The sequence below is a fragment of the Polyangiaceae bacterium genome (assembly GCA_015075635.1).
GTDB lineage: Bacteria > Myxococcota_A > Polyangia > Polyangiales > Polyangiaceae > JADJKB01.
Map to the genome: position 1 here is coordinate 342,150 of JABTUA010000003.1, position 228,725 is coordinate 570,874.

General features: G+C 69.7%; 212 protein-coding genes, 2 tRNA genes and 4 pseudogenes (2 of these 218 cut by a window edge). 109 read left to right on the forward strand and 109 right to left on the reverse strand.

The genetic code is table 11. From position 1 onward, the window contains the following. The 3 genes in view from HS104_32135 to egtD are tightly spaced (at most 7 nt apart) and all read left to right on the forward strand, a layout consistent with a single transcriptional unit that may run on beyond the window. Positions 1-229 carry the end of a glutathione S-transferase gene (locus HS104_32135; GenBank protein ID MBE7484604.1) on the forward strand. 488 nt of this gene lie to the left of the window's left edge, so the window shows 229 of its 717 coding nt (coding positions 489-717); the start codon falls outside the window, past its left edge; it ends in the stop codon at positions 227-229. After that, entirely contained in the window at positions 226-1,473 is a 1,248-nt protein-coding gene (locus HS104_32140) for an ergothioneine biosynthesis protein EgtB (protein MBE7484605.1), read from the forward strand. The genes HS104_32135 and HS104_32140 overlap by 4 nt, the downstream gene beginning before the upstream one ends. 7 nt (positions 1,474-1,480) lie before the next feature. Next, positions 1,481-2,440: an L-histidine N(alpha)-methyltransferase gene (egtD, locus tag HS104_32145; protein MBE7484606.1), complete on the forward strand. Its 960-nt coding sequence runs from the start codon at positions 1,481-1,483 to the stop codon at positions 2,438-2,440. Positions 2,441-2,444: 4 nt separating this feature from the next. Here egtD and HS104_32150 read toward each other — a convergent pair whose 3' ends face one another. Continuing rightward, positions 2,445-3,197, reverse strand: a complete 753-nt coding sequence (locus HS104_32150; protein ID MBE7484607.1) for a hypothetical protein — start codon at positions 3,195-3,197, stop codon at positions 2,445-2,447. A gap of 69 nt (positions 3,198-3,266) precedes the next feature. Next, positions 3,267-4,217: a hypothetical protein gene (locus HS104_32155; GenBank protein ID MBE7484608.1), complete on the reverse strand. Its 951-nt coding sequence runs from the start codon at positions 4,215-4,217 to the stop codon at positions 3,267-3,269. Positions 4,218-4,443: 226 nt separating this feature from the next. Between HS104_32155 and HS104_32160 the strand changes: the two genes are divergently transcribed. Genes HS104_32160 through HS104_32180 form a run of 5 tightly spaced genes read left to right on the forward strand, consistent with a single transcriptional unit; the run spans position 4,444 to position 9,921 of the window. Next, on the forward strand, positions 4,444-5,058 hold the full coding sequence (locus HS104_32160; protein MBE7484609.1) for a TetR family transcriptional regulator: 615 nt from the start codon (positions 4,444-4,446) through the stop codon (positions 5,056-5,058). After that, positions 5,055-6,260 (forward strand): MFS transporter, encoded by a 1,206-nt coding sequence (locus HS104_32165; protein MBE7484610.1) that lies wholly within the window; start codon positions 5,055-5,057, stop codon positions 6,258-6,260. Before HS104_32160 ends, HS104_32165 begins: the two co-directional genes overlap by 4 nt. Continuing rightward, the gene (gene coaD / locus HS104_32170; GenBank protein MBE7484611.1) at positions 6,257-6,745 is read left to right on the forward strand and encodes a pantetheine-phosphate adenylyltransferase; all 489 of its coding nucleotides are present in this window, start codon (positions 6,257-6,259) and stop codon (positions 6,743-6,745) included. The genes HS104_32165 and coaD overlap by 4 nt, the downstream gene beginning before the upstream one ends. After that, positions 6,742-7,482 carry a ribonuclease Z gene (locus HS104_32175; GenBank protein ID MBE7484612.1) on the forward strand — a complete coding sequence of 247 codons (741 nt, stop codon included), beginning with the start codon at positions 6,742-6,744 and terminating at the stop codon, positions 7,480-7,482. Before coaD ends, HS104_32175 begins: the two co-directional genes overlap by 4 nt. Positions 7,483-7,518: 36 nt before the next feature. Further along, positions 7,519-9,921: a hypothetical protein gene (locus HS104_32180; GenBank protein MBE7484613.1), complete on the forward strand. Its 2,403-nt coding sequence runs from the start codon at positions 7,519-7,521 to the stop codon at positions 9,919-9,921. A gap of 3 nt (positions 9,922-9,924) precedes the next feature. Here HS104_32180 and HS104_32185 read toward each other — a convergent pair whose 3' ends face one another. After that, a complete protein-coding gene (locus tag HS104_32185; protein ID MBE7484614.1) occupies positions 9,925-10,224 on the reverse strand; it encodes a hypothetical protein in 300 nt (99 codons plus the stop codon). Between the two features lie 62 nt (positions 10,225-10,286). On the opposite strand from HS104_32185, the gene HS104_32190 reads away from it, so the two are divergent. From HS104_32190 to HS104_32205, 4 genes are all read left to right on the forward strand, one after another. Continuing rightward, on the forward strand, positions 10,287-11,597 hold the full coding sequence (locus HS104_32190; GenBank protein ID MBE7484615.1) for a hypothetical protein: 1,311 nt from the start codon (positions 10,287-10,289) through the stop codon (positions 11,595-11,597). 82 nt (positions 11,598-11,679) lie between these two features. Further along, a complete protein-coding gene (locus HS104_32195) occupies positions 11,680-12,363 on the forward strand; it encodes a DedA family protein (GenBank protein MBE7484616.1) in 684 nt (227 codons plus the stop codon). Beyond that, complete coding sequence (locus tag HS104_32200; GenBank protein ID MBE7484617.1) at positions 12,360-13,406, forward strand: aromatic ring-hydroxylating dioxygenase subunit alpha; 1,047 nt, start codon at positions 12,360-12,362, stop codon at positions 13,404-13,406. The genes HS104_32195 and HS104_32200 overlap by 4 nt, the downstream gene beginning before the upstream one ends. Positions 13,407-13,464: 58 nt before the next feature. Further along, complete coding sequence (locus HS104_32205; protein MBE7484618.1) at positions 13,465-13,941, forward strand: hypothetical protein; 477 nt, start codon at positions 13,465-13,467, stop codon at positions 13,939-13,941. Position 13,942: 1 nt separating this feature from the next. On the opposite strand, the gene HS104_32210 is transcribed toward HS104_32205, so the two are convergent. Beyond that, the gene (locus tag HS104_32210; protein MBE7484619.1) at positions 13,943-14,767 is read right to left on the reverse strand and encodes a class I SAM-dependent methyltransferase; all 825 of its coding nucleotides are present in this window, start codon (positions 14,765-14,767) and stop codon (positions 13,943-13,945) included. Next, a complete protein-coding gene (locus HS104_32215; protein MBE7484620.1) occupies positions 14,767-15,273 on the reverse strand; it encodes a peptidyl-prolyl cis-trans isomerase in 507 nt (168 codons plus the stop codon). Before HS104_32215 ends, HS104_32210 begins: the two co-directional genes overlap by 1 nt. Positions 15,274-15,414: 141 nt before the next feature. Between HS104_32215 and HS104_32220 the strand changes: the two are divergent. After that, positions 15,415-15,618 (forward strand): annotated as a pseudogene (locus tag HS104_32220) (serine/threonine protein phosphatase). Between the two features lie 432 nt (positions 15,619-16,050). Here HS104_32220 and HS104_32225 read toward each other — a convergent pair. Further along, a complete protein-coding gene (locus HS104_32225) occupies positions 16,051-16,863 on the reverse strand; it encodes an alpha/beta fold hydrolase (GenBank protein MBE7484621.1) in 813 nt (270 codons plus the stop codon). A 46-nt stretch (positions 16,864-16,909) separates the two neighbouring features. Here HS104_32225 and HS104_32230 point away from each other — a divergent pair, with 46 nt between their 5' ends. Next, positions 16,910-18,301 (forward strand): sigma-54-dependent Fis family transcriptional regulator, encoded by a 1,392-nt coding sequence (locus HS104_32230; GenBank protein MBE7484622.1) that lies wholly within the window; start codon positions 16,910-16,912, stop codon positions 18,299-18,301. 4 nt (positions 18,302-18,305) lie between these two features. Here HS104_32230 and HS104_32235 read toward each other — a convergent pair whose 3' ends face one another. After that, the gene (locus HS104_32235; GenBank protein ID MBE7484623.1) at positions 18,306-20,072 is read right to left on the reverse strand and encodes a hypothetical protein; all 1,767 of its coding nucleotides are present in this window, start codon (positions 20,070-20,072) and stop codon (positions 18,306-18,308) included. Positions 20,073-20,270: 198 nt separating this feature from the next. On the opposite strand from HS104_32235, the gene HS104_32240 reads away from it, so the two are divergent. Together HS104_32240 and HS104_32245 are read left to right on the forward strand one after the other, a co-directional pair. Then, on the forward strand, positions 20,271-20,591 hold the full coding sequence (locus HS104_32240; GenBank protein MBE7484624.1) for a hypothetical protein: 321 nt from the start codon (positions 20,271-20,273) through the stop codon (positions 20,589-20,591). 28 nt (positions 20,592-20,619) lie between these two features. Further along, a complete protein-coding gene (locus tag HS104_32245; protein ID MBE7484625.1) occupies positions 20,620-21,036 on the forward strand; it encodes a hypothetical protein in 417 nt (138 codons plus the stop codon). Here the strand turns inward: HS104_32245 and HS104_32250 are convergent. From HS104_32250 to HS104_32260, 3 genes are all read right to left on the reverse strand, one after another. Further along, positions 20,996-22,525 (reverse strand): hypothetical protein, encoded by a 1,530-nt coding sequence (locus tag HS104_32250; GenBank protein MBE7484626.1) that lies wholly within the window; start codon positions 22,523-22,525, stop codon positions 20,996-20,998. The two genes, HS104_32245 and HS104_32250, sit on opposite strands and share 41 nt — an antisense overlap. A 203-nt stretch (positions 22,526-22,728) precedes the next feature. Beyond that, the gene (locus HS104_32255; protein MBE7484627.1) at positions 22,729-23,814 is read right to left on the reverse strand and encodes a serine/threonine protein kinase; all 1,086 of its coding nucleotides are present in this window, start codon (positions 23,812-23,814) and stop codon (positions 22,729-22,731) included. A 34-nt stretch (positions 23,815-23,848) separates the two neighbouring features. After that, positions 23,849-24,466 (reverse strand): hypothetical protein, encoded by a 618-nt coding sequence (locus HS104_32260; protein ID MBE7484628.1) that lies wholly within the window; start codon positions 24,464-24,466, stop codon positions 23,849-23,851. Between the two features lie 182 nt (positions 24,467-24,648). Here HS104_32260 and HS104_32265 point away from each other — a divergent pair, with 182 nt between their 5' ends. Then, positions 24,649-25,380: a hypothetical protein gene (locus tag HS104_32265; protein ID MBE7484629.1), complete on the forward strand. Its 732-nt coding sequence runs from the start codon at positions 24,649-24,651 to the stop codon at positions 25,378-25,380. A 10-nt stretch (positions 25,381-25,390) separates the two neighbouring features. On the opposite strand, the gene HS104_32270 is transcribed toward HS104_32265, so the two are convergent. The 9 genes from HS104_32270 to HS104_32310 are packed head-to-tail and all read right to left on the reverse strand — an operon-like array spanning position 25,391 to position 33,681. Further along, positions 25,391-26,068, reverse strand: a complete 678-nt coding sequence (locus HS104_32270) for a methyltransferase domain-containing protein (protein ID MBE7484630.1) — start codon at positions 26,066-26,068, stop codon at positions 25,391-25,393. Positions 26,069-26,114: 46 nt separating this feature from the next. Further along, entirely contained in the window at positions 26,115-27,275 is a 1,161-nt protein-coding gene (locus tag HS104_32275; GenBank protein MBE7484631.1) for a hypothetical protein, read from the reverse strand. A 5-nt stretch (positions 27,276-27,280) separates the two neighbouring features. Then, on the reverse strand, positions 27,281-28,057 hold the full coding sequence (locus HS104_32280) for a class I SAM-dependent methyltransferase (protein ID MBE7484632.1): 777 nt from the start codon (positions 28,055-28,057) through the stop codon (positions 27,281-27,283). Next, complete coding sequence (locus HS104_32285; GenBank protein MBE7484633.1) at positions 28,054-29,169, reverse strand: DegT/DnrJ/EryC1/StrS family aminotransferase; 1,116 nt, start codon at positions 29,167-29,169, stop codon at positions 28,054-28,056. Before HS104_32285 ends, HS104_32280 begins: the two co-directional genes overlap by 4 nt. Further along, positions 29,166-30,050 (reverse strand): methyltransferase domain-containing protein, encoded by an 885-nt coding sequence (locus tag HS104_32290; GenBank protein ID MBE7484634.1) that lies wholly within the window; start codon positions 30,048-30,050, stop codon positions 29,166-29,168. Before HS104_32290 ends, HS104_32285 begins: the two co-directional genes overlap by 4 nt. After that, entirely contained in the window at positions 30,038-30,469 is a 432-nt protein-coding gene (locus HS104_32295; protein ID MBE7484635.1) for a hypothetical protein, read from the reverse strand. The genes HS104_32290 and HS104_32295 overlap by 13 nt, the downstream gene beginning before the upstream one ends. Continuing rightward, positions 30,447-31,463, reverse strand: a complete 1,017-nt coding sequence (locus HS104_32300) for a glycosyltransferase family 2 protein (protein ID MBE7484636.1) — start codon at positions 31,461-31,463, stop codon at positions 30,447-30,449. Before HS104_32300 ends, HS104_32295 begins: the two co-directional genes overlap by 23 nt. 3 nt (positions 31,464-31,466) lie before the next feature. Next, the gene (locus HS104_32305) at positions 31,467-32,252 is read right to left on the reverse strand and encodes a class I SAM-dependent methyltransferase (GenBank protein ID MBE7484637.1); all 786 of its coding nucleotides are present in this window, start codon (positions 32,250-32,252) and stop codon (positions 31,467-31,469) included. Continuing rightward, positions 32,245-33,681 carry a lipopolysaccharide biosynthesis protein gene (locus HS104_32310; protein MBE7484638.1) on the reverse strand — a complete coding sequence of 479 codons (1,437 nt, stop codon included), beginning with the start codon at positions 33,679-33,681 and terminating at the stop codon, positions 32,245-32,247. The genes HS104_32305 and HS104_32310 overlap by 8 nt, the downstream gene beginning before the upstream one ends. Before the next feature lie 210 nt (positions 33,682-33,891). Between HS104_32310 and HS104_32315 the strand changes: the two genes are divergently transcribed. Together HS104_32315 and HS104_32320 are read left to right on the forward strand one after the other, a co-directional pair. Further along, a complete protein-coding gene (locus tag HS104_32315; GenBank protein ID MBE7484639.1) occupies positions 33,892-34,656 on the forward strand; it encodes a hypothetical protein in 765 nt (254 codons plus the stop codon). Further along, positions 34,653-35,453, forward strand: a complete 801-nt coding sequence (locus HS104_32320) for a hypothetical protein (GenBank protein ID MBE7484640.1) — start codon at positions 34,653-34,655, stop codon at positions 35,451-35,453. The genes HS104_32315 and HS104_32320 overlap by 4 nt, the downstream gene beginning before the upstream one ends. A gap of 31 nt (positions 35,454-35,484) precedes the next feature. Here the strand turns inward: HS104_32320 and HS104_32325 are convergent, their stop codons facing one another. Both HS104_32325 and HS104_32330 read right to left on the reverse strand, forming a co-directional pair. Beyond that, complete coding sequence (locus HS104_32325) at positions 35,485-36,231, reverse strand: hypothetical protein (GenBank protein ID MBE7484641.1); 747 nt, start codon at positions 36,229-36,231, stop codon at positions 35,485-35,487. A gap of 73 nt (positions 36,232-36,304) precedes the next feature. Further along, complete coding sequence (locus HS104_32330) at positions 36,305-37,990, reverse strand: IgGFc-binding protein (GenBank protein ID MBE7484642.1); 1,686 nt, start codon at positions 37,988-37,990, stop codon at positions 36,305-36,307. Between the two features lie 104 nt (positions 37,991-38,094). Between HS104_32330 and HS104_32335 the strand changes: the two genes are divergently transcribed. Both HS104_32335 and HS104_32340 read left to right on the forward strand, forming a co-directional pair. Continuing rightward, a complete protein-coding gene (locus HS104_32335; protein ID MBE7484643.1) occupies positions 38,095-38,667 on the forward strand; it encodes a hypothetical protein in 573 nt (190 codons plus the stop codon). 13 nt (positions 38,668-38,680) lie between these two features. Next, entirely contained in the window at positions 38,681-39,982 is a 1,302-nt protein-coding gene (locus tag HS104_32340; protein MBE7484644.1) for a VWA domain-containing protein, read from the forward strand. Here HS104_32340 and HS104_32345 read toward each other — a convergent pair whose 3' ends face one another. Both HS104_32345 and HS104_32350 read right to left on the reverse strand, forming a co-directional pair. Beyond that, on the reverse strand, positions 39,983-40,264 hold the full coding sequence (locus HS104_32345; protein ID MBE7484645.1) for a hypothetical protein: 282 nt from the start codon (positions 40,262-40,264) through the stop codon (positions 39,983-39,985). Between the two features lie 8 nt (positions 40,265-40,272). Beyond that, positions 40,273-40,734, reverse strand: a complete 462-nt coding sequence (locus HS104_32350) for a hypothetical protein (protein MBE7484646.1) — start codon at positions 40,732-40,734, stop codon at positions 40,273-40,275. Between the two features lie 82 nt (positions 40,735-40,816). On the opposite strand from HS104_32350, the gene HS104_32355 reads away from it, so the two are divergent. Beyond that, positions 40,817-40,893 (forward strand) — tRNA-Arg (locus HS104_32355). Positions 40,894-40,896: 3 nt separating this feature from the next. Here the strand turns inward: HS104_32355 and HS104_32360 are convergent. After that, the gene (locus HS104_32360) at positions 40,897-41,754 is read right to left on the reverse strand and encodes a patatin-like phospholipase family protein (GenBank protein ID MBE7484647.1); all 858 of its coding nucleotides are present in this window, start codon (positions 41,752-41,754) and stop codon (positions 40,897-40,899) included. Between the two features lie 54 nt (positions 41,755-41,808). Here HS104_32360 and HS104_32365 point away from each other — a divergent pair, with 54 nt between their 5' ends. After that, on the forward strand, positions 41,809-42,615 hold the full coding sequence (locus tag HS104_32365) for a hypothetical protein (GenBank protein MBE7484648.1): 807 nt from the start codon (positions 41,809-41,811) through the stop codon (positions 42,613-42,615). Between the two features lie 42 nt (positions 42,616-42,657). Beyond that, a complete protein-coding gene (locus tag HS104_32370; GenBank protein ID MBE7484649.1) occupies positions 42,658-46,074 on the forward strand; it encodes a protein kinase in 3,417 nt (1,138 codons plus the stop codon). A 1-nt stretch (position 46,075) separates the two neighbouring features. Here HS104_32370 and HS104_32375 read toward each other — a convergent pair whose 3' ends face one another. Next, positions 46,076-48,148: a response regulator gene (locus HS104_32375; GenBank protein MBE7484650.1), complete on the reverse strand. Its 2,073-nt coding sequence runs from the start codon at positions 48,146-48,148 to the stop codon at positions 46,076-46,078. A 174-nt stretch (positions 48,149-48,322) separates the two neighbouring features. Here HS104_32375 and HS104_32380 point away from each other — a divergent pair, with 174 nt between their 5' ends. From HS104_32380 to HS104_32400, 5 genes are all read left to right on the forward strand, one after another. Then, positions 48,323-48,691 carry a group 1 truncated hemoglobin gene (locus HS104_32380; GenBank protein MBE7484651.1) on the forward strand — a complete coding sequence of 123 codons (369 nt, stop codon included), beginning with the start codon at positions 48,323-48,325 and terminating at the stop codon, positions 48,689-48,691. Further along, entirely contained in the window at positions 48,688-48,951 is a 264-nt protein-coding gene (locus HS104_32385; GenBank protein ID MBE7484652.1) for a hypothetical protein, read from the forward strand. Before HS104_32380 ends, HS104_32385 begins: the two co-directional genes overlap by 4 nt. A 21-nt stretch (positions 48,952-48,972) precedes the next feature. Next, on the forward strand, positions 48,973-49,494 hold the full coding sequence (locus HS104_32390; protein MBE7484653.1) for a hypothetical protein: 522 nt from the start codon (positions 48,973-48,975) through the stop codon (positions 49,492-49,494). A gap of 73 nt (positions 49,495-49,567) precedes the next feature. Next, positions 49,568-50,761 carry a hypothetical protein gene (locus tag HS104_32395; protein MBE7484654.1) on the forward strand — a complete coding sequence of 398 codons (1,194 nt, stop codon included), beginning with the start codon at positions 49,568-49,570 and terminating at the stop codon, positions 50,759-50,761. Between the two features lie 7 nt (positions 50,762-50,768). Next, the gene (locus tag HS104_32400) at positions 50,769-52,751 is read left to right on the forward strand and encodes a serine/threonine protein kinase (protein ID MBE7484655.1); all 1,983 of its coding nucleotides are present in this window, start codon (positions 50,769-50,771) and stop codon (positions 52,749-52,751) included. Here HS104_32400 and HS104_32405 read toward each other — a convergent pair. From HS104_32405 to HS104_32415, 3 genes are all read right to left on the reverse strand, one after another. Further along, positions 52,739-53,404 (reverse strand): L-2-amino-thiazoline-4-carboxylic acid hydrolase, encoded by a 666-nt coding sequence (locus tag HS104_32405; protein MBE7484656.1) that lies wholly within the window; start codon positions 53,402-53,404, stop codon positions 52,739-52,741. The two genes, HS104_32400 and HS104_32405, sit on opposite strands and share 13 nt — an antisense overlap. Before the next feature lie 63 nt (positions 53,405-53,467). Then, entirely contained in the window at positions 53,468-53,854 is a 387-nt protein-coding gene (locus tag HS104_32410; GenBank protein MBE7484657.1) for a YbaN family protein, read from the reverse strand. Positions 53,855-53,908: 54 nt separating this feature from the next. Then, positions 53,909-55,273, reverse strand: coding sequence for a hypothetical protein (locus HS104_32415; GenBank protein ID MBE7484658.1), 1,365 nt, complete (start codon positions 55,271-55,273; stop codon positions 53,909-53,911). 318 nt (positions 55,274-55,591) lie between these two features. On the opposite strand from HS104_32415, the gene HS104_32420 reads away from it, so the two are divergent. Then, positions 55,592-57,340 carry a hypothetical protein gene (locus HS104_32420; GenBank protein ID MBE7484659.1) on the forward strand — a complete coding sequence of 583 codons (1,749 nt, stop codon included), beginning with the start codon at positions 55,592-55,594 and terminating at the stop codon, positions 57,338-57,340. Between the two features lie 47 nt (positions 57,341-57,387). On the opposite strand, the gene HS104_32425 is transcribed toward HS104_32420, so the two are convergent. Continuing rightward, complete coding sequence (locus HS104_32425) at positions 57,388-57,528, reverse strand: hypothetical protein (protein MBE7484660.1); 141 nt, start codon at positions 57,526-57,528, stop codon at positions 57,388-57,390. A 372-nt stretch (positions 57,529-57,900) separates the two neighbouring features. Between HS104_32425 and HS104_32430 the strand changes: the two genes are divergently transcribed. Continuing rightward, on the forward strand, positions 57,901-58,266 hold the full coding sequence (locus HS104_32430) for a DUF559 domain-containing protein (GenBank protein MBE7484661.1): 366 nt from the start codon (positions 57,901-57,903) through the stop codon (positions 58,264-58,266). Positions 58,267-58,269: 3 nt separating this feature from the next. On the opposite strand, the gene uppS is transcribed toward HS104_32430, so the two are convergent. Continuing rightward, a complete protein-coding gene (gene uppS, locus HS104_32435) occupies positions 58,270-59,172 on the reverse strand; it encodes a di-trans,poly-cis-decaprenylcistransferase (protein ID MBE7484662.1) in 903 nt (300 codons plus the stop codon). Positions 59,173-59,305: 133 nt separating this feature from the next. Between uppS and HS104_32440 the strand changes: the two genes are divergently transcribed. After that, positions 59,306-59,827: a hypothetical protein gene (locus HS104_32440; GenBank protein MBE7484663.1), complete on the forward strand. Its 522-nt coding sequence runs from the start codon at positions 59,306-59,308 to the stop codon at positions 59,825-59,827. Continuing rightward, positions 59,818-60,555: a class I SAM-dependent methyltransferase gene (locus HS104_32445; GenBank protein MBE7484664.1), complete on the forward strand. Its 738-nt coding sequence runs from the start codon at positions 59,818-59,820 to the stop codon at positions 60,553-60,555. The genes HS104_32440 and HS104_32445 overlap by 10 nt, the downstream gene beginning before the upstream one ends. 2 nt (positions 60,556-60,557) lie before the next feature. Here the strand turns inward: HS104_32445 and HS104_32450 are convergent, their stop codons facing one another. The 3 genes from HS104_32450 to HS104_32460 are packed head-to-tail and all read right to left on the reverse strand — an operon-like array spanning position 60,558 to position 63,329. Continuing rightward, positions 60,558-62,048, reverse strand: coding sequence for a two-component sensor histidine kinase (locus tag HS104_32450; GenBank protein ID MBE7484665.1), 1,491 nt, complete (start codon positions 62,046-62,048; stop codon positions 60,558-60,560). After that, positions 62,045-62,746, reverse strand: a complete 702-nt coding sequence (locus tag HS104_32455) for a response regulator transcription factor (protein MBE7484666.1) — start codon at positions 62,744-62,746, stop codon at positions 62,045-62,047. The genes HS104_32450 and HS104_32455 overlap by 4 nt, the downstream gene beginning before the upstream one ends. A gap of 55 nt (positions 62,747-62,801) precedes the next feature. Further along, positions 62,802-63,329, reverse strand: coding sequence for a hypothetical protein (locus tag HS104_32460; GenBank protein ID MBE7484667.1), 528 nt, complete (start codon positions 63,327-63,329; stop codon positions 62,802-62,804). Between the two features lie 169 nt (positions 63,330-63,498). Between HS104_32460 and HS104_32465 the strand changes: the two genes are divergently transcribed. Together HS104_32465 and HS104_32470 are read left to right on the forward strand one after the other, a co-directional pair. Then, positions 63,499-65,115 carry a hypothetical protein gene (locus HS104_32465; GenBank protein ID MBE7484668.1) on the forward strand — a complete coding sequence of 539 codons (1,617 nt, stop codon included), beginning with the start codon at positions 63,499-63,501 and terminating at the stop codon, positions 65,113-65,115. A gap of 1 nt (position 65,116) precedes the next feature. Next, complete coding sequence (locus HS104_32470) at positions 65,117-65,596, forward strand: histidine phosphatase family protein (protein MBE7484669.1); 480 nt, start codon at positions 65,117-65,119, stop codon at positions 65,594-65,596. Between the two features lie 6 nt (positions 65,597-65,602). On the opposite strand, the gene HS104_32475 is transcribed toward HS104_32470, so the two are convergent. Together HS104_32475 and HS104_32480 are read right to left on the reverse strand one after the other, a co-directional pair. Continuing rightward, positions 65,603-68,410 carry a hypothetical protein gene (locus HS104_32475; protein ID MBE7484670.1) on the reverse strand — a complete coding sequence of 936 codons (2,808 nt, stop codon included), beginning with the start codon at positions 68,408-68,410 and terminating at the stop codon, positions 65,603-65,605. Then, positions 68,410-71,190 (reverse strand): hypothetical protein, encoded by a 2,781-nt coding sequence (locus HS104_32480; protein MBE7484671.1) that lies wholly within the window; start codon positions 71,188-71,190, stop codon positions 68,410-68,412. The genes HS104_32475 and HS104_32480 overlap by 1 nt, the downstream gene beginning before the upstream one ends. An 89-nt stretch (positions 71,191-71,279) precedes the next feature. Here HS104_32480 and HS104_32485 point away from each other — a divergent pair, with 89 nt between their 5' ends. Together HS104_32485 and HS104_32490 are read left to right on the forward strand one after the other, a co-directional pair. Continuing rightward, entirely contained in the window at positions 71,280-71,954 is a 675-nt protein-coding gene (locus HS104_32485) for a bis-aminopropyl spermidine synthase family protein (protein ID MBE7484672.1), read from the forward strand. Beyond that, complete coding sequence (locus HS104_32490; GenBank protein ID MBE7484673.1) at positions 71,954-73,348, forward strand: phenylacetate--CoA ligase family protein; 1,395 nt, start codon at positions 71,954-71,956, stop codon at positions 73,346-73,348. Before HS104_32485 ends, HS104_32490 begins: the two co-directional genes overlap by 1 nt. 224 nt (positions 73,349-73,572) lie before the next feature. Here the strand turns inward: HS104_32490 and HS104_32495 are convergent, their stop codons facing one another. Further along, positions 73,573-74,313 (reverse strand): methyltransferase domain-containing protein, encoded by a 741-nt coding sequence (locus tag HS104_32495; protein MBE7484674.1) that lies wholly within the window; start codon positions 74,311-74,313, stop codon positions 73,573-73,575. After that, complete coding sequence (locus HS104_32500; GenBank protein MBE7484675.1) at positions 74,271-75,344, reverse strand: radical SAM protein; 1,074 nt, start codon at positions 75,342-75,344, stop codon at positions 74,271-74,273. Before HS104_32500 ends, HS104_32495 begins: the two co-directional genes overlap by 43 nt. A 67-nt stretch (positions 75,345-75,411) precedes the next feature. Between HS104_32500 and HS104_32505 the strand changes: the two genes are divergently transcribed. After that, on the forward strand, positions 75,412-77,094 hold the full coding sequence (locus tag HS104_32505) for a hypothetical protein (protein ID MBE7484676.1): 1,683 nt from the start codon (positions 75,412-75,414) through the stop codon (positions 77,092-77,094). Positions 77,095-77,172: 78 nt separating this feature from the next. Next, positions 77,173-78,333, forward strand: a complete 1,161-nt coding sequence (locus tag HS104_32510) for a hypothetical protein (GenBank protein MBE7484677.1) — start codon at positions 77,173-77,175, stop codon at positions 78,331-78,333. On the opposite strand, the gene HS104_32515 is transcribed toward HS104_32510, so the two are convergent. Then, a complete protein-coding gene (locus tag HS104_32515; GenBank protein ID MBE7484678.1) occupies positions 78,334-79,896 on the reverse strand; it encodes a GMC family oxidoreductase in 1,563 nt (520 codons plus the stop codon). Positions 79,897-79,978: 82 nt separating this feature from the next. Between HS104_32515 and HS104_32520 the strand changes: the two genes are divergently transcribed. The 3 genes from HS104_32520 to HS104_32530 are packed head-to-tail and all read left to right on the forward strand — an operon-like array spanning position 79,979 to position 83,620. After that, entirely contained in the window at positions 79,979-81,154 is a 1,176-nt protein-coding gene (locus HS104_32520) for a glycosyltransferase family 4 protein (protein MBE7484679.1), read from the forward strand. Continuing rightward, positions 81,144-82,322: a hypothetical protein gene (locus HS104_32525; GenBank protein MBE7484680.1), complete on the forward strand. Its 1,179-nt coding sequence runs from the start codon at positions 81,144-81,146 to the stop codon at positions 82,320-82,322. The genes HS104_32520 and HS104_32525 overlap by 11 nt, the downstream gene beginning before the upstream one ends. Beyond that, positions 82,319-83,620: an aminotransferase class III-fold pyridoxal phosphate-dependent enzyme gene (locus HS104_32530; protein ID MBE7484681.1), complete on the forward strand. Its 1,302-nt coding sequence runs from the start codon at positions 82,319-82,321 to the stop codon at positions 83,618-83,620. Before HS104_32525 ends, HS104_32530 begins: the two co-directional genes overlap by 4 nt. 655 nt (positions 83,621-84,275) lie before the next feature. On the opposite strand, the gene HS104_32535 is transcribed toward HS104_32530, so the two are convergent. Both HS104_32535 and HS104_32540 read right to left on the reverse strand, forming a co-directional pair. After that, the gene (locus HS104_32535) at positions 84,276-84,812 is read right to left on the reverse strand and encodes a zf-HC2 domain-containing protein (protein MBE7484682.1); all 537 of its coding nucleotides are present in this window, start codon (positions 84,810-84,812) and stop codon (positions 84,276-84,278) included. Further along, a complete protein-coding gene (locus tag HS104_32540; protein ID MBE7484683.1) occupies positions 84,809-85,363 on the reverse strand; it encodes a sigma-70 family RNA polymerase sigma factor in 555 nt (184 codons plus the stop codon). Before HS104_32540 ends, HS104_32535 begins: the two co-directional genes overlap by 4 nt. A 104-nt stretch (positions 85,364-85,467) precedes the next feature. Here HS104_32540 and HS104_32545 point away from each other — a divergent pair, with 104 nt between their 5' ends. Continuing rightward, entirely contained in the window at positions 85,468-86,202 is a 735-nt protein-coding gene (locus HS104_32545; GenBank protein ID MBE7484684.1) for an MBL fold metallo-hydrolase, read from the forward strand. 1,003 nt (positions 86,203-87,205) lie between these two features. On the opposite strand, the gene HS104_32550 is transcribed toward HS104_32545, so the two are convergent. Continuing rightward, positions 87,206-89,008, reverse strand: a complete 1,803-nt coding sequence (locus tag HS104_32550; protein ID MBE7484685.1) for a hypothetical protein — start codon at positions 89,006-89,008, stop codon at positions 87,206-87,208. After that, complete coding sequence (locus HS104_32555) at positions 89,005-91,791, reverse strand: hypothetical protein (GenBank protein MBE7484686.1); 2,787 nt, start codon at positions 91,789-91,791, stop codon at positions 89,005-89,007. The genes HS104_32550 and HS104_32555 overlap by 4 nt, the downstream gene beginning before the upstream one ends. A 71-nt stretch (positions 91,792-91,862) precedes the next feature. Between HS104_32555 and HS104_32560 the strand changes: the two genes are divergently transcribed. Genes HS104_32560 through HS104_32570 form a run of 3 tightly spaced genes read left to right on the forward strand, consistent with a single transcriptional unit; the run spans position 91,863 to position 96,509 of the window. After that, positions 91,863-93,179, forward strand: a complete 1,317-nt coding sequence (locus HS104_32560; GenBank protein ID MBE7484687.1) for a phenylacetate--CoA ligase family protein — start codon at positions 91,863-91,865, stop codon at positions 93,177-93,179. Next, positions 93,176-94,597, forward strand: a complete 1,422-nt coding sequence (locus HS104_32565) for an alpha-amylase (protein ID MBE7484688.1) — start codon at positions 93,176-93,178, stop codon at positions 94,595-94,597. Before HS104_32560 ends, HS104_32565 begins: the two co-directional genes overlap by 4 nt. Positions 94,598-94,601: 4 nt before the next feature. Next, positions 94,602-96,509, forward strand: coding sequence for a radical SAM protein (locus tag HS104_32570; protein ID MBE7484689.1), 1,908 nt, complete (start codon positions 94,602-94,604; stop codon positions 96,507-96,509). Here the strand turns inward: HS104_32570 and HS104_32575 are convergent. After that, positions 96,506-97,213: a glutathione S-transferase gene (locus HS104_32575; GenBank protein ID MBE7484690.1), complete on the reverse strand. Its 708-nt coding sequence runs from the start codon at positions 97,211-97,213 to the stop codon at positions 96,506-96,508. The genes HS104_32570 and HS104_32575 overlap by 4 nt on opposite strands. Positions 97,214-97,263: 50 nt before the next feature. Between HS104_32575 and HS104_32580 the strand changes: the two genes are divergently transcribed. The 3 genes and pseudogenes from HS104_32580 (at position 97,264) to HS104_32590 (ending at position 98,444) form a co-directional block, all read left to right on the forward strand. Then, on the forward strand, positions 97,264-97,473 hold the full coding sequence (locus HS104_32580) for a hypothetical protein (protein MBE7484691.1): 210 nt from the start codon (positions 97,264-97,266) through the stop codon (positions 97,471-97,473). Between the two features lie 143 nt (positions 97,474-97,616). Then, positions 97,617-98,196 (forward strand): annotated as a pseudogene (locus HS104_32585) (NAD(P)-dependent alcohol dehydrogenase). A 17-nt stretch (positions 98,197-98,213) separates the two neighbouring features. Continuing rightward, positions 98,214-98,444, forward strand: a complete 231-nt coding sequence (locus HS104_32590) for an AraC family transcriptional regulator (protein MBE7484692.1) — start codon at positions 98,214-98,216, stop codon at positions 98,442-98,444. Positions 98,445-98,572: 128 nt separating this feature from the next. On the opposite strand, the gene HS104_32595 is transcribed toward HS104_32590, so the two are convergent. Continuing rightward, the gene (locus HS104_32595) at positions 98,573-99,388 is read right to left on the reverse strand and encodes an SDR family oxidoreductase (GenBank protein MBE7484693.1); all 816 of its coding nucleotides are present in this window, start codon (positions 99,386-99,388) and stop codon (positions 98,573-98,575) included. 72 nt (positions 99,389-99,460) lie between these two features. Between HS104_32595 and HS104_32600 the strand changes: the two genes are divergently transcribed. The 4 genes from HS104_32600 to HS104_32615 are packed head-to-tail and all read left to right on the forward strand — an operon-like array spanning position 99,461 to position 104,302. After that, positions 99,461-100,066: a TetR/AcrR family transcriptional regulator gene (locus tag HS104_32600; protein MBE7484694.1), complete on the forward strand. Its 606-nt coding sequence runs from the start codon at positions 99,461-99,463 to the stop codon at positions 100,064-100,066. Further along, positions 100,063-101,133, forward strand: coding sequence for a radical SAM protein (locus HS104_32605; GenBank protein ID MBE7484695.1), 1,071 nt, complete (start codon positions 100,063-100,065; stop codon positions 101,131-101,133). Before HS104_32600 ends, HS104_32605 begins: the two co-directional genes overlap by 4 nt. A 3-nt stretch (positions 101,134-101,136) precedes the next feature. Then, complete coding sequence (locus HS104_32610; GenBank protein MBE7484696.1) at positions 101,137-103,635, forward strand: SCP2 sterol-binding domain-containing protein; 2,499 nt, start codon at positions 101,137-101,139, stop codon at positions 103,633-103,635. A 13-nt stretch (positions 103,636-103,648) separates the two neighbouring features. Beyond that, entirely contained in the window at positions 103,649-104,302 is a 654-nt protein-coding gene (locus HS104_32615) for a hypothetical protein (protein MBE7484697.1), read from the forward strand. Between the two features lie 4 nt (positions 104,303-104,306). On the opposite strand, the gene HS104_32620 is transcribed toward HS104_32615, so the two are convergent. The 6 genes from HS104_32620 to HS104_32645 form a co-directional block, all read right to left on the reverse strand. Beyond that, positions 104,307-104,684 carry a hypothetical protein gene (locus HS104_32620; protein MBE7484698.1) on the reverse strand — a complete coding sequence of 126 codons (378 nt, stop codon included), beginning with the start codon at positions 104,682-104,684 and terminating at the stop codon, positions 104,307-104,309. Between the two features lie 7 nt (positions 104,685-104,691). Beyond that, positions 104,692-105,177 carry a DNA starvation/stationary phase protection protein gene (locus HS104_32625; protein MBE7484699.1) on the reverse strand — a complete coding sequence of 162 codons (486 nt, stop codon included), beginning with the start codon at positions 105,175-105,177 and terminating at the stop codon, positions 104,692-104,694. A 393-nt stretch (positions 105,178-105,570) separates the two neighbouring features. Beyond that, positions 105,571-106,914, reverse strand: coding sequence for a serine/threonine protein kinase (locus HS104_32630; protein ID MBE7484700.1), 1,344 nt, complete (start codon positions 106,912-106,914; stop codon positions 105,571-105,573). A 43-nt stretch (positions 106,915-106,957) separates the two neighbouring features. Further along, a complete protein-coding gene (locus HS104_32635; GenBank protein ID MBE7484701.1) occupies positions 106,958-107,878 on the reverse strand; it encodes a hypothetical protein in 921 nt (306 codons plus the stop codon). 1 nt (position 107,879) lies between these two features. After that, the gene (locus tag HS104_32640) at positions 107,880-108,896 is read right to left on the reverse strand and encodes an FkbM family methyltransferase (protein ID MBE7484702.1); all 1,017 of its coding nucleotides are present in this window, start codon (positions 108,894-108,896) and stop codon (positions 107,880-107,882) included. Beyond that, positions 108,893-112,105, reverse strand: a complete 3,213-nt coding sequence (locus tag HS104_32645) for a hypothetical protein (protein MBE7484703.1) — start codon at positions 112,103-112,105, stop codon at positions 108,893-108,895. Before HS104_32645 ends, HS104_32640 begins: the two co-directional genes overlap by 4 nt. Positions 112,106-112,196: 91 nt before the next feature. Between HS104_32645 and HS104_32650 the strand changes: the two genes are divergently transcribed. Continuing rightward, positions 112,197-112,736 (forward strand): hypothetical protein, encoded by a 540-nt coding sequence (locus tag HS104_32650; protein MBE7484704.1) that lies wholly within the window; start codon positions 112,197-112,199, stop codon positions 112,734-112,736. A gap of 1 nt (position 112,737) precedes the next feature. On the opposite strand, the gene HS104_32655 is transcribed toward HS104_32650, so the two are convergent. The 4 genes from HS104_32655 to HS104_32670 form a co-directional block, all read right to left on the reverse strand. Further along, complete coding sequence (locus HS104_32655; GenBank protein MBE7484705.1) at positions 112,738-114,420, reverse strand: serine/threonine protein kinase; 1,683 nt, start codon at positions 114,418-114,420, stop codon at positions 112,738-112,740. 253 nt (positions 114,421-114,673) lie between these two features. Further along, positions 114,674-115,294, reverse strand: a complete 621-nt coding sequence (locus HS104_32660; protein MBE7484706.1) for a hypothetical protein — start codon at positions 115,292-115,294, stop codon at positions 114,674-114,676. 236 nt (positions 115,295-115,530) lie between these two features. Beyond that, positions 115,531-116,682: an HNH endonuclease gene (locus tag HS104_32665; GenBank protein ID MBE7484707.1), complete on the reverse strand. Its 1,152-nt coding sequence runs from the start codon at positions 116,680-116,682 to the stop codon at positions 115,531-115,533. 739 nt (positions 116,683-117,421) lie between these two features. Beyond that, the gene (locus HS104_32670) at positions 117,422-119,098 is read right to left on the reverse strand and encodes a hypothetical protein (protein MBE7484708.1); all 1,677 of its coding nucleotides are present in this window, start codon (positions 119,096-119,098) and stop codon (positions 117,422-117,424) included. A gap of 121 nt (positions 119,099-119,219) precedes the next feature. On the opposite strand from HS104_32670, the gene HS104_32675 reads away from it, so the two are divergent. Continuing rightward, positions 119,220-119,888 carry a hypothetical protein gene (locus tag HS104_32675; GenBank protein ID MBE7484709.1) on the forward strand — a complete coding sequence of 223 codons (669 nt, stop codon included), beginning with the start codon at positions 119,220-119,222 and terminating at the stop codon, positions 119,886-119,888. Between the two features lie 8 nt (positions 119,889-119,896). Here HS104_32675 and HS104_32680 read toward each other — a convergent pair whose 3' ends face one another. Beyond that, positions 119,897-120,418, reverse strand: coding sequence for a hypothetical protein (locus tag HS104_32680; protein ID MBE7484710.1), 522 nt, complete (start codon positions 120,416-120,418; stop codon positions 119,897-119,899). A gap of 148 nt (positions 120,419-120,566) precedes the next feature. Here HS104_32680 and HS104_32685 point away from each other — a divergent pair, with 148 nt between their 5' ends. From HS104_32685 to HS104_32710, 6 genes are all read left to right on the forward strand, one after another. Beyond that, positions 120,567-122,711, forward strand: a complete 2,145-nt coding sequence (locus tag HS104_32685) for a zinc-ribbon domain-containing protein (protein MBE7484711.1) — start codon at positions 120,567-120,569, stop codon at positions 122,709-122,711. Next, a complete protein-coding gene (gene sppA / locus HS104_32690; GenBank protein ID MBE7484712.1) occupies positions 122,708-124,531 on the forward strand; it encodes a signal peptide peptidase SppA in 1,824 nt (607 codons plus the stop codon). The genes HS104_32685 and sppA overlap by 4 nt, the downstream gene beginning before the upstream one ends. A 115-nt stretch (positions 124,532-124,646) precedes the next feature. Beyond that, positions 124,647-125,657: a peptidoglycan DD-metalloendopeptidase family protein gene (locus HS104_32695; GenBank protein ID MBE7484713.1), complete on the forward strand. Its 1,011-nt coding sequence runs from the start codon at positions 124,647-124,649 to the stop codon at positions 125,655-125,657. A gap of 201 nt (positions 125,658-125,858) precedes the next feature. Beyond that, on the forward strand, positions 125,859-126,119 hold the full coding sequence (locus HS104_32700; GenBank protein ID MBE7484714.1) for a hypothetical protein: 261 nt from the start codon (positions 125,859-125,861) through the stop codon (positions 126,117-126,119). 1,311 nt (positions 126,120-127,430) lie between these two features. Further along, positions 127,431-127,907, forward strand: coding sequence for an AgmX/PglI C-terminal domain-containing protein (locus HS104_32705; GenBank protein ID MBE7484715.1), 477 nt, complete (start codon positions 127,431-127,433; stop codon positions 127,905-127,907). A gap of 1,127 nt (positions 127,908-129,034) precedes the next feature. Next, complete coding sequence (locus tag HS104_32710; GenBank protein MBE7484716.1) at positions 129,035-129,565, forward strand: DUF2695 domain-containing protein; 531 nt, start codon at positions 129,035-129,037, stop codon at positions 129,563-129,565. Positions 129,566-132,753: 3,188 nt separating this feature from the next. Here HS104_32710 and HS104_32715 read toward each other — a convergent pair. Continuing rightward, positions 132,754-133,605: a hypothetical protein gene (locus HS104_32715; GenBank protein MBE7484717.1), complete on the reverse strand. Its 852-nt coding sequence runs from the start codon at positions 133,603-133,605 to the stop codon at positions 132,754-132,756. 1,521 nt (positions 133,606-135,126) lie between these two features. Between HS104_32715 and HS104_32720 the strand changes: the two genes are divergently transcribed. Continuing rightward, positions 135,127-135,747, forward strand: a complete 621-nt coding sequence (locus tag HS104_32720; protein ID MBE7484718.1) for a HEAT repeat domain-containing protein — start codon at positions 135,127-135,129, stop codon at positions 135,745-135,747. A gap of 1,248 nt (positions 135,748-136,995) precedes the next feature. Here the strand turns inward: HS104_32720 and HS104_32725 are convergent. Then, positions 136,996-137,472, reverse strand: a complete 477-nt coding sequence (locus tag HS104_32725; protein MBE7484719.1) for a hypothetical protein — start codon at positions 137,470-137,472, stop codon at positions 136,996-136,998. Positions 137,473-137,686: 214 nt separating this feature from the next. Further along, positions 137,687-138,187, reverse strand: a complete 501-nt coding sequence (locus tag HS104_32730; protein ID MBE7484720.1) for a hypothetical protein — start codon at positions 138,185-138,187, stop codon at positions 137,687-137,689. A gap of 1,307 nt (positions 138,188-139,494) precedes the next feature. On the opposite strand from HS104_32730, the gene HS104_32735 reads away from it, so the two are divergent. From HS104_32735 to HS104_32765, 7 genes are all read left to right on the forward strand, one after another. Further along, positions 139,495-140,085: a hypothetical protein gene (locus HS104_32735; GenBank protein MBE7484721.1), complete on the forward strand. Its 591-nt coding sequence runs from the start codon at positions 139,495-139,497 to the stop codon at positions 140,083-140,085. A gap of 30 nt (positions 140,086-140,115) precedes the next feature. After that, the gene (locus HS104_32740; protein ID MBE7484722.1) at positions 140,116-140,340 is read left to right on the forward strand and encodes a DUF104 domain-containing protein; all 225 of its coding nucleotides are present in this window, start codon (positions 140,116-140,118) and stop codon (positions 140,338-140,340) included. Beyond that, positions 140,337-140,480, forward strand: coding sequence for a type II toxin-antitoxin system PemK/MazF family toxin (locus HS104_32745; GenBank protein MBE7484723.1), 144 nt, complete (start codon positions 140,337-140,339; stop codon positions 140,478-140,480). The genes HS104_32740 and HS104_32745 overlap by 4 nt, the downstream gene beginning before the upstream one ends. 423 nt (positions 140,481-140,903) lie before the next feature. After that, positions 140,904-141,923: an IS66 family insertion sequence element accessory protein TnpB gene (gene tnpB / locus HS104_32750; protein ID MBE7484724.1), complete on the forward strand. Its 1,020-nt coding sequence runs from the start codon at positions 140,904-140,906 to the stop codon at positions 141,921-141,923. Then, positions 141,842-142,687 carry a transposase gene (locus tag HS104_32755; protein MBE7484725.1) on the forward strand — a complete coding sequence of 282 codons (846 nt, stop codon included), beginning with the start codon at positions 141,842-141,844 and terminating at the stop codon, positions 142,685-142,687. Before tnpB (HS104_32750) ends, HS104_32755 begins: the two co-directional genes overlap by 82 nt. Beyond that, positions 142,651-142,806 carry a transposase domain-containing protein gene (locus HS104_32760; GenBank protein ID MBE7484726.1) on the forward strand — a complete coding sequence of 52 codons (156 nt, stop codon included), beginning with the start codon at positions 142,651-142,653 and terminating at the stop codon, positions 142,804-142,806. The genes HS104_32755 and HS104_32760 overlap by 37 nt, the downstream gene beginning before the upstream one ends. A 64-nt stretch (positions 142,807-142,870) precedes the next feature. Beyond that, positions 142,871-143,077 (forward strand): hypothetical protein, encoded by a 207-nt coding sequence (locus tag HS104_32765; GenBank protein MBE7484727.1) that lies wholly within the window; start codon positions 142,871-142,873, stop codon positions 143,075-143,077. A 276-nt stretch (positions 143,078-143,353) separates the two neighbouring features. On the opposite strand, the gene HS104_32770 is transcribed toward HS104_32765, so the two are convergent. From HS104_32770 to HS104_32785, 4 genes are all read right to left on the reverse strand, one after another. Continuing rightward, positions 143,354-143,989 carry an IS110 family transposase gene (locus HS104_32770; protein ID MBE7484728.1) on the reverse strand — a complete coding sequence of 212 codons (636 nt, stop codon included), beginning with the start codon at positions 143,987-143,989 and terminating at the stop codon, positions 143,354-143,356. Then, positions 143,890-144,582, reverse strand: coding sequence for a transposase (locus tag HS104_32775; GenBank protein ID MBE7484729.1), 693 nt, complete (start codon positions 144,580-144,582; stop codon positions 143,890-143,892). The genes HS104_32770 and HS104_32775 overlap by 100 nt, the downstream gene beginning before the upstream one ends. A gap of 384 nt (positions 144,583-144,966) precedes the next feature. Further along, positions 144,967-145,818, reverse strand: a complete 852-nt coding sequence (locus HS104_32780; protein ID MBE7484730.1) for an IS4 family transposase — start codon at positions 145,816-145,818, stop codon at positions 144,967-144,969. A 181-nt stretch (positions 145,819-145,999) separates the two neighbouring features. Further along, the gene (locus HS104_32785; protein MBE7484731.1) at positions 146,000-146,314 is read right to left on the reverse strand and encodes a hypothetical protein; all 315 of its coding nucleotides are present in this window, start codon (positions 146,312-146,314) and stop codon (positions 146,000-146,002) included. Positions 146,315-146,416: 102 nt separating this feature from the next. Between HS104_32785 and HS104_32790 the strand changes: the two genes are divergently transcribed. The 4 genes from HS104_32790 to HS104_32805 all read left to right on the forward strand — a co-directional run bounded on the left by HS104_32790 (position 146,417) and on the right by HS104_32805 (position 148,573). Then, positions 146,417-147,064 (forward strand): hypothetical protein, encoded by a 648-nt coding sequence (locus HS104_32790; GenBank protein MBE7484732.1) that lies wholly within the window; start codon positions 146,417-146,419, stop codon positions 147,062-147,064. A 308-nt stretch (positions 147,065-147,372) separates the two neighbouring features. After that, a complete protein-coding gene (locus HS104_32795; GenBank protein MBE7484733.1) occupies positions 147,373-147,627 on the forward strand; it encodes an antidote-toxin recognition MazE in 255 nt (84 codons plus the stop codon). Further along, positions 147,628-148,020 carry a type II toxin-antitoxin system VapC family toxin gene (locus HS104_32800; protein ID MBE7484734.1) on the forward strand — a complete coding sequence of 131 codons (393 nt, stop codon included), beginning with the start codon at positions 147,628-147,630 and terminating at the stop codon, positions 148,018-148,020. Positions 148,021-148,297: 277 nt separating this feature from the next. Next, a complete protein-coding gene (locus tag HS104_32805; protein MBE7484735.1) occupies positions 148,298-148,573 on the forward strand; it encodes a hypothetical protein in 276 nt (91 codons plus the stop codon). Positions 148,574-148,823: 250 nt separating this feature from the next. On the opposite strand, the gene HS104_32810 is transcribed toward HS104_32805, so the two are convergent. The 3 genes from HS104_32810 to HS104_32820 all read right to left on the reverse strand — a co-directional run bounded on the left by HS104_32810 (position 148,824) and on the right by HS104_32820 (position 150,967). After that, positions 148,824-150,080 (reverse strand): IS110 family transposase, encoded by a 1,257-nt coding sequence (locus tag HS104_32810; GenBank protein ID MBE7484736.1) that lies wholly within the window; start codon positions 150,078-150,080, stop codon positions 148,824-148,826. A 276-nt stretch (positions 150,081-150,356) separates the two neighbouring features. Next, positions 150,357-150,770: a PIN domain-containing protein gene (locus HS104_32815; protein MBE7484737.1), complete on the reverse strand. Its 414-nt coding sequence runs from the start codon at positions 150,768-150,770 to the stop codon at positions 150,357-150,359. Continuing rightward, on the reverse strand, positions 150,767-150,967 hold the full coding sequence (locus tag HS104_32820) for a type II toxin-antitoxin system VapB family antitoxin (GenBank protein ID MBE7484738.1): 201 nt from the start codon (positions 150,965-150,967) through the stop codon (positions 150,767-150,769). Before HS104_32820 ends, HS104_32815 begins: the two co-directional genes overlap by 4 nt. A gap of 289 nt (positions 150,968-151,256) precedes the next feature. Here HS104_32820 and HS104_32825 point away from each other — a divergent pair, with 289 nt between their 5' ends. From HS104_32825 to HS104_32840, 4 genes and pseudogenes are all read left to right on the forward strand, one after another. Next, entirely contained in the window at positions 151,257-151,670 is a 414-nt protein-coding gene (locus HS104_32825) for a putative toxin-antitoxin system toxin component, PIN family (protein ID MBE7484739.1), read from the forward strand. Positions 151,671-151,672: 2 nt separating this feature from the next. Further along, on the forward strand, positions 151,673-151,948 hold the full coding sequence (locus tag HS104_32830) for a toxin-antitoxin system HicB family antitoxin (GenBank protein ID MBE7484740.1): 276 nt from the start codon (positions 151,673-151,675) through the stop codon (positions 151,946-151,948). 58 nt (positions 151,949-152,006) lie between these two features. Continuing rightward, positions 152,007-152,280 (forward strand): annotated as a pseudogene (locus HS104_32835) (BrnT family toxin). After that, complete coding sequence (locus HS104_32840) at positions 152,261-152,473, forward strand: hypothetical protein (GenBank protein ID MBE7484741.1); 213 nt, start codon at positions 152,261-152,263, stop codon at positions 152,471-152,473. Before HS104_32835 ends, HS104_32840 begins: the two are co-directional and overlap by 20 nt. Positions 152,474-152,502: 29 nt before the next feature. On the opposite strand, the gene HS104_32845 is transcribed toward HS104_32840, so the two are convergent. Then, entirely contained in the window at positions 152,503-153,687 is a 1,185-nt protein-coding gene (locus tag HS104_32845) for an IS4 family transposase (GenBank protein MBE7484742.1), read from the reverse strand. Positions 153,688-153,934: 247 nt separating this feature from the next. On the opposite strand from HS104_32845, the gene HS104_32850 reads away from it, so the two are divergent. Next, positions 153,935-154,234 (forward strand): hypothetical protein, encoded by a 300-nt coding sequence (locus HS104_32850; GenBank protein ID MBE7484743.1) that lies wholly within the window; start codon positions 153,935-153,937, stop codon positions 154,232-154,234. 135 nt (positions 154,235-154,369) lie between these two features. Here the strand turns inward: HS104_32850 and HS104_32855 are convergent, their stop codons facing one another. Together HS104_32855 and HS104_32860 are read right to left on the reverse strand one after the other, a co-directional pair. Continuing rightward, the gene (locus tag HS104_32855) at positions 154,370-154,792 is read right to left on the reverse strand and encodes a type II toxin-antitoxin system VapC family toxin (protein MBE7484744.1); all 423 of its coding nucleotides are present in this window, start codon (positions 154,790-154,792) and stop codon (positions 154,370-154,372) included. Beyond that, positions 154,789-155,067, reverse strand: a complete 279-nt coding sequence (locus tag HS104_32860; GenBank protein ID MBE7484745.1) for a type II toxin-antitoxin system prevent-host-death family antitoxin — start codon at positions 155,065-155,067, stop codon at positions 154,789-154,791. The genes HS104_32855 and HS104_32860 overlap by 4 nt, the downstream gene beginning before the upstream one ends. Positions 155,068-155,183: 116 nt before the next feature. Here HS104_32860 and HS104_32865 point away from each other — a divergent pair, with 116 nt between their 5' ends. Then, the gene (locus HS104_32865) at positions 155,184-155,807 is read left to right on the forward strand and encodes a hypothetical protein (protein MBE7484746.1); all 624 of its coding nucleotides are present in this window, start codon (positions 155,184-155,186) and stop codon (positions 155,805-155,807) included. Positions 155,808-155,919: 112 nt separating this feature from the next. Then, the gene (locus tag HS104_32870; GenBank protein ID MBE7484747.1) at positions 155,920-156,708 is read left to right on the forward strand and encodes a GNAT family N-acetyltransferase; all 789 of its coding nucleotides are present in this window, start codon (positions 155,920-155,922) and stop codon (positions 156,706-156,708) included. A gap of 14 nt (positions 156,709-156,722) precedes the next feature. Here HS104_32870 and HS104_32875 read toward each other — a convergent pair whose 3' ends face one another. Further along, positions 156,723-157,628, reverse strand: coding sequence for a hypothetical protein (locus tag HS104_32875; GenBank protein ID MBE7484748.1), 906 nt, complete (start codon positions 157,626-157,628; stop codon positions 156,723-156,725). Between the two features lie 85 nt (positions 157,629-157,713). Beyond that, complete coding sequence (locus tag HS104_32880) at positions 157,714-158,496, reverse strand: 2-oxo acid dehydrogenase subunit E2 (protein MBE7484749.1); 783 nt, start codon at positions 158,494-158,496, stop codon at positions 157,714-157,716. A gap of 145 nt (positions 158,497-158,641) precedes the next feature. On the opposite strand from HS104_32880, the gene HS104_32885 reads away from it, so the two are divergent. Further along, positions 158,642-160,831 carry a CxxxxCH/CxxCH domain-containing protein gene (locus HS104_32885; GenBank protein ID MBE7484750.1) on the forward strand — a complete coding sequence of 730 codons (2,190 nt, stop codon included), beginning with the start codon at positions 158,642-158,644 and terminating at the stop codon, positions 160,829-160,831. A gap of 27 nt (positions 160,832-160,858) precedes the next feature. Here HS104_32885 and HS104_32890 read toward each other — a convergent pair whose 3' ends face one another. Genes HS104_32890 through HS104_32910 form a run of 5 tightly spaced genes read right to left on the reverse strand, consistent with a single transcriptional unit; the run spans position 160,859 to position 165,616 of the window. Then, positions 160,859-161,278 (reverse strand): hypothetical protein, encoded by a 420-nt coding sequence (locus HS104_32890; protein ID MBE7484751.1) that lies wholly within the window; start codon positions 161,276-161,278, stop codon positions 160,859-160,861. Continuing rightward, a complete protein-coding gene (locus HS104_32895) occupies positions 161,275-162,633 on the reverse strand; it encodes a hypothetical protein (GenBank protein MBE7484752.1) in 1,359 nt (452 codons plus the stop codon). The genes HS104_32890 and HS104_32895 overlap by 4 nt, the downstream gene beginning before the upstream one ends. Then, positions 162,612-163,910, reverse strand: a complete 1,299-nt coding sequence (locus tag HS104_32900; protein ID MBE7484753.1) for a hypothetical protein — start codon at positions 163,908-163,910, stop codon at positions 162,612-162,614. Before HS104_32900 ends, HS104_32895 begins: the two co-directional genes overlap by 22 nt. A 13-nt stretch (positions 163,911-163,923) precedes the next feature. After that, a complete protein-coding gene (locus HS104_32905; protein MBE7484754.1) occupies positions 163,924-164,565 on the reverse strand; it encodes a hypothetical protein in 642 nt (213 codons plus the stop codon). A 7-nt stretch (positions 164,566-164,572) separates the two neighbouring features. Next, a complete protein-coding gene (locus HS104_32910; protein MBE7484755.1) occupies positions 164,573-165,616 on the reverse strand; it encodes a hypothetical protein in 1,044 nt (347 codons plus the stop codon). A 164-nt stretch (positions 165,617-165,780) separates the two neighbouring features. Here HS104_32910 and HS104_32915 point away from each other — a divergent pair, with 164 nt between their 5' ends. Next, on the forward strand, positions 165,781-167,070 hold the full coding sequence (locus HS104_32915; protein MBE7484756.1) for a protein phosphatase 2C domain-containing protein: 1,290 nt from the start codon (positions 165,781-165,783) through the stop codon (positions 167,068-167,070). 7 nt (positions 167,071-167,077) lie between these two features. Here the strand turns inward: HS104_32915 and HS104_32920 are convergent, their stop codons facing one another. From HS104_32920 to HS104_32940, 5 genes and pseudogenes are all read right to left on the reverse strand, one after another. Continuing rightward, a complete protein-coding gene (locus HS104_32920; protein ID MBE7484757.1) occupies positions 167,078-167,545 on the reverse strand; it encodes a hypothetical protein in 468 nt (155 codons plus the stop codon). Positions 167,546-167,979: 434 nt separating this feature from the next. Next, positions 167,980-168,162 (reverse strand): annotated as a pseudogene (locus HS104_32925) (hypothetical protein). Between the two features lie 398 nt (positions 168,163-168,560). Beyond that, the gene (locus HS104_32930; protein MBE7484758.1) at positions 168,561-169,475 is read right to left on the reverse strand and encodes a hypothetical protein; all 915 of its coding nucleotides are present in this window, start codon (positions 169,473-169,475) and stop codon (positions 168,561-168,563) included. A 329-nt stretch (positions 169,476-169,804) separates the two neighbouring features. Then, a complete protein-coding gene (locus HS104_32935) occupies positions 169,805-170,200 on the reverse strand; it encodes a hypothetical protein (protein MBE7484759.1) in 396 nt (131 codons plus the stop codon). A 362-nt stretch (positions 170,201-170,562) separates the two neighbouring features. After that, positions 170,563-170,844 (reverse strand): helix-turn-helix transcriptional regulator, encoded by a 282-nt coding sequence (locus HS104_32940; GenBank protein ID MBE7484760.1) that lies wholly within the window; start codon positions 170,842-170,844, stop codon positions 170,563-170,565. Positions 170,845-170,885: 41 nt separating this feature from the next. On the opposite strand from HS104_32940, the gene HS104_32945 reads away from it, so the two are divergent. The 3 genes from HS104_32945 to HS104_32955 all read left to right on the forward strand — a co-directional run bounded on the left by HS104_32945 (position 170,886) and on the right by HS104_32955 (position 173,283). Continuing rightward, positions 170,886-171,647 carry a hypothetical protein gene (locus HS104_32945; protein ID MBE7484761.1) on the forward strand — a complete coding sequence of 254 codons (762 nt, stop codon included), beginning with the start codon at positions 170,886-170,888 and terminating at the stop codon, positions 171,645-171,647. A 68-nt stretch (positions 171,648-171,715) separates the two neighbouring features. Next, positions 171,716-172,660: a YihY/virulence factor BrkB family protein gene (locus HS104_32950; protein ID MBE7484762.1), complete on the forward strand. Its 945-nt coding sequence runs from the start codon at positions 171,716-171,718 to the stop codon at positions 172,658-172,660. Next, the gene (locus HS104_32955) at positions 172,630-173,283 is read left to right on the forward strand and encodes a site-specific integrase (protein ID MBE7484763.1); all 654 of its coding nucleotides are present in this window, start codon (positions 172,630-172,632) and stop codon (positions 173,281-173,283) included. Before HS104_32950 ends, HS104_32955 begins: the two co-directional genes overlap by 31 nt. Positions 173,284-173,311: 28 nt before the next feature. Here HS104_32955 and HS104_32960 read toward each other — a convergent pair. Further along, a tRNA-Ser gene (locus tag HS104_32960) sits at positions 173,312-173,399 on the reverse strand. 98 nt (positions 173,400-173,497) lie between these two features. Between HS104_32960 and HS104_32965 the strand changes: the two genes are divergently transcribed. After that, positions 173,498-174,922, forward strand: coding sequence for an FAD-binding protein (locus HS104_32965; protein ID MBE7484764.1), 1,425 nt, complete (start codon positions 173,498-173,500; stop codon positions 174,920-174,922). Here the strand turns inward: HS104_32965 and orn are convergent. The 3 genes from orn to yhbY are packed head-to-tail and all read right to left on the reverse strand — an operon-like array spanning position 174,919 to position 176,317. Beyond that, entirely contained in the window at positions 174,919-175,488 is a 570-nt protein-coding gene (gene orn, locus HS104_32970) for an oligoribonuclease (GenBank protein MBE7484765.1), read from the reverse strand. The two genes, HS104_32965 and orn, sit on opposite strands and share 4 nt — an antisense overlap. Positions 175,489-175,490: 2 nt before the next feature. Continuing rightward, positions 175,491-175,988, reverse strand: a complete 498-nt coding sequence (locus HS104_32975) for a universal stress protein (protein ID MBE7484766.1) — start codon at positions 175,986-175,988, stop codon at positions 175,491-175,493. 11 nt (positions 175,989-175,999) lie between these two features. After that, positions 176,000-176,317 (reverse strand): ribosome assembly RNA-binding protein YhbY, encoded by a 318-nt coding sequence (yhbY, locus tag HS104_32980; GenBank protein ID MBE7484767.1) that lies wholly within the window; start codon positions 176,315-176,317, stop codon positions 176,000-176,002. Between the two features lie 94 nt (positions 176,318-176,411). Between yhbY and HS104_32985 the strand changes: the two genes are divergently transcribed. After that, positions 176,412-177,584, forward strand: coding sequence for a teichoic acid biosynthesis protein (locus HS104_32985; protein MBE7484768.1), 1,173 nt, complete (start codon positions 176,412-176,414; stop codon positions 177,582-177,584). Between the two features lie 3 nt (positions 177,585-177,587). Here the strand turns inward: HS104_32985 and HS104_32990 are convergent, their stop codons facing one another. Further along, entirely contained in the window at positions 177,588-177,986 is a 399-nt protein-coding gene (locus HS104_32990) for a hypothetical protein (protein MBE7484769.1), read from the reverse strand. Between the two features lie 777 nt (positions 177,987-178,763). On the opposite strand from HS104_32990, the gene HS104_32995 reads away from it, so the two are divergent. The 8 genes from HS104_32995 to HS104_33030 all read left to right on the forward strand — a co-directional run bounded on the left by HS104_32995 (position 178,764) and on the right by HS104_33030 (position 185,526). Beyond that, positions 178,764-179,561 (forward strand): hypothetical protein, encoded by a 798-nt coding sequence (locus HS104_32995; GenBank protein MBE7484770.1) that lies wholly within the window; start codon positions 178,764-178,766, stop codon positions 179,559-179,561. Next, positions 179,558-179,914 carry an HNH endonuclease gene (locus HS104_33000; protein MBE7484771.1) on the forward strand — a complete coding sequence of 119 codons (357 nt, stop codon included), beginning with the start codon at positions 179,558-179,560 and terminating at the stop codon, positions 179,912-179,914. The genes HS104_32995 and HS104_33000 overlap by 4 nt, the downstream gene beginning before the upstream one ends. 305 nt (positions 179,915-180,219) lie before the next feature. Beyond that, positions 180,220-180,687: a hypothetical protein gene (locus tag HS104_33005; protein ID MBE7484772.1), complete on the forward strand. Its 468-nt coding sequence runs from the start codon at positions 180,220-180,222 to the stop codon at positions 180,685-180,687. A gap of 253 nt (positions 180,688-180,940) precedes the next feature. Further along, positions 180,941-181,495 (forward strand): crossover junction endodeoxyribonuclease RuvC, encoded by a 555-nt coding sequence (gene ruvC / locus HS104_33010; GenBank protein ID MBE7484773.1) that lies wholly within the window; start codon positions 180,941-180,943, stop codon positions 181,493-181,495. Between the two features lie 110 nt (positions 181,496-181,605). Beyond that, a complete protein-coding gene (locus HS104_33015) occupies positions 181,606-183,681 on the forward strand; it encodes a hypothetical protein (protein MBE7484774.1) in 2,076 nt (691 codons plus the stop codon). A 217-nt stretch (positions 183,682-183,898) separates the two neighbouring features. Next, positions 183,899-184,585, forward strand: coding sequence for an outer membrane lipoprotein carrier protein LolA (locus HS104_33020; GenBank protein MBE7484775.1), 687 nt, complete (start codon positions 183,899-183,901; stop codon positions 184,583-184,585). A 46-nt stretch (positions 184,586-184,631) separates the two neighbouring features. Continuing rightward, positions 184,632-184,925, forward strand: coding sequence for a SelT/SelW/SelH family protein (locus HS104_33025; protein MBE7484776.1), 294 nt, complete (start codon positions 184,632-184,634; stop codon positions 184,923-184,925). Positions 184,926-184,962: 37 nt separating this feature from the next. Then, positions 184,963-185,526, forward strand: coding sequence for a methylated-DNA--[protein]-cysteine S-methyltransferase (locus tag HS104_33030; protein MBE7484777.1), 564 nt, complete (start codon positions 184,963-184,965; stop codon positions 185,524-185,526). 4 nt (positions 185,527-185,530) lie between these two features. Here the strand turns inward: HS104_33030 and HS104_33035 are convergent, their stop codons facing one another. Continuing rightward, positions 185,531-185,806 carry a hypothetical protein gene (locus HS104_33035; protein MBE7484778.1) on the reverse strand — a complete coding sequence of 92 codons (276 nt, stop codon included), beginning with the start codon at positions 185,804-185,806 and terminating at the stop codon, positions 185,531-185,533. Positions 185,807-185,969: 163 nt separating this feature from the next. Between HS104_33035 and HS104_33040 the strand changes: the two genes are divergently transcribed. Both HS104_33040 and HS104_33045 read left to right on the forward strand, forming a co-directional pair. After that, on the forward strand, positions 185,970-186,455 hold the full coding sequence (locus HS104_33040) for a PaaI family thioesterase (GenBank protein MBE7484779.1): 486 nt from the start codon (positions 185,970-185,972) through the stop codon (positions 186,453-186,455). 99 nt (positions 186,456-186,554) lie between these two features. Further along, on the forward strand, positions 186,555-187,916 hold the full coding sequence (locus tag HS104_33045; protein MBE7484780.1) for a sulfatase-like hydrolase/transferase: 1,362 nt from the start codon (positions 186,555-186,557) through the stop codon (positions 187,914-187,916). A gap of 154 nt (positions 187,917-188,070) precedes the next feature. Here HS104_33045 and HS104_33050 read toward each other — a convergent pair whose 3' ends face one another. From HS104_33050 to HS104_33060, 3 genes are all read right to left on the reverse strand, one after another. Continuing rightward, the gene (locus HS104_33050; protein MBE7484781.1) at positions 188,071-189,552 is read right to left on the reverse strand and encodes a hypothetical protein; all 1,482 of its coding nucleotides are present in this window, start codon (positions 189,550-189,552) and stop codon (positions 188,071-188,073) included. A gap of 88 nt (positions 189,553-189,640) precedes the next feature. Then, positions 189,641-193,096 (reverse strand): hypothetical protein, encoded by a 3,456-nt coding sequence (locus tag HS104_33055; GenBank protein MBE7484782.1) that lies wholly within the window; start codon positions 193,094-193,096, stop codon positions 189,641-189,643. Between the two features lie 201 nt (positions 193,097-193,297). Further along, positions 193,298-194,842 (reverse strand): DUF1565 domain-containing protein, encoded by a 1,545-nt coding sequence (locus HS104_33060; protein ID MBE7484783.1) that lies wholly within the window; start codon positions 194,840-194,842, stop codon positions 193,298-193,300. A gap of 163 nt (positions 194,843-195,005) precedes the next feature. Here HS104_33060 and HS104_33065 point away from each other — a divergent pair, with 163 nt between their 5' ends. Then, positions 195,006-195,377, forward strand: coding sequence for a hypothetical protein (locus HS104_33065; protein MBE7484784.1), 372 nt, complete (start codon positions 195,006-195,008; stop codon positions 195,375-195,377). Positions 195,378-195,379: 2 nt separating this feature from the next. Here HS104_33065 and HS104_33070 read toward each other — a convergent pair whose 3' ends face one another. Continuing rightward, a complete protein-coding gene (locus tag HS104_33070; protein MBE7484785.1) occupies positions 195,380-201,325 on the reverse strand; it encodes a VCBS repeat-containing protein in 5,946 nt (1,981 codons plus the stop codon). Between the two features lie 56 nt (positions 201,326-201,381). Continuing rightward, complete coding sequence (locus HS104_33075) at positions 201,382-202,518, reverse strand: metallophosphoesterase (GenBank protein MBE7484786.1); 1,137 nt, start codon at positions 202,516-202,518, stop codon at positions 201,382-201,384. A 55-nt stretch (positions 202,519-202,573) separates the two neighbouring features. Between HS104_33075 and HS104_33080 the strand changes: the two genes are divergently transcribed. From HS104_33080 to HS104_33095, 4 genes are all read left to right on the forward strand, one after another. Beyond that, entirely contained in the window at positions 202,574-204,421 is a 1,848-nt protein-coding gene (locus HS104_33080; GenBank protein ID MBE7484787.1) for a radical SAM protein, read from the forward strand. Further along, positions 204,422-204,940, forward strand: a complete 519-nt coding sequence (locus tag HS104_33085) for a hypothetical protein (GenBank protein MBE7484788.1) — start codon at positions 204,422-204,424, stop codon at positions 204,938-204,940. A gap of 5 nt (positions 204,941-204,945) precedes the next feature. Continuing rightward, the gene (locus HS104_33090; protein ID MBE7484789.1) at positions 204,946-205,419 is read left to right on the forward strand and encodes a hypothetical protein; all 474 of its coding nucleotides are present in this window, start codon (positions 204,946-204,948) and stop codon (positions 205,417-205,419) included. A gap of 121 nt (positions 205,420-205,540) precedes the next feature. Next, a complete protein-coding gene (locus tag HS104_33095; protein MBE7484790.1) occupies positions 205,541-206,689 on the forward strand; it encodes an NnrS family protein in 1,149 nt (382 codons plus the stop codon). On the opposite strand, the gene HS104_33100 is transcribed toward HS104_33095, so the two are convergent. Beyond that, on the reverse strand, positions 206,660-207,103 hold the full coding sequence (locus HS104_33100; GenBank protein ID MBE7484791.1) for a DoxX family protein: 444 nt from the start codon (positions 207,101-207,103) through the stop codon (positions 206,660-206,662). The genes HS104_33095 and HS104_33100 overlap by 30 nt on opposite strands. A gap of 70 nt (positions 207,104-207,173) precedes the next feature. Here HS104_33100 and HS104_33105 point away from each other — a divergent pair, with 70 nt between their 5' ends. Further along, complete coding sequence (locus HS104_33105; protein MBE7484792.1) at positions 207,174-207,935, forward strand: patatin-like phospholipase family protein; 762 nt, start codon at positions 207,174-207,176, stop codon at positions 207,933-207,935. A 1-nt stretch (position 207,936) separates the two neighbouring features. On the opposite strand, the gene HS104_33110 is transcribed toward HS104_33105, so the two are convergent. Then, positions 207,937-209,037 carry a hypothetical protein gene (locus HS104_33110; GenBank protein MBE7484793.1) on the reverse strand — a complete coding sequence of 367 codons (1,101 nt, stop codon included), beginning with the start codon at positions 209,035-209,037 and terminating at the stop codon, positions 207,937-207,939. Positions 209,038-209,136: 99 nt separating this feature from the next. Between HS104_33110 and HS104_33115 the strand changes: the two genes are divergently transcribed. After that, positions 209,137-209,754 (forward strand): LysE family transporter, encoded by a 618-nt coding sequence (locus tag HS104_33115; GenBank protein ID MBE7484794.1) that lies wholly within the window; start codon positions 209,137-209,139, stop codon positions 209,752-209,754. Here the strand turns inward: HS104_33115 and HS104_33120 are convergent. Beyond that, positions 209,738-211,567: a DUF4215 domain-containing protein gene (locus HS104_33120; GenBank protein ID MBE7484795.1), complete on the reverse strand. Its 1,830-nt coding sequence runs from the start codon at positions 211,565-211,567 to the stop codon at positions 209,738-209,740. The genes HS104_33115 and HS104_33120 overlap by 17 nt on opposite strands. A gap of 97 nt (positions 211,568-211,664) precedes the next feature. On the opposite strand from HS104_33120, the gene HS104_33125 reads away from it, so the two are divergent. Genes HS104_33125 through HS104_33135 form a run of 3 tightly spaced genes read left to right on the forward strand, consistent with a single transcriptional unit; the run spans position 211,665 to position 215,477 of the window. Next, entirely contained in the window at positions 211,665-213,218 is a 1,554-nt protein-coding gene (locus HS104_33125) for a hypothetical protein (GenBank protein ID MBE7484796.1), read from the forward strand. Between the two features lie 46 nt (positions 213,219-213,264). Continuing rightward, on the forward strand, positions 213,265-213,882 hold the full coding sequence (locus tag HS104_33130; protein MBE7484797.1) for a hypothetical protein: 618 nt from the start codon (positions 213,265-213,267) through the stop codon (positions 213,880-213,882). Next, on the forward strand, positions 213,879-215,477 hold the full coding sequence (locus HS104_33135) for a TIM44-like domain-containing protein (GenBank protein ID MBE7484798.1): 1,599 nt from the start codon (positions 213,879-213,881) through the stop codon (positions 215,475-215,477). Before HS104_33130 ends, HS104_33135 begins: the two co-directional genes overlap by 4 nt. Here HS104_33135 and HS104_33140 read toward each other — a convergent pair whose 3' ends face one another. From HS104_33140 to HS104_33180, 9 genes are all read right to left on the reverse strand, one after another. Continuing rightward, positions 215,478-216,242: a hypothetical protein gene (locus HS104_33140; protein ID MBE7484799.1), complete on the reverse strand. Its 765-nt coding sequence runs from the start codon at positions 216,240-216,242 to the stop codon at positions 215,478-215,480. It lies immediately after the preceding gene. 97 nt (positions 216,243-216,339) lie between these two features. Next, entirely contained in the window at positions 216,340-217,608 is a 1,269-nt protein-coding gene (locus HS104_33145; GenBank protein MBE7484800.1) for a hypothetical protein, read from the reverse strand. 10 nt (positions 217,609-217,618) lie between these two features. Beyond that, positions 217,619-218,671 carry a proline dehydrogenase gene (locus HS104_33150; protein MBE7484801.1) on the reverse strand — a complete coding sequence of 351 codons (1,053 nt, stop codon included), beginning with the start codon at positions 218,669-218,671 and terminating at the stop codon, positions 217,619-217,621. Then, the gene (locus HS104_33155; protein MBE7484802.1) at positions 218,672-219,064 is read right to left on the reverse strand and encodes a hypothetical protein; all 393 of its coding nucleotides are present in this window, start codon (positions 219,062-219,064) and stop codon (positions 218,672-218,674) included. A gap of 50 nt (positions 219,065-219,114) precedes the next feature. Beyond that, complete coding sequence (locus tag HS104_33160) at positions 219,115-219,663, reverse strand: hypothetical protein (protein MBE7484803.1); 549 nt, start codon at positions 219,661-219,663, stop codon at positions 219,115-219,117. Further along, positions 219,660-220,226 (reverse strand): hypothetical protein, encoded by a 567-nt coding sequence (locus tag HS104_33165; protein MBE7484804.1) that lies wholly within the window; start codon positions 220,224-220,226, stop codon positions 219,660-219,662. The genes HS104_33160 and HS104_33165 overlap by 4 nt, the downstream gene beginning before the upstream one ends. Positions 220,227-220,297: 71 nt before the next feature. Continuing rightward, the gene (locus HS104_33170; GenBank protein ID MBE7484805.1) at positions 220,298-220,816 is read right to left on the reverse strand and encodes a hypothetical protein; all 519 of its coding nucleotides are present in this window, start codon (positions 220,814-220,816) and stop codon (positions 220,298-220,300) included. An 82-nt stretch (positions 220,817-220,898) separates the two neighbouring features. Further along, entirely contained in the window at positions 220,899-221,909 is a 1,011-nt protein-coding gene (locus tag HS104_33175) for an AraC family transcriptional regulator (GenBank protein ID MBE7484806.1), read from the reverse strand. A gap of 74 nt (positions 221,910-221,983) precedes the next feature. After that, positions 221,984-222,196, reverse strand: coding sequence for a (2Fe-2S)-binding protein (locus HS104_33180; protein MBE7484807.1), 213 nt, complete (start codon positions 222,194-222,196; stop codon positions 221,984-221,986). A gap of 123 nt (positions 222,197-222,319) precedes the next feature. Here HS104_33180 and HS104_33185 point away from each other — a divergent pair, with 123 nt between their 5' ends. Beyond that, complete coding sequence (locus HS104_33185; protein MBE7484808.1) at positions 222,320-222,529, forward strand: hypothetical protein; 210 nt, start codon at positions 222,320-222,322, stop codon at positions 222,527-222,529. Positions 222,530-222,577: 48 nt separating this feature from the next. On the opposite strand, the gene HS104_33190 is transcribed toward HS104_33185, so the two are convergent. From HS104_33190 to HS104_33200, 3 genes are all read right to left on the reverse strand, one after another. Beyond that, positions 222,578-224,404, reverse strand: a complete 1,827-nt coding sequence (locus HS104_33190; protein MBE7484809.1) for an IS66 family transposase — start codon at positions 224,402-224,404, stop codon at positions 222,578-222,580. A 96-nt stretch (positions 224,405-224,500) separates the two neighbouring features. Continuing rightward, on the reverse strand, positions 224,501-224,857 hold the full coding sequence (gene tnpB, locus HS104_33195) for an IS66 family insertion sequence element accessory protein TnpB (protein MBE7484810.1): 357 nt from the start codon (positions 224,855-224,857) through the stop codon (positions 224,501-224,503). Beyond that, complete coding sequence (locus HS104_33200) at positions 224,854-225,189, reverse strand: hypothetical protein (GenBank protein MBE7484811.1); 336 nt, start codon at positions 225,187-225,189, stop codon at positions 224,854-224,856. Before HS104_33200 ends, tnpB (HS104_33195) begins: the two co-directional genes overlap by 4 nt. On the opposite strand from HS104_33200, the gene HS104_33205 reads away from it, so the two are divergent. After that, positions 225,188-225,565 carry a hypothetical protein gene (locus tag HS104_33205; GenBank protein ID MBE7484812.1) on the forward strand — a complete coding sequence of 126 codons (378 nt, stop codon included), beginning with the start codon at positions 225,188-225,190 and terminating at the stop codon, positions 225,563-225,565. The two genes, HS104_33200 and HS104_33205, sit on opposite strands and share 2 nt — an antisense overlap. Here HS104_33205 and HS104_33210 read toward each other — a convergent pair. The 3 genes in view from HS104_33210 to HS104_33220 are tightly spaced (at most 5 nt apart) and all read right to left on the reverse strand, a layout consistent with a single transcriptional unit that may run on beyond the window. After that, a complete protein-coding gene (locus HS104_33210; GenBank protein ID MBE7484813.1) occupies positions 225,535-226,446 on the reverse strand; it encodes a DUF952 domain-containing protein in 912 nt (303 codons plus the stop codon). The two genes, HS104_33205 and HS104_33210, sit on opposite strands and share 31 nt — an antisense overlap. A gap of 5 nt (positions 226,447-226,451) precedes the next feature. Beyond that, positions 226,452-227,501 (reverse strand): acyl-protein synthetase, encoded by a 1,050-nt coding sequence (locus HS104_33215; protein ID MBE7484814.1) that lies wholly within the window; start codon positions 227,499-227,501, stop codon positions 226,452-226,454. Next, positions 227,498-228,725: the 3' portion of an aminotransferase class III-fold pyridoxal phosphate-dependent enzyme gene (locus HS104_33220; GenBank protein ID MBE7484815.1), read on the reverse strand. 122 nt of this gene lie beyond the right edge of the window; 1,228 of the gene's 1,350 nt are visible here — the last part of the coding sequence; its start codon lies beyond the right edge, outside the window; it ends in the stop codon at positions 227,498-227,500. Before HS104_33220 ends, HS104_33215 begins: the two co-directional genes overlap by 4 nt.

Here is a 228,725-nt window from a genome sequence, read left to right on the forward strand (position 1 = left end):
CTACGTGGACCTGTCCCTGTTCCAGGTAGTGGCCGGGCTTCGCTACGCTTTCCCGCGCGCCATGGCGGCGGCGGAGCCTCGATACCCCGGAGTCGTCCGCGTCCACGATCGCGTGGCGTCGCGTCCGCGCATCCGCGAGTACCTCGCGAGCCCGCGCCGCCTGCCCTTCAACGAGCGCGGGCTGTTTCGGCGCTACGCCGAGCTGGACTTGGTTCCGGAGGCTCCGTGAGCGGGTCGCGCGAGGCGCTCTCGGCGCGCTTCCTGGCCGTGCGGGCCGCCACCGAGGCGCTCGCCGCGCCGCTCTCGCCCGAGGACCAGCAGCTCCAGTCGATGCCCGACGCGAGCCCCACCAAGTGGCACCGCGCCCACACCAGCTGGTTCTTCGAGGAGTTCCTGCTCACGCCCGCCGGTCGCGAGCCGGTTCATCCGAGCTACCGCTTCCTCTTCAACTCGTACTACGACGCCGTGGGACCGAGGCACGCGCGCCCGCGCCGAGGCGTGCTGTCTCGCCCGAGCTGCGACGAGGTCGCCGCCTACCGGCGCGCGGTGGACGGGCGCATGCGCGAGCTCATCCAGAGCGCCGACGAGCCGGCGCTCGAGCGGCTGCGCCCGCTCCTGGAGCTCGGCCTCGCCCACGAGGAGCAGCACCAAGAGCTGATCCTCACCGACATCCTCCACGCCTTCTCCCTGAGCCCGCTCCTGCCGGCGCTGCGCGCGCCGGCGGATCGCCCGCGGCTCGAGCCGAAGCCGGCGGAGCCCCTCGCGTTCGTGGAGCACCCCGGCGGCCTCGTGCAGATCGGCGCCGCGCCCGGCTCGGGCTTCCATTTCGACAACGAAGGCCCGCGTCATCGCGTGTTCCTCGAGCCGTTCTACCTGGCCTCGCGTCCGATCAGCGTGGCGGAGGTGCGCGCCTTCATCGAGGCTGGTGGTTACCGCGACCCCGCGCTCTGGCTCGCGGAGGGCTTCGAGCACGCGCGGGCCCAGGGTCGCGAGGCGCCCGCCAACTTCCGCCTCGACGGCGCGCGCGCCGTGGTGTTCGGCGTGGACGGCGAGCGCGAGGCGCTCGACGACGAGCCCGCGTGTCACCTGAGCTACTACGAAGCCGACGCGCTCGCGCGTTTCTTGGGCGGACGGCTGCCCACGGAGCTCGAGTGGGAGCACGCCGCGGCGCGCTCGGACCCGGCCCTCGGCAACTTCCGCGAGAGCGGCGCGCTCCGGCCCCTGCCCGGCGGCGCGCTGTTCGGCGACGTGTGGCAATGGACCTCCTCCGCCTACGCGCCGTACCCCGGATTTCGCCCTGCCGCCGGCGCCGTCGGCGAGTACAACGGGAAGTTCATGGTGAGCCAGCTGGTGCTGCGCGGCGGCTCCTGCTTCACGCCCGCTGGGCACGTGCGCGCCACTTACCGAAACTTCTGGCACCCCGGCACTTCTTTCCAGATGAGCGGCGCGCGCGTCGCTCGTTCGCTCGGATAGGTCGCGGATGGAACGAGACGCACGGCTGGCGGAGGAAGTGCGACGGGGCCTCTCGGCCCCTCGGAAGTCGCTGCCGCCGCACTTGTTCTACGACGAAGAGGGCTCACGGCTGTACGAGCTCATCACCGAGCTCGAGGAGTACTACCCGACGCGAACCGAGCGAGCGATCCTCGAGCGACACGCCAGGGAGATCGTCGCGCTCGCCTCGGTCGGCGTGTCGCACCCCTTGCACGTCGTCGAGCTCGGCGCCGGCTCGGCGCAGAAGACCCGGCTCATCCTCGCCGCGGCGGTCGCCGCGCAGGGGGCGTCGCTCTATCTGCCGGTGGACGTCTCGCCGAGCGCGCTGGCCTGCGCCAAGGCCCGGCTCGAGGCGGAGTTGCCCGAGATCCGCGTCGTGCCCTTCGTGGGTCGGCACGAGCAGGCCGTCGAGACCATCGCGCGCCTCGGTCCGCGGCGGCTCGTGCTGTTCATCGGCAGCTCGATCGGCAACTTCGAGGACGACGACGCGGTGAGGCTCCTCCGGGCCGTGCGGCGCGGGCTCGAGCCCGGTGACGCGCTCTTGCTCGGGACCGATCTGAAGAAGAGCCCGAAGCGTCTGCTGCCGGCCTACGACGACGCCCGGGGAGTGACGGCGGCGTTCAACAAGAACGTCCTCCGCCGCATCAACCGCGAGCTCGACGCCGATTTCCAGCTCGAACGGTTCCGTCACGTCGCGCTGTGGAACGAAGCCGCCTCGCGCATCGAGATGCACCTGGAGAGCCAGCTCGAGCAGGAGGTCCGCATCGACGGGCTGGGGATGACCGTGCGCTTCGCCCAGGGAGAGCGCATCCACACCGAGTCCAGCATCAAGTACGACACACCTAGGGTGGACACCTTGTTCCAGCGCTCGGGCTTCGCCCGCGAGAAGACCTTCAGCGACGACGCGAGCCTGTTCTCGGTTCACCTGGCTCGCGCCCAGCCGCTCTGACCCCTCACTCCTCGCCCGGCTCGTCGTCCTCGAACGCCGGCTTGCGCTTCATCGGGGCGATCTTCCCGCTCTCCTTGGCGGTCCGGAGCTCGTCCTTGGTCACCTTGCCGTCCTTGTCGGCGTCCGCTACCGCGATGTGGGCCCAGCGCTCGGCGCCGACCTCGTCCGCGCTCAGCGCGCCGTCCTGGTTCTGGTCCATCTGGAACATGCGCCCGCCTTTGCCGCCCATGCCGCGTTTTCCGCCCTTCCCCGGTCCGGGGCCGAATCCACCCTTGCCGAAGAAGCCGGGCTTGGCCGAACTGAGCGCCTTGTCGATCTCGGCCGGCGTGACCTTGCCGTCCTTGTTCTCGTCGGCCTGACCCAGCCGGCGCCAGCGGCGGTCGCCGACTTCGCTCTCGGTGAGGGCGCCGTCCTTGTCGGTGTCCAGGCGCGCGAAGTGCTCCTTCTTCATCGCTTCGGCGTGCGCGCTGAGCTCTTCGCCGCTCAGCTTCCCGTCCTGATTCGCGTCCGCCTTGGCGAGCCAGCGCTGCAAGCGCCCGGGCAGCTCGCTCACCTCGAGCACGCCGTCCTTGTTGGCGTCGAAGCGTTCGATGAACTTCGCCGCATCCGGGCCCGCCTTCTGGACCGCCTTGGTGTCGTTCTGGGCCGCCGCGGCGGCGCCCTGGGACGTCTCGGGCTTGGTCTGATCGGGTGAGCCGGAGCAGGCGGTCAGGGCCAGCGCTGCGAGCAAAGTGAAGCGGATCGTGGAGGATTTCATCTGAGGCGGGTCTCCTGTCCTCCCGTCAGACGGGCGCCTGGGCGTGGACCCTACAGCGCCGTGCGATTTTCATCGTCCCTCGAGCTGGGTGAGCCGTCGATCCAACCACTTGGCCAGATCCTCGGCGCCCTCTCGCCGGTAGAGATCGCGGAGCTTCGCGTAGCGTGCCTCGGGGTCGAAGCCGATGTTCCAGGCGAGCTTGCGCAGGCACACCGGGCACAGCTCGCCGAACTGGCCGTTGAGCTCCTCCAGCGAGTTGGAACCGTTCATCACACACTCGTAGTCCGTGCAGTGCTCGAGCGAGAAGGCGTGAGCGGTCTCGTGCACCAGGATCTGCGCGCTCTTCTCGAAGGTGCGGGCCTCGCGCCCGGGTCTCTCCGGCTCACCCCAAAACTCCGGGAAGAAGCGCGCCAGCGAGTAGACGCCGACGCGCTGTTCCAGCGTGGCCTGCCCGAACACGAAGTTCCAGGTCGGATCCGGGTACAGGTCCTCGACCGTGACGCCGACGTAGACGACGGCGTTCTTCGGCACCCGCGGCTCGAGGACCTCGTCGAGCAGCACGCGAGTGTAGTGCTGCGTCCAGCTGCGGGTGCCCTCGGTCTTCGTGCGCTGTCCCTTCTTGGGCAGCGGCAACGCCGCGCGCAGCTCGACGGGCAAGCCGAAGAACGCGGCCATCACCTCGCGCATCTTGCCGAGCAGAGCGCTCTGCCTGGCGTCGAACTTGCCCAGCGGTTGCAGCACCAGCGCGTTCCGTTCCGCGCTGGGGCGGACGGGGCGGCTCGACTGGTAGCGCAAGAAGCTCTGACCGGGCTCCTTGAAACGGTCGAGCCACTCGCCCGGGCGCGCGGGCCTCTTCTTCTCGAACAGCGCGTCGTCCGCCGGGAAGTACAGGCGCTCGAACGCCGACGGTCCGCTCGGCGAAGGAGCAGGGGTCGCGCTGGGACCGGGCTCGGTCTGGCGCGGCCGCTCGGGGCCGGCGCAGGCCGCCGCGACCAGGGCGATGATCCAGGGCGCGCGCATGGGGTCATGGACAAGCGTAGCCGACGCCGGTTCCCCACGGATCCCTTCACGGAACGAGCGGGCCAGAGGGGAGCGAGCAGCGAAGCAGCGCCGCGACCAAGACCAGGGCGGTGAACCGCACCTCGTACTTCGGAGCCGGGCCGCGCGCGCGTGGCTCGCCCATGAGGCGCCCGGGGTTGACAGCCTTCTGAGCCTCGCTATTATTTGGTTGGTCAACCAACTTACAATGGCCCGCCCCTCGAACACCGCCGAGAGAAAGAGCCAGATCGTCGCATCGCTGATCCGCGTGATGGCCCGGACGGGCTACGACGGCGCCTCCGTCGCGCAGGTGGCGGCGGAGGCAGGCCTCGCCCCCGGGCTGGTCCACTACCACTTCGAGAACAAGCGCGAGATCCTGCTCGCAGCCATCGACGAGCTCGAGCGTCGGGTCGGCGCGCGCTGGTTGGCCCGCCGCGGCAAGTCGAGAGACGCGTGGGGGCGGCTCCGCTCGTACCTCGACGCGCACGTGGCCCTGGGCCGCGACCGAGATCCGGACGCCGTCGCCTGCTGGGTGGTCATCGGCGCCGAGGCCGTGCGCGACGCCGAGGTGCGGGCCGCGTACGAGCGAGCGGTCAGCTCCAAGCTCGCGGAGCTCGGGGGTCTGGTGCGCGAGACGCTGCTCGAAGAGGGCCGCGATCCCCGGGCTGCTCCGTCGATCGCGGCTGCGCTGCTCTCCGCCGTCGAGGGCGCGTACCGGCTTTCGGTCGTGGCGCAGGCCACGCCCAGCGGGTTCGCGTCGCCGATGCTGCGTCGGATCGCTGAGAGCTTGGTGGCCGGTGCGAAGAAGGGGCCCCGCCGATGAGCGCGGGGAGCACACTCGCCAAGCTCGGCCTCCTGGCGTCGCTCTACTTCTCCCAGGGCCTCCCCTTCGGCTTTTTCACCCAGGCGCTGCCCGTCCTGTTGCGGGAGCGCGGGCTGAGCCTGCCGGCGATCGGGCTGTCCTCGCTCCTGGCGCTGCCGTGGGCGCTCAAGTTCGCGTGGGCGCCGCTGGTCGACCACGCGCGCTTCCGCGGGCTCGGGCGGCGCAAGAGCTGGATCGTTCCCCTTCAGCTCGCCGCCGCGCTGCTCTCGCTCTCGCTCGCCTTCGCCGACTCGCAGCGCGCCCTGGCCTGGCTCCTGGCCGGGGTGCTGCTCACGAACCTGGTTGCCGCCACGCAGGACGTCGCGACCGACGGCCTGGCGGTGGAGCTCTTGTCGCCTCAGGAGCGCGGCCTCGGCAACGGCGTGCAGGTGGCTGGCTATCGGGTGGGCATGATCGTGGGCGGCGGCGCGCTCCTCCTGGCGTTCGCGCGGCTCGGCTGGCGCGCTGCGTTCTTCGTCATGTCAGGCTTGCTCGTGCTCGCGACGCTGCCCATCCTGGCGCACCGCGAGCGCTGGCCAAAGGCGGCGGCTGCCACGCGCCCGGAGCTCCGCTGGTCGGCGTGGCTCGCGCTCGGCAAGCACTTCGGACCATGGCTCGGCGTGCTCCTCGCGTACAAGACCGGCGACGCGCTCGGGACCGGCATGCTCAGGCCGTTCTTGGTGGACTCCGGCTTGGGCCTCGACGACATCGGTTGGTTGCTCGGGACGCTCGGCTTCACGTCGGGCCTGCTCGGCGCGCTGGCCGGCGGCTGGGCGGTCGGGCGCTTGGGACGGCGCCGCGCGCTGCTCGGCTTCGGGTTGGTGCAAGCGCTGGCCGTGGCGCTCTACGCGTTGCCGGCGTCGAGCCGAAGCGCGCTCGGTCTGATCACGGCGGTGGCCACGCTGGAGCACTTCACCGGCGGCATGGCCACGGCTGCGTTGTTCACGCTGATGATGGACCGAGCGCGTCCCGGGCGCGAGGGCACGGACTACACCTTCCAGGCCTCCGCAGTGGTGCTCGCCACCGGCGCCGCGAGCGCCTTGTCCGGCTACCTGGCCCAGGCGGTGGGCTACTTCTGGCACTTCGTCGTCGCCGGCCTCGCCGCGCTCGGCGGGGTGGTCGTCGCGGCGAGCGTGCTGCGCCCGAGCGAGGAGGAGCGATGACGATTGCGATCTACGCAGGTAGCTTCGACCCGATCACCCTCGGGCACGCCTCGGTGGTACGCCGGGCGGCCAAGCTGTTCTCCCACCTCCGGGTGCTGATCGCCGTGAACCCCGACAAGCAGGCGCTGTTCAGCGAAGCGGAGCGCGTAGCGCTCGCGCGCCAGATGCTCGGAGCGATGCCCAACGTCTCGGTGGATGCTACTTCTGGGCTCGTGGTGGACTACGCGCGCGCCATCGGGGCGAGCTTCTTGGTGCGAGGGCTCAGGGGTGCTCCGGACGCTGCTCCCGAGACCGAGCTCGCGCGCGTCAACATGGCGCTCGCACCGGAGCTCCAGACCGTGCTGATCCCGGCGGAGCCGGCGCTGTCTCAGGTCTCGTCGAGCGCGCTCAAAGAGCTGGCTCGGCGCGGCGAGGATCTGAGCCGGCACTGCTCCCGAGAGGTGCTGGCGGAGCTCGAGCGGCGGCTCGGCGGGAGCGCGCGGTGAGCGAGCTCTCCTTCGTGCCGCTCGGCGTCGGCGACGCATTCAGCGCGCGCTGGTACTCGTCCTGCCTGCTGGTCGAGGCGAGCGGGGAGCGCATCCTGGTGGACTGCCCGCACCCGATCCGGAAGCTCCTCTGCGAGGCGACCTCGGGCAGCGTGGACGTCGGAGACGTGTCGGCCGTCGTGCTCACGCACCTACACGCCGATCACGCCTCCGGGCTCGAGGGCTTCGGCTACTTCTCGCGCTTCGTGCTCGGCCGGCGCGCTCGCCTGGTGCTGCACCCGAGCGTGCGCGCGCGGCTCTGGGAGGGGCACCTGGCCGCTGGCATGGAGGCGCTGCTCGACGCGGACGCCGAGAGCCCGCGGGACATGGGCCTCGACGACTACTTCGAGCTCCAATCCCTGGATTTCGAGCGCCCGCTCGCGCTCGGGCCGTTCCGCATCGAGTGCCGCGCGACGCGCCATCACGTCCCCACCACCGCGCTCCGCATCACGGCGGCAGGGCGGAGCCTGGGCATCAGCGCCGACACGTCCTTCGACCCCGAGCTGGTCGCCTGGCTCGCGCGCGCCGATCTGGTCGTGCACGAGACGAACCACGGCGTTCACACGCCCTACGCGGAGCTCGCGCGACTGCCGGCGGAGCTCCGCGCCAAGATGCGTCTGATCCACTACCCGGACGACTTCGACCGTGCCGCGTCGGTGATCGTCCCGCTCGAGCAAGGCGTGCGCGTCAGCGTGTGACCCGGCAAAGCGACAAATGCTAGCGTCGCGACCTCGATGAGCGACTCGGGTGGCGACCGCCGGCTTTGGCTCGATCTCGCGCGCCGCTTGGGCGTGGTCTTCGCGCTCGTGGCCGGCATCGCGCTCTTCGCCTGGGTCGCGCACGGTCACTACCCGATCCAGAAATGGCTGTTCTGGCGCTACGCCGGCTACTGGGCCGCGGTGCTCCTGTTCGTGGCGAGCTGCACGTCCCTGGGCCTGCGGCTGGTCCGGCTGGCGGGGCTCTCCGCGCGCCTGCACGAGCGGGTGTTCGTCGCGTTCGCCCTGGGGCTGTTCGCGTTCGAGCTCTCGATGTTCGTGCTCGGGCTCCTTCGCCTGTACTACTGGCCGCTGTTCTTCGCGCTGCCCGCGGTCTTCCTGGCCGCCGGGGCGAAGCCCGCCGTGCGGCTCGGACGAAAGGTCTTCCGTCGGGCCGGCCAGCTTGGCGCCGGGCGCCGCTCCGCCGTGACGAGCGCGCTCCTGCTTCTGTTCGGCGTGCTCGGCATCGGGATGATCTATTTCCTGATCCTCTCTCCGCACAACGTGCAGTTCGACGCGCGCTGGAAGCACCTGGCCCTGGCCGAGGACTACGTGGCCTCCCACGGCGTGCGCCGCTTCGACGAGGGCTGGTCGTTCTCCACCCGGCCGCACATCACCAGCTTCGTCTACGCGTGGGGATTTCTCTTGCCCCGCAGCCTGCTCTTCGACCGCGTGGAGCTGTGCGCTCACCTGGAGCTGGGGGTGTTCCTGATGACCACGGTGGTCGGGATCCCGGCGATGGTGCGGCGCCTGGTGCCGCGGGCGCGACCCGGCTGGGTCTGGCCGGCGCGCTTCTTGTTCCCAGGCACGTTCCTCTACGACTCGTCGCTCAGCGTGGGCGCCGATCACGTCGGCGCCGCGTTCGGCCCGGCGATCTTCCTGGTGCTGCTCCGGGTGGTGGACTCGCTCGGCCCGCGCGCTTGCGTGGCACTCGGTGCGCTGCTCAGCGCCGCAGCGCTGACCAAAGAGTCCATCGCGATGATGTTGATCCCGACGCCGGTCGCGGCGGTCGCCGTGGCGGCGGCGGTCGCCCTGTGGCGCGTGCGCCGGGCCAGCCCGGAGGCGCGCCTGCGCTGGCTGACCGGTCCGGCCGCTGCCACTCTTGCCTGCCTGGTGTTCACGGCGCCGCTCTGGCTGAAGAACCTGATCTGGCACCACGACCCGTTCTATCCGGTCGGGTTCCGCTACTTCCAGGGCCAGCCGTGGACCAGCGACGCGGCCTACCTCTACCAATACGGCTACGTGGAGCACCAGTTCGCGCGCCCCGTGGCGGGCCTCGCCGGCGTGCTGGAGACGCTGAAGACGCTCGCCACGTTCTCGTTCGTGAACAACGACTACCCGCAGTTCCACGGCAAGCTGCCGGTCTTCGGCTCGCTGTTCACGCTGCTCCTCCTGTGCCTTCCGTTCTTGAAGGGGACGCGCAGGATCTGGCTCTTGGTCGTTTGGGTGCACCTGGGCCTGTTCGCCTGGTACTGGGTGCACCATCAGGACCGCTACCTCCAGGGGTTGGTCCCGCTGATGACCGCGGTGGTCGCGGCGGTCGTCGTGCTCGTGTGGCGCACGACGCGCCTGGTGGGCAAGGGCCTCACCGCGGCGCTCCTCGCGCTTCAGGTGGTCTGGGGCGGAGACGTCTACTTCATCCGCACCCACGCCATGGCGGGCTCGGCCGCGATCAAGAGCCTGGACCTGCTCGAGGCCGGCTACAAGAAGCAGTACACCGAGCGCTTCGTGTTCGAGGGCGACATGGTCGCGCTCCGGAAGGCGCTGCCGAAGAGCGCCCGGCTGCTCTTGCACGAGAACCACGCGCACCTGGGCGTGGGCGTGCCCAGCCTCACCGACTGGCTCACGTACCAGTTTGGCATCAGCTACGGCACGCTCGCGGGCCCGCCGGAAGTTCACGCGCTCCTTTCGTCGATGAAGGTGACCCACATCGCCTGGCAGCCGGAGCGCAGCCGCGGCTGGGACAGCCTGGCCGGGGATCTGACCTTCTTCGACTTCGTGCTGAACGCGACGGGCGAGCGCCGGCTGGTCGGCGGTCATTTCCTGGTGCCGCTGCGGGAAGCACCGCCGCCGCCTCGCCCGCGGAGCACCGTCCTGGTGGCCGCCTGCAAGTCGCCCAAGAGCGGACTCTACGAGCTCGCCGATCTGACGGCGCCGAGCTTCGGACCCGAGCGCGGACGTTACCCTGCGCCGCGCACCGCGCTCGGCCCTCCTGCTCAGCTCGCCGAGCTGGCAACGCGCGCGGAGATGCTGGTGCTCGAGCCGGCGTGTGCCCCCGGCTTCTCCGCTCAGGTCGCCGGGTTCACGCTGGCTGCGAAGCGGGGGGCCCCGACCGGCACCGGCAACCCGCGGCCCGAGCTCTGGGTGCGGCTGCGGCCCTGAGCCTCACACCGGTCCGACGCGTCCGGTGTAGAGCGCGCGGTGCGAGGCGCAGTCGCACAGCTTGTTCCCGGGCTCCGGGCAGGCGCGGATCAACGCCACCGCGCGGTCGCCCTCCTCGCGCGGGATGGACGGGAGCGCGAACACCTCGGAGTCGCCCATGAAGCGGTCGTGGTAGCCCTCCACGGAGTAGCTGCCGCAGTCGTCGCACCAAAAGTACGAGTAGACGTACTCGTCGCCGGCGACGAAGACGGCGATGCCGGCACACGGCTTCTGAAGAGGTTTGGCGCAGCGGACGCAGTTCACCTACCCGAGCTTACCTCGGGCCCGGCTTCCCGGGGCAGCGCCGCCGCGCTAGGCTGTAAGTCATGCTGCGATGGCTCTTGGCCGCTTCGAGCCTGGGCCTCGCGCTCGGGGTGGGCTGCGCGGCGGAAGGAGGCGGAGTCGGCGCGAGCTCGGGCGGCGGCGCGGGCCTCGACGCGGGGCCCGACGCGAGCAGCGGCGGTAGCGGCGGCAGCGGCGGTGGCGGCGGCGCCAGCGGCAGCGGCGGCACCGGCGGCGGCCTGAACATCGAGGCCGGCACCGACGCCGATCTGGACGCGGCCTTCGATCCCGACGCCGCCTGCGCAGTGGCCACGGAGAAGGCGACGCCCGAGCTTCTGCCCGTGGACATCATCTGGGCCGTCGACAACTCGGTCAGCATGCAGCCCGCCATCGATCAGGTGACCCAGGGCTTGAACGCGTTCAGCGCCCTGATCGCCGGCAAGAGCCTCGACTACCGCGTGATCATGCTGAGCCTGCGCAGCAAGACGAACCCGGTGGTCGTGAGCGGCTCCAATCGCTACGCCGTGTGCATCCCGCCGCCACTGGCGGGCGACGCCAACTGCGGCAACGGTACGCGCTTCTTCCAGTCGAGCATCGACATTCGCAGCACCCAGCCGCTCGAGCAGATATTGGGCACGCTGGGCCAGACCGCCGGCTACAAAGAAGGCGAGGAGCGGGGCGGCGAGCCGTGGAAGCAGTGGCTCCGGCCGAACGCCACCAAGACGCTGGTCGTGGTGAGCGACGACAACGCGCGGCTCTCGGCGTCGGACTTCGAAACCTTCGCCGGCGGCAAGAACCCGTTCAACTCGCTGACGCTACCGCCCGGTATCCTCGACCCGAGCTGGGGTGGGCTGTTCACCGACTACCTCTTCAGCGGGCTCTACGGCTGGGGCTCGACCACCGACCCCAACGTGAAGTGCACGTACCCCGGCGGCTCGCAGCCGCCGAGCTCCGGGCCCACCTACACCCAGCTGGTGCTGAAGACGGGCGGCGTGCGCGCACAGATCTGCGCCGGCGCCAGCGCGTGGACGCCGTTCTTCGACGCGGTCGCCACCGCGGTCGAGAAAAACTCCAAGCTGTCCTGCGAGCTCCTGTTGCCGACGCCCAAGACGGGCAGCCTCGATCCGACCAAGGTGAACGTAGGCGTGACCGGCGGCGGGGGCACCACGCCCATCTACCAGGTGACCGGCGCCGCCGCCTGCGATCAGAGCGGCGGCTGGTACTACGACGACCCGGTCAAGCCGACCAAGGTGATCCTGTGCCCGGCCTCGTGCAGCGCCGCGGAGCAGGCGGGCCTGGCCTCCGGAAACGTGCAGATCGACGTCCTGTTCGGCTGCAAGACCGTGGTCAAGTGACGGATTTCCCAGGGGCGGCCGCCGAAGTTTCGACTTCGGGCGCTTCCTGCGCTAGTTGCCTCGGCACTTTTGGGGTGAATCCGTGACCGAAGCCTTGATCCAGTACATCCAGACTGCCGCCACCCACGCCCCCACCTGGGGCTTCTTCTTGGTGTTGCTCTTCATGACCGTGGAGAGCTCGTTCATTCCGTTTCCCAGCGAGGTGGTGATGATCCCCGCGGGCTTCCTGGCGGCGCGCGGCGAGCTCAGCTTCGGCTCACCCGTGCTCGACGCCTTCGTCGCCGTCATCGCCGGCACCGCTGGCTCGCTCGCCGGAGCTTACGTCAACTACTTCCTGTTCTCCTGGCTCGGCACACCGTTCCTCGAGAAGTACGGCAAGTACTTCTTCCTGCCCAAGCCCAAGCTCGACCGCGCGGAGGAGATCTTCCGGCGCTACGGCGCGGGCGCGACGTTCGTGTGTCGTCTCCTACCGGCGATTCGCCAGCTGATCTCGATCCCGGCCGGCATCTCGCGCATGCCCCTCAAGAGCTTCACGCTCTGGACCGGCCTCGGCGCGGGGATCTGGGTCGCCATCCTCACCGGTATCGGCTACTACCTGGGCGCCACCACCGCCAGCATGAGCTACGCGGAGCTGGTCCACCGCGGCAAGGCGATGGCCAGCCGCGATCTGCTCTACATCCTGCCGGTGCTCGTCGTCGGCTTCGTCGCGTACGTGATGATCTCGAACCGCATCATGCGGCGCAGCGAAGAGCCCGCGAAGGCGTGAGCTCGGCGCCGACCGAGACGCTGCCGTTCAGCTGGTACTCCGAGCCAGCCACCTTTCGCTCGGAGCAGGAGCGGATCTTTCGGCGCTCGTGGCAGTACGTCGGCCACGCCGGCGAGCTGCCGCGGCCCGGCAGCTTCCGGGCGACCTTCGCCGGGGACCTGCCCGTGGTGCTGGTGCGCGACGAAGCAGGCGCGCTCCGCGCGTTCGTCAACGTGTGCCGGCACCGCGGCTCCACCATCTGCGACGGCTCGGGGGAGCGCTCGACGCTCCAGTGCCCGTACCACGCCTGGACCTACGGCCTGGACGGCCAGCTGCTCCGCGCGCCGCGGCTCACGCCGGTCGCAGGCGAGAACCTGGGGCTCGTGCCGCTCCGCCTCGAGACCTGGGGACCGCTCCTGTTCGCGAACCCCGATCCCGACGCGCCGCCTCTGAGCGACACGCTGGGTGACGTTCCCGAGCGCTTGGCCGGCGCGGGCATCGAGCTCGAGTCGCTCCGCTTCTTGCGACGTTCCGAGTCCGAGGTGGCGGCGAACTGGAAGATCGTCGCCGAGAACTACCTGGAGTGTTACCACTGCCCCGTCGCTCACCCCGGCTTCTCCGCGGTGATGGACGTGTCGCCCGAGGCTTACCTGCTCGAGGCGCAGGCCACGCGGCTGAGCCAGTATTGCGCGCCGCGCCCGGGATCTTCGTCGCTCTACGACGCGACCGGCACGGTCCAGCGCGCACAGTTTCACCTGCTGTTCCCCGGTACGATCGTCAACGTGTACCCCGGCCGGCAGAACCTCTCCATTGGCCCGCTCTTGCCGCGCTCGCCGGAGCGCACGGCGCGTTTCTTGGACTACTTCGTCGGGCCCGATGCCGACGACGCCTGGATCGCCGACATGCTCGCCTTCGACGACCAGGTCGGTGTGGAGGACAAGGCGCTGGTCGAGCGCGTGCAGGCCGGCGTGCGCGCGGGTCTGCCCGAGCGCGGTCGGCTCCTGCCCGAATCCGAGGGCCTGATCGCACACTTTCAGGCGTTGATCACCCGAGCCTTGGGCTGAGGGAAGACCGGGCCGGCCGCGCGCGTAGCAGGTGCCGAACGGTTCGTCAGCGATCCCCATGCAGGCCGTGCTCCCAACGCCCAGAGCTTCTGCCCAAGCAGACGCCGAGATCTCCGCGGCGGCCCCCCCGCTGGTTGCGGTCGTCGCGGGCCGAGTCGTGCTCGTGCTCGGCGTCTTCACGGTCCTGTATGCCGTGCAGTCGCTGACGAACCTTCGCTTTCTCTCCTGGCACTGGCTCCTGCCCGCGCTCTTGCTCCCGCTGGGTGTGGCCAGCGCGGTGGTCGGCTGGAAGCTGTCGCGCGCGCGGGGTTGGGCGGCGGTCGCCGGCTTCGTGCTCTGTGCCGTGACGGCCCTGCTCACCGGCGCTTTCACGCTGCTCTCGCTGAGCTGGGGCTACTTCTCGCTGCTCTCGCTGATCGTCGGCCTGGCGGCCTTCGTCGGCGGCTTGCTCGCGGCGCTGTCCATCGGTGCCTGTCAGCGCGCGGATCGCGCCCGGGCGGCGCTGGCCGAGCAGGGCTTCGATCTGGGCGTCTGAGTCAGCGCGTGGCGCGCCACACGCGGGCGGGTGAACGCAGTCGCAGGAGATGGGGCGCGGCGCGCTCGACCGGCACGGGCTCCGCGCGGCCGAAACCCGCCTGCTCGAAGTAGCGCTCGACCGCCTGCGTGCTCGGGAAGTCCTCACGGGCGCCGCGCCCGCGCGTCACCAGCCAGATGCCGGCGCGCAGGAGCTTGGCGGCGGCCGCGACGGCTTGCCCGCCCTCGCGAGAGCGCAGGTCACACACGAAGGCGCCGCGGCCTGCCAGCGCGCGCGCCACGGCAGCCGCGACGCGCTCGCGGTCGCCGAGCTCGAAGTAGCCCAGCACGCCCTCCGCGATCACCACGGGACGCTCGGCGCCCTCCAGCGTGTCGACAAGCCAGCGCTCGAAGTCGGGGCCCAAGACGTCCACGGCCTCGTGGCGCAGGCGGGATCCCGCGCGCTCGCGCACCGCCTGCGGCACGCGGGCCCGGATGAGCTCGCGCTTCGCGCTGACCATGTGCGGCAGATCGACCTCGACGTAGTCCACGCCGCGGTCCGCCGCCCAGGTGAGCCCGCGCCGCGAGAGGCCCGCGCCCAGCTCGACCACGCGATCCGGCCGGGCCTCCTCCAGCGCCAGCTCGATGGAGCGGTGCCGGAGCTCCAGATACTGCAACATCGACGGCACCGTCGGGTGCGCCACGGCCAGCCACTCCCCCGCGAAACGGAACGACCAGAACAGCCGGCGACCGGTCGGGGTGGCGAAGTGCTCGGCGTGGGGAAAGCCGAGCCGGTGCCAGACGTAGGCCGTGTAGTGGGCGGTCGGGGCGATCTCGGCGAGCGACATCAGCCGCGCCGGGCGCTCTTGATCACGATGGCCTCGAGCGGGGCGTCCTTGGTGAAGGGGCCCGCGGCGCCGGTCTTCACCGCCTTGATCCGATCGACCACGTCCATGCCGGCGACGACCTGCCCGAACACCGTGTAGCCCCAGCCCGCGTCGTTCTTGCCCTTGTGGTCGAGGGAGGTGTTGTCCTTCACGTTGATGAAGAACTGCGCGGTGGCGGAGTGCGGATCGCTGGTGCGGGCCATCGCCACCGTGCCGCGCTGGTTCTTGAGCCCGTTGTCGGCCTCGTTCTCCACCGGAGCGACCGTGGGCTTGCGCTCGAAGTCGGTGGTGTAGCCGCCGCCCTGCGCCATGAAGCCGTCGATCACGCGGTGGAAGATCGTGCCGTCGTAGTGGCCCGCGTCCACGTAGTGAAGGAAGTTCGCGACGCTCTTGGGTGCGCGCTCGGCGTCGAGCGCGAGGGTGATGCTGCCGAAGCTCGTGTCGAGAACGACCGTGGTCTGTGCCATGCGCGGGACTCTAGGTCCGTGAAGCGAATGCCGCAACGTGCTACGACATCCGCCGGATCGGAGGCCTTCGTGATGCGACGCTTGATTTCGGTTGGCTTGGTGGCTGCACTTTTCACGGCGTGTGGCGGCGAGAGTGAAGGCGGCGGTAGCGGCGGCAGCTCGACCGGGGGCTCGAGCGCCACGGGGGGCGCCGGCGGCTCGGTGGGCGGCAGCGCCGGCAGCGGCGGCGCGACGGGTGGCAGCGGCGGCGCGACGGGTGGCAGCGGCGGCGCGACGGGTGGCAGCGGCGGCGCGACGGGTGGCAGCGGCGGCGCGACCGGAGGCGCGGGTGGTGCCGGCGGCAGCTCGACCTGTGGCAGCGCGAACGACTGCGTGGCCAGCGTCTACACCAAGCTCGTGGCGTCGGAGGCGGACTGCTACTGCCTGATGTGCCCGACGGTCGCGCTGACCAAGACCGAGTCGGACGCACGCGCCGCGGCGTGGACGAAGCACTGCACGGCCTGGGAGCAGAAGAACCCTTGCCCGGTGCCCTCGTGCATCCAGCCGCCGCCGGTAGCGTGTTCAGGCGGGCAGTGCGTGTTCAGCGGCGCTGAAGCGGGCTGCACCAGCTCCGGCGGCACGGTCAGCAAAGGGCTGTGCTGCACCAGCACCTCCGACTTCCCCAACACCTGCGTCACCGGCGCCTGCGGCTGCTCGCCTGCGAACAGCCACGAAGTGAAGACCTGCCAGTGCCCGAGCGGGAAGTGCTTCGACGGCTCGAAGTGCCAGTAGCTCGCGTCACTCCTCGAGGCAGAACTCGCGTACCAGGCGCGCCGTGTCCCGGGGCCGCTCCGTCGGGAAGTCGTGGCCCGCGCCGGGCAGCGTCGCGAGGCGCGCGCCGGGGATGGCGCGGGCCAGGTGCGCCGAGTTGTCGGCGTGAATCAAGACGTCGGCGTCACCGGTGACCACCAGCGTCGGCATGCGGAGCTGCCCGAGGCGCGTGCTGGCGTCGTGGCGCGCGGCGGCGAAGAGCTGGTAGATCACGCCGCGCCGGCTGGGCGGCAGCTCCCGCGCGATCTGCACCCACTCGTCCACGACGTGGGGAGACTCGCGCTGGAAGTCCGGGGACAGGATCAGTGCCGCCGTCTTGCGGATGGCCTGCTCGGCGGGCAGCCGCATGGGCGCCACCAGCCGGAGCGCCGTTCGCCAGTCGAGCGGCACGCCCGTACCACCCCCGGCGCGCGTGCAGCCGAGCACCAGCTTGGCCACCCGGTCGCCGTGCCGGAGCGCGAGCTCCTGGGCGATCATGCCGCCCAGCGAGACTCCGAGCACGCTCGCCGCGTCGATGTCGAGCCAGTCGAGGAGCGCTGCCGCGTCGTCCGCCATGTCGCGCGTGGAGAAGGGCAAGAGCGGGACGCCGCTCTTGCCGATGCCGCGGTTGTCGATCAGCACCAACCGGAAGCTCTGCTCGAGCTCGCCGAGGACGGCGCCCCAGTGCCGGCTGGTGCGCGCGAGGCCGCGGATCATCAGCAGCGGCGGAGCCTCGGGCGCACCCCTGAGGGCGTAGGCGATACGATGACCTCGGCGGTTCAGGTATTGGACGCGCAGCACGGGACATTGCTATCGCAGCGAAGGGCGAGCTGCGCTAGAAAAACTCATGCGTCCGCGCAGCCTGAGCCTCCTGATCGCCGCGACCGACGACGCTGCGGCTCACGAGCTGGCGGGGCTCGCGGCCGACGCGGGCGTCGTGCCGCGCCGGGTGCAGGACGGCTGGTCCGCGCTGGGCCTGCTCCGGGCCGGCGATTTCGACGCACTGGTGTGTGACATCACGCTGCCCGACATCACCATCGGCGAGCTGGTGGCGGAGGTGCAGAAGCTCGACGCCAACCTGCCGGTGGTGGTGATGGTCGAGCCGGGGCGGGTGGGTGACGGCGTGGCTGCGGTACGGGCCGGGGCGGCCGACTTCTTGCGCAAGCCGCTGGAGCGCGAAGAGGTGAGCTACGTGGTGAGCAAGGTGCTGCGCGGCGCGACCGTGGACGACGAAGAGCCCCCGCGTTCCATGGTCATGCCGCCCGAGCTGCGCATGATCGGTGGCTCCAAGGCGATGCAGGACCTGGCGCAGACGCTGCGCCGCGCGGCGGACGGCGTGGCCACGGTGCTGGTGCGCGGCGAGAGCGGCAGCGGCAAGGAGCTGGTGGCGCGCCAGCTCCACCAGCTGAGCCCGCGCCGCGCCGGTCCGTTCGTGAAGGTCCACTGCGCCGCGCTCCCAGACAACCTGCTCGAGAGCGAGCTGTTCGGCTACGAGAAAGGAGCCTTCACCGGCGCCACCGCCAGGAAGCCGGGGCGGGTGGAGCTGGCCGAAGGCGGCACGCTGTTCCTGGACGAGATCGGCGACATCAGCGCGGCCACGCAGGTGAAGCTCCTGCGCGTGCTCCAGGATCGCGAGTACGAGCGGCTCGGGGGCACCGAGACGCTGCGCGCCGACGTGCGCTTCGTGGTGGCGACGCACCGCGATCTGGCGGCGATGGTCAAGGCAGGGAGCTTCCGCGCCGATCTGTTCTACCGGCTCAACGTGGTCTCGCTGGAGGTGCCGCCGCTCGCCGCTCGGGCGGAGGACGTCGAGGCCTTGGCCCTGCACTTCTGCGACAGCGTCGCGCGGGCCAACGGTCGCGCGGGCATCGCGCTGGACGTGGACGCGCTCGAGCTCTTGCGCGCCGAGCGCTGGCCCGGCAACGTGCGCCAGCTCCAGAACTTCATCGAGCGCCTGGTGGTGCTGAACAAGGGGCCGCGCATCCGCCGGGCCGACGTCGAGCGGGAGCTCGGGCGGCAGGCGGGCCCCGCGGGCTTCGCGGAGGCGGAGGGCTTGGCGCCGAAGATCTCACTCGAGAGCTCGGTCATCGACCTGTCGCTCGCGGTGCAGAAGGCCGAGCGGCGCGCCATCCAGCGCGCGCTGGAGAAGGCGGGCGGAAACCGGAACCTGGCGGCGCGACTGCTCGGGATCAGCCGGCGCAGCCTGTACTACAAGCTCGGAGAGCTCGGCATCGAGTGAGAGCTCAGGGGTTCTTGAACCACTTGGCCAGGTAGCGGCCGCGGAACTGATCGAAGGCGCTCTTCAGCATGCTCGCGTACACCGCGGCCTCCAGGGCCCCGGCGGAGGGCTGATCCGCGTGTTTGGCGATCAGCTCGTGGGACACGTTCTCGCCGGCCGTGAACTTGCTCTTGAGCGGCGCGCTATCGCCGGGCACGACGAAGGTGGTGCGGAAGAACAGCAAGAGGCCGATGAACACGCCGCGGGGCTTGTCCCGCGCCACCGCGCCCCCGGACCACTCCAGGCGGTGGCTGATGACCAGCGTGGGGACCTTCACCTCCGGAGCCTCCTCGGACTCGCCTTCCACCGGCGGTCCCACCACGAAGCTCAGGATCTCGGGCTCGAAGACCTTGCCGAAGCGCTCCGCCAGCGCCTTCGCCAGCTCGGTCTCGCTGGGCTCGAGGCGCTTGGGCTCGAAGTACTGCGCCGGGTAGCTGGCGGCGCCGTTGAACATCGGGTTCTTGCGGATGGCGGCGTCGGCGCGTCCCAGCGTCTTCGAGGCCTGGCGCTGGAAGCGGATCTCCACCGACGGGCCGCGGTGCCCTTCTGCGGTCTTGGTGGCGCCGGTCTTCTCCGCGAACGCGATCAGCTTGTCCACGAGCTCGGCGTGGTCCTCTCCGCCGTCCGCCATCTCCTTGCGGTAGCGGGCCTTGGCCCGCGCGAACAGGGCGCGACGCGCCTCCGCAAACGCGTCGTTCAAGCCGTGGTCCGGGTGCTGCTCGGCGAAGTCGAGCAGCGCGGCCAGCGTGCCCTTGGCCTTGGCGCGCTCGAGCTCGGCGACCATGGCGTTCTTCTTCGCCGCGTCCACCTCCGGCTGAATCCCGGTCTTGGGGTACTCGCGGATGAAGTCGTCGATGGCAGCTACCGTGCCTTGCTCGACGGCCACCCTGAGCACCGCCCGGGGCAGGAGCACTTCCGAGACGATGTCGCGGTGGCGCTTTCCCCGGGCCAAATAGCCGCGGTAGGAGGCAACGTCGTTCTTGGCCTGCGCCGCGGCCAGCATGCGGTTGTCGCTGGAGGTGTTGCGCAGCCAGAAGAGCGCGCCCCCGAGGGCGCAGCCGAGCGCGATGCCGACGAGCCAGCGCTGGCTCTCCCAGATCGGGGCGCTGCGCGCGAGCGGAGCGGTCGGCGCCAGGGGGCTGACGACCGCTGGCGGCTGGAGCGGATCGATCTCGAAGCGGGCCTTGGCGTCCAGGCTCGGGAGCCGTGCTCGCGCCGCCTCGACGAGATCGACGGCCTCCTGCGCGCGGGCCGGATCGGCCAGAGAGAGCTGGAACTCCTCGGAGCCGAACACGAGCGTGACCATGCCGGCGGGGCCCTTCGCCACCTTCGTCAGGCTGTCGAGCGGATGGACGCGGAAGCGGCTGTCGCGCGCGTCGAGCAGCTCCGCGCCGAACAGATAGACTCCGGGCTTGAACGGCAAGTCGCCCAAGCGGGACTTGATCTCCAGGGCGGAGAGCAGCCCGACCGCGACGGCCGAGAGCAGCGCCGCGTACAGGGCGAGCACCGGCAGGGGATGGAGCGCCAGCGCGCTGCCCGAGTTGCCGAGCCCGACCAGGGCGACGAGCGCGACGGCGACGGTGGCCGCGGCTGCGACGCCGATCCAGCGGATGGCCTGCGACTTCGTCCCGAGCCGGTGGAGGATGGGACGGGGCTCGAAGCGCCCGCTGAGCGCTTCGAGCAGCCGGTCCTGTACGGGCCGGGGCAAGCCGTAGAAGTCGACCTCTTTCATGCCGGGCCGCCCCTCCGAGCCCCCGGCGCAGGCCCCAGGGCTTCGATCGGAGCGCCCCATGAGGTACCCGACCTGGCGCGTGCCGTGAAGCGGGGCGTCTCTGCAGCCCAACCGGGCTCGGTTGCGCGCGGGCCGGTTCCGTGGCCCACTGCCGGGGCGGCTCTCGGGAGCCGCCCTTTCTTGCACCAGGGGTGCGCCATGCGCTGGCTCGTCCTCGTTCTATTGGCGTTTTCGCTGATCGTCGGCTGCGACATGAACCCGCAGCCCGAGGTGCCCGGGGCCGATGAGCCCGAGGCCGCGGGCGGAGCCTCCGGCGCGGCAGGAGCCCCGGGCGCGGATCTGGAGGTGCCGAGCGCCAACGACGACGATCCGGGACGCGCCGTGGATCCCGATCCCACGGACTACAGCGGCGGGCTCCAGGCGGGCGGGAAGACCGCGCGCCCCGATGGCGGCGTGCGCGAGGTCCCCGACGCCGCAACCGATGCGCAGTCGCCCCCGCCCGTGGTCGTCGCCAACTGAGCTCGACTTCGACTAGGGTCCGCGCGCCATGACCCTTCGACTGCTCTCGGTTCCGTTCGCCGCGCTCGCTCTCGTCGCTTGCGGTGGATCACCGCCTGCGGAGTCGCCGCCCTCCGGCCATCACCACGGCGCGCACCACGGCGAAGGCCAAGGCCACGGCCACGGCCACGGTGCAGAGCACAAGGACCCCGACAAGCTCTCACCGGAGCTGAAGGACTTCCACGCGGTGCTCTCTCCGCTCTGGCACATGGACAAGGGACCGGGCCGCGCCGACAAGACCTGCGCGGAGGTCGCGAAGCTGCAAGAGAAGGCCGACGGGACCAAGGACGCCGAGCTCACCGCCGCCGTGAAGGCCCTCGGGGACGAGTGCGCGAAGGAAGGGCGCGCGGAATTCGACGCGCGCTTCACCGCCGTGCACGAGCGTTTTCACGCGCTGGCCAGGTGACGTTCGCGGCGAGCTCGAGCAGGGCCCGCCGCGCGCGCCCATGCCGGTCGAGCTGACGGGCGAACTCTTCTTCTCGGACCGCGCCTTTGGCGCGCACCAGCTCGGCTAGAGCGTGCAGCTCGCGGCGGCTCCAGTCGCCGACGCCGGGCAGGGCCAGGGCGAGCGGTGCCAGGCGCTCCCAGGCCAGGCGTTCGGTGCGGGACAGATCCGCGAGTCGCGTGTCGGTCAGCTCGGCGAGCTCTCGGGCGGAGACGCGCAGGCCTCGCTCCCGATCCGAGCCGAAGCGCGCCGCCAGGAAGTCGCTGACTGCGAGGGAAAAGGCGGAGAGTGGAAGCTTGCCCGCGATGTCGTCTCGGGGCTGACCGAGGTAGAGGAAGACGTAGTCCGAGGCCAGCCTGCGGAGCGCGTTCGGGGACGAGCGGTACGCCGGATCGCGCCGGGCGAGGCGCTCCTCGCGTCGGAGCGTGGCGAGCAGGCGGGGGTTCTCCGGGGCGAAGCCCAGCTTGCGGTAGAACCAGAAGGCGCCGGCTCTCAGCGCATCCCGGTTCTCGTGTCCGAGCTGGTAGGGGTGCACCGCGAAGGCGTTCGAGCCGAACAGCTGGTGCACCACGCCCAAGGCGCGCACGTAGTGCTCGCTGGTCTCCACGCCGCGGAAGGTGGTGAAGACGTGGTAGTTCACCTCGGCGGACTCGAACAAGAGCGCTGCCTGGTAATAGCCGACGGGCACGCCGTTCTTGAGCAGCAGGAACACGTACAAGGTCTCGACCAGGGCGCGATGCTCGGGAGCGAGGCCCAAGCAAGCCAAGCTGAGCCCGCCGCCCGCGTCGATGAGCCGAACGTCGTCCGGGCTGGCGTACATGATGCCGTCCAGATCGCGACCGCGGCTGATCAGCGACGTGCGGGCGAGCTCGATGACCTGCTGCCCATCGCGGCGCGAGAGCGGCTCGACCGAACGCAGGCGCCGGCGCACGCTCTGGGCCACGGGCGGGCGGGCCCGCGACAGCGGCCGGCACTGGAACACCGGCTCGCCGCCAGCGAGCCAGGCCGTGCTGCGCGACGGCGAGCCAGGTGCGGCGTCGAGGCGCAGCGGCTTTCCCAGGTCGTGGAACAGGCTCTCGCGCTCGCGCGGGCCCACGCCGAGCGCGGCGAAGCGCCGGATCAGGAACGTCGCGTCGGTCTCCCGGGGGCCTTTCAGTCGCTCGAGCCATTGCCGGGGCGACAAGCCGAGCTCCGGGTCGGGCCACTCCGCGTAGGGTAGGAGCAGCGGCAGCACTTGCTCGAAGCGCTCGCGCTCGCGGCCGGACAGCGCCTGCCAGTCGACGTGGAGCTGAGCCGGCCAGCGCTCGGCGAGCCAGCGCGCCGTGACCCAGTGAAAGGGGAAGTGCAGGCTCGTCCCGGCGATGCCGCTGTCGGACAGGCGCTTCGCGTGCCGCCCGAGGTCCGGGCGCGACGCGAAGACCTCCAGCACCTCGCGCGCCGCGGCGAGCACAGCTGCGTCGTCGGGGTAGGCCCGCAGAAAGCACGCGACTTCGTGAAGGCGAAAGAGCTCGGGCGCGCTCCTCGAGCGAGCCCCGCCGAGCTGCGCCAGGAGCTCGCGCTTCCGCGGCGCGAGCCCCGCGGCGTACTCGCGCGCGATGCGCTCGAGCTCACGGAGCGCGCGCGACGCGCTCGGCCCGCTACGCGCGCGAGGGCTCAGAGCGCCCCCTGCGTGCGGATCCAGTACAGGCCGTAGGCCGTGCCCGCGATCGCCAGCGCGAACAAGCAGAACGCGGCCACGAGCCAGGTGACGCTGCGGCCCTCGGCGGGCGACCCGGATGCCACGGGCGCGAGCTCGGGATTCGCCATCACCGTGGTCGGGACGAAGGAGCTGCGCGCGCCATCTTCACGCGGCGCTCTCGCGATCAGCGGGGCGGGCGACAGCCCGTCGTAGACGCGTTCCAGATCGCCGAGCATCTCGTTCGCCGTCGAGTAGCGGGTCGCAGTGTCTTTGTCCGTCGCGCGCCAGATCACCGGCCAGAGCCGCGAGCTCTGGAGGAACGGCGGCAACGGGATGCGCTCGGGGCGGAGCTGCTCCAGGCAGGCCTCTGCCGCTGAGCAGGTCAAGGTCGGCTCGCCGCTGAGCATTTCGGCCAGCATCATCCCCGTCGCGTACAGGTCCATCGCCGGGATCGGCGTCTCGCCGCGGATCTGCTCGGGTGGCATGTAGCGCGGCGTTCCCACCAGGATGCCGGCGGCGGTCACCTGCGCTTCGGTGCCGTCCACGCTCTTCGCGATGCCGAAGTCGAGCACCTTGATCGAGCCGAGCCGGGACTCGTCGCTGCACACGAACACGTTGCCTGGCTTGATGTCGCGGTGGACGATGCCGACCTCGTGCGCCTCCATCAAGCTCCGCAGCACCTGCATGGTGATGGCGGCGGCGCGGGCCTCGGCCAGCGGGCCCTCGCGGCTCATCAGGCTCTTGAGCGGCTCGCCCTCCAGCAGCTCGTAGACGATGAACGGCATCGCCTGGGACCGCAGGTTGAAGCCGATCAGGCGGATGGTGTTCGGGTGCTGGAGCTTCGTCGCCAGCTCGGCTTCGCGCCGGAAGCGCTCGAGTCCGGCGGCGTCCACGCTCTCCGCCGAGAGCAGCTTCAGGGCGACCCCGGCGCCGTCCTTCAGGTCCGTGGCGCGGAAGACCTGGCCGAAGGCGCCCTCGCCGATCCGCGCGTCCAGCCGGTAGCGGCCGGAGATGACCATTCCGGGGCGGGGGTCCAGATCGTGCACGAGCGCCGCCATCATGGCCCGAAGTGGGCTCGGGAGGCGAGCCTTCGGCTCAGCAGCTCTCGCCGGGCCGCTTGCAGAGCTTGAGGGTGAAGCCCGTGCAGTCGAGCTCCTGCACCGCCTCCGGGCAGCCGAGTATCGAGCACGTGTCCGAGCCGTCGTGGCACTCGAGCCGGCAGCCGCTGCCGTCGTCGCAGTTGACGCTGCACTCCTTGGTCTTGCACGTGAGGTCGCAGCTCTTGCCGTCGCAGTCGAGGGAGCAAGGCTTGCCCGCGCAGGTCATCGAGCACGGGCTCGCCGCACCGCACTTGGTCTCGCAGGTGGTGTCGGCCCCGCAGGTGACGTTGCAGCTCCCGTCGCACTGGTAGGCGCAGTCGCAGCCCGGCTCGCACGCGCAGGCGCCGCCACATTGCAGCTTGCACTGGCTCTCGGCACACATCGAGCACTGCCCCGAGCCGGCGCCTCCTCCGGCTCCCGCTGCTCCACCCGCTCCGGCCACGCCGGCGCTGCCACCGGGATTGCCGCCGGCACCCCCGGTAGCGCTGCCCCCGGAGCTGGTTCCTCCGGTGCTGCCGCCCGCGCCGCCGCTGCCGCCGGCCGCTGGGTTGGTGGACGACGACGAGCAGGCAACGAGCAGCAGCGCGCCCACGGCGACGGCCAGGCGGGTCATGACCCGAGGATAGAGCATCCGGGCAGGCACGCCCCGTGCAAACCGCGGCTACCGTGAGCACCCAACACGAAATCTCCCGGCGAAACCTCGGCTTCCGCTCCCCAAGCTCTGGACTCCGTCCGGACCGGTCCGGAATCGCGAGGCTGCTCCTGGGCCTCGCCTGCTTCGGCTGCACGGCCGCGGTGGACGATCTCGCCGAGGAGCCGGAGCTGGCGGCGCCGGCCGGCGACGAGCTCAAGGGCTGCTACGGCAAGGCGTCGTCCAGCATCCCGGCCTCGGGCGTGTACGTGCTGACGACCTTCGGCGGGCCGAGCGAGCCGCAGCCGCTGGCCTGCGGCGGGCACTCGAAGTCCGGCAGCTGGTACTACGCGGCCTCCCGACAGCGCTACGGCTGCGGGTCTCGCGTCAGCATCTCCGCCAACGGAAAGTGCGTGGTGGCGCAGACCGACGACTACGGGCCGGACGTGTGCGTGGAGAAGGCCGCCGGGTCTCCGATCATGGATGTCTCGCCGCTGGTGGCCAAGCAGCTGTTCGGCACGTCGAGCTGGGGCTGGTCGGACAAGAAGAAGGTCACGGTGGTCGAGGTGGACCCCGACACACCCCTCGGTCCCTGCTCGAGCGCGCCGGCGGGTGGCACCGGCGGCGGCGGAACCGGCGGCGGTAGCGCTGGAACCGGTAGCGGTGGCGGTGGAGCTGGTGGCTCGGGCGGCAGCAGCGGCAGCGGTGGCGCGGGCAGCAGCGGCGGCGCCTCCTCCGGCTCGGGCGGCGGTCAGGCGTGCTCGAGCGACGGCGCGTGCAACCCGGGCAACGACGGCTCGGGCATGATCTGCGTCTCGGGCAAGTGCGTTCCGGGCTGCAAGACGAACGCGCAGTGCCCGGGCGTGAAGACCTGCAAGAACGGGATGTGCAGCTGAGCGCCGAGCCTCAGCGCTGCACGCAGCGGAAGCAGGCGCGGATGGGGAGCGCGCGGCTGGGCGAGGCCTGGTAGTCCGTGACGCGGAAGTACCGCTCGAGCAGGCGGCGGAACTCGCCGGGTGTCCACTGGTGCAGGTGGTACTCGTCGCCGCCCCAGTTGACGCGGCGACCGAGCAACCAACCGACCGGCGTCCGGCGCACGACGCCCTTGAGCCGCAGGATGAGCGGGTCGTTCGGGACCGTGATGACCGCGACCCCGCCCTCGGTCAGGAGCCGCTTCAGCGCGGCCAGGATCGCCTCGGGATCGTTCGTGTGCTCCAGGACCTCCGTACACACGATGCGGTCGAAGCTCCGCTCCGGCAGGTCGAGCTTGTCCACCTCGCCCTTGACGAACTCGCAGTCGTAGCCCGCCAGGTTCTGCCGCGCGGTGTCCAGGAACACGCCCGAGACGTCGATGGCGGTGAGCTTGGCCTCGCGGAACAGGCGCAAGACGTGCCCGCCGCCGGAGCCCACCTCCGCGAGCCGAAGCCCGCGGCACGGGCCGACCATCTCCCGGATGATCGAGAGCCGCTTCTGCTCGATGACCCGGATCGGGAGCGGCGAGCGGGCGTAGTAGTCGTCGATGGGGTGCTCGCGCGCCAGGCGATCGTTCAGCGCCTCGACCCCGGGGTTCACGGGACTCGTCACGGGTCTCCGTATAGCGTCTCGGCGCGAGCGGAGCCAGCCCGGCGTCTCAGGCACGCCGCGCGGCGACGCGGGTGAGGAACTCCGCGAGCCGCGCCCAATACTGGTCGATGTCGTAGATCGCGGCGAAGGCCTCGCGCGCGGCTCGCGAGTACTCCTCGCGGCGCTCGAGGATCTTGCCGACGGCCGCCGGGAGCTCGGCGAAGTCGTCGATCATCTCCCCGCAGCGGTGCCGCGAGAACAGTTCGGCGTAGGACTCGGACGCGAAGCTGATGACGGGGACGCCCGCTCGCAGGTACATCGCGAGCTTCTGCGACGAGAAGGCGGTGATGCGGTCGTTGGCGTAGTCGCGGCGATAGAGCGACAACCCGATGGCCGCGCTCTCGACCAGATCGACGACCCCCGCTTCGTCGAGCAGCTCCGTCGTGACCGTCACGTTGTCCGGCAGGCGGCGCCCCGCCAGGGTCTTCGCGTAGTCCCGGGAGATGGGGCCGTGCAAGCGCATCCGAACGCCGGACGGCAGCGCGGGAGCGGCCGCGAGCAGCTCGTCGGCGAAGCGCGTCGGCCGGATCAGACCCAGGTAGAGCACGCTGCTCGGCTCACCGGCGGGCGCTGTCCGCGCCGTCCTCTCCGCGAGCCGCGGGACGCCCACGGGCAGGAAGAAGACCTCGTCGCTGACGGGCCCATTCGCCGCCCTGAGGGCGTTCCAGCGTGACTGATCCTGGATGATGGTCGCGGCGGCGCGCCGGTGGCTCTCGATCTCGCTCCGGCGCTTCCACTTGAAGCGCGGGTACTCGGGGTGGTCCTCGATGTAGAGCTCCAGGCAGTAGTAGACGAAGGGGACCCCCGACTTTTCCGCGAAGCGCGCGGCGATCTCCAGCCCCGAGCGCTCGATGCCGATGACCAGATCGAACGGCGCCGAGACGCCGAGGTAGCGCTCCGCCTCGCGGTGGGTGTGCGCCGGCGAGATGCTGGCCGGCAGGCCGAGCGCCTGCACGATCGTGTTGCGAACCTCACGCCAGGCCCGCCGGGGCTTCTGGGTCTCGACCAGGTACACCGGCGCCTCGAGCGAGCGCGGATCGACGTAGCCCGGCCAGTCCTCGGGTCGCGACACGAGCACGACGTCGAAGCCCCGAGCGTGGAGCCCGTTCAAGAGGTCCCGCGTGTAGCTCTGGACCGGGATCCCGAGTTGAACGGCCGCGACTCGCATTGGACTCAGCCGCCCAGCGCCCGAAACACGGCGCACGCATTCCAGGTTTGGTCGGTCGGAGGCCGGTGGGTCATCCACTCCGAGAGCGCCAGGGACTCGAAGCCCGCGCCCGCGGCCAGGCCGGCCAGCTCCTCCGGGAACACGTAGCGCATCCGGTGCAGCTCATCGAGCTCGTGCCGCTCTCCGAGCTTCGAGTCCACCACGTCGAAGTGGTAGTTGACGTCCACGATGTGGTCTTGCTCGTGGAGCACGGGCCTGGCCTTGCGCACCACCTGGAAGCGCTCGTTTCCGACGGTTCGCTCCCGCGCCTCGGGACGCTGCGCCATGACGGCCGGCCCGAACCAGAAGTCGAACAGGAACAAGCCACCTGGCCCGAGGTGTCGCCGCGCCGTCGCGAGCGCCGACTCGAGCACGCCCGGCTCCGCCTGGTAGCTCATGACGTGGAAGAGCGAGACGGCGACGTCGAAGCGGCGGCCGAGATCGAAGGAGCGCGCGTCGGCCTGGTGGAGCTCGATGCCGGCCAGTGCCGGATCGCCGCTCCGGTCGAAGCGCTCCCTCGCCCGCGCCAGCATGCCGGCGCTCTGGTCGATGCCGGTGATGCGCCAGCCCTTGCCCGAGAGCGGGATGGCGTGCGAGCCCGTACCGCAGCCGATCTCGAGGAGCGTTCCGCCCTTGGCCCCGTGCCCGCGCAAGAGCTCGTCCACGTAGGCGGCCTCCGCGGCGTAGTCCTTGTCCGAATAGAAGAGGTCGTACCACTCGGAGTACTGGCCGAAGACGCTCATGCGAGCACCTGCCTGACCTTGGCGGCGACCTCTTCGATCTGCGCGTCCGTGAGCGCCATGCCGCTCGGGACGTAGAAGCCCCGCTCGTACAGGCGCTCGGACACCGGGTGCCGCTCGCCGGCGAACAGGCCCATGCGCTGGAGCACGGGCTGGCGGTGCATGGGGCAGAAGAAGGGCCGGGTGCCGATGCCCTCGGCGCCGAGGCGGCGCATCGCCTCCGCCGCGTCGAAACCCACCTGGTCGTCGAGCACGAGGCCATAGACCCAGTAGACGCTCTCCGCGTAGTCGGTCCGCGCGAGCGGCAGCTGCGCTCTTCCGAGCCCCGCGAACAAGGCGTCGTAGCGGGCCCCCATGCGCCGCTTGCGCGCGACGAACTCGTCCAGGCGCTCGAGCTGGGCGAGGCCGAGCGCGGCCTGCAAGTTGGTCATGCGCATGTTCCAGCCCAGGCGCTCGTGGACGAAGCGGCGCCTGGCCTCGAAGCACAGGTTGCGCAGCGAGCGGCAGGTCTCGGCGAGCGCGTCGTCGTCGGTGACGATCATGCCGCCTTCGCCGGTGGTGACGTGTTTGTTCGGGTAGAAGCTGAAGGTCGAGATGTCACCCAGGCTGCCGCAGGGCCGGCCCTTGTAGTTCTGGCCGTGCATCTCGGCGGCGTCCTCGATGACCTTCAGGCCGTGGCGCCGAGCGAGGTCGAGCAGCGGATCCATGTCCACCGGCAGGCCGTAGATGTGGACCGCCATGATGGCCCGCGTGCGCGGCGTGATCTTCGCCTCGAGCTGCCCGACGTCCATGTTCCAGGTGACGGGATCGCTGTCCACCAGCACCGGCCGGGCGCCGGCTCGCACGATCTGCCCGATGCAGGAGATGATGGTGAACGCCGGCAGGATGACCTCGTCGCCGGGGCCGATGCCCAACGCGTCGACGGCCGCGTCCAGGGCAGCGGTGCCGTTGCAGACCGCGACGCCGTGCTTGCGCCCGACTCGGGCGGCGAACTTCTGCTCGAACTCCTTGATGAAGGGCCCTTCCGACGAGATCCAGCCCGTCTCGATGCACTCGAGCAGGTACTTCTTCTCGTTGCCGTCGAGCAGGGGCTCGTTGACGGGGACGGGGCTCATCGCGTGACCTCCAGGATGAAGTGGCAGTAGATGTCCCTGCCGAGCTCGGACTCGTTCCGCAGCGCGAGCAGACGATAGCTCATGCCGAGCGACTCGACGCGACCGAGCACCCGGGTCACCAGGGTCGCTGCGTCGTACTTGCGGGAAGACGGCACGTTCGTGCTGTCGAGCCGCACGTACTCCTTGGCGGAGGGGGGCGAGTTGCCCTTGCCGAAGTGCTCCGGGCTGGCGTACGCGCAGTAGTGCGTGTGCATGTAGAGCGGCACGATCACCACCTTGCCGCCCGGGCGGAGCACGCGCGCCGCTTCGTCGAGAAAGGCGACGTCGTGGTCGCCGGTGAACATCTCGTAGGCGCAGTGGAGCGCGGCGCCCGCCACCGAAGCGTCCTCGAACGACGTGTGGGTCGCGTCCTCGATGCGGTAGTACGGCAGGTGGCGGTAGGCGGCGGGGACCACCCCCAGGTCGATGGCGTGAGCGTCGATGTTCTTGCGTTCCCGCAGCGCCTTCACCCAAGGCGACGTCGCAGCGGCCACGTCCACGAAAACGTCGCCCGGTCCGAAGCGCATCAGCCCCAGGCACTCGCTGGAGATCCAGTGCTCGAGCAGCTTCTCGTCCCAGACCTTGCCGCGGGTCCCGCCGTGGTAGTCCAAGGGGAACCACTCCGCGGCCTGGAAGGCCCGGAAGCTCTCCGGAGAGGGCGCGTAGTCTTGGACCTGGACCCCGAGCTCGGCGAGGGCGCGCTCGATGCTCTCGAGCTCGGCGGGCGTCGGGCTCTCGTATTTCGGCGCGTCGCGGAAGCGCCAGCGGCTGAGGCCGGTCCTGCGCTCGAGCTTGGCGAAGGCCTTGCGCGCCGAAGCACGCAGCGCATTCACGACTTCCACCGGACCTGTTCGGCGCTGATGCCGGAGAACCGGGTCTTGTCTGCCTCGCCGGCGTAGGGGCCCTGCTTGACCTCGACCATCTCGCTCGCCTCCAGCATCTCGAAGCCGTGCCCGCCGACGACGAGCAGGATGACGTCGCCGCGCTCGAGCACGGTGCTCTCCAGGTACTCCTGGTTCTCGCTGTAGAAGTCCACGCGGACGCGACCGCTGCGGATGAACAGCACCTCCTTGGTGAACTGCACCTCGCGCCGGACCGGGTTGTGGACGTGGGGCGGGATGACGTAGCCGCTGGGCCGGTTCATGTAGGCCAGCTGCTGCGAGAACTCGTCGGGCGTGAAGAACCGGATGCCGTCCTGCCGGTAGCTCGCGCGTAGCAATATCGCCAGGGTCTTGCCGTCATGTTCGATGGTTTCGAGCATTGTCTTCCTCCTCGTCGAAATAGTCGGGCCGATGCACCCAGGCGCGCAGCTCGGCGTCGTCGCGGTAGGCGCGCTGATGAAATGCGTGCCCTTCGCGGTGTCCTTCCTTCAGCTCGCGCATGGCTCGGCGGGGGCCGGTCAGCGCGAGCGGCTCGATCACTCTCTGGGTCGCCCAGCTGGCGGCGCGGCGCAAGAGCCTCCGCCCGGGACCGCCGCCCTTGCCCGGCGACGGTGCGCGGAGCGAGGCGTACGAATCGGAGATCCCTTGGTTGTACCCGCGCTGCCGGAAGTAGGCGAAGGTCATGCGCTCCGGCGTGACCTTGTGATAGACGCTCGCGCCGGGGTGGAACAGGCACGTCAGCCCGGACGCGGCGACGTGGCGGGAGACGTGGGTCTCGCCGTCGCCGCGGAAGCGAATCAGCTCGGCCGGCATGCCGTCGGGGTGGAACCCGCCGGCGTCGAGCAACACCTGCCGGCGCACCGAGAAGTTGCAGCCCCAGACCCGCATCGGGCTGAAGGGGCGGATCCAGCCGGGCAGCTCCAGGATGCTCAAGGGCGGCACGGCGCGCCCGCCGTCCGCGGTGGGCCGCTCCCAGAGGCGGGAGAGCCAACGCGGCGGCGGCTCCACGAACAGCGGCAGGTTGTTGCCCCCCACCATGGCGACCTGCGGGTCGGCAAACGCCTCGACGATCGAGGCCAGCCAGCTCGGCAGCGCCTCGATGTCGTCGTCGGCGAAGGTCAGGATCTCTCCACGCGCCGCGCGCAGGCCGCGGTGCCGTCCGGCGTGCAGGCCGGGCTTGGGCTCGTGCTCGTAGCGGAGGTTCTCCAGCGTTGCGTGCTTGCGCTCGACCACCGCGCGCGTGTCGTCCGTCGAGCCGTTGTCGACCACGACGACCTCGAACTCCTCCCGGGAGAGCGTCTGACCGACGAGGGACCCGAGCGCCTGCTCCAGCAGCTTTGCGCGGTTGCGCGTGGGGATGATGACGCTCAGCATCGCTCACCGCGCGACGGCCTGCACGTACAGGCGCTGACAGTCGGCCTCCGAGTCGCACTCGAACAGGTGGCGCCGGTGCAGCCGGTACAGGGCCTCGAGCAAGCGCTGGTTGTTGAGCACGAACAAGCGGTTGCACAGCGCCGTGTCGAGGAGCTTGCGCAGCGCGCCGCGCCGCTCGAACGGGAGCACCTCGACGATCTCGAAGTCTTGCTCCAGGCAGGCCGTGATGCTGGCGACGGTGAAGTGGCGGAAGTGCTTGTACTCGACCGGCTTGTTCGAGTGGGGCACCGTCACGTGTAGGCGCCCACCGTCGTTCAGGAGCGCGCGCGCACCCGAGAGGAAGTGCTGCCCCCGGTCGGGCGGGATGTGCTCGAAGACCTCCATCAGCACAGCCGCGTCGAAGCGACCGAGGGGAGGCCGCTCGGTGATGTCGGCGCGAGCGAACTCTATCAGCGGCAAGTCCCGGTTCATGGCTTGCGCCAGGGCGATGGCGCGGGCCGAGGTGTCCACGCCGCAGATCTTCGGGATGCTGGTGCGGCGACCGATCTCGCGGGTCAGGCGGCCGTCGCCGCAGCCGATGTCGATGAGTGACCGGGGGTTTCCCGTTCGGATGCGCTCGATGACGAGCTCGATGGTGGACGCGTAGTTGATGCCCCAGGTGTCCACGAAGTGCTGCCGGAAGGGCTCCGGGGAGAAGCTCGTCACGTAGTGGTACGGGAAGCGGTACTCGTCCTCCTGCGCGGCTTGGATCGCGGCGGGGTCGCCAGACTCTTGCTCGGATTCAATCATTGGAAGCCCGTGACGAGACGATGGCGCGATAGTCCGCGATCAGTCCCTTGCGTTCGGTCAGGTACAGGACCAGCAGATACGCCGAAATGTTCGCGGCCGCGAGGCCCACCGTGGTCGCGACGGGCCCCGGCAATTGGGGGGCCAGGTAGGTCTTGGTCAGGGCGACGGAGCCCAGCATGAACAGCGTCACCTTGGCGATCGTCCAGCCGATTCTTCCGAGGTGGATGCCGAGCACGCGGTTCAAGAGGTAGAGCTGAAAGCCGAAGCCGACCGCCATTGCCAGCATTCGGGACCAGACGAACACGGTGAAACCCTGCCGGATGGCCACCACGTAGATGCAAACGTAGACGATCAGGGGCAGCCCCATGGCCAGCGTCTCGTAGCGGGGACGGCCGATCGCGCGGTAGGCCTCCCCGTTCATACCGACGGTCCAGGCGATGCCGTGGGACAGCGCGAGCACGCTCATGACGAAGCCCACGCCCTTCCAGCGGTCGCCGAACAGCGCCAGGGAGAGCGGCTCGGCGATGGCGAACAGCGTGAACGCGAAGGGGATGGCGGTGATGGCGAGGATCCGGACGATCTTCTCGAACTCGCCGGCCAGGCGCTTCGGCTCGCCGCCGATGCGCGCGAGGTGACTGTAGAGCACCGGCACCACGGGTGTGAACAGGATCCCGTAGATCATCGTCGAGACCTGGTTGCCGCCGCGGTAGAGCCCGAGCTCGTCGCTGCCCAGGTGCGTGCCGACGATCAGGGAGTCGGCCCAGCCGTAGAACCACGCGAGCAGACCCGACAGCCCGACCCAAGCGCCGAATCGGACCATTTCCCTCGCCGCGGCGGCGTCGAAGGCCCAGCGCGGTCGCCAGCGGCTCATCGCCCACAGCATCACCACCTGGACCGCCTGGCCGATCACGGTGCCCGCAACCAGCGCCCAGTATCCAAGCCCGCCGTAGGCGAGCGGGATGGAGGCCAGACCGGGCAAGGCGACGGTGGCCAGCCGCACCCAGAAGAGCTGCCGGAAGCGCATCTCCTTCTGAAGCAGCGCGGCGTGGATGGATGACACCGCACCGAGCAAGACCTGGAGCGACATCACCCGAAGCACCGGTGCGACCCGTCCGTCGTGAAACACGTAGCTCGCGATCGGTGTAGCGGAGGCGTACAAGGCCAACGCCACGACGGCGCCGAAGCTCACGTTGATCCAGAACGCGGCATTGGCGGCCGTCTCGACGTCCGACTGGCGCTGGATGATCGCCTTGGCCATGCCGGCCTCCCAGAACAGCTGGGAAAAGGCCACCACCATGGTCGCAGCAGTTACGACGCCGAAGTCCGCGGGCGTGAGCAGCCGCGCGAGCACGACGAAGACCAAGGGCTGAATGGCCTTGCTCGCCAGCTCGGACAGGAAAGACCACTTCAGTGAATGCTTGAGGCTCACGGCTGGTCCAGGTGGGCGGGCGGAGTCTACAGCCACGCGCCAATTCTGTCGCCACGCGCTTCCGCCAACGCCGGTATCCTCCCCAGCATTGGGTCGAGGCTGCAACTCGCGATACGCTGCGGTCGAGTCATGCGCTGTGAGGCCAGTGGATGCATCGTTGCGGCGCTCTCCCTCGCCGCTGCCCTCCTCGGCGGCTGTCGTGATCGTCCGTTGTCCACTCCCCAGGGACCCGACCTGACCCAGCTCGTCGCCGCTTATGACGCGCCAGGCGGCGTCCTGAACCAAGGGGTCCTGATCGACGCCATCGGGTATTACCTGGAGCATCGCGATGAGCTGGAGGAGCTGGGGATCGACAGCGAGCTGATCCTCGCCGTCAAGCGCACGTTCGAAGCCGACGTCGACACGGGGAAGGCGTCCGGCGAGCTCGGGGTCCGCCGCGAGGGTCTCAGCGTCTTGAGCGACGGCTTCTTGGTGATACGCCGCGTGTGCCGCGGGTGGGACGACGAAGGGGTGGACGCGCGCGTCAACGGCGAGCTCGACCTCACCGCTACGTTCACGGCCGACGGGCCCGACCCGGTGGTCTGGGGTGGGGCCCGCCAGTGTCGCTATCGGTTCGGGGGGCGTCGAGTACTTCTGGACGCGGCGAGCGACGCCGAGGAGCCCGCGATTCGCCTTCACCTCGGCGACGACATCGGCTTTGGGGACGTGGGGAAGAAGCCAGTACTGTTCTCGCTCGATTTGCGTGCCAGCCTCGACGATTTTTCGATCCCAGTGCAGATCGATTTCAGGGTCACGGGGACCTCGTTACTCGAGGTGCGGGTCCCTGCCGCCGTGATCCCCGGCGCCGGCGGCGACGTCGTGCTCGAGTACGCTGGCGGCGCCCTGATTGGCGCTCGGGCCAAGAACGGACACTTCAACTGCGACCCACTGGCGCTCAAATGTGTCTCCGACGACGGCGCTCCGCTGGGATCTTGAGCGCGCTCGCGGTCGCGCTGACCGCGGCACCCGCGGCCGCCGATCACTCACGCGAGCAACGCATCACGGATGACACGGCCTACACGCTCTCGGCCGACCAGTGGAGACTCGGGCTCTGGAAGGCCGACTACGGCGTGCTCGACCCGCTCATGATCGGCAGCCACTGGTGGGTGTGGTGGTTCCGACTCGCCAACGCCCACGTCAAGTGGCGCTGGTACTTCGACGATCCGTGGGCATTCGCGCTGAACCTGCAGGCGCTGTATCTGGACACCCGTGACCTCGGCTTCCTCGACGAGAACCTGGGGACGGGGCGCCTGTGGGTCGTGACCCAAGAGGCCGCCGCCTCCTACTACGCGAGCGAACGCACGACCTTCAGCGCAGGGCTGGGCTACACCAACGTGACCATGGTCGGCGAGATCAACGTGGAGGCGTTCGACGGAACGGCGGCCGCCGCCGTCGACAACCTCCAGCTCTGGGCGACCGGGGAGTATCGCGTTTCCCGGGTGACCGCGCTGGTCATCCACGCGCGCTATCTGGTCTTTCAACACCTGACGGGGCGAGGCCTCGTTCGCTACGAGCCAGACCAGTACACGACGGTCGAGATCCACGGCGGAGGCAGGAAGCGAGCCTTGGACTTCCCGCACGCGTGGAGCGTCGTCCCTTCCGTGGTGCTGTCGTGGAAGACCTTCAACCTCCGCGCCGGGCTCGGCTACGGCAACTGGAACGTGCCGTTGCTCAACTTCGTGCGTCGCGAGAGGACGCTCATCCCGGATCTGGACGCGTACTTCGTGTTCTGACGAGCTGGCCCCACGAAGCAGGGCCTCGCCGTCACTCCGGGCTCGGCGCCCCGCCCTTCCGGTAGCTCGGATCGTCGCACGCCCGCGCGCACTTGCCGCGCACGCAGCGCGCGACGCGCGCGCACTCGACTGGCTCCGCGCCCGGCAGCGGCGCACCGGGGCACGACGCCTTCGCGCAGTGCTGCTTGCGATACTCGTCGAACCAGTCCAGGTAGCTCCTGCGAACCGGCACGTAGCCCATGCGAGCGTCGCAGCACGGATCCGGAGGCGAAGGTCCGTCCCACACGATCATCGCGCAGTCGTCGTGCTTGGCGCACGCGCCGTCGTTCACCGGCGCGTCCTTCGGCCAGCTCCGCGGGGGCGCCGCGGCTTGCGCCGCCTTCTCGACGCACATCGGCGGCGGTCCCCCGCCACAAGCGCAGGCGCTGCCCGAGCTCTGCGTGCGCTCGGGCACGGCAGTCTCACCGTAGCCCGGGAACGGGCAGTAGCAGCCGCCCTGCTTCCAGGTGCACTCCGGACGCGCGTTGCACGCCTTGGCGTCGGTCTGCTTCAGCCCGACCTCGCAAGGGCCCTTCGGGTCGCGGCACACGTACCTCGCGGGGCCCACGTTCTCGAGCACGCAGTGGGCTGCTGCATAGCACTCGAGACGCGTGAGCGAGTCGCAGCGCGCCGACGTGGAGACGGTGGACGTCGGCGCGGGAGTGGGCTCGGGCTTCGGCTTGTCTCGGCATGCGCCGACCAGTACGGAGATGGCGAGCACCAGGCAGGGGAGACGCACGCGGGCAGCTTAGCCCCGTCGGCCCCGCGCGACGGAAGAACCTTGCTCGGACGCCCGGCGCGTGCGGCCAGCCTCACTTGATCGGCGGCGGCGGCGGCGCGATCAGCATCAGGTTGGAGCCGCCGGGGTACTGGTAGCTGGTCTGGAGCCCGTAACCCATCACCTGGATGCCCACCGGCTCGTCGCTCTCGAGCACGTGGCTGCCGTTCTGCCCGGGGCCGAGCTTCACGCGGGCGAGGGCGAAGCCGCTGGCGATGGGCTCGGCAGCGACCGAGAGCGGCTGGCCGTCGAGGGTCATGCCGGTTCCCGCCGGGTGCACGATGTCCACGTAGCTCACCGCGTAGTCGTCCGGCGCCAGGAACACGTACTTCTTCCGGTACTGCGCCACGGCCGTCATGAAGCTCTGAGCCGGGTCACCCTTCTGCTGGTCGTAGACCGTGACTGGATCCACCACCGTCGCGCCGAGCTGGAAGCTCGCCACGGCGAGCTCGTGGCTGCCGCTCACCTCGAAGCTGGTCGTGGTGATGTCCAGATCGACGACGTCGCCAGCGTTTAGGGAGTCCGGCGCGCCCTTGGGCTTGGACGGCGAGTAGCTGAGCGCGGTTCCGTCCACGTTGCCGTAGAGCCGCACGATGTGGCCCGGCGCGTCGCCGTTCGGTCCCGTGGGCACCGTGACGAAGTAGCGCGTGCCCCAGGTCTCCACCGGGAAGACGCTCTCCTCGATGTGATCGCAGGCCTTCTGGTTCTGTGGCAAGTACACGCACGCCATGCCGGTGACCACCTGCACCGGGGCGGAGGCTTGCAGCAGCGAGCCGCTGAGATCCGTGCTGGGTGTGCCCATCACCTGCACCACCTCGCCGCGGCCCAGGGAGAATTCCAGCGTGCTGCCCGCTCCGTAGGCCGCGAGCCCGCCGCCAGCGGAGATCGCGCCGTTCTTGCTCACCTTCAGCTTCACGGTCGTGCCGTCTTCGGTGCCGGTGACGCTGAAGTAGGCTGGCACGTTGCCGAACGCCCAGCCCTTCATGCCGGGGATGCGGTAGTTGCCCGTGAGCGCCGTGGTCGGCAGGAGCAACGAGGCGTCGTTCGAGTACGAGAGACAGCCGCTCAAGCCGCCGGGGCACTTGTGCGCGGGGCACGAGCTCCAGTCCTTGCCGGGCGGCCCGCCCTCGCCTTTGTACTCGAGCGCGTTGAACTGGTAGACGGTCACCGGCACGCTGCTGGTCAGGTGGTAGGCACCGCCGGCGGCCCGCACGCTCGCCTTCAGCGTGTCGTTCAGGTTGCCGCACTCGTTGACGCTCGGGCCCTTCAGCTCGTCCACCCAGGGCAGGTGGAGCTTGGAGAGCCCGTTCGGCGGGACGGTGCCGCTGGCGACGGGCTTGCCCCCGCGCTCGATCGCGACCTCTGCCGCGACGTCCTGAGTGTTCGCGACCACGACCGTGTAGTCGAAGATCGGCCAAACCGAGTTGGCGGTCACGGTGGGCCAGAAGTCGCAGCCGACGTAGCTCTTCTGCGCCGCCGCCTCCGCGCAGCTCTTGGGGTCGCCGGCGAACACCGTGGCGTCGGGCGCCGCGTCGCTGCCCGCGTCCAGGTGAAGGCCCGGGCCGCCGCCGGAGCTCGCCCCGCCGAAGCCGGCGCTCTGCCCGCCCGCCCCGCCGGGGTTCGGCGCGCCCGCGCTGCCCTCGCCCAATCCGGTGCCGGCTCCCGCCGCGCACCCCACCGAGAGCACCATCCCGAGCGCCCAGAGCCATCGAGTCTTCATGCCTTCCCGAGTGTGCCGCTGCCCGCGGATCGGGCGGCTGACACCGGCTGATTTCGACTGACCGGTTTGACAGCGGGTGCGCGGAGACCGGACGATCCAGGTCGATGACCGCGCTCGGCGAGCTCTTGGCGAGCCTCGAGGCGCTCGGCCGCCTTCCGGCCCTCGAGCTCGGCGCGGTGGCGGCGGCGCTCGGGGGCGAGCCGCGGGTCACGGACGGTCCCGCCGACAGGGTGTTCGGTCCGCCCACCCGCTGGTGGCTGATCGAAGGACCGAGCGAGGCGTTCGCCGAACGGCGGTTCGAGATCCGCGGTGCGGGTTTCGACCCGTTCGTGCTGCTGGAGCTGCCGCTGGCGAGCGGCACGCACTTCTCGCTCGAGGACGCCGAGCCCGCCGTGGGCTCGCTGCCGTGCTCGTTCCGGATCGACCACGCCAGCTTCCCCGGCGGCCCGCGCATCACCGGCACCTCGTACCAGTTCGCGGTTCCCGCCGGCACGCTCTGGCTCAGCTTGGCGGACGCGAGCCAGGCGCGCTTCAGCGGCCCGGCGCTCGGACGCCAGTACGATCGGGCGCTGAACCCGAGGCCGAGCGGCGCTCGCCTGACGAGCGTCGTGCTGAACAACGAGCGCTCGAAGCTCGACCCTCGGGTCACGCTCCGCAGCATGCGGCGGCGGACGTGATACGCTGTCGGCCATGACCAAGCTCCGCTCCGTCGCACTGGCCGGCGCCGCAGCCCTCGGCGCGCTCCTCGTCGCTCCGCGCGCCCACGCCGAGGCGTGCAACCCGCCGCGCATCCTCCTGGTGATGGACGCCTCGAGCTCGATGCTCGGGCAGATCCCCGACGGAGCCGGCACCACGACCAAGTGGAAGGCCGTTCAGAGCGCCGTCGCGGCGGTCTTCAAGGCCTACCCCGACGCCGCGCAGTACGGGCTGATGACCTTCCCGGGTCCGAGCGGGCAGTGCTCCACCGGGACGGTGACCGTGCAGATCGGCCCCGGTACCGGCTCCAGCATCGAGAGCACGCTGACCGGCATGACCATCCCGTCGAACAACCAGACGCCGGCCGGACAGAGCCTGGTCGCCGCCTCGAAGTACGCGGGCATCACCAACCCCAGCAACGCCAACTACGTCATCTTCATGACCGACGGCTGGCAGTACTGCTCCATCGCCAACACGACTGGCGCGCCGACCTGCGCGACCAGCGCGGACTGCACGGCGATGAGCGTGTCCCCCTGCCCGAGCTGCAACTCCTGCCAGTCTTCGAGCACCGATCCGGCGTGCAGCGGCAAGAACGCCGACGGCTGCTACTGCGTGCGCAGCTGGCCGATCAAGGGCGTGGAGGCGCTCAAGGCCGCCGGCGTGCCGACCTACGTGGTGGGCTTCGGCGCGGAGACGGACGTCGAGACGCTGAACAAGGCGGCGCAGGCCGGCGGCACCGCGCTAGCCGGCTGCAACCCGAACAGCAGCTCGCCGAGCTGCTACTTGCAGGCGACCTCGCCCACGGAGCTGACCAACGCCCTCGCCTCCATCGTGCAAGCGGTCGTCACCGAGAAGTGCCAGGGTCCGTGCGGCATCGAAGGCACGCGCACCTGCACGGCGGCGGGCTGGGACACCTGCAACGCGCCGAGCACGCAGGCCTGTCAGACCGCGTGCGGCGCCGGAACCCAGACCTGCACGAACGGCGTGCTCGGTCCCTGCGAGCCCGGGTGTCCGGACGCCGGCACGGGGGGAACTGCGGGCAGCGCTGGCGCCGCTGGCTCTGCCGGATCTGCCGGCGCGGGCGCAGTGGGCGGCGGCGGCGGCGCAGCGGCGACCGGCGGCACGGGCGCGCTCGATGCCGGCATCGACGCCGGCGGCGGCACGGGCAAGGCGGACGACAGCGGCGACGATGGGGGCTGCGGTTGCCGCACCACGAGCACCCGCTCGCACGGCGCCTGGCTCCTCGGGCTCGGCGCGCTGGCGCTCCTCCGGCTCCGGAGAGGCCGGCGGAGCTAGTCAGTACTCGCTCAAGCAGATCCGCGGATACGGGTCGGGTGGCTTGGGCGGAGCCACCTCGGGCACGGCGCTGCGCCCCGGCAACTCGGCGTCTGCCGCTTCCTCTTCAGGCGCCGCGTCGGGTGCGGGCACGATGATCTCGGCTTGGGTCGCCGGCGCCTGACTCGCCGGACGTTGCTCCGCGGCGCAGCTTCCGGCGCCTGCGCTCAGGCCCGCACCGGCCACCGCCGCGGCGATGAAGCGCGCGCGGCGGGCGAGGATGGCTCTGCGATCGTCTTCCATCGGGTCCCCTAGCGCGGGCAGTGCGCCGCGCAGCCGCCCTTGCCTTTGCACTCGTTCTTGCCCGCGCAGTCGTTCAGGTCGGTCTTGCAGCTGCCCTGCCCCTTGCACTCGTTCAGGCCCTTGCAGCAGCTCTTGCCCTCGGCGGCCTCGGGGCAAGCGCCCTTGCAGCCACCGAGGGCCTTGCAGTCGTTCAGGCCGGCGCAGGCGTGCGAGCCCTCGACGCGGCAGGCTCCCTTGCCCTTGCAGTCGTTCTTGCCGGCGCAGCAGTTCGGATCGGACCGGCCGCGCTCGGCCTCAGCGGTGACCTCGGGCCCGGCGAGAGGCTCGTCTTCGACGGCGGGGACCGCGGGAACGACCACGGTCTCCGCCGAGGCGGGAGCGGCGGCCGGCTTGCTCGCGCTCGCGCAGGCGCCCGCCAGGAGCCCGAGGGCCGCGGCCCGAGCCAGAGAGCGCGCGCGCGTTCCGGTCATCGGTGTCAGAGTATCGGTCGGACGCCGCCGGCGTCACTTCCCTTTGAATTTGCCCCCGGGATGTGACAGGTGGGTCTCGCCTGCGCCCGTAGCTCAGCTGGATAGAGCGCTGGATTTCTAATCCGGTGGTCGGGGGTTCGAGTCCCTCCGGGCGTGCCAACCTCAGCCCAAGAGCGCGCGCAGCGTCGGCTCGTGGGCGTCGCTGTCCGCTTCGCCTTGGGCGATCACCGCTTCGACGTGCTGGCCCTCGGTGTAGTCCCAAGCGCTCACGGCGATGGGACGTGTGGGGGCGACGTAGCGCCGGTGCTCGTGCCTGGGCGGGTCGGACCAGGGTTTGGTCAGCACCACCAGATTCCGGCGCACGCTCGGGACCTGCTCGGTGACGAAGGCCGGCGCGTTGTCGATCAGGCCGCCGTCGATCAACCGCTCACCGCCGATGCGGCCCAGCGGAGTAAACGGTGGCGTGGCGGACGACGCGAGCACCAGCTCGGCCAGCTCCTCGGGGGTCTGACACTCGCGCAGGTCGTGCACCAGCGGGCGAAAACCGGCGCGGGTCGCGAAGGTCCGGTGAAGGCGCCGCGGATGGAGGCGCTGCTCGAGCCGATAGCTGCCGATCCCCAAGAGCAACGCGGCGGCGGTGGGCAGGCGTCGCGGGATGCGAGCGGTGAGCGCGAGCACCGGGAACGGCTGGGCGCGCAGTCGCTCGAGGCCACCCTCGCGCATCGCAGTGAGGAGCAGCTCGCGGTAGATGGGCCCGTGAGGCGCCGGGTTCTCGCCCCGCAGCAAGCGCCGCGCGTCGAAGTTCTTGCTGAGGCCCCGGCGCAGCTCGTGCCAGCGTGCCTGCGTCTCGGCCTGGCGTCCCGAGAGCAGCACCACCGCCACGCAAGCACCGGCGCTGCACGCGGCGAGCGCGGCGGTGCGTGGCAAGAGCCGGTCGCGCCAGCGGTTCATCAGCCCGAGCTGGTAGAAGGCGCGGTTTCCTCCGCCAGCGAAGGTCAGGCCGAGATCGCGGGTCGCCACCGCGGAAGTCTTGCCACGATCGAGGCGCGCTTCCAAATGTGCGAGCCTCGGGGCATGCGCAGCGTCCTTCTGTTGGTGGGTCTCGTCGCCCTCGGTTGTGGGGAGGACGACGGCGGTAGCGCCGGGACCGGTGGGGGAGTCTCGACCGGCGGAACGAGCGGCGGCAGCGGTGGCGGCTCGGGCACGGGCGGCAGCGCGGGCGCCGGCGGTAGCGGAGGCTCCGGCGGCAGCGCGGGGAGCGGCGGCAACGCCGGGAGCGGCGGCAGCCTCTCCGACGCCGCCAGCGACGCGCCACCGGTCGTGTGCGACTTCGCCTCACCCCAGCCGCCGCCATCGGGAGTGCTGTGGGCGGCGCCGCTCGCGGCGAGCGGCGCGGGCACGCTCGGTGGCCACGGCCACGACGACGGCAAGGGTCCGGTGGGCTTCTGCGCTGGGACCAAGCTCGCCGGCCAGCCCTTCTATCGGCTGATCGCCGCGGGCTTCGAGACCGACGACCCGGCGGTGAAGAGCGGACCGCTCCCGGTGGACTTCTGGAAGAACCCCGCGAGCTTCACGGGCGTCGGCGAGTCTGGAGGGCGCATCAACGTCTACATCCAGATCGTCGATCAGAGCGACAAGGTGCTGAACGTCACCACCAACCCAGAGATCAAGATCCAGAAGACGATCTTGGATGGCCCCACTGAGAGCCTGTCCCTCGACAGCAAACCCGCGAACGAGTTCCAGACCAACTTTCCCATGACCGGCGGCGGCACGCGCTACGGCGTGGCCATCGAGGGCGCGAGCGATCGGGTCATCAACATGCGCCTCCCGGTGAACCACCACGTGACGTACGTGCTGGTGTTCCGCCGCGAGAACGGCTGAATTGGGACACCTCGGGTTTTTTCGCTAGCATGCGCTGACCCCGTGCTCCCCGTCGTCTTCGTCGATCTCTTCGACCACGCCGAGCTGGTCGGCCTGGTTCAAGCCGCGCTGAACGGCGAGGTGGCGCTGGTCCCCGTCGGTGAGCAGGACGTGCGCCCGCGGCCGAACGCGTTCGAGCTGCGCGTGCCGGGCCTGCGCCCCGTCGTGTTGCTCGGGGAGCCGGCGGGCGAAGCGAGCGGCGGCATGGTGCCGGTGAAGCTCAGCCCCTTCGATGACGCCCACGCGGGGCAACTGTTGGTGCTGGCGTGCTCGGCGCCGGACGATCCCACCACGGGCGTCGCCGACAAATACGCGCCCGGACGCTGGGAGATGCTCTCGGTCGTCGACAAGATCGAGCTCGGCGACGGCATCGAGCTCGACATGCCGCCGCAGTCGCAGCCCGTGTACCGCAAGCTCTCGACGGTGCCGCATGTCAAGGGCATGGGCGAGGCACTCTCCGCCCCACCGCGCTTCGACACCGCTGACCCGATGGTCGGGCGCACGCTGGCCGGCGGCAAGTACGCGATCGAGGTGGCGCTCGGCGCGGGCGCGACGGGCATCGTCTATCGCGCCCAGCAGGTCTCGCTGCGCCGCGCCGTCGCGGTCAAGGTCATGCACGCGCACTTCCGCGCCGCACCTGGCTTCGACAAGCGCTTTCACGCGGAGGCGCTCGCGGCCAGCAAGCTCGACCATCCCAACGTGCTGCGCGTGCTGGATTTTGGCGAGGAGCCGGACGGCCTGCTCTACCTGGTGATGGAGCTCGTCACCGGCAAGGAGCTTCGGGCCCTCTTCAACGAGCGCAGCCTGGGGCGCGACCGCGAGCTCGAGGTAATGATGCAGGTCTGCTCGGCGCTGTCCGCCGCGCACGAACGGGGCATCGTGCACCGGGACATCAAGCCGGAGAACGTGATCATCGCCACCGGCGCCGACGAGGAGGGTCGGATGGTGGACGTGGTGAAGGTCTGCGATTTCGGCCTGGCCACGGTGGAGGCGCCCCGCGCCGGCAAGGACGACAACTCGCTGGCCGCTTCGGCCGTGAACCTGGTGGCCGGAACGCCGCAATACATGGCGCCGGAGCAGATCCGCGGGGAGCGCCTGGACGGCCGCGCCGACGTCTACGCCGTGGGGGTGATGCTGTTCGAGATCGCCACCCGGCGCCTGCCCTTCGACGGCGAGAGCGTGATGGATGTGGTGCAGATGCAGCTCTACAACGAGCCGCCACGCCCCCGCGCCCTCGACCCCCGGGTGGATCCGCGGCTCGAGAAGATCATCTTGCGCACGTTGGCGAAGAACCGCGACGCGCGCTACCCCGCGGCCCGCGATCTGCGCGCGGATCTCCGGGCCTTGATCGACGCGCGCACGGCGGTGCGCGACGTGCAACGCACCAGCGTGCCGCTCGACAGTCCGGAGTCGGGCTTCTTGGAGCTGTTCATCGCGCTGACCACGGGCCTTGCCCCGGCCGGCGTCCGCGACGACGTCGAGCGCGAGCGCACCATCGATCGGCTCTACACCGCGACCCGCACCGCCATCGGCGGGCGTGGTGAGGTGCGGTTTCTGACCCGCGCCATCGACGGTCGCGACCTGCGCGTGCAGAGCGGCGCCGGCGAGACCTTCGAGATCCGCGTGCTCGTCGGTCACACCGCGGAGCCCTACGTGCGCCGGCTCTCGGACGTGCTCGCTCAGCACGACGTCGCCTGCCTCGCGCTGAAGGAGGGCGTGGGGCGCCCCGAGCTGGCGGACATGATCTGGGCCTTCGAGACCGGCTTCACGCCGCGCGAGGTGCTCACGCGCCTGCGGGAGCGCACCGGGCGAGGCGCGGTGGTGCTCTCGGCGAACGATCTGGTCGGCCGGCAGCGGCCCCAGCTGCCCCGCTCCGTGGACCTGGCGCTCAGCCGTATCGCCTTCGATCTCGTGGGTGCGGCCGGCGCCGCGCTCGCCAGCCGCGATCCGGGACCCTTCCGCTCCGGCGTGCTCGACGTGACCAGCGGGCTCTCGAGCGCGGAAGTCCGCGCGCTCTTGGCCAACCTGGATCTGGCTCACTTCGCCGTCGCCAGCCTGCCGCACCTGGCTCGGGTGGACGTGCGGCGCTCGGTCATGGACGCGCTGTCCACCGAGCAGATCGCCGAGCTGTCGCTGATCGTCCTGGACGAGCTGTCGAGCCGAGCCGGCATCAGCACGGGTCACGAAGGCGGCATCGCGCGGCTGCTCGCGGAGGCCCTGGTGGGTCGCGACGAGCCGGAGACCTACGACGTGCTCCGGCGCTTCTACGAAGCGTCGATCTTGGGCCTGAAGGAGCTGCCGACCGCGCTGCAAGACTGGGCGGACGCCGAGCTCTTGGCCTACGACCTTTCCCGCGACGCGGTGCAAATTCTCGCCAGGCTGCAGGCGATCCCCGAGCTCATGGCCTACTCGCAGCAGCTCGAGCGCGTGCAGCGAGCCATGCGGGTCTTGGCCCGGCGTGAGGACACGCCGGCCCTGTGGGCTACCGCGGCGCGCCTGCGCGAGCTGGCGGGCGGCGCCGATCCCGGCGAGCACAGCCACGAAGCGCTGGCCGCCAAGGCGGCCGAGACGATCCGCGAGCCGGAGGTGCTGAGCGCCATTGCCGAGGCCCTGCTGCGCGGCTCCGGAGACCAGCGCAGCGCCGGCATCGGCATCCTGCGCTTCGCCGGCTCCGCGGGCGCCCGGGCGTTGCTCGTCGCGCGCGAGCGCGTCGGCGACGAGCAATCTGCGCGCGGGCGCTTCATCGCGGCGCTCCGCGCCATCGGCGACATGGGTGTGGCCGTCGTCGCGGAGCAGCTGGCGCAACTCGCCGCGCAAGGCCCGCGCTGCTCGCCCCACGACGCCGAGGACCTGTTGCGCGCGCTGCCCGAGCAGCCCTCCGACAAGCTCGGGCCCATCATCGGCGAGTTCGTGCGCCACGAGGCGCCCGCGGTGCGGCGCGCTGCCACGGCGCTGCTCGCAGCGGCGCTCGGCCCCCGCGCTCGAGACGCGCTGGTGAGCGCGATCAACGACACCGACGACGGCGTGCGCATCGCGGCGCTGGCGGGTCTGCGCCAGGCGGGGCTCATCGACCAGCTCGCGGTCTCGCGCATCGACCGCATCTTGAACGCCACCACGGGTGCCAGCGAAGAGCTGCGCGCGGCGGCGGCGGGCGCCCTCAGCGCCGTCAGCGTCGATGCCCGCGTGGCCGCCGTGGACGTGCTCCGGCGCGCGCTGCGCCCGGTGCGCATGTCGTTCATGGCGATGATCAAGGACGCCACGGGCTCGCCCAGCGAGAGCGTGCTGGTGCTCACCACCATCGCGCGGGTGCTGATCACCCTGGCCGGACCTCTGGGGCGGAGCGACGTCGAGGCGCGTGCGCGCGCCAGCCGTGGCGAGGTGAAGAAGGCGCTCCTGGCGCTGCTCGGGCTCGCGGGGTAGCTCAGCTCCGCGCCAGCGATGCTGGGGCGCTCGTCAAGAGCTCCCGCAGCTTGGCCGTCAGCGCGTCCGGCGTGAACGGCTTCTGGAGGAAGGCCGCCCCGCCGTCCAGCTCCTCGCGCTCCGCGGCCGTGTCGGCGGCGTAGCCAGAGATGAACAGCAGGCGTAGACGAGGCCGCGCCTTGCGCAGCTCGCGGGCGAGATCCGGTCCGCTCATGGCCGGCATGACCAAGTCGGTGACGACCACGTCGATGTCCTCCGCGCGTTCCACCTCGCGGAGCGCCTCCGCCCCCGACGCGGCTTCGAGCACGACGAAGCCGCGCCGCTCCAGAATTCGCCGCGTGGAGCGGCGCACCATCGCGTCGTCATCGACCACGAGCACGCGCTCTCCGCGGCCCCGCACGGGCGTCCGTTCCGGCGTCTCCGCTGGCGCCAACGGCTTGCTCGCGCTGCGGGGAAGGTAGATGTCGAATCTGCTGCCCCGTCCGAGCGTGCTCGTGACCCGGATGCACCCGTCCGACTGGTGGACGATGCCGTGTACCGTCGCGAGACCGAGACCGGTTCCTCGCGCGCCTTCTTTGGTCGTGAAGAAGGGCTCGAACAAGCGTGCCAAGGTCGTGGCGTCCATCCCGGTGCCGGTGTCGCTGACGCTGAGAAGAACGCACTGTCGAGTTCCCGGCGGCAGCTCGCCATCCACCCCGGCGGCGCGGGGATCGACCAGCGCCGTGGAGATGCGCAGCTTCCCGCCCTTGGGCATCGCTTGGCCGGCGTTCACCGTCAGGTTCATCAACACCTGCTCCACCTGGCCGCGATCGGCGAGCACGATCCCGCCCGCACCGCCGAGCGACGTCTCGAGCTCCACGTCTCGGCCGGCCAGGTGGCGGATCAGGCCCGCGTTCTCCGCGATCAGCGCGTTCAGATCGAGGGCCGAGCGCTGCATGGGTTGCCGGCGGGCGAATGCGAGGAGCTGGCGGGTCAAGCTCGTCGCGATGTCGGCGGCGTGTCGGATCTCCCGCGCCACCTCACGCACGCCATCGGGCAAGCGCTCGTCGGTCGCCAGCAGCTCCGATTGGCCGAGCATCACCGACAGCAGGTTGTTGAAGTCGTGCGCCACGCCTCCCGCGAGCTGGGCCAGCGGCTGGAGCTTCTGCGCGTGGAGCAGCTCGGAGCGGGCTCGCTCGAGCGAGGCCTCCGCGCGGGCGCGCGACACCACCTCCTCGACGAGTGCATCGCGCGCTTCAGCCGCCGCGCGCTCTGCTCGCTCGATGGACCTGGCGACCCGCGCCGCGATGCGCGTCGCAGCCAGACCCAGGACCAGGCTCGAGCCGACCCCGACGGTGGCCGCGACGATAGCCGGGTTGCCGAGGGGAAACGAGCGCAGGACGGTGCTGATCAACAACCCCTCGGCGACCACCGCCGCGAGCAACACCGGGGCGAAGGCGCGCAGGAGGAGGCCCTCGACCGAGTGAGCGATGAGCGGCCGGAGAGGCCAAGTGTCGGCACCGGTCACCGCGATGACTCCCAGCGCGAGCAAGACGAAGGCTGATGCGGTCGAGATCGCCATGGGGATCTCGGCGGTGCCCTCGAAGAGCGGCGCCCGATAGGCGTAACCCAGCAGGAACACCGCACCGAGCATCGCGCTCGCGGTGGCGAGCGTGCTCGCAGCCTGGCGCGACGTGCGCCGCTCCCAGGGCAGGATCAACGCGACCGACAGCGGCGCGAAAGCGAGCGCCGTGTAAGTCGACATCACACCCAGGGGTACGCCGCGGAGGGTGGCATCGGTAGACATGAGCCAGCGGTCCACCTCGAGACCGAGGCTGAGCGCTCGTTCGAGGACGGTGAACACCGCCAGCAGGGCGACTCCGGAGACCGCAACTCGCGCGAGGAGCACATGACCGCGCGCCCGGAGCAGTAAGGCGCCGGCGGTGGCGATGAACGCCAGCGCGGTGTTCGGTGCCATGGGCACGGTGCTCGTGCCCAGAGCAGCCAGCTCCGGTCGGCCGCCGAGCCATCCGACCAGCGCTGAGCAGGTGAGCCCCAGCGACAGCGCAGCCGACCAAGCCGTGAACGACCGCAACGTCGCGGCCTCGACGACCGGCCTCGAAGCGTCTTTTCGAGCGCGATCCTCGGGTATTTCGTCAGCGTCAGCCAAGAATCAGGTTTCGCCTTCGCGGGCGAAAACGTCCGTTCTCGACTCCGCTTAAGTGGAGACGCTCACCCCGGGTCGATGATACCTTTCGCGGGCTGGGTCATGAACAAACCACTGTACGAGCGGCTAGGTGGGCACGAGGCGATCTTCGCGACCGTGCACGCCTTCTACAGCAAGGTGATGGCGGATCCGGAGCTGTCGCCGTTCTTCACGCACCTGAACATGCAGGCTCAAGCGGACAAACAGATCGCCTTTCTGACCATGGCCTTCGGTGGCCCCAGCCGGTACAGCGGCCGCGATCTCCGGACCGCCCACGCGGGCCTGGTTGCGCGCGGCCTGGGCGATCTGCACTTCGATCGCATCGCGCTCCACCTGAAGGACACGCTGAACGAGCTGGCCGTGCCGAGCGGGCTGGTGGGAGAGGTGCTCGGCATCGTGGAATCGACGCGGAAGGACGTCTTGGGACGATGAGCGCCGCCGCCCGCCGCTGGGGGTGGACCGATGAGGCCGAGCAGACGCAGGTGACGCTGCGTCTGGACGCGCTCTGGTTCGACCGCGTGGAGGTGCGCGAGGACGGGAATCTGCGCTCGCTCGGGGTCGAGGCGTTCCTGAAGGAACCGCTGGACCAGCGCCTGCGCTGGCATTTCAGCGGTCGCCTGGCGTTCTTCAAGGGAGACTCCCAGGTGGACACGCTGGACGCGATGAAGAGCCTGATGGCTGCCGCCCGCTGACGGCGCTATCCTCGGCCCGCCATGCCGGGGAAGCTCTGGGTCAGTCTTTGCTGTTCTGCACTTCTGCTCGTCGGGGCGTGCGGCGGTAGCCAACCGCCTGCGGAATCGCCGGAGCCGGTGCAAGAAGAGCCCAAGCCCGAGCCGAAGTCGGAGCCGAGCGACGAACCCACCGAGGAGCCGACGGGCGAAGCAGGCAAAGGTGAGGGTGAGGGCAAAGGCCCCGCCGCTGAGCCGACTTTCAAGGAAGACAGTTCGGTGGACGAGGCCATCGCCGCCGTGCCGCAAGGCACGCCGCGAGTCAACGTCGAGCAGGACCGGCTGGCCAAGCCGCTGATGGAGGAGAGCCTCTACAAGCCGTGCAAGATGGCGCCGAACCAGCACTTCAAGCTGAAGGTCGCGATCTGGGACGGCAAGGCCGTCGGCATCGACCTGACCGCGACGCCCAAGAACGACAAGGTCGTCGCCTGCATCAAGCAGCAGATCAACGGCATCACCTGGAAGGACAAGGTGAAGTCGCTGAATACGGTCGAGTATCAGTTCTGACCCGGCTCGGCGGCCAGGCCCGGTCTTTTCGCTTCCGCGCGGGCGTGCGACCATCGACTCGGAGGTGTTGGCCGTGCGCGGACTGCTCGCATTCTCGAGCGTGCTCTTGCTCGCCTGCTCGCCGGAGGAGGGGGGCGAACCCGAGCCCCCGCCGGCAGTCGCCGTGAGCACCGAGCTCTCGACGCGCTGGGAGCTGCTCGACCATCGGCTCTCGCTGCTCGAGATCGGGTTCGACGCTCAGGACGACCAGCGGGGCGGCGTGCTCGCGGGGCAGAACGATGGTGGCCCCTTCGGCGCGTTCGACACCGCGATCGTGCGGCAGGCCTTCACGCTCTACGAAGGCAAGGCGCTGGCCTCCACCGAGGGCTCCGTGTTGATTCACATCCCAGGCCCCGGCTCGCTGGATCCCGACGCGTTCGTCGCCGAGGTGGACGCGCGCGTGGATGCCTCGAAGCTCCCAGCCGAGGGCGCGCTCGCCGCTTGGATCCGCGGCTATCGCCTCAGCACGAACGAATACCCGACACCGCCGCCCTTCGCGTCGGATCCGGATCTGCCCTATGACCCCGCCCAGGGCTTCACCACGCAGGGAGTCGGCATCGCCCTCGGTGACCTGCGCCGCGAGGGAGCCGAGATCGTGGTGCCCGTCCGCGCGCGCCACAGCTTGGGTGCGGCAGATCGAGCGAACATGAACGCTGCCGCGCCCCAAGCCAGCTCGTGGTTGCGCGTCGACTTCGTGGTGGTGGGCGCCCGCGGGGTCGCGAGCGCCCTGTCCTTGCAGAAGATCGCCTACACGCTCGGAACCACGGAGTACGGCAAGAACACGTTTCATCCGCACGCGGACGACACGCTGCAAGCGCTCGAGATCGCGGGCGAGCCTCAGTTCGCCTCCGGGTTGGTGGGCCTCAAGCGCTTCGACATCTGGATCAACGCCGACGGTCACATCGATCCCGCCTGTGTCGTCGTGCAGGATCCGGTGAACTTCGCCGGCGAACCAGTGTCGGGGCCGGGGCGTTATCTCACGGAGCTGAGCGCGCGGTTGTGGGACGTTCAGTACGCGGCAGACGCCGGCCGCGCCAGCGCACGCCTCGATCTGTTCTGCTCCAACACCTCCACCGTGAAGGAGATCGGCAACCTCTGCCTCGGGCTCGAGGGTGAGCTGAGCCTGTTGCAGGTGGATGCCCCGATTTCGACCCGCGAGATCCCCGCGTTCGAGCTCGAGCTCACGAGTGGAGAGCTCACCGAGAAGGAAGTGCGTTTCGACCCGTAGAGCACCCATGGACGAGCAAAAGAAGCCGGACCCGAGGCAGGCCGAGACCGTAGAGGTCGCTCCGAGCGACCCGTACGCCGCGACCATCAGCGCCACTGCGCTCGCGGGGGCTCGCCGTGCCTCGAGCGCCGTGACCCAGGCGGCGCCGATCGTCAACGTCCAGCCCACGCTGTCCTTCGCGCCGGAGGCGGATGCGCGCTTCGTCGCGCGCTATGACGTCCGCCAGCGGCTGGGCGCGGGCGGCATGGGCGAGGTGAGGCTCGTGAACGACGCGGCGACGGGCCGCGATGTCGCGATGAAGATGATGCACGCCGGAGAGAGAGACGGTTGGTCCCAGGGCCGAGCGCGCTTCCTGCGCGAGGCACGCGTGCAGGCTCAGCTGGAGCATCCTGCGATCGTTCCCGTCTACGACATTGGCGCGGATCCGGAGGGCCGCGAGTACTTCACGATGAAGCGCATTGGCGGCAGGACCCTGTCGTTCGTGCTGGATGCGCTGGGCCGCGGCAAGCAGGAGACGCTCGACGAGTATCCCTTGAACAAGCTGCTCGGGATCTTCCGTCAGGTCTGCCTGGCGGTGGAATACGCCCACCGGCGCGGCGTCGTGCACCGGGATCTGAAGCCCGACAACATCATGTTGGGCGAGCTCGGTGAGGTGTACGTGCTGGATTGGGGCCTCGCGATGGTTCGCGATCTAGATGACGACCCGATGCCGACCACCACTTCACCCGTCGTACGCCACGTCCCCCAGGGCGTGTCGGTGGCAGGCTCGGTCATGGGGACGCCGGGCTACATGGCTCCGGAGCAAGCCATGGGTCAGGGGACTCTCGACCAGCGCTCGGACGTCTATTCGCTGGGCGCCATCTTGTTCGAGATCCTGACGCTCGAGCCGTTCATCCAGGGCCAGGGGACCAAGCAGCTCATCGAGAGCTCCATACGCGGCTCCGACGCTGCCGCACGCATGGCGGACAAGAACGTTCCTCCCGAGCTGACCGGGCTCTGCGCGGCGGCCACGCGGCGCGCTCGTGAAGAGCGTCTCGAGTCGGCCCAAGCCCTGGCTGACGGCATCCAGGACTATCTCGACGGCGATCGCGACGCCGAGCTTCGGATGCGGCTTGCCGACCAGCACATCCTGGCCGCCGAGGGCGCGGCGGAACGCTCGAGAACGAACGACGGGGATCCGATCGCGGAGCGCCGGCGTGCGATGCAAGAGGCGGGTCGGGCGCTGGCGCTGGATCCGACCTCCGCCCGCGCGGCGGCGGTCATGATGCGTATGTTGCTCGAACCCCCGCCGGTGCTTCCTCCAGAGGTCGAAGCCGAAGTCGCTCGGGAGGAGACGGCGGAAGCCCGCGCCACGGCGCGACAGGGGATTGGCACCTATTTCGCGAACGGCGCAGTCGCCGTCGTGGCGGCGTTCATCCTGGGCCTGCGCGACGTGCGCTGGCTCGCTGCCATCGTCATCCCGCAGTGGCTCGCGTCCGCCATGTGCGTCTACGTCGCGAAGCGCGAGCGCATCGTCGCCGGTCACGTGCTCGTCATTGGCTTCTTCGGCTTCGCCGCCATCGCAGCGGACTCTGGCATCGCCGGGCCGCTGATCCTGGTCCCCGCCTACGCCGCGGCTCACGTGATCATCCTGAGCATGGCGCGGACGGGGAAATACCGCTGGGTGATCCTGGCCATGGGCATCCTCAGCGTCGCGATCCCCGTCGCGCTCGAGTACACGGGCTGGATCACCCCGGCGTACGAGTTCGTCGCGGACGGCATTCACATTCGTCCGCGCTTCGTCGAGCTGCCGCCACTCGCGCTCCCGCTGGGCGCGGCGGAGGCCGTGGCCACGGCGGTCATCGGCCCGGCGTTCGTCGGCTATCGTCAGAGCGACGTGGTCCGGCGCTTGCGTCGCCAGCAGCACTTGCAGGCGTGGATGCTGCGCCAGCTCGCGCCCGAAGCCCGCGTCGTCGACGCAGCGGAAGCAGCCGCGCCTCACTCGCGATAGTAGAAGCGAAACTCGCAGCGCGCGGAGCCCTCGGCGATGGTCTTGCCGCGGCGCAAGCCCAGGAGAGAGCCTTCGGAGTCGAAGTGCCGAGAGTCCGCGGCACAGAAGTTGGGAGCGAGATGACCTCGGCCGGCTGCGTTGCACAGCTCCACCAGCCGGCAGGCGGTCACGTCGACTGCGAGCTCGCGATCGCCTCCCTGCACGGTGCCGATCTCCGCGTTGAACATCCTCTCGCCGATCGACTTCAAGAACTCGTCGCGCTCCGGCTCGGGCGCCTTCGCCCACTCTTCCGGCGCCGGCGCCTGGACGCTCTTCGCCACGAAACGCGCACCCGTCTCCACGATCACGTCGCCCAGGAGGGCGTTCTTGGCCTGGTCGTCGAGCCCGATCACGTCGCGCAAGACGTCATCGAGGTGGAACAAGGTGCGCAGCTGGTGGCGGCAGAGATCTTCTCGCCAGTCGTCCCAGCCGGCACGGGGTACGTCCGCGAGTGGATCGAGATCCCGCCGCACGATCAGCGAAACTCCGACGCGAAGCGTGCGCAAGAGGCCCAGGTGTCGCCGGATGACGCCGAGCGCCGTCGGGATCCCCGTCGATCGATCGAAGCGATCGAGCTCGCGCTTCGTGAGGCGCGACAGCGGGGTCACGGGCATGCCGCCCGACTCTATCATGACGATGAGCTGCTCGCGTTGAGGACGCGGATGCGCGAGGCAGCATCACTCGGAGCGCTCGGCCGCCAGAACGACCTCTCGGGTCGGAACGCGGAGCAGCACGTAACCGACTCCCAACACACCGGCCAGTAGCACCGCGACCTTGACGACCATGCTCGTCGCCACGATCGCGCTCGTGCCCACGGCGACCGAGGCGACCGCCGCCGCAGCGAGCTTCGCGCGCCGCGGCATCCCCAGGCCGTTGCGGTAGTCGCGAATCGCCTGACCGATGTGGGGGAGCGAGAGCAACCAGGCGAGGAGCCGCGGGCTCGAGCGCGCGAACGCCCAGGCCGCGAGCAGGAAGAACGGCGTCCCCGGCAGCAGGGGCAGCGCCAGGCCCGCGAAACCGAGCGCCGTGAAGGCGAGGCCGAGGAAGATCCACGCGACGCGCACGCCCCGACCTTTGCACGCCGGGCGCGCTCGGGCAAAGCAGCGCGGGTGGGGCTTTCAGCGCGCGCCGAGCCGGAGCAATGTCCGCACTTTGCCGTCCGGCAACCCGCGCACCACGACGTGGTCGGTGCGAGCGTAGGCGAGCCACACCTCGTCCGGGGAGAGGACCGGGACCTGGCTGTCGGCCTCGAGCTCGAGCTCGGTCGAGTCCTGCACGATCCGCATGCGCTCGCCGTACACGATCCTGGAGCGACCCGTGCGACCGAGCGGAACCGGCTGAGCCTCGGCGTTCTGGGTGCACGCGGGCACGCTGGCGCGCCCCGCGGGCACTCCCACCGCTGCGCCCGGCGCCGGAGGAGCGTCGAGGTACGGCGCGCCCATCACGCCGGCGGAGTCGCCGCAGGTGTACTTGCCGCGCCCGAGGTCCAGCTTGGCGATGCCGCCGCAGCCCTCGAGCAGCAGGGTCTTGCCGTCGGGGAGGACCGTCCCATTCAGGATCGGGCCCTGATCGCAGCCGGGGACGACGCGCGTGACGCGGCGGCGGCTCTTCAGCGTCACGCCGTCAAGCACGACCAGATCGTCGCCGCAGGTGACGACGAGCAAGTCCCCGTTCGGGCTCGGCGTCGGGTTGCCCAACTCGCGATCGCCGGTACAGCGCACGACCGCGCGGCGCTCGACCGTGCCCTTCTCGAGATCCCAGCGAAGCACCTGCCGGTTCTCGATGGAGAACCCGATCTTGCCGCTCACTCCCGCGCGCGGCGGCGCGATTGGATACTGCTGGAAGGGAAGCCCCGGGCCGAGCACCAGCTGGCGCTCCGGGTCGTAGAGCAGGGCGCTCTGCCGCGCGCTGCCGTCGGGCGCCGTCTCGACGAAGGTCACGCTGAAGCGCATGCCGCCGAGCAAGGGTGTGACGGTCTCGACGCTCGCGCCTGGGGGCGCGCTGCGCGTATCGAGGCGGGCGAGCTTCGAGCCGGCCTGCACCAAGAGCACGCGCTCGCGCTCGAGGGTGATCGCCGGCACGTCGGTGAGCGCGGTCCCGGGACCGTCGTGTGCGACCGCCAGATCGGGTGTGGTGAGGAGCGCCACGCGCTCCGGGAGGACGAGCACCACTCCGGCGTGGGCCGACGAGGTGACGAGCGTGCGCTGCCCCTCCGGCAAGGGGACCTCCCGGGATCCGCCCTGGGACGTCCACGCGAGCAGCGACCGCGAGCCCTCCACCAGCAACGTCCCGTCCCCGGCGAATGCGACCAGGCGCGGGGGATCGGCCGGCGGCGCTTCGAGCTCGGGCCCCGCCGGTACCGGCGCGGACGCGATCGGCGGAGGCGCCGGCGCCTGGGGAGCGCTCGCCCGCACCTCCGGCGCCCGCCGAACCGGTGACGCACACGAGATGACCAACGCGACCGCGAGCATCGAGCGCTTCATGTGAGCTCCCATCGAGGCAGAAGGCGCATTCGTGACGGTCTCACTGATAGTCGATCGCGGTGTACGCGCCGCCGGTGCTGAAGCCGCAGGCGGCTTTGGTGAAGGGCTCACCAGAGCCAGGTAGTGGCCGCAAGTCGGCAGGCTGGGTCGCAGTTGGCGCAAATCGCCTGGTCTTTCTCTGCCCGCATACACCACGCGCCTCGACCTTCAGGCACCGCGCGGTCGCCGGGTTGCTCCAGCGCTGACCCGCCAACTTGTGTCTTGAAACCACCCACAATGTAGGATAATGTGCGCCGCGTCTCGGCCAAGGAGAGTCAAATGCGCAAGCTTTACATGCTGTTGGCTGCATCGATCCTGAGCGCCGGCTGCGCTGTCGACTCCGCTTCCGAGGACGAGGGCCCTTCGCCCGACGCCGAGAACGCCAGCATCCCGGCTCCCGGCAAGGCCGACTCCACGCTGACCCAGTGCCAGGTGGACGCGGCGCTCCTTTTCGCCAACGACCCCAGCGCGGACGTCGCCACTCTACGCGCGAGCGGCGTGCACTCGCTGGCGGCCAAACGGATCGTCCAAGCTCGGGGTGGCGTCGAAGGCGTCGCGTTCGGCTCGCTCGAGGAGCTCGACGCCGTGCCGTACGTGGGCCCGGCGGCGCTGACGAAGCTCGCGTCGAAGGGCGCAGCGTTCTGCCCGACCGGAGACTACCCGTCCTCGCAGGTCATCATGTCGCCGCAGCCGACGCGGGACACGAGCCACCTGGCCCGCGCGGTCGAGCTGATCGACGCCGCCCAGGAGTCCATCGACATCGCGATGTACAGCTTCAGCGACGCGCAGATCCTCGACGCCCTCGGGCGTGCTCGGGGCCGCGGCGTGGCCGTGCGCTTCCTGTTCGAGCCCGCGCGGGCCGAGGCCAAGGCGCCGGCCGGCACGAAGTCGGCCCAGGTCGAGGCCAAAGGCATCGACGTACGCTTCATCAACAAGATCATGCACCACAAGTTCATGATCGTCGACGGTCCGCGTTCGAGCGCCTTCGCCGCGCTGGGCGCCACGCTGATGACCGGCAGCGGCAACTGGTCGAGCTCCGCCGGCACGCGCTACGACGAGAACACCGTGGTGCTGCGTGGCGCGCCGGAGCTCGCCCTGGCCTTTCAGAAGGAGTTCAACTACCTCTGGGAGAACTCTCGCGACTTCGTCAGCAGCACGCCGCGCGAGGCCGAGAAGAGCCTGCCCATCTCGGCCTGGATGGGGCTCGACGCCGCAGAGACCCAGGCAGCCTTCACCAGCGACAACTTCAAGCTCTTCTCCTCGGCGCTCGGCCCCGGCTTCTCGGTCGTCCCCCAGAAGAACACCGTGGCGGACGTTCTAGTCGGCCTGATCGGCGAGGCCAAACAGTCGATCTGGATCGCGTCCGGTCACCTGCGCTCGCGCCCGGTGACGGAGGCGCTCTTGGCGGCGAAGAACGCGAATCCGAGCCTCGACGTCCGGGTGTACGTGGACGGTCAGGAGTACGTCTCGGCCTCGACCAGCGCGCTGGAGAAGAAGGACCTGGACGCCTGCGTGGTCGCCGCAGGCGACAACGCGACCAAGAAGCAGGCCTGCTACGACAAGGACTTTCACTGGTCCTACCCGGTGGCGAAGGCCGGCGTGCCGCTGCGCTTCAAGCACTACGCCTACCGCTGGCACCACAGCTACGCGCCGCAGATGCACCACAAGTACCTGATCGTGGACGGCGCGGTGCTGGCGTCAGGTAGCTACAATCTGTCCGACAACGCCGAGCACGAGACCATGGAGAACATGGTGGTCTACCGCGGCGCCGCCTTCCAGGGCTTGGTCGGCGACTTCGTCGAGAACTTCGAGAGCATCTGGCAGACCGGCGAGGCAGCCGGCGCCTATGCCGAGATCCTGGACGAGGTGCAGAACGGGACCGGGCCGATCCCGCTGGTCTACGACTCCATGGCGCTGAACCACGAGCAGGTCACGACGCTGAAGGCGGCGATTCGCGAGGCGTGCCCCGAGGTGGACTCGCAGGACTACCGCGAGCACCCCGAGAAGCACATGACCTGTCCGCGCTGAGCGCATGGGTCACGAGCGCGTGACCGCGCGTGCGCTCGCGCGCTGAGTCACTCAGCCGGATCGAGCGGGTCGAACGCTGCGGCCTCGCCGCGCTTGACTTGATCGGAAGTGCGGCCGAAGCGGCGCTCCTTGCCGGAGAAGTCCTTGATGGCGTCGAGCAGCGTGGCAGGGCAGAAGTCCGGCCACATTCATCCTGCCCCAGCTCGCAGGTGCTCGGCGCTTCGCGCCTGCGCGCCTGCGGTCTTCCCCTCATTCGGGCTTCGCCCGAATGGGGAAGACGGGTCGTCCCGAGCTTGGTGCGTCTTCGCACGGCGTCACGTGCGGTGCTCCGTGGCTGGCACGTCGTCGCACGCCGTTACGAGCGGCATGGTGTCCTCGGCCCGGCGCGGCGGTCGGGCTGCGCTCGGCGGCGCACGCTCTGCGCCACGCCGCGCGGTGAACTGACGCGCCATGCCGAGGCCGCGTGCGCGTGCGTGCTCGAGAGCGTCTGAGGCGGCGTGTCACAGAGCCTGCGCCCTGGGTCGCGAAGCCCGCCCACCGCGCCGGGCCTCGGAGGAACCATGCTCGCTCGTGACCGTCATCAACTCCGCCGTCAACAGCTCCTCGCGGAACGCGCCGCCGCGATGCGGGCAGCGGCCACCGCGTCGGAGACCGCGCTCTGGTCTGCGCTTCGCGCGCGTCAGCTAGGCGTCGAGGTGCGGCGTCAGGTCGTCATCGGAGACTGCATCGCCGACTTCGTCGTGCCAGCCCAGCGACTGATCATCGAGGTGGACGGCAGCGTGCACCGCGGTCGCCGGGCGGCGGACGCGCGCCGGGAGCAGAAGCTCGCGAGGCTCGGCTACCGCGTGCTGCGGCTGGAGGCTGAGCTCGTGGAGCGCGCGCTCCCGGAGGCGCTCCGCCGGGTACGCGAAGCGCTTGGCGGGTGAGCGTCATTCCGCGGGATCGAGCGGGTCGAACGCTGCGGCTTCGCCGCGTTTGACCTGATCGGAGGTGCGGCCGAAGCGGCGTTCTTTCCCGGAGAACTGCGTGATGGCGTCGAGGAGCGTGGAGGGGCGGAAGTCCGGCCACATGATCGGCAGGAAGGAGAGCTCCGCGTAGGCCGCTTCGTAGAGCAGGAAGTCGGAGAGCCGGCTCTCGCCTCCGGTGCGGATCAGGAGGTCCACGTCGGGGAGCGAGCGCGTGGTCATCTCGCGGTGGAAGAAGCTCTCGTCGATCTCCTCCGGCAGCACGAGCCCGGCGCGGGCGCGCACGGCGAGGGCGCGGGCGGCTTCGACGATGTCCTGGCGTCCGCCGTAGGAGAGCGCCAGGGTCAGCGTCATCTTGTCGCCGTCGGCCGTGTAGCGGATCAGATCCTCCACCGCGTGCCGCGTGCCGGTCGGCAGATCTTCGAGCGCGCCGATGACGTTCACGCGGATGCCCAGCGAACGCAGCTCGGAGCGCTCCTTCTTGGCGAAGTCGACGAGCAGTCGCATCAGCGCTTCGACCTCGCCGCGGGGCCGGGCCCAGTTGGCCACGCTGAACGCGTACAGCGTCAGGTACTCGACGCCGATGCGGGCGGCCGTCTCGACCGCGTCGCGAACGGCGCGGGCGCCCTCCGCGTGGCCTTCGACGCGCTCCAGCCCGCGCTCGCGGGCCCAGCGGCCGTTGCCGTCCATGATGATGGCGATGTGACGAGGAACCCTGACTTTGCCGTTCTCAGACACGATGTTTTCCGTCTCCCGAAGCCAAGCGAGCTTCCGATGGCTCAGGGTGGCAAAGAGAAGCGCGGGAGGCGGGGGGCCTGTGTGGAGGTTTGATGGAATCCGCGACACTCGCCCGGGTCCAACCCACATAAGTAGAGGCTTATCCAGGGGTTGAAGCCTCCTGGCGAGACGAGGCGGTTGCCCCTCGGCCCGCGCGGCGGTATCCGCAGCGACGGGTGCCGCTGGACGCTCGTGCGTCCAAGCGCTCGGGAGGTCCTGGAAAATGAAGCTCGTCGTCTCGGTCTCAGTGGGCATCGCAACCGTCTGGCTCGCGTCGCTTGCGGCGTGTACCGCATCGTCTGACTCCGGAGGCACCGGTGGGGCCGGCGGCTACGGCACCGGCGGCGGCACCACCGGCGGTAGCGGCGGCATGGCGACGGGCGGGGCCGGCGGCAGCATGGGCGGCTCGACCAGCGGCGGCGCTGGCGGAGCCAGCAGCGGCGGCGGAGGAGGCTCCGGTGGGTCGACCGCGTGCCCGCTCCAGATCCAGGGCGTGTCCCAGGCCTGCGCGGACTGCATCACCGGCAAGTGCTGCAACGAGTTCGTCGCCTGCGGGCAGGACACGACCTGCAACACCTTCAACACCTGCGTCGTGCAGAACAACCCGGACTGCTCGGCCGCGACCGACGCGGCGGGTCTGAAGACCTGCTTGACCACGCCTTGCCCGACCACGGACGCGGCCTACCAGCTGTGGGGAACGGCGCAGGCGTGCGCCGCGCAGAGCTGCTCCACCGAGTGCCAGTAACCCGAAGCGCGCACGATCACTACGGCGCCGACCTCGCGTACATCCATGACGCGGGGTTCGGCGCCCTCGCGCACCGAGCCGGTCCCGCGCTCGTGGCCGAGCTGCGCGCTCGCGGCATTCGACGGGGGCTCGTGGTCGAGCTCGGCTGCGGGAGCGGCATCTTGGCGGCGCGGCTCGGGCGGGCCGGCTACGACGTCCTGGGAGTGGACGTGTCGCCGGCCATGCTGCGCCTGGCGAAGCGCGCGGCGCCCGGGGCGTGCTTCGTGCGGGCGTCGCTCCACGAATTCCCGCTGCCGAGGTGCGAGGCGGTGCTCGCGCTGGGCGAGGGCCTGGCCTACGTCCCCGTTCGCGGGCGGGCGCCGTCGCTCCGGCGGCTGTTCGCGCGCGTGGCGCGCGCGCTCCGGCCCGGTGGGCTGTTCGCGTTCGACCTGATCGTGAAGGACGGCAGCCCGCGGCTCGACGCGCGTGGATTCCGTGCAACGTGGGACTGGGCCGTGCTGAGCGAGGTGCAGGAGCGCGGCGCGCGCCTCGAGCGTCGCATCACGACCTTTCGGCGCGTCGGCGCCAGCTATCGGCGGAGCGCGGAGACACACGCGCAGCGCTTGGTGCGGCGCGACGAGGTGACCTCGCTCTTGCGAGGCGCCGGCTTTCGCGTCAGCACCGCCCGCGCGTACGGCAAGGTCGAGCTCCTACCCAGGCGCCTGGCGTTCTTCGCCACGCGGCTCTGACGTCAGGTCTCTTCCTCGACCGGCGCGTCGTGCCTGGGCTTCGAGCGCCGCTCGAGGGCCTCGCGGGCCTCGCCCGCGGCTTCCTTGATCTGCTCGGCGGCGCGCCGGCGCGCCGGCGGGAAGACCAGGCGGAACACCACCCGGGGCGGACCCGCCTCGGCCAGCTCGGCGCGACCACCGTGCGCCTCGGCTACGGCCCGCACGATCGACAGGCCGAGCCCGGTGCCGCCTTTGTCCGAGCGGGTGGTGACGAAGCGTCGGAAGAGCCGTTCGCGGACGTGCTTGGGAACGGAGCCGGAGCTCGCCACGTCGAGCACCACTCCGTCTTCTTCCCGGCGCAGGTGGAGCTCGACGGGTTGGTCGTCGCCCGAGTGAATCAGCGCGTTCTCCAGCAGGTTGTCGATGCAGCGGACCAGCCAGGCTTCTTCGCCGCGGATGCGCGTGTCCCCCTCGGTGCGGCTCCTGACTCGAGCGGAAGCGTCACCGAGCGCGTCGAGCGCGACGCGGACCACGGTACCGAGGTCGACGACCTCCAGGTCTTCCGCGCCGCGCGCCTCGATGCGCGCGAGGCTCAGCAGATCGCCGAGCAGTCGTTCGATGCGCTCGGTCGCCTCGCGGATGCGCCCGACGAAGCGCCGCGCCTCCTCCGGCTCGTCGATGGCCCCTTCCTCGAGCACCTCGGCGCTGGCGCGGATCGCGGCCACGGGGTTCTTCAGCTCGTGGGACAGATCGGCGGCGAAGGTCTCGACGAAGGGACGGCCTTGGAGCTGGCGGCGCATCGAGTCGATGGAGCGGTTCAGGCGCGTCACCTCGCGTCCGGCCGGCTCGAGCGGTGCGGCGACCCGCTCCCCGGCGCTGACCTTCTCGGCGAAGGTGCTGAGCTTCTCGATGGGGCGGGCGATGGCGCGCCCGATCAGCGCGGCCGCCGCCGCCGCCGCTGCGCCCAGGACCAGGCTGATGACCAGCACCGTCGGCGCGAAGTCCTCGAGCAGCCTCAACATCACCACCGTCGGCTTGACCACGCGGGCGGAGCCCGCTGCGGCGCCGCGGATCACGATGGGCGTGTCCACGCTGACGGTGCCGGGCTCGCCCTTCCTGCTGGCCCGGCCGCGCGGAAAGAGCATGCGCCCGTCGCGGTCGAGCAGCTCGAAGGAGAGCTCCGCGCCCCGCTCGCGCTCGGTCTCGAGGCGCACGGCGATCTCTTCGATGCGGATGTTGCCGCGGTCCATCTCGGCGCCGACGATCCCGGCCACCACCGCGCTCTCGTCCAGCGCCGCCTGGCTCGCCAGGCGCACGGCTCGCGCCTCGATGCGGTCGATCACCATGATGCCCAGCCCGAAGGCGAAGGCCCCGACGATTAGGCCGAGCGCCAGGAAGATCTGCATGCGGATCGAGAGGCCGCGGGTGCGCGTCGCGAGCAGGCGCGACACCACGAAGGCCGCGAACAGGATCAACCCGATGGCGGCAGCAGCGACGACGACCAGGCGGATCACGGCTTCTCGGCGCCGTTCGGCGGCTCCTCGGCGATGCGGTACCCGACTCCCCGCACGGTCTCGATCAGGCCCGGGTCGCCGCCCGCGTCGGCCACCTTCTTGCGCAGGCTCTTCACGTGCGAGTCGATGGTTCGGTCGGTGATGGCGAAGCCGTCGCCCCAGACCTTGTCGATGATCTGCGCGCGCGTGTACACGCGGCCGGGGCTCTCGAGCAGGCAGGCCAAGAGGTCGAACTCGACGCGAGTGAGCTCCAGGGGCTTGCCGTCCACCTGCGCGCGCCGCGTCGCCTCGTCCACCCCGAGGGGCGGGCGCCCTGGGGCGGCCGGCGAGCTCTTGCCCGGACTGGCGCGCCGCAGCACGGCCCGCACTCGCGCGACGACCTCGCGGGGAGAGAACGGCTTCATCACGTAGTCGTCCGCGCCGGTCTCCAGCGCCGCGACGCGGTCGGCCTCGCCGTCGCGGCTCGACAGCACGATGATGGGCGTCGAGCGACCGGCGCGCCGCCAGGTGCCGATCAGGTCGAAGCCGCTGCCGTCCGGGAGCATCAGGTCGAGGACGATGAGCTCCGAGTCCCCGGCGCGCGTCGCGGCGTCGCAAGTGCCGGCGATCTCCACCGTGAAGCCGTCGCGACGCAGGGCATACGCCACCGATTCCGCGATGGCGGGCTCGTCCTCCACGACCAGGATGCGCTGTGCCATCCCTCCCGGACGGTAGCACCAGAGCGTGCACGGGGCGGGGAGAACGCGTGGAGAGTCAGCCGCGCGTCAGCTCTTTGACCAAGGGGCCCACCGCGGCCACGAGGCGATCGAGGTGGGCGGGGATGGGCCGGGTGCCGGCGAAGTGAACGACGAGCCCGCCGGGGCGCACCTCGATGTGGCCGTTGAAGCGCCAAGACGCGAGGAGCTGCCGTGCGCCCTTGGGAAAAGCGGCGGCCGCCTCCGAAGGAGAGGCCGCGAGCGTCAACATGTGGTCGTCCCAGGCCGGATCGCCGATCTTCACCGTGGGCATCGGCGGGCTCTCCAGGTAAGCGACGCGGGTGTTGAAGTGCTCGCCGCCACGGGCCGCGGCTCGCCGCACGAAGCCGGGGTTCGAGATGAAGAGCAGCACGGTGCGATCGACGGGCTCGCTGTCGATGGGGGCGTGCCAGGGCTCCGCGATGGTCGCGCCACCCGGGGGCACGGACCAAGACGCGGCGTTGAACCAGGCCTCGGCGGCCACCATCGTGTCGAAAGGCTCCCAGGCGTTGAACCAGACCTGATCGGGCCAGGGTTCGAACTTCATGCGCCGCCCGCGCGCCCAGGCGGCGACTTCGGCGGAGCCTTCGGGGAGCGCTGGGGGAGGGGTCGGCACGGCGGGCTCGGAGCCTTCTGTAGACCGACTTCCGCGCCGATGGAACCGTCCCCGGTCGCCACGCTTGACGGCCGCATGCGCTCGGCGGAAGCATCCGCGCGTGAACCGCTACACCTCCCGATTCGGGCTCATCGCGCTGGCGCTCGCTTCGTCGCTGACCCTGGCCGCCTGCGGCGGCGGCAAGGGGCCCGAGACCCCGGCCGGGGCCGAGCGCGACGAGGAGCGCGCGCAGAACCTCCTCGGCAAGGCTCGAAGTGAGAAGAAGACCGAGACCTATCGCCGACTGGTCTCGCGCTTCCCCGACAGTCAGGCCGCCGGAGAAGGGCGCGAGGAGCTGGCGCAGTTGTTGATCGACGAGGCTTCGGCCTTGCTCAAGCAGCAGGACTTCACCACCGCCGACGAGCGCGCGGAGGAAGCGACGCTCTACGCCGGCGTGGATCGAACGCAGAAGGCTCGGGACCTGCAGAAGGCCGTGGACGACGCCCGTGCCGAACGGGCCGCGAAGCGGGCGCTGGAGTCCGCGGCCGAAGGCAAGTGCGCCAGCGCGCTGAAGCTGGTGGCGGATCCGGTGCGCACCAAGGGGCGCGCGCACTTCAAGGCCGCGCTGATCAAGAAGACCAGCGCGGCGCTCTTGAAGTGCCTCGAGCAGAAGCTGGCCGAAGAGGTGAAGGCCGGCAACGTGGAGGCGGCGCGCTCGCTGTTGACCGCGCCGGACACGACCACGGCGCTCGACAAGGAGACGTACAAGAAGGCCGAAGCGCTGCTCCAGAGGGGGCTGGTCGAGCAGGGCCTGGGCGTGCTGAAGCCGATGCTCGACGCGCAGAAGTGGCAGGAGGCCTTCGCGAAGCTCGACGAGCTCGAGAAGGCCGGCAAGCTGAGCGCAGCGGAGCGCAAGATCGCCGACGGCGTGGTGCGCGACGCGGTGAAGCTGCACGTGCAGAACCTGGTCAAGACGGCGGTCAGCGCCAAGAAGCCAGGCGAGATGCAGAAGCAGATCGACGATTCCGTCAAAGCGGCCGGCTGGGAGAGCGTGCCCGAAGAAATCGAGGCTGCCCGCCAGAAGTTGGCGATCGCCGTCGAGTGCGAGCGCCTGCGCTGCAAGCTCGCCAAGCCGAGCACGGCCTGGGCCTGGGGCGCCATCTCGCTCCGCCCGCCGGAGAGCAGCGCTGGCGAGGAGACCGGCAAGCTCGCGCACGGCAAGAAGGTCTGGCAGCTCGCCAAGGGCGGAGCCTTCGCGCTGATCGCCAGCGAGGATCCGGGCGCCGCGGAGGGGCCCGCGCTCTACGACAAGGCGAGCGCCTGGGTGGAGGCCAAGAACCTGAAGAACACCGAGACCTCCACCTGGCTCCCGCCGAGCGACCAGCTCAGCGGCGTGGTGGTGTGGGCGCCGCTGCGCGCTCCGGCCAAGGACTACCACCTCGGAACGGTGAAGAAGGTCGAGGGCCGCAAGGCCACCGTCGAGCGTATGGCGGACAAGGCCGAGGTCATCGTCGATCTGGCCACGCTTCGCTCGGGTGCGCTGACCTCCGGGCTCAAGGTCATGGCCTTCTGCGTGGGCCAGGTCCACACCGAGCCGGCCAAGGTGGACAGCGTCGTGTCGGTGGACGCCGGCGTACCGAAGGTGAAGATCGTGTGCGAGAAGGGCGACATCACCCGCGTCGAGATCGGCACCGCGCTCACCACGAAGGCCGAGTGGCTGCCTGCCAAGAAGCCCTGAGATGAAGACGCTGCTCCTGATGCGGCACGCGAAGTCGAGCTGGGACGACGACGTCGCCGATCACGACCGGCCGCTCAACGCTCGCGGCGAGCGCAGCGCGCCGCAGATGGCGGCGCTCCTGGTCGGCGAGAAGCTCCAGCCGGACTTGATCCTGAGCTCGACCGCGCTGCGCGCTCGCAGCACGGCGCTCTCGGTGGCGGAGGCCTTCGCTTGGAAGCCGGAGGTGCGGCTCATGCGCTCGCTCTACATGGCGGATCCTGCCGGGATCCTCGCTGAAATCGCCCGCACGCCCGCCGAGGTCGGCTGCCTCTTGGTGGTCGGTCACAACCCGGGGATGGAGGATCTGCTGAGCGACCTGTCGCTGATGCGACAAGCGATGCCCACCGCCGCCGTCGCGCGTTTCGGCGTTCGCGCGTGGTCCGAGCTCGGCAGCACGCGGCCCGAGCTCGTTCACGTCTGGCGGCCCCGAGAAGTGGACTGACCCGGCTCAGCGCGCGCCGAAGCCCCAAGGCGCCCCGTCGCCGCAGCGGTGCACGCGGGGGCTGGCCACGACGGGCGTGGGTGAAGCGTGCTCGTCGAGCGCCCACGCCGCCAGCCGCAGCTCGACCTGCTTTCCCCAAAAACGCTCGAGCGACAGCTCCTTGAAGCTCCGTGGCACGTCCCGTGACCCCAGCTCCGGGCGCTCGAGCCGAAACACCAGGTCACCGTCCACGATGCCGATGTCCACGGCGATGCGCCCGGGGTCCGGCGGCGGATCTTCGGCGCGCACGTCCAGGGCCAGACAGCTGCCGGGCGGCGGCGTGAGCGTGAGCCGCACGTCGGTCGGCGACTGGCCCAGGGGCGCCGGCGCCAGGCGCAGCGTGTCGCCGCGTACCTCGGCGCTGCCGGCGTGGACGCGGTGCGCGCCGTGGTGCAGCGCGACGACGAGGTTCTGTACCGTGCTGCACGGCCCCACGCGCGGTCGCTGGATGCGCGCGCGGTCTCCCCGCAGCGTCGCACCGGAGCGGGTGCCGAAGCGCAAGAGCACGTCTCGGCCCGCCCACTGTCCGAGGGGAAGCTCCGCCGGCTTCGGCGAGTGTCCCGCCCGAGCGTGCCAGGCCAAGAGACGTGGCTTTTCGTGGCCGTCGATCACGTGGATCTCGAAATCGACGCCGTCGCCGTCTTCGGGACCCGAGGCCACGCCGAGCTCCGCGTAGAGGCAGGCATTCTCGCAAGGGACGACGGGGAAGAATGCCTCCGCGTCGGGCTCCGGGTGCTGGTTCGGGTCCAGCGCGAGCGTGTCACCTTGCACGCGCGGAGTCGCGGTGCGGAAGAACACCGCCGGGCCCCCAGCGGCTGCCGCGAGATCGGCGTGCTCCCGGCACTCGCCGCTCCGCGGAGGGGCAGTGCTCGCAGCAGTCAGCTCCTGGACCTCCAGAATCGCGAACGTGATCACGCTCGGGCTGGTGCGACCGCCTCGCGCTCGGAGCACGATGCGGTCGGCGAGGCGAGTGGTGCGGGGCGCGACGCCGGCGACGAAGCGTTGCTCGGCGACCGCGGGATCGATCGGCAAGACGGTCGTGAACGTCCCGAGCGTCGGGTAGGGCACGCTCATCGGCGGTCCGATGGGCTCGTTCCCCGAGTAGAGCTGCGCCTCCAGGCCAGGCACGCCGCCGAGCAAGCGAGAGAGCCACGGCACCTCGAAGGCGTAGCGAATGGACAGCGCGCGATCCCAGGGTACCGGCCGCGCGAAGCGGTGGCTGACCTCACCGGGGACCCGCAGCACGGCGCTGCCACGCTCGGCGAGCGGGAGCGTGGTGCGCTCCACCCGAGCTGGGGCGTCGCGGAGCCGCGTCACCCAGAGATCGGGTCCCAGGCGCTCCACCGGCTCGTAGAGCTCGTGCAAGGCCAGCAGGTACTCGCCGAAGCCCCAGCTGCCCTCGTCGTAGCTGACGATCTCCTGCACGTAGAGCGGGCAGCGCTCGCGCCGCACGGCGTCCGCCATCTCGCGCTGGAGCGGCGCCGACCAGCCCAGGCTCATGGCCGTGGGGCCCGGCACGCCGGTGATGGCATGCAGCGCCACCTTGCTCGCAGGCAGGCCGACGCAGCGCACGCCCTCGGCCTTGCGCGCGCGTAGCCAGTCGGCCAGACGACGGAAGTCGCCGCGGTACTCCGCGTCCACGGGAGCCTGCTTTCGGAGCACGCCGAGCGCGCGGGGGAGCCCTCGCGGATCCCATGCGTTGGAGCGCCCGAGGTGCGCGCCGAACCAGCCGAGCACGAACACCACACCCAAGAGGCCGGCGTACGCCGCCAGGCGGGGTCGCACTCGTCGCTGCCGCACCGCCAGCAGGAACAACACCGCGACCAGCGGCAGGATCGCGGCGTAGGCGTGCTCGGCGTCGCTGCGCAGCACGGCGCGGATCAGGAACGGCGTCGTTCCGGCGAGCCACGCCGCAGAGACCGGGTCGCGGCGCTCGCCGCGGGTGAGGTGCCAGAACGGCACCAATGCGAGCACGACCAGCAGCGCGAGCTTCTGCGGGGAGAAGCCCTCGGCGTCGAGTAACATCGTGGTGCCGTAGGCGGCGGTGATGTCGAAGGCGCCTCGGACGTAGCTCGCGAAGCTGCCGCCGCTCTGCGCGAGGACCAGGGCGAACGCGGCTTGCCAGACGAGGACGGCGACGAGCGCCTTGCCCAGACGCCAGAGCTCGGCGCGGCGATCGGACGCGATGGCTGCGTTGGTCAGGCCCGCGGCCCCGAGGCCGGCCAGGCCGAGCAGACCGGCGTCCAGCGAGAGCCAGCCGCTCGCGGAGAGCAGGCCCGCGGTGACGAAGGCTCGGCCCCAGGTGTTCGGCGTGCCGACCCGCGGCAGGAAGACCCCGAGCGCCGCCAGCGGCAAGAGCCCGCGCAGCGAGCGCACGTCGTCGTGCAGGCCCAGCAAGCAGAGCGGCACCAGGACGAGCCAGCGCTCACGCCAGTGTGTCGAGGCCGAGAGTGCGAGCGCGACGGCAATGGCGAGCGACACGAGAGGGAATACCAGGTGGAGCCCCGTGACGGCGCGGCGAGCGCTGAACTCACCCAGCGCGTTCGGCAAGAACGCGAGCAGCTGCCAGAGCGGTCCGATGGGATAGGAGAAGTCTCGCCCGGACCAGCGCCCTCGGGCCGCCTCCCAAGGCAAGAGCAGCTCCCAGCCGTAGTCCCAGTGGCGGTACTCGAGCAGGCGATCGTCCACGCGGCTCGACCAAACCAGGGCATTGGCCACGATGGCCAAGGTGAAGTAGCCGACCCAGAGCACGAAGGTGCGCTTGTCCCGGGTCATCAGCGCCGGCACCTCTCGAGCCGGGGTCGGACGAGCCGGAGGAGACCTTCCGCGCTCGACCGCCGCGTGACGTGCACCTCGAGCGACACGTCGCGCTCGTGCCAGTCGTGGAGCGAGAGCTGCGACACCCGCGCGCGCTGTCCAGCCCTGGCCTCCCCCATCGCGAGCGCGTGGGCCAAGCCGTCGGCGCGCACGGCGATCAGGTAAGAGAGCTCTGCGCCGTCTCCCTCTGCGACGAGCTCGAGCTCGAGGCAAGTGTCGGCCACCACCGTGAACGGGTAGCTCACGCTGCTCTGTCCAGCGCCGAACGCGACGTCGTCTCCGCGCACGTCCACGGCGCCTGCGGCGGAGGCGCTTCCGCTCGCGAGCGCCGCGGCGAGGCCCGAGCGCGCGCTGCAACGCGCGAGCCGAGGGCGCTGCACCCAGAGGTAGTCCCGGCTGGGGTCGGCGCGGGGCAACGAGCCGAGACGCACGAACACGTCGCGCTCCGCGAACTTCTGCAAAGAGACCTCGATGCGCCGAGGGGCCGAGCCCGGCAAGATGTCGACGGCGGCGACGCGCGGGCGTGACGGGCCGTCCAGGACGTTCAGCAAGAGCTCCGCTCCGTCGCCGCTTCCGGCCGGCAGATCGATGCCCGCCTCGGCGACGACACAGGCGTCCGCGCAAGGCAGAACGGGGAAGAACACCTCCGCGCCCTGCTCGCTCAGCGGGTTTGGGTGGAGCAGCAAGCGCTCCGACGACGGGCGCAGCGCGACGTTTCGCGCCAGCGCGCCGTCGCCGCGTGCGTCGCTCAGGAGGTCCCGCTCGAGCTCGCAGACGGCGCCGACGCGGGAGGACAGCTTGGAGCCCGGCGCCGACACCGTTGCGCCGAGCACGCGGAACGTGGCCCGCCCGGGGGTGAGGTGCCCGCGAGCGAGCAGTCGAAAGCGGATCGCGTCCGCGCTCTTGGAGTCAGTCTCTGCGAGCTGCCCCATCCAGCGCGCCTCGACGATGGATGGGTTCACGGCCAGCAGGCTGCGGGTGGGCCGGTTCACCGACAGGTCGATCACGTCGATGAACTCGCCCTGCGCCTCGCCCGCGAGCTCGAAGCGGTACTCCAGGCGCGGCGCCGCGCCGAGGGCCGTCGCCCAGCGCGGCACGCCCAAGGCGTACTCGACGCGCAAGAGGTCCGCGTCCGAGACCACGCGACCGAGCGGCACCACCAGCTCTTCTCCCAGAGCGAGCGAGCGTTCACTCGTCCCGACGGCCAGCTCGGCGCTCTGCGCGGGCAGCGGAGTCTCGCGCACGCGGAGCAGGTAGGTCGCCGGGCCCAGTCGGCGCTCGAAGGCGTAGTGCTCCGCGATGGCGAACAGGTCTTCGCCGATGAACCAGTGTGGCCGGTCGGGCCGGTCGAAGCCGCCCACCTGGTAGAAGAAGTAGGGGCAGCGCGCGGCGGCGATGTCCCGCGCGAGCTCGCTTCGCTGCTCGGCGTTCCAGCGGATGCGCGCGGAGGTCGGGCCGGGCACGTCGGCCAGCGCGTGCGCGGCGGTGAGCGCCGGCGAAAATCCCAGACACGAGAGCTCGGGCTCGCGTGCCTTGAGAGCCCGGGCCGCCTCCGTCGCGCGGCCGAGATCGGTGACGAAGTCGGTCTGCGGCAGAAGGCGCCGCGCCAGCACCTCGCGCAAGGTCGAGAGGTTCTTCGGGTGCAGCCAGATGTCGCCACGGAAGGTGCCGAACCAGCCGAAAAGGAAGGTCGTCGCGATCAGGGCCGCGCCGACGCGCACGCCGGGCACCCCGAGGTCTTGGTGCGCCGCCACCAGGCACAGCACCACGAACACCGGCAGCGCTCCCATGAACACGTGCCCGGGATTCGGTTGGACCGCCGAGAAGGCCAGGAGCGGCAGCGCCCCCCCGAGCAGCATGCTCCCGACCAGCGAGGGCTTTTGCCGGAGCAGCGGCACGAGCGCGAGGACAGCCGCGGCGAGCGCGAAGAGCGTCGCCCCCGCGACGGGCGAGCCTTCACCCGAGGTCGCCATGTTCACCGCGTACGATGCGGTGAGGCTCCGCTGCCCCGCCAGGTAGGCGAGCGGGCTCGCGCCGAGCGCGAGCGCCAGCGCCGATAGGCCGAGCAGCGCTCCGGCCTGCGCCAGCGCGTAGCGGACGAAGCGCTGCACGGCCAAGCCGGGTGCGAGCCCCGAGCGACGCCGTGAGAGCCACTCGAAGCTCGCCATCACCACGACGGACAGGCTGGCGAACACGAGTCGATCGAACGAGAGCAGCATCAAGAGCGAGCTGGCGGTGGCAGCGCCGAACGCCGCGCTCCAGCGCGGGGGCTCGCTCGATTGGGCGTGCCGCGCGTACAGCACCAGGTGAACGACCGAGAGGAGCGGTCGCAGCGTCGAGATCCCGGCGCCGTAGGCGGCGAACACGATGGCCCCGATCAGCAGCAAGCGCGTGAGCCCGCGGGTCTCGCGGGAGAGCCAGAGCGCGATGGCGATGCCGCCGAGTTGGGTGGCGACCTGCATGCCAGCGATGACCAGCGGCGCGGAGAACTGCCCGGCGAGGGTGCCGGTCAGCGCGAAGACCTGCCACAGAGGTCCCATCGGGAAGTGGAAGTCCCGGCCGCTCCACTCGCCACGGGTCGCGCGCCAGGGCAGCTCGACCTGCCAGGTGTAGTCGATCAGGTTGGCGTCGAAGCCGCGCATGTCCCAGGCCAGGACGCGCACGATCGCCTGCGCTGCGACCAGCGCGAGCGCGTACCCGAGCAGCAGGAACGAGGCGGCGCGCACGACGCGCGGCATGGTCGAGGGCCAGACTAGGGCAGGTATCGGCCGCGTGGAACACGAGTGATTGAAGATTCCCCCCACTGCGGCTACGAACGGTCCTGGGCATGAGCGCGAACGCGGCCGAGATCCGGCGGGTGGTGCGCCGCGCCATCCCGCTCCGCACCCCGGACAAACCCGCGCAGGGCGCCTACCACGTCGACGCGCCCTCGATGCAGCGTCGGCTCGGGCTCCTGACGCGTCTCGCCACGCCGCGGGAGCGGGTGCTCCTGGTCGGGGACGACGACCTGACCAGCCTGTGCCTGCACTGGCTCGGTTATTCCGACCTGACCGTGGTGGACTTCGACGCGGAGCTACTCGACATCGTGAGGCGAGAGTCCAAGAGAAAGGTCGTGACCGTGGAGCACGACCTCCGAGGAGCCTACCGAGGGCGGCTGCCGAAGCTGGGCAAGAGCTGCGACCTGTTCATCACCGACCCGCCGTACGGCCCGGACGGCCTCCGCGTGTTCGCCGGCGTGGGCATCGGTGCGCTTCGCGTCGGTGGTCGGGGCGTGATCGTCGCACCCGCAGCTCGCGTGGCGGGGTCCAGCGTGCGCGATCCGCTGTCCCTCGGGGTCGCGCTCCAGGCCTTCATCGCGGCGAACGCCTCGGCTCTCGTGGACATCGAGCCGAGCTGTCAGCGCTCTCATCACGGCACGGTGTCCTCGATGCTCGTCTTGCGTCGCGTGAAGAAGCGAGCCATCGACTGGAGCGCGCTCGAAGGGGCGGAGGTCTTCTACTGATGGCCCGGGCCGGGCTCGGGCCAGACCCGCACGCGCGTCCGTTCGCAGAGCTCGCGAGGGCCTACGCTCGAGGTGCCGCCGGGCTCCTGCCGCAGGTGCTCGGTAACGCCTGGTTGCCCGCCCCTGCGCTCCGCCGGCTCGTCGAGGCGCGGCGCGCGCGCATCCTGCGGCACGCCGCGGAGAACGTGCCGCACTACCGCGAGAAGTTTCGCGCCGCCGGCCTCGGCGTCCGTCGCCTCGCCGATCCTCGCGCCTTCGCCGAGGTGCCATTCCTGGAGAAGCGACACGTCAAGGACGAGACCGAGGCGCTGCTCTGGCCCGCGGTGAATCGCACCACGCTCCTGGAGCGAAAGTCGAGCGGCTCAACCGGCTCGCCGGTGCGGGTCTATTTCGACCCCGTGGCGGAGCTTCCGCGGCGGGTGCAGGAGCTGCGTTTCCTGACGGCCCACGGCTTTCGCCCTTGGCACACGCAGATGATCCTGGACGCCCCGGCGCACCTGGCCCCCCAGCCGTTCTTGCCGCAGCGGCTGCGGGTGTGGCGCCGCGAGGCCTACCCGTGGTGGCTCGCCCCGGAGCAGGCCCTCGCGGAGGTCGACCGCCGGCAGCCGGACTGGTTCCACGGCGTGCTCGCCGGCATCCGCATGCTCGCGCTGGCCATCGAGGCGGCCGGCGGGCTCGCTTACCGGCCGTTCCGCGTCGTCACCAAAGGCGAGCTGCTCGACCCGAGCACGCGCTGGTTCATCGAGAACGCGTTCGGCGCGAAGATCGTCGATTTCTACGCCACGGAGGAGACCGGCATCATCGCCTGGGAGTGTCCTCGGGGTGGCGGATACCACGTGGATGAGGACTTCAACTTCGTCGAGGTGGTGCGCCCGGACGGCAGCCCGGCGGAGCCGGGCGAGGTCGGGGAGGTCGTGCTCACGAACTTGTACCAGCGCGCCATGCCCATCATCCGCTACCGCGTCGGAGATCTCGCCGCGCTCCACGCCGAACCCTGCGCGTGCGGGCGCAGCCTGCCACTCCTGAGCCAGCTTCGCGGGCGCAAGCTGGACTTCTTGATCACGCCGAGCGGCGCGCTCCACGACCCGTTCCGCGTCATGGCGGTGATGGAGCGCGTGGCTCACGTGCGCTGGTTCCGCGTCATCCAGACGGCGCTCGAGCGCGTCGAGGTGCGCGTGGGCTGGGAGCGCGAGGCGAGCCCGGCGGCTCGCGCCGACGTGACCGCCGCCATCCAAGGTGGGCTACGCGAGCTCCTGGGAGAGGAGATGCGCGTCGACGTCGTGACGGTGGACGAGTTCCGCGTCGAGATCGGCGAGAAGGCCCCGCTGGTCAAGGGGCTGCCCGGCCAGGAGCTCGCGGCGCTGGCCGAGCGCGGGTACAAGCTGGCGTTCTAGGGGGTGTCCCTGATTCGCGCTCCGCTGGCGACAGCAAACGCCACGCGACCCTTCCGTTCGGTGGAAACGGCCGGCGCCGGCCCCGGCCGGTCTTCGCGCTCACGCCTCACTTTCGGATCGAGATCTGATCATGACCAGACTGTTCAAGTGATTCCGGGGCTCGGCTGACCGCCGAGCGGCGCGAATCGAGCCGCTCGGTCGCACACCGAACTAGGGACACCCCCTTAGCCTTTCGTCGCGTACGCGATCAGGAAGCTGCCGAGCGTCGGGAAGAGCCTCGCCAGGCCGCGTGAGGCGAGCACGACGCGATCGGGGTCCTGGGGGTCGCGGCGCCAGACCACCAGCGTGCTCTCCAGCCGGTCTAGGCTGAGCCCAGCTTCGCCGAGGGCTTCGCGCAGCGTGCCGGCGGTGAAGGGGCGAATGTGCAGCTTGAGGAACGGGTGCAGCGGCTGTGTCTGGCTGGGGGCACGGCCCAGGAGCAGGCGCAGGCGGTCGGGCAGGTGCGCCAGGTTGGGCGTGGTGACGATCACCGTTCCGCCAGGGCGCGTGACCCGCGCCAGCTCGGCGACGAAAGCCCGAGTGTCGAACAGGTGCTCGATGAGCTCCCCGGCGTACACCACGTCGAAGCGCGCGGCGTCGAACGGCAGCGCCTGGCTCGCGTCGGCGAGGCGAGCGTCGATGCCCGCGTCGGCGGCGCGGGCGACGTTCTCCGGCGCGGCGTCGATGCCGCTCACCCGGTAGCCGAGGGCCGCGAAGCGTTTGCCGACACGTCCGTCGCCGCAGCCCACGTCGAGCAGCTCGCCCTTCGGATGACGCCCGAGGAAGCGCTCGACCCGCTCGAGCCGCAGGCGGTTGTCGCGGTCCTTCTCCAGGAACGCGAAGGCGTCCTGGCGACCGAACCAGCTGGCGTTCTCTCCCGTGCTCAGAAGTAGAAGTCTTCCTTGTTGTTCGCCAGGATCTTGCACTGCGAGTCGCACTCGTAGACGTGGGCGCGAGCGCGGCTGGCCGCCGGGGAGCTCCACATGCGGTCGAGGTCGTCCGCGAGGATGCTCCCGAAGTCTTCCGGCGTGTTCGGGCACATCTTCACGTGCCCGGTCTCGGTGATCAGCAAGGTCTTGAGCTCGCCCTCGCAGCTCGCGGTCTTGGCCAGCTCCGTGGGATCCTGGAAATAGGTGCGCCAGGCCGCGAAGTCGGAGTCCGTGTTCTTGATCGGGTAGCCCGCCGCGCGCCGCCGCTCGAGCTCGTCCACCAGCGCCAGGGTCTCTGCTGCGTCCGGCCAGAGCTCGCTCTTCTGGAACCAGTGGTCGCCTTGGTGCTCTCGCCCCTGGAAGAAATCGGTGGTGGCGATGGGCTGGAACGTGTGCCCCTCGATGTCGTGCTGCTTGCACCAGTCGCTCAGGCGCAACAGCTCGTCGTGGTTCCCGCGCATCACGATGGAGTTCACGTACACGACCGGGCGCTTCTTGCCGGCTGCCTCTCTCGCCTCCCGCACGTATTCGATGGCCTTCATCGCCTGCGCCCAGGTGCCGGGCTTGCCGCGCGTCTGGTCGTGGAAGCTCGGGTCCAAGCTGTCGAGGGAGACGGCCATGAAGCCGAGCCCGGAGTCCACGACCTGGCGCGCACGGCGTTTGGTGGCGATGAGCGTGGCGTTGGTGGTGAGCGAGGTGACGGCGCCGCGCTCGCTGGCGAAGCCGAGCACCTCGAAGATGTCGCGATGCAGGAAGGGCTCGCCGGCGATCAGGGACAGGCTGTAGCCCCGGCCCAGCCAGGCCGACAGCCGCTCGACCACGCGCTTCTTTTGCTCGACGTTCAAAGCGGGGGTCAGCCGGTAGCTCTCCGTGCGGTTGCCGATGTCGCAGTGGTTGCAGGACAGATTGCAGATCTGCTCCCACCACCAGAACACGCGCGCGGGCTTCGGCTCGGGCGCGGCCCGCGGGGCCGGCGCGAGCCGGTCGAGGCCCCTCCGGAGCAAGCGCTCCACCGACACCAGGCGCATCCCCGAAAGCTAGGGGTCGCGCCGCGCTCGGTCAAGACGAGCGGGGATCCGTTGTAGCTTCGCTTTCATGAGCCACCCCACCGAGAGGGAGCGCGCGCCGGCGTTGCTCTGGCTGGCCGGTGTGGTGCTCTTCGCCTTCGACGCCTGGCTCGTCAGCTCGCCGCCGCTCGACGTCCCCTATCTGCGCGAGCTCTACTTCGTCGGAGTGGCCAGCGGTCGCGAGGCGTTGAGCTGGGACTTCTTGCACCGGCCGACGCTCGAGCACGTGATGCCGTTGCCGATGGGGCTCGGTGCCCTGGTTGTCCGGCTGAGCGGTGTCGCTGGGGCGGGTCGCGTGCTCAACCTGGCGCTGCTGGCGCTCTCGGCCTACTTGCTCCTGCGCGCGGTCGCGCTGATCCGCGGGCGAACCACGCTCGCGGACGCGACGATTCCGCTCGTCGTGCTGGGACCGGCCCACGTCTTCAGCTTCGTGAGCGGCTTCAACCTGCAGCTGGTCGCGAGCGGTGCTCTCTTCTCCGCGGCGATCGGCGCGGCGGCCGTGTGCGCGACGCGCTTTCGCCGGCGTTGGTTCTGGGCTGGGCTCGCGGCGCTGGTCGCGCTGCCACTGTGCGGGGTCAGCGGAGTCCTGTCGCTCGCCTTCGCCTGGCCGGCCATGGCCTGGGTCGCCGTGCGCAACGAAAGGTCGCTCGGCGCTGGCGCGGCCTTGGCCACCGGCGCGGCGCTCGGCTTGCGCTACTTCCCGTGGAGCCGGCTCTCGGAGTCCCACGAGCACGCCGTCAGCCCGCTCAGGCTCTCCGCGGAGCTCCTGCCGGCGGCGCTCGGTGCCGCGGGCTCGCGAGCCTTCCCCTGGACGCTTCTGCTCGTCGCGGCGCTCGTGCTCGCGGCGCTCTGGGTCCTCGCCAAGAGCGAGCGGCGGGCAGTGTTCACGGTCATCGCGCTCGGGCTGACGGGTCAGCTCGTGATCGCGCTCGCCATCGGCTTTGGTCGCTCGCAGTACGACAACGCGCTGACCTTCACCGAGCGCTACGTCGAGCTCGCAGTGCCGTGGCTCCTGTTCGCGCACTTGGGTCTAGCTGCCGCGGAGGGAGCCGGGCGCCTGGTCGCGGCGCGCCTGTCCGCCGGCCTCGCCCTGGTGGCGGCCGTCGCGGCCGCAGACAACGCTCCCCACGCGGTCGCTCGGGTTCGCGAGGCGGAGGCGGGGCTGCGCGCGTTCTCCGGCGACGCGCGGGCAGGGCTCAGCCTCTCCGCGCTCGCGGAGCGGCACGGCACGTTCTTGTACCCGTTCGACCGCGGGGCGCTGCTCGCCGGGCTCTCGACCATGATGCTCGAGCCGCTGCCGCCCTTCGATCGGAGCCCGACCGGCGGGCTGCTCTCGCTCGAGTCGCACGCGGGCGCTTGCGCGTCCGACCTCGTGAGCTGGGCCAAGCCCCGGGCGCCCGGCTCCCCCGAGCGCGCATTGGATGACCACGTGCCGAGCGAGTGGCAAGCGCCGGAAGGGGAGGACGGGGTCTTCGATCTCGCGCTCAGCGAGCCGCGCTCGCTGTCGATCGTGTGCCTCTTGTCCGGACAGAAGCGCGGTGCGGACTCGCGCGTGCGCGTCGAGGCTTGGGCGAGCGGTAGATTGGTGGCGAGCGCGCCGGCCGAGCTGCACGATTTCGTGGCCGTGCCTCTGCTCGCGCCCCGCTTCGATCAGCTGAAGGTGTACGTCTCGCCAGGAGCGTCGCTGGCCGAGCTCGCGCTCGCGCCGTGACGCACCTGCGCTCATGCGCTGAAAGCATGAGCACGACTATTTCGGAAACTCTCCGCGCGAGCGGGCCGAGGCGCGGGCATGAACAAGCCCCGTGTCTGGTTTTCGGTCTCGTGTCTCGTGACGTTGGCGAGCTGCGCGGGCGAGCCCTTCCGCGCCGCACCGGCGGAAGACGAACCGCCGCCAGCGGGCGCCACCTTGCCCGCCTTTCACACGGTGGGGCCGCCCAGCCTGGCCGGCGTGCCGAAGGCGGAGCTCGCGTTCGCCCGCAAGGGTCAGAGCCAGGTTGCCGCGTTCGACCCGGTGAGCGGGGCCGTGCGCTCCACCACGGTGGTGGGTGAAGTCGTCCTGGACCTGGTGCGCGACGGCGATCGACTGTTGGTGGCGACCTCGACCGAACAGCTGGATGCCAGCGAGATCCGCGCCTTCCGTGTGACCGAGGGCAAGCTCGAGCTCCTGGGCGAGAGCGAGCCGCTCGGGCCGGGAGCGCGCGTGTTTCCCTTCCCGCCCCACACGCTGGTGCTGACCGAAGACATGGCCGTGACCTGGTCCCTGCTCGACGCAGAGCTCGCGCTGGTCCCGTCGAGCAAGGCCGTCGCCCGCCCCGCCAGTCTGGTCCTCACTCGGGCCCAGGGTCGCTCGCGGCTGCTCGCGCTCTCCCGTACCGGCCTCGAGGCGGGTCAGTACTTCGACATGCTGATCGAGGCCGACTTCGAGTCGGGGTGGCAGCTCGACCTCCACAGCGTCCCGGCGCCGGGGCGCCCGAGCTCGCGCCTGGGCCGGGCGCCGGATCGCGACGAGGTCTACCTGGTCCGGAAGCAGGCCGACGAAGACTCGCTGGAGGTCGGCGAGCTCTCGGCGACGGAGCCCGCCCCGCCGAAGAGCTTCCGCAACGTGCCGGTCCCCGGTGGGATCGGCTCCATCGAGGCGGTGGAGGTCGATCCCGAGCGGGAGGCGCTGCTGGTGCTGCTCTCCCGCGAAGCGTCAACGGCAGCGCTCGTCGTGGTTCCGTTGCGCGAAGGCGTCGCGCCTCAGCTCGTGCCGCTCGCCGCTCCCGTCGAGGCCTCCGAGTGGTTCAGCCGGGTGCTGTCGCTGTCAGCTTCCGGGCGCGTGCTCGTGGCGACAGCGAGCGGTCTCGAGGCGTTCGAGCTCGGCGGCGACCCAGCGGCGCCGCTCTTGGTGATCGACACCGACTTCGACGGCGCTGGGCTGGCGGCGCCGTTGGTCGGGGCGGAGGACTGATCAGCGCTCCTGTGCCATCCGGCGCGCGCAGCGCAGCGCGTTCGCCTGGATGGTCAGGGTCGGGTTGACGCCACCCGGGTAGGGCATGAACCCGCCGTCGATCACGTACAGGTTGTCCACGCCGTGCACGCGCCCCCAGGCGTCCACCACACTCGTGGTCGGATCGTCGCCGGCGCGGCAGGCGCCGTGCAGGTGAGTGCCGCCGAAGTGCGGCGCCTTGCCCTCGCGGCGGATCAGACGACAGCCGGAGGCGCCGAGGAGCTCCCGGCAGCGCTCCACCATGTGCTCGAGTCGCGCCAGATCCGTCGGGTGCGGCGTGTAGTCCATGATGATACGCGACAGGCCATGGCGATCGCGCTCGCGCGAGAGCAGCACGCGGTTGTCGCGCGCCGGGTGGTCCGCCAGGATGCACTCGATGCGCACCGGCAGCCCCTGGTGCAGGGCGAAGCGGTGCCCGTAGCGCGCCTCGTAGATCAGCCCGCCGAGCCCGCTCGGCGCGGCGGCGTCCAGGTAGTGATCCGTGAGCGCGAGGGTGGAGAACGGCCCGTCGTTGTCATTGGGCTCCGCCGCGTCGACGAAGCCGTCCACCCACTCGCTGATCTTGAAGCACAAGCCGCGCCCCACCATGTCGTGGTCGTTGCCGAGCCCACCCGGTGAGTGCTCGTCCGCCGAGCGCAGGAGCAGCGCTGCCGATTGAATGGCGTTCGCCGCCAGGACGAAGCGGCGGGCCCGGATGCGGTAGCTCTGCCCGGTGTCCACCCGCAGCGCGACCAGAGTCGAGACCGACGAACGCGAGCTCCGCTCCAGGCGCGCGGCGACGAGCCCGGCGTACAGCGTCAGGCTGCCCGCTTCGAGCAGCGGCCGCAGGAACACCGTCTCCGCGTCGCCCTTGGCGAAGCGCTCGCAGCGGTGCTCGATGCAGGGGTTCGAGTTGGCGCACTCCGCGCGGCCCGCGTGCGGGACGGTGTTGATGGCCAGCGGGGTGGGGAAGGGATGCAGCCCCAAGCTGCGAGCGCCTGCTGCGACGATCGCCGCGGCGGCGCTCGGGGCGACCGCCGGCAGGTAGCGCGCGCTCGGAGTCGGCGGCGCCGTGGGATCCCCGCTCGCGTCCGCCGCGACGCCGATGCGCTGCTCGATCTCGCCGTAGTAGGGCTCGAGCTCGTCGTAGCCGAAGGGCCAGGCGACCGGCAGATCCGCGGCCGGCAGCCAGCGGCTCGGGTCGAAGTCCAGGCTGCGGTAGCGGAACGACGCGCCGCCGTAGAACACGGTGCCGCCGCCCACGTTGCAGCTCGACCAGGGGTTGCCCTGGAGCGCGAAGCAGCCGCTGAACACACGCACGTAGGCCGGCTCGGCCCAGTGCACCACGTCGGCGAAGCGTGTCTCCGGGTCGACGTAGGGGCCTTGCTCGACCACCACGACGTCGAGCCCGGCGCGGCAGAGCTCGTCCGCCGCCACCGCCCCCGATGCGCCGCTGCCCACGATGCACACGTCGAAGGTCCGCTCGGCCAAGTCGTCCGGCGGCAGCGGGCCGAAGTCGGGCTGTCGGGCGGCGCTGGGCGGCATGGGCGCGTGTCTGCTTAGCCCGGATTTCGTCAGTCGCCCATCTCGGTGCGCGGCGCCCGCGCATCGACTATGCTGCGCGACGGTGACGACGCGCGTGCTGCACCTGGCCGGGGAGTATCCCCCCCGGCGTCTCGGCGGAATCGCGACCTACCTCGAGAACGTAGTGCGGCGCTCCGCACCGCGGCTCGTGACCGGGGTCGTGGTGGTCGAGGGTCAGGACTACCACCGGGATCCGGCCGCGGCGGGCCGGGCAGTCCGTGTGCAGAGCGTGTCGCTCGACGCGCTGATCGAGCGCTTGCCCGAGCGTTCGCTGCTCTCGGGTAGCGAGCTCGAGGCGCACATCCCCACCGCGGGTCTCTTGGGCGAAGCGTGGGACGTCGTCCACGTCCACGACTGGTACGGCGTGTTGCCGGCGCTGGCGCTCCGCGCCCGCCAGCCGGTGCGTCTGGTGATGACCGCCCACCTGCCGCTGCGCTTCGGCTTCACCTACGCCAACCACCCGATCCCCGTGCAGGAGAAGACGCGCCTCGAGGCGATGGGCTTCCGCATGGTGGACCGGGTCATCGCGCCGAGCCACTACATCCAGGCGCTGCTCGCCCGCGAGTACGACGTCCCCGACCAGAAGATCCGCGTGGTGCCGAACGGCGTGGACGTCGAGGCCTTCCGACCGGTCAGAGGCCCCGAGGCCGAGGTGCCGACGCTGCTCGCGGTCAGCCGGCTGAGCGATCAGAAGGGGCTCGACTACTTGCTCGAGGTGTTGCGGCGCGTGCGCGTGTCGCGCCCGGACGCCGTGCTGCGCATCGCCGGTGACGGGCCAGAGCGCGAGCGCGTCGCGCGCCGAGCCGAGCTCATGGGCCTGTCTCGCCACGTCGAGCTCCTGGGCTACGTCGCGCACGCCGAGCTGCCGGCGCTCTACGCCGCTGCCAGCGTGTTCCTCTCGACCTCCGTCTACGAGCCCTTCGGCCTGACCACGCTGGAGGCCATGGCGTCCGGCTGCCCCGTGGTGGTGTCGGCGCTGGGCGGCGCGGGAGACTTCGTGCGCGACGGCGTGGACGGGTTCGTGCGCTACCCGCAGCACCTCGGCGCGTTCAGCGACGCCGTGCTGAGCGTGATCTCCGAGCCGGTCGTGCGTCGCCGCATGGCGGACAGCGCCCGCAGCCGGGCCGAGCAGCTCGCCTGGGCGAAGGTCACGGACGCGACCGTGGCCGTCTATTCGGAGTTGGTCGGGGAGTCGGAGGAGCTCCGTCGTGTCAGTTGAGCTGCGGCGAACGCTGGCTCTGTTCTGGCACATCCACCAACCGTTCTTCGTACCGGATGCCGAAGTTCGCGAGCAGGTGCTCGAGTCGTACCTGCCGCTCCTCGATCTGCACCAGCGGCTGAAGGTCCCGTTCTCGCTCAACGTCTCCGGCGGGCTGCTGGCCCGGTTGCCGAGCCTCGCGCCCGAGCTTGTCACGCGCCTCCGGGAGCTGATCGACCAGGGGCTGCTCGAGATCGTCGGCTCGGGTGCGTTCCATCCGCTCCTGCCCCTGCTCACCCCGGAGCGCGCGCGCGCCCAGGTGGGCTTCGACGTGGAGGCCAAGCGCCGCGTCCTGGGCGTCGAGCCGCGCGGCTTCTGGCCGGCGGATCTGGGCTGGACTCACTGGCTCGTGCCGGTGCTCGCCGAGGCCGGCATCGGCTGGACGGTGCTCGACGGGAGCGCGCGGCTCTTGGGCTCGGTCTTGCCCGGCTGGGAGCCGGAGGAGCGCCTGGGTCAGAAGGTGCTCTCCCCGCGCCTCCGCCCGTTGCTCCACGAAGCCGAGCTGGGAGGGCTCTCCGCCCTCAGAGTGGGTGACGCGCGCGTGCTCGCGGTCACGCGCCACCCGGCGCTGACCTGGCAGCTCGTCGATCTCGACCAGGGTGTGCTGCACCGGCCCGGGGACATGCCGGCCTTCGCCCGCGCGCTGGACGACTACTTCGCCTCTGGCGCCCAGCTCCTGGTGCTCGGCGACGACGGCGAGCGCGTGAACGGCCGCACGCTGATCGCCTACGAAGCGGTCCTGCGCACGCTCTCCGAGCACAGCGACCGGCTCGTGCTCGGGAGCGCAGCAGTGGAAGAGCGCGCCGGCTCGGCGGAAGAGCGCTACCTGCCGACGAGCACGTTCCTGTTCGACTTCGGCGCCTGGCTGCACACGGCCGACGACTTCGCCTGCTTCCGGCTGCTCGACAGCTTCACGCGCGACCTGGCCTTCCAGCAAGCGTTCGCCCGCCGCAGCGGCGACGCGGAGGCGCTCGGCCGCCTCGGCGAGCTCTCGGCGGAGCTCCTGCGCCTCGAGGACTCCGGGCTCTACTTCTGGCGCTTTCTCCGGCGCACGCGCGAGCCTTTCATCGAGAAGCTCCACGAGCTCTCCCAGCGGCTCGAGGCCCTGGCCGGCGGGCGGGCGCCGTGACCGACTGGGTCGCCGAGTCCGAGCCCGGGCCCGAGGGCTCGCACGTTCCGCATGGGATCCTGACCTTCCTGCGCTCGGGCTACAGCCACGGGTACCCCACCTTCCTGGCTCGCGGCAGCGGCGCGTTCGTCTGGGACGCTTCGGGCCGGCGCTGGCTCGACTGGGTGCAAGGCAAGGGCGCGGTCACGCTCGGGCACGCTTGCCCGGAGGTGGACGCGGCCGTCGCGCGGCGCGGGGGTCAGGGCGTGCTGCTCGGAGCCTGCCCCGCGGAGTACGAGGAGCTCGCCGGAGTGCTCGCGCGCTGGCTCCCGGGCGTCGAGCAAGCGCTGTTCGTGAAGAACGGCAGCGACGCGATCCACGCCGCGCTCCGGCTGGCGCGGGTGTTCACCGGCAGAGATCTGGTCGTGTCGGCGGGCTACCACGGCTGGGACGATCGCCTGCTGCCCGGTGCGGCGCCGGCTCCAGTGCCCGGCGCGGTGCTCGACTTCGGTTACGACCTCCGCGAGCTGGAGCGGTTGCTCACCGAGCAGGGGTCCCGAGTGGCCGCGGTGCTGGTCACGCCCGAGCCCGGGTTCTTCGGCCGCGAGCTGCTCGAACGCGCGCGCGCCCTGGCGCACACTGCGTCGGCGCTGTTCATCGTGGACGAGGTCCGCGCCGGGCTCCGGCTGGCGCCGGCCGGAGCGCACCAGCACCTCGGCGTGAGCGCCGATCTGTTCACGTTGAGCAAGGGGCTCGCGAACGGCTACCCGCTGGCGGCGGTGCTGGGTCGGAAGGACGTGCTGGAGGCGAGCGCGCGCACCTACGTGTTCGGCACCTATTACGCCGAGGCCTCGGCGCTCGCCGCGGCCCTCGCCAGCGTGCGCCTCTACCAGGAGCGCGACGTGGTCGGCGCCATCTGGCGCGCCGGCGCGGAGCTGATGGGCGGCCTCGAGCAGATCTTCGCCGAAGAGGGTGTGCGTGCGCGCTGCCTCGGGCCGGCGCCGATCCTGCAAATCCTGTTCGAAGACCAGGCGGCGGAGGCGCGCTTCTACGCCGGCGCGGTGCGCCGCGGCGTGCTGTTCTTCCAGGACGACGGCCAGTGCCCGTCGGCGGCGCACACCGCCGAGCACGTCGCGGAGACCCTGGCAGTGTGCCGGGAGGTCGCGCGGGAGATCCGCGCCGAGCTCCAGGGCGGGCGCGCCGAACGGCTCGAGACGCCGAGCGCGGAGCTCGTTGCCCGCTCGGCGAAGCGACGCATGATCCGCCCGGAGGCGGTGGACGCGGAGAGCTTCGCGCGGCGGCTGGGGTGCGCGCGTTAGCGGAGCCGGTGACTCAAGAGGTGTCCAAGGTGCGCCAGGCCAAGCCTGGCCGGAAAGGAAGGAAGTAGCGTCCTGAAATTTCGGTGAGCAGCCCGCGGGTGAGAGTCCCGACCGGCCAAGGCGGAGGTCACCAGTTGGAAGCGAGTCTTGCGTCGTGCGCACCGCGAGGGGCCGACGAAGCGTAGACAGCGGGCGTGCGGGCCGAGAGGTCGAGTCCCCAAAGGCTCAATGTTCCGGAGGCCGACGCGGTCATGGACGCGGAAGGCACCATCGGTGCGCGAAGACACAGGGCGAATGCTCGGGACCTCGGCGCATCGGCTCCGGCGGGATCTGAGGCCGAGGCACGCACGCAAGGGCTGCCCAGGAACCTGGGAGGTCTCGTCGCCTCCGACGCAAGCCGGGAACGACCGCGCGAGCGAAAGCGAGCGCGGCCGGGGCGACGAGAAATCGGAGCGCCGCAGTACGAGCGAAGAAGTGGGGGAACCGACCCGAGGGACCCCGCGGAGCAAAGGTCGGCGCCGGAAGTCGGAACCGTACGAGGGAACTATGGGAGAGACATCGAGCTCGCAAACTGTCCGGGTGCGGGTGCGGGTTCGGGTGCGGGGACGGCGCCGGGCGTCTCCGGCCGACGAAATCGACAATGATGGACACCTCTTCAGCGCTCCCAGAGGTGATTCACCGCGTAACTGCCCACGGACCGCCGCTCGTTGCCCTTCACGGCGGTGAGCTCGAATCGGACGAGGGGCGGGAAGGCCTCCTCGTAGTGACGCTGACACGCGATCAACACCTCGCCGCTGCCGCGGTCGTAAGGAATGGCCGGCACTTCGGCGATGGTCTGCCCGGAGCCGTCCGTGATGGTCAGGTCGAGGCGATCCGCGTCGTCGGCGTTCACCGAAAGCGCATTGATCAGGAGCGCGAGGTCCGCCGAGAACGTCACGTCCACGGTTGGCCCGGGCGCGATCACGGCCTTCTTCACGGCAAGGCCTGCGCGTTCCAGCGCGGCGAGCCGGTGGTGCGTGATGACCGGAGGGATCTGCGCCCTGAGCGCGAGGCTCATGGCGCCCTCGCGCTCGAAAAGCCGGGCACAGGCACCGCACTCGAACACGTGGTCCTCGAGCCTCAGCGCCTCCTCTTCGGCGAGATCGCCCGCGAAATAGCAGCGCAGCGCTTCGATCGAGAGGCATGGGCTCATCCCTCAACGCTCCTTTCGAGACAGGCCCAGAGCTTCTCGATGGCGCGGTGGCGCAGCACACGCACGTTTCCCGCGGTCGTCCCGAGCTCGTCGGCGATGCGCGGGCCGGGCCAGTCTTCGCAGTAGGTCAGCAGGACCACGCTGCGCTCGCGCTCGGCGAGCCTGCTCAGGCAGTGCCCGAGCCGGACCGAGTCGAGGCTCGAGTCCGACAGCTCCACCATCGGCAGAGGCTCGGCGCCCAGCGCCCGGCGCACCCGCTCCTGGCGCGCCGCGGCTCGGTTCGCGTCCCAACTCAGGTGGCGGCAGGTGGAGAGCACGAAGGCTCCCAGCCGGGCGGGGTCGTCGATGCGGCCCGCCCGCATCGCCTCGATGACGCCCAGGAGCGCCTGCTGCGTCAGGTCCAGAACGGCGTCCGGGTCCCGCAGGTGGCGCTCGGCGTAGCGGCGGATGCGGGCCGCATAGCGCTGGCAGAAGGCCCGCTCCGCGGCGGCGCGCTCCTCGCCCGTCGCCACCCGGCGCACGAGCTCCGCGTCCTCGGCGGCGTCCGTCACACATGTCCTATTAGCAATGTGGGCCGCGGAGGGCGAGCGTTACACGGGTCGTTCGGTGTAACGCTGCGGCCTCCCACCCCACATGGGGAGGTGGAGGACACGAAATGGCAATCACGAATTCCGAGACCGGGACGCGCATCGACGAGGTGGCAGAGGGCGTTTTCCGCATCAGCACGCCGGTACCCCCTGCGGCGATGCCCGGTGGCTTCAGCTTCAACCAGTACCTGGTCGTGGACGACGAGCCGCTGCTCATGCACACCGGCATGAAGAAGCTGTTCCCACTGGTCCGCCAGGCCATCGAGACGGTGATGCCCGTGTCGAAATTGCGCTGGATCTCCTTCGGGCACATGGAAGCGGACGAGTGCGGCGCCATTGCCGAGCTCCTGGGGGTGGCCCCGCACGCGCGCCCGCTGTGCGGCCAGCTCCAGGCGATGTTGGCCGTCGGCGATCTGACGGATCGGGAGCCGCTGGTGCTGGCCAACGGCGCGCAGCACTCCCTCGGGAAGAAGCGCGTCACCTGGCTCGACGCGCCGCACGTGCCCCACGCCTGGGACAACGGTTTCCTGTTCGAGAGCGAGACGCGCACGCTGTTCTGCGGCGACCTCTTCACCCAACCTGGACATGACAACGTGCCGCTGAGCGAGGGCGACGTGCTCGGGCCGTCCGAGGCCATGCGCCGGCAAGCGGACTACTGGGCGCACGCGCCAGAGACCCGAACAGTCCTGGAGCGCCTGGCTGCGACCAAACCGCGCACGCTCGCCTGCATGCACGGGAGTGCGTGGCAGGGAGAGGGCGCCGCGCTGCTCGGCGCCCTCGCGGATGCGCTGACGCGTCCGTAGTCAGCGCGATCAGCGCCTTCCCGCGCCGAAGCCCCAGGGAGCGCCGTCGCCGCAGCGGTGCACGCGCAGGCGCGACAGCAATGCGACGGTGCTCGGGTCGGCGCCCCAAGCGGCGATGCGCACCTCGGCGCGCTTGCCGTAGAGCTCGGAAAGCGAGACGTCGCGGTAGCTCCGGGTGACGCCGGGGCCCACGTGGTCGCGGGACAAGCGCAGCGACACGTCGTCGCGGAAGAGCGCCACCTCGATGGCGGAGGGCGGCGTTCCGGCTCGCCCCTCGAGCCCGAGGTCGTAGGCCAGGCAGGTGCCTTCACGCACGTCGATGGGGATGCGCAGCTCGCTGGGGGGCCTGCCGAGCGGCGCCACCGACAGGCGTAGCGTGTCGCCGCGCGGATCGGCCTCGCCACGGAGCAGCGAGTAGCGCCGATCGTGCAGCGCTTGCACCAGGCTCTCGCCGCGGCAGGGGCCGACACGGGGGCGATACACCCGAGCGCGCGCGGTGGGCGCGCCGAGCGGCGAGGTGCCGAAACGCACCAACACCTCTCGACCCGCCCACGCGCCGAGCGGCAACTGGGCCGGCTTGGGAGCGACGCCGGCCGTCACCTCCCAGTCGAGCACTCGCGGCTTCTCCCAGTCGTCGATCACGTGGGCTTCGAAGCGGGCGCCGCCGGTGCCCGCCTCCACGCCGAGCTCGGCGTACACACACGAGTCCGCACAGGGGCGAACCGGCACGAACACCTCGACCAGCGGCTCGGCCGTCGGGTTCGGATCGAGCACGATGGCGTCCCCCTGCACGAGCGGCGCGATCCCGCGCGTGAACGCCCGCCCCTCGGCCACGAGCGGCGCGAGCTCGAGCTCGCCGGCGCAGGCGAGCGGCTCGGCCCGGGGCACCGGCGGCGGCGCGATCTCTTCGATGCGGTGCAGCGTGAAGCCCACGCTCGCGGGCGAGAGGGGCCGCGCGTCCGCGATGATCTCCAGCCGATCGGCCTCGCGCGCGCGCCGCGCCTCACGCCCGGCGGCCCAGCGCCACTCCGCGACCTCGGCGTGCAGCGGTACCACCGCGTGAGCCCGCGCCCCGACGCTCACGTCCGCGAGCACCATGACCTCGCCCAGTAGGGTCTCGCCGTCGAAGAAGGCGAGCTTCATCCACGGTGCGCCGCCGGCGAGCAGTCGCAGCGCCGGCACCTCCAGCGTGTACTCCAGGCGCAGCAGTCGGTCCCAGGGCACGCGGCGCCCGAACGCGTAAGCGAGCCGGCCCGGCACCGGAAGCTCGCGGCGCTGTCCGAGTCTCCGAAGCCGGCAGCTCGGGTCGCTCCGGATCGAACGGCGCCGCGCGCAGCCGCGATGCGAAGGTGGCGGGACCGAGGCGCTCGGCGGGCTCGTAGCGCAGGCTCTGCTCCAGGAAGTCGGCGCCGAAGGCGAAGCTCTGCCAGGGCGCCGGGAAGTCGAAGCTGGAGAGCTGGCGCACCGCGACGGGGCAGCGCTGGCGGGCGATGTCGGACGCAACCCGCTCCTTCATGGAGGGCGACCAGCGCAGTGCGGTCTCGGTGGGGCCGGGGACGTCGGCCAGCGCGTGCACCACGACGGCACGTTCGGGCAGCACCATGCACCCGGCGCGATGCTCGCGCGCGTAGCGCTCGATGCGCAGGAGATCGTGGTCGTAGCCGAGGCGGGTGGGAGCGCGCTCGGCAACGAGCTCCGCGACGCGGGCGAGCCCCGACGGCGCCCAAGCGGTCGGCACGTCGCGCCTTCTGCCGAACCAGCCCAGGGCGAAGACCGCGACGAGCAACGCCGACAGCCCGGCGAAGATCGGGCGGCGCGGCGCGAAATCGAGCGACACCACCGTGAGCGCGGCTGCCAGCGGCATCAGCGCGGCGTACACGTGCTCGGCGTCGGAGCGGATCACCGCCCTGCCCAGGAGCGGGAGCGCGCCGGCGAGCAGCACGCTCGCGGTGACGCTCCGGAACCGGCGAGAGAGCGTCAGCGCGAGGGTCGCGAGCCCGAGCCCGACGAAGGCGAGCACGGGTCCGACGGACAGCCCGTGGCCGCCCTCGACCATGATCACCACGTAGCCGCCGGTGATGCTGAGCCAGCCGGAGAGCGCTCGAAGGAAGCTGCCGCCCGCCAGAGCCCAGACCAGGGCCAACACGCCGAGCCCCAGCCCCACGCCGAGCAAGGCGCTCCTCAGTCGAGGCAGCGAAGCCTTGCCGCGGACCAGCGCTTCCACGCAGGCCATGGTCCCGAGCGACCCGAGGCCCAGGAGCCCGGTCTCGAACGAGAGCAGCGTGGCAGCGGGCACCAGCGCGCCTGCCCAGAGGGGCGCGCGGCTCGGCGATTCGGTCTCGCCGCGCGGCGCGTACAGGAGCACGATGGCGAAGGAGACGAGCGCACGGAACGAGCGCACGTCGTCGTGGAGCGCGAACAGCCCCAGCGCGCCGAAGGCGAGCAGGCGCTCTCGCCAGCGCTCGAAGCGCCAGCACGCGAGCGCCGCCGCCGCCGCCAGCGAAGCGAGCGGAAACACCACGTGCAATCCGCCGACGCTGGTGGCCGCCGTCGCGCGACCGCCCAGGCTTCCGAGGTACGCCAGGAGCTGCCAGAGCGGACCGATGGGGTAGTGGAAGTCGCGTCCGACCCACTCGCCGTGACTCGCACGCCAAGGCAAGCCGAGCTCCCAGCCGAAGTCGAAGGCGCGGTGGTCGAGCACCCGGGCGTCGAAGGCGTGGGCGCGCACGAGGGCGTTGGCGACGGTGGCGAGCACGAAATACGCCGCGACCAGCCCGAAACCGCCGCGGGCCCTGGACTCCGTCACGGCGCCTCCGGGCAGCGACCGAGCTCGGCCCGTTGCAGCACAAGTCCGGCTGTAACGCCCGTCTCGGGCACGCTCTTCAGCACCAGCTCGACGTCGCGCCCCTCCCAGTCGTGCAGGCCGATGGGGCCGATGGCCTGCGCGTCCTCGCGGACGCGGCGCTTGTCCACGCGGTGTGCGATCTCGTCCACGACGACGTAGGTCTCGACGGTGGCCGCGCCGCTGCCACGCGCCGAGAAGCAGGTGTCCTTGCTGATGCGGGCGCGGTAGCGGATCTCGCGCGTCTCGACCGGCAAGCGCACGTCTTGTCCGCTGAGCTCGAAGCTGCCGCTCACCTTGGCCCAGCCACCGCGGATGGCGTCCGCGATGGCGGTGCGCGCGCTGCAGCGACCGAGCTCCGCGCGGGACACGACGGCGTAGTCGTTCCGAGTGTCGGCGCCGTTCTTGGTGCCGAAGCGCAAGAGCGCGCTCCGGCCAGCCCAGGGCCAGAGCGCGACTTCCACCGGCAGGTGCGTCCCGGGGGCGACGCGCTCCGCGACCAGGCGCGGTCGCTCCGCGCGGTCGACCAGGTGGACCTCGAACTCGACGCCGTCGCCGCTGCCCGGCGCGGCGCGCACCTCGAGGTCAGCGAACAGGCAGCTGTCCTCGCAGGGCCGTACGTCGAAGAAGATCTCGGCTACGTGCAGCGGCGGCGGGTTTGGATGGAGCTCGAAGCCGCGTCCGGCCAGGCGCGGAGCGACGTTACGCGGCAGCGCCCGGCCGCGCTCCAGCTCCTGGGTGAAGTCCAGCTTCGGCGTGCACTCGGCCGCCGGTGCGCTGGGGGGCAGCGCCGGCGGCGAGAGGACCGAGACCGAGTGCACCAGGAGCTCCCCGTGCTCCGGTGAGAGTCGACCCTGACGCCGGAACCTGAGCCGCAGCGTGTCCGCGCTCACCTCGCGGAGCGGCGGTCTTCCGGCGATCCAGCGCCACTCGGCCGCGGCAGCGTCGGCGCTCGCCATGCTGTGCACGCGGCGGCCCACCGCGGCGTGGAAGAACTGCCGGTACTCGGAGACGGGAACGCCGGCCGCCTCGAAGCGGAACTCGATGCCCGGCAGCGCGCCGACCCAGCGCGCGTGCTCGGGCACTTCCAGCGTGTAGTCGAGCGCGACGAGCTGTTCGCCCCGAACCGGCGCTCCCAGCGGGATCGCGACCTCGCCCGGCGCGTCGAACGCCAGGCGCCGTCCCGTCGCCGGGCTCGGCAACTCCCTGCGCTCCGCCAGCGCACGTCGGCCGCGGCGCGCCAGGACCAAGCTGGCGGCGCCCACGGCTTCGTGCGGCGCGTAGGTCTCGGCGATGGTGACGAAGTCCTCGCCCAGGAGCCAGTCGGAGCCGCGCGGATCCTCGAAGGCGAGCAGCTCGTGCACGTAATAGGGACAAGCAGCCGCATCCAGCGCGCGGGCGCGCTCGCGCTGCTGGTCCTCGGTCCAGCGCAGGGTGAGCAGCGTGGGCCCGCTCACCCGCGAGAGCGCGTGCACGATGGTGAGCCCGGGTGCCAGCGCGATGCAGGGCAGAGCGTCTCGCCGCTTTCCGACCCACTCGGCCGCCGGCGTGATGTCCGTGGTGAAACTTCCGTCGTCCGGTGCTCCATGGCGGAGCGCGTGGAGCGCTGCCAGCGCGTTCCGGGGCCGCAGCCAGAGCGCGTCGCGATAGCTGCCGAACCAGCCCGCGAAGGCGACGGCCGCGAGCAGGGCCGCCGCGATGCGCGGGGCGCTCGAGTCGTCGCCCGCCTGCCGGGCGGCCCACAGCACCAAGACCACGAGCAGCGGCGCGATGCCGACGAATACGTGCCCCTGATCGGTGACGATGGCGGCGAAGCTCGCGGCGGGGAGCACGCTCAGCACCCACACCGGCTCGACCCAGCGGCCGCTCCGCCGGAGCAGCGGTATTCCGGCCAAGACTGCGGCTGCCACTCCCAGCGCGACGATGTTCGCCGGACGCACGCCCGCCTCCCATCCGGTCCAGAGCGCGCCGTAGGCGGAGGCGATGCGTCGCTGCTCCGGCACGTAGGCGAGCGGGTTCGCTCCGGCGGCGAGGGCTCCCACCGCCGCGGCGGCGAGCGTCGCCGCGAGCGCCGCGACGTACCAGCCGCCCCGAGAGAGCGCGGGGCGCACGGGCTCGCGGCGCCGGAAGCGGGCGATGGCCTCCGCCGCCACGGCGACGGTGACGGCGGAGAGCGCCAGAGGCACGCGATCGAAGCTGTAGAGCAGGCCGAACGTGGTGAGCGCAGCGGGCAGGAGCGCCTTGCGAAACGACGGGGCCTCGCCGTCGGGCAGGTAGCTCACGACGATGGCGACCGACAGCATCGCGCGCAGCGTGGAGATGCCGGCGGCGTACGAGACCAGAGACAACGCTACGAGGACGACGACGCGCGCCCAGCCGCTCTGCGCGACGCGCCAGGTGAGCCAGATCGAGGCCGCGACGCCCAGCAACATGTGCGACGCCTCCATCGCCGCGATCACCTGCGCGGGGCTGGCCGCGAAGGGGCCGCCTTTGGCGAGCCAGGTCAGCGCCTGCCACAGCGGGCCGCGCGCGTAATGGAAGTCGCGCCCGCTCCAGACCCCCTGATCAGCCAAGAACACCAGCTCGAGCTGCCAGGCCGTGTCGAGCCGGGTGGGCTCGAGGGCGCGCAGGCTGAAGGTCGCGGCGCGCAGGTAGGCGGCGGCGGCCACACTGACCGCGAGGTACGCCAGGACCAGCCGGATCGCCCAGCGGGCTCTGCGCTCGGAGGCCGGGGAGGACGCACTCACGGCAGGGGCGGTTGTGCCACATCCCGGCGCCGTTTGACGACCGATGGGCGAGACACTAGGGAAACCACCTCTTGCTGCCCATCGCCCACTCCAGCTACTGGGTCGCGAGCGCGCTCGCGTCGCAGTACCTCCCCGCCCCGGCGCTCCAGGCGCTGCAGCTGCGCCGGCTGCGCAGCATGCTGGCCTACGTCGAGCAGAACGTGGCGTTTTACCGGGAGCTCTGGGCTCGCGCGAACGTCGGCCCCGGCTCGGTGCGGAGCCTCGAGGATCTGCGGCGCTTCCCCGTGCCGAACCGCCGTCAGATCGAGGAAGACCCGAGCTGCATCGTGAGCCAGGAGCACCGCGATCTGTACCTGGCCGGCACCGGCTACATCCGCCGCTCGGGTGGCTCGTCCGGCGGACCCCAGCTCGAGATCCACAGCGACGAAGCGTCGTGGTCGCGGCTAGACGGCTTCTACTACCGGGCGTTCGCCGCGCTCGGCTTCCGGCCCTGGGATCCGCTCGCGTACTTCTGGAGCGCGCCCTTCAAGAAGCGCACGCACAACTACCTGGGCATCATGCCCAAGGTCGGCGTGCCGGCGATGCTCGACGAAGCCGCGCAGCTCGCCATCCTCGAGCAGAACCCGGGTATCTGGTGGTACTACCATCCGACCAGCCTGTTCCCCCTCGCGCGCAAGTTCCCGGAGCGCCTGCGGAAGACCGCACCCGCGCGCGTCATCTGTCACGCGGAGCTCTTGCCGGACTCGATGCGCAAGGTCATCGAGGACGTGATGGGTCAGCCCGTGTTCAACCAGTACGGCACCAGCGAGTTCAACCGAATGGCCTGGGAGTGCCCGGAGAAGCAGGGCTACCACATCGACGCCGACAGCGTGATCTTCGAGATCGTGGACGACGACGGCCGCCCGGTGCGTCCCGGGGAGACCGGCCGCGTCATCGCCACCGGGCTCATCAACCGGATGATGCCGCTGGTGCGCTACGAGCTCGGCGATCTCGTCGTGGCTTCGGACCGGCGCTGCGCGTGCGGGCGCACGCTGCCCATGATCGAGCGCATCGAAGGCCGGCTCAAGGACGTGTTCGTGCTGCCCGGCGGCGGCAAGCGCACGCCGCGGGAGATGCTCGAGCCCTACGCTTCCATCCCCGGCGTCGAGCAGTACCGCGTCACGATCGCGAGCGACTCCAAGGTCGAGCTCGAGGTCGTGACGTCCGAGGCGGGCTTCTCCGGCGTGGAAGCCGAGGCCAAGAAGCGCTTCTCGGCCCTGTGTCCCGGCGTCGAGCTCGGGGTGAAGCGCATCCTGGACATCGAGAAGGCGCCGACCGGTAAGCGCGTGCTGATCCGGAATCGCCTGCGCGCCGCGGCAAACCGCACGCGCCCCGAGTTCACGCTGTGAGACATGCGCCGCCGAGCTGGGTCGAGGACGCGATCTTCTACCAGATCTTCCCCGATCGTTTCGCGCGCTCCGGAAAGGTGAAGCAACTCGGCCGGCTCGAGGCCTGGGACGCGCCGCCGACCAGCGACGGCGTGAAGGGCGGGGACCTGCTTGGAGTGATCGAGCACCTGGACCACCTCGCCGAGCTGGGCGTGAACGCGCTCTACCTGAATCCGATCTTCGCGAGCGCGGCGAACCACCGCTATCACACCGCGGACTTCTACTCCGTGGACGCGACGCTGGGCGGCGAAGCCGCGTTCCGCACCCTGCTCGACGCTTGCCACGCTCGCGGCATGCGCGTGGTGATCGACGGCGTCTTCAACCACGTCGGGCGCGGCTTCTTCGCGTTCCACGACGTGCTGGAGAAGGGACCCGAGTCGCGCTTTCTGGACTGGTTCGAGATCGAGGGTTTCCCGCTGAACGCCTACGGTGGTGGCAGTCCGCGCTACGCCACCTGGGCGGGCCATGCTTCGCTGCCCAAGCTCGCCGTGCAAAACCCGGAGGTCCGCGAGTACCTGATGGGCGTCGCCGAGCACTGGGCGCGCTTCGGCATCGACGGCTGGCGCCTGGACACGCCGGAGGAGATCCGCGTGGCCGGCTTCTGGGAGGAGCTCTCCGCCCGCGTCAAGGCGGTCAACCCGGAGCTCTACCTGGTGGGTGAGGTGTGGACCGACCCGAGCGAATGGGTCGGTGCGAGCGCGCGCTTCGACGCCGTGTTGGGCTACTGGTTCGGCGGGCGCACGCTGGCCTTCGCCGCACGCGAGCACCTCGACCTCGAGGTCTGCAAGACCATCGACTACCCGCTGAAGACCCCGCTCGACGGAGTGGGCTACGCGGAGTTCATCGAAACGCTGCTCGGCAAGCTGCCCGAGGCGACGCGCCGGGCTGCGCTCAACCTGGACTCTTCGCACGACACGCCGCGCCTGCTCACGCTGGTCCGCGAGGACTGGGCGTCCTTCGTGCTGTGCCGGATGCTGCTCTACTGCTTCGTGGGCGCGCCGTGCCTCTACTACGGGGACGAGGTCGGCCTGACCGGCGGGCACGATCCCGGGTCGCGGGCGGCGTTTCCCTGGCAGCACCCGGAGCGCTGGAACCAACAGGCGCTCGCGCTCCACAAGAGCCTCGGCCGGTTGCGCCGCGAGCACGTGGCGCTCCGTCGCGGTAGCTACCGTCGCCTGTCGGCGACCGCGTCGAGCCTCGCCTTCGCCCGCGAAGCGCCGGACCAGACCTTGGTGGTGGTCGCCAACGCCGGCGACTCTGCGGAGGAGCTGGCGCTCGGCACGCGGGTCTCGGCGCCGCTGTTCGTGCACGGTCAGGTGGAGGTCGGGGCCGACGGCGTCGTGCGCGTCGGTGCTCGAAGCGGTGCAGTGCTAGGCTGAGCCCGTGGGGCTCGACCTGTTGTTCCTGGCGCCGCTGCAGCCGCTCACCGGCTCGTTCCAGGATGCGCCGATGCGCCGGACCGTCGGCGCGTTCACGCAGGCACCGCTGCTCGAGGCGCGCAGCGAGCTCGAGGTCTACCTCGGCGAGCGCCTCGAGACCCTGGCTCGGGCGCGCTTCGGCGCGGGCGCCGTGGGGCCGCGGGTCGCGCATCGCTCGCTCACCGCGGTCGCCCTGGCCACGCACCTCGAGCGTGCCGGCCTGTCCTGGAAGGTGCTGGACCCCGGCGCCATCGAGCTCGGGCGCTGGCATCGGGACTTGGCCCGGCTGCGACACACCGAGCCAGTCGCGGTGGGGATCTCCACCACCTTCCTGACCAGCGTGCCCTGGATGACCGCGCTGATCGCGCTGGTCCGACGTGTGTTCCCGCGGGCCAAGCTGCTCCTGGGCGGCTACTACTACGCGACGAACGCCCGCGAGTTCCTCGCGCTCGACGGCGACGTGTTGTGCGTCGGCGAGGGCGAGCTGCGTCTGCCGCAGATCGTCCGGGCGCTCCGCGACGGCGCTTCGCTCGACGCCATCCCGGGGCTCTACCTGCGGGGGCCGGACGGCCAGCTGTCGTACACGGGGCCGAGCCCCGCCCTCGATCTTCAATCGCTTCCGCTCCCGGATTGGAGGCTCGCCGAGCGCATCGACCCGCCGGTGAGCCTGGCGAACGACTTCATCGAAGCCACCGTCGAGACGCAGCGGGGCTGCTTCTTCCGCTGCGAGTTCTGCACCTACCGGACCCTCGCCGAGATCGCGCGTTTGGACGTCGAGCGCGCCTGCGATGCGATCCTGGCGACGGCGCTTCCCCGGCACGGTTGGGTCTACCTGGTGGACGCGACCGCGACCTACCCGCATGCGCGCTGGAAGGCCATCCTGGAACGCCTGATCGAGCGCGGCGGGGTCTCGCTGCCGATGGGAGCTTATGCGCGCGTCTCGGACCTGGACGACGCAGCCGTCGCGTTGATGGCGCGGGCCGGCGTGCGCACGGTCTTCATCGGTCAGGAGAGCGGAGATCAGGGCATCTTGAACCGCATGAAGAAGGCGACGCGCGTCGAGCAGGTTGCGCCGGCGGTCGCGGCGCTGTCCCGCCACGGCGTGGACGCGTACTTCTCCTTCATCCACGGCTTTCCCGGCGAGACCCCGGAGTCACTCCAGGCCACCCGGGCGATGATCGAGGGCCTGAACCGACCCGATCCGGAGCGGCCCGCCTGCGTCTTCTACAACGTCACGCCCTTCTCGGTGATGGACCTGGCGACGGCATCCGGCTCCTCGGAGATCGTCGAAGCGAAGCACTTCATCGAGTACACGACGCGGGGCTACAGCGCCGTGGACGTATCGCGCGAGGTGCTCGCGACGCTGGTCGCCGTCAGCCGCGTGCTCCACGCGCCGGTGTACAGCGGGGTCCTGAGCTGGGTAGGCGTCCCGCTCGGGACCGCCGCGCCGGTCGTGGGCGGCGCGGAGCGGCTCGAGACCCACCGCTGGCTCAAGGCCGTCGAACGCGGCGCCATGTCGTTCGTCGAAGAGCGCGTGTTCGGGCGCCGGCCCGAGCCCGGCGAGAGGGAGCGAGTCCGCGCTGCGATCCTGGGCGGCGCGAGCCCAAAGCGCACACCGTCGTTGCGCGGGCGCGCGCTGACGCTCGTGGCCCGGCGCCTGCGCGCGGAGTGGAGCGAGGAAGGGGAAGCCGGTGTGGGCCTCTTGACCCGAGCCGCGCTGGGGGCCTTCGCGCTCAGAGACACGCTCGACCCGCGCGCTGCGCTCGGCACGGCCCTTCGGCCCGAAGGGCAGCGCGAGCCGTCTTCGTCGGTCGATCGCTTGGCGCGGGAGCTGATCGACTCGGCGCGCCTGGTGAGACGCGCGACGGGTTAGGTCGCCGCCGGTGTCAAGTCCACCGAGGCCTTGATTCCCAGTCGGGTCGCGGGTGCGGTGCGCTTGGGGCTCGCCCTGCCTTTCAGAAATTCCAGCCAGAGCGCGTGCAGGCCGTCCGGCGTGCTCGCCATCACGGCCTCGTGCGAAACCAGGTTGCGCTGCCAGGCTTCGACGCGCTCGAGCCCCGCGGCGGCGTTGGTCTCGGGGTCGATGGCGGCGCACCAAGCGAGCCGGATGAGCGCTGGCGCAGCCGTGACGTCCACCAAGTCGAGCTGAGCGCCCGAAAACAGAGGGCCGGTGATTCGGGGTTCGAGCCGGCAGAGGCGCTGACGAGCCGTCTCGACGGCTTCGGCCGAGGTGCCGTCGTCCGGCGCCATCATGATTCGATGCACTTCCAGGTTGAGCGGCGAGACGGCCTCGATCCACATTCGGCTTCTCGCGCGCTCGAGTGCTGACTCGGGGTGAAGCCGGGCGCCCACGAAGACCTCTTCGAGGAATTCATTGATCACGGTCGACTCGGCCAAGAGCTCGCCGTCCACCTCGAGCAGAGGCACCTTCCCGGCATCGTTCAGCTCGAAAAGCCACGCAGGCTTGTCGAACAGGTCGACCCAGACCACCTCGAAATCCAGCTTTTTGGCGTGCATCACGATCAGGTTCCGCTGCGCGAACGGGCACAGCCTCGACGTGATGAAACGCAAATGCATCGAATCGCAGTGTACTCCGGTAGACTGCGTCCTGGAGCTACCGGATTCGCATGGAAGACCCGGACATCGAGGACCCTCGGGTGCGTTGTCGGGCCTGCAAGCAGGCGGTGATCCCCGGACGCTTCTGCTCGAACTGTGGGCTCAGCCTGCCGCTCTTGGGTCGCTCGGGCGCGCGCTGTGCGAGCTGCGCGGCTCTGCTCGCGCACCATGCAGGCTTCTGCACCGACTGCGGGAACCCAACCGGGCGGCCAGCCCGCTGAGGCGGCACGGGCCAGCTGAGCTCGGCGCTTTGGGGAGCCTGCGAGGCCCAGGGGCGCCGAAGGGTCACGCCGCGCCCCTTCGTTCAATCCTTGCTGGGTGCCCGTGGGTAGGCTCGAACCACGACCTCGCTCGGGAGACCGTCATGAAAGCCATCGTTCAAGACCGCTATGGATCGGCCGACGTTCTGCAGCTCCGGGAGATCGAGCGTCCTCGGCCGCGCGCGGGCGAGGTGATCGTCCGGGTCCGCGCCGCAGGCATTTACTTCGGGGTCTGGCACCTCATGCAGGGGGTGCCCTACGCGGTGCGGCTGGCCGTCGGCCTGCGCCGACCGCGGAATCCCGTGCGCGGGCTCGAGCTCGCCGGGGTGGTCGAAGAGGTGGGCCCGAACGTGACGAGCTTCGCACCAGGCAACGAGGTCTTCGGCGTCGGGGAGGGAGCGTTCGCCGAATACGCGCGAGCCTCCGCGTCCAAGCTCCGGCGCAAGCCCTCGAAGCTCCGCTTCGCGGAGGCGGCGGCCGTGCCCGTGTCCGCGACCACCGCGCTCACGGGCCCGCGCGGCGGGGCTCGAAGCGGGGCAGACGGTGCTCATCACGGGTGCAGGCGGCGGCGTCGGCTCCTGCGCGCTGCAACTCGCGCGGGCGATGGGCGCCGAAGTGACCGGCGTGTGCAGCACGGGGAAGCTGGATGGTTGGAGCAGCACCTCGACGCCTCCCGCTCTCTGAGCGACGTCGCCACCTTCATGGGTTTGTCTCCAGGACGGGCGCGCCACCTCTTCGTCGAGCAGACGGGGCTACCGTTTCGCGCCTACTTGCTCTGGCTGGGCCTGACGAAGGCGGTGCAGGTGTACGCGGAGGGCGGATCGCTCACCGAGGCGGCGCACGCGGCGGGCTTCTCGGATTCGGCGCACCTCAGCCGCACGTTTCGACGGATATTCGGCATCTCGTCGGACTCGCTCCGCCTGGGCCAGTAGCCCGCCTCGGTGCGCGCGCTCGACGATCTCTTGGCTCGGACTAGCCTCCGGCCGCCGCCGCACGATGGTGCGCCGGGCTCATGCCCACGGCGCGCGTCGGTGTTCGTGTGCGACGAGCAGCGCTCGCTCTAGCCTCCGCCCAACTCCTCCCGAAGCGCCTTCACCATCCAGCGCTCGTACAGGGCGGGCGCGAGGCGCGCGAGCCACACCGCCAGCTTTCCCACCGGAGAGAGCACCAGGAGCCGCTGGCGTCGCCGCGCAGCGCGGACCACGGCGTCGGCGACGTCGTCGGGCGAAGCCTCGGTGCCGACTCGGGAGCGCCCCCGCTCGACCCGCTCGCCGCTCGCCCCGAGCGCCCGCTGTTCGAAGGGTGTGCGGGTGAACGACGGGCAGACCATCAGCACTTCGACCCGGTCGTCGGAGAGCTCCGCGCGCAGCGACTCGAACAGCCCGTGCAGCGCGTGCTTGCTGGCGGAGTAGCCGCTGCGACCGTAGAGCGGCGACAGGCCCGCGATGCTCGACACCACGATGATCAGCCCCTGCGCCGCGATCAGCGGCTCGAGCAGCGCCTTGGTAACCGAGAGCGAGCCGAAGTAGTTCACCTCCATCACGCGCCGGAACACGTCCACGTCGGTGTCGCGAAAGCTCGAGCGGTGGACGACGCCGGCGTTGTTGACCAGCACGTCCACGCACCCGAAGCGGTCGAGGATGGCGCGGGCAGCCCGCTCGTTGTCTTCGGCCCGGGTGATGTCGCAGGCGAGCGCCAGCACCTCGACGCCTTTGCCCAAGAGCAGCTCCTTCGAGGTGGAGAGGCCGACCTCGTCCACGTCCAGGAGCACCAGCCGTGCGCGCTCGAGCGCAAAACGCTCGGCGATCGCGCGGCCGATGCCGCCCGCCGCCCCGGTCACGACCACCACCCTGCCGCCGAAGGAGCGCTGCGCCATGAGCGCGATCTAGACCAGCCGCTTGACACCCGCCCCAGCAGCTATTAAACAGTCGCTTTAAACGGACGTTTAATGACCACATCGGCAGCAATTCCCCTCGAAGTCAACGACGGCGTCCGGCAGCGCATCCTGGCTGCGGCCCGGGCGGAGTTCGCCTCCCGGGGCTTCGGGGCTGCCTCCGTCCGCACCATCGCCGAGCGCGCAGGCGCCACGGCGGCGATGATCAACTACTACTTCGGCGGCAAGCAGGCGCTCTACGACACCGTCGTCGCCGAGGCTCAGGGGCGCCTGCTCGCGCGGCTCTCGGCTGCCGTGGGCAGCGGCGAGCGGGACGGCCTGCCGGTCCGGCTCGCGCTGGCCTACTTCGACTTCCTGGTCGAGGAGCGCGAGCTGCAGCGCTTGCTGCTCCGGCAGATGCTCGACCGCGGGGACGACCTGCGAGAGCACGCGGACGACATCGCCGGTCCGCTCGCAGCCTTGCTCGAACGACACTTCGGCGATCGCGCGGTCGCGCGGCAGTTCGCCATCAGCGTGTTCGGAGCCATCGCCGGCTACTTCGTCTACGAGCCCGTGCTCGGCGCCGTCTTGGGCAGAGACCCGATGTCGGCCGAGAGCGTGGCGGCGCGTCGCCGTCACGTGGAAGAGCTCGTCTCACTGATCGAGAGGTTTGCCCCATGAACGCCAGAGCCAACGTCTTCGAGCTCACCCGTCGCTTCGCCGGTGCCCGGCTCGGCCTGCGAAAGCCCATCTACCTGGTGCACGCGCTCACCGCGCGCTGCAACGCGCGTTGCGGGTTCTGCGCTTGGAACCCGGAGTTCTACGATCCGCGGCAGCAGCTCTCAACCCCGGCCATCAAGCAGCTCTACACGGACGCGCGCAAGGCGGGCTTCGTGGGCCTCTCCGTCTGGGGCGGGGAGCCGCTGGTGCACCCCGACTTCGAAGCCATCATGCGCCACGCCCACGAGCTGGGCCTGATCACCAACATGGTGACGAACGGCTTCCTGCTCCGGAAGCACCTGGAAGCGGTCACGACCTACATCGATCGGGTCAGCATCTCGCTGGACTTCCCCTCGTCGAAGCACGACGAAGTCCGCAAGATCCGCGGCCTCTTCGCTGAGATCGTGGCGGCGACGCGGGCGCTCCGCGAGCGAGATCCCGACAAGAAGATCGTCTACATCTGCACGCTCCAGAAGGAGAACGTGGACCTCCCGACCCTGCGCCAGCTGGCGGAGCTGATGGCCGACCTCGGCGTGCTGGGCGTGTTCAACGGCTTGCGCGTCGAGGCGGCGACCGAGGGCGGCGACGCTGGGCTCGCGAAGTACGCCCCGTCGCAGGCCGAGCTCCGCGAGGCGTTCTTGTTCTTGCAGGACCTGAAGCGTCGCGGCTATCCCATCCTCAACTCCAACACGCACATGAGCATGATGGAGAGCGGCCCGCCGGTGTACCGCTGCCACTGGCCGAAGTTCATGCTGCCCGTAGAGGCCAACGGCGACGTCGTGGACTGCATGCATTGGGGCACCAAGCCCATCGCCAACTTGAAGCACACCTCGTTCGAGGAGGTGCTGAAGCACCCCCGGCTGCGCGAGCTCGCGGGCAAGGAGGGCGAGAGCTGCCACAAGTGCGTGTCGATCCACCGCGTCGAGATCTCCGAGGTGAGCTCGGGAAACTTCGAACCGCTCGAGTCCTGGCGCATGTTGAAGACGCCGCGGCGGCTGCCGCTCCTGTCCCAAGCCTTCGCGAGGTGAGCCATGGGCACGTACAAGGACCGCGCCGAGCTGGAGCGCGTGATGGGCCGACTGTTCGAGCGCTTGATGGCGACGCCGGCGGTGGCCGGGCCGCTGACCAGCACCGAGCTGGTGGTGCGCTTTCGTTACCCCGACCTGGGCTCGGTGCTCACGTTCGACCTGAAGCACCGGCCCGCGGCCTTCTCGACTGGTGACGGCGGCGCCGCCGACGTGGAGATGGTGCAGTCGTCGGACACCGCCCACGAGTTCTGGCTGGGCAAGCTGAACCCCGTGCGCGCCATCGCCACGGGGCGCGTGCGCGCGCGCGGCGACGTCGCCGGGGCGTTGAAGCTCTTGCCGGCGATCCGCCCTGCGTTCCAGATCTACCCCGACGTGCTCCAGGAGCTGGGCCTGGCCGGAAAGCTGGAGCGGGCGCCGAGCACGCCCAGGCGTCGCCTCGACTGGCGGCGCTGGCTCCGGCGCCGCGAGTCCCTCGACTCGAGCCGCCTGGCCCGCGACACCTTCCCGCCCACGGGCAAGGAGCCCTGCGTGCCCGCTACCGAGCGCGTGGCGCTGCCCGCGGAGGAGAGGCTCCTGCAACGGGAGATGCTCCAGCGCATGTGTCTGATCCGCGAGCTCGAAGAGCGGCTCGCGGCGGAGTGGAAGGACGGCGCGCTGCCCACCGCGGCCATCCACCTGAGCACGGGGCAGGAGGCCGTCGCCGTCGGCGTCTGCTTCGCCCTCGCACCCGACGACGTGATCGCCACGACCCACCGCGGTCACGGCCACATGCTGGCCAAGGGTGCGCCGGCCGATCGGATGATGGCCGAGATCTTCGGCAAGGAGTCCGGCCTGTGCGCCGGCAAGGGCGGCAGCATGCACGTCACGGACGCCAGCGTCGGAGCCATCGGCGCCAACGGCATCGTAGGCGCTTCCCCGCTCCTGGCGCTCGGGGCGGCGCTGTCGTTCCAGTACCAGAAGCGTGACGCCGTGGCGGTGGCCTTCTTGGGCGACGGCGCCACGAACCAGGGCATGTTCCACGAGGCGCTGAACCTCTCCTCGGTGTGGAAGCTGCCCGTGGTGTTCGTGATCGAGAACAACGGCTACGGCGAGTTCACGCCGCAGTCCGGCTCGACCAACGTCGCCGAGCTCGCGAATCGCGCCGCAGCCTACGGCATGCCCGGCGCGCGCGTGGACGGCAACGACGTGAACGCGGTGTTTCGCGCCGCCAAAGAAATGGTCGAGCGCGCGCGTACGGGTGCCGGCCCCGCGTTGCTCGAGTGCCTGACCTATCGCTGGCGCGGCCACATGGAGGGTGACGGGCAGAGCTACCGCAGCGCCGCCGAGCTCGAGGAGTGGAAGCAGAAGGACCCCTGCGTACGCCAGCGAGAGCTGCTCGGCAGCGAGGCCGACGGGCTCGCCGAGAAGGCTCGGTCCGAGATCGACGCCGCCCTCGACTTCGCGCGGCGCGCGCCGGAGCCGGGCCCCACGGCGCTCGTGACTCACGTCTTCTCCCCGGAGCCGAGGCGCTTCCAGAGCGAGTCGCCCGGCGAGAGCGTGATGATGACGGCGTCTGCCGCCATCAACCGCGCGCTCCGCGAGGAGATGGAGCGCGACCCGAACGTGCTGCTCCTGGGCGAGGACATCACTCTTGGCGGCTACCTCGCCGTGACGCAGGGCCTCGTGGACGTATTCGGCAAGCAGCGCGTGCGCGACACGCCGATCAGCGAGAACGCCATCCTCGGCGGGGCGGTCGGCGCGGCCATGAACGGACTGCGTCCCGTGGCGGAGATCCTGTTCTCGGACTTCCTGACCGTGTGCGCGGATCCTCTGGTGAACCAGGCGGCGAAGCTGCGCTACATGTCCGGCGGGCAGTATTCGGTGCCGATGGTGGTGCGCACGCCGGGCGGCGCGGGCCTCGGCATGGCGGCTCAACACTCGCAGTCGCTGGAGACCCTGTTCATGAACATCCCGGGGCTGATCATCGCGGCACCGGGCACGCCGCGGGACTGTCGTGCGCTGCTGAAGGCCGCCATCCGCTCGGACAACCCGGTGCTCTTCTTCGAGCACAAGCTGCTCTACCTGACCGAGGGCGCCGTGCCGCTCGCGGACGACGTGGCCCCGCTCGGGGTCGCGCGGGTGGTGCGCCCGGGCAAGGACGTCACCGTCGTCGCGCTCTCGTACATGGTGCAGGTCGCGCTCGAGGCTGCTGCTGAGCTCGAGAAGCAGGGCATCGACGTCGAGGTCATCGATCCGCGCACGGTCGCCCCCCTCGACGGCGAGACCATCCTGCGCTCGGTCGAGAAGACCCGGCGCTTGGTCACGGTCGAGGAGAGCCCGGTGCGCGGAGGCTTCGGCGCCGAGGTGGTGGCGCGGGTCGCCGCGGCGGCCCACGGCCTGCTTTCGGCTCCTCCGCTGCGGGTCGGTGCCGGCGACCACCCGATCGCGTACAACAAGGCGCTCGAATGCCTCAGCGTCCCCGACGTGGCTCGTGTCGTCTCTGCGGTGAAGAGCTGCCTCTGAGCGGAGGCGGTGCATGACCGAAGCCTCGGTCCGCGCGCTGGAGTCGCTGCGCGATTTGCGCATGCTCCAGTGGTACGTGGTCCCGCTGCTCGCGATCGTGTTCTACGCGTACACGTCCGAGATCGCCAAGGCCAGGACCACCGGCAACTGGAACGCCATCTTCGCGGGACTGACCGTGTTCGGCATGGACTGCGTGAACGAGACCGTGAACGGCTGGATCCTGGTGCTCAGCGGTCGTTCGGCGCTCTGGACGGCCCCGGGCCCCACGGCGCTGCGCACGATGGTCGGCTGGAACATCGAGATCATGTTCATGTTCGCGCTGTCCGGCCTGATCTACTTCAACACGCTGTCCGGAGATCCCGCGAAGAAGGTCCTCGGCGTGCCGGAGCGCTGGTTCTGGGCCGCGGGCTACTCGGCGTTCTGCGTGTTCGTCGAGGTGCTCTTGAACCTGGGCGGGCACCTGGTCTGGGAGTACCCCTTCTGGAATCGCTCCTTCGCCGGGGTCTGGCTCATCTTCCTGTTCGGCTACTTCCACTTCTACGCGGCGGCGGCGCTGGTGATAGCCGCCAAGAAGCTGCGTACGAAGCTCGTAGCGGTGGGCTCCATGTACGGGCTCGCTGTCGTGTTGAACGTGGTGGGCCTCGGGATCCTGGGCTGGAAGTACTAGGGCATCAGGCCGTCTTGCAGCGCGCGATCATCTGCCGGACGCAGCGCTCGGTCTCGGCCCCGAGCCAGCCCATCACGTGCGCGTCGCCGCACACGAACAGAGGGACGCCGGGATCGCGGATATTCAGCCGTTTCACCTCCTTGGCGAAGCGGCGCCGCCCCTCCGCGTCCTTCTTCACCTCCCAGGACTCGAAGCGCACGCCCCTGTGTTGTTTCTCCAGCTTGGCGACGAAGGGCTTCGCCTTCTTGCAGTGCGGGCAGTCGAAGGCGTGGAAGAACTGGAACAGCGGCCGATCGTCGGCCCGTGTCGGGCTCGGAAGACCCGCCACGACGGCGCCGGCGAGTAGGCCGAGGAGCTGCCGTCGCGACGGACCTTTCGCCATCGAGCCCTCACTCTTCCAGCAGACTGCGCAGCATCCAGGCGGTCTTCTCGTGGAGCTGCAGGCGCTGGGTCGCGACGTCCGCGGTGGACTGGTCGTGTGCCTCTTCCGCGACACCGAGCACCTTGCGCGCGGTGCGCACCACCGTCTCGTGCCCCTCGACCAGCTGAGCGATCATCTCCTTGGCCTTGGGGACCGACTCCGAGTCCTTGATGTTCGACAGCTTGGCGAAGGCGGCATAGCTGCCCGGCGCCGTGTGCCCGAGGGAGCGGATGCGCTCCGCGATGGTGTCCACCGCCAGCGCCAGCTCGTTGTAGTGCTGCTCGAACATCAGGTGCAGCGTCTGGAACATCGGGCCGGTAACGTTCCAGTGGAAGTAGTGGGTCTTCAGGTAGAGCGTGTAGCTGTCCGCCAGGAGCACCGACAGCTCCTGCGCGAGGCGCGCACGGTCCTGATCCTTGATCCCGATGTCGATCTTGACGGCCTTCATGGACAATCCTCCGGCCGGGGGCGTGCATCGTACGTGCCAGCGAATCACCGCGAGCCGAGGCTACCGGCGTCGGCACTCGCTGCGCCGGCCCTCTCGCGGCCCGCAAGCGATGCGCGTCAGCGCTGCTTCGGCGGAGCGGGGAGATCTCGAGGCAAGGCTGCGGGGCGGCGCTCGCGTCCGCGCCCGCGTCTGGTCGCGAGGCCCAGGCGGCGTCGGCGGGTATCGGCGGCGGGCTGAGGCATGGCATGGGCGCGCCGCCGTCGCGCACCACCTCCACGCTCAAGCACGGTTGGGCCGACTTCTCGCAGCCGGACTGCGCCACGGCGATGCCGGCCAGCGCCGACACCATCAAGCGCCGGCGTCGCGCCAGGATCACGTCCTTGTCGTGCTTTTCGTCGCTCACAGCGCCGCCGCCACCAGCCGATAGCCGCCGTACACCAGGCCCAGCACGAGGGACAGGCACGTGCCGTAGAACGCGATCAGGTAGACCACTGGGTGGCGGTCCACCCAGTGCAGCGCCTCGTGCACGACCCGCTTGGTCAAGGTCAGGTGGCACTGGATGGGGATCTTGCCGTCGAGCACTCCCCGCACGGCCTTCTCCAGCTCGGCCACGGATTGGAAGCGCTTGTCGCGGTCCTTCTCCAGGCCGCGCACGATCACCTGGACCCACTCGCCGCCGACCCCCGCGAACACGGCGCGCTCGCCCACTTTGTCGAGATCCAGCCCCGAGATGATCGCGGCGAGCACCTCGGGGACGGTCTGCACGTTCTCCAGCGGGTGTTGCAGCGTGAGCCATTCGTAGAACAGCACGCACAGCGAGTAGACGTCGCTGCGCTCGTCGAGCTCGGAGTTACGCCCGGCGGCCTGCTCCGGCGACATGTAGAGCGGCGTCCCCGCCAGCGAGCCGAATTGAGTCTCCTGCAAGCGCGTGTCTTGGGTGTCGATGGCCGTGCGATCGAGCGCCTGCACGTCCGCCGATTCTTCCTTGGACTTGATCGGCTTGGCGATGCCCCAGTCCAGCACCGTCACCTCGCCGTAGGGGCCGATCATCACGTTTGCGGGCTTCATATCGCGATGGATGACGCCCCGGGCGTGGGCGAAGCGCAGCGCGTCCAGCACGTTCATGAACAGGTGGACTCGGAACTCCAGCGAGTACTTTTCGGTGTAGCTCGGGTCCTTGGCGCGGAGCTTCTCGATGATCTGCTCCATGGTCTCGCCGTTCAGGTGCTTCATCACCAGGTACACCTGGCCCGTCTCGTCTCGCCCCACGTCGTACACCGGGACGATGGCGGGGTGCTCGAGCTGCCCGACGATGCGGACCTCGTCGGCGAAGCGCAGGAGCGCGGCCTCGGACTGCGCGTCGGCGTGCAGGCGCTTCACCGCGACGGTGCGGCGGATGTCGTTGTCACGGACCAGCTCGACCTGCCCCATGCCGCCTTCGCCCAGCAGGCGCACGCGGTCGAAGCGCGGCCGCTGCTCCACGGGCGCCACGGCGGCGGCCTTGCGGCGCGGCAAGACGGTCGAGCGCCCCGCCGCGCTCACCAGCGGCGACGCGGAGGCCACCGGGTTCGAGCCGAGCGCGGAGGCGTCGATGGTCTCGTCGAGATCCACGGGCATCGGCGCCGACGGCGCCAACCCCGCGAGAGTGCTCGCGGCCGAGGTCAGCCCACCGGCGGCGTCACCCGCGTCGAATGCCCCGTAACGTAACGTCGCTTTCAGCGAAGGACTCGAGGTTTCCCCCATGACGCCCGAGAATACACCCCGCCCAACCTCGAGTCATCGACCGTTACCGCCCGAGCGCGCGCCGCACCAAGAGCGCCGGAGCGCCGAGCCAGAGCGCGCGCGGGCCGCCGACCAGGGGGCGCCCACGGGCTTCGGGTCCGGGATTGTCCCGAGGCGCCAGCGCCAGGAGCTTCTCGGTCAGCTCGGTGCGCCGGCGGAGCGCGTCCTTGCGCCGCCAGAGCGCGCCGCGGCGGGCCTCGCTGGGGCAGTCGAGCACGGGGCCGAGGTCGTGGACGAGCGGGCGTCCGGCGCCGCAGAAGGAGAGAACGATGTCGTCGTCCAGGCGGCGCAGCTCGGCTTCACTCGAGACGCCGAGCTCGCCGAGCAGCTCGAAGTAGCGGTCGCGGTGCGCGGCGCTGAAGGCGTAGGCGCGGTTCAACAGATCGACCTCGCCTTCCGCGCGCGTGACGTTGTCGGTGAAGCTGCCCGCGCGGTAGAGCTGCCCGTGCAGCCCGTGAGGCACCTCGGGGCGCCGAACGAGCTCGCGCGAAAGCCGCTCGAGCTGGAGCGGCGACAGGAACAGGTCGTCGTCGAGAGCCAAGAACCAAGGCCCCGGCTCGTCCCTGAGCACCTGGTAGCGCGTGATCGGACCCGACTCGCGGGGTTGCACCACCAGTCGGAGCCGCGGGTCTTCGGGGAGCCGCGGCGCTGGCCGAGTCGGGTCGTTGTGCGAGACGATCACGCGCTCGACACCGGGAGTGGACAAGCACAAGTGAGCCTGAAGCGCCGTGTTCCAGCCGCGCCGGTAGCTCAGCAGCACCACGGTGATGCGCCCCGGCCCCGGCGCTGCGATCGCGTCGCGAGCCGCCGCCCTGAGCACGGCGCGGGCTGCCTGGGCGTTCTCCTCGAACGTGCTCGACCAGGCGCGATAGCCGTAGAGGCGCGCCGCGCGCCAGAGCAGCCGGAGTCGTTCGCGCGGGACCATCTCAGAAGAAATCCGGATCGTGCCAGTCGTCGGCGGGTGCTTCGCGCAGCGCGACCGCGAGCGCGCGTACGGTCAGGTGATGGGGCAGGTGAAGCAGCGATCGCCGGACGCTCCGCCAGAGCGGGCGGATCTCCGGCACCAAACGGAGTCGGAGCGCTTTGCGCTGGCTCGAGGTCAGCTCCGCCGCGCGGGGGTGCTCGGCCAGGAGGTACTCGATGAAGTCGTGCTGCCGATAGGCGGAGAGTCCGAGCAGGAAGCGCACCAGCTCCGCCGAAGAAGGCAGCGCGTCGAGGCGAGCGCGGTTCAGGTACAGCGCGTCGGCGTGGATGAGCTGCCCTCCGGCCACGCTGTCGCTCGTGCCGCGAGGGGATCGCCTGCGCCAGGAGCTGCGCCGCAGGCCGAGCAGCTCGTAGCCGCGCTGGCGCATGAAGGGGTCGACGTCGCTGAACAGAGGCTGGCCGACGTATTGGGGCGCGAGCTCGACCTCGAGCTCCACCAGCGCGAGGCGCCCGAGCAGCTCGCCGGCTCCGCGCAGGACCGACAGCTCCGCGCCTTGCACGTCCACGGCGAGCACGTCCGGCTCGAGCGACTCCTGTGCGACGAGCTCGTCGAGCGGCGCCGTCTCGACCTCGGTGCTGCCGACCACCTCGAACATGCGGGCGATGTCGGGCGGAAACTGCGAGAGGAGCGCACGGTTCGGTTCGTAGAAGCTGGAGCAGCCCGCCTGGCGCGTCAGGTTCAGGCGCGCGCGCCCGCGCTCCGAGCCGGCTGCGACGCACAAGTAGCGCTCGCCGGCGCGGGCCTCGCGCTCGAGTCGCGCGTGCTCGGCCGGATCGGGCTCGAGGCCGATCAGCGCGACGTCGCGCCCGTATTCGGTCCAGCGCGACGCCGGGCCGCCGCGAGCACCCACGAAGAGCACCGTGAGCGGTCGTCCCCCCATCAGCGGAACCAGCGACGGTCCGCGGGGTGGCGCGAAGATGCGCTTCCCACGCTCGAGCCAGGCTGCGAGCCCGCTCACTGCACGCTGCCGCAGGTGACCTTCTGAGTCGCCGCGCCGGTGTTGTTGCCGTCGTTGCACTCGGCGATGGCGTTGTCCGGATCCACGACGGCGTAGATCAATACGCTCAGCCCCTGAGGGAAGCTGGTCATGGTCGGGCTCACGTTCACGCTGCTGCCGGCCGGGATAGGCCCCGGCACGGTCTCGTCGTGGATGGCCTTGGCGCCAGCCTGCGGATCGCCGGCGAAGTAGCGCACCAGCACGTTGCTCGCCGGCGCCGAGCCGTCGTTCCACACCGTGGTCGGGACCTTGGGCTTCGGCCCCGGTGGGCAGCCGGTGGGCGCGCCGAGCGTCACCCGCAGATCCGGCGCTTGCGCTCCGGCCACCACGTCCTTGTCCAGGGAGTTGTTGTTCTCCTTGCACTCCCGTGCCACGTCGCCGTCGTCCACGGTCACCGTGATCTTGCCGGGCAGCACGCCAGGAGAATTGTTGGCGGCGTCGTAGCTGGCCGTGAGCCAGATCACGTCGCCGGGCTCCAGGTTCTGCGTGATGGTCACGGTGAGCGGCAGGTTGCCCGGGATCTTCAGCGCCTCGCTCAGCGCCGGCGAGGTCCAGGTGCCGCTGAAGCTGACGACCACGCCGGGGCCCACGCGCAGATCGCCGATGTTGGCGATCTGCACGGTGATGTCGAGCTTCTTCGAGAGTTGACCGCAGGTCGCGTCCGGGCTCGACACCTGGATGGCCTGCACGGTCAGATCGGGCGCGACGCCTGCCGAGCGCGGGTTCGAGCGGTAGGTGTTGTAGAGACGCCCGTTGAACTTGCGCCAGCTCTCCGGCTCGAACACCGGGACCATGCCGTTCTCGGTGACGTTCGTGACGTGGTAGGCGTGCTGGTTCCAGATTCGCCGCGCGCTGACCCAGGTGTCCTTCGAGTCGCCCCAGACCTCGATGCCGGCGTTGTACTGGTTGTCTTTGTTCTCCGAACAGAAGCCGCTCTCGGTGCTGGTCGAGAACACGATCTCCGCGTTGCCGTCGTTGTCCACGTCGGCCACGATCGGGTACTCGATGCGGGTGCGGCTCTCGCTCGGCTGTTTGAACAGCTCGCCGCCGTTCAGCCCGTCGTAGATGCGGAAGTTGCACTCGTCGTTGTAGATGACCTCCGCGGCTCCGTCGCCGTTGAAGTCGAACACGCTGGAGCCCGTCACCCGGCTCGAGTCGTCCTCCGTGGTGCGCCGCCAGCCGTTGTGCAGGCACACGCACTGGCTCGTGGACTCGTTGCAGGAGAACTTGGCCGTGTCGCCGCAGTCCGAGTCCTTCGTGCAGGTGAGCGTCGGCGGAGTGCGCGGCTTGTTCGTGTTCGAGTCGCCGACCGCGGTCCAGGCCGGGCACTCGGTGGCGGTGGCTTGCAGATCGAAGACCACGTAGGCGGCGCCGAAGGCGGTGCCAACCTCCGGGAAGCCGTCGCCGTCGAAATCGTCCACGTTGGGCGGGCCGCCGTTGTTGCCTGCGGCGGCGTCGAGGTTCAGCGCCAGCTTGCCGGTCTGCCCGTTCAAGACCAGGAGGCGGCCGTTCGACACCACGATCACCTCCGCCACGCCGTCGAGGGCGTTCTGCGGTCCCGGCGCCTTGGTCTGATCGGCGCCGAGCACATCGGCGATGGCGCAGAAGCCCTCGCGGTTGCCGCTGGGCAGCGCCGTCGTCCCGTTGACCGCCTGTCCGTCCCACACCACCACGAGCTGGCCGTCGCACCAGGTCTTCGCCTCGCCGGTCTCGCTGCCGGTGCAGTCCGCGCGCTTCTTGGCGCCCGCCGGCGGCGTCGCCATGCGGTACACGGTGGTGCCGGCGACGATCTCTTGCTTCGGGTCCCCGACCAGGTTGGCCACGCACGAGATCGGCCCCTGACCGTTGATGCCGTGCATCAGCGCGCCCTCGAAGCGATCCAGGATCTTCAGCTTGCCGTTCGAGTCTTTCTCCAGAGAAAACACGCTGCGGCCGATGACGATCTCGGCGAAGCCGGCGTTGTCCACGTTGACCAGCGACGGCGTCGGATCGGCGCCGCCGAAGCTGTAGTTGGCGCTCTTGGACTGCACCTCGCCCAGGTTGTCGTAGATGATCACGGCGTCGGTCTCGCTGATGCCGACGATCTCCGGCTTGCCGTCGCCGTCCAGATCCCCGGCGGCGAGCACCGCCGTCGAGTCGAGCTCGGCGTTTGCGCACGGACACGACAGCGTCAGCGGGTCTCCCTCCTTCCACAGCGTACCGCCGCAGTTGGCGAAGAAGTCCTTGCCCTTGTTCTTGCCGCCGCCGTGGATGGCGCGCAGCACGCCGTTCGACGTGAACTCCGAGTTGCAGAAGGAGCTGAAGACGATCTCGGGGAAGTCTCGCTCGTCGATCACGCCATCGCCGGTGTCGTCGTCCAGGTTCACGACCAGCGGGGTCATCACCACCTGGGTCGAGGCGGGGAACGGGCTGCCGACGGCCTGGGGATTGGCGAAGGTCCCGCCCCAGGTGATCTCGTTCGACGGCAAGACGTTCTTGAACGGCTCCGGTGGCAGCGAGCAGGTCGGCGCGACGCCGGTGCCCTCGCAGCTGGCCACGTTGCACTCGGTGAACGCCGGGCAGTCCCAGTCGTCCTCGCAGGGGCAGTCGGCGCTGCCGCTCCCGCTCTGGGTGCAGGTGCTCAGGTAGTAGGGCGAGCCGCTGCCGCAGGTCAGCTTCTTCTCGGTGCCGCTGCCGTTCGGCTTGCACACGTAGAGGTCCTGCAACGTGCAGCTCTCGCTGCCCGGCGCGCATTTGTCATCCACGCAGGTGGTGCCGTTGCAGTACTTGGTATCGGGGCAGTCCACGTCGCTGGTGCAGGAGTTGTCGTCGCAATAAGCGCCGGCGTCGGTGGTGACGCAGAGCTCCGTCGCCTTGCAGCCGAGCGACGCGCAGGTGTTGGGCACGCAGGCTCCGCTCTGCGGATCGCAGTGCTGCTCCTTGGTGCAGGTCGTCGTGCCGCAAGGACTGCCGTCGGTCACCGACGAGTCGCCGCCGGCGCCGCCGCTGTCGAGGATGATGCCGCCGGTGGCCGCGGTCCCGCCGCCCGAGCCGGCCATTCCCGCGGCGCCGCCGCCCGCGCTGCCGCCGGTGCCGGGGCTCGACGTGAACTCGGGGTTGTCGCCGCAAGCGGCGAGGCCGACGAAGGCGATGAGGAAGGACGACCCGAGGAGGGCGAGAGTGCGACGCATCGCCCGATGTTAGGCCGATTTGCCCGCGGCGGCGACTGGCGCTGACGCCTCGGAGGGGGCCGATATAGCCTGAGCGTCGGAGGGAGGACGCATGGCCGAAATCAGCATCACTGGCAAGGACCTGGTCATCGACATCAAGGGGCTCGATCAGCTCCTGGCGCTCCGGAGCTCGCTCACGATCCCGCTCACCAACGTGAAGGCCGTCGCGGTGAGGCCGCCGGACGCGAAGGGCCAAGGCAACATCAAGGCGTACCGGGTGGCTGGCGCTTACGTCGGCAACATCATGGCCGGATACTTCTGGGCGAGCGAGGGGCTGGGCGCCAGCCCGGGACCGGTGTTGCAGAAGCTCGAGCAAGCGCGGGAGGCCGTCGAGGCCTGGCCCGACGAAGCACGTTCGCGAGCCGCCGAGCACGTCCGCGAGGCGGAGAAGATCGTCCGAGAAGCGGCCGATCGCGCAGGTTACGCCTCGACCGACCAGGGGCGGGGCTGGGCGTTCTTCATGGTGGGCGATTCGGAGCGCGCCATCGGCATCGACGTGGAGCACGGCAAGATCCGTCGCGTCGTCGTCGAGGTGGACGGCGAGACTCCGGAGAGCGCCGCAGCGCGGATCCGCGCTGCCATCGGTCAGTGAGTCACGCGCGAGCTCGGACCTCGGAGCCCCAGGGCTCGGTGGCGAGCAGCTCGCGTGCGGCGTCCCGGAGCCGCGGCTCGAGCTCGCCGCGGACGGCCGCCGCCAGGGCGTGGGAGAACTCCGCCACCGTCTGGAATCGGCGCGCGCGGTCCTTGGCGAGCACCAGCGCCAGCGCCAGCTCGACGTCGCCGTGCTCGGTCATGAAGTCATCCGGGTTTGCCGGCTGCACGTGCATGATCTGGTACATGGTCGCCATGCTGTCGTGGCCCGCGAAGGGCGGCCGGCCCGTCAGCACGCGATAGGTCACGACGCCGAGCGAGAAGACGTCCGAGCGCCGGTCCACGGCGTGCCCGCGCGCCTGCTCGGGAGACATGTAGCGGGGGGTGCCCACGACCGCGCCGCCGTGCGTGAGCGTTCCGCCGGCCTCGGCGATCTTCGAGATGCCGAAGTCGAGGACGCGCCAGAGCGCCGGCCCGTTCGCCGCGTCCTCGGCCAGGAACAGGTTCTGCGGTTTGAGGTCGCGATGGACGATGCCCGCCTCGTGAGCCGTGGTCAGGGCGTGGCTCGCGTGGCTCACCAGCTCGAGCACTTCGCTCGAGCTCATGCGCGAGCGCTCGCGCAAGAGGCGCGAGAGGTCCGCGCCCTGCAAGAGCTCCATGGCCAGGTAGGGCGTTCCGTCCGCCGCATAGCCGCTGTCGAGCACCTTCACGACGTGCGGTGACGAGAGCCCGCTCGAGACCCGCGCCTCGCGAAAGAAGCGCTCGACGTGGGTCGGCTCGCCGAGAACGGAGGAGTGCAGGACCTTCATCGCAGCGGCCTCGCCGGAGCTCGCGTGTACCGCCCGGTAGATTTCGCTCATTCCACCGCGTCCGATCACGTCGTCCACCAGCCACGCGCCCACCCGCGTCCCACTCAGGCGTCCGAAGCGTCCCGCTTCCATCGCGCGGTCGAGGTCCGCGTGCGCCTCCTCGAGCAAGGCGTCTCGCTGCTCGACGCGGAGGCGCGCCGCCTCCAGCTCCTCCATGGCGGCCAACGCAGCGCGCCGAGTTCGCCGTCCCATGAAATACGTTGCGACCAGGACGACCTCGACGAACCCCCCGAGCATCGCCAGGGCCGGCAGGTTCATCTTGGAGATGGCGAGCTCGACCAGCGAGTCGCGAAGCGGGACGAGCCCGGCGCTCGCGAGCCCGACCACGAGCGCGTAGCCGACCGCCGTGAGCGCGAACAGCCACACTGCCTTCGCGACCGAGTCTCCGAACGCGAAGTAGTAGACGATGATGGGCAGCACGCACGCGACGGCGGAGAGCGGCCCGACGTGCGCGACGGCGGCCAGGGCGGAGAGGGTGACGAGCACGCCGTTCGCCAGCGCGCTGGCCGATGGCGCCCAGCGCGCACCGCGGGCGGAGAGCCAGCTCATCCCGCTCACCGCGCACGTCACCGCGAGCATCGCCGTCAAGAGCCAGTGGGTGAGCGGCTTCGCCAGCGCGAACTGGAGCGCCAGCACGCCGATGCCGGAGAGCACAGTGGCGACTGCCAGCGCCGTGCGCCGCTGCGTTCCCCGCTCCGTCTTGAGCGCGTCGGTGGAGAGCAGGCTGGTCGAGCCCGACGGGTCGGCGCCCGACGAGAAAGCGCGCGGGCTGTCTCCGCGGGTCTTGTCGCCGTCGGCCTCCGCCTCCCCCGTCACCCGGCGATTGTCGCCGGACCGGCGCGGCGCGCCAAGCGGGACTGCGCTCAGCGCCAGTCTCGATCGGTTCTCCGCGAGTCGACCTGCGTCGCCACCACCGGCCGGGCAATGGTGACCCGAGACGGGGCGGTGGAGAGGTACTGGGCCGCACAGGAGCAAGTGCCATCGAGCCTCTACGGGGGCAGGAGCCCGAGGGCGGTGATCGACGCGGAGTCTGTCAAAGAGCAGGTCGGCGCGAAGGCCTCGGCACGGGTCACGCAGGCGCCGGCGGGAGCCGGCGGTCACTCGAGTTTCGAGGGGTCTCTGCGGTGGCCTTGACTGTGCAGAGCCAGATGTCGCGCATCAGGTCGCGCCAGGGCCGCCTACGCTGTTCGTCGCTGCGCAAAGTCACCCCGCGCCAGAGCGCGAGCAGCGTGTATGCGATGCGCCGCAGCACCATCACGACGACCGTGGCTCGCGGGTTCTGTTCGATCCACGGATGATGGTCCTCGGCGAAGGCGCCATCGAGAAGCTGATGGGCAGTCTCGACGCCCCAGTGGCGCCGTACGACGAGCAGCCACTCGGCATCGGTGAGACGAGAGCGTGGCAAGCTGGAGACGAAGTAGCGGTTGTCGTTCGCGACCCGGACGCCATTGGAGTCGAGGGTCTCGACCTCGACGCGGAGCACGGTCCTGAGATGCTCCCAACCTTCCGGCGCGGCAAGGGCTTCACCGAGGTAGATGCGCCGCACGACGGAGCGACTGTGGTCGAGATCCGTGCTGGTGGCGGCGGCCTGGTCAGGCTCCAGGCCACCCATCCAGCGCACGGCCTCGGTGTGGAGGGAGGGTTGGGTGCTCTTGACGGCAAACAGGTAGTGAAGTCCGAGGTCGCGCACCGCCCGAGCGCCAGCGACGCCCGCGTGGGTTGCGCGGGTCGCGGACCTCGTCGAGGCGCGCGTCGCCGAAGCGTTTGACGAGCATGCCGATGACTCTGCGTTGAGTGCGACCTGTTCGAGGCACAGATGAGCTCCTTTCCTTCGTCCGCATGCGTGCCCACGGCGCTGCCGCTGACAATGACCACCAAGGGCAATCCGTGCACACCCCATTCGACGTGGGGTGTGCCCGAACCGTCTCACGGTGTGAGAATGGCGAGCGTCGCGCGAAGCATCGGCTCGAGCAGCGGCTCCACCTCGCAGAGGCGCGCTTGCTCGACGGCTCGCCGCGCGTCCGCTCGCTTGAACCCCATCCGAACCAGCGCTCCGAGCACCTTTTCGGACACGCCGCCCTCGGGCGCGGGCGTCGGCGCTGGTGGCGCCGGTGGCGTGCTCTGTCTTCGCCTCGCTCGCGCCTCCGAGATCTCGTTCTGGATGTGGTCCTCACCGAAGACCTGGCGCGCTCGGTGGGCGTTGTGAGGTCTGCAAAGCAAGCAGCAGTTGTCCACCGTCGTGGGCCCGCCCTTCGCGAACGGGTCGATGTGCTCGATGGTCAAGAAGCGCGTCGCCGAACACCGCCGCCCTTCGGCGTCGGTGAAGGTGCACTGGTCGCCGTCCCGCTCCCTGACCGCTCGCTGGACTTCCACCGGAACGTGCCGCGAGCCCGGCTTCGTCTCGCGGCGCTTGCGGGGCTTGCCCGCGCCGGCGCGGCGCTTCGTCTCCCGCTCGATGAGCAGGTCCAGCGCGCGCTCGAGGATCGTCGCGAGGTCGCCGCTGGGCACCGTGTGGCTGAGCAGCGCCCGGGCCTGCTCGAGCTTGTCGCGGAACGCAGCGTGGGCGCTGAATTCCACGCGAACGCTCTCCGGCGAGAGCGGCTCGACGCGAGGGCGAGGCGCCTGGGCCGGCGGGGCCGGGGTACCTGCCCCGGACCATGTGGACAACTGCCCTTGTACCGGCTCGGGCGTGACCGGGGTGATGGTCGGCGGCACGGCCGGCCGCGGGAACCAGCGGGCGAGCAGCTCCTCGAGCTGTCGCTTGGACTTCCCTCGCGCCTCGGCGAGGAGCTGCTCGGCGTTGTCGTCCGTCAGGTGGCCGGAGAGCAGGAACAGCCCCGTCAGGTGGAGCTCGCCGCTGGCGAGGTCATCGAGCACCTGGGGGAACTGCTGGGCCAGGCGGGCCACACGCACACGCTTGGTCGCGCTGTCCTCGGAATAGCCGAGGCGCTCGGTGCAGTACGCGAAGAGCGAGGAGCAGGCGTCGAAATAGACAGTCCGGCCGAGCCGGAGGAACTCGCTTCCGGTCTGCCGCAGTCGCGGAATCGCTGTCGGTGGTGTGGCGTGGAACGGGAACAACACAGCCTGCGGCGGTCGAGCTCTGCCAGGTGGAAGATGACGTTGGCGCACGCCGACCGCTCCGAGCTCACGGCGGCCGAAAGTCGCTCGCGGAGCTCGTGGTCGGAGACCGAAGAGAGAGCGTTCATGCTTTCTGGCATATCACGCGATTTTTCGAGCTCGCTGCTGACACGCTGAGCGCGTTTCGAGCACCGTAAAGCGTCGCGCGTCGTCGCGCGCACGAACGCGCACGAGCGCGTCACCACGCGCGAGCGAGAGGCCCTCACCCGCGTGGTCGTCGAACGCGAACGCGCGTCGCTCGAGAATGCGTCAAGAGAAATCGACGTCTCGATGCTCCTTCCTTCAGGTCACCGTACGCTGAAACGCTGCTCGCACGCCCGCAAACAAACGGGCGTGCACGGGATGCCCTTGGTTGTCTTTGTCAGCGGCAGCGCCGTGGGTCCGGAAGCTGCGCGTCGAGCTCGAGTCCGATGGCGCTCCCTCCAGGCAGCTGCACGCAGTGCCGCACTCGCGGTCATCGAGCTCTGCGTCGTGCGCTCGACCACTGCGCCGACGCCGCCAGCGCTTCACCAACGCCCGGCGCCACCCGAGAGCCACGCCCCGACCTCCAGCGCCGGCCCGTCCTGACCTCGAGTGCGAATTTGCGCCTGCTCGCGCGCCGTACCCGTGACCGTCCTCAACTCTTCGAGAACGCGTCGCTTCTCAACCTCTGTCCGGCCCGAACCGAGCGGGACTGCGCTCAGCGCCAGCGCCGCCACGCGAGGACGGCGATGCCCAGCCCGAGCACGAGCCAGCGCGCGCTCCCCTCTCGGCTCGAGAGGCTGCACCCGCACCCACCGGGCTCCGCGGCGGTCTCGCTCCCACACGGTCGGGCCGTCTCCACGCAGCTGCCGGTTGCCACGTCCCAGGCCAAGCGCACGCACGCGCTCGAGGGCGCTCCACACAGCCGCGCAGCGAGCTGGGCGTCGTACAGGTTCGCCGGATCCGGCGCGCCGAGCTGCTCCAGCCACTCGCGATCCGGCGTCTGGATCGGCACGAGCTCCGGGGCGAGGTCCCCGACCACGTTCGTCTGCAGCACGGTCCAGAGCAGCGGCGCCGTCATGGGCGCGGCCAGGTTCCAGTAGGTGTTGCGGGCCCCCGCCTGGGGACCGGCGCAGGCCGAGCCTCCGCTCTGAAAGCCGAAAGCGCCGAGCTCCGTGAACAGGTTCTCGAACGGGCCGTCGCGGTGGTGGTCCAGGCTCATGGGCAGCGCGCTCTGCCCGCGCGTCACCACCGTACCGTTGGTGCGGTGGTCCACCGTGACCGAGTGCCACCACTCGCTGTCGAGCACGAAGCCGTCGATCAAGACGTCGGCGCTCTGGTTCAGATTGAAGCCGTGGTGCCCGGGGCGACCTTCGGTGCGTACCTGCACGAAGCTCACGTTTTTCACGCGCGACTCGGTGAGGAAGGCGTCGTCCGCGTTGACCACGGTCACGTCGCGGACCCAGGCGTCCACGACGCCGTCGCTGAAGAAGACGGCGTTGTAACCCGGCTCCTTCAGGTGGCCTGCGTAGGGCACGTCCGGGAACTCGACGCGCAGATGCTCCACGCCCACCTCCGAGAGCGCTGGCAGCGTCCACAGCTCCGGCTGCCACTCGGCGCGCACGTCGGTGCGGAGCGGCTGCCGCAGCGAGACCTCGCCAGCGTCCACGGCGTCCACGCGCACCGGCCAGTCGAAGCGGAGCGGCACCTGGTAGGCGCAGTCGCCGCTGTTAGCCAGCTCGGCGTGTAGGTGCCGTCCCAGACTTCCGGAGCCGTCGTCCACCTGGCGGAGCTCGATCAACTGGCCGGGTTTCAGCGCCGCCGAAGCGGAGAGCGTGCGGTCGCCCCGGGGTGCGGCCTTCGTCACCGGTGCGACGAGAGAGCCGGCCTCGGTCGAGCGGAAGTGGAGGAAGCCGCCGCTGTAGGACCACTTCACGTCGGCGCCGAGCACGTCGGAGAGGCTCGTGTCCACGACCAGCACGCTGCCGCTCGGGCCCGAGCCTTCGCCGCGCAACACCACCCCGCTCTTTTCGACGCGCAGCACCTGACTCAGGCGATAGCGGCCCTTGGGCAGGAGCACCGCCCCGGAGTCGATCGCGTCGATGGCCGCCTGGATCGCCGGGCCGTCGTCGGCCGTGCCGTCGCCCTTGGCGCCGAAGTCGAGGACGCTGACGGCCACCGGGACATCCGGCAGCGGCGCTTCACCTGCTCGGTAACCCGCGTGGGAGAAATCCGGCAGTCGGCTCTGAGGGCTCCAGAGCTCGCCGTGGGCTCCCCAGAGCGCGGAGGTCTGGGCGCTGGCGGCGCCGGCGACACACGAGACGATCGCGAAGGCCGCAGCCGTCACGGCGGCGTGTGCCAGGCGGCGATCGGCGAGATGGGGCCGCCGGCGCATCGGGTGAAGCTACCAAGGCCGCGAGGTCGGGGCAGCCCCGCCGGCGAACTCGAGCGATTTTGGTGACAAATTGCCGACACTTCTGGCGTTCATCGGCGGCCGAGGGTATTTGCCCCGGGGAATGGGCCCCGACGGACAGCGCCTCCCCGCCAAGAAGGACGTCGCGCTCGCGTTGCTCGAGCAGAGCGACGTGTTCGTCCACCTCGACCCGCGCCCCGAAGAGGTGCGCGTGCCGCAGTGGTTCAAGAAGCAAGCGCACCTGGTGCTGCAAATCGGGCTCAACATGCCCGTGCCGATCCGCGACCTGGAGGTCAGCGACGACAGCATCTCGTGCACGCTCAGCTTCAATCGCTCGCCGTTCTTCTGTTTCTTGCCGTGGAAAGCCATCTACGCCCTGGTGGGCTCGGACGGTCGCGCCATGGTCTGGCCCGACGACATCCCGCCTGAGGTCGCCGCGCAGGCCGCCAAGGCCGCCGCCGCAGTGGAGGAGAAGGCCGCGAAGCGCGCGCACCTGCGCGCCGTCTCCAGCGAGCCGCCGACCTCGGGCCCCGCGACGGATCCGGCGCCGGCGCCGGCGAGCAGCGAGCCCGGCCCCAAGATCCAGGAGCTCGGCGCCGTCGCCACCGACCCCGCGCCGCCGCCCATCGCCGCCGGCGAAGGCATCAGCGAAGACGCGCCGCGCGTGTCCACTACTCCGGATGCCTCCTCGCCGCGCGCGGCGACGCCGTCGGAGCCGCCGACCGGCAAAGGCAAGAAGCCGCTGCCGCCTTGGCTTCGCGTCGTGAAGTGAGCGGCAGCTCAGTCGCTCGCGGCGTCGCTGCCGCCGCTGCCACCGCTCGCGGCGTCGTTGCCTGCGGCGCCACCCGTCGCGGCGTCGCTCCCGGCGCTGCCACCGGTCCCGCCGGACGACGCGTCGACGCCGGAGTCGATGTCGGCGTCGCTCGCGGCGTCGCTCCCGGCGTCGCTGCCACCGGTGCCGCCGCTACCGCCGCCCACGCAGGTCCACGTGCCCTCTTCGACGGCGCACGTGTATCCAGCGACGCAGCCGTGGAACTTGCAGGTGCCCGTCTTGCAGACGCCCTTGGAGCTGCAGGTCTCGTTGAAGTCGCAGTCCTTCGGCTCGTCGCAGCTCCCGCCGCTCGTCCCGCCCCCGCTGCCGCTGCTCGGCAGGTAGCAGTAGCCGGTCGCCGCGCTGCAGGCGTAGCCGTCGGGGCAGTCCAGGCTGGTCTCGCACACCAGGCGGTCCTCCGGGTAGATCGGGCATCCGGACAGCAAGGTCGCCCCGACCAACAAAAACCCCGTGAGCAGTGCTCGCTTCATGACCAGGCCTCTCGCGCAGCCCTCCAGGGCCGGCTGGTGCGACAGCGTAGCAAGGCATGTGCCCCGTTCAAGCCCGGGGTGCATCCGAAAGTCCCCCTGGTCCGGGACCTCATGCTAAGTTTTTCCGCCGCTTTACCGAGGCACTTCGATGGACGTCCGCTGCGGTCGTTGCGGAACTGAATACGAGTTCGACGACGCGCTGGTCTCAGACCGTGGGACCACCGTGAAGTGCACGAATTGCGGGCACCAGTTCAAGGTGCACCCCGAGGCGCAGCAGGCCGTTCCGGAGCGCTGGGTGGTCCGCACCGCGACCGGGCGCGAGCTCGTGTACACCTCGCTGCGCGAGTTGCAGCGCGGCATCGCGCAGCGGCAGGTCGGTCCGGAAGACCTGTTGGCCCGCGGCAACCAACCTCCACGCCCGCTCGGCTCCATCGCCGAGCTCGAGCCGTTCTTCCACGGTCGCTCCGGCGCCAGCCTCCGGGCGCCGGCGCAGGCGCGCACCCTGGTGGGCGTCGCGCCGCCGGCAGCGGGCTCGTACGCTGGACCGCTCCCCCACGCGCTGCCGCCGCCGCCGGTGCTACCGCCGCGCATCCCCGACACCGAGGCGCCGACCCAGACGTCGAGCGAGGCTCCGACCGACAACGTTCAGGTTCGCGCGCCGAGCTCCAAGCCCGCGGACCCGCTGGCGAAGACCCAGCCGGAGATGGACGCCGAGCCTCCCACCTTGCCGCGCAACGCGCTGCCTCCGGACGCGTCCGGGGTGCCCGCGCCGGCGGTGCCGAAGAACGTGATGATCCGCGAGTCCGTTCCGGATCTCGACTACTCGCCGACCCCCAGCGACGTGCGCATGGGCGGCTACCGTGCGGAGCAAGCGTCGCTCTACATGCCGGAGCCCCACTCGCGCCGCCTGCGCTCGCGTTGGATCGCGGGCTTCGTGCTCGTGGGCGTGGCCGTGCTCCTGGCCGCGACCGTGGGCCGGCGCTACCTGGAACAGTATCGTCAGGCCGCGCCGCAGCCGCAGGCCAGCGCGGATGGTCGCGTCGCCGGCTTCCTGACCGAGGCCGAACGCAAGCTCGACGACGGCGATTTCGAAGGCGCACGCGGTGAGCTCGACAAGGCGTCCGTGCTCGCCGACAAAGACGCGGCGGTGCTGGCCGCGATGGCGCGGCTCGAAGCCATGCGCGCAGACACGCTCTGGCTGAAGCTCCGCCTGCTCGATCCGGCGGAGAAGCAGGTGGTCCAGACCACGCACCGCCAGCTCGGCGCGCGGGTCGGCAAGGCCAAGGAAGCCCTGGAGCGTGCGGTCGCGGTCGCGCCCGACGACCCCGCGGTCGTGCGCTCGCGGGTGGACATCCTGCGCCTGGCCGGAGATCTGAAGGAGGCACGCGGTCTGGTGGCGCCGCTCTCGTCGAGCCCGACCGGCGAGAACGCCTACGTGCTGGCGGCTCTCGATCTCGCGGAGGCCCAGCCCGTCTGGGCGAGCGTCGTCGATCGGCTGCGCAGCGCGGCGCAGGCGGAGCGCTCCCTGGGTCGCGCGCGTGCGGCGCTGGTCTACGCGCTGGTGCGGGCCGGCCAGGTCGATCAGGCCCAGAGCGAGCTCGACAAGCACGCCGCAAAGGCCGAGGGTCACCCGCTCTACGACGACCTGGCCGCGTTCGTGAAGCGCCACGCGACGCCCGGCGACGCCGGACCCGATTCCGGCGCGGAGGTCGCGGCGGTCGATCCAGCGAGCTTGCCCATGCTCGACACCTCGCAGGCGCCCATCGTGGACGACGAGGCTCCCAAGGGCGGGCCCGGCGATTTCCGCGTGAAGCTCCAGCAAGCGGCGTCCGCGATGAAGTCCGGCAACGTCGATCGCGCCGAGCAGCTCTACAACGAGGTCCTCGCCAAGGAACCCGGCAACACGGAGGCCATGGCGGGGCTCGCGGACGTGGCCAAGGCGAAGAAGGATCCCGAGGCGGCCGCCAAGATGTACGACAAGGTCCTCAAGGAGAACCCGAGCTACCTGCCCGCGCTGGTGGCGCGCGCCGATCAGAAGTGGGACTCCGGCGATCGCAAGGGCGCCCTGGTGCTGTACCGCCGGGTGCTGGAGCAGGCGGGCGCCGGCTCGAGCTACGGGCAGAAGGCCGCGCAGCGCATCGGCGAGGGCGAAGGCCCTGCCGCTCCGCCCAGCACCGGCTCGGACAAACCTCCGGAGAAGGCGCCAGAGAAGCCGCCGGAGCCGAAGCCCGAAGAGAAGAAGGAAGAGAAGCCTCACATCGACACCACGGATCTGCCCGGAGTGAAGCCGTGAGGCGCGCCGCGCTGGCGCTGGTGCTCGGCGCGGCCTTGTCGCTGTCGTGCGAGGGCCGACCACGTAGCGGGCCCTACGGCGGCGGCGGCAAGTCCGCGGCCGCGTCGCTGTTCTCCGGCGCCACGGGCAAGCTGGTCGAGATCGACATTTCCCGCGGCGCCCCCGAGTCGGCTGAAGGTGGCTTCTTCCCGCTGCCCGCCTCGCGCACCTTCGTGGGCCTGGTGCGCGCGCTGGAGCGGGCGCGCGACGATCAGGACACCAAGGGCGTGTTCGTGCGCCTGGGTGAGCGCGCGGTGGGCTTCGCGCGGGCGCAGGAGATCGGCACGCTGCTCGCCGGCATCCGCCAGAAGGGCAAGCCGGTGGTCTGCCACGCCCACGGGCTCGACAACGCCGGCGCTTGGGTCGCGCTCACCGGCTGCGATCGAATCTGGCTCTCCCCCGCCGGCGAGGTCGCCTCCGTGGGCATCGCCGGCCAGGTCGTCTACTTCAAGAGCGCGCTCGACAAGCTGAAGATCGGCGCCGACTTCCTGCACGTCGGCAAGTTCAAGAGCGCCTCGGAGCCGATGACCCGAGATGGTCCCAGCGACGAGGCTCGCTTGGCGCTGACGGAGACGCTCGCTTCGATCCGCAAGAGCTGGCTCGACGGCGTCGAGGCCGCGAAGAAGGGCCGCGCGCCTCGCGCCGACATGGAGAACGGTCCCTGGTCGCCGCGCGAGGCGAAGGAGCGCGGGCTGGTGGACGAGCTCGGCTACGAAGCACAAGCGCTCGACGACGCCAAGAAGCGCGCGGCCACCGAGCGCGTGGCGACGGGCTTTGGCGCCAAGAGCCAGCCCGCCGAGGGCCCCGACATCGGCGAGCTGATCCGCATCCTGGCCGGCGCCGACGAGAGCGCCGGCGGCCGGCCGCACATCGCGCTGGTGCCGGCGGAGGGCGCCATCAGCATGGCCCCGGGCGGGCTCCTCGACAGCGGCGGCATCACCGCCAAGGCGCTGACCAAGACGCTGCGCAAGCTGGCCAAAGACGACTCGGTGAAGGTCGTCGTGTTACGCATCGACTCGCCCGGGGGCTCGGCCTTGGCCAGCGATCTGCTCTGGTTCGAGCTGCGCGAGCTCCAGAAGAAGAAGCCCATCGTCGCTTCCGTCGGCGAGATGGCCGCGAGCGGCGGCTATTACCTGGCCTGCGCCGCGGATCGCATCGTGGCCGAGCCCACCAGCATCGTGGGCAGCATCGGCGTGCTCGGCGGCAAGCTCGTGCTGAACGACGCGCTCGCGGAATACGGCGTCAACACCGTGACCTTCCCGGCCAGCCCGGAGCCCGGCGCCGCGTCCCGCGCGGCCTACCTCTCCGCGCTCAGCAAGTGGGACGACCCGACCAAGGCGCGCGTGCAGAAGCAGATGGACGAGGTCTACCAGCTCTTCCTGGAGCGCGTCGCCGAGGGCCGGAAGCTGCCCATAGAGCAGGTGCGTGAGAGCGCGGAGGGCCGCATCTGGAGCGGGCAGCAGGGCTTCGATCGCAAGCTGGTGGACGACCTCGGCGGCCTGTCCCGCGCGCTTCAGATCGCCCGCGAGCTCGGCAAGCTGGACGAGCGCGCGCCGGTCGAGGTCGCTGGGCGGGACGAGAGCTTGCTCGAGGTCTTGCTGGTGGGCGAGGGCGCCGAAGCCAAGGCGGTCGAGGAGGCCACGCGCCGCGTGATCGCCGCACGCGCGCCGCTCGGGCTGGCAGTAGCGCCCGACTTGCGTCCGTTCGTCTCGGGCCTGGCCCCGCTGATGAACGACGAGACGGCGCTGGCCACGCTGCCCTTCGCGCTGGTCGTGCGCTGAGCGCCGGCAACCCGCTGCGCCAACCCCAAGTTGGCGTCACGCGGGATCGCCCGAAGAATCTAGCGGGTTTCCCGCCTGCCCGCGCTGGTCCGACGCTTGCACTGGACCGCGGGTGATGCGCGCTGTGTCTCTGGTGATGGGCGTCCTCGTGGCCGGCTGCGCGCTCGACCCCGGATCCGACTCGAACGACGGCTCGGACACCGGTGGCAGCGCCGGCACCGGGGTCGTGACCGGCAGCGGCGGCTGGAGCAGCGGCGGCGCGTCGGGCGCGGCTGGCGCGGCGGGTGCGGCGGGTGCGGCGGGCGCGGCGGGCGCAGCGGGCGCAGCGGGCGCAGGTGGAGATGGCGGCACGGGCGGCGGCGGAGGCACGGCGGACTGCCCGCGAGTCGAGGTCCAGGTCGCCGCGGGCGCGACGCTCAACGTGCGGCCGACGCCGGCGACCACGCAGCCCGCGGTCGGCACGCTGAACGACGGCGACATCGTGGACGTGCTGGCGCAGGTCAAGGGCGAGCCGGTGAGCGGCAACGATCTCTGGTTCCAGATCAAGGCGCCCAGCGTCACCGGGTACATCTCGGGGGAGTTCGCCGCGTGCACGCTCGAGAAGCCGCCGGTCGTCACCGCGCCGGACGGCTACTACCTGCCGCTGAAGTGCGGCAAGAGCGCCAAGATCGCGCAGGGCAACTACGGCAACTTCAGCCACCAGGGCAAGAGCGCCTACGCTTACGACTTCTCCATCCCGCTCGACACGCCGATGGTCGCGATGGCGGACGGCGTGGTGAAATACCTCTACGCCAAGACCGGCCCTGGCGACCCCTGCTACAACGGCGGCGGTTCGTCCTGCTACCCGTACGCGAACTACGTCGTGCTGAAGCACGGCGACGGCAAGCTCACCACCTACAAACACTTGAACAAGGTCAGCGTGACCCTCGGCCAGTCGGTGAAGCGCGGCACGGTGATCGGCCTCTCCGGCTCGACCGGGTACTCGACGGGCCCGCACGCCCACGTGATGCGGATGGACGACTGCGGCCAGTACTCCTGCCAGTCCATCCCGCTGAAGTTCGCCGACGTGGGTGGCGACCACGTGCCGGACACCGGTCAGACGGTGACGAGCGGGAACTGTCCTTGACGGGGACGGCTGCGGGCGATTAGGCAGTTCTGCATAACGCGATAAGTGTGCGCGCCACGTTCCCCGCAAGTGCCGGCATGACGGCGAAACCCCGGAGTGACGAAGTCGGGCAAGTACCGCGGCGGAGGCGTATAGCGAAGTGCCTGGACGAGAGCTGGCGACGCGCTATCGAGATAGGTAGAATTTGGAGTTATTCGGCCAATGAGGACCATGCCACGGCACTGCAACGCGCTTCTGCTCGCCGTCCTTGCGACTGCCGTGCAGGCCTGCACCGTGCAGTCTGGTGAGACAGACACCGACTGCCCCTCGCATTCCGTCACACTCGACGCGGCGGCGACGGGCTTTTCCAAGGTCGGCGAGTGGCGCCACGACGACGTCTGCCTTCAATACTGCACCGACCCTCACGAGGCGTGCACCCTGGTGACTGCCACGACGGTCAAGTGCCAGGTGCCCTGCGGCTAGCGCTGCGACCGGTTTCAACCTCACCTCGCGAGTGCCGCATAACTCGACGTTGCACCCGCCGAACGCCGTGATGGCGTGTTTCACCGTCCGTTCCGCGTCGCGGGCGCTCTCACTGTCTGCGGCATTGCGCCCGCTCAGCTGCGCCTCGCGGTCTGATAAGATGATGCTCGGCGTTCGCGGGTGAACGCCGTTCGTTATACCGCTGTCTCCTGACCGGAAACGATCACGCAAGACCACCGCGCCGAGCCCGCTGTTCTCTCGACCCTGCGGTCTCAGAGTTCCTCCGCTTCGAACCAGCGCGGCCCAAGACCACAGCGGTTTGCCCGCGGTTGATGATGGAAGTCTCTCACGCGGCCGGTCGCGCCATGCCGACCCCGACCGTGGTCGCGCTCGAGGACGAGCCGGCTGTTGAGCAGCCGCGCTGGGACCAAGACAACGGCGCCTTGCCGACTGAACCGATCGACCAGAAGACGGGCGAGCTGTCGCGGAGCTCCGAGATCACGGCGTCGCGGCGCGCTGCGACGCCAACGGTCGCTGCTCCCCGAACAACCGTGGTTCCACCACGGTATAACTCGCGTTCCACCCGCCGAACGCGCGCCTTGCTCTTTTCACCGTCCGTTCCGATGCCCGCGGGCGCCCTCACTGTCTGCGGCACTGCGCCCGCGCTGCTGCGCCTCGCGGTCTGGTAGGATGACCCCGGCGTTCGCGGGTGAACGCCCTACTCGTTATACAGCTTTGTGGCTTCGCTGTTGGGCAGCGCCGCTCGTTCCGCCGGTCGAAGTTGTAGGTCTCCGCCGCTTCGCACAGCGCCCTGACGAGCCCCAGCCGTCGTCGCGCTCGCGGCGATGGCTGCTGCACCGCGCAAGACCACGGCGCCTTGCCCGCGGTTGAAGCTGACGGTCTCTGACGCTTCGCACAGCGCCGTGCCAAGCCCCCGCCGAGCTCGCGCTCGAGGCGGAGCTGACTGTTGAAGTTCGCGGCGCTGCGGCCAAGACCACGGCGCCATGACGACTGTACCGTTCGGACAAGCAGAGCCGAGCCCACGCGCCTCGCCACTGCTCCGAGAATCACCGTCGTGCCAAGACCTGTATAACTGGTCGTTGCACCCGCCGAACGCCGTTGTGGCCTTGCCCAAGCGTCCGTTCCGATGCCCGCGGGCGCCCTCACTGTCTGCGGCACTGCGCCCGCGCTGCTGCGCCTCGCGGTCTGGTAGGATGACCCCCGGCGTTCGCGGGTGAACGCCCTACTCGTTATGCAGATTAATGCCTAAGCCCCTTGCTGCGCATGTCCCCCTCTAACCCTCTTCACTTGATGTTGATCCTTGCCGCATCGGTCGGAGCCTGCGCAGCACAACAACCTCAACAGGCGCCGCCGCCGGCCGCACCGTCGACCGCGAGCGCTGCGGCGCCGGGTGCAAGCGACCCTGTCCGAGCCGGACCAAGCGCAAATCCATCAGGTGAGGCTTGCCGCGGCGTCGCAACCCCGCGGCTGGTCGACGAACTACGCGCCCGTACAACCGACACCCGCCTCTGTTACGAGCGTGCGCTCCGTGACAGCCCAGCTCTCGCCGGCCGTCTGGTCGTGAGCGTGCGTGTCACCGAGGACGGCTCTGTCGCCGCGGTGGAATTTCCTGAGGATGACCTACGGACCGACTCGGTTCGCGATTGCGCCCGGCAGATCTTTTTGCGGCCGTTCTCCACACCTCCCGAGCGGGGATGCCTCGTCGCGGTCGTGCCGATCCGGTTTAAGCCGAAACCACCTGCAGGCCCGACCGGTGCTGGTCCGTAGCATACGTGCCCGTCTGTGCTCCGACGCCCTGCATAACTCACGTTCCACCCGCCGAACGCCGGCCCTGCCGACTTCATTGTCCGTTCCGCGCCCGCGGGCGAACATTCTGATGCGGCACTCGCCCGCGTCTGTTGCGCCCTGCCGACTGACGACTTGACGCTCGGCGTTCGCGGGTGAACGTGTGTCTCGTTATCCAGCCGCACTTTAGCGCGCTGTTGTGCAGCGCCGCCAAGACCACGGCGCCTCGCTGACGGTTGAAGTTCGAAAGTCACTCGCGCGTTCCCACGCGTCCCGCGCACCCCAGACGTCTTGGCGCTGGAGGCGGAGCCACCGGTGACGAACCGGCGCTGCTCGCGGTCCATCGCGCTTTCGCCACTTTCACCGTCAGGAACCGACGAAGCACGGAACTTCACCGTCGATTTTCAACGCTGGCTAACTCGACGTTGCACCCGCCGAACGCCGGTCTGGCCTTGCCCAAGCGTCCGTTCCACGACCGCGGGCGACCACTCTGTCTTCGGCACTCGCCCGCGGCTGTAGCGCCTCCCGCTCTGCTAAGATGCTCTCCGGCGTTCGCGGGTGAACGCCGTTCGTTATACAGCTTTGTGGCTTCGCTGTTGGGCAGCGCCGCTCGTTCCGCCGGTCGAAGTTGTAGGTCTCCGCCGCTTCGCACAGCGCCCTGACGAGCCCCAGCCGTCGTCGCGCTCGCGGCGATGGCTGCTGCACCGCGCAAGACCACGGCGCCTTGCCCGCGGTTGAAGCTGACGGTCTCTGACGCTTCGCACAGCGCCGTGCCAAGCCCCCGCCGAGCTCGCGCTCGAGGCGGAGCTGACTGTTGAAGTTCGCGGCGCTGCGGCCGGGACCACGGCGCCATGACGACTGTACCGTTCGGACAAGCAGAGCCGAGCCCACGCGCCTCGCCACTGCTCCGAGAATCACCGTCGTGCCAAGACCTGTATAACTGGTCGTTGCACCCGCCGAACGCCGTTGTGGCCTTGCCCAAGCGTCCGTTCCGATGCCCGCGGGCGCCCTCACTGTCTGCGGCACTGCGCCCGCGCTGCTGCGCCTCGCGGTCTGGTAGGATGACCCCCGGCGTTCGCGGGTGAACGCCCTACTCGTTAGGCGGACAAGTGAGCCTCTCCAAGAAAGAGCGCCGTCGCCTCGCTGAGGAGGAACTCGACGCTCGTCAGCGGGCGCGCGCCAGCCGGTCCCCACTCACGCGCGAGGAGCTCGACGAGTTGTACGCCTTCGTCGCCGAGCGCGCATTTCGAGATGGCCGCGACAAGTCGCTTGCGCTCACCACGGAGTGGCTTACTTCCCACGACCGCGTGCCAGCGATCGCGTTCCTGAACGAACACGGGGTCGCGACGGACTGGGACGTGCTTGTCAACGCCGATCCATGCGCGCTATTTGGACCGACAGCGACCCGCCTTGCGCGCATGCCGCTCGAACCCGACCAGCTTCTGGCGCTCATTGATTCCATCGACACTCAAGTGCGGGCGGTCGGCTGCCAGCACGATCTACGGCTGACGCGAGCATGGCTTGAGGAGCGCGGGCTACCCACCGCACTCGTCGAGTTTGCGCTCATCGCTCAGGGCGGAGGCTGCGACTGCGAGGTCGTGCTCAATGTGGACCCGGAACGGATCTACCCGGGCGAGTGATGCCGCCTAACTCGCGTTCGACCCGCCGAGCGCCGGTCGTGGCGCGTTTCACCGTCCGTTCCGCGCCCGCGGGCGAACACTCTGTCTTCGGCACTCGCCCGCGTGCGTTCACGCCTTGCCGTCTGTTACGATGAGCCACGGCGCTCGCGGGTCAACGCGTGCCCCGTTATACAGCTTTGTGGCTTCGCTGTTGGGCAGCGCCGCTCACGCGACGCACAGCGCCTTGCCCGCGGTTGAAGCTGACGGTCTCAGACGCTTCGCACAGCGCCTTGCCAAGCCCCCACCGAGCTCGCGCTCGAAGCGGTGCCGACTGTCAAAGTTCGCGGCGCCGCATCCGAGACCACGGCGCCACGACGACTGGACCGTTCGGACAAGCAGAGCCGAGCCCACACGCCTCGCTACTTTTCCGGGAATTACCGCCGTGCCAAGACCTGTATAACTCGCGGTTGCTCCCGACGAACGCGGGTCTGGCCTTGCCCAACCGTCCGTTCCGCAACGGCCGGCGCCCTCTCTGTCTACGGCTTGCGCCGGCCTCGGATTACGCCTTGCCGTCTGTTACGATAGAGCCCGCGTTCGCGGGAGAACGCGACGATCGTTATACAGCTTTGTGGCTTCGCTGTTGGGCAGCGCCGCTCGTTCCGCCGGTCGAAGTTGTAGGTCTCCGCCGCTTCGCACAGCGCCCTGACGAGCCCCAGGCGTCGTCGCGCTCGCGGCGATGGCTGCTGCACCGCGCAAGACCACGGCGCCTTGCCCGCGGTTGAAGCTGACGGTCTCTGACGCTTCGCACAGCGCCGTGCCAAGCCCCCGCCGAGCTCGCGCTCGAGGCGGAGCTGACTGTTGAAGTTCGCGGCGCTGCGGCCAAGACCACGGCGTCATGACGACTGTACCGTTCGGACAAGCAGAGCCGAGCCCACGCGCCTCGCCACTGCTCCGAGAATCACCGTCGTGCCAAGACCTGTATAACTGGTCGTTGCACCCGCCGAACGCCGTTGTGGCCTTGCCCAAGCGTCCGTTCCGATGCCCGCGGGCGCCCTCACTGTCTGCGGCACTGCGCCCGCGCTGCTGCGCCTCGCGGTCTGGTAGGATGACCCCGGCGTTCGCGGGTGAACGCCCTACTCGTTATACAGCTTTGTGGCTTCGCTGTTGGGCAGCGCCGCTCGTTCCGCCGGTCGAAGTTGTAGGTCTCCGCCGCTTCGCACAGCGCCCTGACGAGCCCCAGCCGTCGTCGCGCTCGCGGCGATGGCTGCTGCACCGCGCAAGACCACGGCGCCTTGCCCGCGGTTGAAGCTGACGGTCTCTGACGCTTCGCACAGCGCCGTGCCAAGCCCCGCCGAGCTCGCGCTCGAGGCGGAGCTGACTGTTGAAGTTCGCGGCGCTGCGGCCAAGACCACGGCGCCATGACGACTGTACCGTTCGGACAAGCAGAGCCGAGCCCACGCGCCTCGCCACTGCTCCGAGAATCACCGTCGTGCCAAGACCTGTATAACTGGTCGTTGCACCCGCCGAACGCCGTTGTGGCCTTGCCCAAGCGTCCGTTCCGATGCCCGCGGGCGCCCTCACTGTCTGCGGCACTGCGCCCGCGCTGCTGCGCCTCGCGGTCTGGTAGGATGACCCGCGGCGTTCGCGGGTGAACGCCCTACTCGTTATACAGCTTTGTGGCTTCGCTGTTGGGCAGCGCCGCTCGTTCCGCCGGTCGAAGTTGTAGGTCTCCGCCGCTTCGCACAGCGCCCTGACGAGCCCAGCCGTCGTCGCGCTCGCGGCGATGGCTGCTGCACCGCGCAAGACCACGGCGCCTTGCCCGCGGTTGAAGCTGACGGTCTCTGACGCTTCGCACAGCGCCGTGCCAAGCCCCGCCGAGCTCGCGCTCGAGGCGGAGCTGACTGTTGAAGTTCGCGGCGCTGCGGCCAAGACCACGGCGCCATGACGACTGTACCGTTCGGACAAGCAGAGCCGAGCCCACGCGCCTCGCCACTGCTCCGAGAATCACCGTCGTGCCAAGACCTGTATAACTGGTCGTTGCACCCGCCGAACGCCGTTGTGGCCTTGCCCAAGCGTCCGTTCCGATGCCCGCGGGCGCCCTCACTGTCTGCGGCACTGCGCCCGCGCTGCTGCGCCTCGCGGTCTGGTAGGATGACCCCCGGCGTTCGCGGGTGAACGCCCTACTCGTTATGCCGGTGTGACCCAAGACCCACGGCGCCTTGCCGACTGTCTTTGCGGTCTCAGATTCAGAGTTCCTCCGCTTCGAGGCGGGAGGCAGCGCGGCCGAGCCCACGGCGCGTTGCCCGCGGTTGACGCCGAAAGTCTCTCACGCGTCCGGTCGCGCCATGACGACCCCGACCGTCATCGCGGTGGCGCACGAGCCGATTGTTGAACGAGCCGCGCTGCGACCAAGGCCGCGGCGCCTTGCCGACCGTAGCGCGCAGAGCAGAAGCCGGGCCAGCTGGCGCCGAGCTCCGAGATCACGGCGCCACGCCGCACGGTGGCGCCCACGGCTTCGCGCCCTGAACCACCGACGCACGGCATAACTCGCGTTCCACCCGCCGAACGCGCGCCATGGCGAGTTTCACCGTCCGTTCCGCGGCGGCCGGCGCCCTCTCTGTCTACGGCTTGCGCCGGCCTGCGAAAACGCCGCGCTGTCTGTTACGATGTTCTCGCGCGTTCGCGGGTGAACGCGCATCCGTTATACAGATCAGATTCTTCCGTCGAGGAGGGCAGCGCTGCGAACCAGCACCGCCGCGACTCCATCACCGCCGTAAGTCACTCACGCCTCCGGTCGCGCTTTGCCAAGCCCCGACCGTCGTGCCGCTCGAGGCCGTGCCCACTGCGAAGAAGGCGGCGCTGCTTGGTGGCCCAACGCGGCGGCGCTTCCTGTTTCGTCCTCGAACGCCGAGCAACCAGAACCGCGCAGCGCTGAACCCGAGCTCCAAGACCACGGCGCTGCGACAAACGGCGACGCCAGGAGCCTCAGTGCCCAGAATCACCGAGTTTCCTGCGCACTGTATAACTTGTCGTTCCACCCGCCGAACGCCGGCTATGCCCTGTTTCACCGTCCGTTCCGCGCCGGCGGGCGACACACTGTCTGCGGCACTCGCCCGCCTCTGCGACGCCTCGCGCTCTGCTAAACTCAGGACCCGGCGTTCGCGGGTGAACGCCAATTCGTTATACCGCTGGCCCGACCTGACGCGTCGTCACTCCATCCAGCCCGAGTTGAACAGCACAACGTACTCATCGCTGGATGGGTCCTGGGCTCCCACTGATGGCCGATATCGGAGCAAGACGATGTCGTAGCCCCCGATCTGCGCGAGCCCCGATGGCAGCGCTGTCGCGCGTACGCGCTTCAACGCCTTGTCGATCTCCCCCGCAGGCAGCGGCAGGCCTCCGGTCCCGAGATCGAAGCTCCGAACCTTGGGGAGCGAGACCGGCGCGCAGTCCTCGCCCAGCGGATCGTGCAGCCAGGTTTTCGGCCATTTGATATCGCCCTTCCCGGCCCACACGATCCCTCCGCCGAACACGGTGAGTCCGGTCCTTGCGCTCACGACCGCAGCGCCGCCGAAGTCCAGTGGCTCAACGAGAAAGACCCAGGCGTCCGCGGGCGCCGGGCCGGAGAGCAACACGCCACTGCCGAACCCGGTGTCCTGCTGCGCTGTCGCGCGCGCGGCTAGCTCGTCGGGGGGCGCGTACGTCCCGCACACCCACTGATGACCCAAGAGCGTCAGCGTGGTTTGTGTGAAGCGAACGATGATCGTACACGACCCAACAATCTGAGCCTTCTTCGCAATCGCTTTGGCCACCTCCGAGCAGCTGGGCGTGCCGCCCGCATCGGCAGTAGAACCGCCGCTTGCGCCGGCGCCCGCTGTTCCTCCCGTCGCGCCACTGCCGGTCGTCGCGCCGCTGGCCACCGTCCCGCCGCTCCCGGCCGCAGCACCAGAACCGGTCGCGTGTCCACCGCCGCCCCCGCTCCCACCGCTCGCGCTGCCCTCGTCTCGGACTTGGCCGCCGCAGTTGGCAACCAAGAGTCCGATGAGAAGCGCGCCGCGCACACGAGAAAGCTAGCACTTTGGTCGAGCAAGCTCATCCACCGTTCCATCTCGCCGCGAGGCGGCATCAGCCGACGCGGTCGCCGTCGGCCAGATCAACGCGCAATGACGCGCCGCCCGCCAAGGGTCTCTGCTCCCCGAACTACCGTGCTGCCACCACGGTATAACTCGCGTTCGACCCGCCGAGCGCCGGCAGTGGCGAATTTCACCGCCCGTTCCGCGCCCGCGGGCGACCACTCTGTCTTCGGCACTCGCCCGCGTGCGTTCACGCCTTGCCGTCTGTTACGATGACCTACGGCGCTCGCGGGTCAACGCGTGCCCCGTTATACAGCTTTGTGGCTTCGCTGTTGGGCAGCGCCGCTCGTTCCGCCGGTCGAAGTTGTAGGTCTCCGCCGCTTCGCACAGCGCCCTGACGAGCCCCAGCCGTCGTCGCGCTCGCGGCGATGGCTGCTGCACCGCGCAAGACCACGGCGCCTTGCCCGCGGTTGAAGCTGACGGTCTCTGACGCTTCGCACAGCGCCGTGCCAAGCCCCCGCCGAGCTCGCGCTCGAGGCGGAGCTGACTGTTGAAGTTCGCTGCGCTGCGGCCAAGACCACGGCGCCATGACGACTGTACCGTTCGGACAAGCAGAGCCGAGCCCACGCGCCTCGCCACTGCTCCGAGAATCACCGTCGTGCCAAGACCTGTATAACTGGTCGTTGCACCCGCCGAACGCCGTTGTGGCCTTGCCCAAGCGTCCGTTCCGATGCCCGCGGGCGCCCTCACTGTCTGCGGCACTGCGCCCGCGCTGCTGCGCCTCGCGGTCTGGTAGGATGACCCGCGGCGTTCGCGGGTGAACGCCCTACTCGTTATGCAGACAACACGCCGTCGAGAAGAAGCGATGCCCAGTTCCTCGCTACCGCTCCTCTTCTTGCTCGTCGGCTTGGTCTCTTGTTCTGGTTCCACGAAGTCGAGTGATTCCAACGGCACCGACACCGAAAAGCTCTGCTTTTTGATGTGCAAGAAACTCGCCACGGGCGGGTGCCCGGAGGCCAAATCGGGAAGTTACAAGGACTGCGGGGAACCTTGCATCGAGCAGTGGCACAATTGCGATGCATGGCCTGAGCTGGTGGCTTGCCTCGATCAATTCGAATCCTATTCCTGCGCGGGCGAACCCGCCTGCGCGGCTCCGATGAAATCGGTACTCGCGTGCGCCGGGCCCCCGCCGGACGCTGGGCTGGTCGACTGCGTTCCCGGCCAACCCGTGCCCGCCTGCGTCTGCGATGGTGGCACAGGTCCCGTCAAGGTGTGCGGCCCTTCGGGAAAGACGGAGCCGTGCGCGTGCCCCTAGGCTCGCCACGAATCACTGCATAACTCACGTTGCACCCGCCGAACGCCGGCCCTGCCGACATCACCGTCCGTTCCGCTTCCGCGGGCGAACATTCTGATGCGGCACTCGCCCGCGTCTGTCGCGCCTTGCCGACTGACGACTTGACGCTCGGCGTTCGCGGGTGAACGTGTGTCTCGTTATGCGGCGGCAGAGCCATGCTCGACGGTCTTGATGACATCGACTGGGGTTGCCTCACTCACGCCTACGGACCGGCATCGGACGTACCTGGCCTCATTCGCGGGCTCTTGTCGGCTGACAAGCCTCAACGCGACTCAGCGCTTCGAGAACTCTTCTCGAGCATCTGGCATCAAGGCACGGTCTACGAGGCCGCGATTCACGCTCTCCCTTTCTTGATCGAGCTCCTCGGAGCTCCCGATGAGCAGACGCCCGATCGCGAGTCCGTCGCACTCCTGGTCGCGTCCATTGTTGGCGGGCGCGGCTACTTTGAGGTTCATCACACGCGGGAGCTGATCAACCCCTTCACTCGCGAGCCCATGCCACCACCACCGGACCTGGACGAGCGACTCGCGGCGGAGCGCGTCATCGTTGCCGAGGTTCGGCGGCGTGGCGAACGCGCCATTCCTCTTCTTGTCCCCTACTTGAAGCACGAGGAACCCGACATCCGCCGCTCCGTGGCTGAGGCCATTTCGTGCTACCCAAGGTTGTCAGCGACAACCGTGCCCGCCCTGCATGACGCGCTCGCCACCGAGACGGATGACGAAACGCGGACTGCGCTGAACGCTGCGTTGACCGCAGTCGCGTCGGGCCCCGCATAACTTGACGCTGCAGCAGCCGAGCGCCGGTCAGGCGAGTTTCAGCGTCCGTCCCACGGCGGCGGGCGACCACTCTGTCTTCGGCACTCGCCCGCCTCTGCGGCGCCCCGCGCTCTGCTACGATGTTCTCCAGCGCTCGCTGCTGAGCGCAAATTCGTTATACAGCTTTGTGGCTTCGCTGTTGGGCAGCGCCGCTCGTTCCGCCGGTCGAAGTTGTAGGTCTCCGCCGCTTCGCACAGCGCCCTGACGAGCCCCAGCCGTCGTCGCGCTCGCGGCGATGGCTGCTGCACCGCGCAAGACCACGGCGCCTTGCCCGCGGTTGAAGCTGACGGTCTCTGACGCTTCGCACAGCGCCGTGCCAAGCCCCCGCCGAGCTCGCGCTCGAGGCGGAGCTGACTGTTGAAGTTCGCGGCGCTGCGGCCAAGACCACGGCGCCATGACGACTGTACCGTTCGGACAAGCAGAGCCGAGCCCACGCGCCTCGCCACTGCTCCGAGAATCACCGTCGTGCCAAGACCTGTATAACTGGTCGTTGCACCCGCCGAACGCCGTTGTGGCCTTGCCCAAGCGTCCGTTCCGATGCCCGCGGGCGCCCTCACTGTCTGCGGCACTGCGCCCGCGCTGCTGCGCCTCGCGGTCTGGTAGGATGACCCCCGGCGTTCGCGGGTGAACGCCCTACTCGTTATACAGCTTTGTGGCTTCGCTGTTGGGCAGCGCCGCTCGTTCCGCCGGTCGAAGTTGTAGGTCTCCGCCGCTTCGCACAGCGCCCTGACGAGCCCCAGCCGTCGTCGCGCTCGCGGCGATGGCTGCTGCACCGCGCAAGACCACGGCGCCTTGCCCGCGGTTGAAGCTGACGGTCTCTGACGCTTCGCACAGCGCCGTGCCAAGCCCCCGCCGAGCTCGCGCTCGAGGCGGAGCTGACTGTTGAAGTTCGCGGCGCTGCGGCCAAGACCACGGCGCCATGACGACTGTACCGTTCGGACAAGCAGAGCCGAGCCCACGCGCCTCGCCACTGCTCCGAGAATCACCGTCGTGCCAAGACCTGTATAACTGGTCGTTGCACCCGCCGAACGCCGTTGTGGCCTTGCCCAAGCGTCCGTTCCGATGCCCGCGGGCGCCCTCACTGTCTGCGGCACTGCGCCCGCGCTGCTGCGCCTCGCGGTCTGGTAGGATGACCCCCGGCGTTCGCGGGTGAACGCCCTACTCGTTAGGCGGACCGCAGCACTGCCGTTTCGATTGATCGGCGCGGCGCTACTCGTCGGGCGGCGGCGAGAACGGCACCGGCGCCGGCAACGCTTCGCAGTACGCCACCGCGTCCTCGAGCAACCGTCCGAACACCACATGGATTTCTGCGTTGTTCGTCCCTTTGCCGTGGTCCATCACCGCTTGCACGTCCAGGGCGATTCGCTTCCGCGCATCATCGCCGAATACGCGCGCATCCGGGAGCGTCGCTCCGAGAAACCTTGCTAGGTTCTCGTAGTAGTCGCCGCGGTACCAGTTGACGCTCCCGTTCCGACGCTCCTCGCTGGCAAGTCGCGCCACAGCTCGGATCACCTCGCCCTGGACCGTCTCACTCGGGCCCTCATCTGGCACGAGATCGAAGTGTAGCCGGGCGAAGCGACGCATTCGGTCGTCGAAGTCCGTCGCCCCGGTGTCATGGTACTTCAGCAACGCGACATGGTGAGCAACATCCGCCTCCATGTCGGCGCGGCTCTGCGAACCCGACATCCACAAAACAGTACCATGTCGAGTTCCCTGTTGAGCCGCCTAACTCGCGTTCGACCCGCCGAGCGCCGGTATTGGCGAGTTTCACCGTTCGTTCCGCGCCCGCGGGCGAACACTCTGTCTTCGGCACTCGCCCGCGTGGGTTCACGCCCCGCGCTCTGTTACGATGAGCCACGGCGCTCGCGGGTCAACGCGTGCCCCGTTATTCGGCCGACCACTACTCCCAGCCGATCATCCCAACCACCCTGAAGTTCCCGACTTCCACAGTGCCGGTCGCGTTGGGACCTGGCTCCGCGGGCACTCCGCATGCTCCATTCCCGCCCATTCTGTATTCGCGCATCAGTTGGTCCTCGTGGACCTTCTTGTGCTGGGTCACTTCCAGTGTGCACCCACCCCCCGGAGTGCTCCAGCTGGTGCCAGCGCTCGCCTCGCTAACCGCGACCACGGTGGGAAATATCCCAGTCGCTCCCTCCGACACCCCGTCGAGCGTGAACGCGAGCTTCAACTCCCCGACATCCATGAACGTCACCACCGTCCGAGGGCCGGGCGGGTATACGCCGCTCCCGCCGCACGCGTGTGAACCGTCCGCTTGAACCGCGACGGCGCCGGTCAACTTGATCGTCAACGCACAGCCATCTTCGGCGGGCGAGTCCTCGTTCGCGCCGCACGCTGCGCAGTGCCACGCGCAAGCTACGACTCCGGCCCTCAACCACTTCATGGCCCGAATCTAGCAGCTGGCTAGGTCGGGCGTCACGTCGGACAGTCGACCGAACCTTCGCTTCACCCACGCGCAAGCGACTGCCGCATAACTGGACGTTGCACCCGACGAACGCCGGCCACGCCTTGCCCCAGCGTCCGTTCCGCCGCGCGGGCGAACACACTGTCTTCGGCACTCGCCCGCGTTTACAGCGCCGCGCCGTCTGCTAGCTTCGGATCTCGGCGTTCGCGGGTGAACGCCAATTCGTTATACAGCTTTGTGGCTTCGCTGTTGGGCAGCGCCGCTCGTTCCGCCGGTCGAAGTTGTAGGTCTCCGCCGCTTCGCACAGCGCCCTGACGAGCCCCAGCCGTCGTCGCGCTCGCGGCGATGGCTGCTGCACCGCGCAAGACCACGGCGCCTTGCCCGCGGTTGAAGCTGACGGTCTCTGACGCTTCGCACAGCGCCGTGCCAAGCCCCCGCCGAGCTCGCGCTCGAGGCGGAGCTGACTGTTGAAGTTCGCGGCGCTGCGGCCAAGACCACGGCGCCATGACGACTGTACCGTTCGGACAAGCAGAGCCGAGCCCACGCGCCTCGCCACTGCTCCGAGAATCACCGTCGTGCCAAGACCTGTATAACTGGTCGTTGCACCGCCGAACGCCGTTGTGGCCTTGCCCAAGCGTCCGTTCCGATGCCCGCGGGCGCCCTCACTGTCTGCGGCACTGCGCCCGCGCTGCTGCGCCTCGCGGTCTGGTAGGATGACCCCCGGCGTTCGCGGGTGAACGCCCTACTCGTTATACAGCTTTGTGGCTTCGCTGTTGGGCAGCGCCGCTCGTTCCGCCGGTCGAAGTTGTAGGTCTCCGCCGCTTCGCACAGCGCCCTGACGAGCCCCAGCCGTCGTCGCGCTCGCGGCGATGGCTGCTGCACCGCGCAAGACCACGGCGCCTTGCCCGCGGTTGAAGCTGACGGTCTCTGACGCTTCGCACAGCGCCGTGCCAAGCCCCCGCCGAGCTCGCGCTCGAGGCGGAGCTGACTGTTGAAGTTCGCGGCGCTGCGGCCGGGACCACGGCGCCATGACGACTGTACCGTTCGGACAAGCAGAGCCGAGCCCACGCGCCTCGCCACTGCTCCGAGAATCACCGTCGTGCCAAGACCTGTATAACTGGTCGTTGCACCCGCCGAACGCCGTTGTGGCCTTGCCCAAGCGTCCGTTCCGATGCCCGCGGGCGCCCTCACTGTCTGCGGCACTGCGCCCGCGCTGCTGCGCCTCGCGGTCTGGTAGGATGACCCCCGGCGTTCGCGGGTGAACGCCCTACTCGTTAGGCGGACCGATGGGGTGGCTTCTCCTTCTTGGCGTTGTTGGATTTGCCTGCTTGTTCGTGGCTGCGCCGTGGGGACCCATTCCTTCGACAACTTTTCGGGCGCGCGCCGCGCTGTTGGCGCTCTCCACGCTTTGCCTGACATCGGAGGCTACGGCGCAGCAGGACAGTCGCGCGAACTTGGCGCCAGAATCCGGCGCTCGCCAGTCTGAACACCGCCCTGACATCACATTGACCATCGTTGGTGCGGCGATGTTCGTTGTTCCGTACGTCGCTGGAGTCGGATATGCCACGTTCACCGAATCAGCGCCGCGGGGCATGGATCCCCAGCCGCTCTACGTGCCGATCCTCGGTCCGGTGCTTGCGATTCGGGGCGTCGGCTGCGACGACAACGCTGATGCCTCGTGTTCGACGTCGGGTGGAGCGGGCACATGGGCGCTTTTGGTGCTGGACAGCGTCCTTCAAGCGACCGGGGTTGTGATCGCAGTCGTCGGACTCTCGAAGCACAAAGAGGTCCGGGTTCGACACCGTCAGAGCATTCGCGTCCTTCCACATCCGACCGGTGTCGGGCAGTACGGAGTCAGCGCCTGGGGTGTCTTCTAGCGCCCGGAGATCACGTGCTATGCTTCGCGCATGCGCACCGTCGAGGCTCTGTACGTGGACGGCCTGCTCAAACCCGACCGACCACTGCCGTTGCAGCCGGGTGAGCGCGTTGGCGTGATTCTCGTGCGCCGGCCGGACCCAGCGCGCTGGGATCTGCGGCGCATCGCCGCGGCCAGTGGCGGAGAGGACGAAGCTCTCGCGGCGGCGGGACTGGAGAGCTGGGCCGACGCGCTCGACGCAGAGGACCATCGGTGAAGCGTGGCGAGATCTGGTGGGCCAATCTTGGTGCTCATCGAGCCAGAGAGCAGACCGGGCGGCGACCGGTCATCGTATGGCAAAGCAACGCGCTCACGAGTGTTCTGCAATCTGTTCTCGTGATCCCGTTAACAACGTGACCCATCAGCGACACCGGGATGATTTCCGCGGACGTGGCCGCCAGGCTCGGCTTCGACGCGGAGGTCATCAGTGGCAAATGGACGGAAGATCGAGGACGAGGCGGAGGCGCGGCGGTGCCTGCTCGCGGCGAAGCGGAAGGGCCTGAGCGCCGGGGAGTGGGCGCGGGCGCACGACATCGACGGGCGGTCTCTGAACGCGTGGCGGGTGAATCTCGAACGGCGGGGAGCGAGCGCTCAGCCGCGACGGCGAAAGTCGAAGGCGGCAGCGACGGCGCACGCGTTGGTCGAGCTTGTTCCCGCTTCGCCGAGCATCGCCGTGGCCGGGAGGGGCCGGTACGTTCTCGAGGTTGCCAGGGCTCGGGTGGAGTTCGGTGACGACGTTTCGGTCGAGACGCTGCACCGGGTACTCGAGGCTTTGCGCTCGTGCTGAGCCTACCTCCGACGGTGCGCGTGTTCGTGGCGGTGGCCCCACTCGACATGCGCGGCTCCTTCGACGCCCTCGCCGGCGCTGTGCGCGGCCTGGGGCTCGATCCAGTCGATGGCCACCTGTATCTCTTCCTCAACAAGCGCAGGCGGATCGCGAAGGCTCTGTGGTTCGACGGGTCGGGCTGGTGTGTTCTCGCCAAGCGCCTCGAGGCTGGGAGCTTTCAGCTTCCGCTGCTGGACGGCGACAAGCCGCAGGTGGTGATCGACGGCTCGGCGTTCGCCTCGCTGCTGGCTGGGATCGACTTCACAGCGGCGCGGCGCGGCTGGTACCGGCGGCCTCGATTCGAAAAAGCACGCAAGGATCGACACGGATCTCAAAGTATGATCTCTACTCGTCTGTGGACGGGCTGGAAGCGCTGCGCAAGGAGAACGCCGAGCTCCGTGCGCAAGTCGCGCAGCTCCTCACCGAGCTGGCACGGCTCAACGATCGCGTCTCGGGCTGCTCGCGGTAGCGCAGCGCAAGCAGCGAAAGGCTCCTGCTCCCGGCGCTGCAGCGCCAGCCGCTGCCCGCCCGTCGTCGAGGGAGAAGCCCAGCGTGCTTTCGAGGAGCGGCCCAAGGCCCCGGACAAGCCTGCCGCCGAGCCTCCGCCGAAGAAGAAGGCGAGGCCAACGGGGCGCAAGCCGATCCCCAGCCACCTCGAAGCCGAAGAGCACGAGCTCCGCCCCGATGCGTGCGGCGAGTGCGGCGGAGCTGCCCTGGACGTCGTCGACGAGCTCGTCGAGGAGAAGCTCCACGTCGTCAAGGAACACCAGCGCCGGCGCGTCGTTCGTCGCTACACGTGTCGCTGTCGCGAGTGTGGCGAGCGCACGACGCTGCGCTCTCTGCCTGCCCCTTACGAGCGCTCCAGGTCACCTGCGAGTGGCTCGCGTGGCTCGTGTACCAGAAGTTCTGGCTGCTCACGCCGCTCGACCGCATCCGGCGCGACCTCGCCGAGCGCGGAGTCCCGATCGCGATGAGCACGCTGGTGACCTTCATCGAGCGCGCTGCCGACCTGCTGTCGGGCATCGACGGTTTGCACTGGAAGCAGCTGCTCGCCGGCTCCTGGATGGCTACCGACGGCACCGGGTTGAAGGTCATCATCAAGAAGCTTCCCGCTGCGCACAACGGTTACGTGGAGCTCTACCGCAACCACGACGTCGCGGTCTTTCAGTACGAGCCGACAAGAGCGGCGAGGTCGTCGCCGCGAAGCTCAGACCCTTCCGAGGTACCCTCACCGCCGATGCCGAGCATCGCTTCAACGACGTCTTCGCTTCAGGCCGCGTGCTCGAGGCCGGGTGCAACGCCCACGGCCGTCGCAAGTTCCGTGACGCAGAAGACACCCAGCCGGTGCTCGCTCTCGAAGGCGGCGCCTTCCTGGGCGCGATCTACGGCGAAGAGGGAGAGGCGCAGAAGCTCGGCCTGGTCGGAGAGGCGCTCAGAGAACATCGCCAGCGGTGCATTCGCCCCATCGTCCAGGACTTCGAGCGCTGGCGCGACGCCGTCGAGCCGACGCTCTTGCCCTCCGAGCCGCTGGCGGCGGCGATTCGGTACTACAAGAACCATCGGGACGCGCTCTTCCGTTTCGTCGACGACCCGCTGGTCCCCATCGACAACTCTCCCACCGAGCGCGAGTTTCAGAACGTCGCCAAGCTGCGCCTCAACATGCTCTTCGCCGGCAGCACGGAAGGCGCCCACCGTGCTTGCGTGCTCCTCGGCATCATCGCCACCTGTCGAGCTCTAGGTGTCCCTGCGCAGGCCTATCTCACCTGGGCCTTCGAGCGCCTCGGGACCCACCGCGATGTCTTCGCGCTGCCGCTCGAGGCCCTGACCCCCGCCGCGTTCAAGAAGACCCTCGGCTGAGCCCCACGCACGATTCCACCCGCCGCGCATCCCGGCGTCGCTGATCGGTCACTTAACAACGAACATGGACCGCGCGCGTCTCGCCGGGACCGCCGTGATCTCCGCAACCGAAGTTGGACCTGCCACGGATTCGATTGCACTCGCCTTCCAGATGCGGGCCATTCCGAAGCTCGCACTGGACACCTTCGTCCGTGCACTCGACGAGTCCGAAATGACAGAGCTCGAGCTCGCGACAGACGAAGCCCTAGGGCGACTTGATCCGGACCCGTGAACGCCCGCCGCACCGTCGCCGCCTAACTGCCATGAAGTGACCCAGTCAAGCAGCGCCACGTGTTCTCCCGTTACCTTTTCGTATTCTAGCTCCTGATCCTGATGGGTGAGAGGTTCGAAGACCGAAGTAGACCAACGACGCGAGGGCGCTTCGACGACGAATCACACTGCCATTCGCGGGTTGCGGCTGCGAAGCCGTAGAGCCGCATGATCGTTCTCCGTCGGGAGGAGCGCCTACTCACGGCGCGGGTTTGGGGCCGAAGCCCCTACCGCAGAGTTAGGTCGCGCGTTTCTCCTTTCGTGCCTCGCGGCGCTGGCCTGCTTCGATCTTCGAGGATTTCTTCGTGCGACGCGCATTCGAGCGCGGCGCGGCGCTCATGGCGGCACCCGAGGCTTGTGTCGACGTGCGGACGCGGTGACGCGCGGGCTGGCGGTCTTCGCGCAGCGCAGCCCACATGAAGCCAACGAGCTCGCGAGCAACGGCGATGACGACTTTGTTCTTCGCCTTCCCGCGCTCGGCGAGGCGGCGGAAGCGCACGGTGAGGCGACGCTGCGCTTCGTCGGCGATCGTGAGCACGCTCTCGGGCTGCCCTTCGCGGCGCAGACGGAGCTTGCGCCCGACACCTGCGCGTCGACCATACTGCCAGGCCGCTTGCACGATGGCGCGCCGGACGTGCCCGTTGCCGGTCTTGGTGATCCCGCCGCGTCGCGTGGTGTCGGCGCTTGAGTGGACACTGGGCACGAGCCCGAGGTACGCAGCGAGCTCGCGTGGCGATTCGAAACGATCGACGCCGTGGATCTCCGCGACGAAGATCATCGCGATGACCGTGTCGACGCCGCGGAAGCAGCGCAGCCACGCGACGTGCTCGCGATACAGCGGATGCCGTGCAGCCTGCTCGAGCGCGTGGTCCATCGCCGTGAGGCGTCGCTCCGCTTGCTCGATGGCCAGCGTGTATTCTGCAAATACCACGCGATCCGTCTCGTTCTCGAAGCTGACGGCGGCGAGCCATGCGCGATGAGCAGCGCTCCAGAGACCGCTGGTCGAATTGAAGACATGGCCTCGACGCACGAGCATTTGACGAGCCGGTGACGGCATCGTCCGAGATCCGCACGCACGTCTTCGCGACAACGACAGAGATCGCGGATGGCCTCTTGTTCCGGCGTTGGCGGGCTGACCATCGTGAGCATGCCCGCTCGATACAGCTCGGCGAGCTTGCGCGCATCTCGGCGATCCGTCTTGACCCGCTCGCCCGGCTTGCGCGGAATGAGCGACGGAGCAACGACCTCGCACACGACCGGACCCGCCGCTTCGAGTCGCCGTTGAAGCGCATACCCGCAGGGCCCCGCCTCGTAGCAGATGCGGACCTCTCCCCCGCCAGCGTCGCGCTCCAGGCGCCTCACGAGCCTGCGGATGGATCGCTCGTCGTTCTCCAGCGTGAATTCCTCCGCCTCCTGCCTCCCCGGATGGAGAACCGCGATGACCAGCGTCTTCTTGTGCGCGTCCACCCCGACCCACGTGATACATCCCTTCATTGACCGGCTCCCTTCGCTTGCGGCTCTGGCGCAAGTTAACCCGCGATACTCGCGTGGGCGCCTAACGGCTTCTCACGACCTCGCGATCGGAGCCGGTCACTTCATACGTACTCACGTTCCACCCGCCGAACGCCGGTCTTGCCGACTTCACCGTGCGTTCCGCTTCCGCGGGCGAACATTCTGATGCGGCACTCGCCCGCGTCTGTGTCGCCGCGCGCACTGCCGACTTGACGCTCGGCGTTCGCGGGTGAACGTGGTTCCGTTATGCAGACACGCCGCACTGCTAGCCGGTGCATCTCGCGTAGTCTGCTACGCTGAAGCTCATTGTGTGGCTTGGAGTGCGGGTCTTTCCCTTGTTCATCGGTGATCGCTTAGGCCGCTGCACGACGTGAACTCGCTGAGTTTCCGGGGGCTCGATAGGCATGTGCACGGCGCTCGACGGACTGAAGCAGGTGAAGGCGACGACGGTTCGGGTCTGGGGCCTCGTGGAGCAGCAGGTCGAGCAAGACTGGGTCGTCGCGGCCTTCGATGACGACGGCGAGCAGGTCGGTTGCGTGCTGGCTCATGAGCACGCTCCAGCGTCGTGCCGGGAGAAGGAATCCCGGGCGGACCGCGCTGCGCAAGGCGTGAAGGAGCGCTCGGCTCGCGGCCAGCGAGAGAAGAGCGGCGTAGAGCATGGCCTCTACGACGGCGCGCTTTCGGCTCGATCTGGTCGAGCCGGTAGTGCGACTTCAGCTCCTTGAAGAGCAACTCGACTTCCCAGCGGACGGCGTACGCGCGGGCGATATCGGCCGGCTGGAGCGCCTCGACGCCGATGTTGGTGATGTACAGGTGGTACTCGCCGGAGGCTTCGTCCCGCACGCCGACGACACGGAAGGTGCGGACCTCGCTGGAGCAGCGCCCGGCGTAGACGCGATGGCGGGAGCGAACCTGTACGGTGACGTCGAGTTCCTCGCGCTGCAGGCGGTCGACGACATCCCAGATGCACTGCCCGACGACGGCGACCGACCGGCCGCGCCAGCGTCGATTCTGAGCAACGATGACCGGGTTGGAGCTGCGCTTGAGCCGGGACACGAAGTAGCCACGGATCTCGTCGAGCCGGCGGAAGAGGCGGAAGTCGAAGTAGCCGAGGTCGAAGAGCAACAACTTGCCGCGAGCCCACGGGCCGAGGACGAGGGCACGGCGATCATGGCGGCGCTCGGCGGTCACCTTGACGGTCTGCTTGCCAGCCCCGCCACGCACATCACCACATGCACCTTCGCGGCAGCCCGGGTGTGGTTGGTGCGGCAGGCCGGAAACGCCTTGGCCAGCAGCTCGTGCAGGCGGATGACCGTCGAGTCCGCGATCAGGATGTCGCGGAACTGATTGAGCCGCCCAGATGCGGGCCGGCTCAGCCCCAGGACTGCTGGAGCACGCCGTCGAGCAGCTGCCGGAGCAGCCTCACCAGCGCCGGCGTGAACCGGCAGTAGAAGCTGCTCTCCTCCAGCGTGGTCCGCGAGACCCTCTCGTAGACGCGACGCAGGCCCGCGATGGTCCGGACTTTCCCCGCGGAAAAGCCGAGGATAAGGCTCCAGACCAGGGCGTAGGCGTCGACCTTCCGGACGCGCTGGAACGCGCCCGTCGCCCGAGCGCTCGCTTCGACGAGCGCCGGCGGAAGGAACTTGCGGAGCGTGCGGTGAATCGGTACCGATGGCGAGCGGGGCATGCGTCCTCCGAGCTGTGTCGCAACCGCGAGGTCGCACGCTTGCCCCGTTTCCACAACTCCGCGCACCGCGCGAACGGTGGATCACGCGCGCAAGCGATCGGAATGATCCAGGATTCCGCTTACCCGAACACCCATGTTCCCTTGTTCAACTTGGGGCTGCTCGCGTTTCTCGCGGGCGCCGCGACCGCGCAGGCTGAGCCGGAAGTCCGATCGCGAGACGCAGGCTCGTTGTGGGCGCGCGGCACCGCAGGCCCCGCGTATCTCGCCGGAACGTACTCGCAGACCGAGGATTCACCGGCTGGCAGGCGAACCTACGCCGGCACGGTCGATGGTCCTGGGGCCGAGCTCTCTTTCGCGGCCGGGCCGCTGCTGGCTCCGGCGCTTGGGATTGGCGGATACTTGGACATTGGCATGTTCGGCGCCGGGACCAAGATGGGCCTGACGACGGCCTCGATGCCATACCAGGCCTCACTCGGTGTCCTCTTCTCTCTCGCCGCCACCGACGAGCTGTACTCCTCGGCATCTGTCGGTGCCGCCCAGGTCGGGTGGCTATCTGGTAGCCGAGCAGCCGTTGCTGGCGCCCCGCGCCTTGCCGGGCGCCTGCGTGGACCGCTCGCGGCCCTCAGCGCGGGTTGGTTCGGTGGCTCGCTCGGGTTCGAAGGGCGTCTCGCGTACTCCCATGTGTTCGGCGACGACGCGGACCTGGAATCACTCATCTTCGGAATCGCGTTCGCCGCGCAGCACTGGTAGTGCGACCGAACTCGTCGTGCGGTGCGTAGACCAGGGATTGAGTGAGCTGGAAGTCACCACGCTCCGTGCCCTGCATAACTCGCGTTCGACCCGCCGAACGCCGGTCATGCCGCGTTTCACCGTCCGTTCCGCGCCCGCGGGCGACCACTCTGTCTGCGGCACTCGCCCGCCTCTGCAGCGCCACGCGGTCTGCTACGATGACGCTCGGCGTTCGCGGGAGAACGCGATGGTCGTTATTCAGCCGGAACCCGGATACTCGCCGGCCTCGTGCCCGTGCCTGTCACGGTCAGTTGCACAAGTATAGACGTCTGTCTATACTTCCTCTCGTGACTGCTCGAGCCAAATTGTTCCAAAACGGCGGGAGCCAGGCGGTTCGATTGCCCAAGTCGTGCCGGTTTCCGGGCAACCAACAAGAGGTCGTCGTCCATCGCGAAGGGCGCCGCGTCGTGCTGGAGGCGCCCGACGAATGGCCAGCCGAGTTCGTTCGATGCCTTGGCGCATGGCCAGAAGAGATCGAGCGGCCCAAGGCACATCGCCTGCGTGCGCTCAAGGATCCCTTCTGAATGAAGTACATGCTCGACACCGACACCATAAGCTACGCGCTGCGTGGTCAAGGCGGGGTTGGTGCGCGCCTCTTGCAGCATCGCCCATCCGAACTCTGCATGAGCACCGTGACGCTGGCGGAGTTGCGTTTCGGTGCGGACAAGCGCGCTTCACGCAAGTTGCACCGTCTGATCGACACGTTCACCGCGAGCGTCACGCCGCTCCCCTTCGACGCCGAAGCGGCTGCCCACTTTGGCCGACTTGCTTCCTCCTTGGCGGCCAAAGGGACACCGATCGACGGCTTCGACGCGATGATCGCTGCGCACGCGATCGCTCAGCAGGTCGTTCTCGTGACGAACAATGCCAAGCACTTCGCTCGCGTGCCCGGACTTCGTTGCGAGAACTGGGTCTGATGTCGCGCGCAGCCGCTGCATAACTCACGTTGCACCCGCCGAACGCCAGTCTTGCCGGACTTCACCGTTCGTTCCGCGCCCGCGGGCGAACACTCTGATGCGGCACTCGCCCGCCTCTGCAGCGCTTTGCCGACCGACGACTTGACGCTCGGCGTTCGCGGGTGAACGTGTGTCTCGTTAGGCGGACACACGTCACTGCGATCACTGACTAGCTCCACCCGCGCACACCGAAGACGTGGCAGATCAACCCTCAGTTCCAAAACGCTCGGCCAAGCCGTTGATCGTCACCGGTCTGGCATTCTTCGCGGCTGCCATCACCGCGCTTGTCGCCTGGAGCTCGGCAGCATTCGCCGCGTGGCAGACTGCACTCCGACCCCAGACACGTACCATGACCCTTCAGGAGGCCCGGGAGCAGTACCAACTCGCCATAACAATCTCCAAGGCGAGCGCCGCCGCCGCTCTGTTACTCCTGCTCCTGCTGGCCTTCCTCTTCTGGCGCCGCGCGAGATCCAAGGCCCCCGCACCCAAGGATGCCAACGGCGATGCCGCCTAACTGCCATGAAGTGACCCAGTCAAGCAGCGCCACGTGTTCTCCCGTTACCTTTTCGTATTCTAGCTCCTGATCCTGATGCGTGAGAGGTTCGAAGACCGAAGTAGACCAACGACGCGAGGGCGCTTCGACGACGAATCACACTGCCATTCGCGGGTTGCGGCTGCGAAGCCGTAGAGCCGCATGATCGTTCTCCGTCGGGAGGAGCGCCTACTCACGGCGCGGGTTTGGGGCCGAAGCCCCTACCGCAGAGTTAGGTCGCGCGTTTCTCCTTTCGTGCCTCGCGGCGCTGGCCTGCTTCGATCTTCGAGAATTTCGTAGTGCGACGCGCATTCGAGCGCGGCGCGGCGCTCATGGCGGCACCCGAGGCTTGTGTCGACGTGCGGACGCGGTGACGCGCGGGCTGGCGGTCTTCGCGCAGCGCAGCCCACATGAAGCCAACGAGCTCGCGAGCAACGGCGATGACGACTTTGTTCTTCGCCTTCCCGCGCTCGGCGAGGCGGCGGAAGCGCACGGTGAGGCGACGCTGCGCTTCGTCGGCGATCGTGAGCACGCTCTCGGGCTGCCCTTCGCGGCGCAGACGGAGCTTGCGCCCGACACCTGCGCGTCGACCATACTGCCAGGCCGCTTGCACGATGGCGCGCCGGACGTGCCCGTTGCCGGTCTTGGTGATCCCGCCGCGTCGCGTGGTGTCGGCGCTTGAGTGGACACTGGGCACGAGCCCGAGGTACGCAGCGAGCTCGCGTGGCGATTCGAAACGATCGACGCCGTGGATCTCCGCGACGAAGACCATCGCGATGACCGTGTCGACGCCGCGGAAGCAGCGCAGCCACGCGACGTGCTCGCGATACAGCGGATGCCGTGCAGCCTGCTCGAGCGCGTGGTCCATCGCCGTGAGGCGTCGCTCCGCTTGCTCGATGGCCAGCGTGTATTCTGCAAATACCACGCGATCCGTCTCGTTCTCGAAGCTGACGGCGGCGAGCCATGCGCGATGAGCAGCGCTCCAGAGACCGCTGGTCGAATTGAAGACATGGCCTCGACGCACGAGCATTTTGACGAGCCGGTGACGGCATCGTCCGAGATCCGCACGCACGTCTTCGCGACAACGACAGAGATCGCGGATGGCCTCTTGTTCCGGCGTTGGCGGGCTCACCATCGTGAGCATGCCCGCTCGATACAGCTCGGCGAGCTTGCGCGCATCTCGGCGATCCGTCTTGACCCGCTCGCCCGGCTTGCGCGGAATGAGCGACGGAGCAACGACCTCGCACACGACCGGACCCGCCGCTTCGAGTCGCCGTTGAAGCGCATACCCGCAGGGCCCCGCCTCGTAGCAGATGCGGACCTCTCCCCCGCCAGCGTCGCGCTCCAGGCGCCTCACGAGCCTGCGGATGGATCGCTCGTCGTTCTCCAGCGTGAATTCCTCCGCCTCCTGCCTCCCCGGATGGAGAACCGCGATGACCAGCGTCTTCTTGTGCGCGTCCACCCCGACCCACGTGATACATCCCTTCATTGACCGGCTCCCTTCGCTTGCGGCTCTGGCGCAAGTTAACCCGCGATACTCGCGTGGGCGCCTAACGGCTTCTCACGACCTCGCGATCGGAGCCGGTCACTTCATACGTACTCACGTTCGACCCGCCGAGCGCCGGCCATGGCGAGTTTCACCGTCCGTTCCGCTTCCGCGGGCGAGCACTCTGTCTTCGGCACTCGCCCGCGTGCGTTCACGCCTTGCCGTCTGATACGATGAGCCACGGCGCTCGCAGGTCAACGCGTGTGCCGTTATTCGGACTCACGTCTCCCGACGCGCTCGATGGAGCCTGATGTGCAGGACTCGTGCGTAGTGTCCGAAGTCGGCGTCTGTCGAGAACACGGCGAAGCGACGACGCAATGCCACGGCGCAGATCAAGAAGTCTGTGTTCGAACCCTGAATCCCGCGTCCGCGGCACTTGTTGAAGCAACTGGCGGCTTCTTCGAAGTCCTCGTGCGAGAGTTCAAGGTCTGGAAACGCCCTCAAGCGGTCGCGCAACCCTCGGTACTGTTCGGGGGTCTTGATCCCCGAGAGCAGCTCTTGCCGGATTGGCCCAATGATGACGACTCGCCCCTCGCGAATCAGCTCCACCAACTCGCGCTCCTCGGGCGTTCCCCGTGGCGCGCTGCGGCGAATCGCGTGTGACCAAACCGACGAATCGACGAGAACGTTCACTTCCTTCGCCGCTGCTTCCTGTAATCGTAGGCTGGGTCGACGTCGATCTTGCCAAACAGCCCCACGATTTGGCCCTGCTTACGCCGTTGGATGTACTCCAACAGCGCTTCGGTCACGGTCGCCTTCTTGGTCGGGTGCCCGCCCACGCGCAGGGCTTCATCCAGAAGCTTCTCGTCGATGGCCAGGTTTGTTGCCATGTGTGAACTCTTACACACAGAAGCGTGTGGCGCAAGAGTGCCGCATGACTCGCGTTCGACCCGCCGAGCGCCGGTAGTGCCGAGTTTCACCGACCGTTCCGCGACGGCCGGCGCCCTCCCTGTCTACGGCTTTGCGCCGGCCTGCGAAAACGCAGTGCCGTCTGTTACGATGAGCCACGGCGTTCGCGGGTGAACGTGTGTCTCGTTAGACCGACCGAACAGCGCACCGTTGCATGGCGGGGCGGCGCCAGGAATTGTCGGACGGTATCACCCGTGATACCGTGCCAAAGTGCTGGTCGTTCTCGACACGTCTGTCCTGGTCGCCGCATGGAGGTCGCGACTTGGGGCCTCCTTCGAGCTCATTCGCTTGCTTCGTGCCGGTCGATTCGAGATAGCGGTCTCCGTCCCGCTCGTGGTTGAGTACGAATCCGCCCTCCTGCGAAATATGTCGCCCGGCCAGCGTCCGAGCCACGTGACTGCGTTTGTCGACTACCTCTGCCGGGTCGCCCATAAGCAGGACGTGTTCTTCCTGTGGCGCCCGGTGCTCAACGACCCCAACGACGACATGGTCGTGGAATTGGCGATGGCGAGTCGTGCAAGCGCCATCATCACCCACAACCTGCGCGACTTCGTCCCGGCCGCGGGACTGGGAGTCCGCGTGCTTGCACCGGCTCAGTTTCTCCTTCACCTTCAAGGACGGTAGCGATGTCGACACTCAGCCTGAGGCTCCCGGAATCCCTCCACCGCAAGCTTGCCGAGGTTGCGGAGCGGGAGGGAATTTCGCTCAACCAGCTCATTAGTTCCGCTGCCGCAGAGAAGCTCGCTGCTCTGATGACCGAGGAGTACCTCGAGCGTCGCGCGGCTCGGGCAACTCGCCGGAAGTTCGACGCGGCGCTCGCGAAGGTTCCGAGCGCGAAGGCGCTTCCCGGAGATGAGCTCCCCGCCGAGTACAGAAAACGCTCTCGTCGACGTGCGGTCTAACTGGACGTTGGCCCCGCCACCTGTCCCTCGTCACCGACCGAAGCACACTCCGCAGCGCATGCAGTTCGAGTGGGAGCCCGACAAAGCTGTCGCCAATTTCGAGAAGCACGGCGTTTCCTTCGAGGAAGCCGCTACTGCCTTTGGCGACCCCCTCTCGATCAGCATCAGCGACCCCGTGCACTCGGTGGGAGAGCTCCGCTTCGTCCTGATCGGCATGACGTTCTCGGGCAATTTTGGTAGTCGTCGTCCATGTCGAGCGGGGCGAGAATCTCCGCCTCATCAGTGCTAGACTTGCAACTCGCAAAGAGCGTCATGACTACGAAGCCGGATGACCAGACCGACGACGTGCTCCCCGAGTACGATTTCTCGAGGGGCGTACGCGGCAAGTACGCCAGCCGGTTTGCAGCCGGCAGCAACGTGATCGTTCTCGATCCAGAGCTCGCGCGACATTTCCCCAATGCTCAGGCGGTCAACGACGCGCTTCGACAGCAGCTCGAGGCTCGCAAGAGAGCGGGCGGCGTCTAACTGGTCGTTCTGAGGGATCCCCACGAAAACTAGACGGGCACCGGGGGCAACAAGTGCCGGCGCAGAGTGATGAGTGCCGCCAGAAGAGGTGGGAGCAAGGACGCCGGACGAGCGAGTAGCTGTCGGCCGATGAAGAAGGTCGAGAGCACCTCGCGTTTGCGCACTGTGTTGGCCTGCAGGTGCCTGGTCCAGTCCATTGCACGAGCTCCGAGCCCAACGAGCCAGGTGACGAGGGCAGCGAGAGTTCCGACGAGGAGCAGCAGCTCGAGTCGCTTCGCGGTACGGCAGTTCGCGTATCGCAGTCCGAAGCCCCAACGATGGCACTTGAGGTCGCGAAAGGTTTCTTCAATCTGCATGCGCAAGGTGTAAAGCTGCTTGATCCTGCGCTCACTGCCTTGGGTGTGAGGAAGCGATGTCGCGAGCAGCCATGGAGCTCGGTGAAGGCGACGATACATCGCTGCGTTTGGCCCTCTGGGACCGCGGCGCGGGGGGCGCCCAGCGCGAGGCCTGTACGCCCGGACCAGGTAGAGATGGAAGCGGTAGTGATGGCGCCGCGAGAGCGCGACCTCGCCAACGTAGCGCGCCTTGGTGGTTGCCAGCGGATAGAGCGAGTGGGTGTAACACCAACGCCCCGTCTGCTCACGGAGGTACTTGATCTGGTTTCGAATTCGCCCGACCCAATCCCAACCGTAGGATTCGACTGCGCGAAACCATGGCCCGCGGAAACCTGCGTCCGTGACGATGATCGGTCGACAGTCTTCCGGCAGCACCAGACGCAGCGCCTGCAGGAACTCGCGGTGCGCGCCAGGGCTGTTGTAGCGCTTGAACGGGAACACACGCTCGTAGACAGAAATGGCCCGCCCACCCACTGGAATCGCCGCCTTGAGCATGAGCCATTGGCGCCCGAGCTCGAAGTCCGACCAGTCGACGATGATTACCGGCCGCTTGTTCCCGGCCAAAAGCGTTCGAGCCACGGCCCGGTAGATCCGGTCACGCTCGCCCTGTAGGTGTTGATTGCCGAGCAGCCTGTCAACGGCCTTGATCTGATGCTTCACGTGCGCGCGGCCAGCGAGGTTGCGCCCGAGCTGCGTCAGCGAGAGCTTCCCGCCGACCAGGAGAGCCTGGACGACTCGCACGAGTGCCGCGGCGCGTGCCGTGTGCCCGACCACTTCTCGACGCCCAAGCCAGCGTGATAGAACCTGAACGGCGTGCATGTGGATTCTCCGATCGTTGGGGTTGTCGCAAACACCAATTGATCAGAAGTCCGCATGCACGTCGATCCCCCATTTCTCTAGCGATCCGTCACCAAATTCGAGGGGATTCCTCAGCTGGTCGTTGCACCCGACGAACGCCGCTCTGGCCTTGCCAAGCGTCCGTTCCGACCCGCGGGCGCAATCACTGTCTTCGGCGCTGCGCCCGCCTCTGCAGCCCCTCGCGCTCTGGGTCGGGGCTTCGTACGTCGTGCCGCTCGCCATTGCGGGCGCGACCGGATTCGAGGATCACAGCGCCTGGCTGGCAGTCCCGGTTGCAGGTCCGTTTCTGTGGCAGAAACGCTCGTGCGCCGACGCGAGAAACCGACTCGAGGACTCGGCCGGTTGCGGGTCCATGTGGCCGCTGCTCGCGCTGCCGCAGCTCACGGGCTTTACGTTGCTCGCGGTCGGTTTGGTCGTGCGGAAGCGTCACTTAGTTCGACAGGATCTCGCGCTGACAGTCTTCCCCTCGTTTGGCGGCCACCAAGTCGGCGTCGTCGGAGAATTCTGAGCCCGGTCTCACTTCCACGACTCACCGAAAGCCCTGCATGAGTCGCGTTCGACCCGTCGAGAACACGGCGAAGCCACGACGCAATGCCACGGCGCAGATCAGGAAGTCCGTATTCGAACCCTGAATTAGCCTGACCTAGCGTCCGCCCACCCAGTTCTCGACGACCAGCCCTTTGAACGACTTGAAGTCGGCCGGGTTCGCCGTGATCAGTGGAATGCCACAGGTCACGGCGATTGCTGCGATCTGTCCGTCGACGAACGGGGGCTTCCTTCCTGAGCGCTCGAGCCGCGCGCGCTCTTCGCCGTGCCACTCCGCCGCACGCTCGTCGTAGGGGAAGATCGGCAGTGTCGCACGCACGACCTCCTCGAGGAAGCCCTCCAATGCGGTCCTGCGCTTCCCCCGAGGAAGTCGCCGGACGCCGAACTGGAGCTCATGCCAGACTGGTGCGCACGTCGCGCACTCTCCACCATGTTCGGTCAAGCGCGCCAGCACCCCCGGGTCCGGGACCTTCCACACAACCGCAGAAATCGTACTCGTGTCCAACAGGAATCGCGTCACAGTTTGACGCCTCGACCCACGTCGCGATCACGAAGTTCCTTCGCCCAGCCCGGCTCGACTCCGACCTGGCTCAAATCGGTATCCTCGCGAAAGGTCTCGTACGCCGTCATGAACGCCACGCGGTCGCCGCGCAGACGGGCGTACCTCGTGGCCGACATCACCACGGCGACCTTTCTTCCTCGCCGCGTGATTTCGACTTCCTTCCCGGACTCGACTTCATCAACGATCTTGGCCAGCTTCGCCCGTGCAGTCGCCACGGTGTAGCTCTTCGACATGCAACGAGTGTACACCCACATGTACATCCTGTCGAGGGCGGGCCGCGCGCTCTGTTACGATGAGCCTCGGCGTTCGCGGGTGAACGTGTGTCCCGTTTCCACGGAGTAAGGAGTACATGAAGAGAGAGCGAGCGCAGACAGCAGCGACTGTCGGCGTCGCCGAGCACGGCAACTCCGCGGTGCTCGTCACCGTGGCCGCAGGCGGGGAGCTCCTCGATCGCCGGCGCGTCGACCTCACCCGCGGTCTACCGACGCACCCGTATCACCACGAAGGATCCTGGGCGGTGGGCCGCTACCTGAATAGCCCATGGGCGCGGACGATCTCGCTGGCCGATGCCGTGGCGCTCGTCGAGCTCGTGCGCGAGGCCGCTGCGCGCGGCGCGGGGGAGAGCCTCGAGGCGTTGGCCAGAGAGGTGCCCGTGCCGATAGCGGGCATCGCAATCCGCGTCTGCCCCGAGCTTCCGGCGACGACCGAGGCGCGGATCGCCGACACTCGCGCGGCGAACGTCGCCGACTCGGTCATGTATCGCCAGGCGCTGGCCACTGCAGGCGAGGCCCGCGGTTGGTCCGTGGTCTGGTACGACCGAGAGCGCGTGTTTCGCGACGCAGCTGCCTCGCTCGAGCACGAAGACCTCGATGCTCACTTGCGCGCAATGGGGCGATCGATCGGGCCGCCCTGGCGGGCCGAGCACAGGCTCGCGGCAGCTGCGGCGCTGGCTGCCAGGGTCGCGCTCCGCTGAACCCCGCTTGCGCGTTCCGGCCATTGGGGCGCATGCATTGCGTGGTCCCCAACGGCCGCACGCCGAGATCTTGGCGCGGCATGCGGGTACGACGCTTGCTTCTTCGCGAGCCATGCGCGTCGTGGATCTCGCGCCCGAGCACGAGCAGCTGTTCTTCCGCTGCCTCGAGGACTGGAACCCGGAGACGGAGACGGCGGCTCCGCACCGGGCCTGCTGGTACGCGGCCTTCGTGCAGCGCGGGTTGCGCGTGAAGCTAGCGCTCGACGACGCCGGAGAGCCGGGCGGCATGATCCAGTACCTGCCCATCGAGCATGCTCCCGCTCTCGGGCATGACCTCTACTTCGTGCACTGCATCTGGGTGCACGGCCACCCGGAGGGGCGGGGGGACTTCCGCGGGCACGGCATGGGGACGGCGCTGCTCGAAGCCGCGGAGGCCGACGCGCGCGCGCTCGGTGCAAAGGGGATGGCGGCCTGGGGGCTCGCGCTCCCGTTCTGGATGCGCGCCTCTTGGTTCAAGAGCCACGGCTATCGCAAGGCGGATCGCAACGGCCTGGCGGCCCTGGTCTGGAAGCCCTTCGTGGAAGGGGCAGAGGCGCCGCGCTGGCTGCCCGCCTCGCACAAGCGCCCCGAGTTGGTGAACGGCAAGGTCGTCGTCACTGCCTGCTCGAGCGGTTGGTGCCTGGGGCAGGCCATGGCGCTGGAGCGGGCGAAGAGCGTGGCGGCGGAGCTCGGGGACGACGTGGTCTTCCAGCTCGTGGACACGAAGGACCGAGCCACGTTGCTCGAGTGGGGCGAGTCCGAGGCGCTCTTCGTGGACGGAAAGCGAGTCGTCACCGGTCCTCCGCCCTCGCGTGACAAGCTCCGTCGCGTCATCGGTCGTCGCGTGCGCCGGCTGCACTGACGCGACGGCGGCGTTCACTTGGGCACGATCGCGACGAGCTGGCTGCCTCCCCACGACGACGAGCCCGGCCAGCTGACGCTCCAATCGGCAGTGCCCGGCTGCGCCTGGAAGGCGATGGCGGCGTACTGCACCGCCTCGCCGCCGAAGCCGGCCACGTCGAACAGCTCGGTGAAGCCGCTGCTGGAGACGAGCTGCGTGAAGTACTTGGTGTAGACCGCGAGCACCAGCGCAGGCTCGGTGGTCACGATGCTGTGGCCGTGAGTGTTCCCGGCGCTGTGCGTGGCGATGTCGTGGGCGTGGATGAGCGCCGCGCGATTGAAATAGTAGGTGGAGAGCCGGAGATAGTCGTAGGAGCCCGGCCCACTCAGGCTGAAGGCGACGGTCTGCGAGCCGACCGGTGGGTCATTCAGGTAGAAGCACTGGACTCCCGCTTGATTGTTGCCGCTCACGCCGCGGGCCGCCGGATCGACGGCCGTCATGGGGGTACCGCCGGCGGTCATGATGCCGGGGTAGCCTGCCGTCGTGTCGTTGTCGCGCGCGTGGCGGCAGGCGAGCAGGAAACGGGTGGGCGCCGGGATGGTCGCGCCGAAGGTGATGCTCGTCGCGTTGGGCACGCTGTCATCCGAACGCTCGAAGCTGAAGTCGGAAGGTCCGAACGGCGTCTTGGTGGTGCCCGCGTCAGCGCCGCCCGTGCCCCCGGCCCCCGCGGCAGCGCCCCCGGCCCCCGCGGCAGCGCCCCCGGCCCCCGCGGTTGCGCCTCCGGCCCCGGCGGTTGCGCCTCCGGCCCCACCAGCGCCGGCCGAGCCGCCCGCGAGTATCGCTCCGCCGGCACCGTCGGGTGGCTTCGACTCCGCGATGTCCAGGCAAGCGGCGAGCGCCCAGCACGAGCCGAACATCGACAGCCAGGCGGCTCGCTTCACGCTCGAACAATAGCGCGGATCGGGCGGCGTCGGACGCCCATCGTCGGGGGGCTTACGTGTTCACGCGCAGGCAGCCGGGCCGCGGCTAGTCCCGCAGCACGTCTGCACCCTCGATCAGGTCCCTGAGGCGCTTCGCGAACCGCGCGGCCGGCGCGCCGTCCACGATGTCGTGATCGATGCTGACGGTGAGCGAGAGATACTCCCTCGGCTCCACGCGACCATCGACGACGCCTGGCCTCTGCGCGATGCCGCCGACGGTGAGCGCAAGAGTATGGAGCGGCAGTAGACCCACCGCCCAACCCGCGCCCGACCCGAACATGCCCACGGCGGTGACGAGGGTCGTGCCCGCTGTCTGCTTGAGCCAGTGGGGATTCCTCTTCAGACCGCGGAGGAAGCTGCGCCGGAGGAACCCCGGGGTCAGGGACGAGAGTCTCTTGAGCAACCCGGAGCGCTGGGCGCTGGTCGCCGGCTTCGCCTGGACTCGCCGGATCTCCGCGTGGATCTCTCGGAGCGTCCTCCGGTTCGCTGCACGAATCACGTGGGGGATGGCGACCGCGCCCAGCTCCGACTCGATCAGGGTCACGACGTCCACCTCGTCGAACAGCACCAGCCGCCCTCGCCAGTCTCGGTAGGCGTGCAGGCGCTTGTCCTGGTCGATGACGCGCGCCAGGCTCGCAACGATGAATGCGGTGAACGAGAGCCGCTCTCCCGTGCTCGTCTCTCGATCGCGGATGGCCTGCCGTGCGTTCGTCACGTCGATCTCGAGGAGTGCGTGCACGATGTGGCGGCCGACGGCGACCTCGAGCGCATCGACGATTTCGTGCCGTTCCCTCCCGAAGGGTCTCACTTCGAATCGAGCCCTGGTCATTGCTCCAGGATGCCACGCGGTCTGCGAGGCTCGGAGCACACGCAACGGATGCGCGAAATCCGTGCGGTGACGACGGTCAAGATCGCGTCTTCGCGCGTGCCTGCACGGGAGACGTCCGGCGACTGAAGCCGAAGTGGAGGTGCCCATGTTGCGTTCCCTGCCTGCGGTGGCCGTTGGTCTGCTGACTCTCACTCTGGTGAGCTGCGGGGGCGGCGACGAGGGCGGCAGCAAGAACGGCACGGGCGGGGCGGACGCCGGTGACGACGGCGCCGCGGGTGGGAGCGGCGGGACCGGCGCAACCGGTGGTGCGAGCACCGGAGGTTCCGGAACGGGCGGGGCAGCCGGCGCTGGGGGCGCGTCGGGTAGCGGCGGTGCTGGAGCGGGCGGCGCGGCAGGAACCGGCGGCGCGGCAGGAACCGGCGGCGCGGCAGGAACCGGTGGCGCGGCAGGAACCGGTGGCGCGGGGGGCACCGGCGGTGGGGCGGGAACCGGCGGTGCGGCCGGAACTGGTGGAACGGGAACCGGCGGCGCGGGTACCGGTGGCGCGGGTACCGGTGGAGGCGGAGGCTTCGGTCCGACCTGCTGGGGCTGTCACGGCACCGCCGGCAGCCCGACGCCGGCACCGCCGAAGGACACGACCGGCGGCACGAGCACCGCGCTGACCAGCGTCGGCGCACACCAGAGCCACCTCACGCCCGCGAGCTGGCACGCGCCCATGGTTTGCGAGCAGTGCCACCTGGTCCCCACGGCGTTCGGCGATCCCGGACACATGGACACGGCGCTCCCCGCCGAAGTGCTCTGGGACTCGACCGATCTCGCGCGAGCTGACCAAGCCAACCCGAGCTGGGGTGGCACGACCTGCACGGGCGTCTATTGCCACGGCTCCACGCTGATGGGCACCGGCGCCAACAAGACCCCGACTTGGACCACGCTGGACGGCTCGCAGAAGGCCTGCGGCACCGCCTGCCACACGCTGCCTCCCGGCGGCACGCACCCGACGTCCACGGCGTGCCCGACCTGCCACGGCGCGGTGATCGCGACCTTCACGGGAGGCGGCACGCCCAGCGCGACCTGGACCGACCCGAACAAACACGTCAACGGAATCGTCGAGTACACGGCGTCCCTGAGCTGCACCAGCTGCCACGGCAACTCGACCACGAACGATCCTGCGCCGCCGCTCGGCACCAAGGGTGAGACGCTCACCAGCCAGAACGCGGTTGGCGCGCACCAGCAGCATCTGGCGGTTGCCAACTGGCACAAGCAGGTCGTGTGCACCGATTGCCACAACGTGCCGACCTCCACCACGCACTCGAACGGCAGCGACGACTTCGCCTTCAGCGCGCTGGCCAAGAGCGACGGCGCGAACCCGAGCTACGACGGCACGAGCTTCACCTGCACCGGCGCCTACTGTCACGGCAGCACGCTCTTGGGACCGAACACCGGCGGCAGCATCAAGACCAGCCCGGTGTGGACCACCGTCGACGGCAGCTACGACGCCTGCGGCTCGTCGTGCCACACCAACCCGCCGGGCGGCACGCACCCCGCGAAGGCCAACTGCCCGAGCTGCCACGGCGCGGTCCTCTCCAGCTACGTCCCCGGCACGCCAGCCCAGAACGTCTGGGCGGACGCCCAGAAGCACGTCAACGGCATCGTGGAGACCAGCATGACCTGCGTGAGCTGCCACGGTACCTCGCCGAGCCAGGTGAACCCGCCCATGGGTGTCGGCGGCGAGACCACCACCAACACCCTGGCGGTGGGGCGGCACGTCGCCCATCTCACCGCGAGCAGCACCCACGTGGCGTTCGCCTGCGGCACTTGTCACACGGTGCCGCCGAGCGGTGACGTCGCCCACGCCGCGCAATACGTCGCCTCCGCCAACCTCTCGACCGCCGGGCACCACGGTGACGTCACGTTCTCCGCACCCGCGACGGGCATGGTCTGGAACGTCAACGCGACTCAAGGCGCTCCCGTCACGGCTCGCGGGACCTGCACCGGTTCCTGTCACTCCGATGGTCGCGGCGGCCCACCCAATGTCACCCCCTACTGGGCCGGCGGAGCGTGGACCGCGGGCAGCTGCACGAGCTGCCACGACGCGACCATGAACACGCTCACCAACCGACACCCGAAGCACGACGGCGAAGCGGTCTGCGGTGACTGTCACCCGCCCGCCAGTGGCTCGACGCACATGAACGGGACCTGGAACGTGAACAGCGTGGTCAATGGCTCCAGCGGCGGCTCGGTCACCACGTCACCTCCCGGTGGCGTGTGCGGCACGAACTACGCCTGCAACGGCACCTGTCATGGCAAGGACCACAACAACCGCTGCTGGAACTAGCGGAGACGGCCGCCACGGTCGTCGAGGCTACGGCTGACGCTGGCCGATCATGCGCACGGCGCGGACTTCTTCTCCCCATGGCGCGATGTTGGTCATCTGCAAGACCAGCTCACCCGTCGGCGCTCGCAGGAACAGGCCGATGCGCCAGCCCCAGTCCGAGTCCGGGCCGTATTCGCCCTGCACCTGGAACAGGCCCCAGGCGCCCGGGAGCGCGCGGAGCTTCATCGGTGTCGGCTGGTGCCAGGTGTCCGTGAAGTCGGCGCCGCCCTCGCGCAAGCTGATGCTGCCCTCGTGCGTCTTGCCTTCGTGGCTCCAGGTGTAGCGCACGACTTGGTCCTCGACCGACATCGTACACTCGCTCTTTTGGACCTGGTCGCCGAGCGGGTCGAGCCACAGCTCGTTGGTTCCCTTCCACTGCGATCCTCGGAGCTCGGTGAGTGCGCTCATGCGCCAGAGGCTACACGACCGGCGCGACGCTGTCCTCGCCCCCACCCGAACCCGAGCGCCGCCAGCGCGAGCAGGCCCAGCGCGCCGTTCGCTCCTTTCGAGGTGCTCCGGCAGCCGCAGCCGCCGTCGTCCTCGCTGCCGGCGTTGCCCTGACCCCCGGTGCCGAAGCCGCACTTGCCGATGTCGCGGCAGACGTCCTCCCAGTCGAAGTCCGTGTTCGAGCAGACGGTTCCCACCGTGGACGCGGCCGGGCACTCGAGCGGCCCGGTGATGCCGGCCAGCTCCATCACCGGCGTGAACGTCTTGCCGCCGTCGCTGGAGCGGCCGAGCTCGAAGCCCTGGTCGAACTGGCTGGTGCAGGCCCAGAGCTCGCCGGCGATGAACGAGGCGCAGGCGACGGGCCCCTCGAGCACGCGAGCGAACGCGTTGTCGGCGACCTTGGCCGAGTAGAGCCCCAGCTCCGCCTCGACCACGACCACTCCGCCGCGCGGGTTGCCGTAGGCGGCGAAGGCCTGGGAGCCGTCCGGCGAGAGGGTGAACCCCATCAGCGGCGCCGCCTGCTTCAGCACCTGGCTGAAGCTCTGCGCGCCGTCGCCCGACGCGAACAGCGCGCCTTCGCTGGGGGTGCTGCTGGTGAGGTTGGCGCGGACGTACAGGATGTCCGGGTTCGTGGGGTGGACGCCCACGATCTGCCCGGCTGCGCCCGGGGAGCCCGGCAGATCGACGCTCGCCCAGCTCTGACCGGAGTCGCTGCTCCGCAGCACCACCGACTTGCCGCCGCCGGCGCCCGGCAGGCCGGTCAGGTAGAGCCGCGCGGGATCGGAGGACGAGATGCCCACGCTCAGGTAGAGGGCGGCGGGGTCGAGGCTGGTCGGCACGGACGCCCAGCTCGCGCCCGCGTCGAGGGACTGCCAGAGCTCGCTCTCGAACTTTCCGCCCGACGCGCCTCGCGACAAGAGCACCACCACGCGGCTCGGGTTCTTCTCGTCCACCGCCAGACCGGTCACGCTGCTGCCGAGCGCGCTGGTGGGGAAGGCCCAGCCGCAGCCGTGATCGATGGAGGCGTAGAGGCCGTTGAACGTGCCCAGGAGCACGGTGCCGGTCTTCGTGACCGCGAGCGGCGGCTCCTCCGTGGGGCCGTAACCCGCGGCGGCGGTGCACAGCCAGTACCAGCTCTTGCCGGCGTCCGTGCTGGTCAACACGCCGTGCGTGGCCCGAACCCAGAGCCGGCTCGGGTCGCTCGGATCCGCGGCGGCTTGCAGCACCTTCGGGAATGCGCCATGCGCCCGCACGGCGGGAGCGGCGAGCAACCAGGCTAGAGAGAGCGCTGCGCTCAGATGCAGAGCGTGCTGCATTGGTCGGGGTACTTCCCGCGCCGGCAGGCCTCACCGATGGTCGCCTGCACCTCGCGCTGCCACTGGTTCGTGCCGAGGTCGAACAGCCACACGTCGTCGATGTTGCCGCAGTCGGTCTTCCCGCCGTAGACGATCCAGCGTCCGCCGGCCTCGTCCAGCACGGCGACATGAGCCGAGCGACGATCCGGCGCGGCCAGGTTCGGCAGGGTGAAATCCGGTGGGAACAGGCAGAAGTCCGGCGGCGGCGTCTGCACCTGCTCCGGCGCGACCAACTCCGTCCACTGCTTCGAGGCCGGGTCGAAGGCCCAGGTGTCGTTGTTGTTGCCGACGGCGCCGTCGTCGTGCCCGGCGAACAGCAAGACCCGCTTGGCCTTGGCGTCGTAGGTGATGGAGGCGTGGATGCGGCCCATGGGCGCGCCGGACATGCCGTCGTGCTCGGCGGTCCAGGCGCCGCTGGCGAGGTCCAGCGACCAGAGGTCCGCCATGAACGGCCCCTGGAACGCGCCCGCGCCGCCGCCGGCGTAGACGAACAGCCGGCCCGTGGTGGGATCGATGGTCGCGCTGTGGAACAAGCGCGCCTCGGGCTTCTGGTTGGCCGCGGCGATCTCGCGCCAGGCGCCGGTGCTCAGGTTCAGCGCCCACACGTCGTCCAGCGGCGTGAACGAGAGCCCGCTCGTGCTGGAGTTGCCGCCGAAGAGCACCAGCTCCTTCGTCTGCGGGTTGTAAGCGCCGGCCGTGCTGCTGCGGCCCGAGGGCCCGCCGCCCGTGGTCGCGATCTCCTGCCAGGTCAAGCTCTCGAGGTCGAGCGCCCAGACGTCGCTGTACACCGTGTACGGTCCAGACGAGGCCTCGCGGTAACGACCGCCGAAGACGATCATGCGGTCGCCCTCGGGATCGTAGACCGCCAGACCGCGCGCGCGGGGACCGGGGCCGCCGCTCGCGGCCACCTGCGCGAAGCTCTTGCAGGCGACGTCGTAGGTCCACATCTCGCCGATGGGCTTGGGCGCCGGGTTGCACTGCACCGGGACGCCGATGTCTCCGCCGAAGAACACCACGCGGTTGCGCTTCGAGTCGTAGGCGGAGAAGGTCTCCGCCCGGGGCAAGGCGTGCTCGCCCGTGTCCACGCAGTTGAACGCTCCGCCCGCGCCGCCGCTCCCGCCCGCGCCGCCGGCTCCGCCGCTGCCCACTCCCCCCTTCTCGCCGCCGTCGTCGCCGCCGCAGGCGCCGGTAGCGAGCCCGAGAACCAGCGAAAAAGCCGCGAAAATCCCCTTGGTCATCGGTGGTCCTCGTTCAGTTGCAGGTCTGCCCCAGCGTGTAGCCCATCTTGCACTGACACAGGCACTCGGCCTCGTGCTCCTTCTCCGAGCAAGCGGGCACCACGTCGAGCTTTGCGGACGCCGTCCGCGCTTCCTTGTCCACCACGCTCACCTCGAGCTCGAACGTGTTGCCGAACATGTCCGTCGTCGCCCACTGATTCGGGCACACTGGGATGTTCGAGAAGGTGGAGATGTCGGTGTCCACGCTCCCGCCCCAGCCGTCTCCGGTGGGCTTGAGGTTGGTGGTGCGACCGTCCACGCGGATCTGGCCGGAGGTCTTGTCGCGCAGGGTCCCGGTGAGCTCCACGCCGCAGGCGCCGATGTTGGTCGCGCGCACGCCGACGAAGATCACGCGGCCACCCTGCGGCGGCAGGATCATCGCCGCTTCGCCGCCGGGCTCGAGCTTCTTCGAGATCTGATCGGGGCCGCGCACCGTGACCTCCAACTCGACCGGCTTGGCCGGATCGCCCAGGAAGCCCAGGGAGCAGCTCGAGCTGCCGCCGGAGCCGCCCTCGCCGCCCGAGCCCCCGCCCGAGTCGCTGCCTCCGCAGCCGCTGGCCGCCAGACAAAGCGACAAGAGCAGCGGCGCCCAGCCGTCGTGTGATGCGAGCTTCACCCGGTCCTCAGAAGCAATTCACGTCGTCGGTCTTCGGGTAGTAGTACGCGAACACGTTGCAGTGCTCGGCGCGGTCCACCGTGTTGCCGAAGGTGTAGCAGCAGTCCAGCTCGGAGTCGGGCGTGTCGAACATCTCCTTGTCCAGCTGATTCAGGCCCTCGCAGCCGATGCTCGGCGGTGGCGGCGTCCACTGGTACGAGCAGGTGTACCAAATTCCGCCGTTCTGCGGCACGGGCTTGTCGAGCTCCGGTGACGTCGCCATCGGCGGCTCGTCCCACGCGGTGGACTCGTAGAACAGCTCCGAAGCGGGCGGCGTCTTCGCGGTGAGCCCGTCCCACGCGAACATGTTGAAGACCTTGCCGCGGCTGTGGAAGTGACCGTTGGCGCCGATGACGCGCACGGGGTCGGGGCTGTTGAACTGACAGGTCCCGCTGAACTTCGGCGTCTGGTTCGACTGGCAGATTCGGATCGACTGCTTGGTCGCGAACAGAGTGCCGAGCTCGTGCTGGACCTCGCTCTTCGGCATGGTCCAGAGGTTGACCTCGACGCGCCCGCCGCCCTTGGTCTTCTGGGTCGTCGCGTTGACGTAGTGGGTCTGGAGCATGATCCACTCGTCCGGCTGGAGCGGATTGCCCACGCCCTCGGGGTAGGTCCAGTCGAAGTAGCCTTCGTTCTGCGAGTTGGCGATGAGCGGCCAGTCCGCCCAGTTCACGCTCTTCGAGCACGGCGACTCACCGTTCAGGCTCTTCTGGATGGGACCATTGTTCGGATCGAGCTCCAGGATGGTCCGCACCCGGAAGATGTTCATGTGGTGGCTGCCCGGCTTGTAGGCGATCTGCGTGCGGTGCAAGATCACCGGCTCGTCCACCGGCAGCCCCGCCGCCTCGGCGAGCTCGCTCACCCGGTAGAAGTAGCAGTCCTGCACCTCGGTCCCGGGATCGACGTCGAAGTCGCCGGTCTCGAGCTGAATGCCTTGGCCCGCCGGCGGCGGATCGAGCAGGTCCTTCCTCTCCGGCTCGGCGTCTTCCCCGCCGCACCCCGAAAGGCACACCAGGAGCGCCCCGCCGACCGCAATGTGTCTCAACTTCATACAAACCCCGAGCGGCTAGCGTAGCTGCCCGGCCGGGGCTCGCCAAGGCAGACAGGCGGACCCGAGGATCCAGCGCCATTTGACGCTGGCGTTGCAGCCGGGCGACGCCCCGATATCGTGGCCCCGTGCGGGTCATTGCCAAAACCAGGACGGACGTCGGTCGCCGGCGCCAGGGGAACGAGGACGCGCTGTTCGCGGACGAGGCGCTCGGCCTGTTCGTGGTCTGCGACGGCATGGGCGGGCATGCCGCGGGGGAGGTCGCGTCCAACGCGGCCGTGGAGACGCTGGTCGAGCGGGCGCGGGCACGCATCCCGTCCATCGCGGAGCTCGAGCCCGCGCTGCGCCCCTCGGCGCTGGCGGAGCTGTTGCGCGACGGAGTGGAGCGGGCCAACGCGCGCATCCATGCGCTCGGCGCGGAGGACGCCTCGCGCCGCGGCGCGGGAACGACCTGCACCGCGCTGGTCGTGTCCGGCGGCACCGCCGCGCTCGCGCACGTCGGCGATACTCGGCTCTATCTGGTGCGTGGCGGGCAGATCCACCAGATCACCAACGACCACACCTTCCTCGCCGAGGCGCTGCGCCGGGGCATGAGCCGCGAAGAAGCTCTCCAGCACATCCCGACCAACATGCTGTCGCGGGCGGTGGGGCCGAATCCGCACGTGGACATCGACACGCTCAGCTTCGACCTGTTGCCGGGAGACAAGCTCCTGCTCTGCACCGACGGGCTGCACGGCTACTTCGTCGAGCCGAACGAGCTCCTGCCGTTCCTCGACGACGTCGCCGCCGCGCCGGAGCGCCTGGTGGACGTGGCCAACGAGCGAGGTGGGGAAGACAACATCAGCGTCATCGCCCTGGAGGTCGCGGCGCACGCGCCGACGGCGGCCGAGGACTCGATCCGGCTCAGCCGCGTGACTCAGGCACTCAGGGCGCTCTCCGGCATCGAGGTGCTGCGCGAGCTCACCTACTCGGAGCTGCTGGAGGTCACGGGCGCGCTGCGCTCCGAGGACGTGGAAGCCGGCGCCATGGTCTTGCGCGAAGGCGAGACCAGCGCGGCGTTCTACATCATCGCCAGCGGCCGCGCGGCCGTGGAGCGCGGAGGCAAGCGCCTGGCGGAGCTGACCTCCGGCGGCCACTTCGGCGAGATGGCGCTGCTCACCAACCGCCCACGCTCCGCCACGGTCGTCGCGCTCGAGCCGTGCCGGCTCCTGGTGCTCACGCGGGAGGCGCTCTACCCGCTGTTCCAGCACAACCCGGTGCTGGCGGTGAAGTTCCTCTGGAACCTGGGTGTGCGCCAGAGCCTGCGCCTGGACGAGACCACGGAGTGGCTGAGCGCCGGACGCGAGGCCGCGCCAGACACGCTGGTCGAGCGCTGGGGCGACGAGCTCTTGGTGTCGCCGTTCAGCCGGCGGGGGTGAGGCGCGCTCAGGGCAGGATCACCGAGCGCTGGGCGCGCTCGACGGTGCCGGTCACGTTCGACCAGTAGACGTGGGTCGCGTCCAGGGCGATGCCGCCGGGGGTGGCCGCCTTCTGGAACGGGTTGCCCAGGGAGCTGTGCTTTCGCCCCACGACCTTGTCCGCCAGGATGGCGAAGGTGCCGGCGCTGTCCACGCGGAAGTCGAAGATTCCGGCCACGCCGCTCATCGCATCCGCGCCGCCGCCGCCGCCGAGGGTGAACGTCTTCACCGCGTCCGCCGTCTGCGCGTAGACGATGTTGTTGATCATGGCCGTGCGGACGAAGCCCCCCGCCGCCGCGATCAGGCCGATGGGACCACTCGGGAGCGTATAGTAGTCGAGGTCGCCGAAGGCCAGGGTGAGCGTCGAGTCGTTGGACGCCAAGCCGGAGATCGTTGCCTGGACGGAAGTGTCGTAGGTGAACGTCGTCCCCGGCATGTTCGTCGATTGTTCCAGTGCCCCACGAAGTCGGCGCTGCCGTTGCAGGCGAAGTAGACCGCCTGAGCGTCCATGGCGAGCGGCACCCGCGGATACGGTAGGGGGCAGCCCATCGTGTCCACCAGCACCTGCTCCGCGGCGTTCCCCAACGCAAAGCGGATCAGCTGCCGGCTCGGAGCGGTGGTGCCGACGTAGACGTGGGAGCCGTCCACGAGGATGTCGCCGACCGCGCCGACGCTGCCGATCTGCGCCCAGGGGCCGAGCGTCGCGGGCGGGCTCGCCTTGGGCGCGCGAAACAGGTGCTCGACGCCATCGTTGTCTCTGAGCGCCCAGAAGATGGAGGTCTGATCGACCGCCATGCTAGTCAGCTTGTGCGGCTTGCAGTCGAAGGAGCCGTCGTTCGGTTGGTACGAGCAGAGGGGTCCGCCGCCGCTGCCACCGGTGCCAGCAGAACCGCCGCTGCCGCCGATTGCGCCGCCACTGCCACCCGCGGCTCCTGCGCTGCCGCCGGTTGCGCCGCCACTGCCGCCCGTGGCTCCGCCGCTGCCGCCCGTGGCTCCGGCGCTGCCACCGGTCGCGCCGCCGCTGCCACCGGTCGCGCCGCCGCTGCCACCCGTGGCTCCGCCGTTGCCGCCACCTCCCGGGGCTTCGTTCGTGGAGCTCGACGAGCAAGCCAGCGAGACCCAGCAAGCCATGAACATCAGGGCGACGCGCATTCGGTGACACATAGCGGCGACCAGGCCCATCTGGAAGCCGTAACCAGTGAGCGTTTTGCGGAGAGGGAGGGATTCGAACCCTTTCGGGCGGCGTTGGCAACATCTTCAAGCGGCACGCGACCTTGCACACCAACGCCCTGAAATTTCGCCCGAAATGATTCGGATCGCTCTCTCCGCTGGTCCTCGTGAGTCGACGTGAGTCGAGTGGAGTTGGGCAGGTTTCGGGCAGCGGATGGGCAACGCGGACCTCCCGGGACGTGCCGCTCGCCGTGCCCCACCCCCGCCGGCCGAGCGAGCCCTCAAGGCGCCGTCGACGAGTAGAGCCCTCCACCGTCCACGCAGGCCGCACCGCCTCCGAGGTCGTGCGGCACGCACACCGAGATCTCCCCGTCGCAGAAAGCTCCTGCTGGGTCCGAAGCCCTGAACGCGACGTGGTACACGCGGCCATCGCCGGCTCCGTTGCGCTCTGCGCGCAGGCGTACGGCTGGTGGCGCGCTCGCCTGAATGGCTGCGTCGGGAAAGAGTGCCCCTGACCCAGGTCCTTGTGTAGGCTCATCCTGCCGCACCGATACGACCTCGACCACGACGGGATCTCCGTCCGGATCGGTCACGTCGACGACGTTCACGTCGACGAGTTTCTTGTTCGGAGGCCAGAGCGTGCCCACGTCAGCGTGAGCACTCGAGCACTGCGGTGGGCGGTTCTGGGGAACGGACGCGAGCGTCATGTCGTCCAGCTCCATTGGCGAGGCGTCTGCCGGATTCTCGACAAAAAACGCCACCGGATGCCCCTCCACCGGACTCGAAACTTCCCAGCTCACCTGGCTGTTCACCGGAGTGCACGCGAAGGTGGTCTCGGAGCCGTACTCATCAACGAAGCCACAGGTCAACGGGTGGTCGTCGCCTCGCGCGAGGAACTGCCCCGTCCACCGAACACCATTCAGGAGCGCCTGCCTGGTCATCACCATGCGTTCGCCACCGAGCAAGACCGCCGCGTAGCCGCCGAGGCCGTCACCGGCGAAGCGCATGGGGATGACTTCCGAGCCGCCGCCGATCGGTTCCAGCCCTACTCCTGCGCGCTTGACCATCGTGTCGAAGTCGTTCACCGCGTCCTCGGCCACCACCACGATCGAGTTCACTCCGAAGTCGCCCAAGAGCGAGACGATTTCCAGTGGGCCGGCGACCTGCGCCGGTGTCGGAGTGAATGAGCCCGACACCGTCCCGAAGGAGAAACCGTTTGGCGCGATGAACCGCTGCGCGGCCAATGAACGTGACGCCGCAGGTTCCGCGGAGTGGCTTCCCGTTGGAAGCCGTGAGCTGCGCGCCGGATGAGTCTCTGAACGGAACGTGCACGGCAGCGGTCGCGCGCTCCACGGCGGCCTTGGGCCCTGATGGGGCCAGGCTGACTTCGAAGTACGTGTTCTCGTGCAAGAGTTCGACCGCTGCCGCACTGGCGGCGACCTGCTCGGAATGTTCGGCGTCGGACGCACCGCAGCCACACAGGCCAAGGGCAACGAGTGCGAGCAGCGCAACCCGAGCCAATGCGTCAAAGGGGGATGACGGTGAGGAAAGTGAGACAGACATGGAACTCCCCGCTCAGCGGCAGCGCGCTGCCGTCCTTGGTGGCCGTCGCAGTGAACGAACCATCGATGGCCTGCCCCTTCGTTGGCGCGGGGGACATGGGCGTGGTGAGCTCAATGGTGACGCTCGAGAGCTGCCACTGGGTGCCGTCCCTATCGATGTAGAACGAGTCCGAATCCGCAGTCGCAAGCAGGCACGCCTTCCCCGATGCCGAGCACGCGCCTACTTCGTTAAAGATGAAGCTTGGGGTCTTCGTCCAGTTCACCGTGGTACCCAACCACGGCACGGCAGGCGTGCAGTTGCGGCTTTCAGGCCACGGAGCCTTGAGCTTCTGTGGCTCTCCGTCGCCCAGGACGTTCACCCAGTAGTCTCCCGGCTGGCACTCGCACGTTGGCGGAGGCGCGTCGGCGGACGAATCGAACGTCAGCCCCCCGCCGCTCGATGGCGCGTCGTTCGCGGCAGTCCCCCCGACTCCGCCCGCGCCTGCCGCACCACCGCTGCCGGTCGCCCCCGCATCCGGCGCCCGCGCGCTCTCCGCAGTGCAAGCCACGACGACGCCCAGGCATCCGAGTATCGAGATGCGCGCGGTGAAGCGCCCCCCAATCCGCATGCGGCAAAAGTACGCTCCGCGCACAGCGCTGCAAGCGGGCGTTCGCTGCGCTCGGGGCGGCGTGTAGGACCCCGTCCCACCTGAACGCAGAACCGATCGGTCGACAAGCGCAGCTATCCCCGCCGTCGTGTGGCGCCTGGCGGACGCCCGACTCTGATCGCTTCGATCCCAGGCGCCGCGAACAGGTCAACCACGCGCACGCCGAGGTGATCCGCCAGCCAGGCCAAGCGATGGACGGTCAGGTTCTGGCGACCGGCTTCGAGCCGCGCCACATACCGCGTGCTGACCCCCAGCCGCTCCGCAAAGGTCTCGCGCGACCACCGTCGCCGGTCGCGTAACTCAGCGAGTCGAAGACCAACGTTGCGGAGCAGATCGTCGGGGTTCTCTTTCTTCACCCGAAGGACGGGGCCCCGGTCACGCTTGCGAAACGATGAACATGTATGGTTCGCTGGTGCGCATGGGTCCCAGGACGCCGCTTCTAGGTCGATTGTGGAATCGGGGGCTCGCCTTCGTCGCCCTGTTCAGTGTCCCGGTACTCGCATGCAGCTCGACGTCGACGAACGACGGCGGCAACGCCGGGGCCAGCGGCGGCTCCGCGGGCGACGGCGGCGGTGCGGGCGGCTCAGGCGCGGGCACAGGCGGGGCGAGCGGGGTCGGCAATGCTGGCGGCGACGCCGGAGCCGGGGGCGGCTCCGCCAGCGGAGGCAGCGGTCCAGATGGAGGCAACCTTCCCGATGGAGGAGTCTGCGCTCCGGGCGCGTTGCGCTGCTCCGGCAACGTCCCACAGTCGTGCGACGCGACCGGGCAATGGCACGACGGCGGCGTGTGTCCCTACGCCTGCACGGGCGGCAACTGCACAGGCGAGTGCAGTCCGGGGACGAAGCAGTGCGACGGGAAGACACCGCGAACCTGTGATGGCACAGGCGCGTGGAAGGCTGACGCCACGTGCACGGGCGCCTTGCCGCAGTGCAGTGGCGGCGCGTGCGTAGACGCCTGCGGCGGAACCTGCACCTACGCGAACGCCTGCCCGTCCGTTGCAAACGCGACCCATCCGTACCCGTACGCCGGGCCGGGATGGATCGCCCAGTGCGTTCCCCAACCTCCCGCGTACGACACCGGCGTCTGCACCTGCAAGTGCACGCAGCCGTACACGTGCATGATCGGGGGGGTCAACTTCTGCAAATCGAATGGCTGCTGAATGAGCCGGCGCGGGACAATTGCCCGGCCCGGTCACGGCCCGGCGTTGATCACGCGGGAGAAAAACTCATGAGACGCATCATGCGCGGCGCGTTGCGGGCAGCGCGCACGCATCGCTACGTCCTTTCCGCGCAGGACGCGGTTCGATGGTGGTGGAAGCGGTCCGCGCGACAAGCCGGCGCCCTGACCTACGTGATGCTTCAGTCGATGGCGCCGCTGCTCGTGCTCGCGGTCGCGGTGGCCGGCCAGTGGTTCGCGCGCGACGCCGTGCTGGCTGCTGCACAAGCCCAGGTCGAAGTGGCGGTGGGCAGGCAAGGTGCGGCAGTGGTCAAGGAACTCATGGTCCAGGCACGCGAACCGATGGCCGGCGCGACCGCATCGCTGCTCGTCCTGGGCTGGACTGTGTCGAGCGCCAGCAGGGTGTTCGCGAGCTTGCAGGAGTCACTCGACGAAATCTTCTGCGAGCCGCTCGACGCCGCCCGCAGGCGCGGTCGCAGGCTTCGCTCCGCCTTGCGTGAGGGCGTTCTGCATTTCGCAATGGTGCCAGCGATCGGGCTTCTCTTGTGCGCCGTGCTCGCTGCGTCGCCAGTGCTCACGTTCGTCACCGCGGCCGTAGGATGGCCCATGCCGGCGTGGGCTCTTCATGCGCTCCCTGCCGCGGTGACCACCGGCGCCATCGCGGCGGTGTTCTGGGTGCTCCCCACCGCACCGAAGCGCGCTCCGTTCCTGTGGACAGGGGTGGTCGCCGCAACATTGCTCTGCTTCCTCATGAGGCACTTGTTTGATCGTTTCTTGACTCTGTTCCCGCCGGTGTCCGCGTACGGCGCAGCAAGCTCGCTGGTCGTCTTGCTGCTCTGCGTGTACTGGAGCGCACGCATGCTCTTTCTGGCCGCCGAGCTGGCAGAGTCCTCGGCGAAGTACTGCGGAGCGCCTCATAGCGTTCGCGTCGCATCACCTGCTTGCTCAGGTGAAGGCGACGACGGCTGCGCGCCCGTCCACGCCCGCAGGTCATAGGACGAACCCGGTCGCGAACGGGTCAGGGGTTCCAAGAGTTCGACTTTCTCAGCTTCGAGGAGCTGTCACGGCTCACCGAAGCGCTGAAAGGCGATCCGGAGCGCTGGGCGCTCGTGCTCTTGGGCGCAGACGCGGGCCTACGACAGGGCGAGATCATCGCCTTGGAGTGGGGCGATGTGGACTTGGTGGCGGGTGTGCTGACCGTTCGGCGCTCGTCCTGGAAAGGCCAGGTCGGCACCCCGAAGAGTGGCAGGGAACGCAAGGTTCCACTCACGGCGCGGCTCAAGGCCGCGCTCAAGGCGCATCGGCACCTGAAGTCCGAGCTGGTGTTCTGCCACGCGGATGGCAAGCCGTTCACGCAGTCCGCGATCGAGGCGGCGCTTCGCTTCGGCTGCAAACGCGCGGGGCTCCGGATCATCGGCTCGCACGTGCTTCGGCACACCTTCTGCTCGCACCTCGCCATGCGGGGCGCGGCGCCGAAGGCGATTCAGGAGCTGGTCGGCCACTCGACCCTCAGCATGACCCTTCGGTACATGCACCTGGCGCCGAGCGCGTTGCGAGAAGCGATCGGTTTGCTCGACTTTGGGCAGCCGGTGGGCAGCGCCGAGAGCACGGCGGTTTGAAGTAGCGAGAACGAGTCGGGAAACTCAGCGGAGAGGGAGGGATTCGAACCCTCGGTAGGCTTTTGACCTACGCCCGCTTAGCAAGCGGGTACCTTCGGCCACTCGGTCACCTCTCCAGGTGGCTTTTCGGCCTGCGGAAGGCCGAGAAGGTACCCACGGCGGGGGCGCCGTCAAGACGAACGCGTCGCTCGAGACAAAGCGCTATGTTTTCCCGATGGCGAGCCCCGCCCCCGAGCTGCCCGAGCCCAGCGCCGCTGCGCGCGACAAGGCGCTCCGCTTGCTGGAACGCGCGCTCGGGCCGTCCAAGCTCTTGACCGAGCGCGACGCCTGCGCCCCCTTCGCGGCGGACGAGTCGGAGGCCGAAGGCCGAGTCCCGTTCGCGGTGGTGCGCGCGGAGTCCAGCGCCGACATCCTGAGCGCGCTCCGCGTCGCGCGGGAGGCAGAGGTGCCGATCACGCCGCGCGCCGCGGGCACCGGTCGCACCGGGGGCGCCGTTCCGACCTCCGGCGGCATCGTGCTCTCGACGCTGGGCATGAGCCAGATCAAGGAGATCGACCGCCGCGAGATGCTCGCCGTCGTCGAGCCCGGTGTGGTGCTCGCCACGCTCCACGCGGCGGTGGAGCGCGAGGGGCTGTTCTACCCGCCGGATCCGAACAGCGTGGAGAGCTGCGCGCTCGGGGGCAACGTCGCCGAGAACGCCGGCGGGCCGCGCGCCTTCAAGTACGGCGTGACGCGCGAGTACGTGCTCGGGGTCGAGGCCTTCCTGATGGGTGGCCAGCGTGTCAGGCCGGGGCGCCGCACCGTCAAGGGCGTGACCGGCTACGACGTCACCGCGCTCCTGGTCGGCAGCGAAGGCACGTTGGCGGTGTTCGGGGACGTCACGCTCAGGCTGGTGCCCAAGCCGCCGAGCGTGATGACGCTGCTCGCCCTGTTCGCCGACGTGCGGGCGGCGAGCCAGGCCGTGGCCGCGATGACCGGCGCGGGGCTCGTGCCGCGCTGCATCGAGCTTCTCGACGCGCACACGCTGGCGGCGATGCGGGCGGCGGGCAATGACCTGTCCGAGCGGGCCGGCGCGCTGCTCTTGCTGGAAGTGGACGGTGAGCCGCGGGAGACCGAGGAGCAGGCGGAGCGCGTGGGGAACGCCTGCGAGGGCGCGCTGGAGGTCCTAGTGGCCCAGGACGCCGGGCAGCGCGAGAAGCTCTGGTCCGCGCGCCGCGAGATGAGCCGCGCGGTGCGCAAGCTCACGCGCTTCAAGCTGAGCGAGGACGTGGTCGTGCCGCGCCAGGCCATTCCAGAGCTTTTGGACCGCGTGGCGAAGAGCGCCGAGCAGCTGGGCGTGCGCCACCTGACCTACGGTCACGCCGGCGACGGCAACCTGCACGTCAACTTCCTGTGGAACGAACCCCACGAGAAGCCCGCGGTCGATGCGGCCATCGAGCAGCTGTTCCGCGACGTGATCGCGCTCCGCGGCACGCTCAGCGGCGAGCACGGCATCGGCGTCCTGAAGGCGCCCTACCTCTCCCTCGAGCAGTCGAGCGAGCTCATCCAGCTCCAGCGCGACATCAAGCGCGTGTTCGACCCGCAGGGGCTCTTGAACCCAGGCAAGATTTTCCCCGGGCCGGGGCACCGGGCCTGCTAGCGCAAGAGCCGCGCCCGATAGTGCGAAAGCTCCGCGATGCTGTTCCGGATGTCCACCAGCGCGTCGTGCTCGCCGTCGGTCGGCTTCTTGAACACGGCTTCTTCCCCGTACCAGAGCCGTGCCAGGACCTTGAGGCTGGAGACGTCCACCAGTCGGTAGGAGAGGTAGCCCGCGAGCGCCGGCATCCAGCGCTCCACGAAGGCCTTGTCGTTGTGCACGCTGTTGCCGCAGAGCACGGCGCCGTACGGGCACCAGCCGGTCACGCGTTCCATCAGCATCTTCTCCGCGGCCCAGAGGTCCGTCTTGGACGCTGCGAGGCGGGTGAGCAGGCCGGTCTTCTCGTGCATGGCGCGCACGAACGGCACCATCCGAGCCAGCGCCTCCGGCGGCTGCCAGACGTCGATGCAGAGCTCCTCCAGCGGTCGGAGCTCGGCGTCCGTGACGATGAGCGCGGCCTGCAAGATCGCGTCCTTCTGCGGATCGAGCCCGGTCATCTCCAGATCGAGCCAGACCAGGTTCTGAGCGCTCTGGACGCGCTCCACCTTGGCGGGACGGTCGTTCGCCATGCTCAGCTCTCCGCCGGCGGGTAGCGCTTCGGACGCACCACCAGCACGGCGCACCTCGCGTTCTTGACCACGCTCTCCGCCACCGAGCCGAGCACGAGCGCCCGGAGCCCGCGGCGCCCGTGCGTGCCCAGCACCAGGAGATCCACGTTCAGGTCGTGGGCCAGGGTCACGATCTCGTCCTCCGAGACGCCGGCTCGAACGTGGACGCTGACGCGCTCGCTCTCGATGGGCTCGCCTTCCTTCATCGCGTCCATCCGGGCCCGCTCCACGTGCGCCTGGAGGTACTGCGCGGCCCGGCCCGCGCTCATCGTTTGGAGGCCGTCTGGAGTTGCGAGCTCGATGTTCTCGCCGGCGGGGGTCGCGACGTACACGACGTGCAACGCGGCGTTGTCGCGCTCCGAGGCAAGGAGCAACGCCTGCGCCAGCGCCTGCTCTCCCGTTTCGGAGAAGTCCGTGGCCACGAGGATGTTCTTGAACGCGGTCGGCCGGTCGCCCTGCATGGTGCCCCAGTCTACTTCTTGGTGCTGGCTTTCGGCAGCACGATCTTCGGGTCCTTCTTGCGACGCCGATACACCACGAGCGTGCGCCCGATCACCTGCGCGACCTGGGCGCGCGCCGCGCTCTCGATGGGCGCCACGGCTTCGTCGGGAGCGATCGGGCACTCGCTGCCGAGGCGCACCTTGATCAGCTCGTGGGTCTCGAGCGCACGGCCGATCTCCGCCAGCACGCCCGAGGTGACGCCAGAGTTGCCGATCTGCACCACGGGCTTCAGGTCGTGGGCCAGCGTGCGGAGGTGCCGGCGTTGCTTTCCGGTGAGGGGGCTGGACACGCGCCGCCGTGTAACCCGCCCGTCGCCCCGCGGCCACACCGGTGAACATTTGCCCCGCTCGACCGCGCTTGCCAGGCGAACGAGGCTCGGGGTGATGAAGATCCTCTACGGAGTCGTGGGTGAGGGCATGGGGCACGCCACGCGGAGCCGGGTGGTGCTGGAGCACCTGCTGTCGGCGGGGCACGAGGTCAAGGTCGTGGTCTCCGGCCGCGCGCACAAGTTCCTGACGGAGCGCCTGGCCAGTCGCGCGAACCTGACGCTGGAGGAGATCCACGGCCTGAGCCTGCGCTACTTCGGCAATCGGCTCGACAAGAGCGAGAGCCTGTTCGAGAACCTGAAGAAGGCACCCAAGGGCATCAAGAAGAACGTCGAGGTCTACCGCAAGGTGGCCGAGGACGGCTTCACGCCCGAGCTGGTGATCAGCGACTTCGAGTCTTGGGCCGCGTTTTACGCGCTGAACCACTTCCTGCCGGTGATCAGCATCGACAACATGCAGGTCATCAACCGCTGCCGGCACGACAAGGCGGTGGCCAAGTCCCAGGGGCTGAACTTCCGCATCGCGAAGCTCGCGGTGAAGATGAAGATGCCCGGCGCCTACCACTACCTGGTGACCAGCTTCTTCTACCCGCCGGTGAAGAAGCGGCGCACCACGCTGGTGCCGCCGATCCTGCGCCCGGAGATCCTGGCGGCGAAGCGCGAGCCCGGCGATCACGTCCTGGTGTACCAGACGGCCGGGAGCAACGAGGCGCTGGTGCCGACGCTGAAGAAGCTCCCTTACCGCTTCCGCGTCTACGGCATGGGCCGAGACGGCAGCGACGGCAACGTGACCCTGCGTCCGTTCTCCGAGACGGGGTTCGTGGAGGATCTCCGCACGGCGCGCGCGGTCATCGCCGGCGGAGGCTTCTCGCTGATGAGCGAGGCCGTGACGCTGCACGTGCCCATGCTGAGCGTGCCCATCGAGCAGCAGTACGAGCAAGAGCTGAACGCGCGCTACCTCGCGCACCTGGGCTACGGCCAATGGGCGCCCGAGCTCGACCGGGACGTGATCTCGTCGTTCCTGGGCCGGACCGACGAGCTGTCGCACAACCTGGAGCGCTTCGAGCGCCACGACAACGCGATGCTGTTCGCCTGCGTGGACGAGCTGATCCGGCGCCGCGCCGCGGACGAGCCCGGCCCCGACCGCCTGGACGCCGAGGCGATGGGCAAGTGGGCGCCCGACGAGGTCGTCGAGCCCGAGCCGGCGCTGGCGCAGAGCTCCGAGGTCTGAGCCTCAGCTCGGCGGAACGCAGGCCTTGCTGCCCTTGCCGCCGCTGACGAAGGTGATGTTCGCCGAGCAGTTCGACTCGAAGTCCACCGGCCGGTTGTAGTTGCACTCGACCTTGTCGGCGCACACGCGGAAGCAGTAGTTCTTGCCGTCGGTGTGGGCGACGCAGAGCGAGCCCTGCGGGCAGTCCGTGTCGGCGGTGCAGTCCGCTATTCCGCAGTAGCCGCCCTTGAAGGGCAGGCACGTCTGCCCCTCGACCTTGCAGTCTTGATTGCCGGCGCAGGCGGCGCCGACTCCGAGCTTGTCCGCTTCGGTTCCCCCGCCGTCGTCGTCGTCGCCGCAAGCACCCAGGGAAAAGACCAGCGACAGTGCCAGAAACGAGCCCGCGATGAGTCGGTGCGCCATGGCTCGATTGTGGGGCGAAGGGACGCGGGCTGTCCAGGGAGTCCCGCTCGATAGTCGGGCCGGACAGAGGTTGAGAAGCGACGCGTTCTCGAAGAGTTGAGGACGGTCACGGGTACGGCGCGCGAGCAGGCGCAAATTCGCACTCGAGGTCAGGACGGGCCGGCGCTGGAGGTCGGGGCGTGGCTCTCGGGCGGCGCCGGGCGTTGGTGAAGCGCTGGCGGCGTCGGCGCAGCGGTCGAGCGCACGACGCAGAGCTCGATGACCGCGAGTGCGGCACTGCGTGCAGCTGCCTGGAGGGAGCGCCATCTGACTCGAGCTCGACGCGCAGCTTCCGGACCCACGGCGCTGCCGCTGACAAAGACCACCGAGGGCATCCCGTGCACGCCCCAGTCGCTGGGGGGCGTGCCAGCACCATTTCAGCGTACGGTGACCTGAGAGAAAGAGCATCGATTCGTCGATTTCTCTTGACGCAATTTCGAGCGACTCGCGCTCGCGTTCGACGACCACGCGGGTGATGGCCTCTCGCTCGCGCGTCGTCGCCTGCTCGCGCGCGTTCGCGTGCGCGACGACGCGCGACGCGTTCTGGTGCTCGAAACGCGCTCAGCGTGTCAGCAACGAGCTCGAAAACTCGCGTGATATGCGAGAGAGCATGAATGCTCTCTCTTCGGTCTCCGATCACGAGCTCCGCGAGCGGCTCTCGGCCGCCGTGAGCGCGGAGCGGTCGGCGTGCGCCAACGTCATCTTCCACCTGGCAGAGCTCGACCGCCGCAGGCTGTGTTGTTCCCGTTCCACGCCACACCACCGACAGCGATTCCACGACTGCGGCAGACCGGAAGCGAGTTCCTCCGGCTCGGCCGGACTGTCTATTTCGACGCCTGCTCCTCCCTCTTCGCCTACTGCACCGAGCGCCTCGGCTATTCCGAGGACAGCGCGACCAAGCGTGTGCGTGTGGCCCGCCTGGCCCAGCAGTTCCCCCAGGTGCTCGATGACCTCGCCAGCGGCGAGCTCCACCTGACGGGGCTGTTCCTGCTCTCCGGCCACCTGACGGACGACAACGCCGAGCAGCTCCTCGCCGAGGCGCGAGGGAAGTCCAAGCGACAGCTCGAGGAGCTGCTCGCCCGCTGGTTCCCGCGGCCGGCCGTGCCGCCGACCATCACCCCGGTCACGCCCGAGCCGGTACAAGGGCAGTTGTCCACATGGTCCGGGGCAGGTACCCCGGCCCCGCCGGCCCAGGCGCCTCGCCCTCGCGTCGAGCCGCTCTCGCCGGAGAGCGTTCGCGTGGAATTCAGCGCCCACGCTGCGTTCCGCGACAAGCTCGAGCAGGCCCGGGCGCTGCTCAGCCACACGGTGCCCAGCGGCGACCTCGCGACGATCCTCGAGCGCGCGCTGGACCTGCTCATCGAGCGGGAGACGAAGCGCCGCGCCGGCGCGGGCAAGCCCTGCAAGCGCCGCGAGACGAAGCCGGGCTCGCGGCACGTTCCGGTGGAAGTCCAGCGAGCGGTCAGGGGCGGGACGGCGACCAGTGCACCTTCACCGACGCCGAAGGGCGGCGGTGTTCGGCGACGCGCTTCTTGACCATCGAGCACATCGACCCGTTCGCGAAGGGCGGGCCCACGACGGTGGACAACTGCTGCTTGCTTTGCAGACCTCACAACGCCCACCGAGCGCGCCAGGTCTTCGGTCAGGACCACATCCAGAACGAGATCTCGGAGGCGCGAGCGAGGCGAAGACAGAGCACGCCACCGGCGCCACCAGCGCCGACGCCCGCGCCCGAGCGCGTCGTGTCAGAGAAGGTCCTCGGCGCTCTGGTTCGGATGGGGTTCAAGCGAGCGGACGCGCGGCGAGCCGTCGAGCAAGCGCGCCTCTGCGAGGTGGAGCCGCTGCTCGAGCCGATGCTTCGCGCGACGCTCGCCATTCTCACACCCTGAGACGGTTCGGGCACACCCCACGTCGAATGGGGTGTGCACGGATTGCCCTTGGTGGTCATCGTCAGCGGCAGCGCCGTGGGCACGCATGCGGACGAAGGAAAGGAGCTCATCTGTGCCTCGAACAGGTCGCACTCAACGCAGAGTCATCGGCATGCTCGTCAAACGCTTCGGCGACGCGCGCCTCGACGAGATCCGCGACCCGCGCGATCCGTACATTTCGTGTTCGGCGCCTCGCGCCAGGTGGCGCTGTCGCGACAAACGCCTCGCTGGGAGCGAAGTCCTCCGGCTCGGCCGGACTCTCTATTTTGGCCGCGCTGCTCGGGATGGTGGCCGGAAGCAGGAGCCTGCGCGAGGTCGAGCAGCTGACTGATGAGCTCACGCCGCCAATCCGCAATGGCGTCCGGGTCGCGAACGACAACCGCTACTTCGTCTCCAGCTTGCCACCCTCTCGTCTCACCGATGCCGAGTGGCTGCTCGTCGTACGGCGCCACTGGGGCGTCGAGACTGCCCATCAGCTTCTCGATGGCGCCTTCGCCGAGGACCATCATCCGTGGATCGAACAGAACCCGCGAGCCACGGTCGTCGTGATGGTGCTGCGGCGCATCGCATACACGCTGCTCGCGCTCTGGCGCGGGGTGACTTTGCGCAGCGACGAACAGCGTAGGCGGCCCTGGCGCGACCTGATGCGCGACATCTGGCTCTGCACAGTCAAGGCCACCGCAGAGACCCCTCGAAACTCGAGTGACCGCCGGCTCCCGCCGGCGCCCGCGTGACCCGTGCCGAGGCCTTCGCGCCGACCTGCTCTTTGACAGACTCCGCGTCGATCACCGCCCTCGGGCTCCTGCCCCCGTAGAGGCTCGATGGCACTTGCTCCTGTGCGGCCCAGTACCTCTCCACCGCCCCGTCCCCGGGTCACCACTTCCCCGCCGGTGGTGGCGACCCAGCTCGACTCGCGGAGAACCGATCGAGACTGGCTGTCCGGGGAGAGCGCTTTCCATTCGCGCCGAGGCCTGCTAGGACCACGGGGTGATTGCGCTCGGCATCGACCCGGGGACGTTGAACCTGGGCTGGGGTGTCGTCGCGCGCAACGGCAACCGGCTCGCACACGTCGCGCACGGGGTGATCCGACTGGACGGGAAGGCCTCGCTCGCCGTGCGCCTGCACCGCATCGACGGGGAGCTGGCCGAGGTCATCGCCCGCTACGCGCCGGACGTCGGCTCCGTGGAGAGTCTGTTCTTCCACAAGGACGCGCAAGCAGCGGCCAAGCTCGGACACGCCCGGGGCGTGGTGCTGCTCGCGCTCGCACGCGCGGGCGTGAAGGTCGCGGAGTACGCGCCGGCACGGGTCAAGCTCACGGTCGCCGGCGGTGGACGGGCGGACAAGCGCCAGGTCGCCATGATGGTGCGAGTCGTGCTCGGGCTACCGTCGCTCCCGCCGGGGGACGCGGCGGACGCGCTGGCGCTCGCCGTGACCCACCTGCGGGTGGGCCCGCTGGCAGAGAAGCTGACGCCCCAGGGCTCGCCGCGGCGCCGAAACGGCAAGGCCGTCCTGCGCGCGCTGGTGGCCGAGCGCCGGCGCTGACCCGGCGATTTCCGGGTTTTTTCGGCGGCGATTTGTGTACGGCGCGCCGACGGGGAAAAATGCTGCATGGTGCGTGTCGGAGGGGTGTCCCTCCGCCGGAGGTTCTCGCCATGCTCCCCAATCGGTTGGCTCTGAGGCTCTCGGCTCTCACTGGGCTCGCCCTGGCGCTGCCCCTCGCGTGCGCGTCGGGGGAAGACGTGGGCAGCGGGTCCGGCGGAGGCAGCGGCGGCGTCGCGGCCGCCGACGCCGGTGGCGCCGGGGCCAAGGACTCCGGCTCGGACTCCGCCACGGGCGGCAGCGGGGCGAAGGACGCGGGCTCGGACGCCACCGACTCCGGCAGCGACGGCGGCGGCGAGTGCACCGGCACGGCGGAGCAGAGCTGCTACTCGGGTACGCCCGGCACCGATGGCGTCGGCGAGTGCAAGAGCGGAAAGCAGAAGTGCCAGGACGGCAAGTGGGGCGCCTGCGAAGGCGAGGTGGTGCCGGCAGCGCAGGAGACCTGCGACGGCAAAGACAACGACTGCAACGGCCTCACCGACGAGGGCCTGGGACAGACGACCTGTGGCAAGGGGACCTGCCAGGTCACGGTCGAAAACTGCGTGAGCGGAGCGCCACAGACCTGCACGCCGAAGGCGGGCAACCCGACCGAGCAGTGCGACGGCACGGACGACAACTGCGACGGCACCGTGGACGAAGGCTGTAGCTGTCAGGATGGCAAGACGCAGAGCTGCTATTCGGGGCCGGCGGCCACCCAAGGCGTCGGCCTGTGTAAGCCCGGACTCCAGACCTGCGCCGGCGGCAAGTGGGGCGCGTGCCAGGGCGAGGTCGTGCCGGCGGCGCAGGAGACTTGCGACGGCCTGGACAACGACTGCGACGAGCAGGTGGACGAAGGCAACCCCGGCGGCGGCGCCAGCTGCTCCACGGGCCTGCTCGGCGTCTGCACCCTCGGCACCGAGACCTGCAAGAGCGGCAAGATCGAGTGCTCCCAGGTGACGCAGTCGAGCACCGAGATCTGCGACGGCAAGGACAACGACTGCGACGGCCAGATCGACAACGGCGGCAACCCCTGCGGAGGAGCCTGCACGCTGTCGAACACGCCGAACACGGCCTGCGACGGGCCGGACACCGACCTCTGCCAGGAAGGGCAGTGGACCTGCAGCGGCAAGAACGCCGTGGTGTGCAGCGACACCACCGGCAACAGCGTCGAGCTCTGCAACGGGGTCGACGACGACTGCGACGGCCAGACCGACGAGGGCACCAACGCTTGCGGAGGCGTGTGTACGCTCTCGGGCGTCCTGGGCGCCGGCTGCGACGGTCCGGACACGGATCAGTGCGCCGAGGGCCAGTGGGTCTGCAACGGCCTGAACGCGCTGTCCTGCACCGACAACACGGGCAACAACGTCGAGACCTGCAACGGCACCGACGACGACTGCGACGGCCAGACGGACGAGGGCAACAACGCCTGCGGCGGCGCCTGCACGCTCTCGGCCACACCCGGGTCTTCTTGCGACGGCCCGGACACGGATCTGTGCGCGGAGGGCCAGTGGGTCTGCAACGGGCTGAACGCGGTCAGCTGCAGCGACAACACGGGCAACAACGTCGAGATCTGCGACTCCATCGATCAGGACTGCGACGGGAACATCAGCGAGGGGCCGTGCAGCCTTCCGAACGCGGGCTCGACCTGCTCCAACGGCACCTGCGTCGTCACCAGCTGCAACTCCGGGTACAGCGACTGCACCTCCGCCAGCGGCTGCGAGACGCAGCACTCCGGCTCGTCGAACTCGGCCCCCGGGGAGGCCTTCGGCACCTGGGACGCGGACGCCTGCTCGGGGTTCGTGTGCGGGTGCTCCGGCTGCGTGAACGAGCCGACCCTGACCCGGACCGGCACGCGGGGGCGCTTCTTCAACATCACGGCGCGCGAGGACTCCAGCTGCAGCGCCTACATCTCGGTGCGCTTCGAGCTGACCGTGCCCTCGGGCGTGGACTACGACCTGTACGTCACCGGCGGTGGCTGCTTCGCCGACCCCGGGTTCACCGCGACCGGCGCCGGAAACCACATCATCACGGTCTGGTGCAACGACAGCGGCGGCAGCGACGACACCTTCTCGGCTACCGCCGAAGTCCGCTGGATCAGCGGGGCGTCCTGCTCGCCCTGGACCCTGAAGGTCTACCGCCGCCAGTGCTGAGCAGGCCCGGGGCTCCTGATACGGCCCGGCGCCGGCGCCCCTTCCCCGGCGAAATGCGCGAGGAAATGCCGCGGCTTGGCCTTGTGCTAAAAGCCCTCCGGCCCGCGAATCTTCCGGCTGGGTCCTCCGTCTCTTCCAGTGTCGGTGGCGGCGAAAGCCGCGAATGGAAGCCGGCGTTGTTTGTTGGAGCGATAGCGCCTCACAGGAACCGTCGAAAATGAAGCTGCAGCACGTCCTCTTCTCCCTCTCGATCAGTCTCGCCGCGCCCCTGGCGCTCCTGGCCACCGCCGATGCGCAGGCCAAGCCCGCGGCCAAGAGCGAGCCCAGCGCCAACGAGGTCGCGGAGAGCGTGCAGAAGTTCTACGACAAGACCAAGAACTTCAAGGCCGGCTTCAAGCAGCGCTACCAGGTGAAGGCCTACAACAAGCGCAAGGACAGCTCGGGCTCGGTCATCTTCGAGAAGCCCGGCAAGATGAGCTGGCGCTACACCAACAACGGCAACCGAGTCGTCTCCGACGGCAAGGTCATCAAGGTGTACGAGGCCGAGAACAAGCAGATGTACGAGCAGCCGATGGACAAGAGTCAGTACCCGGCGGCGCTCGCGTTCCTGGTCGGCGGCGGCAACCTGAAGAAGAGCTTCAAGTTGCGCAAGCTCGACGCCAAGCAGATGCAGTTCGAGGGCGGTTACGTGCTCGAGGGCGTGCCCAAGGAGGCGACGCCGGCCTACCAGAAGATCCTGCTCTACGTGGACTCCGGCACCTACCAGGTGCGACGCGTGCTGCTGCTCGACGCGCAGGGCAACCGCAACCGCTTCGACTTCGTCACCCCCACGGTGAACGAGAAGGTCCCGACGGGCGAGTTCGAGTTCAAGCCGCCCTCCGGCACGCAGGTCATCAAGCCCTGAGCGGCGATTTCGCTGCGGATCATGACCGGAGTGTAGCATCGGTCGCATGTCCCGCTCACCCCGCGTCGTCATCCTGTATTGCGCCAAGTGTCGCTTCACGCTGCGCGCGACCTGGCTGGCGCAGGAGCTGCTCTTCACCTTCGGCGAGGAGCTGGGCGAGGTCGCGCTCGTGCCCGGCAGCGGCGGCGTGTTCGAAGTGTACCTGGGCGAGGAGAAGCTCTGGGACAAGGCCCGCGAAGCGCGCTTCCCCGAGCCCAAGGAGATCAAGCAGCTGTTGCGCGACCGCATCGCGCCGGCCAAGGATCTGGGCCACAGCGATCGCGAGTCGGGCGACGATTGACGTCTCTGGAGACGCGAGCTTGAAATCCCGGCGAGCCATGGCGCAGCAGTCCTTCCGGTACGCCGTTCTGAGCTCGCCCGTCGGGCCCATCACGGTCGTCGAGGGCGATCGCGGCGTCGTCGCCGTGGATTTCGGGGAGCCCGGACCGGAGGCGCTGGCCGCCCGCCTGGCGGCGGCCTTGGGTAGCGAGGTCGTGCTGGAGAAGCGCGCCCGCCTGCGGGCGACCACCGAGCTCGCGGAGTACTTCCGCGGCCGTCGTCGCACCTTCGGCGTGTCCATCGACTACAGCCTGACCAACGGGTTTCAGCGCCGCGTGCTCGAGCGGCTGACGCGCGTTGCGTTCGGGCAGCTCACCACCTACGGCGAGCTGGCGAAGGGCGTGGGCAAGCCGGGTGCGGCTCGCGCGGTCGGCGTGGCGATGGCGAAGAACCCGCTGCCGATCCTCGTCCCTTGCCACCGGGTCGTCGCTTCGGATGGTTCCCTCGGCGGCTTCTCCGGCGGCCTGGACGTGAAGCGCCGGCTGCACCAGCACGAGGGTCTGGACGAGCTCGCCGGCGGCTGGCTCACGAAGCGCGAGCGACAGCTCGGACTCGCGCGCTAGCGGGTCACACGCCGCCGAACAAGCAGGCGTTCGTCTGATCGCACGGCTTGTCGAGGATGCACTGAGAGATCTCTGCGGCCTTGCCGTCGCACGAGCCGCTGCCTCCGACCGTGCACACCGAGCCCGGGCTGCACTGCTCGAGCTTGTTGCAGGCTTGCTCGCACACGCTGCCGCCGCCCAAGCCGCCGCTGTCGTCGTCGTCGCCGTCTCCTCCGCCACAGGCGACGGACGAAGCGGCGACGGCCAGTAGGAATGCGAGGGCGAGCTTGGATGCGGACATGACGTGTTCCTCCGGGTAGCCCGGGCCGCGCCCGGTGAAGGGCCCTTCAGCAACCGCCGTGCCTCGCTCGGCGCGCCGGGAGTCGCGGGGTTGGGCTCACGCCGCGGAGGGCTTCGCCCCGCCATGGAGGGGCTGGCCCTGCCGGGTTAGGCTGCTCGGCGAGATGTTACCTCCGCCCGTCGCTGCCGAAGAAGGCTGGTCGGCCCTCTCGCCCATCACCGCCAAGTCGGGTCGCTCCTGGGTCCACGGTCAGGAGGGCGACCAGCGCATGCGCGTGGCGTACTTCCGCCGCGAGCACGACGGCGCGCTGGTCGGCCGAGTCTGGTTCGGCCCGTGGTGCGAAGGTCCGCCCGGGCACGCCCACGGCGGCAGCATGGCGTCGGTGCTCGACGACGCCATCGGCAAGGTCGGTTGGCTGAACGGCCACCGCGTGGTCGCCGCCAAGATCGAGGTCAGCTTCCGGCGAATGCTACCGCTCGGCAGCGACGTGTTGATCGAAGCTTGGATCGATCGCGTCGAAGGTCGCAAGGTCCACACGCGCGGGCACCTGCTCGACGCCGAGGGTGCACCTTACGCCGAAGCACACGGGCTGTTCGTCGCGCTCCCGGACAAGGGCGTCGAGACGCTCGGAAAGGTGAAGTCGCGATAGCTGCGGGGGCCGAAAGCTTGACGTCAGCCCATCTTGCGGCAACCTAGCGAGCCGCTGATGGCATCGGAGCAGACCCCCCGGTCGAGACAACCCATCGTCATGGCGGCGCTGGGTCTGCTCGCGCTGGCGGCGCTGGGGCGTTGCGCCTGGCCGCGCGCGGCCCAGCAGCAGGCTGCTAGCGCACCAGTTCCAAGCGCGTCGGCCGTCGCGCGCGAAATACCGGCCGAGAACGCCGCGGCGGTCGTCGAGCCGGCCCAGGCAAAGCCGGAGCCCCAGCGGCCGTACAGCGTGCTGTTCCTGATGATCGACAGCCTGCGAGCCGATATGCCGTGGGCCGGATACCCGCGCGACATCGCGCCCTGGCTCACCAAGTTCGCCGAGCGCGCCACGCTCTACCCGCGGGGCTATTCGCTCTCGAGCTACACCGCCAAGAGCGTGGTGCCGACCTTCGTCGGCAAGTACCCGAGCGAGCTGAAGCGCGACGGGTGGTTCTTCACGCACTGGTTCGACGACAACGTCTTCTTGTCCGAGCGCGCGCAGAAGCACGGCGTCCGAACGCTGGCGGGCAACGGCCACGGCTACTTCCTGCCGAAATACGGGCTGAACCAGGGCTGGGACGACTATCAGCTGCTCGAGGGGACCGCCATCGACTTCACCGGGGTGGCGGACGTGACCAGCGACCGGCTCAACGAGCTGGCGAAGAAGATGCTGTCGGATCCGAAGAACGTGGACCCCACGGGCAAGAAGCCGTTCTTCGCGTACTTCCACTTCCTGGATCCGCACTACACCTACGTGAAGCACGCGTCGGAGCCGGACTGGGGCAACAAGCGGCGTGACCTCTACGACAACGAGGTCCACTTCACCGATCGCTGGGTGGGGGATCTGGTGGACTGGGCGCTCGAGCAGCCGTGGGGCAAGCAGCTGGCGGTGGTGATCACCGCCGACCACGGCGAGGGCTTCGGGGAGCGGAACCACTACCGTCACGCCTACGAGGTCTGGGAGGCCCTGGTCCGCGTCCCCATCTTCATCTACGTGCCCGGGGCTCCGCCGCGCCGGATAGACACGCCGCGCGGCGCCATCGACCTCGCGCCCACGATGGCCGACCTGCTCGGCTTGCCCGCCAACGACGAGTACCGAGGCGAGAGTCTGGTGCCGGAGGTCTTCGGGGCCGAGGCTCGGCCCAGGCCCGTGATCACCGAGATGCCCCGCTGCGATCTGATGGACCGGCGCAGGGCCCTGATCGACGGGGATTACAAGCTGATCGCCTTCGGCGACGACTGGCGCTTCAAGCTCTTCAACGTGCGAGAAGACTTCGCGGAGGTGCGCGACCTGTCGCAGTCGGAGCCGGAGAAACTCCAGGCGATGAAGCAGCTGTACAAGGAGCTCTCCGCGAAGATCCAGACGGTGCCCGTGGTGGGCGACGCGCCGCTCCTCGGGGCGCCGCCGAACCAGCGCTACTGACGCGCCGTCGGTCCTTACGCACTAGCCGGAAAGCGTCGCCGCTCGCTGCGACCTCCGTTCCGCATCCCGGACAGAGCAGCATGGCGCGCGATGCTAGAGTATTCGGCCCGCCGGCGCTGCGAGTGCCGCGCTGATGAGACGGAGGTCGAGCGCTTCACAAGGCCCAGGTCTCGTGCTTCTCGCCGTCGGGAGCGCGAGTGGTCGCGCCATCCCCACCGTTTCCGGGCGCGCCGAGCTCGAAGCTCGTGCTGGCGTCGTGCTCCACGCTCGCCGCACCCGCCGTTACGACTCCGATGCTCCAGCCCCCCGCACCCGCGCCGCCGTGTCCACCCTTGCCGCCTGGACCGCCATTGCCGCCCCAGCCCGCGCAGTTGAGCTGGTACGGATCCGTGGACGGCGTGCACTCCGCTGGGATCTTGTCGCAAGGCACTCCCGTGCCGCAGCCCGGCTGAAATCCGCGCCCGCCGAGGCCACCCTCTCCACCAGGAGAGCCGTTTCCGCCGTTGCCGCCGAACCCCGTGCGCAGAAGAGAGCCTGCGAGGGTCAAGTTGCCAGCGAGCACGACGACCGCGACGGAACCGCCGCCGCTCGTTGCTCCAGCGCCTGGGCCGCCTGGACAGCCCCCGCTGCCGGCTCCTCCACCGTAATTGCCGAGCGCCGCACAGTTGGCGCCTCCCGCGCCCCCCAAGCCGGGGCCGGCGTTGTCCGGAGCCGTGCCTCCGGGAGTCCATCCGACGAGCCCGCCCTCGAGCACCGGCTCCTTCGTAGCATGGGCTCCGTGCGTCCCCGCCTGTCCCCCCGCTCCGCTCGCGGCAGGAGTCTTGGCGGTGCAGCTGCCAGGCAGGGCACCCGCCGCGTTCATCTTGCCGAGCGCGGCGCCCGTTGAGTACGACGGCTGGGCCGAGCCGTTGCAAGTCAATGGGCTGCCCGCGCTTCCGGTCGCGTTGATGCCTGACTCACCGTTCGCGGCAGGCGCGCCGAGAACGACGCCTGGCGCTGCGTTGCCTGAGCGCACTTCCACGTCCACCAGCCTGAGGTGGTCCACGCTGGTACGCAGCGCGTGCGCCGTCATCACCTTTTCGTCGGCGTTCGGGCCGATGATGCTCAGACTCACCAGCGTCACTTCGGTGGCTCCGCTGAGCGCGAGCCCAAGCGGCGTCGTGGGCGCGAGTACCGAGCTCTCTCGCTTGCGAGGGCCAACGAAGGTCGAGGAGTACCCGCCGTGGACTTCGTAGCTACCGGGCGCGTCGAGCACGTCAATCGTGAGCTGCCCTTTGCCGAGGAGCACCCGCCCACCGCGCGAGCCGGCGAGCAGGATCGCGGCCTTCAGTGAGCGCAGCGGCGTCGCCGGGCTCCCCAGATTGGTGTCCGAGCCCGCGGACGGGTCGACGTAGACGTCGATGCCGACCATTCCGTCGGCGCCGTCGCAGTTCTCGTCTTCCCCGTCGGCGTCGGGCGCGTCGTTCGAGCTACACGCGGTCGAGGCTTCGGCGTCGGCGCCGCCGTCGGGGGCATTCACGCTGGCATCGCCGGCGGGGTTGGTGTTGGGCGCTGGGGAGGGGCTGCCGGCATCGGCTCCGCACCCGGCGGTGGCGAGCAGGGTGACCAAGCCGGCTAGGGCGAGGAAGGACTTCATGCTCCGCCTTCGGCACCGGCGTGTGGTCGGTTGCGTGCATTGTTGCGGCTGTCGGGCTGCTGTGGGCATCGTCGATTCCCCTTTCCGTTCAGCCACCAATGACGGATAGGCACGAGACATCGACCGAGACGGGAGCGCTGCTGCGGGGCAGCGCCTTGTGGGTGAGCTCGAGCACGATGTCATCGAGCTGGGTCAGGTCCAGATCGGCGTTGCTCGGTGCGTCGGCCGGGCCGGGAAGCACGATGCGCCACGCCGCTCGTGCCACGGACTGGCCGAAGAGCGAGGTGTTCGAAGGAGCCGAGCCCCAGGCGTTGACCCCGGCCTGCATGACAGCGAAGTTGCTCGACCCTGCCCCGTTGCCGGCCCCCAGCGACCAGTTCGTCAGCGCTTCCCCGGCGCACTCGCGCATCACGCTCCCGCCCGACAACGAGAGGTTCACCTGCGCCGCAGCGTCCCCCAAGAAGTCTCCTACGAGCTGTACTCGGACGCCGGCGACCTTGTCGCCGCACACGTCGGTGGGGAACAGCCCGTTGCCTGGCTGTAGGTTGGTCGAGAAGGTGAGCCCCACGCCGCCCTTGCCGTCCAGGTTCTGGTTCTTCAAGAGCTCCATTCGGAAGAGCTCGCCTTCGGTCAAGAGCTGACCGGTCACCTCGTCGGTCCGCGGCCCCGTAATCCCCAGCATGCGCCGGAGGCTGACCTCGGTCTGATACTGCTGCGGAGATCCGTAGGCGACTCGGTGAGCGTCGTGGATCTGCGTCAGGCAATTCGACAGCTTCTTCAGTCGGGTCGCGTCGCGCGCGGCCAGGACTGAGCCTGGCAGGGCCGACAGCGGGCGGTTGATCTCGTACTCGAGCGCTCGCCCGCTCAGATAGAGCGAACGCTGAGCGTCCGCGCGGGAGGTGAGCGCGGCCAGGGCGAACGAGTCCCGCAGCAAGCGGTAGCTCGGGTCCTTCGAGGGGCTCTGGGACACCAGCGCGAGCGACCGCGCGCGCTCCTCGTGGAGCTCTCGGGCCTGCTCCAGGGTGTTGGAGAGCCGCAACTTGGCTTGCAGCACGCCGACCACATCCTGCTGGATGTCGACCTCGAGTTGAGCCAGGTCGATGGCCTGCTTCTGGAGGTCCGCCATGCCGTTGATCAGCTCGATTTTCGCTGCGTCAGCGGTGAACTTCATGGTCTGCGCCGTCTGGAGGCGTTGTCGTGCGACCGCCAGCGCGGTCTTCTGCATCTCGAGCATGGCGTTCAGCCCCGCCAGCGCGGCCGGCGCCCCGAAGTTCAACACGCTCGCCTCGGCCGAGGTGTTGATGGCGGCCTGAGCGGCGTTGATGACGCCTTCGCTCCAGGTGATGGCCTCGAGAGCCTTGCCTTGCGCGTCGATGAACTGCAGCGTGCTCACGTGCACGGCCTGGGTCTGCGCCAACTGATCGCGCGAGATGGCCATCTTCTGCTTCGCGCCGTGGATGCGGCTCTCGGCCGACTGGAGGCGCGCCTGGGCCTGCTCGATGTCCAGCATCAGACTTCCGAGCTCGCCCGTCTTGCCTGCGCCGCAACTCTTCCAGTCCGCGGGCGTGGTGATCACGTCGGGGTCGAAGCCCGAGCCGCAGATCTGCTTGAGCGACAAGTCGAAGTTGCTGCGCACTTGGGCCAGCTCGTTCTTCAGAGACTGCTCGTTCTGTTCGTAGAGCCGCTTGTTGCCCTCGAAGGCCGCTTGGTCATCCAACGCCTGCGCAAGGGGCGTCTGTGCCATGAGCAGCATCTGCTCGAAGTTCGTGGGGGCCTTGCCCGCGTCTTCGGCGCGATAGACGAAGGGCACGAACCCGTCGGGGATGCCGAAGCGCGATGGGCCCTGCACCAAGGCGCCAAAGCCCGAGTCCACGGGACCGAGCACTCCGCTCAGTACCACGCCGACCGAGGCCGGCGGTGACGCTCCCCAGGCTTCCAGGACCTTGGCGAGCGCCGCCGCCTCGAGGAAGGTGAGCACGGCGCGCTCCTGAGCCCAGCGCACCGACGCAGCGTGGTCAGCCGCTGCTCCCGCGCTGTCCAGACGCGCCAGCTCCCCGTCCAGCTTCGAGCTGAGGAGCAAGAGCCGCGCGAGGCTTCGCGCCGCAGGGAAATCGCTGACAGTGGGCTCGGTGGCGCCGGGCTCTCCAGCGGCGTCGCCCGCGCTGGTCTTGCGCAGGAACTCCAGCAGGCCGGGTTGAAGGGCGAACTCGGCGCTCGGCGACAGCAGCTTCTGCGCCTGCAGGTAGAGCTCACGCTCCTTGGCAGCGCCCTCGGAGAACGACTTGTACAAGCCTTGCACCATCTTCTCCTGCGCGACCAGCAGGCTTGGCGCCAACGTGCGAGCCAGCTGCCGGTTGAAGGCGCGCGCGGCCGAGCTGCTCGCGGCGGAGCCCTTGGCGGAAGCGGCCACTGCACACGCCAGCGCCGGTGGCAGCGCGCAGCTCGCTGCGTCTCCTTGGAAGCCCGACAACTTGGTCGCGGCCAGGGCCGCTTCGCAGGCGACAGCCACGTCCGCCATGGGGAGCGTTCCCGACTCCTTCTTCTCGAGCTTGGCCGTAAGCGGGTCGTAATACTTCGTCTCCACCGCCTTGGCGCAACTCGCAGGCTCCGAAAGTGGCGTTGAGCAGAACACCGACGTGTTGACCGCGAAGCACGAGTCCTCGAAGCTGAACGCCTGCGTGGTCACCGGGATCGGTTCGACCGTTGGCATCGCGGGGACCTCCGCCAGTGTGAACTCGGGCGCGCCGCCGCCTCGGATCAAGTCGAAACTTGCGGCCCCGCCGAGCTCAACGGGTTCGTCGAACAGGCCGTACACCACCTCCTTGAAGGTCCCGGTGAGCCTGCCTGCACCGGTCGGCTTCAACGCGAAGGTGACCCGACGGCCGATGTCGCGCCCGAACCGGTTGCGCTCGCCGCCGAAGCCCTTCTCGACACGTTGCGCGAGCGTCAGTGAGATGGTCTTCCCGTCGAAGTCTCCGTGCCCCGTCGTGTCGCCCGCGGCCGTGGCCGGGAACAGGAGAGAGCTCTTGCCGTCGATGCGCGCCGACACGTTCCCGGCCTTCTCCGACACGTCCAACGACAGGCGCGCGGCGCCGAGCGCGAGGGCGTTGTCGTCGTAGTGCATTGAGCCCTGATAGCGGCCCGTGACACCCACGTGGACGGGTGCGTTCACGACCACCTCGCCCAGCGTGGTGAGGATGCGAATCGTGCCGGGTTGGTCCAGCGCTGCAGCCAGCTCCGGGTGCACATCGAGCGACAGCGTGGTCTTGCCGACGAACTCCCCGCGCGGCTCGCCGATGGTCAGGTGAGGGGCTGCCAGCACCACGCGATAACGAACCGTCTCGGTCGAGCTCGTCGTCATCTCGATCGAGAGCTTGTCGTCGCCTTCGGTGAGCAAGATCGCCGACGGATTGGTGGTGATGCTGCCTGCGTAGCTGGTCGTCGGCTCGGGGTCGGCATCGGGTTCGGACCGCGCCAGGCACCGAGCTCGTGGCGAGCACGTCAGCCCTCCGCTGCACGACACCTGCGCATTGCACTCCTGCACGCACTCCCCCAGATCGCAGTGCGAACCAGTCGGGCAGTCTGCGCTGATGAGGCAAGCTGAGCTGTCTGCGATGACAGCTGGCGGCTTCGACCTCTCGGTGCGGCCGGCGTCGTCGCCGCAGCCCCAAAGAGCGCATGAGAGAGAGGTGAAGATCAAAGACCGGATACGAGTCATCATGGTTCTTCTCCGCTGGAACGTTGCTCAAGGGGTGAGCTGCACGACGTCGGCGTTCTTGCCGCTTGCGCCGCTCTGCCCCGCCACGCCATTTCCGCCTGCGCCGCCCGGGCCGAGGTCGAACGTCACCGCCTCGGTCTTGGGGACGCTGCCCGCGACAAGCACGCCGATGGACGGGCCGCCGCCGCCGGGCCCACCTGCGCCTCCTTCACCGCCCGGCCCACCTGCGCCTCCGGGTTGCCCTCGGTAGGAGCTGTTCACGTGTGCGCCGGGCTGCCCTGCTGCGCCGCCGGCCTGGCCTGCCGCGCCCGCGCCGGGCGCGCCACCCGTGCCGCCGCCGGCGGTGCGCAAGATGCACCACGAGATGGTCACGTCGCTGTCGCTCATCAGCAGCGCGATGGAAGCGCCGCCGCCCGCGCCGCCGCCGCCCGCCGCGCCGCCGCAGCCGCCGTACCCGCCTTGGCCTCCGCCGGAACCCACGTCGTGACAGAACGAACCGCATCCCCAGGCGCTGCCGCCACCCGCGCCGCCGCCGCCGGCCTGGCCGGGTTCTCCGGGTACGCCCGATGCGCCGCTGTTCGAGGCGACGTAATCACCGCCTTCGATCGAGCCGAGCTGAGCGCCCGGCTGGCCCGGATCACCCGGCTTTCCGGGCTTTCCGGGCAACCCTGCGAAGGGGAACTTCCCGCCAGGCGCGCTGCCGAGTCCGTCGAGGCCATCGCCGGGCGAGGTGCTCGACTTCACGTTGCCGCCGTGTCCGCCCGCGCCGCCGCGCGTCGCAACGCTCCCGCACGTATGAGTCGCGTAGCTCTTGCCGCCGCTGGCGATGGCCACGCACTGCCCCGTCGCCGTCGGCGAGCACTTGGTCACGCTGACGGCCGCGCCGTCGGCGCCCGCTGGAGCCGAGGTGGTGATCGCCACGGCGCCTTGGCCTGAAGCGCCGTTTCCACCTTGCCCGGCGTCGAAGACGACCCGGTTGAAGCGCACGCCCTGCGAGCCGCGGACCGCAGCGGCGATGGAGGACTCGCCCGGCGAGCCTCCGTCGGGCGCGCGCAGCTCGAACCGATCGACGACGGCGCTCGCTACGTTCTGGATCGTCAGCGGTCTGCCCGTACCGGGCGCGATCACCGCGCGCTCCTTGGTGCGCGTCCAGCCGTCTTCGCAGTCGAAGCCCCCGTACAAGCGCACCGGCGCGCTGACGAGCACGGCCTCCTCGTAGGTTCCGTTGCAGGCGTACACGTCTTTGCCAGTCGCGGTCGCCAGTGAGATGGCGTTCTTCAGCGTCTTCACCGGGCTCTCGCGCGTGCCGCCAGCGGCGTCATTGCCCGAGGGAGCAACGAAGATGGCGTTCTTCGCGTCGCCGTCGATGCCGTCGCAGTTCTGGTCCGTGAAGTCGTCGTCCGGAAGATCCGTGCCCGCGGGAATGCAACTCGCCGCGTCGGGCGCAGAGCTGCCGGCCTCGCCGCTCACTCCGGCGTCCGTCCGGGCCTCCGGCTGCATGCACCCGCTGCCGCCGCAGGTTTTTGGTGTGGAAGACGGGTCGTTCGAGCTGCAAGCAACGCTCAGACCCAAGGCGACGAATGGCAGAGCTCGAACGGCTCCGTGCAACAGAAGAGCACGCATCAGTGGACCTCCCAGGGTGGGTTCTTTTGGCTGGTCGGCACGCGGGCGCATCCAGTTGCGAAGAAAGTCCGCGCGTGCTGACGAGGCGCAGCGGACGAGCTACCCTGGCCTCGTGGACCTGGACACCTTGGTGCTGGTGCTGATGGGGGCGGGGTACGGCCTTCAGTTCCTGTTCCTCTGGTTGCGGTGGCTGAACGAGGACGCGCCCGACGAGTTGAGAGAGAGCTGGGGTCCAGTCGGCCGAGTGGGCCGCTGGGGACTGATGACCGTTCTCGTCGTGGCCCTCGTGCCGATGGTGACCTGGCCCATCGCCGCGGCGGTGGCTGGCGTGTTCCCCGGCGCCCAGATCGACCGCCTGCAAGACGCGCTGACAGGAAGCCACTCGACGAAGGTGACGACGGTGTGCCTCACCTTCGCCTCCGTCCTGCCGACGATTCTGGGCAACCCGAGAGGGTTCGCCCGCAGCAAGGGGACGTTTCCCTGAGCTCAGCGGTACGAAGCCTGGCTCTGTACTTCCTTGACCAGGTTGTCTTGAAACTCGCTGGTGCTGAAGTCGCCCTGAACGCCCTTCGAAACCGAGGTCGTGAACATTTGCACGCCCCAGAGCGATTGCCCGGGGCCCGGCGCGGGCGAGGCTGATCGGGGCCTCGGGGTCGAGCTCGTGCCTTTCTTACCCGGCTGCGCGGGCTCGGGCAGCGCGATCGCCTTCACCATGGCGAGCGGTTGCTCGAGCATCGGCGTCGCCAGGTCGATGGCGAGCTTCTCCTCCTGCATGCCGAAGAGCACGGCGTCACTTCCCGCCTTCGCCATCATGCCGCCGAGAGCGCCGCCAAAGAAATCGAAGGCAGCGGTCTTTCCCACGTAGCTCGGGTCGAGCTTGCTCCCCGTGTAGTAGCTGGTCATGCCCTGCCCCGCCATGCCGGCAGCGGCCGCTCGCGCCCCGCCCCAGAACATCTCGCTCCCGAGCGCTCCCGTGCTGGGCGTCGGTAGACGCGCCCCGAGCACCGTGGCCTCCCCCGCGATCACGCTGGCGGCGACGACCTTGTACACGTTCGACTCACCGGTCTTGACCTGCCGGTCGTATTCAGAGTTTGCGGCGAATCCGGACGCCGCGGTGGCCAGGATGATCAAGCACCACGGGCACTCGCCGTTCCGGTCCGTCGCGCTGGTGGGCTGGCCACCGGCGTACGCGTACGGGTTGCCGGCGGCGAACGACAACCCCGCCTTCCTCGTCGGGTCCAGCCAGTTGAGTGGGTCGACGCTGGTCCAGACTCCCAGCTCGGGGACGTACCAGCGCGCCTGCATGTGATCGACCTCGACGCTGCTGTCGCGCGGCACGCCGGTGTACTTGTGGGTTTCGTTCGCATCGTCGTAGCGGGTGCGACCGTAGGGGTACACGGCCACGCTCGCCAACCGCTCGCCTGTCGCGCGCACCACCTCGGTGAGTGACCCCAGGCCGTCGTTGAAGAGCAGCGTGTCGTCCACGCCCAGCGTGAGCACGGTTCCCTCCGACGGTGCGGCGCGGCTCCCAGAGTCGTCTCCGCTGCAGCCGAAGAGCGCCACTGCCGCCAGCGCGGGCACTCTCGACAGGCGGCGCGCCCTTCGCAGGAGGTCGAACAGCGGCACGAGCACGATCAGCGCGAACGGCCAGGGAGAAAGAGGCTGATTGTTCTCGGGTATCGGGCCGAACCCCTTGGGCTGCCCCGTGCTGGCGTCGAGCCGCGCGATGCGCTCACCCTCGTGCACGATGAAGCGCACCAGTTCGCCGTCGCGCACTTCGCTCCAGGGCGAGAGAAAGTAGGTACGGTGCTCGCGGCCTTCCGCGTCGCGCTCGATCTTCACCCGACGTTCGTGATTCGGGCCGAACGTGCTCTGCACCGACGCTTGCTCCGTCTCGACGGCGATCAGATTGCTGGACGCGTCCCACTGGTACTTGCGCATGCCGTCGTCGGTGAGCCGGCCCACCAGGTCGTAGCTCAGGGTCCGACCCCCGTACGAGGTCATGGCGTGGGGGCCGGCTGCATTGCCGTACCCGAGCTCGCCCGCGTTCTCGGCCGGGAGCGTGCTCTTCTTGTGGACCAGGTTTCCGCTCGGAGAGTAGCTCCAGGAGGTCTCGCCCCAGCTTCCCGACGCGCTGCGCAGCCGGTAGAGGTTGTCGTAGACGTAGGTCTCGCTGCGATCGGCGGCGGGGCCGACGTCGGCACGTTTGTCCTTCACCTGGAGCACGTTGCCCGCGGCGTCCCGCGCCCACTCCAGGTCCTGCAAGACGCTGCCGTCGGGCGCTTTGACTCGACTGGCGCGAGGCAGGCGATCGGCGTCGTATCCGAACAGCTGGACCACGCCGGTGTTGAAGGTGCGTTGCGTTTCCTGGCCGTCTGCGTCGAGCGCGATCTCCACCGCTCGCCCGTAGCCCGACACCCGCCCGCGCCCGTTGCGGTGGAGACGCAGCGAGGAGCCGTCCGGGTAGCCCTGGAGGTAGAGCCGATCCTGCGCGTCGTAGCGAGTCTCGGTCTCGAAGCTCTTTCCTTCGACGACCTGGAGCAGGCGCACCACGTTGCCGCGCTGGTCGTAGCTTCGCGTCGTGGTGCCGCTCGGGTCCCGCGTGCTCACGAGCCGGCCGCGCGCGCCCGAGTCGTTCGGGTAGTCCGGGTGCTCGTCGTACGAGAACTCCACCTCGGGCTCGCCATCCCCGTCCCAGTCCTCGCTCAGCTTGCGCCCCAGGACGTCGTAGTCGTCGCGACCGACGCTCCCGTCCGGGCGGTGGTGCTCGACCAGGTTCCCGGCGTCGTCGTAGGCCAGCGTGTGCTTGCCCGCGTCCGGGTCGTCGATGACGATCCTGAGCCCGCGACCGTCGTAGGCAAAGCGGGAAACGTGACCCTCGGGATCGGTCTTCGACAAGAGGTTGTCCGCCGCGTCGTACTCGTAGGTCTCGCTCAGCACCTTGCCTTCGAGCGTGTGGGAGATGGACGCGAGCCGCCCCAGCCCGTCCCTCATCTCCAACGCAGGAGTGTGCTCGTAGGGCGACGCGGTATCGTTGGCCGCGCCGTCCCAGGTCTGTGTGCCGAAGGGCACGTAGACGATCCGGCTGCTGATTCCGCTCGGCAGTCGGCGCTCGGTGACGCGCCCGGTGGCGTCGCGCTGCTGATCGGTCCCAGGGGCTTCGTCCAGTAACGGCGGCAAGTCGTGCTCGGCCTGGCCCACGAAGCGGGGCAGCACGTCGCGCCGCGCGTTGCCGCGCGCGTCGAGCAGCTTGACCCCGTCCAGCACCCATCGCTCCGAGTCGTCCCGCAGCATCCGGCCGCGGCTTCTGCCTCGCGCGTCGAGGAGGCTCTCGTGGATCTCGACGTCGTCCTTGCCGTTCCAAATGCGCGAGCGCGTGACGATGCGCGACAACGGTGCGCCGAGCACGTACTCGTACGCCAAGGTCGGCGCGTCGAGGCTGTCGCCAGGCCGAGCGATGGCCGTGAGCCGCCCGAGCGCGTCGTAGGCGAACACGGTCGTCTGCCCGTCGAATCCGGTCACGCTGAGCGGCTTGCCGAACGCGCGGTGCACCTTGGTGGTGGCGACCAATTCGCGGTTACCGAGAACGATTGTCTCGCCGACGAGCGAGGTATGGTCGGCCGGATCCCACGCGAACCGGCGGGCGCCACCCGCGGCGTCCCGGCTCTCCGTCACGTTGCCGTCGGTGTCGTAGGCGTTCTCGGTCTGCGGCACGAACTGCTCCGGCCCGGGGCCGACCCATTGCTCGACCCGCGTGACATCGCCGCGCGTCACCTTCCCCAGCGGAAGACCCACGAAGGACGGGCCGTCGTAGCGGGTCCGGGTGAGCGACAGGCGCTTGCCCGCGGCGTTCTGGACTTCGCGGGTGGCGGGGCGTCCCAGCACCCAATCGACCGTGTCTTGCGCGTAGGTGGTGAGCGTGATGCGTTCGTCGCCGCCCGCCAAGAGGTCGCCGCCGACGACCTCGCCGAACTCGCGCTGGACGGTCACGTTGCCCCAGCCGTCCTGCTCCCACTCGGTGAGCGTGTGGCGAGCAGCCGTGAGGTCAGTTCCCTCGATGAACTGTTTCGACTCGCTCGACCGATAGGCGTACTCGATGGGTCGGCCGTCGAGGCTCTTGGCCACGGTCACGACCTGATGCTGGTTGTCGACCTTCGAGAAGATCTTCCCTTGTGCGTCGCGCGTCTCGACGCTGAGGACCGCGCCACGCAGCACCCGGTGCAAGAGGCCGGTGTCGAAGCGGCTGCGGGTGATCAACGTGGGTGTGCTCGAGTCCCCGTCGTTGATCTCCTCGCCGCCACCGAAGCCGGCGAAGGTCCGCCCTACCACGTCGTACGAGCCGTCGTGGTAGACATAGTGCGTCGTCTCGGACGGGTCCGAGAGCCCGCTGTCGAACTTGATGGCCTTCACCACGGGCAGCGCGATATTGATGCGTGTGTCCCACGGCTTGCCTGCCGCGCGAGCGGCGGCGGCGTCTGCTGCTGCGGTTCCGTACGTGATGGTCGTGGTGCCGCCGAGGCCGTTGTCGATCTTGCGCAAAAGTCCGCTGCGTCCGCTCGGAAAGAGCTCGAGATAGCGCCAGGCCACGTCCGGCGACCCGGTGACGTCGATCCACAGGATGTCCGTGGTGCCCGACGCGTTCATGTCGGCGAAGCGCACCACCGTGCTCGGGAGCTTGGGCGGGACGCCGCCGATGGACCGCTCGGCGCCGAACTTGCCTGGCGCCGAGGCCAACACGAAGCGCACCTGATTCGCGCCCACGTGCACCAGATCGACCCAGCCGTCACCGTTCAAGTCCCGCAGCTCCCATGGGCTCGACGGGTCGAACGGGGGTACCCCGCTGCCAGAGGCCGCGGGCTCGAAGGTGCCCCGTCCGCGTCCCAGCCAGAAAGCGAGTGAGCCAGAAAGCAGGTAGCAAACGTCCTGCACGCGGTCCCCGTTCACGTCGCAGAGGGAGGTGTGACCGTCCGCGAAGTGAAGGACCTGTTTGGGATCGATCACGCCCAGCTTGGCAGGCGCAGCGAAGTCGTTTCCGCCCAAGTTGTAGGCCACGGCCCAGCCGCTGGTGCCGGAGATCACCGCGTCGGCGCGACGATCTCCGTCCAGGTCGGCGAGCTGAACGTCGGGGTGGTCGAAGTCTATGTTGGGCACCGTGGGGATTTGGACCTTCGCGCCGAAGCTGGTCGCCGACTTCCCGGGGAAGAAGCGGAAGTCGGCGAGCCCGCTCTTGAGCACGAGATCGAGCGCGCCGTCTCCATCGACGTCCGCCATCTGTGTGCCCGGCGAGCTCAGGGACGCCGACGGGCTGTCGGACGTCTGCCAGTCCTCGCCGGGTAGCCACGCCTTGCCGTCGTGGTTCACGTAGCTGCGATAGGCACCGGCTTTGGCCAGCAATAGGTCCGGCAAACCGTCGCCGTTGAGGTCGGCCAGCTCCGCGTCCGGATTGGTCAGACCGTGGCCGGGCGGCGTGGTCATGCTGACGACCTGACCGTCGGCTGCGTAGCTGGCTTCGGTGTACTCGAAAGCAACGGGCGGCATGGCGGTCGCGTCGTCGCTGCCAGTGGCCGCCACGCCCTGCAATACGGAGTGCGCGTCGATGCTGGCATAAGTCAGCGCGTAGCGGCGGACCTGGAGCGCCCCGTGGCGGACGACCACGCTTGCCAGGCGTTGTTCGATGACCTGTCGGATCCCCGCGGAGTGGCGTACCACCGGATCAGGTCGTGCCTCGTACGAGAGCTCGATCGAGTTTCGGACCTCTGGGCCGAAGTCGTTCCAGACGATTTTCTTCAGCAGCCCGTGCCCTGAGCTCGCATCCCACTCGTACGCAATGAGGTGACCGTGCAGGTCGACCTGCTCGCGCAGGAGATAGGCCGCGACCTTGCTTCCTTCCGCTTCGAACCAGCCTGTACCGCCGAGGCGGTAGGTGACTCCCGACTTGTCCCGCACTTCCCAGGTGTCGCCGGATGCGCCGCGCGTCACGCGAGCGAACGCGCCACGCTCCTCCAGCGGACGAAACACGCCGGGCGAGACCTGCACCAGCTCGCAAGGCGCACCCAGTCCGTCGAGCTGAAAGAGGTCGCTTCCTCCGAACTGGGGCAGGCCGTCGTCGGTCCGGCGCCGGAGGGTCACCAATCCACCCAGCTGCCAGCCCATGCCCAACTCGCCGACGCCGCTTCCGCCGTCGTACACGAGGGCGAGCTTCGGACCGAATCCTCCGGCGGCCGGCGGGACGGGAATGTCGATGACGTAGCTGGCGGTGCCCGACGAAAGGGTGGCTGAGAAGCTCTTGCCGAGTCCCTCGATGGAGGCCGGGCCGGTGGGCAGGGAGATGCGCGTTAGGTCAGCTCCACCGGCCCGAGCCGGCGGCGAGGCCAGCGCCAGTGCCAACGTGGTCAGGGCGGTCGAGGCAAGTGCGCGGAAGGAACGCCGCATGGGCCTCCATCGGGACGGGGCACGCACCAGTTGTGGGGTGATTTCGAGGTCGCTCTTCAGAGCTCTCCCAGCCGGGCGCTCCCGTCCCGCTCCACCAGCACGAAGCGCCGCGCGCCGCCGTCGGGAAAGCCGAACGAGCCGGGGTTCAGGTGGCCCGCTTGGGACAGCGTGCGGTGCGAGTGGCCCAGCACCACGAGCGTCGCTTGCGTCAGCTCGCGGATGCGCGCTGCTGCGTCGGCGAGGCGCTGCTCGAGCATCCCGCCGTAGCGGTTCGTTCCGCGCGAGATCGAGAAACCCAGGTAGCTCGCCGCGAGCGCGGCCATGCCGGCGCCTGCCGGCGAGCCCAGGAGCGCCGCAGCGAGCGAGCCCGCGAGGCACACCGTGGCCAGAGAGCGGTCGAGGTACAGCCTCTGGAAGGTGGCGCCGCGCCGGTGGTGCGTGGCGTTTGTCGAAGCGAGCGCGAGCGCTCGCAGCGCGTCCGCGTCGAGCGAGAGCTCGCGCGCCAGGGCCGACACCGCCTTCGCCCCCGCCGCGCGTTCCTCGGCGACGCCGGGCTGGCGTCCCGCCGCGACCGTCAGCGCCGCCGCCGTGGCGTAATAGCGGATCACGGTGAGCGGCGCGCGCAGGCCGTACACGCGGAAGGTCCGGAGCAACCCGTCGAGCGGGGTCGTCTCGTCGCCGTGGGAGAACTCCCAGGCGCCGCTCGGCGCCACGAAGCGGCGCGTGAGCGCGACGCCGAGCGGCTCGGTCTCGAAGCTCCAGGGCGAGAGCGGATGCGTGGGCGCGTTGTCCGGGTCGTAGAGGTGCCCGTGCTCGACGTGCACCGAGCCCCGTCGCAAGAGCCAGGGCACGACCCCGAGACCCACGCCGAGCCTGGCCCGGAGGGCTTCGATCACCGCCGGCCGCGCGATGGCGGCGTCGTGGTTGCCCGCCACCAGCGTCAGCGGCGCGCCTCGGGCGACGTGCGCCGAGAGCGCGTCGTGCACCTTCGGGTGGGACGTCAAGATGCTCACCACGCTCTCTTCCGGAGCTCGCGACGGCGGGTCTGTGGAGAGATCGAAGGTGTCGCCGTTCAGCACCAGCTCGTGCTCCGGATGGTCCGCCACGAGCGCCGCGAGCGCCGAGCCGACCGGCTCGCGAGCCGCCTCGGCGAGGTGCACGTCGCCCACGATGCAGAGCGGCCGTTCCAGCATGGCTCGGGGACTGTAGCTTGGAATCGGGCGTCCTCTGCTATCCTCCCGCGCCCCAATGCTCAGCCCGACTGCCCGACTTCGCGCGACGACCTTGGCCACCTCTCTGGCGAACGCGCTCTGGCCATGGGTAGAGGCCTACAACGCGCGCAGCGCGGGCGCGCCGAAGCAGCCCGGTTGGGCACCGGCGCCGCTGATCCGCGGCAAAGATCGCTCGTTTCCCGAGCTCGGCTTCCCGCGCCGCACCGACTCCTTGTGTCCGACCTGCGTCAAGGAGGTGCGGCAGGCGGTGCTGGCCGGCACGAAGCCCGTGGACCTTCTGCACCACCACCCCGGCGAGATCCCCGCCGAGCTGGTCGAGCGGGACGGCGAGGTCTGGATGCACAAGGAGTGTCCGAAGCACGGCCGCTTCGACGAGGTGATCAGCATCGACGCCGAGTTCCTCGCGCGCATCGAGAGCCTGTTCCCCGGGCGCGACTACCTGGCGCCCAAGACCAGCCTCAGGGACCACGGCAGCTCCAGCGTGAAATACGGCCGCGGGGCGGTGCTCACCGTCGATCTGACCAATCGCTGCAACATGATGTGCGAGCCGTGCTTCATGGACGCGAACCAGGTCGGCTACGTCCACGAGCTGTCGCTCGACGACGTGAAGCGCATCCTGGACGATGCGCTCGGCGTGAAGCCGAAGCGCCAGATGAGCGTGCAGTTCTCCGGCGGCGAGCCCACGCTCCACCCCGCCTTCCTCGACTCCGTCCGCTACGCGCGGGACGTCGGCTACTTCTGCGTGCAGTGCGCGACCAACGGCATCCGCTTCGCGCAAGATCCCGAGTTTTGCCGGCAGGCGAAGGCCGCGGGACTGCGGCTGGCTTACCTACAGTTCGACGGCATCGGCAACGAACGGAACGCGCACCGCAAGGTGGGGAACCTCTACGACGTGAAGCTCCGCGCCATCGAGAACCTGGCCGCCGCGGGCATCGACGTGGTGCTGGTGGTGACCGTGGTGAAAGGCGTGAACGACGCCGAGGTCGGGCGCATCGTGCGCTTCGCCATCGACAACGCCGACAAGGTCACGGTGGTTTCGTTCCAGCCGGTGAGCTTCACAGGGCGAGACGAGGACGTGGACGACGCGACGCGGAGAGCGCAGCGCTACACGCTGAGCCACCTGGCCCGCGACCTGCACGAGCAGCTCGGCGCCACCGAGCCGATGCGGGACTGGTTCCCGCTCTCGGCGATGAACCCCTTCAGCGACGTGGTCGATCTCACGCTCGGCGCCGACGCGGAGTTCGGCTCGCTGAAATGCGGCTGCCACCCGAACTGCGGCATCGGCACCGTGCTCCTGGTCAACAAGCGCACCAAGCAGATGGTGCCGGTCGCCGAGCTGCTCGATCTGCCCCAGGTCTTGCGCGACCTCACGGCGATCGCCGACGCCGGGCTGGGCAAGAAGCGCACGCTGGCGGAGGTCGGCTTGACGCTCTTGCGCAACTTCCGGGCGGACAAGGCGCCGGAGGGTTTCGACCTCGGCACCCTGGTCCGTCAGGTGCTGAGCCAGATGGGCGCGAGCGGCGGACGCATCGGCGCGAGCGAGGGCGACGCGCGGCGGTTCGAGTGGCGCTTCCTGTTCGTCGCCGGCATGCACTTCCAGGACCTCTTCAACTACGACTTCCGGCGCACGGAGATGTGCATCATCCCCTACGGCACGCAGCTTGGAGAGATCTCGTTCTGCGCCTACAACACCGGCGTGGGCTGGCGGCAGATCGTCGAGAAGATGTACCGGACCGCCAGCGTGGCGGAGTGGTTCAGAGAGCACGGCAAGCACCCGGTCTACGCGAAGAACCAGCACTTGCCGCTGCCCGGGCTGGCGGAGACGTCGACGGACGGCCGGACTCGGCTCAGACTGGCGCTCTGAATGCGATCCCAACGCGTACTCGGCTACCTGGGCGTCGTCGCGGCGGCGCTCGCGTCCATCGCCACCTCGCAGCCCACCTGGGACGTGGACGACGAGGTCTCGGGCCTGCACGACGAGCTCGGCGCGAGCGCGCCCGAGTCCGTGCGTCATTTCAGCGTCGAGAGCAGCGACGAGCACACCGTGCGCGTCTCCGGCACGCTGAAGTGGGATCTGAACCCCGCCGCGATGGTGCGCGTGAGCATTGCCAAGGACGACGGTAGCCCGGTTCAAGAGGGCGTGTACCGCGCGGACGAAGCCAAGCTGGTCGGGCCCGGACGCCGCCGCGACACGGTCATCTCCCTGGGTCAGCACCAGGAGTGCGAGACCAAGCCCTGCGAGCAAGGCTACACCGTGACCGTGCGCCTGGAAGAAGGCGCACCGCAGGAGAGGGTGTTCTTCGACTGGCGTTTCACGGCGTCGATGTCCGGCAGCGGAGACGGACCGCCGAAGGACAGCTACGTGAAGGTGGTGGAGGATTGAGCAGCGTGGCGCTGCCTCGCCCCGTCGCTCCCGGCGCGACGCTGCTGCACCCGGTCGCGCTGGTTGCCATCGGGACATTGGTGCTGAACGACCACGTGCTCAAGCGCGCGTATCCCGGCCTGATCACCGGCAAGCTCTCGGACTTCGCGGGGCTGGTGTTCTTCCCGCTCTTTCTCCTCTCGCTGCTCGAGCTAGGGCTCGGGGCGCGGGCCCGGCGGCGCGCCGTCGTGCTAGGCGCGGTGCTGCTCACCGGCGCGGTCTTCGCCTGGGTCAAGACCAGCGTGCTCGGAGCCGAGACCTATCGCGTAGGGCTCGGGCTCTTGCAGTGGCCGTTCGGGGCGGCGCGCGCGCTCGCCAGCGGCCTGGAGCTGCCGGGGCTCTGGCGCGTGGCCCTCGCGCGGGACGCGACCGACCTGGTGGCGCTGCCGGCGCTCGGGATCCCGCTCTGGATCGCCCTCGGTCGTCGGGCGCGAAGCTGAAGCCTGAGCGTCGTCATGTTGGGGCTTGGCTCGATGGGGTGCCGGCACTAAGTCCTGCCCCGTGGTGCAACGTTCTCTCCTGCAGTCCGGACCGACCTCGACGACCGAGGTCGCGCCGGCGCTGCTCCGCAAAGGCTTCCGCCCGTTCTTCTTGCTGGCCGCGGCATACGCAGCGCTCGCGATGCCGCTCTGGCTCTTGGCCCTGAACGGGAAGATGAACCCCGGGGCTTACTTCGGCGGCACCTTCTGGCACGCGCACGAGATGCTCTTCGGCTTCGCCGTCGCGGTGATCGCCGGCTTCCTGCTCACCGCCGTCGGCAACTGGACCTCGAAGGAGACCGCGGTCGGCGGGCTGCTCGGGGCGCTCGCCGGGCTCTGGGTCGCCGGCCGCGTCGTCGTGCTGTTCGCCGACCACTTGCCGAGACCCGCGGTCGCGCTGGTGGACCTGGCGTTCCTGCCGGCGCTCGCCGTGGTGTGCGCCCGACCCATGCTCGCCACGCAGAACAAGCGCAACTACCAGTTCGTCGGCATGCTCGCGCTCCTGTTCGTGGCGAACCTCGGCATGCACCTGGACGCGCTCGGCGTCGCGCCGGGCTTCGTGCGCAAGGGCGCATGGCTCGCCACCTACGCCGTCATCCTGATGATCGTGGTGATGACCGGGCGCATCGTGCCGATGTTCACCCGGAACGCCACCGGCCAGAAGACCATCCGCAACTTGCCGCGGCTCGACCTCGGTGCTTCCACCGCCGTGCTGGCGACGGCCATCGCGGATCTCGCGGCGCTCGACGAGCGGCTCGTGGCGGGTCTGGCCGTGGTCGCCGGGCTCCTCGTCTTGTCACGGAGCACGACCTGGGGCACGCGCCACACCTGGCGCGATCCGCTGCTGTGGATCCTGCACGCCGGGCACGCTTTCGTCGCGCTCGGCCTGGTCCTGCGAGGGTCCATGCTGCTCACTCCGGCCATCAGCGCCAGCGCCGCGCTGCACGCGCTGACCGCCGGCGCGATCGGCTGCCTGACCCTGGGCATGATGGCCCGCGTGTCGCTCGGGCACACCGGACGTTTGCTCGCGGTCAGGCCGCTGGTAGGCGTGGCCTTCGGTGCGGTGGTGGTGTCGGCGCTGGTGCGCGTGTTCGGTCCGCTGGGCGGGAGCACGGCGTACCGGCACTCGATGACCACCGCCGGCGTGTTGTTCGCCCTCGCGTTCGTGGCGTTTCTGTGGGTCTACGCGCCGATCTTGAGCTCACCCCGCGTCGACGGGAAGCCGGGCTGAGCGCCCGAACAGCCGCGCGTCCAGGCTGAAGCGCCCCGGGCCAGCGATGGCGATGGCGAGGGCGACCAGACCGTGGGCCAGCGCGAGCTCCTTCTTGGAGAACGGGTCGGCGGCGTGGATGTGGAAGGCCGCGACGCCCATCGTGATCAGCACGAAGGCGGCGGCGGGCCGGGTGAACAGGCCGAGCGCCACCAGGAGGCCTCCTAGAAACTCGCTGAGCGCCGCCGCTGGTCCGAGCAGCTCGGGCAGCGGGACGCGGGCCGCGATCTTGGCGCTGAAGCCCGGGATGTCGCGCGCCTTGCCGAGGCCGTGGGCCAGCGCCATCGACAGTCCGAAGCCTACGCGCAAGAGCAGGAGAGCGACGTCGAGGTTGCGCGGCGAGGAGGCGAACAAGATCTGCTTCCACTTGCTCATCTGGCTCTTGCTAGGGCCCTTCGGCTCGCGGCGCAAGGGACGGTCCATGCTAGAAATGGCGACCCGACCGATGCCGCCGACTCTGCGCTCCTGGCTCGCCGAAGAGCCGTTCACCCTCGCGATGTCGAGCGGCTTCTTCGGGTTCTTCGCCCACACCGGCATGCTGTCGGCGCTGGAGGAAGCCGGGCTTCTGCCGGAGCGAGTCAGCGGCTCGAGCGCCGGCGCGCTGGTCGCGGGGCTCTGGGCCGCGGGGCTCGACTCCGCGCGCCTCGACGCGGAGCTCGGGCGCTTGCGGCGGGAGGACTTCTGGGACCCGGCGCCAGGGCTCGGCCTGTTGCGCGGCCGGCGCTTTCGCGCGCGCATCGAGGAGCTGCTCCCCGTGAACGACTTCGCAGCGTGCCGGGTCCCGGCGCTGCTCTCGGTGTTCGACGTGCTGTCGCGTTCGACGCGGGTGCTGCGGGAGGGCGAGCTCGCACCTGCGATTCAGGCGAGCTGCACGCTCCCCGTGCTGTTTCAGCCGACCTGGCATCAGGGGCGCCCGCTCCTGGACGGCGGCATCCTCGATCGCCCGGGCCTCGAAGGGGTGCCGAGCGGAGGGCGTGTCCTGCACCACCACCTGGCCTCGCGCTCGCCTTGGCGGAGCAAGCGCGACAGGAGCCTCGTTCCTCCGAAGCGCCCGGGGCTGGTCGCGCTGGTGCTCGAGGGGTTGCCTCGCTCCGGTCCGTTCCACCTGCACGAGGGCGTGCGCGCCATGGAGGCGGCGCGTCACGGCGCGCGCCGGGCCCTCGACCGACCCGTCGAGGGCGGCGTAGTGAGCGTCGCCACCGAGTGAGCTACTCGATCAGGTCGCGCCACTCCGGCTTCTGGTCCAGCGCGGCCTGAACGAAGTCGATCAGCTTGGTGCCGTCGATCTCGAGGTCGTAGTAGCCAGCCAGGATGGCGGTGTGCGCCGCCCCTTGCCAGAAGTAGCGCTTGAAGCGATCGGGGTGCGCGTCGTGGACCTTGCCGGTCTCTTCGAGCAGCACCTTCTCGAACTCCGCGCCGGTCATCTTCAAGAAGACGTTGGAGATGACGAAGTCCTCGCGGGCGCAGAAGGTCGAGACGCGCAAGCTCGGGTCGTGGTCCAGACCCCACTTGACCACGCCGGTGAACTGTCCGCTCGCGATGCAGCCCTCGCAGGAAGCGGGCACGAACTGCATCGCCTTCCACTCCTCCGTGGCTCCCTTCATCAAGGAGTCGTCGGCGGGGTTCGTCACGCCGGGCCCGGCGTCGTTCAGCACCAGGAGCGGAGTGTCGGGATACGCCAAACGCACCACCGCGGTCCCCAGGATGGTGCCGTAGCCGCCGGCGCTGGAGCCGGACAGCACCAGCTGGCGCGGTGACGGGAAGCGTTTCTTCGCGATGTCCAGTGCAGCCGACAGGTTGGCGAGCCCGCGGTGCCGCCGCTCGACCTTGCCGTCCTTTCCCGTGATGACGTTGTCCCCGCTGAAGACGGAGCCGTCGCAGTAGGCGACGAACACGACGTTGAAGCCCGCGAGCGGCGGGTTCCGCTCCGCGCTCTCGTCGGTCCAACCAATGGGCTGGACGCCCATGCTCGCGTCCTCGTTGGCCGCGCAGAGCGCGCTCCAACACGCGCCGCCGCCTTGCAGGTAGATGATCGTGTCCTTCGAGCCCATGTCGCGCACCGAGACTCGGAACGGCGAGCCGTACAGGCAGGTGGGTCCGTCGTCGCGCGGCGCGAAGGTGTACACGTCCACGTTGTCGTAGCTCTGCACCTTCTGCGGCTCGAACTGCCCGAAGTACTTGTCCACGCCCACGGCTCGAAGCTCCGACGTGGCTTGCTCGTCGAAGCCGACCGTGGCGGCGCCGTCCGGCGGCGTGAGGCGCTCGTCGTGACCACACCCCAGGGCCAGGGGCACGGCAAGGAGCAACACCGAGATCCCCGACCTTTGCGCGATCACCGGCACGAGTGTGACCGCGAACGTTCAGCCGTTCAATCCGTAGAAGGCGGCGATGATACGCTGGCTCGACCGATGGGGCTCGTCGCCTTCGCGCTGGGAGTGGGCTTGGGCTTCGTCGGCTCGATCCCCGCTGCTGGCCCCCTGCTCTTCCTGGTGATCGCCAGCGGGCTCGAGGGCAAGCCGCGGCGTGCGCTCGCCCTGGCCGCTGGCGGCGCCCTCGCCGAGAGCCTGTACGTGGCGCTGGCGTTCTGGGGTTTCGCAGGGCTCCTGGCCCGGCACGCGGAGCTCGAGCTGGGGCTCCGGTTGGCAGGCGCGGCGCTGCTCGTGGCGCTCGGCGCGCTGCTGCTCCGGAAGAAGAAGGCGGCGGAGGGAGGCGAGAGCGAACGCGCTGGCGCCGGCTTCGCGACGGGCTTTCTCCTGGTCGGTACGAACCCGGCCTTTCTCGCCACCTGGAGCGTCGTCGCGGCGATCACCTACTCGAACGGCTGGCTGGCGGCGGACCCGCAGCGCGTGCCGTGGTTGGCCGCGGGCAGCTTCGCCGGCGTGGTGCTGTGGTTCGCCGCCGTGGCGGCGCTGGCGGCGCGCTATCGCGAGCGCTTCGAGCGAGCGTTGCTCGCGAAGCTCGTGCGCGTGCTCGGCGCCGGATTGATCGCGCTCGGGCTCTGGGTGCTGGTCACTTCTTTCCGGTGACGTGCGCGCGGCGAGCGCGGAACGACAGGAACGACGAGTAGGCGTCCTGGTTGCCGGTCACGTCGGCGCTGGGGATCTTGTTCAGCGCGCCTTGGTTCGCCAGCTTCGTGAGCGAGCCGCCAGGTTTGGCCACGTCGGGCTGGGTCGGGTTGATGGCGGAGAGCGCGCAGGCCAGGCCCTTGCAGCCGCCGACCAGCGCGTCGAGCAGCGAATTGCAGCTCTCGCTCACGGGCTGGTCCTTGCCGCAGAAGGTGTACTTCTTCGAACCCGGGCAGTCCTGGCAGGCGGCGACGCCGGCGGTGAGCACCTCCGGGATCGGGATCTTCGCCAGCGAGTCCACGGTGACGTTGCCGCACAGGCCCTGGTTGCCTTGGTTGGCGACGAGCTCCTTGAAGACCGTCAGGCCTGCGCCGAGCGACGCCGGCGGCGGGGCGGGCACGTCGGGGGTCCCGCTGGCTGCGCCGCGGAGCTTGGCGTCGCGCATGCCGAGCACCGCCGCGCTGCCGCCGAGGGTCAGGGCGAGATCGATCTGACTCGGGCCCGCGGTCAGCACCTTCGCGGTGATGGCGCCGCCGCCGATCTTGCCGGTGGGCAGGCCCGCCGCGTCCACGCTGGTGCCCTCCACCTTGAACCACCAGTCGATGGGGTTCGAGGCGTCGGTGGGCCAGCCGGTCTTCGCCGGGTCCAGGCTGCCGGACAGCACGCCCACTTCGAGCGCGGAGTCGGCGGTGCCGGTCAGCTCTTCCAGGCCGAGCAGCTGCACCATCAGGTTGGTCGTTCCCGCGTCGATGCCCTTCTGCAGGTCGGTGTTCAGGGAATTCAGCGCCGTGGGCGTGAGCGCCACGTTGCCGAGCTGGTTCTTGGTCACGCTGCAGAAGCTGGGCGCCGCGCCACCCCGGATGTCGAGGTCGATCATGCGCAGGATGGTCTCGTACGCACACTTCGAGTCGCAGCCGTCCAGATTCTCCGTGTTGCCGTCGTCGCAGTGCTCCGGCGGCTCGATGGTCCCGTTGCCGCAGACCGGCGTGACGATCTTCTTGCACTGAGGGCTGCAGCTGCCGGACGTCGGCGGGTCGCAGTCCTCGCCAGCATCGAGCTGCGAGTTGCCACAAGTGAGCAGCGTGCAGACGCTGCTCAGGCACTTGCCGGCACCGGAGTCACAGGAGGCGCCTTCGCCGAGCTTGGTCCCTGCCGTACAGGTGTGCTTGGCGTCGTCGCATTTGTCCGTGCCCGCGCAGGCATCGCCGGTCTTCGTGCAGTCCCGCGTGGCGTCAGTGGACAGGCACGAGAACTTGCAGAAGTCGCAGCCGTCGCCGCTGACCGCGTTGCCGTCGTCGCACTCCTCGCCGCTCTGCTTCTGGCCGTCGCCGCACTGGGGCGACACGCAGTTACCGTTGACGCACACTTGCCCGTTGCCGCAGTCCGTGCCCTCGGCGAGGGGTGTGCCCGGCGCGCAGTCGTGGTCGGCGCCGCACGACTCGGTGCCGGTGCACGGATCACCGTCGTCGCAGTCGCTGGCCGCCTCGCAGGTGAAGTCGCAGGTGTTCTCGCAGCCGTCCGCGCCGACGAAGTTGCCGTCATCGCACTCCTCGGTGCCCTCGAGCTTTCCGTTGCCGCAGGTCTGCCCGGCGCTTCCCCCGCCGCCGGCAGCGCCGGCCGCTCCCGCTGCGCCGGCTGCTCCTCCCGAGCCCCCGCCGCTGGCGGCAGCGCCTCCGCCGGAGCCGCCCCCGCCGCCGTCGTCATCCCCGCACGCAGAGACTCCGGCGACCCCGAGCGCCAGCGCTCCGACAACGAGCACACCACGAGCAGTCACGTTTGCCATCCGAGCCCTCCACCCCAAGCTAGCGCGGTTCTTCGATGCGGAGAAGGAAGTGAATGCCACGCGCTTTGCCGGCGTTACCATGGGCGAGATGCGGTTCGGCGTCTTCATGGCCCTGGTGCTCCCGGTCGTCGCCGGTTGCGGAAGAGAGCCGCCGCCGCCCACGCCCCCGAGCTCGACACCTGCTGCGCTCGAGCCACCCAGCGACGCGGAGCTCGACGGCTGCCGCGCCCGCATCCGCGAGCTCGGGGCAGAGCCGGCGCTCCCCGGGACGCCGGAGCTGGACGAGAGACGAGCCGAGATCTTCGGACGCGCCCGCGGCGAGCCGCTGGTCTGGCTGAGAGAGCCACGGCGCAGCGAGGACCCACGGGCGCGCGTGCTCGCGGACAAGCCCGGCTTCTCCAGCGTGAAGGGCCTGCTCACTCGGCATCGCGGCGACCGCGCGACGCTCCGCGAGCTGGTCCTGCGCGAAGGCTACGTCTACGCGAACGACCCGCAGGAGGCGCTCGCGCTGGTGACGCTGCTCGACCTGCCGGCGCTGTTCGACGAGCCCGCCATCGTGCTCCAGCGGGGCGAGCGCGTGTTCGAGCTCGCGAAGAAGAGCGGGCGCTTCCCGAGCTACCACTACGCCGACGGGCGCCCGGCGGAGTTGTTGCTCGGCGACCGCGTCGCGACCAGCCGAGCAGCGCTCGGCGCTCCGTTGCACCGCGACCTGCGGGCGCTGGCGCACGAGACTGGCTTCGATCGCGCGCGCATCGAGCGCCGCACGGAGAAGGGTCTCGTGGCCGAGCTGCGCTTCGGTTCGAGCTGGGTGAGAGTCGCGCTCGCCTCCAGCGGTGCCGAGCTGTCCATCGCCTGCCTCGACGCTTCGCGCGAGGAGCGCGCGCGGGTGGCCAGCTTCCGTGAGGCTGACGCTCGGCGGCGGTCCGCGCTGGCGCGACTGCGCTCGGCCGTGGACGAGCAGGTGGCCGAGGCCGTGCCCTTCGATCGCCCGAAGGACGAGAAGACCGCCGAGCGCGACGGCCAGCTCCGGCCGGGGTGGCGCTGGGCGTACCTGCGCGGTCAGCCCTTCTTCAGCCACGAGGAGCAGAGTTACCCGGTCTTCGACGGCAAGGGCCGGCCGCTCCCGCCGCAGATGTGCGTGGACTTCGTGCTCGACAGCTTCGAGCGGGCTTCCGGCACCTGGTACGTTCCCCGGGGGTCGGAGCTCGGGCGCAAGCGAGGCGGGCTCGACTTCGACGAATTCGGCATCAAGAACCGGCGCGCGGTGCTGGCGTTCGAGAAGTTCGCCGAGGACAACCCGGAGCTGTTCGAGCACCGGCGGATGAAGCCGGAGGAGCGCATTCCCTTCGGCGAGCGCACGCGCTTCTTCCGCTTCTTGAGCGACAACGCCGACCGCTTCCGCCCTGGTGACGTCGTGGCGATCCAGGGCAAGAAGGCCGACGGCCTGATCCACCAACACGCCATCCTGATCGAGGACACCGATCCGCTGACCGGCTTCCCGGACGCCCTGGCGGATCAGATGAAGCGCCCGCGCCGGCGCACCTGGGAGAGCATCATGGCGGAGGCACCGCTGCGCAGCTTGCTCTTCCACGTGCGGCCGAAGGACCGAGTGCTGCTCGCGCTGGCGCCGGGGGGCGCCTAGGGTCGGCTGGCGTTTGTCAGGAGTTCGCGCGAGAGTAGCGCGCGAGATGTCGGTCCGCGCTTTCTACGAGAAGGACGCCGAGCGGGAGGTGGCCAGAGCCATCGAGCGCATCGAAGCCAAGAGCGCGGCCGAGGTGATGGTCGCGGTCCGAGCCAGCTCCGGCCGGTACGCCGACGCGGACTCCATCCTGGGCTTCGTCCTCTCGTTCGCCGGTCTGCTGGTGTTCCTGTTCCACCCTGCGCCGATCCGCATCGAGGTCTTCGCGCTGGAGTTTCCCCTGCTGTTCGCGCTGGGCATGGCGCTCTCGGCGTGGATCCCGCCCGTGCGTCGGCTGCTCGCGTCCAGAGAGCGGCTCGAGAGCAACGTCACCACGGCCGCCCGCGCCGCGTTCGTCGAGCTGGGTGTCAGTCGCACCCGGGAGCGCACCGGGCTGCTCGTCTTCGTGTCGATGTTCGAGCGCAAGGTCGTGGTCATCCCCGACGTCGGCATCGAGCTCGAGCAGCTGGGCGAGGCGCTCGCGAAAGTGGAGCGCGTGCTCTCCGAGTCTCCCGATCTCGCGCGACTGATCGCGGCCCTGGACGGGCTGGCCGAGCCTCTGGCCCAGGCGCTGCCGCGGGCCGACGACGACGAGAACGAGCTACCGGACACGGTGAGCGTGTCATGAGCGGCCGAGGCAGGCGCCTGGTCGCGGCCTTGCTCCTCGGCCTCACGTTCGCGCTCGTGGCGTTTCCGCTGCTCGCTCGACCAGGGGGCGGCCAGACCTACAGCGGCAGCTCGTCCTCGAGCAGCAGCAGCAGCAGCGGGAGCTCGCGGTCGGGCTCGTCGAGCGGGTGGTCGTCGAGCGGCTCGGGCTCGTCGGGGAGCTCCGGCGGCGGGGACCTCGGCGGCCTGATCGTGCTCTTGTTCGAGAACCCGCCGCTCGGAGTAGCCGTCATCTTCCTAATCGGCGCCTACGTGTTCTTCGTGCGGAACCGCGAAGGCTCGGGTCAGGCGCGGGACTGGACCAGCGCCGAGCCGCGACGCTGGGACGCCGGCGCCGAGAAGCTGCGCGAGCGCATGGAAGAGGCGGGCGCCCAGCTCGAGCAGAGCCGGATCAAGGGCAAGCGCCAGAGCGAGATGCGCGCCGCCATCGAGGGGATCTCCGAGCACGATCCCAATTTCTCCGTGGTGCTCTTCGAGGACTTCGTGGTCGCGCTCTTCGCGGAGGCCCACGTGCATCGGGGCCGCGGCACGCTCGCCGAGCTCGGCCCGTGGATCTCGGGCGACGCGCACCAGGCGTTGGCCGAGCTCGGCACGCGCCAAGAAGTGAGCGGTATCGTCGTCGGGGCGATGCGCTACGTGGCCATCGAAGGGCTGCGAGACGGCGACAGCATCCGCGTGCAAGTGGAGATCGAGTCCAACTACTCGGAGGGGGCCGAGCAGCGCTGGTACTCGGTCGATCGCTGGCTCCTGGCCCGCAGGAAGGGCGTCCGCTCGAAGCCCAAGGACAAGACGCGCGTCTTCGAGTGCCCGAGCTGCGGGGCCCCGCTCGAGGCGCTGCGCGGGCGGGAGTGCTCCTACTGCAAGAAGACGGTCGCGGGCGGCGACTTCGACTGGGAGGTGCGCGAGATCCGCAACGTGACGCGCCAGGCCCGGCCACCAGGGCTCGGCGGTCACGCACCCGAGATGGGGACCGAGCTCCCGACCGTGGTGGATCCGGCAGCGAAGGGCCGGTGGGAGGCGCTCTGCCGGCGCGATCCAGCGGTCACCTGGCCCGCCTTTCTGGCGCGCCTCGACCTGACCTTCAAGCGCCTTCAGGAGAGCTGGAACGGGCAGGATCTGGCTCTGGCGCGCCCATTCGTCAGCGACGGCGTCTACCAGAGCTTCGCCTACTGGATCGACGCCTACCAACGACAACGGCTCCGGAACTACACCGAGGGCGCCCGCATCCTCTCGGTGCAGATGGCCCGCGTGACCGGCGACGCCGTGTACGACTCGGTGACGGTCCGCGTGTTCGCCACCGGCTACGACTTCACGCTGGACGGCGAAGGCACTGTGGTCGGCGGGAGCCGCGACCAGGAGCGACGTTACAGCGAGTACTGGACCCTGATCCGCGGCGCCGGGCAGCGCGGAGCGCCGCGCACCGACCCGAGCTGTCCGAGCTGCGGCGCACCGCTGGAGATCGCGATGACCGGCCACTGCAAACACTGCCGCGTCAAGGTCACGAGCGGCGACTTCGACTGGGTGCTCTCGCGCATCGAGCAGGACGAGTCGTACTGATCAGTGCGTGCTCTCCTCGGTCTCGAGCAGGCGGTTGATCTGCTTCGCGAGGAACTCCGCTCTGACCGGGGTGGCCGAGCCCAGCTTGCCGAACAGGAAGAGCTCGCCGTTCTTCAGGCGCAGCGCCGGCAGGTGGATCTTCTGATCGTTGCGCCCGATCCGCTGCGCGGCGAAGGCCTCGACGATTTCGTCTCGCGCGAAGCTGCGGCGTTTGGCGGGGAGGAGCCACTGGGACCGGGTCGTGGTCTCCACGGCGCCCGTGTCCAGATGGAAGACGATGCGTGTGCGGCCGGTGAACACCCAGAACAGCGCGAGCGCCGCGAAGGCGAGCGGAAGACTCGCCGTCAAGCCGCCCCAGCCAGAGCGGTAGTCGAGCGTCGCCGGCTGGCCTTCGCGCAGCGTGCGCGCGAACACGGACAGCCCTTCGGCCAGGCTGTCGCCGCTCGGCCTCCAGTCCGTGAGCGCGACCCGTGGCCCTTGCGCGAAGCGGGCCGCCACGCGGGCGCTGGAGCGGTTGCGGCCCAGCCCGTACTCGATGGTCACGTCGAGGCTCTCGAAGCCGAGGGGCCGAGCTCCGAGGGCCCAGGGCAAGAGCTGCGGCTCGGACGGCACGCGCTCCCTGAGCCGTTCCCCGCCGCCCCAGAAGGAACGCTCCGTCGAGTCGCAGCTGAGCGCCGGGCCGGCGACCGGCTCGCAGTGGACTCGGATCTGGCGCGGACTGGTGGTGAAGCTCGCCGCGAGCGCCAGCGCGGTGAGCACCGCCATCACCGCGAGCGTGATGCGGAAGTGGTGAAACGCGAGCCGGCGCGCCCCCGGCTTGGGCCCTGCCTGGAGCGATACGGCGAGCCGGTGGACGTCACCGCTAGAAGACGCCGCCGACGCCGACGTCGAATGCGCGCGCCTCGACTGGCATTTTGGGCGGCGCGTTGGGATTGGTGGGCTCGATCTCGACGCGCGACCCGCTATTCACGATCAGGAGGATCCCCGGCACGGTCAGGCCGATGCCCACGGGGAGCGTGATCAGTCCGGCGGTGAGCATGCCCCCGCCGTCGTCCTTCGACGCTCCGACCGAGATCAGCGCGGCGCCCGTCAGGATCCCGATCCCGCCGAAGGTCGTCATCACGATGCCGCCGGCGAGCTTGCCCGACTTGGTGGGGTAGGCCCGCGCGTCGAGCTTGTCGCCCTTGCTCTGGTGCTCGCGCAGGTCGGGCATTTCGATGCGCTCGTTGCGCTCGTACCAGGCCTTCTCGTGCACGAAGGTGAAGGGTACGGCGGGATCGACCCAGCGCGAACAAGGTGTGGCGCAGAGCTTCCGGTCGTTGATGTTCACGTCGTACTGGTGCTCGGGATTGCCCGACAAGAAGTTCACCTTGACCGAGCCCGCGGGCCCCCGATCCGCCAGCTCCTTCGGCAGCGGCCAGAGGAACACCTGAATCGGCGAGCGGCACTCAGCGTGGGCGGACTCGTCGGTGGACTCCTTGCAGGTGTCGGGCGTGCCCGCCTCGCGCAGCACGGACTCCGAGCTCTGGCTGCCTGCCCCGGTCGTTCCCACACCGGTGACGCCGACTCCGCCCTTCGCGCTCACGCTCCCGCCCGCGCGGAGCTTGAACGCCCCGATGCTCAGCGCGCCGACGATGTGGCTCGCGCCGGTGCAGGTTGCGTCGTCGGCGACGTGCTTGTCCCAACCGCGGAGCTCGAGCTGCCCGGCGATCGTGGTCTGGACCGCGAGACGCCCGCTGCGCTCCAGCTCGCCTTCGAGCGAGACGGCGCCCAGCGGCAGCTTCGCGTAGAGCTCGTCGGCGTCGTGGATCTCGACGACGTCGGTCGTGGTCGTGGTCCGCCGCCAGCCGTAAGCGCCGCGCACGCGGCACTGCGGCAGGAGCTTCATCTCGCAGCCGGAGTAGCTGACGACCACGCCGCCCTCGCGCAGGCGCGCCTCGAGGTTGGCCTTCTCGGACGCGGGCCACTCGGTGACCAGCGGGTTCTCCGAGCTCGCGGCGACCTTGCACTTGGCCTGCCCGCCGGGTGCTTCCGGCGCTTTCGCCTCGAGCGCGCCGCCGCCGCCCGTGAACGGGTTGCCGCACGCGGCCAGGCCGAACACCCCGCACAGCGTCGCCCAGAGCCTGGTCACGCCGGCCATTCTACACCGAGCGCGTCACCTGGTGCGCGAGCGCCCGGGAGCGCCGGTCGACCGGGCCGTCGAAGCGTGGTCGCTGCATCTGCCCCAACAGGGAGAGTCGAGCCTCTGGCAAGAGGCGCGAGGCCGTGACGCCCAGCCCGTCGAGGCTCGTCACCCCCACCGCCGCCATCGAGGCGGCGTGCGCCGAGAGCCACTCGAGCTCCGAGCCCGAGCGAACGACCACCAGGTTGCGGCCGGCCGGGGCCGGAAGCAGCCGCGCCGAGGTGTCGTCGAGGGCAACCCAGCCCGGTCCGGCAGCGAACACCTCGCCGGCGTAGGTCAGGGCTTCGCGCACGCGCACGCCCTCCGCCCGCTCGTCGTCGTCGAGGCGTCCGAGCGGGATGCGCTCGGCAGCCCGTTCGAGCTCGAGCGCCAGCGCGCGCGCGAGCACGCGAGCTTCGTCGCGCGTCCCGGTGATCACCGCCACGCGTGGGCTCAGGCACCCGCGCTGGTCGAAGGGCACGATGTCCCGCGCGAGCGCCAGCGCCGCAGCGCTCGGATCGCCGGCGACTAGGGCGACGCCGAACCCGGAGCCGTGAGCGTGCAGCACTACGCCGTCCGGCAGCGCGCGCTCGAGCTCGGTGAGCGTGACGTCGGTGCCGTAGGCCCAGAGGTGATCGCCCGCGCGAGGTGCCAGCGTCTCGGTGAGCTGAAACGTGCCCGAAGCCTGCTGCAGTAGCCGTGCGAACACCGGTTCGCGGCGTGAGACGCGCACGAACACGTCGTCCGACTGAGCCAAGGCCAGCGCGATGGCGCGCAGCGGCGCCGAGAAGACGTTGGCGGCGAGCAAGACGTGCACGCGCGGCGCAGCCTCGACCGACGCACACAGCGCGCGGAGGTCCGCTTCGCTCGGCTGCGTCTCGAGGACCTCGGTCAGGGCGAGCTCGACGTTCTCCGGTGACAGCCCGGTGCTCTCGGGCAACAGCGCGCGCGCCTCGCGTCCGAGCGGGTCGCCGGGATCGGCCAGCCGCCGCGCGGCCGCCACCAGGGCGCGGACGCGGTCCTCGGGGGCCACTCAGAGCTCCTCGCAGCCCGACGCTGCGAAGGAAGAGGCGGCCGCCTGCGCCCGCTCGCGCTCGCAGGCGTCGCGGGTCGCGAAGCAGAGCGCATAGGGCGGGTTCGGCTGGGAGGCCTCGGTCGCGTAGCAGAAGGCAGTGCGCCGCTCGACGCACGGCGGGAGAGGCGGCGACCCCGTGGGCGTGCGCGCGGTGCGCGGGTAGGTGCAGACCCGGGCGCAACGCTCGTACACGCACTTGAAGCCTTCCCCTGCGGGGACCAGGGTGCGGGGCTCGAGCACCACGGGCGTGATGGGCGGCGGTGGGGAGGCCTCCGCGGGCTCCGGGGCCACGGATTCGGCGTCGGCGCTGGGCGGCACGGACGCCTGACGACATGCTGTCGCCAGCGCCATGGCGAAGAGAGTGAGCCGCGTTCGTGGCACGCGATCGATTTCTATCACACTCAGCTGTTCTGAAGCGCCTCCACCCGGGCGCGAAGCTCGACGATCAGCGGCTCGACCCCGTCGCCGCGCCCGTGCCGAGCCAAGGTCAGCTCGGTGGCGAGCATCTCGGCCAGCTCCCGCACTTCGTCGAGTGCCGCACGGTCAGCGTCCTGCAGCGCCACGAGGCGGGTGACGCGGCGAGCCGGCCCCGCCGACGCAGCGAGCTCGCCCTCGATGGCGTCGAGCCGACCGCCGATGCGGTCCACCGCCTGCAAGATGGCCTCGGCGTCGCGCGCCGTCAGCGCGCCTTCGAGGTCGGTTCCTCGTACGGCGTCGCGCGCGCGGGCGACCGCAAGGGAGATCCCTTGCACCGCTTCGCGCTCGCGCCGCGCGGGGCCGCGCTCGCGGGCCGGAGCCAGCGCGAACGGCAGCCAGAGCGGCCAGAGCGCGAACGCGGCCGCCGCCGACCCGACGCTAGCCCAGCTCCGAGGCCTCGAGCGGAACAGCACCAGCGCCGCCGCGGCGAGCCCGGCCGTCAGGTAGGCCACCACGAGCGCGCCGGGGGTCATGGCCGGCGATCGAAGAGCGCGCCGACGATCCCGCCTTCGACGCGACCGTGGGCGAACACGGGGACCGCTGTGTCGCGTGGATCGCCGAGGAATGGCCGCAAGAGCCAGGCGCTCTGCACACCGACCGCGCCGAACACAGCGATGAACGACAGGAGCGCACCGATGCGCCCGGGCGCGTCGCCGAGCGCGACCAAGAGCAGCCGCAAGCCGGAGAGGCCGCCCAGCGCGTAGCCGCCGAGGGCGAGCAAGCGCAGGGGCTCGTAGCCCACGCCCGAGCTCGCCGCGAGACCGAGCGCCGGGGACAGCGCGAAGAGTACGAGTGAGGAGCGCGCGCCGGCCGCGAGCATCAGCGCGAGCGTGGAGCGAAAGCCCCAGCTCCGGCCGAAGGCCGACGCCAGCACGTAGAACGCCGGGCCAGCGACCGCGAGGGTGAGCAAGGTCACCCCGGGCAGCTTGAGCGCGGCGAGCAGCGCTTGACCGGCACCGCGGAACGAGCCGGCGGCGGCGCCGAAGGCCAGACCCCCGAGCACGATGGACGACAACGAAAGGCGCGCGACGTTCACGCGTTCACCCTCATCCAAGCACAGCGCGACCGCGCGGACCGGCGAGCGTAGAAGGCTGCTCAGGAAATTCATCAGCGCCCACCTCCCAGCGCCGGCAGGACTAGCCACCACACGCGGGCCGTCAGGAGCGCCAGGAACGGCACGAACACCCAGAGAAACAGCCGCGGTACGCCGTCCAGGGCTGCGCTGAGCGCGCGCACGCCCATCGCGCTGCCGAGCAGCAAGCCGAGGGTCGCGAACGACGCGGCGGTGACGTGCGACTCGGCGGTGACGCAGAGGAGCAGCGCTGCCGGAGAGAGCCCCGCGAGCACTCGGCCCGCGACCGCGACGCCGTCCGCGACCGCGACCACCGCCGCACGCGCGTCCACCTCCAGATCGGCGTGAGCGACCCCGATGCACAGCGCGGGAGTCCCGAGGCCCACGGCCACCGCGAACCCGAGCGGCACTCCCGCCGCGTGCAGCGCCGCGGCGCCGAGACCATGACGCACGGCGATGGCGGCGCCGAACGGCGCTGCGAGCGCCAGCCCTTTGGCAGCTCGCTCCAGGGACCAGACCAGCTCCGACGATCCGCCGACGGCGTGTGTGCTCATGCGCCGACCCTAGCCAGCGCGCGTGCAGCGGGTTTGGCGCTCGCGAGGAGCCCCCGTGGAGAGCTCGTGGTGTCGGCCGCGCTCAGGCGCGGGCGCGCCAAGCGTTCGGCGTGGTCTGGGTCCAGCGCTTGAAGGCGCGGTGAAATGCGCTGGGCTCGGAGAATCCGAGCAGGAAGGCCACCTCCGACAGCGGGATGCGCTTGTCGCTGACGTAGCCGCGCGCCAGCCGCGCGCGCGTCTCGTCGAGCAGCTCGCGGAACGACGTGCCCTCCGCCTCGAGGCGCCGGCGCAGCGTGCGCTCGCTGGTGGCCAGACATTTCGCCACCTGCTCCAGGTTGGGGACGCCTTTCTGCAGCTCCTCCGCGATGATGCTGCGCAGCCGATCGAGCGGCGCTGCCTCGTCTCCCCCGCGCTTCTCCAGCGCCTGGCTCGCGACGGAGCGCAGGTACTCGCCGAGCTGCGCGTCTGCCTTCGGCAGCGGCAGCGCCAGGTCCTCGGGGCGGAGCACCATCGCGGTGTCGGTGGCCCGAAACTGGACCTTGCAGCCGAAGAACGCGCGGTGGGCCGCGGGGTCCTTGGGCCCGATGTGAGCGAAGCGCACCTCCACCGGAGTGAGGTGCTCCTGAGTCAACACGCGCGCTCCGTTCAGAAGCTCCGCGAGCGTAGCCTCCGTCGCGAAGCGCAGGCCCAGGCGATCCTCGAACTTTCTCCGGTAGACGACACGGAGCGTGCCGTCGCCCTCGAGCTCGATGCCCGGGTCGTCGGTCCAGAGGCCCAGGAAGCGCACGGCGTGGCGAACGGCCTCACCCAGCGTCGCGCTGTTCATCGCCACGAAGCCGACCAGCCCGTAGTCTCCGGGCGAGTAGCGCTCGGCGCCGAGCATCGCGCCGTCGGCTCGCGGATCGACGGCGAAGACGGCCTCCCACAGCGCGTGGAGCTGCTGGAGCGGGATCCGCGCGTCCTGGTCGGCGACGAGCGCCGGGTCGATTCCCGCCTGCAGAAGTAACGGCAGCGGATCGCGCCGCCACTCCTCAGGGCCGCTGGTGAGCTTGCGAATGGCCCCGCTGGCGATGGTGGGCTGCTTGGCCCGCACAGCCACGAGGCTAGGCCGCTCGCGGGGCTTTTCAAGATCACAGTGCAGTGGACCGCGCGGCCAGGCCGCCGAGCTCACGCCGCCGGCGCTTGCACCCCCGGCGCCGCGTCGCGGTCCGCCTCCCGGCGCTGGTGGAGTTGGATCAGATCTTCGATCAGCGGGTGACAACCACCGCAGCCCGTCCCCGCACCGCACGCGCGCCCCACCTCTTCCACGCTGTTCGCGCCGGACTCACAGGCTCCCAGAACCTCGCGGTGACAGACTCGACGGCAGTGACAGACCAGCACGACGACCTCGTTGACAGGAGCGTAGCATCTTGATAATGACTTTCAATATCAAAGTGGCGCCCCGGGAAATCAAGTGAATACCGGCATTTCGCCGATGGGGTAGGCTGCATGCAGGGAGGTCAGATGAAGGGCGACCCGGAGATCATCGAGCTCTTGAACGACGTTCTGAGCGCGGAGCTCACCGCCATCAACCAGTACTTCGTGCACGCCAAGATGTGCGCGAACTGGGGCTATCCGCGCCTGGCCAAGAAGAAGCGCGAGGAGTCCATCGAGGAGATGCACCACGCCGGTATCCGGAGCACGGACCCCGTTCTTGAGGAACGGATCGCGTGACGCGATATTCGCGGCGTGACCCAGCAGGCGAAGTCGGTTCGGAGGCGCCTACTCGGCCGCGTCAGCCAGTGCGGGCGGGACGGTGATCGTGCCGAGCTCAGCGTCGAGCTCGCCGGGGACGAGGCGCGCCCGCGTTGCCGCCCAGTAGGCGGGAGCGAGCTCGAGGTAGCGGTCGCGAGGCCAGTACGGCATGACGCGGATGATCTCGGTCAGATAGCGCTCGGGATCGAGGTCGTGGAGCTTGCAGCTGGCGATCAAGGAATAGAGGTTGGCGGCGGCGTGGGCGTGATCGTCGGAGCCGAAGAAGAGCCAAGCCTTTCTGCCGGTGGCGACGATCCTGAGCGCGCCCTCGCTGTGGTTGTTGTCCATGCGCAGCCTGCCGTCTTCGAGGAAGCGGCGCAGCGCGAGCTCCTGGCGCAGGACGTAGCCGAGGGCCTTGTTGACGAGGCCCCGCTCCTCGGTCGCGGGCCCGGCTCGAGCGCGTGCCCACTCGAAGAACTCGGCGACGAGCGGCTCGAGGACGGTCTTGCGTCTCTGCCGGCGCGTCGCTGGCGGCAATGTGTTCCAGCTTTCGTCGAGCTTGTAGAGCGCACGGATCCGGAGCAAGCCCTCCCGGCCGATGGCGAAGCCGCTGACAGCAGCGTCCCAGAAACGCCTGCGCGCGTGGCTCCAGCAAGCGACCTCGCTGGGCGCATCATTCGGGTCTTCGACGGCGTCTCCGCGGAACAGCGCGTCGTAGACGGCGTGCGCGTCCGCTTGAATGTAGCCGGAGAACCCGCGAAACATGTCGCAGACGGCAGCGCTCGTGTGCTTGGGCTGGTACTCGAAGAAGACGTGCTTCTTGTCGGCCAAGACGACGAAGAAGTGACCTTTCCTACAGGACTGCCGCCGCCCATCCGCAAGTGGCTCCGGGCGGATCGCGACTCCGGTGGCGTCGGTGGACAGACAGAACGCGTTCTTGCGGGCATCTTCCGCGCACGCGAGCACGATGGCGCCGAGGCAAGCCCCGACTTCCTCGATCGAGCGCGCCATGGTGGCGCGATCGAGGTCGATACCGTCCGCGGCGAGCTGCTCTTCTTGACGGAAGTACGGCATGCCGAAGCGGAACTTCTGGACGATGATGTGCGCGAGCATGGTCGGCGCGAGCAGGCCCCGCCGCACGAGCAGCGGAGGCAGCGGGGCCGTGATGATGGTGAAACGAGGCCCGTCCTGCTCGATGACCGTGGTGTCTTCGGGCGAAGGCGCGGGCACGGGCTGCGGGACCGCGACCTTGTACTTGGCCCGCGCGAGTACGACCCGCACGGACCCTGGGCGCTGGTAGCCGAGCTTGTAGCTCAACTCCCAGTCGATCGGAGCGGCGCCGCTGGCCTCGAGCTCGAGGTCACGGATCTCGATGCGCCGCTCGGGAAGATCGGCTTCGGCTAGGTTTCTTCGGCCTTTGGGCTTGGGCCGCGGCTGGGCCGCCGGCTTGCCCGCCGGACGCGAGCCGACGGGCTCCGGAGTTGTCGATGGCGCATTCTCGGTGTCCGTGGCCGGCGTCCCTGCGTCCGCAGCAGTATCGTTTCCGAGCTTCGCCGCGAGCTCGTCGAGCTTCTGTTTGGTCTTCTCGAACTCCATCTCGAGCTGGGTCGAGTCGACGCGCTCGGCTTTGGCGATGAAGATTCGTCGGCGCAAGAGCTCGAACTGCTCCATGAGCTGGCGGTAGGCGCGCTTCAGGTTGTCGCGCTCCGCGATGACGCCGGTGAGTTGCTCGCTCGTGGCGGCAAGCTGGTCGCTCGTGACGGCGAGCTCGAGACGCATGCGATTCACCAGCGCCTCGAGCTCCTGCACGCGCTTCGACGGCGTCGATGACGACTCTGCTTGAACAGCGCTCACGCAGAATCAGCTCCTACCGAAGTAGGAGTGATCTGTCGAGTGCGAACGCAAAGAAAATGCGAGCGACGCGCACCCCGACGCGTCGCTCGCGACGAGTCAGTGGATGCGCATGCGCGAACGCGGCGCCCGCTTCGGCGTCTCTGCCAGGTCCACGCCGTCGAGCAACGCGTCGAGCAGCGCCTCGTCGAGCTCGACGTGCCGCGCATCCGGAGAGCAGGACTCTGGAAGGCGAAACACTCCACGGTCCAAACGTTTGTAGAACAAGCACATCCCGGAGCCGTCGAAGAACAGCACCTTCACCGCGTCGCGCCGCTTGCCGAAGTAGATGAACATTGCACCGCAGCGCGCCTCGTACCCGATGCGCTCCAGCGCTGCTCCGGCCAGCCGATCGAACGACCAGCGCATGTCCACCGGCTCGAGGGCCACGAAGACCTGCACGCCGCGCGGGATCATCGTGCACCTCCGAGCGCCCGAACCACGTCCGCGAGCAACTCGGCGTCGAAGCCCCGCGCGACCGAGATTCGGGCGCCCGAGACCTCCACGACCATCGCCTGGCCCGCGGCCGGTGCTCGCGTCCGCCGAACGACCCGAGCCAAGCGAATCGCCTTGGCCGCTCGCGGCTTGGTCGCACGCTGGCGACCATCGGCCCGGCGCCGCAGCTCCGTCGCCCACCACTTCAGCGTCGAGGGCTTGTAGGCTCGCCCCGAGGCGAACTCCTCCGCCCCCTTGCCGCTGCTCTTCCACTCCCTGATCCGCTCAGCCCACTTCGATTCCGTCTCTGTCATGCCTCCCACTCTGCCGACTCGCGCGACCTGTCGGAAGAACGGGGTCCGTGCTCCGGATACCCACGCCGATCGCGTGATCGAGCGCATCCTGTTCCTGGACGGCGTACCGAACATGCAGCGGCTCTTCCCGGTCAGGGTCGGGGAGAATCCGATCGAGCAGCACGAGCTCGATCTGGTGGTCGAGAACGAGAACCGTGCGCGCTTGAACAAAGGCATCGCGCTCGCGGTGCAGAAAGGCGACAACGGCACGCGCGAGCTGCTGGTCTCGATCTTGAAGGACGAGGAGGAGGCCATCGACTGGCTCGAGGGACAGCTGCACGCCATCGCGCAGATCGGCAAGGAGCTCTACCTGGCTGAGCAGTTGAAGGACGACTGAGGCGGCAGCTCCATCTGTTTCGCGATGGCCGCCGCGACCTCGTCGCCCTCGAGCCAGCGCACCAAGTGCAGGCCGAGGTCGATGCCTGCCGTCACACCGCCCGCTGTCACCACGGAGCCCGCGTGCACCACCCGCTCCGTCCGCACGTCCGCGCCCAAGGCGGCCAGCTCGGCGCGTGCGCTGGCATGGGTCGTGGCCGGTCTGCCCGAGAGACGCCCCATCGCGCCGAGCAGCAAGGCGCCGGTGCAGACCGAGGCGAGCCGGCGATTTGCCGGGAACGTCGCCAGGTAGTCCAGCAGCTCACGGTCGCGGAGCAGCGGGCGCGTGCCCACGCCGCCGGGGATCACCAGCACGTCGTAGGCGTGCAGCGCCGGTCGCTGGCGAGCCACCCGGAGCTCTGCCCCCCACGACGACCATTGCTCGGGCCCGAGGGCGAAAACCTCGCAGCTGGTGGTGGGCTCGAAGCCCATGCTCGCGATGCGCGACAAGGCGTCGAGGGGGCCCACCAGGTCGAGCAGCGTCATCCCCGCGAAGGCAGCGAATCCGATGCGAGTGCCCGTGACGCGGTCCGGCTGGTCCGCCAGCGAGGCGAGCGGGATGACCCGGGTCGCATCCTCGGGGATGGCGCCGTGGACGTGCGGCATCGGCCCGCGGGGCGTCGGCGCGAGCTCGACCGGAACGTCGAGCCGGCGCGGGTCGATGGCGAGCAGGCTCAGCTCTTCGCTCGGTACGCCCCGAAAGTGGAGCCGGGCGCTCTCGAGCACGGAGTCTTCGAACGAAGCGTGGACGAAGCCCTCGTCGTCGAGCGACCTCGGCGCGTACTGCCGCGCCTCGTTCCAGACGATGGTTTCGCTCTTCACCAAGTGATACAGCCACCGCATCGGTGCTAGCTCCCGAGCAACGCTTCCACCGCCAGCGAGCACCCGCGGGGCGGTGCGCCGGGGGCGCGCCCGACCAGCTCGACGAGGTCGCCGTGGCACCGCACCAGATCTCGGGTGAGCACGGCGACGGCGCTGTCCACGTTCGCCAGGTCCACGAAGCGCGCCAGACCGACCTCGCCCTCCGGGAGCTCGCGAAGGTCCAGCGGATCGACCGCAGCGACTCGCAGCCAAGGGGGAGGCCGGTAGCTGCCGGGCTCGCGCTCGTAGAGCTGGCTCGAGAGCTCGGTCATTCCGTATTCGCCAATCACATCGGCGGGTGGGATGCCAAAGGCGCGGGCCAAGTCCGCGCGCAGGACCGCCGGGTCGATCTCACGCGTCCGACCCTTGAAGCCGCCGGTCTGCATGACGCGCGTGCCTTCGGGGACCTGGAGGCGAGCTCCGCGCAACGCATCCAAGAGGGCGACCAGCGCGAATGAAGCCGCCAGGATCAAGACCGGCTCGTCGTTGGGGCGGGCGTCGCCCAGCGCGCGCTCGAGGGCGTCGACGCGGACCCGTCCGGCCTCCAAGAGCCAGGCGTCGCGCTCGCGGCCGTCGAAGGCGCGCATGAACAGGCGCATCATGAAGCCCAGGGACGACTCGCCGGGGTCCCCCGGATCCTGCGCCAGGGCCAGCACCACCCGCGGCCCGGTGCCAGTCGGGCACAACGCGGGGCGCCCCCAAGCCAGCGCGACCTCCGCGTAAGTGGCGGTGGTGCGAAAGTAATGAGTCCCGCGCTCGTCGCCGCTGGTCCCGCTGGTCACGAAGCGCGCGACGTCGAGCTCGGGCGGGTGCACCGCGACGCGCGCCAGCCGGAAGGCGTCGCTCGGGACCGCCGGGATCTGCTCGACGCTCGAAAAGTCGCCGTGCCGCTCGCACAAACGCCGGAATCCCGGCGACCAGCGCGCCTGGAAGCGCGCGATGTCGAGCGCGAGCGCCTCGAAGCGCTCGTTGCTCGCCCCGCCCGCGAAGAGCCGCACCCGCGCGTGCAGCGCGTCGGACTCTTCGACCAGGCTCACGCCTTCGCTCCGCCCATGCAGAGCTCGAGCTCGACGGCGAACGCCTCGAGCAGCGACTCCGCGATGTTCAGCGGCGGAGTGAGCACGAGCGCCTCGCGCGAGCCGCCGCCGCTGGTGGTGATGTAGCCGACGCCGAGCAGGCTCCGCATCAGCTCGACCGCGCCGCCCGGCCGAGCGTCGAGCTCGATCCCCACCATCAGGCCTTCGCCTCGAGCCTTGGCACCTGCCGCCCGCAGGCGCTGGACGAAGCGCCGGCCGACACTCGCGGCGCGCTCCGGAAGTCGCTCGCGGGAGAGCGTGTCCAGCGTGGCGAGGGCCGCCGCGCAGGCGAAGGGCGCGCCGGCGAAGGTGGAGGTGTGCACGACCTCCGACTCTCGAGACCACGCCTGCATGACGTCGCGGCGTCCGATGCAGGCGCTGATCGGCAGCCCACCCCCGAGGCCCTTGCCCAGGCACACGAGGTCCAGAGCCACGTCGTGCTGAGCCGAGTAGAGCAGCCGGCCGGAGCGCCCGAGTCCGGTCCAGATCTCGTCGGCGACGAGCAACGCCGACGAGCGCTGGGCGAGGCGACCGAGCTCCGGCAGGAAGGCCGGCGGCGGTACCAGGCAGCCGCCACGCCCGAGGATGGGCTCCACCAGCACCGCGCCGATGTCGCCTGCGGCGAGCGCGAGACGGGCGCGTTCGATGCTCTCGTCGAGCGAGTCTTCGTCGCTGGGGTACGGCACGAAGCGCACGTGTGGATTGAGCTGCGCTGCAAACGGCGCGCGGTAGCTCTCGCGCAGTCCCAGCGCCGCGAGCGGGCCGTAGGAGAGCCCGTGATATGCGCCGCCGAAGGCGAGCACGCCCGGCTTGCCGGTGTGGAGCGCTGCGGTCTTGAGTGCGGCGCTGACGGCGTCGGCCCCGGACTGGCCCAGGATGACTTGTCCGTCGCCGCTGGGGTGGAGCTTTCCGAGCCGCTCGGTGAGCGCGATCCTGGCGTCCGCGGGGTGCACGTCCCCCAGCGCTTGCAGCAGGCGGTCGGCCTGCAGCTCGAGGACGCGCCTCAGATTCGGGTGGCTGTGCCCGAGCAGGAGCGCGCCGAAGCCCGCGGCGAGGTCCACGTAGCGATTGCCGTCCACGTCGATCACGTTCGAGCCCTTGCCCAGCGCGTACACGATGGTGGACGCGGGCACGTCGGCGACCAGACCGCCCTGCCGAGGCCTTCGCTTCGGGCCCATCGGCGCG

Coding starts and splice junctions, on each gene's coding strand:
- egtD (MBE7484606.1), top strand. CDS start 1,481: ATGGAACGAGACGCACGGCTGGCGGAGGAAGTGCGACGGGGCCTCTCG.
- HS104_32150 (MBE7484607.1), bottom strand. CDS start 3,197: ATGAAATCCTCCACGATCCGCTTCACTTTGCTCGCAGCGCTGGCCCTG.
- HS104_32155 (MBE7484608.1), bottom strand. CDS start 4,217: ATGCGCGCGCCCTGGATCATCGCCCTGGTCGCGGCGGCCTGCGCCGGC.
- HS104_32160 (MBE7484609.1), top strand. CDS start 4,444: ATGGCCCGCCCCTCGAACACCGCCGAGAGAAAGAGCCAGATCGTCGCA.
- HS104_32165 (MBE7484610.1), top strand. CDS start 5,055: ATGAGCGCGGGGAGCACACTCGCCAAGCTCGGCCTCCTGGCGTCGCTC.
- coaD (MBE7484611.1), top strand. CDS start 6,257: ATGACGATTGCGATCTACGCAGGTAGCTTCGACCCGATCACCCTCGGG.
- HS104_32180 (MBE7484613.1), top strand. CDS start 7,519: ATGAGCGACTCGGGTGGCGACCGCCGGCTTTGGCTCGATCTCGCGCGC.
- HS104_32190 (MBE7484615.1), top strand. CDS start 10,287: ATGCTGCGATGGCTCTTGGCCGCTTCGAGCCTGGGCCTCGCGCTCGGG.
- HS104_32205 (MBE7484618.1), top strand. CDS start 13,465: ATGCAGGCCGTGCTCCCAACGCCCAGAGCTTCTGCCCAAGCAGACGCC.
- HS104_32210 (MBE7484619.1), bottom strand. CDS start 14,767: ATGTCGCTCGCCGAGATCGCCCCGACCGCCCACTACACGGCCTACGTC.
- HS104_32215 (MBE7484620.1), bottom strand. CDS start 15,273: ATGGCACAGACCACGGTCGTTCTCGACACGAGCTTCGGCAGCATCACC.
- HS104_32230 (MBE7484622.1), top strand. CDS start 16,910: ATGCGTCCGCGCAGCCTGAGCCTCCTGATCGCCGCGACCGACGACGCT.
- HS104_32235 (MBE7484623.1), bottom strand. CDS start 20,072: ATGAAAGAGGTCGACTTCTACGGCTTGCCCCGGCCCGTACAGGACCGG.
- HS104_32240 (MBE7484624.1), top strand. CDS start 20,271: ATGCGCTGGCTCGTCCTCGTTCTATTGGCGTTTTCGCTGATCGTCGGC.
- HS104_32245 (MBE7484625.1), top strand. CDS start 20,620: ATGACCCTTCGACTGCTCTCGGTTCCGTTCGCCGCGCTCGCTCTCGTC.
- HS104_32255 (MBE7484627.1), bottom strand. CDS start 23,814: ATGATGGCGGCGCTCGTGCACGATCTGGACCCCCGCCCCGGAATGGTC.
- HS104_32260 (MBE7484628.1), bottom strand. CDS start 24,466: ATGACCCGCCTGGCCGTCGCCGTGGGCGCGCTGCTGCTCGTTGCCTGC.
- HS104_32275 (MBE7484631.1), bottom strand. CDS start 27,275: ATGCGAGTCGCGGCCGTTCAACTCGGGATCCCGGTCCAGAGCTACACG.
- HS104_32280 (MBE7484632.1), bottom strand. CDS start 28,057: ATGAGCGTCTTCGGCCAGTACTCCGAGTGGTACGACCTCTTCTATTCG.
- HS104_32285 (MBE7484633.1), bottom strand. CDS start 29,169: ATGAGCCCCGTCCCCGTCAACGAGCCCCTGCTCGACGGCAACGAGAAG.
- HS104_32295 (MBE7484635.1), bottom strand. CDS start 30,469: ATGCTCGAAACCATCGAACATGACGGCAAGACCCTGGCGATATTGCTA.
- HS104_32300 (MBE7484636.1), bottom strand. CDS start 31,463: ATGCTGAGCGTCATCATCCCCACGCGCAACCGCGCAAAGCTGCTGGAG.
- HS104_32305 (MBE7484637.1), bottom strand. CDS start 32,252: ATGATTGAATCCGAGCAAGAGTCTGGCGACCCCGCCGCGATCCAAGCC.
- HS104_32330 (MBE7484642.1), bottom strand. CDS start 37,990: ATGAAGACTCGATGGCTCTGGGCGCTCGGGATGGTGCTCTCGGTGGGG.
- HS104_32335 (MBE7484643.1), top strand. CDS start 38,095: ATGACCGCGCTCGGCGAGCTCTTGGCGAGCCTCGAGGCGCTCGGCCGC.
- HS104_32340 (MBE7484644.1), top strand. CDS start 38,681: ATGACCAAGCTCCGCTCCGTCGCACTGGCCGGCGCCGCAGCCCTCGGC.
- HS104_32345 (MBE7484645.1), bottom strand. CDS start 40,264: ATGGAAGACGATCGCAGAGCCATCCTCGCCCGCCGCGCGCGCTTCATC.
- HS104_32350 (MBE7484646.1), bottom strand. CDS start 40,734: ATGACCGGAACGCGCGCGCGCTCTCTGGCTCGGGCCGCGGCCCTCGGG.
- HS104_32365 (MBE7484648.1), top strand. CDS start 41,809: ATGCGCAGCGTCCTTCTGTTGGTGGGTCTCGTCGCCCTCGGTTGTGGG.
- HS104_32380 (MBE7484651.1), top strand. CDS start 48,323: ATGAACAAACCACTGTACGAGCGGCTAGGTGGGCACGAGGCGATCTTC.
- HS104_32385 (MBE7484652.1), top strand. CDS start 48,688: ATGAGCGCCGCCGCCCGCCGCTGGGGGTGGACCGATGAGGCCGAGCAG.
- HS104_32390 (MBE7484653.1), top strand. CDS start 48,973: ATGCCGGGGAAGCTCTGGGTCAGTCTTTGCTGTTCTGCACTTCTGCTC.
- HS104_32400 (MBE7484655.1), top strand. CDS start 50,769: ATGGACGAGCAAAAGAAGCCGGACCCGAGGCAGGCCGAGACCGTAGAG.
- HS104_32405 (MBE7484656.1), bottom strand. CDS start 53,404: ATGCCCGTGACCCCGCTGTCGCGCCTCACGAAGCGCGAGCTCGATCGC.
- HS104_32415 (MBE7484658.1), bottom strand. CDS start 55,273: ATGAAGCGCTCGATGCTCGCGGTCGCGTTGGTCATCTCGTGTGCGTCA.
- HS104_32420 (MBE7484659.1), top strand. CDS start 55,592: ATGCGCAAGCTTTACATGCTGTTGGCTGCATCGATCCTGAGCGCCGGC.
- HS104_32425 (MBE7484660.1), bottom strand. CDS start 57,528: ATGTGGCCGGACTTCTGCCCTGCCACGCTGCTCGACGCCATCAAGGAC.
- HS104_32430 (MBE7484661.1), top strand. CDS start 57,901: ATGCTCGCTCGTGACCGTCATCAACTCCGCCGTCAACAGCTCCTCGCG.
- uppS (MBE7484662.1), bottom strand. CDS start 59,172: ATGTGGGTTGGACCCGGGCGAGTGTCGCGGATTCCATCAAACCTCCAC.
- HS104_32440 (MBE7484663.1), top strand. CDS start 59,306: ATGAAGCTCGTCGTCTCGGTCTCAGTGGGCATCGCAACCGTCTGGCTC.
- HS104_32455 (MBE7484666.1), bottom strand. CDS start 62,746: ATGGCACAGCGCATCCTGGTCGTGGAGGACGAGCCCGCCATCGCGGAA.
- HS104_32460 (MBE7484667.1), bottom strand. CDS start 63,329: ATGAAGTTCGAACCCTGGCCCGATCAGGTCTGGTTCAACGCCTGGGAG.
- HS104_32470 (MBE7484669.1), top strand. CDS start 65,117: ATGAAGACGCTGCTCCTGATGCGGCACGCGAAGTCGAGCTGGGACGAC.
- HS104_32475 (MBE7484670.1), bottom strand. CDS start 68,410: ATGACCCGGGACAAGCGCACCTTCGTGCTCTGGGTCGGCTACTTCACC.
- HS104_32480 (MBE7484671.1), bottom strand. CDS start 71,190: ATGCCGCGCGTCGTGCGCGCCGCCTCGTTCCTGCTGCTCGGGTACGCG.
- HS104_32485 (MBE7484672.1), top strand. CDS start 71,280: ATGAGCGCGAACGCGGCCGAGATCCGGCGGGTGGTGCGCCGCGCCATC.
- HS104_32490 (MBE7484673.1), top strand. CDS start 71,954: ATGGCCCGGGCCGGGCTCGGGCCAGACCCGCACGCGCGTCCGTTCGCA.
- HS104_32500 (MBE7484675.1), bottom strand. CDS start 75,344: ATGCGCCTGGTGTCGGTGGAGCGCTTGCTCCGGAGGGGCCTCGACCGG.
- HS104_32505 (MBE7484676.1), top strand. CDS start 75,412: ATGAGCCACCCCACCGAGAGGGAGCGCGCGCCGGCGTTGCTCTGGCTG.
- HS104_32510 (MBE7484677.1), top strand. CDS start 77,173: ATGAACAAGCCCCGTGTCTGGTTTTCGGTCTCGTGTCTCGTGACGTTG.
- HS104_32515 (MBE7484678.1), bottom strand. CDS start 79,896: ATGCCGCCCAGCGCCGCCCGACAGCCCGACTTCGGCCCGCTGCCGCCG.
- HS104_32535 (MBE7484682.1), bottom strand. CDS start 84,812: ATGAGCCCATGCCTCTCGATCGAAGCGCTGCGCTGCTATTTCGCGGGC.
- HS104_32545 (MBE7484684.1), top strand. CDS start 85,468: ATGGCAATCACGAATTCCGAGACCGGGACGCGCATCGACGAGGTGGCA.
- HS104_32575 (MBE7484690.1), bottom strand. CDS start 97,213: ATGCATTTGCGTTTCATCACGTCGAGGCTGTGCCCGTTCGCGCAGCGG.
- HS104_32580 (MBE7484691.1), top strand. CDS start 97,264: ATGGAAGACCCGGACATCGAGGACCCTCGGGTGCGTTGTCGGGCCTGC.
- HS104_32590 (MBE7484692.1), top strand. CDS start 98,214: ATGGGTTTGTCTCCAGGACGGGCGCGCCACCTCTTCGTCGAGCAGACG.
- HS104_32595 (MBE7484693.1), bottom strand. CDS start 99,388: ATGGCGCAGCGCTCCTTCGGCGGCAGGGTGGTGGTCGTGACCGGGGCG.
- HS104_32600 (MBE7484694.1), top strand. CDS start 99,461: ATGACCACATCGGCAGCAATTCCCCTCGAAGTCAACGACGGCGTCCGG.
- HS104_32605 (MBE7484695.1), top strand. CDS start 100,063: ATGAACGCCAGAGCCAACGTCTTCGAGCTCACCCGTCGCTTCGCCGGT.
- HS104_32610 (MBE7484696.1), top strand. CDS start 101,137: ATGGGCACGTACAAGGACCGCGCCGAGCTGGAGCGCGTGATGGGCCGA.
- HS104_32615 (MBE7484697.1), top strand. CDS start 103,649: ATGACCGAAGCCTCGGTCCGCGCGCTGGAGTCGCTGCGCGATTTGCGC.
- HS104_32620 (MBE7484698.1), bottom strand. CDS start 104,684: ATGGCGAAAGGTCCGTCGCGACGGCAGCTCCTCGGCCTACTCGCCGGC.
- HS104_32630 (MBE7484700.1), bottom strand. CDS start 106,914: ATGGGGGAAACCTCGAGTCCTTCGCTGAAAGCGACGTTACGTTACGGG.
- HS104_32635 (MBE7484701.1), bottom strand. CDS start 107,878: ATGGTCCCGCGCGAACGACTCCGGCTGCTCTGGCGCGCGGCGCGCCTC.
- HS104_32645 (MBE7484703.1), bottom strand. CDS start 112,105: ATGCGTCGCACTCTCGCCCTCCTCGGGTCGTCCTTCCTCATCGCCTTC.
- HS104_32650 (MBE7484704.1), top strand. CDS start 112,197: ATGGCCGAAATCAGCATCACTGGCAAGGACCTGGTCATCGACATCAAG.
- HS104_32670 (MBE7484708.1), bottom strand. CDS start 119,098: ATGCGCCGGCGGCCCCATCTCGCCGATCGCCGCCTGGCACACGCCGCC.
- HS104_32675 (MBE7484709.1), top strand. CDS start 119,220: ATGGGCCCCGACGGACAGCGCCTCCCCGCCAAGAAGGACGTCGCGCTC.
- HS104_32680 (MBE7484710.1), bottom strand. CDS start 120,418: ATGAAGCGAGCACTGCTCACGGGGTTTTTGTTGGTCGGGGCGACCTTG.
- HS104_32685 (MBE7484711.1), top strand. CDS start 120,567: ATGGACGTCCGCTGCGGTCGTTGCGGAACTGAATACGAGTTCGACGAC.
- HS104_32695 (MBE7484713.1), top strand. CDS start 124,647: ATGCGCGCTGTGTCTCTGGTGATGGGCGTCCTCGTGGCCGGCTGCGCG.
- HS104_32700 (MBE7484714.1), top strand. CDS start 125,859: ATGAGGACCATGCCACGGCACTGCAACGCGCTTCTGCTCGCCGTCCTT.
- HS104_32705 (MBE7484715.1), top strand. CDS start 127,431: ATGTTGATCCTTGCCGCATCGGTCGGAGCCTGCGCAGCACAACAACCT.
- HS104_32720 (MBE7484718.1), top strand. CDS start 135,127: ATGCTCGACGGTCTTGATGACATCGACTGGGGTTGCCTCACTCACGCC.
- HS104_32725 (MBE7484719.1), bottom strand. CDS start 137,472: ATGTCGGGTTCGCAGAGCCGCGCCGACATGGAGGCGGATGTTGCTCAC.
- HS104_32730 (MBE7484720.1), bottom strand. CDS start 138,187: ATGAAGTGGTTGAGGGCCGGAGTCGTAGCTTGCGCGTGGCACTGCGCA.
- HS104_32735 (MBE7484721.1), top strand. CDS start 139,495: ATGGGGTGGCTTCTCCTTCTTGGCGTTGTTGGATTTGCCTGCTTGTTC.
- HS104_32740 (MBE7484722.1), top strand. CDS start 140,116: ATGCGCACCGTCGAGGCTCTGTACGTGGACGGCCTGCTCAAACCCGAC.
- HS104_32765 (MBE7484727.1), top strand. CDS start 142,871: ATGGACCGCGCGCGTCTCGCCGGGACCGCCGTGATCTCCGCAACCGAA.
- HS104_32770 (MBE7484728.1), bottom strand. CDS start 143,989: ATGGACCACGCGCTCGAGCAGGCTGCACGGCATCCGCTGTATCGCGAG.
- HS104_32785 (MBE7484731.1), bottom strand. CDS start 146,314: ATGCCCCGCTCGCCATCGGTACCGATTCACCGCACGCTCCGCAAGTTC.
- HS104_32790 (MBE7484732.1), top strand. CDS start 146,417: ATGATCCAGGATTCCGCTTACCCGAACACCCATGTTCCCTTGTTCAAC.
- HS104_32800 (MBE7484734.1), top strand. CDS start 147,628: ATGAAGTACATGCTCGACACCGACACCATAAGCTACGCGCTGCGTGGT.
- HS104_32810 (MBE7484736.1), bottom strand. CDS start 150,080: ATGAAGGGATGTATCACGTGGGTCGGGGTGGACGCGCACAAGAAGACG.
- HS104_32820 (MBE7484738.1), bottom strand. CDS start 150,967: ATGGCAACAAACCTGGCCATCGACGAGAAGCTTCTGGATGAAGCCCTG.
- HS104_32830 (MBE7484740.1), top strand. CDS start 151,673: ATGTCGACACTCAGCCTGAGGCTCCCGGAATCCCTCCACCGCAAGCTT.
- HS104_32840 (MBE7484741.1), top strand. CDS start 152,261: ATGACTACGAAGCCGGATGACCAGACCGACGACGTGCTCCCCGAGTAC.
- HS104_32845 (MBE7484742.1), bottom strand. CDS start 153,687: ATGCACGCCGTTCAGGTTCTATCACGCTGGCTTGGGCGTCGAGAAGTG.
- HS104_32860 (MBE7484745.1), bottom strand. CDS start 155,067: ATGTCGAAGAGCTACACCGTGGCGACTGCACGGGCGAAGCTGGCCAAG.
- HS104_32865 (MBE7484746.1), top strand. CDS start 155,184: ATGAAGAGAGAGCGAGCGCAGACAGCAGCGACTGTCGGCGTCGCCGAG.
- HS104_32870 (MBE7484747.1), top strand. CDS start 155,920: ATGCGCGTCGTGGATCTCGCGCCCGAGCACGAGCAGCTGTTCTTCCGC.
- HS104_32880 (MBE7484749.1), bottom strand. CDS start 158,496: ATGACCAGGGCTCGATTCGAAGTGAGACCCTTCGGGAGGGAACGGCAC.
- HS104_32885 (MBE7484750.1), top strand. CDS start 158,642: ATGTTGCGTTCCCTGCCTGCGGTGGCCGTTGGTCTGCTGACTCTCACT.
- HS104_32890 (MBE7484751.1), bottom strand. CDS start 161,278: ATGAGCGCACTCACCGAGCTCCGAGGATCGCAGTGGAAGGGAACCAAC.
- HS104_32895 (MBE7484752.1), bottom strand. CDS start 162,633: ATGCAGCACGCTCTGCATCTGAGCGCAGCGCTCTCTCTAGCCTGGTTG.
- HS104_32900 (MBE7484753.1), bottom strand. CDS start 163,910: ATGACCAAGGGGATTTTCGCGGCTTTTTCGCTGGTTCTCGGGCTCGCT.
- HS104_32920 (MBE7484757.1), bottom strand. CDS start 167,545: ATGCCGGGGACGACGTTCACCTACGACACTTCCGTCCAGGCAACGATC.
- HS104_32945 (MBE7484761.1), top strand. CDS start 170,886: ATGTATGGTTCGCTGGTGCGCATGGGTCCCAGGACGCCGCTTCTAGGT.
- HS104_32950 (MBE7484762.1), top strand. CDS start 171,716: ATGAGACGCATCATGCGCGGCGCGTTGCGGGCAGCGCGCACGCATCGC.
- HS104_32965 (MBE7484764.1), top strand. CDS start 173,498: ATGGCGAGCCCCGCCCCCGAGCTGCCCGAGCCCAGCGCCGCTGCGCGC.
- orn (MBE7484765.1), bottom strand. CDS start 175,488: ATGGCGAACGACCGTCCCGCCAAGGTGGAGCGCGTCCAGAGCGCTCAG.
- HS104_32975 (MBE7484766.1), bottom strand. CDS start 175,988: ATGCAGGGCGACCGGCCGACCGCGTTCAAGAACATCCTCGTGGCCACG.
- HS104_32985 (MBE7484768.1), top strand. CDS start 176,412: ATGAAGATCCTCTACGGAGTCGTGGGTGAGGGCATGGGGCACGCCACG.
- HS104_32990 (MBE7484769.1), bottom strand. CDS start 177,986: ATGGCGCACCGACTCATCGCGGGCTCGTTTCTGGCACTGTCGCTGGTC.
- HS104_33015 (MBE7484774.1), top strand. CDS start 181,606: ATGCTCCCCAATCGGTTGGCTCTGAGGCTCTCGGCTCTCACTGGGCTC.
- HS104_33020 (MBE7484775.1), top strand. CDS start 183,899: ATGAAGCTGCAGCACGTCCTCTTCTCCCTCTCGATCAGTCTCGCCGCG.
- HS104_33025 (MBE7484776.1), top strand. CDS start 184,632: ATGTCCCGCTCACCCCGCGTCGTCATCCTGTATTGCGCCAAGTGTCGC.
- HS104_33030 (MBE7484777.1), top strand. CDS start 184,963: ATGGCGCAGCAGTCCTTCCGGTACGCCGTTCTGAGCTCGCCCGTCGGG.
- HS104_33035 (MBE7484778.1), bottom strand. CDS start 185,806: ATGTCCGCATCCAAGCTCGCCCTCGCATTCCTACTGGCCGTCGCCGCT.
- HS104_33040 (MBE7484779.1), top strand. CDS start 185,970: ATGTTACCTCCGCCCGTCGCTGCCGAAGAAGGCTGGTCGGCCCTCTCG.
- HS104_33045 (MBE7484780.1), top strand. CDS start 186,555: ATGGCGGCGCTGGGTCTGCTCGCGCTGGCGGCGCTGGGGCGTTGCGCC.
- HS104_33050 (MBE7484781.1), bottom strand. CDS start 189,552: ATGAAGTCCTTCCTCGCCCTAGCCGGCTTGGTCACCCTGCTCGCCACC.
- HS104_33070 (MBE7484785.1), bottom strand. CDS start 201,325: ATGCGGCGTTCCTTCCGCGCACTTGCCTCGACCGCCCTGACCACGTTG.
- HS104_33075 (MBE7484786.1), bottom strand. CDS start 202,518: ATGCTGGAACGGCCGCTCTGCATCGTGGGCGACGTGCACCTCGCCGAG.
- HS104_33080 (MBE7484787.1), top strand. CDS start 202,574: ATGCTCAGCCCGACTGCCCGACTTCGCGCGACGACCTTGGCCACCTCT.
- HS104_33085 (MBE7484788.1), top strand. CDS start 204,422: ATGCGATCCCAACGCGTACTCGGCTACCTGGGCGTCGTCGCGGCGGCG.
- HS104_33100 (MBE7484791.1), bottom strand. CDS start 207,103: ATGAGCAAGTGGAAGCAGATCTTGTTCGCCTCCTCGCCGCGCAACCTC.
- HS104_33105 (MBE7484792.1), top strand. CDS start 207,174: ATGCCGCCGACTCTGCGCTCCTGGCTCGCCGAAGAGCCGTTCACCCTC.
- HS104_33115 (MBE7484794.1), top strand. CDS start 209,137: ATGGGGCTCGTCGCCTTCGCGCTGGGAGTGGGCTTGGGCTTCGTCGGC.
- HS104_33125 (MBE7484796.1), top strand. CDS start 211,665: ATGCGGTTCGGCGTCTTCATGGCCCTGGTGCTCCCGGTCGTCGCCGGT.
- HS104_33130 (MBE7484797.1), top strand. CDS start 213,265: ATGTCGGTCCGCGCTTTCTACGAGAAGGACGCCGAGCGGGAGGTGGCC.
- HS104_33135 (MBE7484798.1), top strand. CDS start 213,879: ATGAGCGGCCGAGGCAGGCGCCTGGTCGCGGCCTTGCTCCTCGGCCTC.
- HS104_33140 (MBE7484799.1), bottom strand. CDS start 216,242: ATGGCGGTGCTCACCGCGCTGGCGCTCGCGGCGAGCTTCACCACCAGT.
- HS104_33155 (MBE7484802.1), bottom strand. CDS start 219,064: ATGGCGCTGGCGACAGCATGTCGTCAGGCGTCCGTGCCGCCCAGCGCC.
- HS104_33160 (MBE7484803.1), bottom strand. CDS start 219,663: ATGACCCCCGGCGCGCTCGTGGTGGCCTACCTGACGGCCGGGCTCGCC.
- HS104_33170 (MBE7484805.1), bottom strand. CDS start 220,816: ATGAGCACACACGCCGTCGGCGGATCGTCGGAGCTGGTCTGGTCCCTG.
- HS104_33185 (MBE7484808.1), top strand. CDS start 222,320: ATGAAGGGCGACCCGGAGATCATCGAGCTCTTGAACGACGTTCTGAGC.
- tnpB (MBE7484810.1), bottom strand. CDS start 224,857: ATGATCCCGCGCGGCGTGCAGGTCTTCGTGGCCCTCGAGCCGGTGGAC.
- HS104_33205 (MBE7484812.1), top strand. CDS start 225,188: ATGCCTCCCACTCTGCCGACTCGCGCGACCTGTCGGAAGAACGGGGTC.
- HS104_33200 (MBE7484811.1), bottom strand. CDS start 225,189: ATGACAGAGACGGAATCGAAGTGGGCTGAGCGGATCAGGGAGTGGAAG.
- HS104_33210 (MBE7484813.1), bottom strand. CDS start 226,446: ATGCGGTGGCTGTATCACTTGGTGAAGAGCGAAACCATCGTCTGGAAC.